Here is a 228970-nt window from a genome sequence, read left to right on the forward strand (position 1 = left end):
GAACAGCCTGAGTACATCATATACGCGCAATGCGCAGCGGCCTTCGTCCGGTTCAGTTACCGCGCCCGGCGAGCCGGACGGCGGCAAAGACTTTGCGTCCTTAAGACTTTCGTCCCTTAGACTGGCAGGCAACTGACGGGAAGGCCGGCTCCGCTCAGGTTCCGGCAGCGCCATCAGCGCTCAGCTGGTCAACGCGGGCGGTCAGAGCAGTTTCAGCTCGCTGGCCGAGGACTTGCCGTCACGTCCGGTTTGCAACTCGTAGCCGATCTTTTGATTGTCGTTCAGACCCTTCAGACCGGCGCGTTCAACCGCCGAAATATGCACGAAGACATCTTTGCCGCCATCATCGGGCGCGATGAATCCGTAGCCCTTCGTTGCGTTAAACCATTTTACGGTGCCAGTCGGCATTCCCGTCTCTCCCTTAGTAACCCTCCGGGCTGCGGAATTGCGGCCCGGTCGTAGCCGCCAGGTCTTCCGGGCCTGTCAGGGTAGAGAGGCTAGTCAGAAAGTCTGTCGTTACAGGGCAGGATGCCACGGAGATATTGGAAATCAAGAATTTTGCCACGATTTCACAGGGAATCGCGGTTTCATGCCGGGTTTCAGAGGGGAATCTTTTAAGAAACTGGCTGATCCCGGTGATTTTTCTGACCATTTGATCGAAAAATCACCAGAATCAGGCCGTTCCTCAGTTCATTGGCGGGGGCAGTGCATCAAAGGCCAGTGTGGCAAGTGCGGATTCGAATCCCATGCTTTCGGTACGGTTTTCACCCAGGCGGCGCAGCGAGACGCTGCGCTCCTCGACCTCTTTCATACCCACGGCCAGAATCACCGGCACTTTGCCGACGGAATGCTCGCGCACCTTGTAATTGATCTTTTCGTTGCGGGTATCTGCCTCGGCCCGCACACCGGCCTTGCGGAGCGCAGCGACCACTTCGGTCACATAAGGGTCGGCATCCGAGACGATCGAGGCCACCACCACCTGGCGCGGCGCCAGCCAGAAGGGCAGTTTGCCCGCGTAGTTCTCGATCAGAATGCCGATGAAGCGCTCGAACGAGCCAAGGATCGCGCGGTGCAACATATAGGGGCGGTGTTTTGCGCCATCCTCGCCGACATATTCCGCATCCAGCCGCTCGGGCAGGTTCGGGTCGACCTGGAACGTGCCGCATTGCCATTCACGGCCAATCGCATCGGTCAGTTTGAAATCAAGCTTTGGCCCGTAGAAAGCACCGTCGCCGGGTTGATCTCATAGGGCAGACCGAGGTTCTCAATCGCGGATTGCAGCGCGCCTTCAACCTTGTCCCATTGCGCATCGGTGCCGATACGGACCTCGGGGCGGGTCGAGAGCTTGATGTCGAATTTTTCAAAGCCCAGATCACGATAGACGGAAGACAGCAGTTTGATGAAAGCGCCGCATTCCGATTCAATCTGATCTTCCGTGCAGAAGATATGCGCATCATCTTGCGTAAAGCCACGCACCCGCATCAGCCCATGCATTGAGCCCGAGGATTCGTAGCGGTGACACGATCCGAATTCGGCCAGACGCAAAGGCAGGTCGCGGTAAGATTTCAGACCCTGGTTATAGACCTGGACGTGGCAGGGGCAGTTCATCGGCTTCAACGCGTTGATGCGCTTTTCCTTGGCGCCCTCTTCGTCCACTTCCACGATGAACATATTCTCGCGGTAGGCTTCCCAATGGCCGGATTTCTCCCACAGCACCCGGTCGACGACCTGGGGCGTGCGAATTTCCTGATAGCCGGCGGCGCGCAGACGGCCGCGCATGAAATCTTCGAGGCCGCGCCAGATCTGCCAGCCATTCGGGTGCCAGAACACCATGCCCGGCGCTTCTTCCTGAAGGTGGAACAGATCCATTTCTCGGCCAAGCTTGCGGTGGTCGCGTTTTGCGGCCTCCTCCAGCATCGTCAGATGCGCCTTGAGGTCGTCACGGTTCCTGAACGCCACGCCATAGATGCGTTGCAGCATCGGGCGCGAGGCATCGCCCAGCCAATAGGCGCCCGCGACATGGGTCAGCTTGAACGCATCCGCCGGCACCTGGCCGGTGTGCTGCAGATGCGGGCCACGGCAGAGATCCTGCCAGGTACCATGCCAGTACATGCGGATGTCTTCATTGCCGGGGATGCGGTCGAGGAGTTCCACCTTGAAAGGCTCGCCGCGCTCTTCGTAATAAGCGCGGGCGCGCTCTCGCTCCCAAAGCTCGGTTTTCACCGGCTCGCGCGCATTGATGATCTGCTTCATCCGCGCCTCGATGGCGCCAAGGTCTTCCGGCGTGAAGGGCTCTGCCCGGTCGAAATCATAGAACCAGCCCTGATCGCGGACCGGGCCGATGGTGACTTTCACATCCGGCCAGAGCTCCTGCACGGCGCGCGCCATGATATGGGCGAGGTCATGGCGGATCAGTTCAAGCGCCGGGGCCTCATCCTTCATCGTGTTGATGGAAAGCTGCGCATCCGTCCGGATCGGCCAGGCCAGATCCCAGTGCTGACCGTCAACCTGCGCCGAGATCGCTGCTTTCGCGAGCGAGGGCGCAATCGAGGCGGCAACCTCGGCAGGCGTCACACCGGCCTCATAGGTCCGGACATTACCATCGGGAAAAGTAAGGGAAATCTGGGCCATCGGCCTTGCTCCTCGTCGGTCTGGCGCCCACTGCGCGCCCGGTTGCGGGTTATATCCGCGCCCATTTGCGCCTGCGCCGGTCCGAGGTCAAGCGCATTGGCGGGAAAATTTGCGAAGGGGACCTCAGAGCGCCGTGACGGCTTTGCCGGACCCGTTGCTCTGGCCGGATGCGGGCGATTACGCCGAAGAAAGGCCGGGAAATGCAGTAATGCGCCGCGGTATCCCGTCACTGGCCATGCGCAGTCAGACGGCGAGTGAAAGGGACGAAACGGCCGCGATATCAGGAGGCCGCACCTGTGATCCTGCTATATCCTGAACCAGTTAACTCAACCAGCGTTATGAGATCGGCCGTCAGCCACCTGAAGCCAAACCCCAGCCACGGGCGCGGAAACCGAAACGGTTTCCGGCACGATTTCTTTGAAGAAATCGTGAGGCGCGCGATACTGGCGGGGGTACTTCGGCTCTGATAGGCTCCGGCCTGCGCGAAAGACGCCCGTGAAGGAGCAGCAGTTGACCGAATTCCTTACCTCGCCCCAGGGCCGCCGGCTTGCCTTTACCCAAACGGCCGGAAGCGGCCCGACTGTGGTATTTCTCGGCGGGTTCAAATCCGACATGCAGGGTTCAAAGGCCCTGTTTCTGGAGTCCTGGGCCCAGGATCAGGGCCGCGCCTTCCTGCGGCTCGACTATTCCGGTCACGGGCAATCCTCGGGTGATTTCGAGGCGGGCTGCATCGGCGACTGGGCCATGGATGCGCGCGCTGTGATCGAGGCCCGGACCGAAGGCCCGCTGATCCTTGTCGGATCGTCCATGGGCGGGTGGATCTCGCTCCTCCTCGCCCGTGCGATGCCGGACCGGATCGCGGGCCTGGTGGGCATCGCGGCCGCGCCGGATTTCACCGCCCGCACCTGGGCGGAAGAGCTGAGTGACGCCCAACGCGATCAGGTCACTGCCGAGGGCAGGATCGAAATCGCCTCGGATTACGCCGATCAGCCCTATATCTTTACCCGCAGGCTGTTTGAGGATGGCGCGCAGAACCTGGTTCTGGAACGCCCGTTGCCGCTCCCCTTCCCGGTCCGGCTTTTGCAGGGCACGGCGGATACCGATGTGCCGCCTTCGGTCGCGCTGAAGCTCCTCGCGCATGCCGATGGACCGGATCTGCGGCTGTCGCTGGTCAAGGGCGCGGATCACCGCTTTTCGACCCCGGACTGCCTGGCGCAGATCGCGGCCAGCGTGAGTGAGGTCATCGCGCGCGCAGCCGGGCAGCAGACGGCGCAGGACAGGGCCGCGCGGTGATACACCGCCTTTTCGCCGCTTTGCCGGTGCCCGCACGGCTTGTCGCCGCCCTGCTGATCGCCATGCTGCTGATCGCCGTGCTCTGGGTCTTCGCCCCCCGCGAAAGGGTTGAGCGCGGCATCAGCTTTACCCCTGCGGTGCTGGGCGATGACCCCGAGGTCTGGCTCCAGGTCAGCGAGCAGCAATATGCCGATATCCGCCCGGGCGCCGCGAAACGCATCCTCTGGGCCGGCGAAAAGGGGCGCAAAACGCCGCTTGCCATTGTCTATGTGCATGGGTTCACCGCCTCGGCCGAGGAAATCCGCCCGGTGCCGGATGAGGTGGCCCGCGCGCTTGGCGCCAATCTCTTTTACACGCGGCTCGCCGGCCAGGGGCGCGCGCCCGAGGCCATGGCCGGGGTCGAAGCCGGCGCCTGGATCGAAGATATGGCCGAGGCTATGGCGATCGGGCGCATGCTGGGCGACCGGGTGATCGTGATCGGCACCTCGATGGGTGGCGCGCTGACTGCATTGGCGGCCACCGACCCGCAGCTTTCAGAAGCCATGGCAGGGGTGGTGCTGATCTCGCCGGCCTTCGCATTGCACAATCCGGCAAACTGGATGATCGACGCGCCCTTCCCCCGGCTCTGGACGCCTTTGATCCTTGGGGCGACCCAATCCACAGCGCCGGTCAACAGTGGGCATGAGAGATTCTGGGCGACCCGCTGGCCGACCGCCGCCCTTTACCCACTGGGCGCCCTGATGCGCGAGGCGCGGGCGGCCAATTTCACCGCTGCGATGATGCCGCTTCTGGTGCTTTACGCGCCCGCAGATCAGGTCATCGACCCCACAGCCATTGCGCCGGTCATTGCAACCTGGGGCGGATCTGTCGCGGTGAACGAGCGCCGGATGCAGGCCGGTGATGACCCCTATGCCCATGTTATCGCAGGAGACATCTTCTCACCGGGGCAAAGCGAGGCCGTGGCAGAGCTGATCGTGAGTTGGGCGCGCGGGCTCTGAACCCGCCCTCTGAACCCGCTGCCTGCCGCCATGAAAGCAAAAGGGCCCCGAGGGGGCCCTTTACCATATGTCTCGCAAGATCTGCAGCTGACCCTGGGCTCAGCCCGCCAGATCAGTCGGGCTGCCCTGAACGCTGGCCAGCCGGATCGGCGTCACGGTTCTGGCCCGTTTGCGCTCTGGCTTCGGGGCGGCCGCATTGGCGTCGATGAAGTCCAGAACCAGCGGGCGAATATTCAGCCGCCAGGATTTGCCGGCGAAAATACCATAATGGCCGGCACCGGGTTCAAGATGCTGCGCTTTTTTCTCCGGCGGCAGTCCGGTCAGCAGGTCGAGCGCCGCAAGGCATTGGCCGGGCGCAGAAATATCGTCATTCTCACCTTCAACGATTTTCACCGCCACCCGGGTGATGGCCCCGATATCGACATGCTTGCCCTTCACGGTAAAGGCATTGCGCGCAATCTCGCGGTTTTTAAAGATCCGCTCGACCGTTGAGAGGTAGAATTCGGCGGTCATATCCATCACCGCCAGATATTCGTCATAGAAGCGGTTATGACCGTCCTGGTCCGAGGCCTCGCCCCGCGCCTCGCGCATGATCTGGTCGGAAAACGCCTTGCTGTGGCGTTCGCCATTCATCGAGATAAAGCCCGCCAGCTGCAACAGCCCCGGATAGACCAGCCGGCCGGCGCCCTTATACTTAAAGCCGACGCGCTGGATCATCATATGTTCCAGCTGACCCATGGTGACGCGGTTGCCGAAATCGGTCACTTCGGTCGGCGCCGCATCAGGATCGACCGGCCCGCCCATCAGTGTCAGCGAACGCGGCTGCGCATCGGGATCTTCCTGCGCCAGCCAGGCCGTGGCCGCGAGCACCAGAGGCACCGGCTGACAGACCGCGACGACATGGGTGTCCGGCCCCAGCTCTTTCAGGAAATCGGCGATATAAAGTGTGTAATCCTCGACATCAAAGGTGCCCGCCGACACCGGAATGTCACGCGCATTATGCCAGTCTGTAACCCAGACATCTGCATCGGGCAAAAGTGACGCAACGGTAGACCGCATCAGGGTGGCATAATGGCCCGACATCGGGGCGACGATCAGGATGCGCCGCGCCATCGGCTCGCGGCGCCGCACAAAGAACTGCAGGAGATTGCCGAAGTCGCGCTCGAGCGTGATCTTTTCGTCAACAAGGTGGTCCTGGCCATCGGGGCCGACCACGGTGCGGATGCCCCAGTCGGGCTTTGCCACCATCCGCGCAAAGCTGCGCTCGGTCACCTTGCCCCAGGCCGCCATCACCGGAAGCATCGGATTCATCGAAAGCGCAAAGATCGGATAGCTCGCAAGCGCCTGCATGGACGCGCCCAGCCACTCATTTGTGTTACGGGCGCTTTCCATCACGTCATAGGTCGCCATATACTTCACGTCACGTCTCCATACCCGCCGGGGGTTCCTGAGGCATTTGCCAAAGATAACCCGTACCTGCGCTTCGCGCGCGACTGGTCCGGTCCCACATGGTTTCGGGCGGGGCGGGGCTGGAGTCGTTATGCTGCGCAGCAGCAAAGTTAGGGGGGAAATTTTTATATGACAACTACCGAAAAAAAAGAAGAAACGGATAGTGTCGCACGGATGGAACGGCTGAATGCCAATCTCGCCCGTATCGAAGAGCTGACGCAGCGCCTCACCGCCGCCGTTTCCGCCCGGCGCAGCCATGATGCCGCCCTCGATGGTCCTGCCTCGGATGTCTATCTCAAAGCCGCCGCCTCCTGGGTTGCCGGCATGATGCGCGACCCTGGCCGGGTGCTGGAACAACAGATCGGCTATTGGGGCAAGACGCTTAAACATTATGTCGAAGCGAATCAGGTGCTTGCCAAAGGCGAGTTCAAAGCCCCCACTGATCCCTTCCCCAAAGACCGCCGCTTTTCCAACCCGCTCTGGGAGACGCATCCTTTCTTCAACTACCTCAAGCAGCAATATCAGCTGAACTCCGAGGCGATGACCGGCGCGGTCGGCCAGATGGAGACGCTTTCGCCCGAGGACAGAAAGCGTGTCGACTATTTCACGAAACAGATTGTTGATATGTTCTCGCCGACGAATTTCCTCGGCACCAACCCCGATGCGCTGGAACGCGCGGTCGAGACCGATGGCGAAAGCCTCGTTCAGGGGCTTGAGAACCTCGTCCGCGACATGGAGGCCAACAGTGGCGAGCTGATGGTGACGCTGGCCGATAAAGAGGCCTTTACCGTTGGCGGCAATATCGCGACGTCCGAGGGCGCGGTCGTCTATCGCAACCGGATGTTCGAGCTGATCCAGTACACGCCGACAACCGACAAGGTTCACAAAACGCCGCTGCTGATCTTTCCGCCCTGGATCAACAAATTCTACATCATGGATCTGAAGCCGCAGAATTCGCTGATCCGCTGGATCGTCGATCAGGGTTTCACGCTGTTTGTCGTGTCCTGGGTGAATCCCGATGCCTCTTATGCCGATGTCAGCCTCGACGATTATATCCGCGACGGCTATCTGCGCGCGATGGCCGAGGTGCGGCGCATCACCGGCGAAAAGCAGATCAATGTCACCGGCTATTGCATCGCCGGCACCACGCTGGCGCTGACGCTTGCGCATCTGCACAAGGCCGGCGACAAGACGGTCAAGACCGCGACCTTCTTCACCACCCTCACCGATTTTTCGGATCCGGGCGAGGTGGGGGTCTTTCTCGACAATGATTTCGTCGACGGGATCGAGCGGCAAACGGCCCAGGACGGGATCCTGTCGAGCCTGTTCATGCAGCGCACCTTCAGCTTCCTGCGTTCAAATGACCTGATCTACACGCCAGCGATCAAAAGCTATATGATGGGCGAGGCACCGCCGGCCTTTGATCTGCTTTACTGGAACGGAGACGCCACCAATCTGCCGGCAAAGATGGCGGTAGAATATCTGCGCGGGCTCTGCCAGCAGGACGGGTTCGCAAAGGGTGAGTTCCCCGTCTTCGGAGAACCGGTGAGCCTGGCCCAGGTCCAGGTGCCACTTTGTGCGATCGCCTGCGAGACCGATCACATCGCGCATTGGAAAGGCAGTTTCAACGGCATCAAACAGATGGGGTCCAAGGACAAGACCTTCATCCTGTCGGAATCCGGCCATATCGCCGGGATCATCAACCCGCCCTCCAAGGGCAAATATGGCCACTGGACCAGTGCGGCCCAGCCCGAGGGCACGCCCGAGGCCTGGCTTGCAGCTGCAGAAAAGACGCCCGGCAGCTGGTGGCCCCGCTGGGGCGCCTGGCTTGCCGCCTCTTCCGGTGCGATGGTGAAAGCCCGCGCGCCTGGCGGGCCGGAAAACCCGGTGCTTTGCCCTGCGCCCGGAACCTATGTAAAACCGGCAGCGGCACAGGACTAAGCCCCAGATGCATCAGTCATGCCCGGTGGTCGATTCGAAAAAGCCAGGTTTTCCTGGCTTTTTTGCTGCGTCATCCCGCCAGAAATGAGCGATCTCCCGCTACGTCATCCTTGCTTCTGCCGAAGCACTGATCTGCCTCAAAGGCGAACCGGAAAGCCGGGCGGAAGAAAATAGCCTTAAATCACAATTGCCTGCGCGGAGGGCACCCTGGCAGCCTTTGTCACTGCCCTGTGATCCGGTCATGCTAATGCTGCATTGCAGAATAATCATTGAAATGCTGCGCTGCAGCATGTATATAGTCCTTCAGGAAACGGGCTGAACCGCTGCAACCGCCCGATATTCAGGAGAATTGCAATGAACAAGACCACTGACTTCACCAAAGTTTTCCAGGACGTCCTGGCTTCTTTCCCGGTTGACGCTTCGGCTTTCCAGAACGCATTCAAAACCCAGGCCGCTTTCGGCGAGAAATTCTCGAAAGTCGCTCTCGAAGCCGCCGAGAAATCGACCGAGCTGTCGGCCATCTGGGCCAAAGAGACCTTCTCGCGTCTCTCGGACATCACCAAAGCCAAAACCGATCCGACTGACTACACCAAAGCCGTGACCGATTTCGCGTCGAAATCTGCCGAAGCTGCTGCCGAGAACCTGGCTGCCTTCGCTGAAATCGCGAAAAAAGTCCAGGTCGAGACCGTTGAACTGCTGCTTGCCGCCGGCAAGGAAGCCCAGGACGACGCATCCGCCGCTGTGAAAAAAGCCGCGGCCGACGTGCAGTCGGTTGCCAAAAAAGCCACCGCTGCCGCGAAGTAATCGCAGCCGCGAAACAGTCCCCGGCCGGCGCGTCCCCTCCCCGGGTGCCGGTCAGGATCCAGGTTTGAGCGGGCTCGGTCGAGCCCGCTCTTGCTTTTTGATCAGACGCGCCGCTAAGCTTCTCTGCGAGCGCAAACGGAATTGACGCCCTGCAGCGTCGATTACCGTAAATCCCGGGAGGAGAGCAGAATGTCCGCCACTGACAAGCCATTGCTGATCAAGCGCTATGCCAGCCGTCGTCTCTATAATACCGAGACCTCGGATTATGTGACGCTCGAGGATATCGCAGGCCTGATCCGCAAGGGGCGCGAAGTACAGATCATCGACCTGAAAACCGGCGATGACCTGACGCGGCAATATCTGCTGCAGATCGTGGCGGAACATGAATCCAAGGGTCAGAATGTGCTGCCTGTAAATGTGCTCACCGATCTCGTGCGCAGCTATACGACCGGCATGCAGGCGGTGATGCCGCAATTCCTTGCAAGTTCGTTTGAAATGCTGCGCAACAGTCAATCGAAAATGGTCGAGAACCTGTCCACCTTCCCCAATCCGATGGCCACAATGCCGGGCTTTGATGCGCTTCGGAAACAGCAGGAGGCCTTCCTCAAAACCGTGATGAACGGCATGCCGGGCTGGCCGGGGGCCACTTCGGGGCCGGAAGCCGAACCGGCCGCGGAAAAGGGCGAAGACCTTGCCGATATCCGAAAGCAGCTGGCCGAATTGCAGGCAAAGCTCTCGAAACTCTGACCCCAGCCCGCTGCGGAGGCCAATATGGCGGAAACCGAGGGCCGTGTAACGCTCTGGGGGATCGAGGTTTTCCTCGCTGCCGCCGAGGAGGGTGCGATTTCTGCAGCCGCGCGGCGGCTCGGGGTCAGCCCGTCGGCGGTCAGCCAGCAATTGAGCGGGCTTGAAGCCGCGCTTGGCACGGTCCTGCTGGATCGCGGCGCAAGGCCGGTGCGGATGACCCCGGCGGGGACGATGTTCCGCCGCCATGCCCAGACCATGCTGAATGCAGCTCAGGAGGCGCGGGCGGAACTCGCGCGATCTGATCTGGCCGGGCTGACCACGCTGCGCCTTGGCATGATCGAGGATTTCGAAGCCGATGTGACGCCCCGGCTTTTATCGGCACTGGCGCGCGAATTGCCGGGCTGCCGCTTTCTGCTCGAGACCGGGCCGTCGCACCGTCTGCTGGAAAAGCTCGACGCGCGGGCGCTGGATATCGTGGTGGCGGCGGATCTGCCCGGCGAAGTGACCTGGGAAGGAGAGCGGGAGCAGCATCCGATCCTGCGCGAGCCGTTTCTGGCAATCCGGCCGAAAAGCGGCGCGGCGGATCTGCCGCTGATCCAGTATTCCGCCCGGCATCTGATGGGCCGCCAGATCGCGGCGCATCTCTTGCGCGAGGGCCAGCGCCCTGCGGCGCGCTTCGAGCTCGACAGCTATCACGCGATCCTTGCCATGGTGGCCGGGGGCGAGGGCTGGGCTATTCTGCCGCCGCTGGCGCTGCATCAGGCGCGGCGCTTCCGCGCCGAGGTAGAGGTCTCACCCCTGCCCTTCGCCGCCCTGTCGCGCAGCCTCTCGCTGATGGCGCGCGCGGACGTCATGCGCGATATACCAGCCCTGATTGCGGGCCGGTTGCGGATCCTTGTGCGCGAGGAAGTTCAGACCCCTGCCCTGCAGGACTGGCCCTGGCTGAAAGACCAGCTCTCAATCCTGTAAACTAAGTCCCGCCAGAGACGCGCCAAACGAAATCTTTAAAGATTTCGTGCCGGTTCCTTGCAAGGAACCGGGCGTTTCAACCCTTGACGGCTTTCACCGCGTCAAGCACCGCCGTTGCCAGATATTCCAGCTCCTCGCGCTTGAGCCGCACCGGCAGCCGCATATCGCAGGCCCGCATCAGCATCGCTCTGGTCATCGGCAGCTCGGGCGTCTCACCAAGGAACTGCCAGTTCCAGAAGGCCCGCGCATTGCCCTCGGAAAGCCCGAAAATCTGCACCGGCACACCACGCGTTTTCGCCTCGGCCTGGAACTCCCGCGCCTCGGCATCGCTCCATTCGCCAATCAGGCTGAACTGGATCGAATCCGGCGCGCGTTCCTCTGGCGCCAGCGCCTGCGGCACCGAGAGCCAGGGGCTTTCATTCAGCAGCAAAGCCACATGGTCGTGATTGGCCCGCCCCTTCGTCACCCGATCCGCCAGCATCGGCAATTGCGGCCGGATCACCGCCGCCGACAGGTTCTGCATCCGCACATTGTACAAAGGCAGCTTGTTCTGCCAATGGCCGAAGCTGTTTTGCAACCCGCCATGCTTCTTCCAGTTTTCCTCATAGGCGCCCGACATGATGATCGCGCGCGCTGCGAGTTCGGGATCATCGGTGATCAGCATGCCACCTTCGCCCGCATTCACCATCTTGTAAGACTGAAAGCTGAAACAGCCCGCCTTACCGATCGTGCCCAGCTTCTTCCCGTGCCAGAGCGTGCCAAGGCTATGGGCCGCATCCTCGATCACCGGGATGCCGGCGGCATCGGCAAGCGCGCAAATCGCATCCATATCCGAAGTATGGCCGCGCATATGGCTGATCAGCACCGCATCGGCACCCGGCAGTTTCGCTTTGAAATCAGCGATATCAATACGCATATCCTGGCCCACTTCGACCAGAACCGGCACGCATTCCGCATGCACCACTGCCGAGGGCACCGCCGCAAAGGTAAAGGCCGGGATCAGCACTTTCGCACCGGGTTTCAGATCCAGCGCCTTCATCGTCAGGAAGAGCGCCGCCGAGCAGGAGGACACGGCGAGGGCATATTTCGCGCCCAGAAGTTCGGCGAATTCGGCCTCCAGCAGCGCGACCGGCGCGTCTTTCGGCGCATTGTAGCGAAAGAGGTCAGCCGATTGCAGCAGCTCCTCGATCGCGGCACGGGCCGCTGCCGGGATCGGCTCTGCCTCATGCAGATCGGGGGCGTTATGGGCGCTCATACGGGGGGTGTCTTCGATCACCGGGTTCTGACCATCGGCAGCCATGTTCAGCTTTCCTGAAAACTCTATTCAGGAAGCATTTAAACCCGCTCCCTGCGACATGCCAGTGACGAATTTTTAACTGGCCGGTTTCCGCCAGTCTTTTCTCCTCTCGCGCATGCTGAAAAGGGAAGGATTTACCCTTCCCTCATCCCTCAGCCTGTTCTGGCCGGAGCCGATACGCCGCCCTGCACGGCCGCCGCGCGGGCGGCAAGATGCTCCAGCACCTCGACCAGCTCGGCCCAGGCGCTGCGTGCCATGGACCGAAACACCCGGATATGAAACTCCGTCTCGCCCTCGCGCAGGACGATTGCCGGGATATGGTTCAGCCCGGTCCGGACCACATGACCGACCGGGAAAGCCGCAAGCCGCAGATCCGGCGTGACCAGCCGCGCCAGCGCCGCCTCGCCGCCAGTGCCGCTCAGCGAAATCCCCGCCCAGGCGCCGGACTGATCGGTCACCGCTGCCGCCAGCCCCTCGGGCGGGCGCCCGCCGAAGAGGAAGGCCTGATCGCGCCCGGTCCAGATCAGGCGCAGATCGCCGGCACTATGGCTGTGCCCCGGCGCCGGAAATTCAAGCCCGAGGGTCGCCAGCGCGGGCGTAAGATCCTCGCCCGGAAAGGGCGCAATCGACCAGACCGGCGCGGGTGGCAGCACAGAAAGCACCAGCCCCGCCCGTGTCACCGGCCCCTGCCCGTCAAGCGCCGCTTTTGCGATCAGTTCAGCCACGCATCCGCCCTCCATCCGCGTCGAAGAACACCGGATGGGTGACTTCGCATTCCACATCAATGCCGCGCAGATGATCGACCAGCCGGATCCTCTCGCCATGCCGTGCGCGGCCATCGGTCAGGAAGGCCAGCCCGAGCCAGCTGTCGAGCGTCGGCGACCAGCAAACCGAGGTGACATAGCCCTGGTCATTTTCACGCTCGACGGCAAAGCCGGGGCGGAAGAGATGCGCGCCGGCAGAAATGGCCCCGGAGGCCTTCAGCCCGACCAGCTGTTCGCGATCAGGCCCCCACAGGCCGGGGCGCTGGCTTGCCGCGCGACCGATGCAATCCTTCTTCGTGCTGACCATGGCCCCAAGGCCGACATCATCAGCCGAGACCCGGCCATGGATCTCGGCATGGGTCAGGAAGCCCTTTTCGATCCGGAGCACATTCAGCGCCTCCATCCCGTAGGGGCCGCCGCCCATGGTTTCGGCCCGGGCGACCAGGTCACGAAACAGCGCCTCGCCGTAATCGACCGGCACCGCCAGCTCATAGCCTTCCTCGCCGGAAAACGAGATCCGGAACAGCCGCGCCTCCACCCCTCCGACCGAGACCGGCCGGACCCCCATGAAGGGCAGATCGCCCAAAGGCTGATCCAGCACCGTGTCGATCAGCGCACGCGCCTTCGGGCCGGCAATCGCGAATTGCGCGAAGGCCTCGGTGACCGAAATCAGCCGCAGCTTCCAGGTGGCGCAAAAGGCCTGCTGCACGAAATCGAGATGGCGCATCACCTGGCCCGCTGCGGCCGTGGTGGTGGTCATCAGATAGTGGGTCTCTGACAGGCGCGCCGATGTGCCGTCATCCATGACAAGCCCGTCTTCGCGCAGCATCAGCCCGTAGCGGACCTTGCCGACCGGCAAGGTACTGAACGTATTAGTATAAACGAAATCGAGAAACCGCCCCGCATCCGGCCCCTGAATGTCGATCTTGCCAAGCGTCGAGACATCACAGACCCCGACCGCACCGCGCACCATGCGAACCTCGCGGTCGCAGGCCTCGCGCCAGGTCGTCTCGCCCGGTTTCGGGAAGTATGAGGGGCGATACCAGAGCCCGGCCTCGATCATCGGCGCCAGCCGGTCGCGCGAGGCCTGGTCCGAGGTCAGGAACCGCTCGGGCGCAAAGCCCTTCGCACGCCCCCCCGCCCCCATCGCGGCGATGGAAACCGGCACATAGGGCGGGCGGAAGGTCGTCGTCCCGGTTTCCGGAATGCCCCGCCCGGTCGCATCCGCCAGCACCGCCAGCGCGGCGACGTTGGAGTTTTTGCCCTGGTCCGGCGCCATGCCTTGCGTCGTATAGCGCTTCATATGCTCGACGCTGGCGAAATTCTCCTGGGCCGAGAGCTGCACATCCTTGACCGTGACGTCATTGGCAAAGTCGAGCCAGGCGCGGCCATTGCGGCCCTTTGCGCCCTCGACTGACCAGATCGCGCGATGGGTATAGGGCGCGTCTTCCGCCGCCGGCACGGCCAGTTCCGGCGCCCGCAAATCAAGCGCCGCCAGCGCCTGTTCTGCGACCAGCCTGCCCGCCGTCAGCGCGCCATGGGTCGAGAAAGACCCATTCGCAGCACCGGCCGCAGCAAGCCCCGGCACCGCAGCTTCGACCGGCACGAAAGCCGCGATCTCTTCCGACCAGCGCGGGCGGCTGTTCATATGGCAGGTCAGGTGCAGGCCCGGATTCCAGCCGCCCGAAACCGCAAGGCAATCGGTCTCGATCCGGAAGGTCTCGGACCCTTTCCTGACGGTGATCGCCTGCAAAGCGTGACGGCCTTTGGTGTCGATCACCACTGCCCCGGCATGGACCGGGCACTCCTCGACCACCGAAACATCCTCTCTCGGGTCGATGATCGCCGCGACCTGGACGCCTGCCGCCATCAGATCGCGGGCGGTCTGGCGGGCCTGGTCATTGGCGGCGAACAGCGTCACGCGCTTGCCCGGCGCCACGCCAAAGCGGTTCAGATAGGTCCGCACCGCCGAGGCCAGCATGATGCCGGGCCGGTCATTCATCGGAAAAGCGATATGGCGTTCCTGCGCCCCGGTGGTCAGCACCGCGCGCCGCGCCACGATGCGCCAGAAACATTCGCGCGGCAGATTGGGCCGGGGCGAGCGGTGGAGACCCACGCGTTCAAGCGCGCCATAAGTGCCGTTGTCATAGGCGCCGGTCACGGTTGTCCGGGTCATGATGCGGACATTCGGCATCGCGCGCAGCTCTGCCTCGACCGCATGCACCCATTGCGCCGCCGGATCGCCACCGATCAGCCCGCCATCCGCGATCAGGCGTCCCCCGGTCAGGGGCTGTTCCTCAGCGAGGATCACATCGGCCCCGGCCCGCGCGGCGGTCAGCGCGGCCATCAGTCCCGCCGGCCCCGCCCCGATCACCAGGAGGTCACAATGCGCCCAGGCTTTCTCATAGACGCCCTCGTCATGGGCCTTTGCAAGACTGCCAAGCCCGGCCGCGCGGCGGATGATGGGCTCGTAAAGCCCTTCCCAAAAGTGGCGCGGCCACATGAAGGTCTTGTAGTAGAAACCGGCGCTGAGAAAGGGCGAGATAAGATCATTCACCGCCATCAGATCATGGCGCAGGCTGCCAAGCCGGTTCTGGCTGCGGCTTTCCAGCCCGTCGAAAATCTCCTGCATCGTGGCGCGCGTATTGGGGGTGCGCGAGGTCTTGCCGATCACCTCGACCAGCGCATTAGGCTCTTCCGAGCCTGCCGTCAGCAGGCCGCGCGGGCGGTGATATTTGAACGACCGCCCGAAGAGCTTTACCCCATTCGCGAGCAAAGCCGAGGCGAGCGTATCGCCGCGAAAACCGCGATAGTCACGGCCATCAAAGCGGAATGACACCTCGCGGGTGCGGTCGATGATGCCTTTGCCCTCAAGCCTCATCGCGCGCTCCTTTGCGGGCGGCGACCAGCTCGACGCCAGTGATTTCATGGGTGAGCGTGTTGCGACTGACAAGCAGCCAGGCAGCGCAGCCCTGGTCGTGATACCACAGATCGCGGGTCGGCCCGGCCGGGTTGTCGCGCAGATGCAGATAATTGTCCCAGGCTCCGCCCGGCGAAAGATCAGGCGCGGTATCCGGCCCCGGGCGGTGGAGGTAATCCTCCGCCCCGTAATAAGTGAATTCACGGCGGTCGCGCGGGCCGCAAAGGGGGCAGGTCAGTCTCACGTCAGGCACTCCGCAAAGGGCGGCAGGGATGATGGAAGGGGGCGGAAAAGAGGGCACGCCCGCCGGCCCTGGCGGGCCCCACCCCGGGATATTTCCGGACAGAAAATGAACGGCGCGGCATCGGTTTACTCCCAGGGCGGGCAGGCAGAGGCCGGCGCGCGGGTCAGGCGGTAGGTGGTTTTGGCGCTGCCGGTCTCAGCCAGATCGCTGAGCCCGCCGCAGCCTTCTTCGGCCCCGGCACCAGGGACCTCCAGCGTGAAACTGCTGGTCTCAATTTCGAGACTGTCGCCTCTGGCGCTGCGGATGGTGAAACTGCCGCCATCGCATTCGACCTGGCAGGTGGTTTTGCCGCCGGTCTCGCCGCAAAAGGCGGCCTGGCGGAAGCTGCGGTCAGAGAACCCTTCGCTGCGGGCACGGCCCTGGTCACTGAAGCGGCCGGTCACGATGGCGGAGATAAATCCATTACCCCAGGGGTCGGGGCCGAGGCTGATCCGCAGCGAGGCGATATGTTGCCTTGGGGTCTTTGCGAGGTGGTCCGCCGTATAGTCACGGGCAAAGCAGCCCTGCGGGATCCGGGCCTCGGCCTGCGTCAGAGCAGAGGTTGCGAACAGGGCGGCAAGGGTAAGACCGGTCAGAAGGCGCATGTCAGTCAACTCCTTTACAGGTCGCGGGAACGGCGCGGGACGGGTGGGTTCCTTCAGTTTCTGCGAGATCCTGGACCGGCCTGCAGCCCGCTCGGTCCCGGAGCGCGAAGCAATCGAGGGACATCCTAAGGGCGAATTCCTCAAAGCTCCGGCTGGTGACGCTGCCGCCATCGCATGCGGCCCTGCCCGGGCTGCCCCGGAAGAGGCGCGGGTTCAGGCGCCTTCGGCCCCCCCTGGCAATGGCCGCGGACCTGGAGGGATCGCTGGGCGCTGCGTTAAACGCGCCTCTTTCGGGCCGCGAAGGGACAGAGACTGCCGGCCTGATCAGACAGTCCGGCGCAGCGCGCGTATGCACAAGGCCCGACGATGCGGCGCAGCTGGCGTCCTGCAAACGCGGCTCTGACCCGCGCTTCCGCGACCGGACGGGCCAGACGGGGCCTGCCTGATCACGCGACCGTATTACTTTGGGAAAGGTTTCAGCCATCGCCGGGCGAAGCTGAAATCCTGCCGGACGCGCCAGCGGCAGTGCCGGGGCTGGCCGAACTTTGCCCGGGCAAATATCCGCGCGGGCCCGCGCCAGAGCCGGGCTTGCCACCATCGCCGGTAAAAGGGCGGCGATCTTATGCAGGCGCTCCGTCAATGCAGGTTATGCTGGCTGCCGGTGCCTTCCTCATCGAGGAGATGCCCGGTCGCGAAACGGTTCAGACGGAAGCGGCGGGCGAGCGCATGGCTTTCGCCGGTGGCCATCAGATGCGCCATACACCAGCCCGAAGCCGGCACCGCTTTAAAGCCGCCATAGTTCCAGCCACAATCTAGGAACAGCCCGTCGATATGGGTTTTATCGATGATCGGCGAGCCGTCGGGCGTCATATCCATCACACCGCCCCAGGACCTGAGGACCTTTGCCCGCCCGATCATCGGCATCAGCGTCATACCGGCCTCCATCACATGTTCGACCATCGGCAGATTGCCGCGCTGCGCATATGAGCTGTAGAAATCCAGGTCGCCGCCAAAGACCAGCCCGCCCTTATCGGACTGGCTGATGTAGAAATGCCCCATGCCGAAACTGATCACATGATCGATCACCGGCTTAAGCCCCTCGGTCACAAAGGCCTGGAGGATATGGCTCTCCACCGGCAGCCGCATCCCGGCCATCGCCGCCACCTGCCCCGACCGCCCCGCCGTGATGATCGCAACCTTATCGGCGCGGATCACACCTCGCGTGGTCTGGACGCCGCGCACCTTTCCGCCCTCGACATCGATGCCCGTCACTTCGCAATTCTGGATCAGATCGACGCCGCGCCGGTCGGCGGCGCGGGCATAGCCCCAGGCAACAGCATCGTGGCGGGCGGTGCCGCCCCGCGGATGCAAGAGCCCGCCATAGATCGGAAAGCGGGTCTGTTCGAAATCAAGGTAAGGCAGCATTTCGCGCACGCCGTCCTGGTCCAGCAGCACCGCATCATCGCCCTGGTTGATCATGGCATTGCCGCGCCGCACGAAAGCATCGCGCTGGCCGTCGGAATGGAAGAGATTGATCAGCCCGCGCTGGCTGTGCATCACGTTGTAATTGAGATCGGCCTCCAGCCCCTCCCAGAGCTTCAGGCTGTGCGAGTAGAATTCGGAATTGCCGGGCAGAAAGTAATTCGCGCGCACGATGGTGGTGTTGCGCCCGATATTACCGCCGCCGAGATAGCCTTTTTCCAGCACCGCAATATTGGTCATGCCGTGGTTTTTCGCGAGATAATACGCGGTTGCCAGCCCGTGACCGCCGCCGCCGATGATCACAGCGTCATAATGCGGCTTTGGCTCGGGCTGGCGCCAGACCGGCTTCCAGCCGCGATTGCCGCGCAGCCCCTCAAGAATGACTTTCCAGCCGGAGTAACGCATCAGACACCTCGGGAATCTCTGCCCCTATCAGACAGCGAAGCCGACAGAATTACAACGCCCGGGCTCGGGCGTGGTGGCGGGCAACGCCCGGTTTTGCCGGACGAGAGGCGCGGCCCGGGGCGTTTCCCCCTGCCAGACCGGGAGCGGGACGGCGGCTAAGCCGGAATTCTGCCATGGACCGGAACCGGGATCGCAATTGTCTGGCGCCGCCTTGCTTTGCAGCGCCCGGGCCGCTTTTCTGATCGCTACGCCAGTTTCTGCCCACACTGCTGCCCGGCGGCAACCAGGTTATGATTGAAGCCGACAGCAATGCTGGCATCCCCTCTGATGCGAGGCTCACCGCCCGGCACAGACCGGTCGGCGATGTGCCAGGTCGGCTGATGATGTCCGGACGGAATCTCACGCTGGCGCAGGATGAAAGTCAGTGGCAGTCGCCGCCCGCAGCACGCAAACCGGTCGCCGCAGCGGATAAGGTCTGCGTCATCGGGCCTGACTATGGCTGATCTGCCGGGGAGAGCCTGCAAAACACGCCGAGGCCATTCAGCAAAGCCTCCATGAATGCCGCCACCAGATTGCCTTCACCCGGAGCATGATCGGGTTCAGGATCCTGCCAGATACCAGAGGTCCGGGGCTGATGGTCGCGATCAGGCGACCTCTGTCGCTGGCATATCAGCAGCGCCGGATTGCTGGAGGCCCTTGCCGACATCCGCAGTCAGCAATGCCTTCGCCCTGCCCCCGCGATCACAACAGGTCCCGGGGACCATGTAGCGCCAGAACAACGAAAAAGAGCCGGGCGTGATGCCCGGCCCCACTGTCAGAGATCCGTCAGAGCCCGGTCAGAACCCGGTCAGAGTCCCTTTGACCGGTAGGTCTTGGCCACGCGGTCAATGGCAACGATATAGGCGGCGGTGCGCAGATCCTCGACATCATCGCGGCCATGCCAGACCTCGCGCATTGACTGATAGGCGGTGCGCATCGTGTCATCGAGACCCGAACGCACCAGGGCCAGCTCGTCCGAGCCGGTCAGGAAGCGCTCTTTGAAGTCATCCGACAGCGTCCAGCCAAGGCCTTTGTCAGCCGAGAGCTGCTCCAGTTCCTCGACCAGGAGGCGCGAGCGCGCCTCTTCCGCCCGGCGCTGCATCCGGCCGAAGCGGATATGCGAAAGGTTTTTCACCCATTCGAAATAGCTGACCGTCACACCACCGGCATTGGCATACATATCGGGGATGATGATCTTACCCTTATGGCGCAGGATCTCGTCGCCGCCAAAGGTGATCGGGCCATTCGCCGCCTCGATGATCAGCGGCGCGCGGATGCGGTCGGCATTCGACTTGTTGATCACCCCCTCCATCGCGGCAGGGATCAGGATATCGCATGCGGCTTCCAGCACGGAGGCGCCATCCTCGATGAAATTGCCGCCGGGGAAGCCCTTTACCCCGCCATTGCGGGCGATCCAGTCGCGCACCGCATCGACATCAAGGCCCTTTTCATCGGTCAGCGCGCCATCGCGTTCGATGATGCCGATGATCTTGCAGCCATCCTCGCCCGAGAGGAATTTCGCCGCGTGATAGCCTACATTGCCAAGCCCCTGGACGATCACGGTCTTGCCCTGGAGGCCGCCTTTCAGCCCGGTCAGTGCCACATCGCCCGGATGGCGGAAAAATTCGCGCAAAGCATATTGCACGCCGCGCCCCGTCGCCTCGACCCGGCCCTGGATGCCGCCGGCATGGGGGGGCTTGCCGGTGACGCAGGCCTTGGCGTTGATATCGGTTGTGTTCATCCGCGCATATTGGTCGGCGATCCAGGCCATCTCACGCTCGCCCGTGCCCATGTCAGGCGCCGGCACGTTCTGTGCCGGATGGATCAGGTCGCGCTTGATCAGCTCATAGGCGAAACGGCGGGTGATCAGCTCCAGTTCATGCTCTTCCCACTGGCGCGGATCGACGCAGAGCCCGCCTTTCGATCCGCCGAACGGCGTCTCGACCAGGGCGCATTTATAGGTCATCAGCGCCGCCAGCGCCTCGACCTCGTCCTGGTGGACAGAAAGCGCGTAGCGGATGCCGCCCTTCACAGGTTCCATATGTTCGGAATGGACCGAGCGATAGCCGGTGAATGTCTCGATCTTGCCGCGCAGCCGCACACCGAAACGCACCGTATAGGTCGAGTTGCAGACCCGGATTTTCTGCTCCAGCCCCGGAGAAAGATCCATCAGCCGCACCGCGCGGCTGAACATCAGATCGACGGAATCGCGAAAGCTCGGCTCGTCGGCGGTCTGCAGCATCTTCATCTTCCTCCAGGGTGTGCCATGGCTTCCCGCCATGTTATCACAAGGTGACCGCTCTTTCCGCCTGACCCAAGGGCCAGAATGATCAAAAAACAGTCAGACCTGGACTGGTTGCAGCGTCTTTTCGTCAATGTGATTCGTATCAGCAGGTGTTTGTTAAAGGTTAATGCGCGAAAAACCTTTCTCAGGTTGTGCGGCGCTGTTCTCTCTCTCCGCACAATCCAAATTTGGGCAGGAACATCGTTTCTTTGCCACCGGAAAACCCGGGCCGGAACGAAGCTCCGCCACATTTCAGCCTGATCATTGAAGCAGTTTCACCTTGGGTCAGCGCGCCCGGAATCCGCTGTTATGTCCCGCTGGACAGTAGCAGCGGCCGGGAGGATGAACTTTTGGTGGTATTTGATCCGGGCTGATGCGCGCGCCGGGGCTACAGGGACGTATGTATATGAAGAAGAAGGCATTTGAAGACCTGTCCGTGCGCCTCTCGCGCCAGATGCAGAGATTCACGCTGGAAGAGCGCGGCTCCATCGGGACAATCATGGTGTTCTTCTTCTTCCTCATGATCCTTCTTGGTGGCATCGCTGTCGATGTGATGCGCTTCGAGACCCAGCGTGTCGCGGTCCAGAATACGCTCGACCGGGCAACACTGGCGGTTGCCAATATGAACTCGGCCCTCAGGACCGACGACGTATCTACCACGCGCGAAGCGAGAGCGCGGTTTATCGTCGCCGACTATTTCAGGAAGGCGGGCCTGCCCGACAATCTTACCTATGTGCGTCTCGATGACGGTATGAATTACCGCGTGGTCGAAGCGCGCGCCGATGTGCTGTCGCATAACATTTTCATGAATCTCATGAATATTCCAACCCTCGAGGCCGTGAACACTTCGGTGGCAGAGCAGAAGATCACCGATATCGAGATCATGCTGGTGCTCGACGTGTCGGGTTCGATGGCAGGTGCCAAGATCAACAACCTGCGCGTGGCTGCGGCGGATTTCATCGACCAGGTGAAGGCCACGGATGACGAGAACCGCATCTCGATCGGCGTGATCCCCTATAACGCCCAGGTGAACCTCGGCGATGAATTGCGGGCGCGCTACAATATCAGCGATCTGCACGGGGTCCGGCATTCGAACTGCGTCGAGCTCCCGATCGGGACCGACAGGGACAACATCTTCCAGACGCTGGCCCTGTCCACATCCCTGGAGATGCCGCTGATGACTGCGGCGGATACAGAAAACACATCGTCGGCCAATGACAGCTATTTCAACTGGCGGACATCCGGCGAAGCCACGGTCGAGAACACCGCCGCAAAGCGCTGGTGCAATCCGAGCACCACAACAGAGATCACGCTGCCGACCAAGAGCATCACCAGGGCGAAAGCCGGGATCCAGGCGTTGCAGGCCAGCGGCAATACCTCGATCCTGCTGGGAATGCGTTGGGCCACCGCCCTGTTGGATCCGGCCGCGCGCGACGTCTACGATTCCCTGATCTTTCGCCGCGTGATGGACGACGATATGGACGGCCGTCCCTTTGCATATAACAGCGCAAGCTCTGTCGATGAGGATGCGCTGAAAGTGATCGTTCTGATGACCGATGGCGAGCATGTGGCCCATAACCGCATCGCCGATGGCTATAAGACCGGCCCGGCGACCATCCGCTTTTCCTATCGCCCCAATGGCGCCAGGACCGATTCAACGGATACCGCGACGATCTGGCGTTCAACCGCAGGCGAATGGTCCGTCTTCTTTGAAAGCAAGGTGGGATCAAATGTCTGTAACAGCAAGCCTTTCTGGGTGCCATCAACGGGATCGTGGCAGAACCGTCCGCTCGGTCTGACAGATACCGGATGCTTCAATCCGACCCGGGTCGTGAGGCCCGCTGACCCGGCCTATATCGCAACCTGGCAGGAGGTCTGGGCGTCCGTCAGGATGAACTATGCGGTACGCCAGTTCTTCGGCCGCCCGCTGGGGGCCAACAACAGCACCAACCGCAACAACGTCTATACCGGTGTGCGCAGCACCCTCTACACGACCTATGCCGATGCAGCGACGATGAACCGCCGTCTGGCCTCCAACTGCACCGCAGCCCGCAATGCCGGCGTCCTTGTTTATGGCATCGCCTTTCAGGCCCCCAATGCCGGCAAGGCCGCCATCCAGAGCTGCACATCTACCCCCGCTTCGACCTATTACTTCGACGTAACCGAAACAGCGAAGATCCAGGATGCGTTCCGCCTGATCGCAACCAATCTTAGCCAATTGAAGCTGACGCAATGAAATCCAGGTCCTTTTCTCTCGGTCGTCGCCTGCGTCGTCTCTGGCGTCGCGAAGACGGCGTGGCCTCGATCGAACTCGCCTTCTGCCTGCCGGTCCTGCTGATGCTTTTCATGGCCTCGATGGAGGCCGGCCTTTTCATGGTGCGCAGCGCCATGCTTGAACGTGGTCTCGATATCGCGATCCGCGATTACCGGCTTGGCCATACGCGGAGTATGAATGCGGAACAGATCCGGGACCGGGTCTGCCGGTTCACGCTTGCCGTGGCGGATTGCAAGAACAACCTGAAGGTCTGGATCGAGCCGGTCAACACAAGCACCACGCCCTGGACCCTTCCGTCGCGCTTTGATCCCCGGACCGGCCAGCTTCGGGTGTTCTGTGGCGACCGCAACGATCCCCTGGTCTCGCCGATTCCCGGCACGGTTCCGGACGAGGCTCATGACCAGAACCGGATCATGCTGATCCGCGTCTGCGCGCTTGAGGATCCAATTTTCCCTTCGACCTATTTCTCGATGCGTCTGACCAAGGACTCGGCCACCGGAAAATATGAACTGGCCAGCGCAACGGTCGTTGTGACCGAACCGATCTGAGGAGATGCGCGTAATGTTTTTCCTGTCCCGTAAAAAATTGCGGCAGTTCGCCAGGGACGAATCCGGTGTCATCATGACCGAATTCCTCATTGTGCTGCCCCTGATGACCTGGACCATTATGGCCCTGGTGGTCTGGTGGGATACCTGGCGTACCATCAACGAGGGCCAGAAAGCCGCCTATGCCGTGGCCGATCTGGTCTCGCGTCAGAAGGAGGTGGACATGAACTTCATCAACGGCATGGAAACCGTAATGGAGGGGCTGATGGAGCGCCCGAACGTCATCTCGATGCGCATCACATCGGTCAGATGGACCTATGACGAGATCAGAGAAACCGGCAGATATTCCCTGATATTCTCGCGCTCGCCCAATGGAAAGAAGACCCCGCTGACAGCGAGTGACGTGAACAACGACCTCCGCCATCTGATCCCGGTGATGAATTCCGGCGAGTCGACCGTTATCCTTGAGACCTGGACCAAATACTATCCGGCCTTCGATGTCGGCATACCAGTGTCAGACTTCCGCAATTTCATCGTGACGAAGCCGCGCTTCTACCTCAGTGTCTGCCTGAGCGAAAACATGACCCCCTGCGAGAGCGCGGCGAGCTGAAAGGCGTCGGGCCCGCTCTGTCTCTGCGAAAGGCCGCGCGCATCCACGCGCGGCCTTTCGCATCTTCGCTTGCCCCGTCGGCGAATGTGGCAGGCGGGCTTTCGCGGGGCGCGCAGTCGGGTTAGTGTCCGCCACAGATCCGGCGCGTGCGCCCGCGCCTCCCTCACCCGCCTTCCCCTTCATCCGCCCTCCTCTTCACCCGCCAGGCAAGCCCGCAGATGACACGCCTTCCGATCCTTCTTCCGCTCATCGCGCTTCTGGGCTGCGCGCCCTTCCCCGAGATCGGCCCCCTGCCCGATGCCTCCGGCGCACCGCCCTCGCTTTTGCCGATGGACGAGGTGATGGCGCAGGCGCCATCCGGGCGCATCTCGGCCTCAACCGGCGAGGCCCTGGCCGCCCGCGCCGCCCGGCTGCAAAACCGCGCCAGGCTGATGCAGGGACCGGTGCTTGACCCGGCCACCCGTGCCCGCCTGGCCGCGGCCATCGCGGCAGGCCGGGCCTGAGCCCTATCGCCGCCGTTGCGCCCGGCAAGGCCTTGGGCTAACACCCTGGGCGGAACAGCAATATGAGGCCTCCCATGTCGAGCACGCCGTCTGAAACCGGACCCCTCCGCCTTGGGATTGCCGGCCTCGGCACTGTCGGCATCGGTGTGGTGAAAATCATCCGGCGCGAGGCCGAAACCCTCGCCGCACGCGGCGGGCGCCCGCTGGTGATCACCGCCGTTTCAGCCCGTGACCCAAAGAAAAACCGCGATGCCGATCTCTCGGGCTATGCCTGGGAGACCGACCCCGTTCAGCTGGCAAAACGCGATGATGTCGATGTTTTCATCGAGGTGATGGGCGGTCATGAAGGCGCGGCGAAAGACGCGACCGAAGCCGCGCTGGCGCTTGGCAAACATGTGGTGACCGCGAATAAGGCGCTGCTCGCGCATCATGGCCAGGCGCTGGCGGAACTGGCCGAAAAAACCGGTGCTGCGTTGCGGTTTGAGGCGGCTGTCGCCGGGGGTATCCCCGTGATCAAAGCGCTGACCGAGGGCCTTGCCGGCAACCGCATCAAACGCGTCATGGGCGTGATGAACGGCACCTGCAATTACATCCTGACCCGGATGCAATCGGCTGGCCTGCCCTATGAGACCGTGTTCGAGGAAGCCCGCCAGCTGGGCTATCTCGAAGCCGATCCGAACCTCGATGTCGGAGGGATCGACGCCGGGCATAAACTCTCGCTCCTGGCTGCCATCGCCTTCGGCACCCGTGTCAGCTTTGACAAGGTCGAGCTGGAGGGGATCGGCAATGTCTCGATCGACGACATCAACCTCGCCGATGATATGGGCTATCATATCAAGCTGCTGGGCGTGGCGCAGATGACCGGGCGCGGCCTGGAACAGCGCATGACCCCGTGCCTCGTGCCGGCGGAAAGCCCGCTCGGCCAGCTCCAGGGCGGCACCAATATGGTCGTGCTCGAAGGCGATGCGGTCGGCCAGATCGTGATGCGCGGCGCCGGTGCCGGCGAAGGCCCGACCGCAAGCGCGGTGATGGGCGATGTGATCGATATCGCGCGCGGCTACCGCCGGCCGGTCTTCGGCATCCCCGCCGGGCAGCTGACCGATCCGGTGGCGGCACGTTCGGCAACGCCCGCGCCCTATTACCTCAGGATGCGGCTCCAGGACAAACCCGGTGCGCTGGCCAAGGTCGCAACCTGCCTTGGCGAAGCCGGGATCTCCATCGACCAGATGCGCCAGATCAACCAGCCCGATGCCGATGACGGCGATGCGATTGTGCTGATCGTCACCCATAAGGCGGCCCCTGCCGATGTGAGCCATGCGCTGACGCAGTTCAACGTGACCGGCGTCCTGGTCGGGACCCCCGTCGCGATCCGCATCGAAGAAGTCTGAAAATACGCCGCCGCCTCCGCTTTAGCGCTACCGCGCTTGCGGCAGGCGGCGGTGGCGGCTAAGCCTCGGGTTAACTCCACGCCATCAGGGATATCCGCAAAATGGCCGATCAGGCTCAGTTCCAGGACCGTATGCTCTCACTGGGCCTTGCCCGCGTTTCAGAGGCCGCCGCTTTGGCCTCGGCCCATCTGATCGGGCGCGGCGACGAAAAAGCCGCCGACCAGGCTGCGGTCAATGCGATGCGCGATCAGCTGAATACGCTTGATATTAAAGGCGTCGTGGTGATCGGCGAAGGCGAACGCGACGAGGCGCCGATGCTGTTCATCGGCGAAGAGGTCGGCACCGGGAACGGGCCGGAAATGGATATCGCGCTCGACCCGCTGGAAGGCACCACGCTGACCGCAAAAGACATGCCGAACGCGCTGACCGTGATCGCCATGGCACCGCGCGGCACCCTGCTGCATGCGCCCGACGTCTATATGGAAAAGCTGGCGGTCGGCCCTGGCTACCGCCCCGGCGTGGTGACGATGGATATGTCGCCCTCCGAGCGGATCTCGGCGCTCGCGGCGTCGAAAGGCGTCTCGACCGAAGACATCACCGCCTGCGTGCTGGAGCGCCCGCGCCATGAAGCCCTGATCGAGGAAATCCGGTCGACCGGCGCCTCGATCCGGCTGATCACCGATGGCGATGTGGCCGGCGTCATGCATTGCGCCGAACCGGAAGTGACCGGCATCGACATCTATATGGGGTCGGGTGGCGCACCCGAAGGTGTGCTGGCCGCCGCCGCGCTGAAATGCATGGGCGGGCAGTTCTTCGGCAAGCTCCTCTTCCGCAACGAGGATGAAAAATCCCGCGCCAGCAAGGCCGGTATCACCAATTTCGACCGCGTCTATACGCGTGATGACCTCGTGCGCGCCGATGTGATTTTTGCGGCGACCGGCGTGACCTCGGGCTCGCTCCTTTCGGGCATCAAGCGCGAACCGGGCTGGGTGACGACCGAGACGATCCTGATGCGGTCAAAAACCGGGTCGGTGCGGCGCATGTCCTATCGCAGCCCGCTGCGGTAGGCGGGCTCAAAGGGGGCCCGGTCCCCCCTCTCCCTGCGGGAGAACCCCCGTGATATTTTGAGACAGAAAATGAAACTTTTTACATTTTCTGTCCTTAAATATCCCCAACGGAGGCACTCGCCGCCTCACCGGAGACGACCGGCATGGCAGGATCTCCCGGAACGCCCTTGAACCCGGCCCCGTTTTCCGCCAGCCATGAGGCATGTCACAAGATCATGCATTTCTGGGTGTCGCGGCCTCTCTGAACGGGCGTCGCTGGGTTGGACCTGACGCAGGCGCAGAACGGCTTGCCGAGGCGATGGGGCAACAGACCCGCCTGCCATTGCCGCTTTGTCGCATTCTGACCGCCCGGGGCGTTGCCGCCGAAGATGTCCAGGCCTTTCTCAATCCGCAACTGCGGGATCTCCTGCCCGATCCACGCCGGCTGAAGGATATGGAGAAAGCGGCAGCGAGATTTCTGACCGCACTTGAGCGGCGCGAGAGAATCGCGATTTTCGCCGATTATGATGTCGATGGCGGGTCTTCGGCGGCGCTGCTCCTGATCTGGCTGCGCGAAATGGGGCATCAGGCGACCCTCTACATTCCCGACCGCATCGACGAGGGGTATGGGCCTAATGTGCCCGCGATGCAGGCGCTCGCGCGCGAGCATTCTCTGATCATCTGCGTCGATTGCGGCACGCTGAGCCATGATCCTGTGGCCGCTGCCCGGCCCGCCGATGTTGTGATCCTCGATCACCACCTTGGAGCCGAAACCCTGCCGGAGGCACTCGCGGTGGTGAACCCGAACCGCCAGGATGAGGATGGCAGCCTTGCCCATCTCTGCGCCGCAGCGGTCGTCTTCCTCATGCTGGTCGAAGCCGGGCGCCAGTTGCGGGACGCAGGCCACAAGGGCCCGGATCTTATGGGGTTTCTTGATCTCGTAGCCCTCGCAACCGTGGCGGATGTTGCGCCCTTGACGGGCGTGAACCGTGCCTTTGTCCGCCAGGGCCTCCGGGTGATGGCGCGACGCGACAGGGTGGGCCTGCGCGCGCTTGCCGATATTGCCCGCATGGATCAGGCGCCGACGGCCTATGCGCTCGGCTTTCTGCTGGGCCCGCGGATCAATGCCGGTGGGCGGATTGGCGAGGCGGATCTTGGCGCAAGGCTGCTTGCGACCGCCAGCGAGACCGAGGCTCTGGCTCTGGCCAGGCGGCTCGATGATCTGAACACGGAACGTCGCGAGATCACCGACCGGGTGCGTGAGGAGGCCCTCGCGCAGGCCGAGGCGCGCGGCACCGAGGGGCCGCTGGTCTGGGCCGCAGGTGATGGCTGGCATCCCGGCGTCGTCGGCATCGTCGCCGCCCGGCTGAAAGAGGCGACCGGCCGGCCGGCTGTGGTGATCGGCTTCGACGGAGATCACGGCAAGGGTTCTGCCCGCTCCGTGCCGGGGGTGGATCTCGGTGCCTCGATCCACCGGATCGCCGCCGAGGGGCTGCTGGAGAAAGGCGGCGGCCACAAAATGGCTGCAGGGCTCAGCCTGACCCGCGCCATGCTGGAACCCGCCATGATGCGACTCGGCGAGTTGCTGTCGCGGCAGGGCGCCGGCGGAACCGGCCCCGAGCCCCTTCGGATCGACAGCATTCTTTTGCCCGAGGCGGCCAATGTCGAATTTGTCGAACAGATCGCGCAGGCCGGTCCCTTTGGGGCCTCAGCACCGTCACCGCGATTTGTGATTCCCTCGGTTGCAGTTCAGGGCAGAAGAATCGGAACCACCCATCTGAAGCTCACCATCCGGGGCCAGGCTCAGGGCCCCGAGATCATGGCTTTTGGCGCTTTTGACGGCCCGTTGGGGCCACAACTGGAGAATAGCGGTCACCGGCTGTTCCATCTTGCGGGACGCCTGGAGATCAACACCTGGGGCGGAAAATCCAGGGTTCAGCTGCGTCTGGAGGATGCCGCAGCAGCTGATTGAGAATTTTGTTATTTTTCCTCTTGTGCATCCTGTGAGCGCCGACTAAACACCGCCTCACAGAGACGCTGGGATGAAAAAGAACAGCGGCGAAGAAGAAAGTGGCCCGTTCGTCTATCGGTTAGGACGTCAGGTTTTCAACCTGAAAAGAGGGGTTCGACTCCCCTACGGGCTGCCACTTCTGTCTGTAAGAGATTGTTATCACTCAGCATTTAGCGCCTTTACGTCCAACATATCAGAAAATTTGGACACGTTAGCCAGCTTGGCGAACCCACTGTCGGCAAGTTTCGAGCGGTTCGCCTTCTTGGTGTAAACATCAGCCTGCTTTGTATCGGCGTGTGCCAAATAGGAGGCGATTTCCCAGTTTGTCGCCTGTGCGTTGGCCAGCCGGGTCGCCCCGGCTTTGCGTAATCCATGCAGAGAGCCGGGCACTTTCGCCTCAGCACAGCGATCACGGAACCAGTTGCCAAGTGTCTCGGGCTTGTAGCCGATGGGCTTGGCGTCCTGCGTGATGAACAGCAGGCGGTCTTTCGGAAGTTCCGCCAGTTCCTCGGCCAGCTCGGGCAGGATCGGCAGATCAGCCGCAACCGAGGTCTTGGCTCGCTTGTATCCGATCCGCGCCTTGCCATCCTTATGAGAGACATGCTGCCAGCCCGCGCGGCAAAGGTCCGTGCGTGACATGCCAGTGTTGAGCGCCAGCAGCAGAACACGCCGCGCCTTCGATCCCGCCGGGTGACGGGCAAGGAAAAGATCGACCTCGGCATCCGTCCAGGTATGGTAGCCGTCCGGGTTCGTCTTCATCTTCTCGGCAAATCGCGCGGGGTTCGGGCCGGTATAGCCGAGCTTCTTGGCCGCAAAGTTGAAGAGCATCGCCATGTTCTTCTTCACGGTGTTGGAGGCTGTCGGCCCGGCCTTTTTCGACATCATCGCCTCGATGTGGCGAACCTCCAGACGGGCGAAGTGATACTTCCCCGCAGTGCCACGCAGCCAATCCAGTTCGCCCCGGATGCTGCGCTTGCGCGAAGGAGAGAGGTTCAGAAACTTGAGGCTGCCAAGATATTGCTCGATCAGCCAGGAGACGGTTCCAGCTTCGGTCGTCGACGCCGGGGCCTTCGCGCCTTTCAGGGCAGCTTCATACGCCGCCAGAAACTCGGGGCCACCATAAGGGCCGGGAATGTTGCAACGGAAGTCACCGGCCTCAAACTTCCAGTAGATGCGCCCTTTGACGATGTTCTTGCGAACGCCGGGATAGGGATTCTTGCGCCGGGTCATTTCAGCAACTCATCGGGATCAGGCCCTGCGGTGTCTTCGTCCACCTTCCCCGCAATAATGACATGCTTTCCCGGTAAGACTTCGACGCGCCATTCTGCAATACCTGCCGCCCGCAACGCTTTCGCGTATCGGGTCAGATCGGACTGCTTAAGAATTGCGCGGGGATGGGCCATCCTCAGAACTTTCCCGGAAGCTCTGGATAAGCGGCATCCATAACTGCATTAGGGTGCCAGCCCTTATCGCTGGTCATGCGCATCAGACGGGCGCAGACCCGATCAAAAATCGCTGATACATCAATCAAGACCGCAATCGCCTCGCTGTTCGCGAATGGCGATTCCAGCTCTGATTCCAATACAACATCTGTGCGCGCCTCGTGCATCACGAGGATGGTGCGCCCCCGGCTGTAGTGAAATGGCATGCCGGGCACTCGCTCATCGCGATAGTCGCGAGCATCGCCGACATATCCAGAAGCGGCATTTCCAATATATGCGAATCTCATTGCAGCATCGAATGCAACTTTAGAGTCTCGTGGCTTCAAACGGTTAACAATCTCATTGGCAACCGCCATCTGAACAATACCGTAGGTCATGTTGACAAATGGCGGAGCCAGAGCCTGATGCAGGCGACGTCGACGAAGCCCAGGAAGCTTTCGGCGGTTTTATCGTAGCGGGTTGCAAGGCGGCGGCTGTTTTTCAGGTTGTTGAAGCAGCGCTCGACCATGTTGCGCAGGGTATAGATGGTCATGTCGACAGCCTTGCGCACCCTTCGGTTCTTTCGCATCGGTATCATGGGCAGGGCGTTGCGGCTCTCGATGTCTTCCCGAATTTTATCAGAGTCATAGCCCCTGTCTGCGACCAGAACTGCTGGCTGCGGCAGGTTGTCGGCCATCACCAGATCATAGCCGGTGTAGTCGGAATCCTGCCCCGGCGTGATCTCGGTCCTCTTCGGGAGGCCTGCGCCGTTGACGCGGAGATGGATCTTGGTCGAGAAGTGGAAGGTGGTCCAGAAAACGATCCAGTGGATCGTTTTCCCACCGGACGCTCTCGAACGGCCAGGAGCCTCTTGTCAGCAGTCCCCCTTTTGCGCCCGCCGCATGATGATGAGCGCGGATCACAGTGCTGTCGACCATCTGGAGCTTGTCTGGCGCGATCCCAGCGTGGTTCAGCGCATCCAGGATATCCTCCCACAATCCCGCCAAAGTCCACCGGCGGAACTGACGGTAGACCGAGGACCACTTGCCAAACTCTTTGGGCAGATCACGCCATGGCGCACCAGTCCTTGTGATCCAGGAAATTCCATCGAGAACAAGACGATGGTCCGCAGGTTTCCGCCCGTTAGAGTGCCGGGCGGCACGAATGAAGCCCTCGAAGAAGGTCCACTCATAGTCGGATATCAGGTTGCGCGCCAAGCCCATCTCCCAAGTAGAGATGAGCTTGAATCATCGGACGCCTGCAAGCGGAATCCCTTTGGTCAACACGACCTAGCCCTCTTCCGGGGCCGACCATCGCAGGCGCAACAGCCCCGGCTCGGCCGCGATGCGTTGCACCGCCTGTTCCAGCCGGGTTTCGACAGTCGCATCACCACTGACGGTGGCAATCAGTTCCACTGCGTCGCCCATCTCGCGCAGTTCGATCCCCGTCAGATGCAGCCCGCTCAGCGCGAGCGTACCCAAAAGCAAGCTGCGGGCCTGCGCCTCCTGCGCCGCCGGCACCAGAATCCGCACAGTGAATGGCCGATGTCCGGCGCCCGCAGCCCCCATCCGACGCTTCATCCACTGAACAAATGGCCGCAGCGCGAAATTCACGAAAACCACCAGCCCCGTGGCGACGAGAGCGTACTCCCAATGGCCGCCGCCCGCGAGCAATCCCACCGCGGCGGCACACCAAAGCGTCGCGGCGGTGGTCAGGCCATGGACATTGGCCCCGTCACGAAAAATGATCCCGGCACCCAGAAAGCCGATCCCGCTGACCACCTGCGCCGCCACACGGCTGGGGCTCATATCGCCGTCGATCAGGGTTGAAAACACCATATAAGCCGCCGCACCAAGGGCGACCAGAGCGTTGGTCCGCAGCCCGGCCTTGCGCTGCCGGATCTGCCGCTCCATTCCGATCAGCGCGCCGCAGGCCACGGCAACAGACATATTGGCAGCAGCGGCAAGCAGATCGGCAGGCATCGGGCGCTCCCTCTGGGGAGGGCAACGTTACGCCATCACGCGCCACCTTGTCACCTGCTTGTGACGCCCCCTCCTCCGGGAGGCACGTTGTGCGAGGGCCGTGAGGATCTATGCGCCTTGGTCTGGGCGGCATGATGGGCCCTTCGACGCTGCTGCGCCCGCGTTCAGAACTTCCGCTGCGTTTTGCGGCCAGGCCGTCCCTGGATGCCCGTTCCAGGACTGTGGCCGCGAGGTTGGTCGCGGCATCCACAGGCCCAGGGAGGGTCAGACCGAACGGGCGACAAAGCACCCCGCCAGAACATGCGCCCTCCCGACAGAAAGCGCCGCGCGGCAGCGACCGCAGAGCGCGTCCCGGACGAAAAGCCGGACCGCCCGAAATTGAAACCGTTCGCTTTAAGGGATTCTGAGGTCAGACCTTGCGCCGAAGCGCCTCTTTGTTTCGCTCGGCCTCAAGACCTGCCATGAAATCCTTGTGCTTCTTGCGGGCCGCCGTTGCCCTCTGGATTTCCGCGGGAGTCGCCGGGCGGGCCAGATGTTCGGCGAGATTGAATGGCGTTTTCTGGGAAAAATTGGTCAATGACGTCTCCAGTGCAGCCAGCTGCCAGCTCATTGGCGGACAGATCAGGCGGAAAACGTCCGCCCCATACGCAGAAACGCCCGGAGTATTGTCCTCCGGGCGTCTTTTCTGTCTTCCGACCTTCCACCATTTTAACCGCGTTTGCGATTCGGCCCGAGCAGTAAACGCCAGCAAGACCGGCGCAGGATCGGCGATTTCGGCTGAGCAGATTGCCGTTTCAGGATGGGCCGTGGTTCGTCTCGGAGATCCGTCACAACTGAACGGATCAAAAAAATATCAGGCGAGCTTGATGTTGATCGCCGATTCGCGGCCATCGCGGCCTGCTTCGATGTCGAAGGTCACTGCCTGACCATCGTCGAGGCCACGGATGCCAGCGCGTTCCAGTGCGGTGACGTGAACGAACACGTCCTTACGGCCACCCTCAGGAGCGATGAAGCCGAAGCCTTTGGTTGCGTTAAACCATTTCACGGTGCCATTGGCCATCGTGATATCCTTTTCTGATACATGCCGCCCACAGGAAGTGACAGCCCGGCACAAGCGATTATCGAAAACTGCGCCGAATGGATCAGGGTTCAAAAACGTAGATGCAGGCGATTCTTACCACAAAAGCTTGCCTGTGGCAAATCCCGGATCTTCCTGCCCGCATCCCCTCGGAAGAAACCGGCCGGTTGCAATCAGCCCGGGCAGTCTCCATATAAGCAGGATGATAGAAACAGACTGGGGTAAACCCCTGCACATCGCCGTCACCCCCCAAGGTGATATTCAGAAATTCACCACAATCGAACAGGCGCGGTACTGGCTTCGCAAGCGTTGGCCGGTCGAAGACGACGCGCGGACCACGGCGCTTACCCGGATCGAGGCCGCCATGGCATGCCTCGGGAGCGTTGGCTCCGCCAGGCGGGCCTTCCTTGCGGCAGCCAGTTCTGCCGGGTTCAGATCAGAAACCCTCGTCGCCTGAGGTTTGAAACGAGAGGTCAGAGCCGCCCCTGAACGCAGGGGGCGGTTTTTTTTCGTTTGGGTGCCCCGCAGACCACGTGATCTCCGGAAATAATGCGCTTAAATCCGGATCAAATTGGGTTCGCTAAGTGATCTGAGAGAGACTGAAGCGCCCGTAGCCGGTGCCTGGTTGATGGCGACCTGACAGAGAGTCTCACGGAAATCCCGGTATCCTTGGGCGGGCGGGCAGTCATTACCCGCTATCCCAGGCCCGGCTGCGTCCGGCGCTGATCCCAAAAGTGCCCACTGGATCAGGCCGGGCTCCAATATCGCATGATCGGCGTGACCGAGGACGACATCGCCATGGGTTATGTCGGTAGCCGGGACTACCGGCGTGCCCTGCCGTGGCCACCGATGGAGGCCAGTATTGGGCGAGGCCTCAGCCCGGCAGGATCGCCGCGCCGAAGGGCCCACAGGGAAAATAAACCGGACCTGAAAACCTGACCAAAGATGCTCTGCGGACAGAAGAGCCAGGCTGGTTTTCGCAGCTGAATGGATTGATCAGGCGGCAGCAGCGGCCTTGCGCTTCGCATAGCGGAGATCGCGCTCTGACTTGCGCGTTGCTTCATCGGCAACAACACGGGCAATACGCTCATCCAGATTAGCTTTCCGAAGCACAACCTCGCTCACCTCAGCGGCGCGCTTTGCGGCCTCTGAAGCGGCGGCCTCATCGGCAAGCCTCTGTTGTTCTTCGAGCTTTGTACGATCGCGCTGCTCGCGGCGCTGCTCGCGAGCCTCCGCAACAGAGACACGTTCCGCCAGTCTGGCGGCCTTTTCCGGAGCGGCGGCGATTTGCGCGGCCCGAAATGCCTCAAGTGTCGCAGCTTTGGCAGATGCTGCATTTCCGCGACGGTCAGAGAACTCTTTATTTCGCATTTTTTCTCATTTTTATGAAGGTGGTTTGCAGGTCGCCGCGCAGATTAAAAAAAATCAGGCGCGTTTTGATTTCGCTTCAGATCTGGCAACGAGCGCATCACTTTGCGCTTTTTCAAGCCTTGCCGCCCGGAGGCGACGTGTTTTCTCGTCGCGGTCCGCGGTAATGCTGTCAAGATCATCAAAAGCCCGTTGCCGCGCGAGAAACTGGGTCTGAACTTGCGCAAACGCCGCTTCGGCCTGTTGTCTGGGCTTACTGATTGCTTCGGTCATGACTGATCTTTCTGATTAATTCGACAGCCCGAAATCAAAAAGGCCGGACATGATGCCCGACCTTCACGGATAGGGTTCTCGCAAATCCGGCTGATACCGGATACAGCGAAAACCCGAAAAATTAAGCCGATTGCAGGTTGCAGGCCGACATTTTGCCGGATTTGCTGTCGCGCTCCAGATCGTAGCCGACTTTCTGCCCTTCCACGAGCTCGCGCAGGCCAGACCGTTCGATTGCGGAAATGTGAACGAAAGCATCATCGCCGCCGTTATCTGGCTGGATGAAACCGAACCCCTTGGTCGAATTGAACCATTTTACCGTGCCAGTGGCCATGATAACCCCCTCATAAGCGTTACAGATCTGCGACGCGAATGCGAAGCAGGTATTTTTGAACGATGCTTTATAGGGGATGCGAGCCTGGTGCGTCGCATTTCTGACGCAGCAACCAAGATTCAACTGTAAATAATCGATGGTGCAACCAATACTGGCGATTGGCTGGAATGTCAAGTTCAGTCGGTCCGGGTAGAGAAAACTCGCGGACCATATTCTGATGAGCAACTGATTCAACCCGGAATTATACATTACTATTTCGCACCGGCGTTGTTGCAAAAGAAGAGGCGTGATCGGTCTTCCCCCTTCCGTTTGAGTTCAGGCCACGCGTTCGATCTCGGCTGTGCCGCGTGCATTGAAACGATTCCTGAGCGCGATCTGGGTCTGGACTTCGGCTGTCTGGGGGGCCGGGTCGCGTGATGCGCTCACCGAATACCTTGAGGCACCTTATCTTCGCTTTGGCCCGACTTCGGGCATGATATCCGTTCCAACGGGGCCCGGCCAGGACGCTGCATGGCGCTGAACATCCCGTAGCGGGCCTGGCGGCGGTGCAGCCCTCCCGCCATCGTCACCTGCTCCTGCGCATGGCTATGACCACCGTGCCGCCGCGCTCCAGGATTACACTACGGCAGCGGCAGGTATCACAGGCGCCATCGCCGGTCACGGTGCCGACCTGCCCACCCTCGTTTCGACGTGAACGCGCCGAGGATCAGCACCAGGGCTCTGCAGGCATGGATCCGGTCCGGAAAGCCCGTCCTGGCGAATATAGTGGGACTTGGTTTATGACAGGGCTTCAGGTCCTGGGCCGGCTCGCCGAGCCCCACTGGGCCTTCCGGCATCATCGAACGGTGGTACCCTCGAAGACCCCACCATCTCGGGCCGCTCCTATGCCGAAGCCGATGCTATCGACTTTGCACAGTTTAACGCGCCCCATGTTTAACGCGCCCCAAATGCGTACGGAGGCTCCTGGCTCGGAGATACCTGTCCCGATACCGCGACACTGCCATAACCGCCTGCCGGTGGCTGCTCCCGTCGTGTCTCGGCAGGGCTGCGCTATGGGCCGGCGGGGTACCGGCTGGCCTGTGACTGTCGGGTCGGCAGTAAACGGGCTTCGATGTCAGATCCTTACAATCAGACTTTTTTGTCCAGAAGCTGAGCCACTTCCGTCCAGAAGCCGGGCCGCCGCAACAGCAGCCTGAGGCTGTTCCCCCGGCGTTCCCCAGGGTGAAAGTCAGAACTGAAAAAGGCTTAGATGTTTCCACCTAAGCCTTTGAATTCAGTGGTGAGCCCGACAGGATTCGAACCTGTGACCCACTGATTAAAAGTCAGTTGCTCTACCAACTGAGCTACGGGCCCACTGTGGATGTGGCGTTTAAGGAAGGTCGCCGGGAGGGTCAATAGCCACGGCTGAAATTTCTCAAACAAATTTCTCCGGGAGGCGATTTTCCTGAAATCTGCCGCCATCTCAGCCAGTGATGCTCTGCACGCAGCCCGGCATTGCGGCCGGGAACCCGCCAATCGGGTCCGGATCAATGGTTCACGGGCGGCGGCTCTGCCGCATGTGAGATGGCAGTATTCAGTTTCGCGCATAATCGCCGAAGCGGGATCAGTCAGACTGCGCCGGCCCCTGATGCGACGCACGGCAAGGGACGACGCTTTCCCGCGCCCGGGCGACCTGCCCCTGTCGATCAAACCCAGGTGAACGAAAGCGCGATTCTCGTGCGGGCAGCGCAGCATGCGGTCACGCGGCATAAAGCTTGCGGCGGCCCGGGCCTGTCGGTCGGGGGGATTGCAGGGAACAATTTGTAAGTCTCGTTTCCGAACAAAGATCACTGAGCCGATTGATCGGCTTGCGCCTAGCTGTCGGGAGCTTTGGCGACATACCTCTGCCAGCGGATCCTGCGGAAGCAGGTTATCCCTGACAGGCCGGAACAGTGCCAAAGCAATCGCCGTGACGGAGCCGTGCTCGCAGTCGGAGAAGTCAGAGCCACGGACCTGATCAGACCACAGGCTTTCGGGCAGACGAAGCCGCCAGCGTCAGCCCCCTGGGTTAACGGCCACCCGTCGGGGCGCTGCCACTGCCCGGCTTAAGGGTGATTCCTGTGGTGATTGGGAGGAGAGGGCCCGGGCCTCGCGTCAGCGCTGCGCCTGAGAGGCGCAGGGAAGGCCCGCACAGGGGCAGGCAGCGGGAGAGCGGGGCCTCATAAGGCGGCTGCGCCAGACGGCCGCTACATGGGCTATCCGGCGGCGAGGGAAGCAGCGCCTGGCTGTCACCGCGATATGGCGGGAGGTCGGGGCGTCAATAGATATCCCGGCGCAGACGGCGCTCTGTCATCAGGCGCGCGGTCTCGTCCTTGCCCAGCACCTCTTCCAGCGCCTGCTGCACATCTGTGGCCATCCCCTCGCGCCGGCCACAGATCCAGATACCGCCACCGGCCGCGACATGCGCCCTTACCGCCGCCGCCGAATCGCGCAGGATATGCTGCACGTAGCGCGGCCCTCCCTCCCCGCGCGAGAAGCTGCGGTCAAAACGCGCAAGCCCGCCACTGGCCACGAGACCGGACAGTTCCTCTGTGAAAACAGCGTCATGGTCCGGGCTGCGCTCGCCATGGATCAGCCAGACCGGGCCGCTTTCCTTCAGGGCCGCGCGGTGGCGCAGATGCGCCAGCAGGCCCGCCAGACCCGAGCCATTGCCGATCAGCAGCATAGGCATCGTGTCATCCCCGGCATGAAAACCGGGATTGGCGCGGATCGACAGGTCAATGGCACCGCCCTCGCCCAGCTGCCGGCAGAGCCAGTGCGAACCGAGACCGGGACGGCCCTCGCGGGAAATCACCTCGCGCAGAATCAGTTCAGCGCGTCCGGAGCCCTGCAGCGAGGCCAGCGAATAGTCGCGTCTGACCGGTCCGTTTTGGGTGGGGATGCTGATTTCGGCGATATCTCCGGCCTGCCAGTCCGGCAGGGGGCCTTCGGGATCCAGCACCAGATGCCAGAGCGGGCCGCCCGGGCTGCCGGGGTTCAGATGGCGCCGCGCCGCCAGACGCCAGCGCGCGGGTGCGGTGGCCGGGGCCGGCGCTCCGGTGCGCGTGGGCTCCCCCATCCTTGCGCGCCAGGTGGCAAGCGCGGTCGGATGGTCGCGGTCAACCTCGGTCAGCGGGAAACGGGGTGTAGCACCGCAGGCCCGCAGCCATTGATCCAGCCGATGCGCAAAACCGCAAAAGCGCGGATAGTGGCGGTCGCCCAGCGCGAGCATCGCATAGCTGAGCCCACCAAGCTCCGGGTGCAAGGTCATCACGCGCGCAAGGAAACCCGTGGCATTGTCGGGCGCGTCGCCATCGCCGGTGGTGCTGATGTAGAATTGCGCCTGCGCCGTATTGACGAGATCCGCTGCCCCGATCTGGTCCAGCGACAAAAGGCGCGCGCCGGGAGACTGCGCGGCGGCGGCGCGCGCCAGCGCCTCGGAACTGCCACTCTGGCTGGCATAGCCGATCAGAAGGCCGCCCGGCCCGGTTGCCGCCGCTGGCCCCGCCCGCCCCGCTCGTTGCGCGCGGATCAGGGTCCGGACTGTGAGCCCGGACCAGGCGGCACCGGTCAGCGCCGCCATCGTCCAGTGCAGCGGATCAGCGCTGAGGATCATCGTCGAGCATCTCCTGCAAGGCGGGGGAAACCTCGGTCACGGCACCTTCCGGCCCGCGCCGGATCATCACGGTGGCAACCCCGGAGATGCGCGCAAATGCCATGCCCCGCGCCGCGCCCATGACCAGAATCGCCGTCGCCAGGGCATCGGCCTGCATCACCGTTGGCGCCAGCACCGAGACCGAAGCGAGGTCATTTTCCACCGGCCAGCCGGTTGCAGGGTCGATCGTATGGGCATAGCGGCGCCCGCCATGCTGAAAGCCACGCCGGTAATCGCCTGAGCTTGCCAGCCCCCAGCCGTTCAGCGCGATCACCGGCGGGCGCTGGCCGTTACGGAGCCCCCCGGCGGCGATTCGATCCCGACCCACCAGGGCCGCATATCGGGCCTGAGGCCACGACCGTAGAATTCCCCGCCAATTTCAATCAGATGCGAGCCGATCCCGGCCTCCGTCAGGCGCGCGCTGACCAGATCGACGGCATGGCCCTTGGCACTGCCGCTGAAATCGAAGCGTAGTCCGGGTGGGAAATGAAGCCGGGTGCCCTCCAGCCGCAGCCGCGCATGGCCGCTGAGTTCGCGCGCCTGCGCGATCTCTTGCGGCTGTGGCAGCGGAATATGAGCGGGACGCGGCCCCGGCGGGCCAAAGCCCCAGAGATCGACCAGCGCGCCCAGCGTCGGATCAGACGCACCTCCGGTCTCAGACGCCAGCTGCAAAAGCGGCGCGAGCAGTGCCAGAAAGTCTTCAGACAGCTCCGCCTTCCCTGCCCCGTTGCGATGGAGGCGCGAGACCTCGCTTTCCTGGGCCCAGGGGCTGAAGAGCGCGATCACCCGCGCGCATTCCGTCTCGACCAGGTGCTGCAGCCCGGGGCCCGCGCCGGGCGGCGCCCAGGCGATCAGCGACCAGTTTGTGCCCATGGTCTCGCCCGCAAGACGGGTCTCGACCCAGCCGGGCGGCGGCGGCAGAACCGGCCCCCGGGCCACCAGAGGCGGCAGGATAACGCGGTTGCGCAACAGGGTTTGCATCGCGGACCGGCCCTAATGGATGAACAAAAGCGCGATGATCAGCGGCAGGGCAAAACTTGCCCAGCCGAGCGGCCAGGTGGCCGGGCGCGATTTCGCATGCATCCACATCAGCGCAAAGCCGGTGAGGGTGAAGATGACGCAGGCCAGCGCCAGCAGGTCGATAAACCAGGACCAGACCGGCCCGGCATTGCGGCCTTTGTGCAGATCATTGAGCCAGGCCAGCCAGCCCCCATCGGTCAGCCGGTAGGTGACATCGCCACTGGCGCGGTCGATGGCCAGCCAGGCGTCGCCGCCGGGGCGCGGCAAGGCGATATAGACCTCATCGGCATTGGTCTCGGTCGGGCGATGGTCAAGCGTCACGCGGAACTCGCCGGCAGCCCAGGCGGCGACAGAAGCAGGCACCGGGGTCTCGCCCTCTTCCGGCATGGTACTCATCGCGGCCAGAAGGTCAGGCGGCAGGCTCGAGTGCTGCTCGACCGTCTCGGGGCGCGTGGCGAAGAGGCCGGCATTGTTGAGCGTGAAGCCGGTGACCGCGAACAGGAACATCCCCGCAAGGCTGATCGCTGCGGAAACCCAGTGCCACAAACGGAACTGGCGCAGCCAGAAGCTGCGCCCCGAAGCTGTCGCCAGCAGATTGTCTGCCTGCATAAGCTGCCCTTTCCTCAGGGTTTCGCGGTCACTTTCAACCGGGTGATCTCACGTTCGCCGGTCACCTCGGCGCTGTTTTCGGCGCCGCCCCAGCTGAAGGGCGCGCGCAGGGTTTCCCGCCCGCCATCCTCGCGCGAGACTTCGACGGCGAGCACATAGTCGCCGGCACTCAGCCCGGCGAGCGCGGCATTGGCGGGGGCAACCGCAACTTTATGGGTGCCTGGGCCACGGGTCGGCCCGCTAAGACCATCGGCCGGAAGATCAAGCTTTTCCCCCTCGGCCCGCCACCAGCTGCGCAGATCGCGCAGGAAGCCGCGCCCGAGATTGTCGCGCAGCCTCGTGTCATACCAGACCGCCACGGTGCCACGGATCTCTTTCGAGCCCGGCTCTTCGATCCAGGCCGCGAGATAGGGGCGGTATGCGGGGCTGGCCTCGGGCTGCGGCAGCGTCACCTCGAATTCCAGCCCGGCGGCCAGAGCCGGGCCGCTCACCAGCGCCAGCGTCGCGGCAACGGCCAGGCGCGCGGCCGGCATCGGGCGGGCATTGTCATCTGTCATCATCAGCACCAGTCATCGTCAGCACCCGGGGGCAAAAGCGGCATAAGTGCCTCGCGGCGGGCGGGAAGCCTTCACCCGCCGCGAGGCCAGGGACGGAGCTGCGATCAGTTGGCAGCGCCGTCCTTTTTCTCGTCTTTCTTAGCGGCCTGATCATTGCCGTCATCCTCGCGGACAGGCGCCGGATCGGCGGCCGAGACGAAGCCATCGCCATCGGTGTCATTGCGGGCAAAGGTCTTGCGGGCAGACTCGAGATCTTCTTCCAGCGACAGGAAGCCGTCCCGGTCGCGGTCGAGCAGCGCGAACCGCACAGCGGCCTGTTTCAGGCTGGCCTCAAAACGCTCGCCGCTCGGATCGCGGCCCTGATCTGCATATTGCTGGCGCAGGCGGCCCTCGAACTCAGCGACATATTCCGCCTCATTGAGCCTGCCATCGCCATCCTTATCGGCCCCCGGAACCGCTCGGTCCGCACCTCGATCAGCTCGTCAAGCGAGACCTTGCCGTCGCCATTCTTGTCGTAAGAGGCGATAAAGGCCGCCTGGCTGTGGCCGCCGGCAATGCCCGGCTTCGGCGAGGCGTCGCCCGGATTGTCGGTCGCAGAACCGACAGTGGCGTCGGCCTGGGCCGGTTTGGCCTCTTCGCTCTGGGCGAAAGCGGCGCCGGAAAGGGCTGCGATCAGTGCGAGCCCCAGAACGGGGCTGAGGCTCAGGGTGGTTTTGCTGCGGTCGGCCATGGTGGGACTCCGTTCCTCTGGCTGTGGTCTGGCCGGGGTCCCGGCCGGGAAAGAGCGGGCCGGCCATCAAATGACGGCCGGCCCGGATGGATCAGAAGGTCTTGATGATACCTACCTTGAAGTTGCGGCCCGGGCCGTTGCGGGTGGCCAGCGCCTGCATGTAATCGCGGTCGAAGAGGTTCTCGACGCCGAAGCGGATTTCGGTGCCTTCAAGCACGCCGTCCTGCGGACGGTAAGTTGCGCGCAGGTTGTGAACGGCAAAGCCCGGACGGATCACCGATTCGTCGTAACGGTCATAGGCGACCATTTCCCAGCTCAGATCGAGTTCGCGGTCCCAGCGCTTCCCGGCGACGACACGCAGCGAATTCGGCGGTGTCTGCGCATAGTTGGAGCGGTTCACAAGCTGGATGGTCTTTGACTCGAAGTTCACAATGCTGGTGCTGAGTTCGCCGTAATAGCCACTTTCCATGCTATAGGCGGCCTCAAGCTCGAACCCGGTGCCCGCGATCCAGGCGGTGCTGGGCTCAGAGGTCGCGTTCCAGACATTGGTGTCGTAGATATTCCCTTTGATGCTGAAGGCATCCCCCGCCGAGAAGAGGTCGGCGGTACGCCAGGACGCCCCAAGTTCAATGGTGCGCGACTGCTCGTTGGTGGTCATGTAATTGGCGCGCGTACCGCCGGCCCAGGGCTGGTTCTGATTCTCGAAGTCATCAAGGATCGGCAGACCCTCGGTATAGGCCAGGCTGCCGAACACCGCCGCGCCATTGGCGAATTCATAGCGCATATCAACGCCGCCCATCAGCGCGTCATTGTCAAAGTTAGTGACCGGGATCCGGGTCTGCGGATAATCTTTATAGGTGATATCCTGGGTCTCATACCGCATCGCGGGCGTGATGGTCAGGCCGTTGCCGAAATCGAATTTGTTGATCAGGAAGAAGGCTGTGCGGTCATCGGTGCCACCCGGAGCCGAACTGGCGGTCTTGCGCTCTTTCCGGATGAATTCGACACCGGCGCGCAGTTCGTTTTCGATGCTGCCGAAGGTAAAGCGCGCGGTGTTTTTCACCGTGAGCTTGGTCGTCTCATACCGATGATCGGCATTCCTGAGCCCATCGGTGGGAACATAGGGCACCGAGGTGCTGTCGATCTGCTGATCGGCATAGGACAGGATCACCCGCAGGTCGACCAGGTCATTGTCGAGCGGATTCCACCCATAGGTCAGTACCGCGTTGCGGCTTTCAACATCGCGGTCGACATTGCCAAATGGATTGCCCCCGATCGCGTCATAGGGCACGTCGCGCTCGGCCATGGTGGTATTTGCCAGCGAGATGCTGACAAACTGGTCGCGTTCCTGGCCGAAGGTGAACTTGCCCTTAAGACCCCATGACGGTGTTTTGAAGCCTTCGGCACCGAGGTCGGCACCCTTGCCATCGACCTGTTCGCCCAGGCGGCGCCAGACATAATTGGCCACGAATTCAGCGTTTTCCGAAGGCTGCCATGCCAGGATGGTCGATGAGGTGATGCCATCGCCATTCGTGTTGAAACTCAGCCCCTGGCGGAGCTTGTAGCCGATCTCGCCGCCGGTGAAATCCGAGGCATCCTTGGTTTCCAGCTGCACAATGCCGCCAACGACACCCGAGCCATATTCAAAGCTGCCGATGGTGCCGCGCATCACCGAAACGCTTTTAAACAGCTCCGGATCGGTGAAAAGCTGCGTGCCGATCCGGTATAGCTCTTCCGAACCCTGAGTCGCCCCGTCAATCGTGATCATCACCTTCTGGTTGGTGCCATATGTATTGCCGGCGCCAAAGCCGCGAATATTGATGCCGCCGCCAAGCGGCGTCGCGCCGTTGATCAGCGTGACCCCGGCACCGAGGAGATCAGCTCCGCGATGGTCGAGGCCTGGCGGTCATCCATCTCTTCCTGATCGATGGTGGTCACCGCAACGCCGGTATGGGTGGCCACGTCACGTTTGGTGTCCAGGATGACGGTGCCGAGAGCCTCGGGCTCCGCTGTCGTCTGGGCGAGTGCCGCCACAGGGATAAGAAGCGCGCAACTGCTCAAGAGAGCCGCGCGCAATGAATTGCGTCCAGTCATTACCGCCTCGCTTCGGGTCAGAATTTTGGGAGAGCGCTGGCGGTCTGATGCTGGCGGATGTGCCTGTTTCTGTCCTGATGCCTTGCACACTGAGTCTGCCGGCTGATCATGGGCACGGCGCATAACTGCTTAATCCTGGTGTAACTGTCAAGATTTGCAATCGAGCTGCCGGAACGTCGCGTTGCACTGGTGTGACATCCGGGTAACTCTGCCCCCTCGCCGCTGCCGTAAACGGCCTCAGGCGGGCCTTGGCATGTGCCTGGCGCCGGGCCGGGCCGTATGCCGGGCGGGGCCAGGCAGCGACAGGGGCGGCCAGCCGCAATGCCACCCCAGCGCGGCGGATGACCGGCCGCAAAGTCATTGCAGCTTGACATCCCCCCTCTGCTCGCGGTCTTTCGCGCATGGTATTCCGGTCCCCCGCCGTCGCGCCATGCGCCGCACCTGCCAGGTTCCAGCCGGTCCCTCTCGGTCAATCTGAACAGGAGTCATGTGATGGGTTTCCCTTTTCTGACAAACGGTTATCGTAAATCTGTCTTCGGGCTTACGCTTGCGGCCCTCACGCTGCCCGGCGCGGTTTTCGCCGAAAACAGCTTCCCCGCCCCGGTGGAATTCGAAGGTCGGTTCCGGGTCGTCCCCGCTGAACCCGGCAAGCCCGTCCTTCCCGGCAGCAGCGTCACCATAGAAGGCTCGGGCCTGAAACCGGGTCAGACGCTCGTGCTGCAACGCGGCGCTACGGTCCTGAGCAGCGATGCCCTGACCGCCGATGACAAGGGCGCAGTCAGCTTTACCTTCACCCTGCCCGCAGATGCCGCAACCGGCCTGCATCCGGTGATTGCAATCATGGACCAGCCCTCCTCGACCTCGCTTTTCGATGTGAAAGTGTCAAAGGATGTGCCGCTTTCGGGCGCGGACGGGTTCAGCGTGACCCGCGTGAAATCTGCCCCCGGCCTCTATCAGTCGGTCTATAGCGCGAAATCGAATGCGCTCTTTGTGGCCGCCGCGAATTTCCGGCCGCCGGCTGCTGCACTGCTGAAGCTGAACCCGGAAACGCTGGACGTGGTCGCCGAAGTCACGCCGCCGCCCCTGCCCGAAGACCAGCGCCGCGCGCCGGCGGAAGGTCAGCCCGATAATGGCCCGCAGCCGGTGGCGCTGTTCGGCCTGGCGGTCGATGACGAGAAAGGCACGATCTGGGGCACCAACACCTTTGACAATTCGGTCGCGGTCTATGCCCAGGACGATCTGGCGCTGATCAAACAATTCCCGCCGGGCGAGGTCTATCATGCCCGCGACGTCAAGGTGGATGCAAAGCGCGGCCGCGCCTATGTCTCGGCCTCGGCCACCAATGGCGTGCATGTGTTCGACACAGAAACCCTTGAGAAGGTTGCGGTTATTGAGATCACCTCTGGCATTCGCGGCGGGGAATTCTCGCTGATGAGCATCGCGGTCGATCCGGACGGCAATCGCCTTTTCGCGGTCAGCCGCAAATCGAACGAGCTCGCGGAGATCGACCTGACCACGAATACCGTGACCCGGATTCTGCCGCTGCCGGGCGCGAAAAATGCCTCCGGCGTCGATTTCGACGCGGCGACCGGCACGATCTATGTCGCCTCGCAAGACAGCGACAACCTGCTGATCGTCGATCCGGCCTCGGGAGAGGTGAAGCATGATGTCACCACCGGCGCCGGCGCGCTGAATGTGGTGTTTGACCCGGTGCAAAAGCTCGCTTTCGTGTCGAACCGCGGGGCTGGCACGGTGACGGTGGTGTCGCCCGAGGGCGAGGTCGTCGCCAATCTCGATGGCGGCAGCTATCCGAACCATGTGGCGCGTGACGGGAAAGGCAATATCTTTGCCGCCAACAAATCACTTGGCGCCGAGGATGCGACCGCCGACCATATCACCCTGATCCATAAGGCGAACTGATCACCGCACCTCTGTGACGGCAATCCAGCTGAAAACCGCAGCCGGCAACCCGGCTGCGGTTTTTTTTATGAGCATCGGATGCGGTGTGAGCTGTGCCGTCAAATACCCTGCCCGGCGAAAATCGCTTCGAGCCGCGCCATCATCTCCGGGTCATAGTCGCCGCCCAGAACCTCGGCCCAGGCCCTGAGATAGTGTTTCGCGGCATAGACATGGCCATGCCCCGGCGGCGTGGTGGTCGCGGTCATCATGTCAAACCCAAGCTGAAGAAAGGTCACCACCGGCCACCATCTGAGGCTCGGGCTGACATCGGGGCCACGCGATCCCCTGAGCCAGGCCGGCGCGCGCCACAAAGTCCCGGTCGAGAAAAACACAATCGGGTCAGAGGGATATTCAAGGTAAATCATTCGCATCACCCCCCAGGGGGCGTATATATGGGTCTGAGGCTCCTGCGTCATCACCCTGATGGCCGAACCGTCCCGGTAACGCGGGGCCCAGGCCGGGCTGTCCGGCACACGGCTGGCCAGCAGCTGCTGCCAGCCGCGCATGGCGAAGGGCGGTCCGGCCCAGAGCGCACCCTGGGGCGGGTCTGACAAAAGATCCTGCCAGGAGATCGGCAATTCACCATTGCGCGCCCCCAGCGAGAGGCCGAACAGATAAAGCTCGGGCCGGCCTGCCTCCGGCAGGTTGCGCCAATGGCCATAGATTTCGCGAAACACTGCGACTGCGCTTTCTGCGCCATATTCCGGTTGCAAAATCAATGACATCCAGCTGGGCAGATAGGAATACTGCACCGCCACCACCGCCAGATCGCCGCCGGTGAGATAATCCAGCGGCTGCATCCCCGCCGGGTCCATCCAGCCGGTGCCGGTCGGCGTTGCGATCACCAGCACGCGGCGGTCAAAAGCGCCGACGCGCAGCGCCTCTTCCAGCGCCAGCCGCCCCCGCTGATCGGCGTCAGGGGCCGAATTCAGCCCGACATAGATGCGCAGCGGCTCCAGCGCCGGCGCCCCGGTGACCGCCGTGATCGCCGCCGCATCGGGCTCTGCAAGAACCCAGTCACGTCCCGCAGCGCCCAGCCCGTCCCATCCGACAAGCGAGGCGGCAGAACCCGATTTCAACGCATCTGCCGGCGCCGCCTTTTCCGGCGGGATCAGCCGGTCAAGGGCTGCATAGGTCTCGTCCAGCGCCTGCAAAACGCGGCCCAGCATCACATCATTGCCGATCGCCCAGAAAAGCAGCAGCGCCAGCGTGATCCCGGTCAGCTTCGCCAGTCGGCGCGGGATAAACGCTTCAAGCTGTGTCGCAATCACGCGCCAGAGCCGGCGGAACAGCCGGCCCAGAAACACCAGCACCAGCGCGACAAAGGCCGCGACCGCGAGAATCGTGAACGGGCGCGCGGTCTCGACCGGCGGGATCCCCATCGCGGCATGGATATCATTTTGCCAGCCCGTGACATTCCACAGCGCCCAGAGGATCGCCACCGCCGCGATCAACAGCCCAAGCGCCATCTTGATCTGCAGCACCCTGGGCGCGGCGGGACCGGATTCGACCACCCAATGGCGCAGAACCATCAGCGTATAGCCAGCCAGATAGCCAATCGCGAAACAGATGCCGCCAAGCGCGCCCTGCACCAGAGCGGCGCGCGGAATCAGCGAAGGCGATAGAGAGACCGCGAAGAAAAGCGCCCCCAATGCCAGACCCGCCGCCGAGGGCCGGCCAAAAAGTGAGGCATCTTTAACTCTGCGCCAACGCAACATTCCGGGCTCCGTCCTGAAGTGATGGGCAGTTTCGCCGCCCGCATGGCGGGGTCAAGGCCCGGCGTTCCCCTACCGCCCCTGGGCCATTTTCGGCGCGCGAAAGACACGGGTGCGGGCAAAACAATCTTCCAGCCGGTTCAGCCGGTCCCTAACCTGATCCGGCATATGGGACTGGATCTGCGCCAGCAGCGCCTCGACCACCATCAAAAGCACTGCGGTCGAATCCCAGGCCGCGGGCATTTCGATATGGCAGGGCAGCACATGGCGCGAATGCGAGGCCGCGGGCGAAAGCCAGCGATCGGTGATCAGCACCACCTCTGCCCCCTGGACCGCCGCGAATTCGGCAAATTGCACCGCATTCGATTCGTAGCGGCGGATATCAAAAATCACCACCACATCACCGGGCGTGAGATCCAGCAGCGCCTGCTGCCAGTCGGTGAGGTGATCGGCGATCCAGGTAACGTCGGGGCGGATGACCCTGAGCAGCGTCGCCATGTAATCGGCCAGCGCATGGGTGAGCCGCCCGCCCATCACCACCACCCGGCGCGACATATCCGCCATCAGCGCCGCAGACCCGTTGAAATCCGCCGCCGGGATCAGATTCAGTGTGGCGCCGATATTGGCAACGACCTGCGCGGCAAAGCCCTGGAGCGGGTGGCTCCGCCCTTCTCCGGGTACCGCCGGGGCGCCAAGCGGGGTCACAAGAAGGTCTTCGACTTCGACCCGAAGCGCCGCCTGGTAATCCGACCAGCCCCTGAAGCCCAGCTTTTGCACCAGCCGCACGATGGTGGGCGAGGACACATCCGCCGCCCGCGCCAGTGTGGTGATCGAGCCGAGCGCCGACATCGGAAAATGCGACAGGATATGGGTCGCGACCTGGCGCTCGGCCCGGGTCAGATCATTGAGCGAGGCCCGCATTCTATTTTCGATGCTCAGGCCCTGATCCATGCGTTCCCCTTTGCGGCAGCGTCCCCCGGGGCTTCGTTACCCCGGAAATGTCACGGACAGGGTTGCAGAAAAGATTGTAACAGGAAACAGCATTCTGAAATAATCTTGACAGCGCCCCCGCCACAGGGTGACCCTTGGGAAAAAATCAGGGAGCCGACTCGTCCATGTCCTTTCCGGGATCATCCTCCTGCCGGCTCTGCCGGGCGGGTCAAGTCTGTCGCCCTCTGTTCCCTGCCGGCTGCGGAGGCTGACCCGATGCCACTCTTTTTTATCCGGCTCGTGCTGATCATCGAAAAGATCAACACCGTCATCGGCCGCCTCGCGATGTATCTGATCTTCGCGCTGGCCGGTGTCCTGCTGTACTCGGTGATCGCAAAGGCGTTTTTCCGCCCCGCGCTCTGGACCCAGGAAATGGCCCAGTTCACTATGGTCGGCTATTTCGTCCTTGGCGGTGCCTATTCGCTGATCCTTGGCGCCAATGTGCGGATGGACCTGCTTTACGGCCGCTGGAGCGTGAAAACCCAGGCGCTGGTCGATTGCGTCACCGTTTTCTGCATGATCTTCTTCCTCGTCATCGTCCTGTGGGGCGGGATTGAAAGCACGATCTACGCATTCGAATTCGGCGAGCGGTCCCGCACTGTCTGGCGGCCCTATATGGCGCCGATCAAGATTGTGATCTGCTTCGGCGTCTTCCTGATGATCCTGCAATCCATCGCCTTTCTCATCCGCGACATTGCGACTTTGCGCGGAGTGAAAATCTGATGCCCTACGAATATATCGCCATTGTCATGTTCATGGGCATGATGGCCATGCTCATGACCGGCCAGCGGGTCTTTGCCGGCATCGGTTTTGTCGCCGTGGTCGCCACCATCGCGCTTTGGGGGGATCGGGGGGTTATGACATCGCCTTCACCACCACCATCAAGCTGATGAACTGGTATCCGATGCTCACCCTGCCGATGTTCGTCTGGATGGGCTATGTGATGTCCGAGGCGCGCCTCGCCGATGATCTTTACAAGATGTTCCATGTCTGGTTCGGGCCGATCCCCGGCGGTCTGGCGATTGGCACGATCCTCCTGATGGTGCTGATCTCTGCCATGAACGGGCTGTCGGTCGCGGGCCTTGCCATCGGCGCCACCATCGCCCTGCCCGAGCTTCTGAAGCGCGGCTATGACAAGCGGATGGTCACCGGCATCATCCAGGGCGGCTCATCCCTGGGCATTCTGGTGCCGCCTTCGATCGTCCTGGTGCTTTATTCGATGATCGCGCGCCAGCCGGTCGGGCAAATCTGGCTTGCAGGCGTCTTCCCGGGCCTGCTGATGGCCGGTTTCTTCCTGCTTTATGTGGTGATCCGCTGCGGCATCAACCCAAAGCTTGGCCCGCCGCTGAGCCAGGAGGAGCGCGATTCCATCACCTGGGGCGAGAAGATCCGGCTGCTGCGCGCCGGAATCCTGCCTGTCGTGATCTTTGCCTCGATGATGGGCCCCTTCGTGATGGGCTATGTCAGCCTGGTCGAAGCCTCGGTGGTCGGGGCGATGATTGCCACCCTGGTCGCCCTGTTCAAAGGACGTATCACAAAAAAGGTCTGGGAGAACTGCCTCGTCAACACGCTGGGCGTCACCTGCATGTTCATGTGGATCCTGCTCGCCGCAATGGCCTTTGGGGCAGTTTTCGACGGGCTGGGTGCCGTGCGGGCCATCGAGGGCTTCTTCCTCGATGATCTGGGCCTTGGCCCCTGGGGCATCGTGATCCTGATGCAGGTCTCGTTCCTGCTCATGGGCATGTTCCTTGACGACACCGCCATGCTGGTGATTGTGGCGCCGCTCTATATTCCGCTGGTCGCGAAACTGGATCTCGGCATGCCGCCACAGGATGTGCTGATCTGGTACGGGGTGCTTTACACCATCACCTGTCAGGTGGCCTATATCACGCCGCCCTTCGGCTATAACCTGTTCCTGATGCGCGCCATGGCGCCGGACCATGTTTCACTCTCTGATATTTACCGCTCCATCGTACCGATTGTCGCGATTATGATCCTGACTTTGGCCGTGATCATGACCTTCCCCGAGATCGCACTTTGGCTGCCACATCAGGTTTATGGACAATAGCCGGGCAAACCGGCATTCAATTAAGAACCCACCAACGGAGGTAAAGATGACGACGAACAGACGGAAATTCCTGACCAGCGGGGCGCTTGCCGCCGGTGCAGCCGCCCTCGCCGCCCCCGCCGTTCGCGCGCAGGCCGCGCCGATCAAATGGCGTATGCAGACCTATGCCGGTGCGGCGCTTGGCGAGCATGTCTGCAAGCCCGCGATTGACAAGTTCAACCAGATTGCTGCCGGGCAGATGGAGATCGAACTCTATTACGCCGATCAGCTGGTTCCGACCTCGGAACTGTTCCGTGCCATGCAATCGGGCACCATCGACGCCGTGCAGTCGGATGACGATTCCATGCAATCGCCGACCGAAGTGACCGTGTTCGGTGGCTATTTCCCCTTTGCCTCGCGCTATTCGCTCGATGTGCCGGTTCTGTTCAACCAATACGGGCTGAAGCAGATCTGGGAAGAGGAATATGCCAAGGTCGGCGTGAAGCATATTTCGGCCGGCTCCTGGGATCCCTGCCATTTCGCGACCAAAGATCCGATCAATTCGCTGAAGGATCTTGAGGGCAAGCGCGTCTTCACCTTCCCGACCGCCGGCCGCTTCCTCGCGCAATTCGGCGTCGTGCCGATGCAGCTGCCCTGGGAAGATATCCAGGTCGCGCTGCAAACCGGCGAGCTCGACGGCATTGCCTGGTCGGGTATCACCGAGGATTACACGGTTGGCTGGGCCGATGTGACCAAATACTTCCTGACCAACAATATCTCGGGTGCCTGGATTGGCCATTTCTTCGCCAATGCCGACCGCTGGAACGAAGTCCCTGATCATCTGAAAGCGCTGATGGAAGTTTGCTTCGAGCAATCGCATTACTACCGTCAGTGGTGGTATTGGGGTGGCGAGGCCGATCTGCGCGTCAATGGCCCGAAACTGCAGCTCACCTCGATCCCGGATGAGGAATGGAATACGGTCGAGGCGAAAGCCCGCGATTTCTGGGATGAGGTTGCTGCTGAATCCGAGACCAAAGCGAAGGTCGTCGAAATATTCAAGAAATACAACGATGTGATGTCTAAAGCCGGCCGTCCTTATCGTTACGGCTGATCCGGTCGGGGCGGTGGTGGTAAGGTCCACCCTGCCCCGTTACATTCGGGCAGGTGAATGACCTGCGGGGAGAGAAAAGGACGTGATTGTGATGCGGATTGCTGAGGATTGCTGGCCCAGAAAGCCGGAATTCGGTGGTGGTGGGTTTTTATCCGCTCCCGCATCCAATTCCTGATCCTTCTGACAAAATACTGAGGCCAATATGCCCGCGAATCTTACGCTCGAAACCCTGAAAGCCGCCTTTGAAGCCGGAGAGATTGACACCGTCCTGGTCGTCGCCCCGGATATGCAGGGCCGGTTGATGGGAAAACGCTTCCATGCCGGCTTCTTCCTCGACAGCGGCTATAATGAGACGCATTGCTGCAATTATCTGCTGGCACTCGACATGGAAATGAACACCGTGCCGGGTTATAAATCCGCCGGCTGGTCGCAGGGCTATGGCGATTACGTCATGAAGCCCGATCTCGCGACCTTGCGCCGCCTGCCCTGGCTTCCCGGCACTGCGATGGTGATGTGTGATCTTCTGGATCACCACACCCATGAAGAGATCACCATCTCGCCGCGTGCGATCCTGAAGAAACAGGTAAAGCGCGCACGCGCCATGGGGTTTGAACCCATGATGGCGACCGAGCTGGAATTCTATCTTTTCGAGAACAGCTACGAAAATCTGCGCGACGATGGCTTCGGCAATCTGCGCCCGATTTCGGCCTATAATGAAGATTACCATATCTTCCAGACCTCGAAAGAAGAGCCGGTTATGCGCAAGTTGCGCAATGATCTTTATGCGGCCGGTATCCCGGTTGAAAATACCAAGGGCGAGGCCGACAGCGGTCAGGGTGAAGTGAATTACCGCTATTCCGATGCAATGGATACTGCGGACAATCACACCATCATCAAACAGGCCGTAAAAGAAATTGCCTGGACCATGGGTAAATCCGTGACCTTCATGGCGAAATATCAGACGGATAAGGCCGGCTCCGCAGCCCATGTCCACCAGTCGCTCTGGACCCTCGATGGCAAACCGGCCTTTTTCGACAAAGACGCCGATCACAGCATGTCACAGGTCATGCGCCATTTCATTGCCGGCCAATTGGAAGCGGCCGAAGAAATGACGGTGTTTTTCGCCCCCTATGTGAACAGCTATAAACGTTTCTGTGTCGGTCTCTTCGCCCCGACCAAAATCGTATGGTCCGGCGACAATCGCACTGCGGGCTTCCGCGTTTGCGGCGAGGGCACCAAGGCCGTCCGCGTCGAATGCCGTATCCCGGGTTCTGATGTGAACCCCTATGTCGCCTGCGCCGCGCTGCTCGCAGCGGGCCTTGACGGCATCGAGCGCAAGCTCGAGCTTGAGCCCGAAATGACCGGGGATCTCTACTCTGCCGCCGGCGTGCGCGAGATTCCGAAAAACCTCCGCGATGCGGCGGCAAAGCTGAAATCCTCGGCGATGCTGCGCAAGGCCTTTGGCGATGACGTGGTCGATCACTACCATCATGCAGCGCAATGGGAAATCTCTGAGACCGATCGCATGGTTACAGATTTCGAACTGAAACGGCTGCTTGAACGCGCCTGAACCGCTGCAAACCTGCACATTTCCGACATAGGGGGCGCAGCCCCCTATCCTCTTCCACAGGTGAAACATGACCCCGATCAAACTGATCTCGCCGGTTGACGGCTCGACTTATGTCGAGCGCCAGCCGCTCGACCACGCCAGCGCCGAGGCTGCGGTTGCCCGCGCCCGCGCGGCACAACCTGGCTGGGCCGCGCGGCCTTTGGCTGAACGCATCGCGCTGGTGAAAGCCGGCGTCGCGAAACTGACCGGGCTGAAAGACGCAATCGTGCCGGAACTCGCCGCCCAGATGGGCCGCCCGGTCAAGTTCGGCGCTGGAGAATTTGGCGGCGTCACGGCGCGCGCCGACTATATGGCGTCCATCGCAGAAGAAACGCTGGCGCCCAAAGTCGTTGAAGACAGTGACAAATTCCGCCGCTATCTCGCACGCGAAGCCCTTGGGGTGATCTTTGTCATCGCGCCCTGGAACTACCCGTTCCTGACCGCAATCAATACGATCATCCCCGGCCTGATCGCTGGCAATACCATTGTTCTGAAACATGCGAGCCAGACCCTTGTGGCAGGTGAACGTCTTGCCGAGGCGTTCCACGCCGCCGGGATTCCGGCAGATGTGTTCCAGAATGTGGTGTTCGACCACGCCGTGACCGAAAAGCTGATCGCGGATCGCAGGTTCGATTTTGTCAATTTCACCGGCTCGGTGAATGGCGGCAAGGCGATTGAACGCGCGGCGGCCGGAACCTTCACGCCGCTTGGGCTGGAGCTTGGCGGCAAAGACCCGGGCTATGTCCGCGCCGATGCCAATGTCGATGCGGCGGTCGATACGCTGATGGACGGCGCAATGTTCAATTCAGGACAGTGCTGCTGCGGGATCGAGCGGATCTATGTCCATGAATCGCTCTATGATTCCTTTGTCGAGAAAGCCGTTGCCTGGGTGAATGGCCTGAAGCTCGGCAATCCGAACGACCAGACCACCACACTTGGCCCGATGGCAAATGTCCGGTTCGCGAAAGTCGTGCGCGACCAGATCGCGGACGCCATTGCAAAAGGCGCAAAGCCGCTGGTCGATCCGGCGCAATTCCCTGCCGATGATGGCGGCGCCTATCTCGCGCCGCAGATCCTCGTCAATGTCGATCACTCCATGTCGGTAATGACTGAAGAGAGCTTTGGCCCGGTTGTCGGAATTATGAAAGTCTCCTCGGATGAGGAAGCGCTGAAGCTCATGAACGACAGCCCTTACGGCCTCACCGCGTCGATCTGGACCGAAGATTACGACACCGCTGCAGAACTGGGCCAACAGGTCGAGACCGGCACCGTTTTCATGAACCGCGCCGACTATCTCGACCCGGCTCTGTGCTGGACCGGCACCAAGGATACCGGCCGCGGCGGCTCGCTCTCCTATCTGGGTTACCATTCGGTGACCCGCCCGAAATCCTACCATCTCAAGAAGGTGTAATATGTCCACCGTTGACAAACAGGGCGTTCCCGACCGCAACTGGTCTTACCCGACCGCGATCAAATTCGGCGTGGGCCGGATTGCCGAACTGGCCGAACATGCCAAATCCACCGGCATGAAAAAGCCGCTGCTGGTCACCGACAAAGCGCTCGCCACCCTGCCGATCACCGCGCAGGCGCTGGATGTGCTCGAGGCCGCCGGTCTTGGCCGCGCAGTGTTTTCCGAGGTCGACCCGAACCCGAATGACAAGAACATGGCTGAAGGCATCGCCGTCTATAAGGCCGGTGGCCATGACGGCGTGATCCTGTTCGGGGGCGGTTCGGCGCTGGATCTGGGCAAGATGATTGCGCTGATGGCGCATCAGCGCGCGGATCTTTCGGTCTGGGATCTGGAAGATATCGACGACTGGTTCACCCGCGCCGACAGCGACAAAATCGCGCCGATGGTGGCGGTTCCGACCACCGCCGGCACCGGGTCTGAGGTCGGGCGCGCCGGCGTTCTGACCAATCTCGCGACCCATAAGAAAAAGATCATCTTCCATCCGAAGCTCTTGCCGGCTGTCACCATCTGTGACCCGGCTCTGACCGTTGGCATGCCGAAATTCATCACGGCTGGCACCGGCATGGACGCGCTGGCGCATTGCCTCGAGGCCTATTCCTCGCCCTTCTACCATCCGATGAGCCAGGGGATTGCGCTGGAAGGTCTGCGGCTGGTCAAAGAGAACCTGGTCACCGTTTACAACGATCCGGGCAATCTGCTGGCGCGCGGTCATATGATGTCAGCGGCGGCGATGGGGGCGGTAGCCTTCCAGAAGGGGCTTGGCGCGATCCATTCGCTGTCGCACCCGGTTGGCGCGGTCTACGGCACCCATCACGGCACCACCAATGCCGTCGTGATGCCGATGGTTCTGGATTTCAACCGCCCGGTGATCGAAGACCGGATCAATGCCGCAAGCGCCTATCTGGGGCTTAAGGGCTTTGACGGGTTCCGCGCCTGGATCATGGAACTGCGCGAGCAACTGGCGATCCCGGCCAATCTGACCGCGTTGGGGGTCGAGGCTGCACGCCTTGACGAGCTTACCGATATGGCGCTGGAAGATCCGTCCTGCGGTGGCAATCCGATTGCCATGACGCGCGAGAATACCCGCGCGCTTTATCAGGCCTGCATGTAAGATAATGTGAACTGAAACCGCCGGTCCCGCCTTTGCGGGGCCGGCATTTGTTCGAAAAGTGCAAGCAGGCATGGGTCGTCTCTCCTCCGACATCACAATTATCGGCGCCGGTGTGATCGGCCTCACCATCGCCGCGCGGCTGAGCGCCGAAGGGCGCGAGGTCACCCTGATCGAGCCGGGCGAGCCGGGCATGGGCGCCTCTTATGGCAATGCCGGGACGGTGGCCGATTACGCGGTGGCGCCGGTTGGCACGCCGGATGTGCTGAGATCCCTGCCCTCGCTGCTTTTTGACCGCAATTCACCGCTGGCGATCCGCCATTCGGCCCTGCTTTCCCTGACGCCATGGCTGGTGAAATTCGCGCGCCAGTGCCTGCCCGGCCCGGCACAGCGCAATTCGGCGGCGATTGCGGGGCTGCTTGCCGGCGCCAATCCGCTGTGGAAAGCGCTGGCGGCGGAGGCGGGCGCCACCGATCTGATCCAGCCGCGCGGCTGCCTCTACATCTTCCGCCAGGAAAGCCAGATCGGGCCCGCCAGGATCGAGATGGAGGAGCGCCGCAGGCTGGGCGTTCAGGTCGAGATGCTGACCGGCGGGCAGCTCGCCGGGCTGGAACCGGGCCTGCCCTTCCATGCCGGGGCCGCCTATTTCCCACAGGCGATTTTCCTCTCGGATCCCGGGCGGATGATGCAGCGCCTTGCCGCCCTTGTGATGCCGCGCGCGCAGCTGATCCGGGGCCGCATTGACCAGCTCCGGCGCGACATCACCGGTGTCGTGCTCAATGGCCGGTCCGATGACGGCAGCCCGTTGCAGATCCTCTCGCGCCGGGTCGTCATCGCCGCCGGCGCCCATTCCCGCGCCCTCGCGGCCCAGGCCGGCGACCGGATCCCGCTGGAAACCGAACGGGGCTACCATGTCGAATGGGATATGGCCGAGCTGCCGCTCACCCGCCCTGCCTGTGTGACCGAGCGCGGCTTTTACCTGTGCCCGATGCAGGGGCGGCTGCGGGTGGCGGGCACGGTCGAGCTTGGCGGCCTCAGGCTGCCCCCCTCGCCGCATCGCATCGCGAAACTGGTCGAGGGCGCGCGGGTGCTGTTCCCCGACCTGCCCGCCCCCTCGCGCAGCTGGATGGGGTTTCGCCCTTCGATCCCCGATTCAGTGCCGGTGATCGGCCCGTCGAAAGGCGGCGCCGATGTGCTCCTGGCCTTCGGGCATGGCCATATCGGCCTGACCCTGGCGCCAAAGACCGCCGATCTGATCACCGACCTGATCCAGGGTCGCAGCCCGGGCGCGGAACTCACCCCCGCATTGCCGTCGCGATTCTAGGGACGGCCCCGCCGAAGCGGTGGCTTTCCCTTGCCGCAGCCAGCGGCTAGCATGAGCCCGGTTCAGACAAAGCGGCCATGTATTATCTGTTCGAACATTTCCTGATCGTGTCTGGCGTTCTCGCGGTTGCGAGCGCCATGGTGCTGGCGTTGCAGCCCCGCCGCACGCCGCAAAGTTCGGCCGCCTGGATCCTGTTCATCATCATGCTGCCCTATGTCGCGGTGCCGGTGTTTCTGGTTCTGGGCTTTCGCAAATCGGGCCGCAGCTTTCCTGCGATCCGCTTTTCGCCACATCCCGCCCTGCCCGAGACCGAGCCGCCACCGCTTGCGCATATCTTCACCAGTCTTGGCGCGCCGCCTGCGATGGGCGGCAATCTCATCCGCCTGCACGAGACGCCAGAGGCCGCGAGCGCCGCGCTGGACGAGGTGATCCTGGGCGCGAATGCGCGGCTGGATATCCTGATCTATGTTCTGGCCCGCGATGAAAGCGGCTACCGGTTTCTCGACCTTCTCAAGCGCAAGCTGCATGAAGGGGTCAGGGTGCGGCTCTCGGTCGACTGGCTCGGCAGCCATTCCCGCCCGCGCCGCGCGCTGCGCGAATTCGTCGCCGCCGGGGGCGAGCTGCGCTATTTCTCGCCGCTCGACCATCTGACCGACACCGCCCATCTGAACCTGCGCAATCACCGCAAGATGGTGATCGCCGATTGTGCCCGAGCCTGGTCGGGAGGGCGCAATGTCGGCGATGAATACCTCGCCTCGCCGCCCGGCAAATGGGTGGATCTGAGCTTTACCGCCGAGGGGCCGGTGGTCGACAGTTTCAACGCGGTCTTCGCCTCGGATTGGGAAGTGGCGGGCGATCCCCTGTCTGATCCGGTGCCGCCCGCCGTCGCACCTCGCGGTGAGGCGCTGTTGCAGCTGGTCCCCGCCGGGCCGGACGAGCCGCAGGATGTGCTTCACGACGGGCTGGTCGCCGCGATCTACCGCGCCCGACACCGGGTCTGGATCGCGACGCCCTATTTCGTGCCGACCGATGCGCTGGCCCAGGCGCTCGCGACGGCGGCGCGCAGCGGGGTCGATGTCCGGGTGTTTCTGCCGCTGAAGTCGAACCAATGGACCACCGATCTGGCGCGCGGCCCCTATATCCGCGCGTTGCAACCAACGGGCGTCGGCTTTCACTTTTTCCGCCCCGGGATGATGCATGCGAAATGCGGGCTGATCGACGATGGCTGCTGGATCGGATCGGCGAATTTCGACGTCCGCTCGATGCTGCTGAATTTCGAACTGGCGGTGATGGCCTGGAATCCGGCCACTGTCGCGGCCATCAGCCGCTGGTTCGACCGTTTGCTGCCCGATTGCGATGACAGCCTGCCTACCCCCGGTTTCTTCCGGCGCCTGACCGAAGGCGTCTTCCGTCTCGGAGCGCCTATATTGTGACCGACACTTCCCTGCGCATCGCCAGCTACAATATCCGCAAAGCCCTTGGCACCGACCGGCGGCGCGATCCGGCCCGGGTCTTGCGGGTGATCGCCGCGCTCGGCGCTGATGTGGTCGCGCTGCAGGAGGCCGATCTGCGCCTCGGCCAGCGGCGCCCGATCTTTGACGAGGCCGAAGTGTTTCGCCGCACCGGCCTGCATCCGGTCCGTTTTGATCATGGCCGCGACAGCCTCGGCTGGCACGGGAATGCGCTGCTGGTCTCTCCCGGGTTCAGGGTGATCTCGTACAGCCATCACGATCTGCCCGGGCTGGAGCCGCGCGGCCTTGTCTCGGCTTTGCTCGAACGCGACGGCCGGCGCCTGCGGGTCACCGGTGTGCATCTGGGCCTCTTGCGCCATTCGCGGCGCCGGCAACTCTCGGCGCTGCTGGATATGCTGCCTGAAGAAGAAGACACCGCCATGCTGATCGCCGGCGATTTCAACGAACGCTCGCTGGAAGTGGGTCTCGGGCGGCTGTCGAAACGGTTCCGGATCCTCTCCGGTGGCCCGACCTATCATTCCCGCCACCCGGTCTTTGCGCTGGACCGTATCGCGATCTCGGAGGGGTTCACCATGGCCGAGGCCTCTGTCCATCGCAGCCCCGAGGCCAGCCGCGCGTCAGATCACCTGCCCCTGGTCGCAGATTTGCGCCTGTCGCATATGGCCGACGGTGGCGCAGATATCTCTCAGCTGCTGTAACCGAAGCACTTCTGATAGGCGACAAGCGCCTCTCCCGCAGCGATATCATTGATGATGTCGGCAGCATCGGGCGGCAGGACGCGGGCCTCGCCCTCCAGCCTGCGCTTGACTTCATAGCCGCGTCCAAAGCTCTCGAAGCCCGCGAAAGGGTCACCATCAAGCGGCCAGTCCAGCCAGTCACCGAGACTGCGTTGCGCGGCCGGATCCAGCATCAGCTCTTCGAACCGACACACTCTGAGCCGGTCACCATGCATTCCGGCAAGCGATACCAGCGAGAGCGTTGCCGTCTGCAAATAGGCTTCGATCCAGGCGCGCCCATGGGTGGCTTCGGTATTCTGCCGGCTCTGTTTTTCAAGCAGGCTGCGGATGACATCTCGTATATCGCGCACGAGGACGATGATCTTCTCGGGTCGGATGGTTACAATGGTTGGCTCATGAAAATCGCCGCGCACCTCTTTCACGCCCCAGGCGTCGAGACCTGCCAGATGCGGCGCCAGAAAATCGGTATAGCGTCTCACAAACCCTTCATGGTTGCGCTGTGCGGGCGGTAAAAACCAGTCGGTGTCACGGTCCTCCCAAGCGAATTCTTTCCATCTCGCCCGGATGGTCTTCGACATTACCCCATGGATGAACCAGGGCTCACTCAGCAGCCAACGCTTCGGCGGCGTTGTCAGCATATTGGACAGCGCTGTGCTCCCCGAGCGCCCCATTGCAGCAATATAGAGCTTTGCGCTGAAAAGCGGAGGATCTTCACCGCTCAGAAATCCGGTCTCTGCCATCGGTAAACTTGGCCCCTCTTTCGCCCGGCTGTGTCAACGATATGGCAAAGCCCGTGATCAGCCCTGAAAGCCTCTGTCTTACATCATCCCCGGGACAACCTGATCCGGCGGGCGGTGACCATCAGCGAAGGTCTTGATATTGATCAGAACTTTCTCACCCATCTCGATCCGCCCCTCGATGGTCGCCGATCCCATATGCGGCAACAGGACCACATTCGGCTCTTCGCGCAGGCGCGGGTTGATCTCATTGCCGCGCTCATAGACGTCAAGGCCCGCGCCCGCGATCTCGCCGGCGCGCAGCGCACGGGTCAGCGCATTCTCGTCGATCACTTCGCCGCGCGAGGCATTCACCACCACCGCCGTGGGCTTCATCAGCTTGAGGCGGCGCGCGTTCAGCAGATGAAAGGTCGAGGGCGTATGCGGGCAATTGATCGAGACAATATCCATCCGGGCGAGCATCTGGTCGAGGCTTTCCCACCAGGTCGCCTCCAGCTCGGTCTCGATCTCGGGGCGCACGCGGCGGCGGTTGTGGTAATGGACCTGGCAGCCAAAGGCGCGGGCACGCCGCGCCACGGCCTGGCCGATCCGCCCCATGCCCAAAATCCCCAGGCGCTTGCCCGCAAGTCGCGAGCCGAGAAAGGCCATCGGCGTCCAGCCCTCCCATTTGCCACTGGCCATAGAGGCGATGCCTTCCGGGATGCGCCGCGTCACCGCCATGATCAGCGCCATAACCATATCGGCAGTGTCCTCGGTCACCACGCCGGGGGTATTCGAGACAAGAATGCCGCGCGAGCGCGCCGTGGCCACGTCGATATGATCGACCCCTGCGCCATAATTCGCGATCAGTTTCAGCCGGTCCCCCGCCTGGCCGATCAGCCCTGCATCAATCTGGTCGGTGATCGTCGGCACCAGAACGTCGCAGCTCTGCATCGCAGCCAGCAATTCATCGCGGGTCATTTTCACATCCGGATCCCGCAGCCGGACGTCGAACAACTCCTTCATCCGGGTCTCGACCGGCTCTGGCAAGCGTCGCGTCACGACAACAGTCAGGCGTGGCGATGGCATGGCGTCTCCCTCAACTCTTCCATCAGGCGCGTCTTGGGTGCACAGTGGGGTCAAGAGTGGCGGACCACAAGCCCCCGTCTCTGAGGTCATAAAAAATGCGGGGTGACAGCCCGCAAGAGCAGGCAACGGATATGAGCATCGCATCTTTTAAGAACGGCCAGAAGCCGGAGCAGATGAGCCGCCAGACCAGACACCCGATGCTGGCGGCGGTCCTGTTGTCTGCCTCCCTCGTCCTGACCGGCGCGCCGAAAAGCGCGAATGCCGATGAAGCCACCGAAACCGCGATCGAAACCGCAGTGGCCGCCACCTCGTCCGCAGCGGCTTCGGGAACCGCTGGCACCGCCCCTACCGCGCGTACGGTCAAGGAATGCAAGCCCGGTATCGGCTGTGTCACCAATCTGCCCTTGCCGCGGTATGTGTCGCTCAAGGGCGATCAGGGCAATGCGCGGCGCGGCCCCGGGCTCACGCATCGCATCGACTGGGTGTTCACCCGGCCCGGGATGCCGCTGCGGGTGACCGCTGAATATGAGAACTGGCGTCGCGTTGAAGACCAGGACGGCGCCGGCGGCTGGGTGCATTATGCGCTGCTTTCAGGGGTACGCTCGGTGCTGATCACCACCGATATGGCCGAATTCCGCGACGCGCCGCGCACGGATGCACGGGTCAGCGCCCAGGCCGAAATGGGCGTGGTCGCGCGTGTCCTGCAATGCGACGCCGAGTGGTGCCGCATCTCGTCTGGCGGCGAGCGCGGCTGGGTGCAGAAGACTGCGATCTGGGGCGTCGACCCGGACGAAACCATCGAATAATCACGCTCGGACAGCGCCACCACCCTCTGGCCGGCCTGCGCCTCCGGCAGGCGTATTTTCGTCAGGTGGATGTCACATTCCACTTGATAAAAATACCCCGGAGGAGGCATCCGCCAGGATGACGGGGTCAGTGCCTCCCTTCAACGCCCCCACTTCAACGCCCCTCTGCGACGCCCTCCACAGGAGCCTGACATGCGAGAGAAAGACACCCGAACCGGGCTGAGCCTTTCCGCCGGCATCGCATCGGTGGTGGTCGCGTCGGTCCTCGTCGGGCTGAAGCTCTGGGCGGTGGTGGCGACTGGCGCGCTTTCGGTTGCCGCCTCGCTGGCCGACAGCGCGGTGGATCTGGTGATGTCGCTCGCGGCCGCCAGCGCGATCCTTTACGCGGCGCGCCCGGCGGATGAGGATCACGCCTTCGGGCACAGCTCAGCCGAAGACCTGACCGCGCTGGCCCAGGCGCTTTTGATCACCGGATCGGCCGGCTACATCGCCTGGTCTGCCCTGGACCGGCTGCTCAATGGCGGCGTGGCGGGCCTCGGCGCCGAGGGCACCGGCACTCTGGTGATGGTCGTCTCGATCCTGCTCACGCTGGTGCTGGTCTGGTGGCAGGGGCGGGTCGCAAAGCTGACCGGCAACCGCGTCGTGGCGGCTGACCGGCTGCACTATCTTGGCGATCTGATGCCCGCGGTCGGCGCGGTGATCGCCTTGCAGGCCTCGCAGCACCTTGGCATCACCGGGCTCGATTCCTGGGTCGCGCTGCTGGCCGCAGGGGTCATGCTGATCGGCGGGGTGCGCATCGGCAAATCGGCCTGGGATGCGCTGATGGACCGCCGCGCCGATCCCGAGATCATCCGGGGCATCGCCGAACTGGCCGGGAGCTGGCCCGGTGTGCGCGGTTTTCACGACCTCAAGACCCGCACCAGCGGCAGCCGGATCTTCGTCAACCTCCATATCGAGCTCGACGGCGATCAGAGCCTGCGCGAGGCCCATGACATCGGTGCCGCACTGCGCCGTGAGATCCTGCGGCGCTGGCCCGGTTCAGATGTGATCATCCACAAGGATGTCGCGGCTGCGGATGGCCCGCCCGGCACCTGAGCCTTCGCGCTGAGCTTTCTCCGCCTCTGGCGGGCCGGACTGCGATCACAGCAATCCCGAAACCGGTCACGCAACGATCTTGCCGCGCAATGCTGGCTGTGTAAAATAGGCAATTATCCGATCGTGTAATTCCCGGCGGATCCCGTTCCCTGCTGCCGTCACAGAAAGGCGCCGATGACCAGTTCCGACAGAGCGGATAAGAGAACCGCCCCGCCTGGTGACATGCGCCAGTCCGGCTCTGAACGCCGGCCCTATATTCGTGACACCGAAGAAAACCGCCGCGAAGCGCTTGTGGCAGCGGTGCAGGCTCTGGTGGCCGAGGGCGGGCGCCCGGCGGCAACGGTCAGGGCGATTGCGGCGCGGGCGGGGGTCACGCCGGGGTTGATCCGTCATTACTTCGGATCGAAAGAAGATCTGTTGCGCGCAGCCTATGTAGCGCTGATGGATGGCATGACCAACAAAGGCGAAGAGGCGCTTGCAGGCGCGGGTGCTGTGCCGGCCGAACGGCTGGCAGCCTTTATTGCCGCCTCCTTACGCCCGCCGGTGCTGGATCCGAAGGCAGTCGGGCTCTGGGCCGGTTATCTGCACCAGGTTCAGTCTGATCCGGGGCTTCTGGCGCAGCATGAGAGTTCATATCTGCAATTTCGAGACCGCCTGCAGCAGCTGATCACCGATCTTGGCCGCCCTGTCACGGATGGGCAGCTGCGCCAGGAGGCCATTGCCTGCAATGCGGTTCTTGACGGGCTCTGGCTCGAAGGTTCGGTTTTGCCCGGTCACTTCGCTGAAAGCGAGGTGATCCAGATCGGGTTGCGCTCAGTCGGTGCCATTCTGGGCGTCACGCTCGCAGTCATTACCCCCCCGCCGGCAGGCAGCTCAGACCAGGAGAGAAATGATGCGTTATTCCGCGGTATATGAACGGCTGTCCGGCCTTGGTTCGGCGAAATGGGCGGTGCATCGCCTCGCGCGCGAGATGGCGGAGGAAGGGATCCCGGTCATCGAACTTACCATCGGCGAGCCGGATTCCCCCACGCCCCCCGAACTGATCGAGGCCGCGAAATCCGCGATGCGCCCCGGGCGCTTGGGCTATTCCGATGGCAGAGGCGAGCCCGGCCTGCGCACGGCACTGGCGAAACGTTACTCGGAACGGCGCGGCCGCGAGATCGATCCCGATCAGGTGATCTGCCTTCCGGGAACCCAGACCTGTCTCTATGGCATCCTTCGCACCCTTGTCGAAAGCGGCGATGAGGTGCTGATCGGCGATCCGATGTATGCGACCTATGAAGGGCTGATCCGCCAGACCGGGGCCAGACCGGTGCCGGTGGCGCTGCGCCCCGAACATGGCTTCCGGATGCGGGCGGCGGATCTGGCGGCAAAGATCACGCCCGCGACCCGGGTGATTTTCCTCAACACGCCCCATAATCCGACCGGTGCCGTGCTGAGCCGCAAGGACATCGCGGAAATCGGTGCACTTGCGGTGAAACATGATCTCTGGATCGTCTCGGATGAGGTCTATGAGGATCTGATTTTCCCGGGCGTCACCTTCACCTCGCCGCTTGACCTGCCCGAACTGGCAGAGCGTGTCATCTGCGCCGCCTCGATCTCGAAATCGCATGCTGCCCCCGGCTTCCGGTCGGGCTGGGTGATCGGGCCGCGCGAATTCACCGCCAGGCTGCTGCCGCTTTCCGAAATCATGCTTTTCGGCAACCAGCCCTTCCTGGCTGACATGACCGAACTTGCGGTTTCGCGGCCTTCGCCGATCGCGGCTGGCATGGTCGAACGCTTCTCGCGCCGGGCGGATCTGGTGGCGAATGCACTGGAGGGTCAGGCGGGGCTGAAGGTTCACCGCCCCGAAGCCGGCATGTTCGCCCTTGTGGATATCCGCACCACCGGCCTCTCGGGCCAGGACTTCGCGCTCGGGCTCCTGCGCGAGCGCCATGTCGCGGTCATGCCCGGCGAAAGCTTTGGCGACGGGCTGGCGGGCTGGCTGCGGCTTTCGCTGACCCAGCCCGATGAAGCCATCGCCGAGGCCTGCACGCAGATCCTCGCCCATGCTCAGGCGCAGATGGCCGCTGCCTGAAGCGGCTGCCCGAACCAGCCATCTGAAAATCCTCAGCTGCGCGCCGCCCTCCGCATCAGCGGCGCCAGCACCAGGATGAACATCAGCATCACGGCGGCAAAGATAAAGGCCGCGCGCAGGCTGAACGTGCCCGCGATAATCCCAAGCGCCGGCGGCCCGACGAAATAGCCGAAATAGCCGTAAAGCGTGGCCCGCGCCACGGCCCGCGCCCGGGTGCCTTCCGCCGAATGCCGCCCGACCAGCGAAAAGGCGGTCGGCGCGATCACCGAAGACCCCACCCCCAGGATGATAAACCCGGCATAGGCTGCATTAGGCGTCCCCGCCTGTGACGCGATCAGCGCGCCGCAGGCGGCAATCAGCGCGCCGCCCATCAACAGGCGGAACGGGTCCAGCCGCGCGACGAGCCCCTGCCCCATCAGCCGCGCGACCCCCATGGTCAGCGCCAGCACCGCCGGACCAAGCGCGCCCTCCTCCGGGCTGCCGCCCAGCGTTTTTTCAATATGCAAAGCCGACCAGCCTTCGGCGGCATTCTCGGTCAGGAACGCGATCAGCACCATGCCGCCACCGATCAGCGGCACAAGGCCCAGACCCGGCCCGCCGGCCTCGGGCCGTTTCAGCCCGTGAATGGCGCCATCGCGCTCAAAGGTCAGAAGCGCAAAGACCAGCGCCAGCAGCGCCATCGTCCCCAGAACCAGATCCGGCGTCCATCCAAGCCCGCGCAATTGCCCGGTACAGATCGCCCCGCCGCCATAGCCGAAGGAATAGGCGGCATGGGCAAGGTTCATCAGGTGAACCTTGCGCGTGGTTTCCAGCTCCGCCGTGCGGGCATTCATCAGAACATCGGTCAGCCCGGTGCCAAAGCCGCAGACCATCATCGCAAGCGGGAACATCCAGGGCACAACCACCGTTCCCGGCAAGGTGAAAGCCAGTGCCATCGCCCCCGCCGAAAGCGGCAGCGCCACTTTACCAAGACGGTGCCCGATCAGCGGCGCAAGCAGCATGGCCGTCACCGCCGCCAGCGGGGTGAACAGCAAAAGCCCGCCCAGCCGTGCCTCATCGACGCCAAGCTGCGCCTTGAGATCCGGCATCACCGCCGCAAACGAGCCCCAGAGGATCCCCATCGCCGCAAAAGCAAAGACCACCGCCCGCGCGGTCACTACGGTTTTCAGAAAAGACATGCGGCGCCTCCGATCCCCGCCCTTCTGCCAGGCCTGGCCACCCCCGTCCATCCCGTAAGCGACATAGCCCATGGGGGATTTCGCTCGCGCCTTTCCTCTTGAGCGCAATACGCCCGCCGGGGGCATCCGCCGCCCGCCCCCGCAAACAGGTTTTCCCTTTTCTTCCCCCCGCTTTCCCGCTATAGGCGCGCATCCGCCACGCACCCTTGGAGGGTGGCGGTTTTATCAAATGGAGAATACCAATGGCACGCGAGATCCCTGATCTTCTGGCCGTGGTGCGGACGGGGACAGGCAAGGGGGCCGCCCGTCAAGCCCGTCGTGAGGGCAACGTACCCGGCATCATCTACGGCGACAGCAAAGAGCCGACGCCGATTTCGGTCAATTACAACTACCTGCTGAAGAACCTGCGCAAGGGTCGCTTCCTGCAGACGCTGTTCAACCTCAAGGTTGAAGGCCAGGCTGATCAGCACGTGATCTGCCGCGGCGTGCAGCGCGATGTGGTCAAAGACCTGCCGACCCATGTCGACTTCATGCGCATCCACGACAATTCGCGCATCAACCTCTTCATCCATGTTGATTTCATCAATGCGGATAAAGCACCTGGCATCAAGCGTGGCGGCACCCTGACCGTCGTGCGCGCCGAGGTTGAGCTGGAAGTTGTCGCATCCGACATCCCGGCCCAGATCACCGTGGATCTGGAAGGCAAGCAAATCGGCGATGTGATCCACATCGAAGATGTCACGCTGCCCAAAGGCGTGAAGCCGACCATCGGCCGCAACTTCGTGATCGCGAATATCGCGGCGCCGTCGGGCCTTGCAGCTTCCGCTGACGAAGAAGAGTGATCCTTTCGGATCGCAGAATATGAAACGGGGGGCTTTTTGCCCCCCGTTTTCGTTTTACGAGAATTGCGGCGCGGCTTTGCGGCTCAGGTGCCGATGAACTGTATGGATTCGAAGACTTCCAGTTTCGGATGTTCCAGGATCACCCCTTTATGCCCGCCGGCCCCTCCATGGGCCGCGCGAAACGCCTCTGATTTCGTCCAGTCGCGAAACGCTGCCTCGCTCTCCCACATCGTATGTGAGGCATAGAGGCGGACACCGTCGGCCTCGGCCCCTTTCATCAGGTGAAAGCTGACAAAGCCCGGCACCTGCGGCAGCTGGCTTTCGCGGTTTTTCCAGATCGCCTCGAATGTGGCCTCCTCGCCCGCCTTCACTTTGAAACGGTTCATGGTGAGATACATGGCTCTTCTCCCTGTCTGTTCAATTACGGCGCGCTGTCAGGCGCTGCCGATCCGGCGAAACACCACCGTTGCCCCGCGCGAGCCGTCCGGTTCATAGACGAAGCCCTGGCGCAACAGCGCGTCAAAGATCCGCCCGGTGCCCTCTGGCCCATAGCTGCCCGGATGGATTTCCGTCACGATCAGCCGCAGCGAGGCCGGCAGTTCGACCGCCAGCACCTCAAGCTCTGCCCCTTCGATATCACAGCTCAGCACCGTCGGCGCGAGATCCGCCAGAAGCGGCCCGGCGGCATGCGCCGGCACGGTCAGAACCTCGGTGCCGCGCAGCCAGGCCTCGCCCTTTTTCAGCCCTGATGACCAGAAGTTCCCCCTGAGGCCGAATTCGACCACATTGCCCGGCCGGGATGTGCCGACCACCGCGCCATGGATCAGCCGGGCGACTGGAAAACCGTTCTGATCCAGCGTGTTGCGCGCCAGCGCAATCGTCGTTTCTCCGGCCTCGACGCCGGTGACATGTTCCGCCCCGACCACCCCGGCAGCAAGCGCGCAAAGAAACCCTATCCCGGCGCCGAAATCCACGAACCGGTCCCCGGGGCGCAAATGTTTCAACAGCGCGGCGGCTTCGGTATTCTCATAGCGGCCGGCTTCCAGCGCGTCCGCAAGGCGCCCCGAGAAAGTCCCCTCGGGCAGGGAAAGCCTGATCCCACGAATGGTGAAATGGGCGAGACCGGCCATATTGCCTCGTAGAGGATGGATCGTGTCAGGTTGAGCGAGGCCCGTTCGGGCGCTATAGGCGAGGCTAAGCGCAATGACGGCCAAGGTCCAGCGCCTCCCGGGCGGGTCCGGGCGATGCGGCGGACAGCTATGGAGACGCGAATGAAACTCTTTGTCGGCCTTGGAAATCCGGGCGCGAAATACGCCGGCAACCGCCATAATATTGGTTTCATGGCGCTGGAACGGATCGCCGCGGATCACGGCTTTACGCCCTGGCGCAAGGCGTTTCAGGGCGAGGTGTCAGAGGGCCGTCTGGGGCGCGAGAAGGTCATCTTGCTGAAACCCGCGACCTTCATGAACCTCTCGGGCCAGTCGGTGCGGGCGGCGGTGGATTTCTACAGGATCGACCTCGCCGATATCACAGTTTTCCATGACGAGCTGGATCTGGCGCCGGGGAAGCTGCGGGTCAAACAGGGCGGCGGCCATGCCGGACATAACGGGCTCAGGTCGATCCATGCGCATCTGGGTGAGGCCTATGGCCGGGTGCGGCTTGGGATCGGGCATCCCGGTCATAAGGATGCGGTCGCGCATTATGTGCTGAGTGACTTCAGCAAGGCGGACCAGGGCTGGCTGGATGATCTTTTGCGTGGCATTTCAGATGGCGCGGTGGCGCTGGCAGAGGGCGACGGACAAAAGTTCATGAATGCGGTCAGCCTGCGTACCGCGCCGCCGCGCTCATCTGGCGGAACGGCTTCCGCTGGCCCGGCGGCGGGACCCCCGGGCCGCAAGCTGCCACCTGAGCCGAAACCTGCGCCAAAGCCCGAACCGGAGCCAGATGCGCGCAGCGCCATGCAAAAGCTGATGGATCGCTTTCGCTGAACCCTATGAAATCATAGACCAACGGCCTGCTTTGCCTTATCCCGGAGCAAGGGAAAAGGGAAAGATATCATGACATTCAGCCAGATCATCGTCTCGCAATTCGTGGATCCGTTCCGCATCATCCTGCTGATCGGCCTCGTCTGGACCATGATGCGGACCCGCGCAGCCAGCGGCACGCTGATCCCGCTCGGCGCCGGGATCGTCTTTGTCGCGGTGCTGATCCCGATGACCCTGACGGCTGCAAGCGAGATCCCGGTCCGGGATCAGATCCTCGCGGGCCTCGTGACGAATACGGTGATCACCGGCATCGTCCTTGGGGTCTGGGAAGCGGTGAACCGGGCACGGCGGCGCTGAGCCTCTCCGGACAGCAAAAGGAAAACGGGCCGGGGAAATCCCCGGCCCGTTTCTTTTGTCGCCTGCGTCAGATTACTGGTTCTGATCCGCGAAGATGTCTTTCTTATGCGTGCCGCCCGGGACAAACAGCGCCCCGATCACCACCGTCATCAGCGCAATGACGATTGCGTACCACAGACCCGCATAGATGTTGCCGGACTGCGCCGAGATCGCGAAAGCGGTCGCCGGCAGCAGGCCCCCGAACCAGCCATTGCCGATATGGTAGGGCAAGGACAGGCCGGAGTAACGGATCCGGGTCGGGTAAAGCTCGACCAGCATCGCGGCAATCGGACCATAAACCATCGTCACAAGGATGATCAGATAGGTCAGGGTCAAGACGATGGTGATCTTCTGGCCGGTGAAGATGTCGAAGAAGTTTTGCGCCACAGCCACCGATTCATTCGCCTGGCCTGCAACCGGATAGCCGGCGGCGCTCATGGCGTCGTTCAGCTCTTTGTCGAAACGGGCCTTCTGTTCCGCCGCATCCGCTGCCGAGCCAGAATAGCCCTGGATCTCGGTCTCGCCGATTTTCACCGATGCGATGGTGCCCGCAGGCGCATCGACCGTCTCTGAATTCGCCGAACGCGCGGTCAGACCGGCTTTCAGGATGTCGCAGCTGTTGGTGAACTTCGCGGTGCCGACCGGGTTGAACTGGAACGAGCAGTCAGCCGGGTCTGCGGTCACGGTGATCTGGGTAAGATGCGCATTATAGAGCATCGGGTTCGCGGTCTTGGTCAGGAACCCAAAGACCGGGAAATAGGTGATCGCCGCGATCAGGCAGCCACCGAGAATGATCGGCTTACGGCCGATGCGGTCCGAGAGGCGACCAAAGAAGATGAAGCCATAGGTGCCGAGGATCAGCGACCAGGCCACAAAGACATTGGCCGAAAAGCTGTCGACCTTGATGACGTTCTGCACATAGAACAGCGCGTAGAACTGACCCGAATACCAGACCACAGCCTGTCCCGCGGTCAGACCGAACAGCGCAATCAGGGCGATCTTGCCGTTTTTCCAGTTGCCAAAGGCTTCGCGCAGCGGTGCTTTCGAGGCGGCTCCCTCTTCCTTCATCTTCTTGAAGGCAGGGGATTCGTTCATCGTCAGACGGATATAGAGCGACACCAGCAGAAGCGCGAGCGAGCCGATGAACGGAATCCGCCAGCCCCAGGCGTTGAAGGCCTTCATCATCTGCGGTGTGCCGTCAGCCAGCAGAACCGGCTGGCTTGCCGCGTCCAGCACCGGCTGGTCGGGAAGTTGCCGTTCACATAGCCCTGCACCATCAGAATGACGATCAGCGACAGCAAGAGACCCAGCGTCGCCGTGGTCTGGATGAAGGCGGTGAAATAGCCGCGCTGGTTTTGCGGCGCATGTTCCGCCACATAGACCGCCGCGCCGCCATATTCACCCCCGAGCGCCAGGCCCTGAAGCATACGCAGGATGATCAGGATGATCGGCGCCGCCACACCCCAGGAGTGGTAGCTGGGCAGGATACCGACGATGAAGGTCGAGAAGCCCATGATCAGGATGGTCATCAGGAAGGTGTATTTCCGCCCGACAATATCGCCGAGCATCCCGAAGACCAGAGCGCCGAACGGGCGCACGATGAAGCCCGCCGCAAAAGCCAGCAGCGCGAAAACGTTGCGCGTGGCTTCGGGGAATGGCGTGAAAAATTGCGCACCGATGATCGCGGCCAGCGATCCGTAGAGGTAGAAATCATACCATTCAAAGATCGTGCCCGCAGAAGAGGCGAGAATGACCTTCTTCTCTTCCCGGGTCATGGGGCGTGAGCGGTCGCGCACGTCCGGTGTTGATGCTGCCATCTGGCTTCCTCCATGTCTGCCGCCCGTTCCGGGTCGGCCTCTCCCTGTTTCCCCCGCCCCCGCGCCGGAAATGGCGCAAAGACAGACCGGCGCCCGAAAGCGTCATGCGCCCGGACGGTCACCGGCAGATCACCCCGTTACCCGGGGCCCCTGCCAGCCGGCCCCTGGCGGGTCCGGCGGTTTTTGCTGGTGAGCGGCAGCCGGGCTTTCGCGCCCTGATCCTCTGCCGTCCACTCCCTTATCCGGTCACCGGGGGCCCTCCTCCGCCCGGAAACCGGTATTTCAGACCGCAACCCGGCCGGTGATCCGGCCCAGCGAAGCGGTCACCTCGGCGATGGGTTGCATCGCGTCGATCTTTTCCAGCACGCCCTTCGCCTCGTAAAAGGCGATCAGCGGGGCGGTCTGGGCGTGATAGGCCTTCAGCCTTTCGCGCACGGTGATGGCATTGTCATCGGCGCGGCGCTTCATCTCTGTGCCGCCGCATTTGTCGCAACTCCCGGCATGCGCGGGCCTGCGAAACCGGTCATGATAGCCCTCGCCGCAGGTTCCGCAGCTGTAGCGGCCCGAAACCCTCTCCACCATTGCCTCGTCATCGACCTCAAGACTCACCGCCGCCGTGATCCGCCGGTCCTGCGCCGCGAGCAGCTGGTCCAGTGCCGCCGCCTGGGCCTGGGTGCGCGGAAAGCCGTCCAGGATGATCCCCTTGCCGCAATCGGGCTGCGCCATACGGTCCTGCAGGATCGCCAGCACGATCTCATCCGACACCAGCGCGCCGGCCTCCATCACCGCTTTCGCGGCAAGACCTGCGGGCGTGCCGGCGCTTACCGCGGCGCGCAGCATATCGCCGGTCGAGAGCTGGACGAGGCCATGCTCTTCCTCCAGCATCCTGGCCTGGGTGCCTTTGCCTGCACCGGGCGGGCCGAGGAGGATCAGAACCGGGGTCTCGCGGGTCATCCCTTGTTCATCCTGTTCTCGATGAGGTCCTCGACGACGGTCGGGTCTGCGAGGGTTGAGGTATCGCCCAGGGCGGCAAAATCGTTTTCGGCGATTTTGCGCAGGATGCGGCGCATAATCTTGCCGGAACGGGTCTTGGGCAGGCCCGGGGCGAACTGGATCAGGTCGGGCTTGGCGATCGGGCCGATCTCGGCGCGGACCCAGGCCTCCAGCTCGCGCTTAAGCTCGGGCGAGGGGGTGACGCCGTTCATCAGCGTGACATAGGCGTAGATGCCCTGGCCCTTGAGGTCATGCGGATAGCCGACAACTGCCGCTTCGGCGACCTTCTCATGCGCGACAAGGGCGGATTCCACCTCTGCCGTGCCCATCCGGTGGCCGGAGACGTTAATGACATCATCGACGCGGCCGGTAATCCAGTAATAGCCATCCGCATCGCGACGGCAGCCGTCGCCCGTAAAATAATACCCTTTATACTGGCTGAAATAAGCCTCTTCAAATCGCGCATGATCGCCCCAGAGCGTGCGCATCTGCCCGGGCCAGCTGTCGCTGATGCACAGCACGCCCTCGCATTCGGTCTCGCTCAGCTCTGCCCCGGTCTGCGGGTCGAGAACCACCGGCTTCACCCCGAAGAACGGCACCGTCGCCGAGCCCGGCTTCGTCGCGGTGGCGCCCGGCAAAGGCGTCAGCATATGGCCGCCGGTCTCGGTCTGCCAGAAGGTGTCGACGATCGGCAGTTTCCCTTTTCCAACATATTTGTCGTACCAGGCCCATGCTTCGGGGTTGATAGGTTCACCAACCGAACCAAGCAGCTTCAAGGACGACAGATCATGCTTCTCGACAAATTCCGGCCCCATCCCCATCAGCGACCGGATCGCGGTCGGCGCGGTGTAGAACTGGTTGACCTTGTGTTTGGCGCAGACCTCCCAGAAACGGCCGGCATCGGGCCAGGTCGGCACGCCCTCGAACATCAGCGTGGTGCCGCCATTCGCCAGCGGCCCATAGACGATATAGCTGTGGCCGGTGACCCAGCCGACATCGGCCGTGCACCAGTAAACATCGCCGTCATGATAATCGAAGGTATATTGATGCGTCATCGCGGCATAGGTCAGGTAGCCGCCCGATGTATGCACCACCCCTTTCGGCTTACCGGTCGAGCCGGACGTATAGAGGATGAACAAAGGATCCTCGGCCCCGACCTCGACATAGGGGCAATAGGGCTTCGCCTCAGCCATTTCCGCCAGCAGATCGAAATCGCGGCCCGAGACCCAGGAGGTCTGCTCGCCCGTGCGTTTCACCACCAGGCATTTCACCCGGTCCGAACAATGCAAAAGCGCCTTATCGGTATTGTCCTTGAGCCCGGTCTTCTTGCCGGCGCGCGGTGCCCAGTCGGCGGTGATGACGATTCTCGCCTCGGAATCATTGATCCGGTTCGCCAGCGCATCCGGAGAAAATCCCCCGAAAACAACGGAATGCACCGCGCCCAGCCGGGCGCAGGCCAGCATCGCATAGGCGGCCTCGGGGATCATCGGCAGATAAAGCACGACGCGGTCGCCCTTTTTCACACCATGCGATTTCAACACATTGGCCATGCGCGAAACCTGCTCCAGCAGCGCGCGATAGGTGATGTGTTTCGCCGGTTCTTTCGGATCATCCGGCTCCCAGATGATCGCGGTCTGCTCCGCCCGGTCGATCAGATGGCGGTCGATGCAATTCGCCGCCACATTCAGCGAGCCGTCGCCAAACCAGCGGATCGAGATATTCCCCGGCGCGAAACTGGTCTCTTTGACCGTGCTATAGGGCTGGATCCAGTCCAGACGAAGCCCCTCACGCCCCCAGAACGCATCAGGAGACCCAACCGATTCGCCATAAAGACGCGCATAGCCCGCCGCATCAACATGCGCGCCCGCCGAAAATTCCAATGATGGCGCGCGGCCCCCGCGCGGATCGGGCTGGTCTTTCATGGAATCCTCTCCCCTGGTCTTCTGGCAATCACGGCTGCAACCCTCTGCAACCGTCTGCATCACCCCATCACGGGCCCCGCCCGGTTCAGGGCGACCCTCTCCCGATCCCAGTTTACCGCGAGGTGAATTTTTACGTAACCCCTGTTATCACAATCATTTTTCTGTAAATTTTTTCACCATTTACGTGTCAATATTGTAAATATAAACAGGCTTTGCCACAAGTTTGACATTTTCTTTCAACACCCTGGCCCTTCACAGCTTCGCGAGCGGGCGTGAAAAAGCGGTATTCTCCGACTGAAGAACAGCGAAACAACCCGTCGCCCGGAAAGATCCTTTCCGGATTCAACATTGATCACGCAAGAAAATGATTCGCACATCTGGCCGGCCATTCACCCGCCACTGCGCCCCGCCGCGCATGACAAAAGGGCGGCCCGAAAGCCGCCCTTATCCTGGCAACGCTGCCCGCGCTCAGGTCGGCAGATCCATCCGCATCGTCACCACGGCACGGCCCTTCACCGCCTCGCCCCATCGCAGTTGCACCTGATTGCCCCCCGCCCCCTGCCCCGGCAGAGCGACAGGCGAAATATAGCGCTGCACATTCGCCGCATTGGTCACGGCAGTTTCTGGCTGCGCCGCCTCGACCATACGGATCCGGCCGCCAAAGGGGATAAAGGCCGAGGCATCCACCGTCCAGGTATCGGCATTGGTGTTCTGCACATGCTGCACCACCACCGGGTTCGAGATCGACTGCGCCACCTGATTATAGGTATTGGCCGAGACCCGCACATCGCGCGAACGGGTAAAATCCAGCGTGGAATGGGTGGTATCGAGCCGGTCCACCCGGTCAATCGTGGCATTGAATACCCGGAACGTGTTGTTTTCCATGCAGAACCCGTTCAGGAAATGCCCCGGCCCATAGGGTTTGACCACCACCCAGCGAAAGGCGGAAGATACGTCCGAGGCAATGAAGATATTGCCGACGATGTTCAGCCCGCCAAACGAGAATTCATTGTTGAATTCAGGGGCCGCATCATGCTCGTTGCCCCATTCGATAAAGCAGTTGTCGATGTAATTGCCGGTCACCACGGTCGCCACATTGGTCTGGGTAAAGACGATCCCGGCCAGCCGAACCCCCGCCGCCATGTCATCCCCCTGAAAGAAATGGTTCGACTGGATCATATGCGACGTGCCGTTCATCACCGCGAAATGGCGGAAACGGACGACGCGGTTGTTCCTCAGCTTGACGTCATTGGCGTTGACGTTCATCGCAATGGTGCTGCGGTTTTGCGCCGGCAGCGATTGCTCGTCTGACAGGAACTGGCAGTAATCGACATGCATCCCCTGGCAACCGGTACCGGACGAGGAAATGCCGCGATCCTTCGGGCGGTTGAAAGTACAATTCTCAAACCGGTTGACCGAACCTGCAGCGGGCATCATCACGCCCGAAGCAATCCCGAGGCAGTTAAATTCGACATCATGGATCTCGAAGCGGTTCAGCAAAGAAAACCCACCGAAATCAAGCATATACTTGAATCTCCGGAAGGTGTAGGTGCGGGTCCCGGCAGCAGCGAACAGCGGTTCAGACAGCTCGATCCAGCCCGCGCCCACGTTTTTCGAGCGCACATAGACCTCACGCCCGACGCCCGCCCCCTCGACCAGCGCGCCGATCGGGATATTGGCGACATTGGTCACCGAGGTCAGCCGGGTGTGGTGCGTCGAAGGCGTATAGGTGCCAACCGAGGTGAAACTCTCGGTATTCCAGGCGGTGGAGCTTACCGCATTCAGCGAGCCGTTCCTGAGCACCCTGCGATTGGCAAAGCTGGTCTGGCCTGACAAGGCCGAGACATCGACCGGCGCGGCGAGATCGACCCGGCGCCCGGACAGGTCAAAGGTGACATGGTCATTGAAGTAGAACAGCGCCTGCAACGCGCGCCGGAACCCTTCAGTATCGTCACCGAAGGCACGCGAATAGCTCTCCAGATCGAAATTCCGGGTCAACACCAGCCGGTTCGCCGCAGGCACACTCACCGTACCGACAAAGCGGATCGGAGAGCTGACCGTCAGATTGCCCTGGATCGGGTAGACCCCTGTGGGCACCAGAATAGTGCGGCCGCCCGCCGCCGCATCGGCGCGCTGAAACGCCGCCATGTCATTGGCAACGCCATCGCCCAGCGCGCCGTGATCCCTCACATCGACGACATCTGTCAGATCACGCAGCCAGAACGATGTGACATCCTCGATCACGATATCGTCGATCCGCACCGTGCCGCCATTCGGGCCGGTCAGATCGAGGCCGAAATGCGCAAAGACCGGCAGATGCCCCCAGACAAGATCCACCCCGGGCCGGTTCCCCGCGCCGATGATCGCCTGGACCGTGACCACCTCGCCATAAGAAGACAGACCGACCGCCGTGGCGGTCTGAGCCACCGATGCTGCATTCGTCCCCGCAGCAGTCCCGGCCCAGGCCGCGATCCGGACGGCCGGCAGGTTCCCCGAGACCGCCTTGATCCGCACCGTCACCCGCAAATACATATCCGGGCGCAGGGGGTCTGCGCAAAGGCCCGGATCCGCTGCGTGGCCGTGGTCTTCATCACTTCGAAACAGCCGCCGAAATCCTGGTCATTGCCAACCAGGGCCGCGCCCGCCACCCCGGTATAAGACGCATCCCCCGGCCGCCCGTTCGCTGATGACCAGTTCGCCAGCCCCGCAGCAAATGGCTCCGGCATCAAAGCCAGCCCCTCGGTAATCGCCTTGTTCATTGTCGCACCCCCGCCTGGATCATCACCTGCGCCGGACCAGTCCCGCGCCAGACCCCGAAGGAGTTACAAAAAAGCGTTAACCCGGGCTCATACTCCGCGCGCCGCGCCACCAGCCGGCGCAACAATAAAGAGGCCAAAGCCCCCCCTCTTCCTCCTGACCTGGCAGCTTCTGAGTTAGCCCCGCCCGGCGCTCGTCCTTTTTCTCAGATGCGGGATCTGTTTGTTCATCTGTTCTGGCTGAGGGCCCTGGTCGGTTACTGGCGTCTTTTTCTGAAAATGCCCGGGATCAGCTTTGGCAGTCTGGTGGGATTTCTGGCTGGCAGCGCCAGGATGACGCGGGCTCGTGCGCGCTCACTGTCGCGACAGGCATGGTAGGCTGTTCATAAGCGTGACGTCAGAGGCGCGCGCTCACTCTTTGGCCGAAAGCTTTTCATCGACACCCAGGATTTCACCAGCGTGGCATCTACCGGGAAAATGTGGTCCTAAAAAAGTGGCCTCACCTCGCGATGGACCGGAATGGCAGCCATGACCTTGCGCGACATCCCTGTGTTCAGAAGCCGCTCGCGGTTCCTGGAGAAGACAGCCGGCCCCGGGTCAGGGTCATCAACCCCGAGAGCCAGGAACCGTCGAAACAGCAGGTTATACTGCAACAAGCGACGCGCAGGTTCCCGTTCCTCCAGATCACCATGGCTGAACAGCGAACCGCGCGCCTTGTCCGTGCCCCGCATCCCCCTCGTCATCGACTTGCGAGGGGAAGCATGTTCCAGATGCCGCGGCGAGACCCGACGAAACCAGCACCCTGTTTACGACTGCCGCCGGTGGCGCAGATCAGCCAACAAGCTCTCCGGCCAGCGCCCGGTCGATCAGCGCAATCGATTCCGACACCCCGTAAAGCGCGACAAAGCCACCAAAACGCGGGCCCTCGGAGGCGCCCAGCAGCACCTCATAGAGCGCCCTGAACCAGTCGCGCAGCGGATCAAAACCGTGATCCTTGCCGACCGCATATACGATTGTCTGCAGCGCCTCATCCTCGGCCTGACCCTCTTCCGGTCCGGCAAACGCGTCAAGCCGTCCGCGCAGATCAAGGATCGCGGCGCGCTCGGTGTCAGACGGGAGGCGGAACACCCGGTTCGGCGCGATCTTGTCCTGGAAGTAGCGCAGGGCGAACCCCGCCGCCGCATCGAGATCCGGGTTGGCTTCCGGTGACGCCTCCGGCGCGTAACGGCGGATAAAGCCCCAAAGCCCGGTCGCATCCTTGGCCCCCGCCACCGAGGCGAGGTTCAGCAGCATCGCAAACGGCACCACCATCGTCGATTTCGGCGGCTTGCCATTATGGATATGCCAGACCGGATTGTTGACCTGCTGCTCAACCGGCTGATCGGGGTAGGCTTTCAGCTGCTGGTGATATTCGTCGACCGCCTTCGGGATCACATCCCACCACAGCCGCTTGGCCGTTTTGGGTTTCTGATACATAAAGTAAGACAGGCTCTCGGCCGAGGCATAGGTCAGCCATTCGTCAATCGTCAGACCATTGCCTTTTGATTTCGAGATTTTCTGACCCTCGAAATCGAGAAACAGCTCATAGGTGAAATGGTTCGGCTTGCGGCCGCCCAGGACTTCACAGATCCCGTCATAGATCGGCGTATTGGTCGAATGGTCTTTGCCATACATCTCGAAATCGACATCAAGCTCTGCCCAACGTGCGCCGAAATCGGGCTTCCATTGCAGCTTCACATTGCCACCGGTCACTGGCAGCGTCCATTCGCGCCCATCCTCGTCGTCAAAGGTGATGGTGTGGTTCACCTTGTCGATGGATTTCATCGGCACATACAGAACCCGCCCGGTTTCGGGATGGATCGGCAGGAAGCAGCTATAGGTTTGCTGCCGTTCTTCGCGCAAAGAGGCCAGCATGATCGCCATGATCTCGTCATAGCGCTCGACGCACAGTTTCAGTGTCGCGTCAAACAGACCCGCACGGTAGAACTCCGTCGAGGAAATGAACTCATATTCGAAGCCGAACGTGTCGAGAAACCGGCGCAGCATGGCGTTGTTATGCGCGCCAAAGCTCTCATATTCACCAAACGGGTCCGGAACGCTGGTCAGCGGCTTCTGGATATTGGCCTTCAGCAGATCCTGCTGCGGCACATTTTCCGGCACTTTGCGCATCCCGTCGAGATCGTCGGAAAAACAGATCAGCCGCGTCGGGATATCCGAGATCGCCTCAAAAGCGCGGCGGATCATCGTCGTGCGCGCCACCTCGCCAAAGGTACCGATATGAGGCAGGCCGCTCGGGCCGTAGCCGGTCTCGAACAGCACATAGCCCTTTTCAGGCGCCTTCTTCTCATACCGTTTGAGCAGCGCGCGGGCCTCTTCGAAAGGCCAGGCTTTCGACTTCATCGCCGCATCGCGGAGCTCAGACATGAGAATTTCCTTACCTGTCACCATCGGCGCCAGTGCCGACGGGAAGCCCCGCTGTATTGCCGCAGGCAGTTTTCGTCAATGTGCCGGGCAACGCTGCGCGCATCTTTGCCCCCATAGGCCTTGATGATGTGACCGCCCCCCCCGACGGCATCTGTTTGCCAGGTTGGGTCTGCGAGGATCCACACAGGAGAGCGGTCACATCATGTGTGGGTAGCCCCGGTTTTAGCGGGCTGTCGCCTCGGCTGGCATCATACGGTCGAATGCGTCCATGTGTCAGGCCTTTTGTCGGAACGCTATGCTCCTTGGCCGGTATGGGATCCGCGGGTTGTGGTCAAAACATCAAAGCGAGCTCGGAGCTCTCCATGTGACACTGGTTTCCCCAACCCCGATCTGTCCGATCGATTTCATACAAGCTTCAGCTTCTCCCGCATTTTCGAGACGGTGCTGCTGACCTCGTCAGTTCGCCATCAGCGGTCCCCCTCGAAACTCTTCGTTCTTCGTGATCATGGCCCACAGCATTCTGGCCATTTTGTTTGCCAGCGCGATGGCGGCCAGCATCCGTGGCTTGCGGGCCAGGATCCGACCCAACCAGGAGCTTTCCGCAGGGGGCCGGATCCTGGTGCCAGAGATTACGACCATCGCGCCAATGATCAGCAAACGCCGGATATCGCGTTGACCCGATTTGCTCGTGCGTCCAAGCCTCTGCTTCCCGCCGCTGGAATGCTGTCGCGGCACGAGACCCAGCCAGGCCGAGAAGTCTCGTCCTTGGCGGAAGCTCTGCAGTGGCGGCGCGAACGCCGCCAGCGCCATCGCGGAAATGGGGCCAACACCGGGCATCCTCTGCAGTCGGGCCGAGAACCGCGACCGTCTGCTGGCCGTCGCGACTTGTGCATCAAGCTCGGCGATGCGCTGCGACAGGCTGTCGATCTGATCAAAGCAAAGCTGCGCCATGTGGCCGACCACCGCAGGAAGATCATCTGCGCCCTCGGCGCCCGGCTCCAGAACGGCCCGCAGCTTATCCACGTTCTCCCGCCCCTTTCCGGCGACAAGCCCGAATTCGGCGAGATGTCCACGCAAGGCATTGATCACCTGCGTTCGTTGTCCGACCAGAAGATCCCGCAGCCTGAAGATCATGCCGAGGCCCTGCTGCTCCGGTGTCTTCACCTCGACAAAACGCATGGTCGGCCGACTGCCCGCCTCTGCGATCGCCTCGGCATCCGCCATGTCGTTTTTCTGGCTCTTCACATATGGCTTGACGAATTTCGGGGCTATCAGGCGCACCTCATGCCCGATGGCCGCCAGCGTCCGCGCCCAGTGATGGGCCGTGGCGCAGGCCTCCATCGCAACGACGCACCCGGGCTGCGACTGCATGAACATGAGAAACTGCTTGCGCGACAGTTTCTTGCGAAACACAACCTCACCCTCTGCTGTCGCTCCGTGCAGTTGAAAGACCTGTTTCGCCAAGTCAACGCCGATGATCGAGACTTCCTTCATAGGGGTTACTCCTGATCCTTTCTGGATCACTGTGGCACATAAGTGCCGTCGGAGGGGCTACCCAACCCATCATCAAGGCCTATGGAGACGGACCGAAACCTCCATACCGGTCGCCGAAGCCCCAAGACCACGCAGCGATGCCCTGGTCAAAAGCGCGTGATAGGTATCCCGGGCGAAATGAGCCACCACCTTGGCCCGCCCCGGCGCGATATGGGCGCGCAACGCCTCGAGCGAGGGCAGAAAGTGGATCAGCCCACGCAGGATCCCCGCATCCCCCTTGGCACCTATCAGCGCCTGTGTCGCGTCCTAGCCGATCTCTTTCAGGCCGCTCGCCGCAGAAATCGCCACTGGATTCAGCCCGACCGGCAGCTAGCCGCTGATCCTCGCCCCGCCAGCGGCGTCAAAGCCTGAAGCCCACGCGGAAGGTGACCCGTTATCCGGCACGGTCAGCCTGTCGTCCGAGAGCTGCGCCTGGCTGAAATCTGCTGGGACAAGCGCTTCGCAGCCCTCGGGCACCCCGCAGCCAGCACCAGCGCGCCTGCCTGCTGCGCACCGAGCCGGCCCCGAGGCTTGCGCGCGAAGTACCTCGCCCGGGACCGGGCTGGCGAGGGCCAGCAAGGCGGCGCCTCCGGCCTTTGTCAGTCCCATCTCACAGGGGCGGTCCGCGGCCAGCGGGGTGATCTGGTCACTCACCACGCGCCGCCCAGCCAGCTTGTCCAGCGCGGCCAAAGCGCCAGCCCGCCAATGCCCCGCCACAAGAGCCAGAATACCAGGCGGCTTGCGCAAATCAGCCGAGCGGGGTCTGTCATGACAGCGAGACTGCATAGCGATCCCAGAGCGAACAAGGGGAAAGGCCCATGCCGGCGTCTCTCCCGGCGGCGCTTCGCAAGATTGAGGCGTTGGCCTTGCCGCGAAAGGCGGCAACGATTAGCTTCGCCGCAGACAAACTTACCTTGCGCAAACACCTGCGCAGACTTCGGAGTGAGTGACTTGCAGCAGACCGCCCCCCCTTCGATGTCGGCCCAGGATGCCCTCGTCGCCGTGATGATCGCCTGTTCGGCCTCGGACCAGAATATGCGTACGGCCGAGCTGGTGGCGATTCAGAGCATGGTCAATCTGATGCCGGTTTTCTCGGGCTATGATACCGACAGGATGCGGCGCGTGTCGCAGACGGTCTTTGACCTCTTCGAGGAAGAAGACGGGCTTGATGCGTTTTTCGGCCTGATCCGCGATGCCCTGCCCGAACGGCTGCATGAGACCGCCTATGCGCTGGCCTGTGATGTCGTGACCGCAGACGGGCGCCACAGCCAGGAAGAACTCCGGATGCTCGAAGAGCTGCGCGAGGAACTTCGGATCGACCGCCTCCATGCCGCCGCGATTGAATGGGCGGCGCGGGTGCGGCATTTGCGGGCCTGAACAGGCGGGACCGCCCGGGTGCCCTCCGGGCGATCTTAGCCCCCGAACGGATCCGCCGGATAGCCAACTCCGGTCAGATAAAGTCCCTCGGGCGGGCAGACCGGGCCACAGGCGGCGCGGTCTTTCGCCTCCAGGGCCTCTTTCACGCGGGCCGGCGGCCAGCCGCCCGCCCCCACCCGCTCCAGCGTACCGACGACCGAACGGACCTGATTGTGCAGGAAACTGCGGGCGCGCAGGTAAAAGCGGAATTCCTGCCCCCCCGCGCAGGGGACTTCCTCGATTGAGATTTCATCGATCGTCTTCACCGGGCTTTGCGCCTGGCACATGGTCGACCGGAAGGTGGTGAAGTCATGAAGCCCGATCAGATGCGCAGCCCCTGCCCGCATCGCCCCGAGATCCAGCGCTCCCCGCACCTGCCACATAAGCCCCGCCTCCAGCACCGCCGGCGCGCGCCGGGCCATAAGGCGGAACATGTAGCGCCGTTCCAGCGCCGAAAACCGCGCATGGAAATCGGGTTCCACCCGCGCGCAGGCGGTGATCGCCACCGGCTGTGGTCTCAGATGCCAGTTGAGTGCCTCGGCAAGTCGAAACGGCTCCCAGTCTTTCGCAAGATCGGCATGGGCCACCTGCCCCGTCGCGTGAACGCCTGCATCGGTCCGGCCGGCGGCGGCGATGCGATGCTCGCCCGGTTCCAGCTTCGCCAGGGCCTCTTCAATCGCCTGCTGCACCGAAGGCTGCCCCCCGCCTGGCGCTGCCAGCCGTTGAACGGAGCCCCGTTATACTCGATCCTGAATGCAAAGCGCGCCATTCCCGCCGCTTAGCCCAGAAGCCCCCCTTCGTCCACCTTCCCAAGCAGCAAGGCGCGCCCTATCTTCCCACCGACAGAACAGGGGGCGGGTTTGGCACTTTTCGGCATCACCGACGGCATCGCGCGCGGGATCGATCAGACCCAGGCGGGGATCTCCGGCCTCTTGTTTGAACCCGTGCTGCGACTGGGCGTCACCGGCCTGTCGCGCGCCGGGAAGACCGTCTTCATCACCTCGCTGATCGCCAATCTTTTGCACCGGGGCCGGATGCTGCAACTGAGCGCCGCGCGCGAGGGGCGGATCGAGACCGTCCATCTTCAACCGCAACCCGACCTGACGCTGCCGCGTTTCGAGTATGAGACCCATCTTGCAGCGCTGACCGGCGATGATCCGCGCTGGCCGGCCTCGACCCGCTCGATCTCCGAGCTGCGCCTGTCGTTTCGCACCCGTCCCTCGGGATGGTTCGCGGGGTTTCGCGGGCCACAGATCCTGCATCTGGATATTGTGGATTATCCCGGCGAATGGCTGCTGGATCTGGCGCTGATGGAAAAAACCTTCGCCACCTGGTCCGAAGACACCCTTGCACTGGTGGCGAAACGCGCGCCCCGCCTGGCCGAGGCGCGCGAGTTTCTGGCGCTGGCCCGGGCCGAAGATGGCGCGCTGCCGCTGGACGAGGCCCGCTTACAGCTGCTGACAGCGGGCTTCACGCGCTATCTGACCGCCGCCCGTGCCGCCGGCTGGTCGGATTGTACACCCGGCCGGTTCTTGCTGCCCGGGGATCTCGCCGGCTCGCCCGTCCTGACCTTTGCCCCGATCCCCGAGCCGTCAGAGGCCGGGCGCGGATCGCTCTGGCGCGAGATGGCACGGCGGTTCGAGGGTTATAAGGCTAAGGTGGTGACGCCGTTTTTCCGCGACCATTTTTCCCGGGTTGATCGCCAGATCGTGCTGATGGATGTGCTGGGCGCGATCCATAAGGGGCCGCAGGCGGTCGAGGATCTGCGGAAGGTCATGGCCGAGGTGCTGACCGCCTTTCGCGTCGGGCGTGCCTCCTGGCTGTCATCGCTGATCGGGGCCAGGCGGGTGGCCAGGATCCTTTTCGCGGCGACCCGAGCCGACCATCTGCACCATGAACAGCACCCTGCCCTGACCGCCATCACCGAGGCACTGGTCGCCGATGCGAAGGGGCGCGCCGAATTTGCCGGTGCCGAGGTGGCGGCTTTGTCGCTCGCGAGCCTGCGGGCCACGGTTGAGGAGACCGTGGAACGTGGCGGCGTCCCGCTGCCCGCCGTGCGTGGGCGGCTTCTGACCAGCGGAAAACAGGCGGTGATGTATCCCGGCGCGCTGCCCGCAGATCCGGCGCGGATCCTCTCGCCGGCGCGCGAGGGTGCATCAGACTGGCTCGACGCGGAATTCGGCATGATGGAATTCGCGCCCGCGCGGCTTTCGCTGAAACCGGGCGACGGACCGCCGCATATCCGCCTCGACCGCGCCGTCGAATTTCTGATCGGAGACCGGCTGTGACCCAATCCCCCACCGCCCCTTTGTCGAGGAAATCCATGCGGATGACATCCCCGAGGCCGATCCTGGCGCCGCACCGCCGATCAGCGATCTGCCCGGGGCGGATCTCATGCTGGAGCAGCTGGCACGCGCTGCCGGAGCGCGGCGCTCGGGTCTGACACGCGCCGCGATCTGGGTGTTTTCAACGCTTTTCACCTTTGTTCTCGGGTCGCGGCCTGGGATTTCACCGCCTCGCTTTTCACCCGCAATGCGGTTCTGGGCTGGATCGCCTTTGTGCTGATCGCGCTGGCGGTTCTGATCGCGCTGATCATGGCCGCGCGTGAGGCAATGGGTTTTGCCCGGATCGCGCGGCTTGACCATCTGCGCGCCCGCGCGGTTTCGGCGCATGTGAATGCCGATCTGAAGGCCGCGCGCAGCGTGACCGGAAGCATCACCAACCTTTACAGCGCGCGTGCCGAGGCCGCCTGGGGGCTGAAACGGTTTGAGGACCATCAGGCCGAGGTGCTGGACGCCGATGCGGTGCTGGCCCTGGCCGAGACCGAGATCCTCGCGCCGCTCGATGCCGCTGCACGGGCCGAAATCGAGGCCGCTGCGCGGCGCGTCGCTCTGGTGACGGCGCTTGTGCCGCTGGCTTTGGCGGATGTGGCGGCGGTTCTCTATTCCAATCTCGCGATGATCCGGCGGATTGCGATGATCTATGGCGGCCGGTCGGGAACACTGGGCAGCTGGAGCCTTTTGCGCCGGGTGTTTTCCTCGCTGCTGGCGGCGGGGGCGGTGTCGCTGGCGGATGATCTGATGGGATCTGTGGCAGGCGGCGGGGTGCTGTCAAAACTGTCGCGCCGCTTTGGCGAGGGGGTGGTCAATGGCGCGCTGACGGCCCGGATCGGGGTGGCCGCAATGGAGCAATGCCGGCCATTGCCGTTTCGTGCCCTGCCCCGGCCCGGGGTTTCGGGGCTGGTGTCGCGGGCGCTTGCAGGGCTGATCCCGCGCGGGGGGTGATTGTTGCGCGCATGGGGGCGCTGCCCCCGTCTGCCTTTGGCAGACTCCCCCGGGATATTTAAGGCCAGATGAAAGACGCAGAAAAAGGCCCCGGAAGACGTTTCCGGGGCCTTTTGTTTCGTATCAGGCTTTCAGGTCGAAACGGTCGCCGTTCATCACCCTGACCCAGGCTTTGACGAAGTCCTGGACCAGCTTTTCCTTGTTGTCGTCCTGGGCATAAACCTCGGCAATCGCGCGCAGGATCGAGTTCGAGCCGAAGACGAGGTCAACGCGGGTGGCCGAGTAAACCTTCGCACCGGTCTTGCGGTCCTGGATCTCATAGGTCGATTTCGACACCGGCACCCATTTGAACGCCATATCGGTCAGCGTGGCGAAGAAGTCGTTCGTGAGCGCGCCTGGGGTCTGCGTGAAGACACCATGCGCAGAACCTGCATGGTTCGCGCCGATCACCCGCAGCCCGCCCAGAAGGACGGTCATTTCCGGCGCGCTCAGACCCATCAGCTGGGCCCGGTCAAGCAGAAGCTCCTCGGGAGAGACGGTGTAATCGGCTTTGACCCAGTTGCGGAAGCCGTCATGGATCGGCTCCAGCGGCCCGAAGCTTTCCGCATCGGTCTGGGCGTCGGTTGCATCGCCACGGCCCGGTGCGAAGGGGACCTCGACAGGGAAACCAGCCGCTTTCGCGGCCTGTTCCACGCCGACACCGCCCGCCAGCACGATCACATCGGCGAGGCTCGCGCCTGCGGCCTGCGCGAGCGGGCCAAGCACCGAGAGGACGCGCGCCAGACGGGCGGGCTCGTTGCCTTCCCAGTCTTTTTGCGGCGCGAGCCGGATGCGGGCCCCGTTCGCACCGCCGCGATTGTCGGAATGGCGGAAGGTGCGCGCGGAATCCCAGGCGGTGGCCACCAGATCCTGCACCGAAAGGCCGGAAGCGGCGATTTTGGCCTTCAGCCCGGTCACATCATAGCCGGTCGCCCCGGTCGGGACCGGGTCCTGCCAGATCAGATCTTCCGCCGGCACATCCGGGCCGACATAACGCGATTTCGGGCCGAGGTCGCGATGGGTCAGCTTGAACCAGGCGCGGGCGAAGACTTCGGAAAAATACGCCTGGTCCTCTTTGAACCGGAGCGAGATCTCGCGGTAGCCCGGATCCACCCGCAGCGCCATATCGGCATCGGTCATCATCGGCATGACGCGGATCGACGGGTCTTCCACATCGACCGGCTTGTCTTCTTCGGCAATGAAAACCGGCTCCCACTGATGCGCACCGGCGGGCGTCGTCACGATATGCCATTCATGTTTGAAGAGCATCTCGAAGAAGCCATTATCCCACTGCGTCGGATGGGTGGTCCAGGCGCCTTCCAGCCCCGACACGACCGTGTCGCGACCCACGCCGCGCCCATTGGTGTTGATCCAGCCAAGGCCCTGGAATTCCGGGCCGGCAGCTTCGGGATCGGGCGAAAGATTTGCCGCCGAGCCATTCCCGTGGCATTTGCCGATCGTATGGCCGCCCGCGGTCAGCGCCACGGTTTCCTCGTCATTCATCGCCATGCGCGAGAAGGTCTCGCGCATCTGCGCCGCCGTTTTCAGCGGGTCCGAGACGCCGTTGACCCCTTCCGGGTTCACATAGATCAGGCCCATCTGCACCGCCGCCAGCGGGTTTTCCAGCGTGGCCGGGGTGGCAACATCACCATAGCGGCTGTCAGAGGGCGCCAGCCATTCCTTCTCGGATCCCCAATAGGTGTCCTTCTCGGGATGCCAGATGTCTTCACGGCCAAAGGCGAAGCCGAAGGTCTTCAGACCGGCAACCTCATAGGCAATCGTGCCGGCCAGCAGGATCAGGTCGGCCCAGGAAACCGCATTGCCGTATTTCTTTTTGATCGGCCACAGCAGACGCCGGCCCTTGTCGGTATTGACGTTGTCGGGCCAGGAATTCAGCGGCGCAAAGCGCTGGTTGCCGGTATTGCCGCCGCCGCGCCCGTCGGTCACACGGTAGGACCCCGCCATATGCCAGGCGGTGCGGGCGAACATGCCGACATAGGAGCCGTAATCCGCCGGCCACCAGTCCTGGCTGTCATTCATCAAAGCGCGCAGATCGGCCTTCAGGCCTTCGACATCAAGGGTTTTCAGCGCCTCGCGATAGCTGAAATTCTGCCCCAGCGGATTGGTCTTGCTGTCCTGCTGGCTGAGAATGTCGAGGTTCAGCGCATTCGGCCACCAGGCCATCACACTTTGGCCCAGCTCGGTATTTGCCCCATGGATAACCGGGCATTTGCCACCCGATCTTACATCATTTCCGTCCATTTTTCCTCCGACAGGCTGCGGTTTATCGCGTAGCGCGTATCTCCTGGCATGGCGCGGGCCGACCTTTTGCCGAATCCCCCGTCTGCCTGGCTGCGCTCAGGTCTAGCCAGGTTTTGGAATAATTCAAAATTGCAAAAACTTACTTCTGCGATAAGGTGTTCTTATGAATGCACTGTCTATGAAACATCTGCGCTATTTCGAAGCGCTCTCACGGATCGGCCATTTCGGGCGTGCCGCCGAGGCCTGTGCGATCTCACAGCCGGCGCTGTCGATGCAGATCCGCGAGCTGGAGGCTCTGATCGGCGCGCCGCTGGTGGAACGCGCGGCACGACAGGTCCGTCTGACCGCTCTGGGCGAGGAATTTGCCACCCGTGCCCGTGATATCCTGCGGCGCGTCGACCAGCTTGGCGATCTGGTGCGCGCTGCGGGCGACGAGCCGGGCGGCATTTTGCGGATCGGTGTCATTCCGACGGTCGCGCCCTATCTTCTCCCCGGCCTGATCCAGCATCTGACCCGACGCTGGCCCGCGCTTGATCTGCGCCCGCGCGAGGCGGTGACGCGCACCCTTTTGACCGATCTGACCGAGGGGCGGCTTGACCTTGCCATCCTTGCCTTGCCGGTCTCGGAACCCGCGCTTGAGGAGGTGCCGCTGATCGAGGAGGAATTCCTGCTGGTCCGCCCCCGCTCGGATGCCGGACGCCCGGTGCCGGATGCGGCGCGGCTGGCCGAGATGAGGCTTCTTTTGCTGGAAGAGGGCCATTGCTTCCGCGATCAGGCGCTGTCCTTTTGCAAGATCCCGGCCTCCCGCGCGCCGCGCGATCTGATGGAGGGCAGCTCGCTCTCGACGCTGGTGCAGATGGTCGGTGCGGGAATCGGGGTGACACTGATTCCCGAAATGGCGCTGCCGATCGAGACGAAATCGGCCCAGGTTGCCGTCGACCGGCTTGCCGCACCGCATCCGAAACGTGTGATCGGCATGGTCTGGCGCCGGTCAAACCCGCTTGGCCCCCAGCTTGTTCGGATTGCTGCACTGCTGAAGCAAAGTCTGCCCGTCATGCTGCCACCGCAAAGCCCACCGTATGGCGGCCCGCATCAGCCCTGATTTTACGCGCCTTTCCTGCGCGCGCCGCCGGCGTCCGCCTTGCTGCTCTGCAGCGGCTGCACGGAAATCCGGCAGTCGCCGGAAAATGCGCCAACAGCTTTCCTTATATTCAACTTTATTTCTTGTGTGTTTGTTTGTCTGGTTGTTAGGATTGCTTTGCGCCAGAGCTAATAGGGAGCCGCTTCGATGTGCGGGATTGTTGGACTTTTTCTGAAGGACCGTTCGCTGGAGCCCGATCTGGGCCGTTTGCTGACGGATATGCTGATCACGATGACGGATCGCGGTCCTGATTCTGCGGGGATCGCGATTTACGGCGATGATGCGGGGGGCAAGCTGACGGTTCAGTCTGCCTTTGCGGATCGCGATTTTGCGACGCTTGAGGCGGATCTCGGGGCGGCGATCGGGGCGAAGGTTTCGCTTTCGCGCAAGGACAGCCATGCGATCCTGACGCTTGCGGCGGATAAGATCGCGCCTGCGCGGGCGGCCCTTGCGGCTCTGCGGCCGGATGTGCGGGTGATGAGCGCCGGCGATTCGATCGAGATCTATAAAGAGACCGGGTTGCCGAAAGATGTGGCGGCGCGCTTTGGCGTCTCCAAAATGTCGGGCCGGCACGGGATCGGCCATACGCGGATGGCGACCGAATCGGCGGTCACCACCATGGGGGCACACCCGTTCTCGACCGGGCTTGATCAGTGCCTCGTCCATAACGGCTCGCTCTCGAACCACAATTCGCTGCGCCGCGAGCTGATCCGCGACGGCGTGACGTTCGAGACCCAGAACGATACCGAAGTCGCTGCCGCCTGGCTGTCGCATCAGCTGGCCCAGGGCGTCGAGCTTGGTGACGCGCTGCGCGCCGGTCTTGATGTGCTGGACGGGTTCTACACCTTCGTCGTCGGCACCAAAGACGGCTTTGGCGTGGTGCGCGACCCGATCGCCTGCAAACCGGCGGTCATGGCCGAGACCGATCAATATGTCGCTTTCGGATCGGAATACCGCGCGCTGGTCAACCTGCCGGGGATCGAGGACGCCCGCGTCTGGGAACCGGAACCCGCAACCGTCTATTTCTGGAAGCACTGATATGCAGACGATTGACCTTGCAACCACCACTCTGCGCGACCTGAACGCGACGCTGCAGGCCACCAAAGGCCAGACCAATGCCACCGCCTGGGAGATCACCAATCCCAAGGGCAGCCATGCGCTGGCCGTCGGCCTTGATGCCCCGATCGAAGTCACCGTCAAGGGCTCGACCGGCTATTACACCGCCGGCATGAACAAGCAGGCGACCGTCACCGTGAAGGGCTCGGCGGGCCCGGGTGTGGCCGAGAATATGATGTCGGGCACCGTCGTGATCGAGGGCGATGCCAGCCAATATGCCGGGGCGACCGGCAATGGCGGGCTTCTGGTCATCAAAGGCAATGCATCATCGCGTTGCGGCATTTCGATGAAGGGCATCAATATCGTCGTGCATGGCAATATCGGCCATATGTCGGCTTTCATGGCACAATCGGGCAATCTGGTGGTGCTGGGCGATGCCGGTGACGCGCTTGGCGACAGCCTTTACGAGGCACGGCTTTTCGTGCGCGGCTCGGTCAAATCCCTCGGTGCCGATTGCATCGAGAAAGAGATGCGCCCCGAGCATATCGCCATCCTCCAGGACCTGCTGGCCCAGGCGGGCGCGGATGCAAAGCCCGAAGAGTTCAAACGCTACGGCTCGGCCCGCAAGCTCTATAACTTCAACATCGACAATGCGTCGGCCTATTGAGGATCATGCCCATGAAAGACGAGCAAAAAGTGATCCCGCAGACCGTGCCGCGCCAGTCCTGGACCTATAGCCAGGAGATCAATTCCGAGATCCGCCGCGCCGCGGCGACCGGCATCTATGACATCCGCGGCGGTGGCGCCAAACGCAAGCTGCCGCATTTCGACGACCTCCTGTTCCTTGGCGCCTCGATCTCGCGCTATCCGCTGGAAGGTTACCGCGAGCGCTGCGAGACCAAAGTGGTCCTCGGCACCCGTTTCGCCAAAAAGCCGATCACGCTCGATATCCCGATCACCATCGCGGGGATGAGCTTTGGCGCGCTGTCGGGCGCGGCAAAAGAGGCGCTTGGCCGCGGCGCGACGCTTTCGGGCACCTCGACCACCACCGGTGACGGCGGCATGACCCCCGAAGAGCGCGGCCATTCCAAGACCCTGGTCTATCAGTATCTGCCCTCGCGTTACGGCATGAACCCTGACGATCTGCGCCGCGCCGATGCGATCGAACTGGTGGTCGGCCAGGGCGCCAAACCGGGCGGCGGCGGCATGCTTCTGGGGCAGAAGATCTCGGACCGGGTTGCCAAAATGCGCAACCTTCCCAAGGGTATCGACCAGCGCTCGGCCTGCCGTCACCCCGACTGGACCGGCCCCGATGACCTCGAGATCAAGATCCTCGAGATCCGCGAGATCACCGGCTGGGAGAAGCCGATCTATATCAAGATCGGTGGCGCAAGGCCCTATTACGACACGACGCTGGCGGTCAAAGCGGGCGCCGATGTCGTGGTGATCGACGGTATGCAGGGCGGCACCGCCGCGACCCAGGACGTGTTCATCGAACATGTCGGCCAGCCGACGCTCGCTGCACTGCCCCAGGCGGTGAAGGCGCTGCAGGATCTGGGCATGCATCGCAAAGTGCAGCTGATCGTCTCGGGCGGCATCCGCACCGGCGCCGATGTGGCCAAGGCCCTGGCGCTTGGCGCCGATGCGGTCGCGGTCGGCACCGCCGCGCTGATTGCGCTTGGCGATAATGACCCGCATTGGGAAGCTGAGTACCAGAAGCTCGGCACCACCGCCGGGGCCTATGACGACTGGCATGAGGGCAAGGATCCCGCCGGCATCACCACCCAGGACCCCGAGCTGCAAAAGCGCCTCGACCCGGTCCAGGCGGGGCGGCGGCTCGCGAATTACCTCAAGGTGATGACGCTGGAGGCGCAGACCATCGCGCGGGCCTGCGGCAAGAACCATGTCCATAATCTCGAACCGGAGGATCTCTGCGCGCTGACGGTGGAATCTGCCGCCATGGCGGGCGTGCCACTCGCGGGAACCAGCTGGATCCCGGGGCGCGGCGGCTACTGAACTGCTTTGGAAAGCCGGTCCGGATCTGGGCCGGCTTTCCCTTTCACAACATCGGGCCAGCCCCTCGACGGGCCAGCTGCATCAAAACAACAGGGAATCGAACAAAATGGCCTTGGACAAAGGGCAAAGCGCAAAGCCGCAGACCGGTGCCGAACTGAAGGCATATGCCGAAGCACGCGGCATCCGCTATTTCATGATCTCCTTCACTGACCTTCTCGGCTATCAGCGCGCCAAGCTGGTGCCGACCTGCGCGATCGAGGGAATGTGCAAGGATGGCGCCGGTTTCGCAGGCTTTGCGACCTGGCTTGACGTCACCCCGGCGCATCCCGATATGCTGGCCGTCCCCGACCCCTCGACCGTGATCCAGCTGCCCTGGAACCCCGAAGTCGCCTGGGTCGCCTCGAACCCGGTCATGTCGGAAAAGCCCCTCGACCAGGCGCCGCGCAATGTGCTCCGGAAGCTGGTCGATGAAGCCGCCGAGCTGGGCCTGCGCGTCAAAACCGGCGTCGAGCCGGAATTCTTCCTGCTCAACCCCGATGGCTCCGCTGTCGCCGATGAATTCGACGATGCGGTCAAGCCCTGCTATGATCAGAACGCCATCCTGCGCCGCTATGACCTGATCAAAGAGATCGCCGATGCGATGCTCGATCTCGGCTGGGAACCCTATCAGAACGACCATGAAGACGCGAATGGCCAGTTCGAGATGAACTGGAAATATGACGATGTGCTGGCCACCGCCGACAAGCACGCCTTCTTCAAATTCATGACCCGCGTTCTGGCCGAGAAATACGGGCTGCGCGCCACCTTCATGCCCAAACCCCTGATGGGCAAGACCGGCAATGGCTGCCATGCCCATATCTCGGTCTGGACCATGGACGGCAAGGCAAACGCGTTTTCCGATGACAGCAAAGAGCTCGGCCTCTCCGATAAGGGCCGCGCCTTCCTCGGCGGCATCATGAAACACGCCTCGGCGCTGGCGCTGATCTGCAACCCGACGGTGAACAGCTACAAGCGCATCAACGCGCCCCGCACCTCGTCAGGCGCCACCTGGGCCCCGAATTCGGTGACCTGGACCGGCAATAACCGCACCCATATGGTCCGCGTCCCCGGCCCCGGCCGGTTCGAGCTCCGCCTGCCCGACGGCGCCGCAAACCCCTATCTGATGCAGGCCGTCATCCTCGCCGCCGGCCTCGACGGCATCCGCACCAATGCCGATCCGGGCCCGCGCTCCGACATCAATTTCTACACCGAAGGCCATCTGATCAAAGACGCGCCGAAACTGCCTTTGAACCTCCTCGACGCCATCCGCGCCTTCGACGCCGATGAAGGCCTCAAAGCCGCCCTCGGCGAGGAATTCTCAAACGCCTTCATCAAGATGAAAACCCAGGAATGGAACGAATATTGCGGCCATTTCACACAATGGGAAAAACAAAATACTCTCGATATCTGAGGTCAGATAAGTGAAAGAAACGCCGCCCGGAATGATCTCCGGGCGGCGTTTTCTGTTGCAAATCTGTCAGTTCAATGCGGCTTGCCTGGTCTCGGCATCTATCGTCCAGGCCAGCAGCGCCGCCAGGGCCAGGAGGCCCGAGAACAGCCCGATCGCCATGGCCGTGTCCTGGATGAAGAGATGCACCAGAACCGAAGGCGCCAGCAAGCCGCCCAGCCGCGCCATCGCCCCGGCCGCCCCCATGCCGGTCGCACGGCTTGCGGTCGGATAAAGCTCGGGCGTGAAGGCATAAAGCGCGCCCCAGGTGCCCAAAAGCGCAAAACTCATCACCATCAGCGCGGTCGCGATCAGCACAGGACCGGTCGAGAGGGTGAACAAAAGACAGGCCGCCGCGCTCAGGACAAGAAAGCTGATCAGCGTCTTGCGCCGCCCCCAGGCCTCAACCCCCCAGGCCGCCAGCGCATAGCCGGGGATCTGCGCCAGGGCCAGCACCACGAGGAAGCCATAACCCCGTACAAAGCCGAAGCCCTCATTCGCCAGCCGCGCCGGCATCCAGGTGAAGACCCCGTAATAGCTCATCGAGACAAGGAACCAGACCGCCAGCATCGGGATGGTGCGCCGGATCAGCGCCGGCGAGAAGATCCCGGTTGCGCCCGTGGCCCGGGGCAGCTCAATCCGCGCGGTGCCAGTCCCGGTTTTCCCGTTCATGACAAGCATCTGATCGAGAACGGTTTTTGCCTCGGCCTCGCGCCCTTCGCGCAGAAGGTGCAACGGGCTTTCCGGGATCCAGAAGCGCAGGAAGATGCCGATCACCGCCGGCACGCCGGTCACGAAAAAGATCACGCGCCAGGTCTCGATCCCGCCCCAGCTGCTCGCCGCCCAGGCGGTCAGTGCCACGATTACGGTGCCCACCGCCCAGAAGCCTTCCAGCATCACCAGCCAGCGGCCACGGCGTGACGGCGGCAGAAACTCGGCCATCATCGCGTAATCCACCGGCAGCGTGCCGCCAACCGCGAGGCCGGTCAGGAAACGCAGGACCAGCAGCGTGGTGAAATCCGGGGCAAAGGCCGAGGCGATGCCGAAAACCGCATCCATCGCCACCGTGATGAGAAGGATCCTGCGGCGCCCGAAACGATCCGCGAGCCGCCCGAAAACCGAGGCGCCCACCAGCATGCCCAGAAAGAACAGCGTGCCGGTCTGCAGGGCCTGCGGCACTTCCATCCCGAAACTGGCCGCGATGGAGGCGACGGTGAAGCCTACGGCCAGCACCTGCATCGCATCCGCCGTCCAGACGAGGCCAAAGACTCCCAGAAGCCGGCGCTGGAACCTGCCGGTCCCCGCCCGTTCCAGCACTGTGTCGACTGCAATAGCGGTCATCGTCATCCCTTCCCTGTCCCCCATTTTCCGGGGTGTCTGATAAAATATACTCAAAATGAGCATATATAGGCGGGAGCGAAATATACTCGATGTGAGTTTATGTCAATTCCAACTTTGACAGATTTCGCGAAAGGCTCAGCCCCGGCTGACCGGCAGCCTGGTGCCGGCGAGCGCGCGTGCCTCAAGCACTGCCGGGCGATAGCGGAACAGCATGGCGGGCCGGCCCCGGGATTCGGCCGTGGTCTCGCCGGTTTCCTCGATCAGGTCCTGCTGGTCGATCTGCCGGCGAAAATTCGATTTATGCAGCCTGAGGCCGATCAGTGCCTCAACCAGGCGCTGCAACTGCAGAAACGTGAAGCTCTCCGGCATAAGTTCAAAGGCCACGGGGCGGTATTTGATCTTGGCCCTGAGCCGCGCGATCCCTGTTGCCAGAATGCGGCGATGATCTCCCTGCATGGCGCGCCCTGCGCCTGCCCGCCCTGTTCCGATCTTGTCACTGGCTTCGCCAACCAGCCCGGCCTCATAGAGCAGTTCATAGCGTGACAGAACCAGATCCTCATTCCAGGCCTGACCATCAAGGCCGAAAGCATGGGAGACCCGCTGCACGCGACCGGGATCGCTGGCCGCCCAGAGGTTCAGGGCCGCAATCATGTGCTGCCAGCCCTCGGGCAGGCCGCTGCGGTGATCCTCCCAGGGGAGATATTCATACCAGCCATGCCATTCTGGCCGCCCGGCCCCGGGTGCCGCCTGTTCGCGCACCAGACCGAGATAGGAGATCGAGATGCGCCGCAGATCCGCGTCTTCCCCCGGTCACGGTCGGCAAAGGTGTAGAGCTGTTCCAGAAACCCCACCGGATGCCCCGTCTGGCTTTCGATCCAGTCCCTGAGCCCCGCCTGCAGGCTGCGATGTGACGAGGTGAACGGGCCCGAGGGCAGCGCCTCGCCGGCGGCAACCGTCATCACCCGGGGCGCGTCGCCGGTCACTGCGGCAAGCACCGCAATCAGGTCTGCCTGAGCCAGCCCCGTTGTCACCCTTGCCTCCGCTTTGACCTCTGCCTGACCCCGGACTAGCACGCGGGCGCAGCCTGGCCAACCATTGCCCCGGTCGTGAAGCCGCAAACCTGTAACAGCCCTTTAAACCGCGCCCCGCTTACGTTAACTCAGTGAGGAAACCCCAAACCCGGCTTCCTGCCAGACCGTCACCCGGAGGAGGTGCGGCGGGAGGCTCTCAGGCGAAAGACGACAGCCAGATGCCAGCCTATCGTTCCAGAACCACCACGCATGGCCGCAATATGGCCGGGGCCCGCGGGCTCTGGCGCGCCACGGGGATGAAGGACAGCGATTTCGGCAAGCCGATTATCGCAATTGTGAATTCGTTCACCCAATTCGTGCCCGGTCACGTCCATCTCAAAGACCTCGGCCAGATGGTCGCGCGTGAGGTCGAGGCGGCGGGCGGTGTCGCGAAAGAGTTCAACACCATCGCCGTCGATGACGGGATCGCGATGGGCCATGACGGCATGCTGTATTCGCTCCCCTCGCGTGAGATCATCGCGGATTCGGTTGAATATATGGTCAACGCGCATTGCGCCGATGCCATGGTCTGCATCTCGAATTGCGACAAGATCACCCCCGGCATGCTGATGGCCGCGATGCGTCTGAACATCCCGGCGATCTTCGTCTCGGGTGGGCCGATGGAGGCCGGCAAGGTGACGCTCGGTGACGGGCGTGAGGTCAAGCTCGACCTCGTTGACGCGATGGTGGCTGCGGCGGATGACAAAATGTCTGACGCAGATGTGGATGCGATCGAGAAGGCCGCCTGCCCGACCTGTGGCTCGTGTTCGGGGATGTTCACCGCCAATTCGATGAACTGCCTCGCAGAGGCGCTTGGTCTGGCACTGCCGGGGAATGGCTCGACGCTGGCGACACATGCCTTCCGCAAGGGGCTGTTCCTGAAATCGGGGCGGATGATCGTCGAGCTGGCAAAGCGCTGGTACGAGCAGGATGACGCGAATGTGCTGCCCCGCACCATTGCCAGCCGCGCGGCCTTTGATAATGCGATGGCGCTTGATATCGCGATGGGCGGCTCGACCAATACCGTGCTCCACCTGCTGGCCATTGCCCGCGAGGGCGGCGTTGATTTCGGCATGGATGAGATCGACGCGCTGTCGCGCAAAGTCCCCTGCCTGAGCAAGGTCGCACCGAACGTGGCGGGCGTGCATATGGAAGATGTCCACCGCGCCGGCGGCATCATGTCGCTGCTGGGCGAACTCGACCGTGGCGGGCTGATCAATCGCGACTGCCCGACCGTCCATTCCGAGACCATGGGCGAGGCGCTTGCCGCCTGGGACATCGCGGTGACGAACAACCCCGAGGCACGGGAACTGTATCTCGCTGCCCCCGGTGGGGTGCCGACGCAGGTTGCGTTCTCCCAAAGCTCGCTCTGGCCAAGCCTTGATACCGACCGCGAAAAGGGCGTGATCCGCTCGGTCGAACATGCGTTTTCGAAAGAGGGCGGGCTTGCGGTCCTGAAGGGCAATATCGCGCTGGATGGCTGTATCGTGAAGACCGCAGGCGTCGACGAGTCGATCCTGAAATTCTCGGGCCCGGCTGTGGTGTTCGAAAGCCAGGACGCGGCGGTCAAAGGCATCCTGAACAAGGGCGTCAAGGCCGGCGATGTGGTAGTGATCCGCTATGAGGGGCCGAAAGGCGGGCCGGGGATGCAGGAAATGCTCTACCCGACCTCTTACCTGAAATCGCGGGGCCTCGGCAAAGTCTGTGCACTGATCACCGACGGGCGGTTCTCGGGCGGCACTTCGGGCCTTTCCATCGGCCATGCCAGCCCCGAAGCGGCAGCCGGCGGCACCATCGGCCTTGTGAAGGACGGCGATCTGATCGAGATTGACATCCCGAACCGCACGATCACGCTCGCGGTCCCCGAGGCGGAACTGGACGCGCGGCGCGTCGAACAGGACCGTCTGGGCTGGAAACCCGCACAGCCAAGAAAGCGCAATGTGACCACCGCGCTCAAGGCCTATGCGGCCTTTGCGTCTTCGGCCGATAAGGGTGCGGTGCGCATTCTGCCGGAGTAATCTGCGGCCAGGCGTGAACAAAAAAGGCGGGTGATCCTCTCACCCGCCTTTTTCATTTTTCGCCTTATTTCGCCTGCGGCGCCTCATGGGTCTTCGCGTAATGGGCCAGGATGCCCAGCATCGCGATCCCGGCCACCGAAAAACCGATCGCCACGATCCCCGAGGACCGGTAGCCCCAATGCAGCGCGAAGCCGGCGGCCAGCGGCCCAAGCGCGTTCGCCGCGTTAAAGGCCGCGTGGTTCATTGCCGCCGCCATGCTTTGCGCCTTGCCCGCGACATCCATCAGCCGGGTCTGCAGCGGCACAAAAACGCCCGAACTCAGCCCGATCAGGAAGGCGGACAGCGTCATCTGCACCCAGTCGCCCACCGCGTAAGACGCATAGGCCTGCGCCAGGATCATAAAGATCAGCAGGGACAGCGCCGCTTTCATATTTCCGAGCCGGATCGTCAGCCGGGCCGCCAGGATCGAGCCCAGCGTGATCCCCACGCCAAACATGGCCAGCATCAGCGTCACGCCCCAGTCCGGCGGGTTCGCAGTCGCAAGCATCGCCGCCGAGAGGAAGGAATAGACCGCGAAAAGCCCGCCGCAGCCGATCAGCCCCACCGCAAGTGTCAGCAGGACTGACGGGTTGAACAAAGCCCGCAGCTCATCCATCGGGCGCGCATTGGGGTCTACGCCGACCCGTGGCGCCAGTTTCAGGATCAGCACCGCTGAAATCAGCGCAAGCACGCCTGGCAGCGCAAAGCCGAACCGCCAGCCAAGGCCCTGGCCCAAAAGCGCCGCGAAAGGCACGCCGACGATATTCGCAACCGTCAGCCCCAGCATGACCTGGGTGACGCCCTTTGCCCGCTGCTCGCGCGGCAGCGCATCGGCGGCAAAAAGCATCGCCACGCCAAGGAAACCACCATGCGGCATCCCGGCAAGGAAGCGCGTCACCAGCAGCGTCGAAAAGCCCGGCAGCAGCGCCGCCAGCAGGTTCAGGACGCCGTAAGCTGCGATCAGCCCGGCCAGGTAGCGCCGCCGGGGCAGTCTTGCGCCCAGAAACGAGGTCAGCGGCGCGCCTACGACCACGCCGAACGCATAGGCCGCGACGACTTTGCTGGCCTCGGCCTCCGGCACACCAAGGTCTTTCGCATACCAGGGCAAAAGCCCCATTGAGGCGAATTCAGACGTGCCTATGGCAAAAGCGCCAAGGGCGAGCGCAAGGATCGCCCAGCGATAATCGGAAGAGCGGCCGGGCGCGGAAGAGCCACTGAGCGGCGGGGACATGGGGCACCTGATATGAAATGAGAAACCGGAATCTGCCGGTCAGCCTTTTGGCGTTGTTTGCGATAACGGCGGGCGGCTGTCCATGGGCCAGTCTATGCGCGAATGCAGGGCAGGTTTGCAAAAGGCACAACAATGGGCAAAACGCCCGTCGATCAGGCGGGATTGTGCCGCTCAGCCGCCCCTCAGAGGTCAGCCCGCGCCTCAGCTCAGCCCCGGGATCCCGCCGGTGATCCGCAGAAAGCCAAAGCCATTGCCGTCCAGCCGCACAATGCCGGGCGTCAGCCCAAGGCCCTGCGACGGACCGGTCTGGCTCCCCTCACCGTCAAGGCGCAGGCTGACCTCCTCCTTGCCAAGGTTAAAGAGGCACAGAAGGTCGCCGCGCAGGAAGGCCAGCACCGGATCGGGCGCGGTCAGGAAGGTGGTTTTTCCGTCGCGCAGCACAGCCTCGGCGCGGCGGAAGGCCAGCATCGCGCGGTAGCTTTCCAGAACCGAGCCCTGGGCGCCCTCCTGCGCGGCGACATTCCTCGCCAGCTGCGGCGCCTTCACCGGCAGCCATGGCGTGCCGGTGGTAAAGCCGCCATTGGCGCTTGCGTCCCAGACCATCGGTGTGCGGGTATTGTCGCGCCCGACCGGCGCCGGCCAGAAGGCAATGCCCTGCGGATCGGTCAGCTCCTCAAAGCCGAGTTCGGTATCGGTCTGGCCGAGCTCCTCACCCTCCCACAGGCAAATCGAGCCCTCGAATGACAGCAACAGCGCGCCCGCCAGTTTCGCAAGGCTGTCCTGGTCGACCGCATAAGGCAGCCAGCGCGTCACCTGGCGCGGCACGTCATGATTGGCAAAGGCCCACATCGGCCAGCCCTGGGGCGCGCCGCTGAAGAACGCTTCGATCCGGTCGCGGAAATAGCCGGGCGTGAAATTCCGCCCGAACATCTCGAAACTATAGCACTGATGCAGACGCCCCGGCGCGGTATAGTCGCCCATCATCTGGATCGCGCGGTGGGTGTCGCCGACCTCGCCCACGCTCGCCGCGCCATAGTCATCCAGCAGCGCCCGGATCCGGCTCAGCCAGGCCAGGTTCTCGGGCCGGTTCTTGTCGAACAGGTGATCCTGCATGTCATAGGGATTGTCGGGCGGATCGGCGAGATCGCGCCAGTCAGCCGGATTGTCGCGCAGCTTCCGGTCGTGGAAATAGTAGTTCACCGTATCAAAGCGAAAGCCATCCACGCCGCGCTCCAGCCAGAAGCGCAGAACCGAGAGCGCCCAGTCCTGCACCTCCGGGTTGTGGTAGTTGAAATCGGGCTGCGATGTCAGGAAGTTATGCATATAGAACTGGCGGCGGCGGCCATCCCAGGTCCAGCCCGGGCCGCCAAAGACCGAAAGCCAGTTCGTCGGCGGCGTGCCGTCATGGTCGGGGTCCACCCAGACATACCAGTCGGCGCGCGGATTATCACGCGAGGCGCGGCTTTCCGTGAAAAACGGGTGCTGATCTGACGAATGGCTGATCACCTGGTCAATGATGACCTTCAGCCCGAGGTCATGCGCCGTGGCGATCAGCGTGTCGAAATCGGCGAGCGTTCCGAAAACCGGGTCGATATCGATATAGTCTGACACGTCATAGCCCATATCCTTCATCGGGCTTCGAAACACCGGCGAGAGCCAGACCACATCCACCCCGAGCCCCGCCAGATATGGCAGCCGCGCGGTGATGCCTGGCAGGTCTCCGACCCCGTCGCCATTCGAATCCTGAAAGCTGCGCGGATAGACCTGATAGGTCACCGCGCCCTTCCACCAGTCACCCACCGCATTGCTCACGCCCGCCTCCTCACTGAACCCACTATATCCTGAAACGTCTCAAACCCTGCCGCGACTAACCCCCTGCCATGGCGCGGGCCGCCGCACGGACATGCCGGCTGCAAAAGCACCTATGGCGGCAGCTTCGTTCCCAAAGCGGGCCCCCACCCGCTGCATGATAAGAACAGCCGGTATACGCGCACATTCCGGCATTCCCGCGCCTCCGTCGCAGCCCCCCGTTTGCGCTCACATTCGCGCCGCCCGGTCGCGGGGGCAAGAGGGCAGGTCCGGTGAGGCTGACACGCGCCGGAACACGGGCGCTTGTATGCATCACAATTCAGCATTTGACGCCACCCGGGGCCCGGCGCAGGGTGCCGCGACGCGAGAAGGAATACCCGATGTCACAGATGACCGCCGCCACCAAAGCCCCGCTGATGACCCCCGTTCTGATCGCGGGTTCGGTCATCCTGATGATCGGCTTCGCGATCCGCGCCTCGTTCGGCGTCTTCCAGATCCCGGTCGCGACCGAATTCCACTGGGCGCGCAGCGAATTCAGCCTGGCCATCGCGATCCAGAATCTCGCCTGGGGGATCGGCCAGCCGATCTTCGGCGCACTGGCCGAGAAATTCGGGGATCGCAGGGCGATCATCGGCGGTGCCCTGCTTTATGCGCTTGGTCTTGTGCTGACGGCGATGGCCACCCAGCCCTGGCAACATCAGATGCTGGCAGTGATCATCGGCTTCGGGATCGCAGGCACCGGCTTTGGCGTGATCCTCGCAATCGTCGGCCGCGCCGCCGCCCCCGAAAACCGCTCGATGGCGCTCGGGATCGGCACGGCGGCGGGGTCGGCGGGCCAGGTTTTCGGAGCGCCCATGGCCGAGTTCCTGATGCAGTATTATTCCTGGCAATGGGTCTTCGTGATCTTTGCCGGCGTGGTGCTGCTGTCGCTGTTCGCGCTGCCCTTCATCCGGTCTGAACATGTCGCCTCAAAGGCCGAGCTGGAAGAAAGCCTCGGCGAGGTTCTGCGCCGCGCCTTCAAAGACCCATCCTACACGCTGATTTTCCTTGGCTTCTTTTCCTGCGGCTATCAGCTGGCCTTTATCACCGCGCATTTTCCGGCCTTTGTCACCGATTTCTGCGGCGCGATTGATCCCGGTGGATTTCTTGCGATGATCGGGATCACGACAACCTCTGCGCTCGGAGCGGTCTCGATTGCGGTGATCGGGTTCTTCAATATCGCCGGCACCATTTTTGCGGGCTGGCTGGGCAAGCGCTATACGAAAAAATACCTCCTTTGCGGCATCTATGTGCTGCGCACCATAGCAGCCGCGGTGTTTTTCCTGCTGCCGATCACCCCGGCCTCGGTCCTGATCTTCTCGGCGGTGATGGGCTCGCTCTGGCTGGCCACGGTGCCGCTGACCTCGGGACTGGTCGCGCATCTTTGGGGGCTTCGCTATATGGGAACACTTTACGGTTTTGTGTTCCTGTCGCATCAGATCGGCGGCTTCCTCGGCGTCTGGCTCGGGGCAAGATGTATGACCTTCATGGCGACTATACCCTGGTCTGGTGGATCGGTGTGGGCGTGGGTGCGTTTTCCGCCCTGGTGCATCTGCCAATCCGTGAACGGCAACCGCTGGCGCAACCGGCCTGAGCGGTACCTGTTGAACCCGGGCAGAGGGGGCTCTGCCCCCTCGCGGCTGCGCCGCCCTCCCCCGGGATATTTAGAGACAGATGAAATCAGCAAAGGCTTTTCATCTGTCCTTAAATATCCCCGCCGGAGGCTTCCCCGGTCGGAACACAGGCGCTGACAATGCCATGAGATATGCCCCCGTCGCCAAACGCGCTTTACCACCTTGCCGCGATCAGATAAGGGGCCTCGTTCCCGGATGATCCGGGACGGGCTTACCCTGCGCGACTTGCAGGGTCAGGGTAACAGGAGAACCCCGATGGGCTATAAGGTCGTCGTCGTGGGAGCCACGGGCAACGTGGGCCGCGAAATGCTGAACATCCTCGCTGAACGCGAGTTCCCGGTGGACGAGATTGCCGTTCTGGCATCGAGAAAGTCGCTGGGCACTGAAGTCAGCTTTGGCGACAAGACCCTGAAGACCAAGGATCTCGACACTTTCGATTTCACCGGCTGGGACATGGCGCTGTTTGCCGTTGGCTCGGATGCGACGAAAATCTACGCGCCGAAAGCGGCTGCCGCCGGCTGCGTGGTGATCGATAACTCTTCGCTCTACCGCTATGACCCCGACGTGCCACTGATCGTGCCGGAAGTGAATGCCGATGCGATCATGGGCTATACGAAGAAGAACATCATCGCGAACCCGAACTGCTCGACCGCGCAGATGGTTGTGGCGCTGAAACCGCTGCATGACCGCGCGAAGATCAAACGGGTGATCGTCTCGACCTATCAGTCCGTGTCGGGCGCCGGCAAAGAAGGCATGGACGAGCTCTGGGAGCAGACCAAAGCGGTCTATAACCCGGTCCATGAAGTGCCGCCGAAGAAATTCACCAAGCAGATCGCCTTCAACGTGATCCCGCATATCGACGTCTTCCTCGACGACGGTTCCACCAAAGAAGAGTGGAAAATGGTCGCCGAGACCAAGAAGATCCTCGATCCGAAGATCAGACTGAACGCAACCTGCGTGCGGGTGCCGGTGTTTGTCGGCCATTCCGAAGCGATCAATATCGAGTTTGAAGAACCGCTGGACTGGCAGGAAGCCCAGGATATCCTGCGCGAGGCACCCGGCATCATGCTGATCGATAAGCGCGAGCCGGGTGGCTATATCACCCCGATCGAATCGGTGGGGGAATACGCCACCTATGTCAGCCGCGTCCGTCAGGATCCGACTGTCGATAATGGCATCGCGCTGTGGTGTGTTTCGGATAACCTTCGCAAGGGGGCCGCACTGAACGCAGTGCAGATCGCCGAGCTTTTGGGCAACCGGGTGCTGAAAAAGGGCTGATCCCTTACGTGACGAAAGACAGAAACAGCGCGGCAGATTTCTCTGTCGCGCTGTTTTCATTGAGGCCCAGTCCGGATCAGCAGATCCGGTGCCGGGTCCGGGCTCCACGCCACGCCCCCTGTCATGCCCGCCCTGTCACGCACGGGTGCCCGAAACTTCTTCCGGCCTTTTACAGACGCTCTCGGAATCTTCCCTGCCTCGCAGAGCCCTGGGCGCGCCGACGGTGGAGCTGACCCGCATCAGTGCGGCCATGGCAAAAAAGCCCCTGGCGGCGAAGCTCGTCTCCATGAAACAGATCCCGCCCGCCATCATCGCGGCGGCCAATATGAAACTGACGAGCTGAACACATTGAAAGCTTTCGAGCTGCGGATCGGCAGGTTGGTCATCTGAATGGCGCTCTGCTGGGTTTCCGGGGGAATGGGGTCAGTTCTGGCGGGATCTCAGACGGGCGAGCACTGCCGCCGCGTCGGTTTCCAGCGCCGGGCCGCAGCCGGCGGCAGCCATGCGGGCGCTGATGGCCTCGGCGCTCTGGCAGCTGGTCAGCGCGGAAAGAGAGGTCTCGCTGACCTCGATGATCTGCTGGCGCTCCTGCAGCCGGGCCAACGTCGCCTCGGCCTCGGTGATGGCAACGGTCACGCCAGTCGTCATCTCCCCCCGCAGCCTCTGGTCTTCAGCCGCTGTCGCGATTTGACTGCCGCAGTCCAGCTCACGCATCCGCTGTTCGGCCTCGGCGAGGTGGCGACGCAGGGCAGCAATCTCGCGCTGATTTGTGTCGAGCGCCGCCCGCATCGCCTTGCGGTCACTCTCCAGCCGGGCAATCGCGGCGGCGCCCTCGCCCGCGAGGTCATCGCGGTCGATCGCCAGCGCGCCGAGGCAGCGGGTCTCCAGATCGTCAATCCGCGCGTCGATCCGCATCAGCATCTGCTTTTCGCGGGCAGACCGGGCCGTCACCAGTGCCAGCGCGCGCTGCGCGGATTGCACAGCCACCGCGCAGTCGCTGATTTGCTGGCGCAGGTCCGCAAGCGCCCTCGCATCGCTGATATCCCGGGTCAGATCAAAGCTGCGGCTGCGGCTCATGCGTATCAGGGTCTTGAACATCTCCGCCTCCATGGTATGAACACCGTTCAAATCCCCATGAACCACAGCTGTGAACGACGTTCAAGAATAAAATGAACACCGTTCAAGGATCGGATCGGAGCGCGACATGGCAGGCAATCGCGAGGCACGCAAGGAAGACCTGCGCGAGCGGCTGATCGCGGTGACCGCGAGCCAGATCGCGACGCGCGGCCTTGCGCATCTGAAGGCGCGCGAGATCACCGCCGAGGCCGGTTGCGCGCTCGGGGCGCTGTACACAGCCTTTGGCGATCTTGATGAGCTGGTGATGCGGGTCAATACAAGGACGCTCGCAGAGTTGCGCGCCGCGCTGGACCCTGTCGGTGCCGATGCGCCGCCGGTGGAACGGCTCCAGGCGCAGACGCGGGCCTATATCGCCTTTGCCTCGGACCGCCAGAAAGAATGGGCGGCCCTGTTTGAATTCCAGCTTGCACCAGAAAAGCCCCTGCCTGACTGGATGCGAATGGAGCAGGAGGCGCTGATGGCCCTGATCGCGGTGCCGCTGTCGCAGGTCTTCCCTGCGCTTGGCGAGGAGGCGCTGATGATCCGGGTGCGGACCTTTTTCGGCGCGGTCCAGGGGGCGGTGCAACTTGCCTTGCAGGACAGGTTCATCGCCGTGCCGCGCGCACAGCTTGATGCCGAGATGTCGGATCTTGTTCTGGCGCTGTGCCGGGGCTTTCCGGCCTGAGCCCGGTCGGGTCCTCTAGCCCCGGGGATCACGCCCGCACCCCGGGACAACTTGTAACGCAGCCCGGCCCCCGATCCCTGGGCCGGGTTTTCCATTCTTGCCGATGCCCGCCCCGCAGCGCTAGCCTGGTGCAGTCATCCCTTACCGGAGCCGTTCCATGCGTGCCCTTCTTGCGGCCCTTCTGGCCACCACCGCCTTCCCCGCACTTGCCGACACGATCACCGCCGGCAGCCAGATTACCTCGGTCACCGTCTACCCTCAGGGCGCTAAAATCACCCGCGAGGTGACCTTCGACAGCCCCTCTGCCGGGACGCATGAGCTGTTGATCACCGATCTGCCGGCCGATACCGCACCGGGCCTGATGCAACTGGCGGCGGCAGAGGGCATCTCGACCGGCGCCTTCTCGCTGCGGAGCGACCGGCTTCCGCCCCGGGGGGAAGTGCTGACCCCCGATCAGCAGGCTGCGAAAGCCACTGTTGAGGCGGCGGAGGCCGGGTTGCGCGCGGCAACCACAGCGGTCGAAGCAGGCAATGCCCGGATCCAGGCCGCCAATGCTAGGGCAGGCTATCTCGCCTCGATCAGCGGCCAGCCACCTGAAGGCGCTACCGCAGAAACGCTGCGTGATTTTGCGAAAGTGATCGGTGAGGAAACCCTCGCCGCCGCCGGGGAAGCCAGCGCTGCCCGCGCCGATCTCTGGCCGGCGCAAAAAGCTCTGGAAGAGGCGCAAAAGGCGCTGGCTGACGCCGAGGCCAGCTTCGCCGCCCTGCCGTCCGCTGCACAGGATTACGCGGTGCTTTCAGTCAGTTTTGAAAGCACAGAGGCCGGGTCCAAAACCATCACCCTCACCCATTATGTCGATGCGGCCAGCTGGCGGCCCTTCTACGACCTGCGCCTGACGCGCAAGGATGGCGCGGGCCTCACCATCGACCGCTCGGTCCTTGTGAGCCAGGAGACCGGCGAGGACTGGAGCGGGGTCGACCTGACATTGTCTTCGTCGCGCCCCTCCGAACAATCTGCGCCTTCGACGCTCTGGCCCTGGCAGCGCTGGATCGAAAAGGAACAGCCCCCCGCCGCAGAAATGGCGCGCAGTATGGGCGCGGGTCAGATGGATATGGCCCCCGCCCCCGCAGCTGTGGCCGCCGAACCGGCAATCCTGCGCGCCAATGCCGCGATGGAAGGCGATAGCGTGGTCTATCATTACCCGCGCAAGGTCGATATCGCCGATGGGGTCGAAGATCTGCGCCTCTCGCTCGATCAGTTGCAGGCAGAGCCCGGGATCTTCGCTCTTGCCGTACCCGCCCGCGACCAAAGCGCCTTTGTCATGGCAAAATTCACCAACAGTTCCGGCGAGCCCCTGCTGCCAGGGGAGGCATTGCTTTACCGCGAAGGGGTACTGGTCGGCACCACCAGCCTTGGCCTGATCCCCGCCGGCAAAGAAACCGAAATCGCTTTCGGCGCGCTGGACAGCATCACGCTGAGCCGCGACATGCCGCAGCGCGACAGCGGTCAGACCGGCGTGTTCTCGACCTCGAACCAGCTGAGTGAGACCGCGATCCTCCGGATCGAAAACCTCGGATCCGAGAGCTGGCCGGTGAAGGTGATCGACCAGGTGCCCTATTCGGAACAGCAGGATCTGAGCGTAAAGACCACGATCTCGCCACAACCGACGGTGACGGATGTCGAGGGTCAGCGCGGCATCATGGCCTGGGAATTCGATCTGGAGGCCGGCACAAAACAAGAGATCTCGCTCGGCTATACGATGAGCTGGCCCGACGGGATGGTGCTGCGCTGATCAGCGCAAAACCCCCGCAGACATATGCCGCTTGCCCGCGAAACCGGGCAGGCGGCTGACCTCGAACCCGGCCCCTGCAAGGGCGCGGCGCACATGGCCGGCCGCGGTATAAGTGGCGAAAGTGCCGCCCTTTGCCGTGTGATGCGCAACCTCGGCCATCAGCGTCTCGCCCCACATTTCCGGGTTTTTCGCCGGAGAGAACCCATCCAGGAACCAGGCATCGGCCCGCCCTGTCCAGGCCGGCAACGTATCCCGTACATCGCCATGCACGATCTCAACTGCGATCCCCGGCAGTCGAAAACGGGCTTCGCCCGCGCTCATCGCGGCCAGAAGCGGCGCGGCAATGGCTGCGGCTTCGGGGAAATGCCGCAGCGCGCGGGCCATATCCTCCACCGCCATCGGAAAAGCCTCGAATGTGGTATAATGCAAAAGGCCCGTGCCCTCAGGGTCCTGCCGGCGCCAGGCCAGCGCGAGGGTCAGGAGGTTCAGCCCGGTGCCGAAGCCCAGTTCGGCGATGCGGAATCCGTCTTGCAGCCGCGCCGGCAGATCATTGCCGCCAAGGAAGACATGGCGCGTCTCCTCCAGCCCGCCCTTCAGACTGAAATAGGGATCGTCAAACCTGGTGGCGACGGGTATCGCATCCTCTAGCCAGCTGAGACTGGCGGTTCCGGGCATGACGGCTTTGGGCAGGTCAGTTTCGGGAAAGTCGGTTTCGGGAATCTCGGGCATGGCTCACCTGACGGGTTGATGCCCCATGCGACAGCGGAGGCGGGATGGCAAGCGTCGATGTGACGGTCTGCGGCGCAGGGATCTTCGGGCTGAGCACAGCCTGGGCGCTGGCAAAGCGTGGCGCAAGGGTGCGGGTGATCGAGACGCGCGCCATCGGTGCCGGCGCCTCGGGCGGCCTGGTCGGCGCCCTGGCACCACATGCGCCTGAGGCCTGGAATGAGATGAAGGCGCTGCAGTTTCGCAGCCTGATCATGGCCGGGGCCTGGTGGGACGAGGTCCATCACACCACTGGGACCGATCCGCTTTATCTGCGGGCGGGCCGGTTGCAGGCAGTGGCCGACAGAGCCGCGCTGGAGCTGGCACGCGCCCGGGAGGCAGCCGCGCGCGACCTCTGGCAAGGTGCTGCCGAATGGCGGGTGATCCCGGCCACGGGCGCCCCCTGGGAGCCTGCCTCCCCAAGCGGCTGGCTGATCTCGGATACGCTGACGGCCCGGATTTCTCCTCGCCGGGCGCTCGCTTCGCTCGCGCATGCGCTGCGCGCCAGGGGGGTGGTGATCAGGCAGGAAGCGGCAGACGACCGGGGTCGCGTGGTTCATGCGACCGGATATGAGGGGCTCGCGGACCTCTCGGCTCATTTCGGCCGTAAGCTGGGCGCAGGCGTGAAGGGCCAGGCGGTGCTCTTGCGCCATGATGCGCGGGAGGCGCCACAGATCTATGCGCCGGGGCTCCATATCGTTGCACATGGTGACGGTACAGTGGCGGTCGGATCAACCAGCGAAAGCGCCTGGCTGACAGCCGGGCCCGATGCCCAGGCCGAGACACTGATCGCGCGCGCATGCGAAGTGCTGCCTGTGCTGCAGGGGGCCGAGGTTCTGGAACGTTGGGCCGGCATCCGCCCCCGCGCGAAAAGCCGTTCGCCTGTGATCGGGGCCTGGCCCGGCCGGCCGGGGCATTTCATCGCAAATGGCGGGTTCAAGACCGGCTTTGGCATGGCGCCGGTCTGCGCAGAGCTGCTCGCCGACCTTATAGCCGAAGGGCGCGACTTGATTCCGGCGGCATTTCTTCCGGATACCTTGCTATAGGGGGCACTGCCCCCTCGCCGCTTTGCGGCTCACCCCCGGGATATTTAAGGACAGATGAAATCAGCTAAGGGTTTTCATCTGTCCTTAAATATCCCCGCCGGAGGCAAAGACCGGCCCTGGGGCCGGTCTTACGTCGCGATCAGCCAATCGAGAAATCGTAGCCAGAAATCGCTTTCGGCTCGAGGAACTCTTCAAGCCCCCAGATGCCGCCTTCACGGGCACGGCCCGATTGCTTCACACCACCAAAGAAGACACCCGCCCCACGCGATTTGCCGTTCATCTCGACCATGCCGGACACAAGCGCGCGACCGAGCCGGTTGGCCCGGGCCTGGTCTTCGGTCTGGACGTAATTGGTCAGCCCATATGGCGTGTCATTGGCGATGGCGACCGCCTCTTCCTCGCTGTCAAAGGGAATGATCGCCAGGACCGGCCCGAAGATCTCTTCGCGCTCAATGGTCATGCCGGGCTTCACATCGGCAAAGACCGTTGGCTTGACATAAAAGCCGCGATTGAAGCCCTCTGGCAGGTCGGGCCCGCCTGCAACAAGGCGGGCGCCCTCTTCGATGCCTTTGCGGATATAGGCCTGGATCTGATCCCATTGCCGCTTGTTCACCACCGGGCCGATATGAGGCCCCGCCTGATCCGCCGGGCCAACCGCAATCGCATTGGCCAGATCTGCCGCCTCGGCCACGACCCTGTCATAGACCGGGCGCTCGACCAGCAGACGCGAGGGCGCGTTGCAGCTTTGTCCGGTGTTCTCCATCATCCGCGCCACAGACCAGCGCACCGCATCCGGGCGCGCATCGGCAAACAGCAGGTTCGCCCCCTTTCCGCCCAGTTCCAGCGTGACACGTTTCAGCGTCTCGGCCGCCGTTTTCGAGATTGCCCGACCGGCGCGGGTCGAGCCGGTAAACGAGATCATCTCGACATCCGGATGTGAGGACAGCTGCGATCCGACCCCGGCGCCGTCCCCGTTCACAAGGTTGAACACACCGGCAGGGATCCCCGCCGCATGGCAGAATTCGGCAAACATCATCGCATCCAGCGGCGCCTCTTCCGAGGGTTTCAGCACGCAGGTGCAGCCCGCCAGCATCGCCGGAATGGCCTTCAGCGCGATCTGGTTGACCGGCCAGTTCCAGGGCGTGATCAGCCCGACGACGCCGATCGGCTCCAGCGCAATGGCCGCGCCCGGCGCGTGATCGCCCAGCGGGCGGATCCATTCAATATGCTCGAAAGCGCGCAGGAAATTGGTGGTATGCCAGGGCAGGCAGGGCGCCTGTTCTTCCAGCGCGAAATCAATCGGCGCCCCCATTTCCATCGCGATCACTTCGGCGAATTCCTGCTTTCTCGCCTCATACTGGTCGAGAATGGCCGCCACCAGCCGCGCCCGCTCGGCCGGGGGCGTTGCGCGCCAGGCCGGCAAGGCCGCCTTGGCCGCAGCAACCGCACGGTCTGTGTCGCTCTGATCTCCCAGAGAAATCACCGCGCAGGGCTCTTCATTCGACGGGTTGATCACCTGGTAGTCGCGGGGTTTTGCAGGGGCGACCCATGCGCCGTTGATGTAGAAGTCGCGTTTGGTGAGCATATCCGGCCTCGGTTCTGGGAGTGGCGGTTTCGGACAGATCATGAGGACAGGCCCGAAAGCATTTGATCAAAATTAGCGCTTTCCCGGGCCAGGACGCAAGCCTGCTCTCCCCCATCCCGCCATTCCCGGGAAGACTGCTGCTGGCGAAACCTGCAAGACACCAAAATCTTTCCGCTGCCTGCGGCCTGGTCAGGAAAGCTGTTCTAATTTGCCGCGACAACATCGTGGGGGATGAAATATTCTCCCACAAAGCGTAAATCTGGCGCAGGAAATTCCCGAGGAGTGCTTCCATGTCCGTCCGCATAAACGATATCGCCCCCGATTTCACCGCCGACACCACCGCCGGCACCATCAGCTTCCACGACTGGCTCGGGGACAGCTACGGCATCATCTTCAGCCATCCGCGCGATTTCACCCCGGTTTGCACCACCGAATTCGCCGCCGTTGCCCGCCTGATTCCGGAATGGAAAAAGCGCGGCATCAAGGTGATCGGCCTTTCGGTCGATGGCAAAGCCGATCATGAGAAATGGAAGCGCGATATCGAGGCCTTCGGCGGCGCGCCGGCCGATTTCCCGATCATCGACGATACCAGCCTTGCCGTGTCGAAAGCCTATGACCTGCTGCCGGCGGATTACTACATCCCGACCGACGGCCGCACCCCGGCCCATACCGCGACCGTGCGCGCGGTCTATTTCATCGGGCCGGATAAAAAGGTCCGTTTCACGATCTATTACCCGATGTCGGTCGGCCGCAACTTCGCCGAGATCCTGCGCGCGGTCGATGCGGTTCTGCTCACTGATGGCAAGCCGCTCGCGACCCCGGCCGACTGGATCCCCGGCCAGGACGTGATCGTGGCACTCAGCCTGAACAACGACCAGGCTGCCGAGAAATATGGCGAGCTCGATATCAAACTGCCTTACCTGCGTTTCGCGAAACAGCCGGGCTGAGGCGCCTCAGCTTCCAAAAGCGACAGGCATAAATAACAAAGGGGAGGCACGCTGCCTCCCCTTTTCAATTTGATTTACCGGTTGAACAATGCGGGATCAACGATCCCGGAACGGTCTCAGTTCGGATAGATAAAGCCGTTGACCGGATAGGAAGACAATCCCATCTCGCCCGCAACGCGCTCGACCTTGACGTCGCTCCAGTCGTTTTTCCGAGAGATATCAACAACTTTCATATCCATCTGGACCTTGTTTTTGACCCAGTTGGCATGGTTGATGCGGATCTCGCGTTCGGAAATCACTTCCGAGACCACAGCGATATGGCCGCGCGACATTTTCCGCGTTGCCGAAAAAGCCATCACAGCGCCCGGGCGGGGCTGGTTGCCGCGCGCATATTGGCCGGCGGCTGCATTCCACCAGGTTTTCGCATCGCCGCGCAGGTCGACACCGCTCGCGGTGCGGGCAAAGGGAACGCACCAGACGCGCTGACCCTTCGACTGCTTCTGCTTTGCCTCCAGCAGCGCCATCGCCTGACGCCCCGAATCAACGCTGCCGAAAATCGAGCTGTCCGGTCCTTCCGGCGCAATATCGCGGCCCATACAGGCACTCAGCGTCAGAGCGGCACAAAGCACGGCCAAGCTCCGGAGAAGCGGTTTTGCAGCGGTGAAAATCATGTGGTCCCGTTCCGGCGTCGTCTTGTTGATCTGCTCATGGCCCGGTCTGTGCAGGGCTGTTGCAGGACAAAGCCGGGGAACCAGATTTGAATCAAGTTTTTGTTTCGACATATTTCGGCGATTGGCGGATCTTTGCCAGGCGCCGCAATGCGGCAAGCAGAAAGTGGCGCCAATTCAGCCAGTTCCGGCCCGAAAAACCCTGAAATATGTCCGTAAGCGCCTTTCCGACCAGGCATTTCACCGATCAGGTCCTTTTTCTGCCGATCACGAAAAGCCTGCAATCTGCCTGTTTCTGCATCGCAGCATCGCCCATACTGACCGTCGCCCATGAAAAAGGGGGGCATCAGCCCCCCCGATTCCCCCGCCCGTTTCCCCCGCCCTGTCAGCTGCCGTCAGCGGAATCGCAGGTTGTCGCGGTTCAGATCAGAGATGGTCTTCGCCCCCATCAGGCGCATATCGCGGGTCAGCTCGGCCTTCATCTGGCCAAGGGCGCGTTCGATCCCCGCCTGCCCCGCCGCCGCCAGTGCGAAGAGGTAGAATCGCCCGAGCCCCACCGCCTTTGCCCCAAGGCTCAGCGCCTTCAGCACATGCGTTCCGCGCTGGATGCCGCCATCGATCATCACATCGAGCCGGTCGCCCACCGCCTGCACCACCTCATCCAGCTGATCAAAGCCGGTGCGCGAGCCGTCAAGCTGCCGCCCGCCATGGTTCGACAAAACGATCCCGGAACAGCCGGTATCTGCAGCGCGGCGGGCGTCATCAGAACTCATCACGCCCTTCAGACAGAACTCTCCGCCCCATTCGGCGCGCAGCTCTTCGACATCATCCCAGGTCATCGACGGGTCGAGCATCTCGGTGAAATAGCGCCCGATGGTCAGGCTGTCGCCCTTCATATCGATATGGGCATCCAGCTGCGGCAGGCTGAATTTCTCATGGGTGACATAGTTGATCCCCCAGGCCGGTTTGATCGCGAACTGGAACATACCGCCCAGCGTCAGCCGGAAGGGGATCGAAAATCCGGTGCGCAGATCGCGCTCGCGATTGCCGCCGGTGATGCTGTCCACCGTCAGCATCATAACATTGATGCCGGCCTCTTTCGCCGATTGCATCATGGCGCGGTTCAGGCCCCGGTCCTTGTGGAAATAGAACTGGTAGACCTGCGGGCTGCGATGCTTTTCGCGCAGTTCCTGCAGGGAAACGGTGCCCAGAGACGAGCAGCCGAACATGGTGCCATAGGCCTCGGCCGCGGCACCGGTCGCGCGTTCGCCCCGGTGGTGAAACAGCCGCTGCAGCGCGGTCGGCGACAGATAGACCGGCAGGTCCAGCTTTTGCCCCATCACCGTGGTTGAAAGGTCAATCTCCTCGACCCCGCGCAGGACATTCGGCACCAGATCGACGCTTTCAAAGGCTGCCGTATTGCGGCGCAGCGTCACCTCATCATCGGCCGCGCCGTCAATATAATTGAAAATCGGCCCCGGCAGGCGACGCTTCGCCAGACGGCGGAAGTCGTGAAAATTGTGGCAATCGCTCAGACGCATAAGACGGGTTCCGGTTCAGACGGTTGTGCGGAAATGGCGCTCCCGCCCATAAAGCGAGACGAGGAGCAGGATGATCGCGCCGAACGCAGCCTGTACCGAGGCAGGCGAAAAGTTCAAGCCGATCAGAAGGGTGTTGATTTCGGTCAGAACCAGCACGCCGGCCAGGGTGCCGATGTAACTGCCGCGCCCGCCCACCAGGGCTGCCCCTCCGACCACGACCGCCGCGATGGTCTGGAACAGATAGGGCTGGCCAACGTCACCGTAAGCGGACCCGGTAAAGCCCAGAAGCAGGATCCCCGCCAGCGCCGCGAAAAACGCCGATGCGGCAAAAGTCGAGGTCCAGACCCAGAGCGGATTGATCAGCGCATAGGGCGCTGCGCCGGGATTCGCGCCAAGCGCATAGAGACGGCGGCCCCAGGGCGTCCGCTCCAGCACCAGCACGATCACGATGGTCATCACCAAAAGCGCCGGGATCAGCGCCGGCACCGGCAACGGTCCAAAGGATCCCCTGATCGACACGAAAGACGACACCGATTTCGGGGCCGATCCCGTGGGAAACCCCTTCGTCCAGATCAGCACGAGGCCCTGGACGATCATGCCGATCCCCAGCGTCACGATCAGCGGATGGATGTTCAGCCCGCGTGACAGCGCCCCGTTCAGCGCACCGATCAGGATCGCGAGACCAAAGACAACGAGGCAAACCAGCCCGAAATGCCAGCCCTGGCCATAAAGCTGTGCCGCCGTCACATTGGCAAAGCCGATGATGAAGGGGATCGAGAGGTCGATGCCACCAAGGATCACCACCAGCGTCTGCCCGACCGACGCCACCGCGAGCAGCGCGGCGATGACCAGCAGCGCCCGGATCGCAAAGGGCGCTGAATAGCCCGGGATCAACACGGTCCCGATCAGATGCAGCAGCGCCGCGACCAGAAAGGCACCGATGATCCGCGCCTTCATTCCTGTGAGATACCGGCTCATGCATGGCTCCTTTTCGTGCCGCGATCCTGGAGCGCGATCAGCACGACCGCCGTGACAAGGATCGCGCCATAAGCGACCTGCAACACATAGGTCGAGACATTGAACGCGGTGAGCAGGCTTTGCAGCAGGAAGATGTCAAAGGCGCCAATGGCCGCGCCCAGAAGGCCGCCCTTGCCGCCCGCGAGGCTGACGCCGCCAAGCGCCACGGCGGCAATCGCGATCAGCGTATAATTCGCGCCCACTTTCGGGTCGGCCGATCCGATCAGCGCGGTCAGCATCATCCCCGCCGCTGCCGCAAGCATTCCGGTGATCACATAAGCCAGAAAGCGGACCAGCGAGACCGGCACCCCGGCGGTATAGGCCGCGCGGTCATCCGAGCCTACAGCCATCAGCTGGTCATGGAATGGCATACGGCTCAGCCCCCACCACAAAAGCCCGATCACGCCGAGGGGCAGGAAACTCCAGCCCCCTGCCATCGCCTTCAGCCAGTCCGGCGCAGGGCCGACGGGCGCGGGCAGAATGGTCAGCGTCAGCCCACCAAGGATCAGATAGGTTCCGAGTGTCGCCACAATGGGCTGTACCCGCACGATCACCGCCATGAACCCGTTGAACGCGCCGATCAGTGCCCCGATCAGAAGCGCCGCCGGCCAGAGGATCAGGGGTGAACTCAGCCCGTGATCAAGATAGAGCACCTTGATCACCACCGCCGAGACCAGCGCCATCACCGGGCCGACAGAGATGTCGATGCCGCCCCGCCCGGCCAGGATCACCGGGGTCGAGGCCAGAGCCGCGCCGATCAGTGGCGCAGCCATACCCAGAAGCGTGCCCCAGGCCGCCGGATGAAACCGCACCGGGTTCATCACCAGGTTGGCGACCAGCAGCATCACGAGAATGGCAATGGCGAATGTATAGCGTCCCAGAACCCGCATCAGCCTGCCCTCCCGAACATGGCGGCGATCACCTGATCGGTCTGCATCGCCTCTCCTGACAATTCCGCAGCCAGACCGTGGTCACGGAAGACCAGGACGCGGTGACACAAAGCGAGGATCTCTTCGATCTCGGAGGAGAGGATCACCAGCACCATCCCCTCTCCCGCCAGATCGCGGAACAGATCATAAAGCAGATGCCGCGTCGCCACATCGACACCGCGCGTCGGGTCGTTCAGCAACAGGACCTCCGGCTCGCGCGCCAGAGCCCGCGCCAGCAACACCTTTTGCTGATTGCCGCCGGAAAGTGCGGTGATCGGCGCTTCGGGCGATGGCGCCCTGATCTGCAACCGCTCGCGCCAGATCTCATAACGGGCACGGCGCGCAGCGGGTGAGATCAGCGGGCCGCGCCGGTCACGCCCGGCGGTGGCAATCGCAAAATTGTCGAGGATCGAGAGGCCGGGGAAAATCCCCGTCGCGCGGCGGTCACGCGGCACATAGACGATGCGGGCCCGTTCCGCGTCGCGGAAGCTGCCAATCCGTGCGCCATTCAGCGCGACCTCGCCGCCGGTCTTCCCGAGCCCCGTCAGACTGCGCAGAAAGGCATCCTGGCCGTGGCCATCGAGACCCGCGAGGCCAAGGATCTCGCCTGCGCCGATGGTCGCCGAAAAGGCGCGCGCGCCCGGGCGCAGGGTGAGGCCGGTTGCACTCAGATCAGCCATGACGGCCTCCTTCCGGCGCCATCAGGCTCAAAAGCTCTGAGGGCGTCGCATCAGCGCGCGGGCCGGAACGCACGACCTGCCCCGAACGCAACACGGAAATATCATCAGACAGTGCTATGACCTCATCCATCCGATGGGTGATGAACAGAAGCGTCGCGCCCGAAGCGGCGCTGCGCTTCATGAAGGCGAAGACGGAATCGCGGTCGGCAAAATCAAGCGCGGCGGTGATCTCATCAAGGATCAGCACCTTTGGCGTGCGCGCGACGGCACGGGCGAGCACCACCAGCTGCTGCGCCGCCAGCGGCAGCGCGCCCGCCAGCGCCTCGGGGTCGATCTTTGTACAGGCAAAGCGCGACAGCACCCCTGCCGCCCGGGCGGCACGGCCTGAGCGTGGGATATGGCGGCGGAAAAACCCGTCAAGACCCAGAAGGATATTGTCTTTGACCGACCGGTCCGGCGCGATCAGCACCTCCTGGAAAGCGGTGGCGAAACCGGCCTCGCGAAAACCGGCGGGGCTGCGGGCCGTGATCTCGCGCCCCTCCATCCGGATCGTGCCACTGTCGGGCGCCACGATGCCAGAAAGCAGTTTCACAAGCGTCGATTTCCCCGAGCCGTTTTCACCGAGAATCGTGTGGATGGTGCCGGGGCGGAAGGTGATTGTGGCCCCGCGCAGCGCCAGCGTCTCGCCGTAGCGCTTTGTCAGGCCGGAAATCTCCAGCATGGTCCTGTCTTTCTTTTGACCGCGCGCCCGTCATCGGACGCGCGGCTTGATGGCGGGATCAGTTGGCGCAGGCGCCGGGGGTCTTCGCGTAATCCCAGGCCGGGCTCGCGCCGGGATTCGTGAAATAGGCATCAAGCCAGTCTTCCGGCATCGGATCGGTCGGCGGCACCGGGAAAACCGACACCGCGTCGGGTGTCATGCAATCCTGGTACCAGGTCGCCAGATCCGCCTCATGCACCGGCGGCAGCGGGATCATCAGCGTGTTCAGGACCGGCTTTTGCCCATCCATGATCCGCGCGGCGGTACGGTAAAGCGTCTGGGCCGTCCAGCCCGGCAGCACGGCATGGCCCTCGAAGCGGAAGCCCTCGGGATTGGCTTTCCAGTAGCCAAGCGCATCCCCGGTGATCGACGCCGTGATCAGCGGCACCGGGCGACCGGCTTCGGCGAAAGCCTCGGCGATGACGCGGCTTTCCGACCCCGCCGACCAGACGGCGTCAATCGGCGCCGGATTGGTGGCAAGCGTTTGCAGCACAACGGTTTTGGTGACATTCGCCGTCCAGTCCCCATTGACGACGCGGGCGATTTTCAGGTTCGGATGTTCGGCCATGGCGGCATCGGCGCCAGCGCGTTCCTGCGCCACAATCGGGTGGCCGGCGATGCCTTCAACGATCAGCACATTGCCGCCCTCGGGCAGCGCGCGGCCGATCGCATCCATCATCTCATAGCCCCAGCGGGAATAATTGCTGTCGACATTCACCGCCGTAGGCGCGGTGACCGAACCCGCCGCCGTCACAAAGGGGATCCCCGCCGCTGACGCCGCCGCAATCGCCTCATCAAGCCCCGTGGCCGAGCCCGGGATCGAGGTGATCACGCCGCAGCCCTTGTCGATGAAAGCGCGGATCTGGCTGATCTGCTGACCGACATCGCCATTGGAATCCGAGATCTCGAAATCCGAGACCACGCCCTCGGCGATTAGCCCGTCCACAAGGCGCTTCAGCTCATTGGTGACCGATACGCGCCAGGGGTTGCCCTGGTAGCTTTCCGAATGGCACCATTTGTAAGGCTTTGCTTTCGGAGTGAAATCCGCGAGCGGCGCGGTGCCGATAGCCTGGGGGGCGCCCTCATATTGCGACTTCAGCCCCTCGGGCAAAGCCGCGATCACCTCTTCCACCGATTGCGCGAATACCGGCATCGCGAATGCCGTCAGTGCCGTCGCAGCGCAGAGCCGCGCCATTCTCTTCGTCATCGGGTTCCTCCTCCCTGAATTACGCCGGCCGGATTGTGTGTTCCGGCGCAGCGGTGATCTCTCCCCGTCAGAAACTCTCCCGGAACAACCGGTTGATATCTGCGATCACAGGGCCGGCGCTCTCGCGCGCGGCCAGCCCTTCGGTGATGCGGGTCGATGCGGCGTGCTGGAAGGCCATATAGCCGTCATGGCGCGGCCGGACCCAGGCGCCTTCCAGCGTGGCCCGGGTCGCGCGATAGAAATCCGAACTGGCGGCATTGACCGATTCGTCCTGCCAGGCCCCGGCATGACCGGGCTGACCGCCAGAGGCCGCGAAAGCCCCCCTTTGAACCGCATCCGAGGCGATCCAGAACGCGAAATCCACCGCCGCATCCCGCGCCCCGGAAAAGGCCGAGACCGCGATCCCGGTGCCACCAAGCGCAGATCCGACCGGGCCATTTGCGCCCGCCACCGGCATATCGGCAAAGCGGATCAGCCGGGGGCGAAAACCGGGAATGGCATAATTGACATAGCCATAGATCAGCGGCGCCACCGCAATCCGGCTTTCAGGCCGCGCCATTTCCTCGAAAACCGCAATCGGGTCCTGGCCCGAACAGGCCGGGTCGACCAGATCCGCGATCTCGCGCAGCATCTCCCAGACCCCGGCACCGGTTGCGGGGTCGATGATCTCTTCCCCTGTCACCTGGCAGGGCGTGCCGATATTGCCTGCAAGCGTGTAAAGCGACATCAGCGAATGCGGCGGGCGCAGCGACAGTGCCACGCGGCCCTCTTTCGCCAGCGCCACCACTTCGGCCCAGCTGGCGGGCGGCGCGTCGATCAGATCCGGGCGAAAGGCCAGCACCTGGGTCGCGGCATCAATCGGAAAGGCCCATTGCCGGCCCTGCCAGGTATAGCTTGGAAAGCTCGCGCCCACGGACCCGGCCGCCAGCGCGGCAAGATCGGCCTCGCGGCCCGGCAGGTCCAGCGGGGTCAGGCAGTTCTCGCGGGTGATCTGGCCGACATGCGGGTGGTCGATCACGATCAGATCATAGGCGCGGGCAAGGTCTTCGACCGGATAGCTTTCGAAATCCTGGAGCGAGCGCTTTTCCCAGGTGATTTCGACGCCGCGCTCTGCCGCCCAGATGGCCGAGCAGGCGACCATCGGATCAAAGCCGCGCGGATGGCTCCAGGTCATGCCTTTAAGCTTTATCACAGGCCGAACTCCTTACGGATGGCGGCGGAATGGGCGCCGATCAGCGGCGCCGCACCGGGTTTGGCGGGGCGGTGCCCGTTCAGCCGCATCGGCAGGCGGGTCGTCTCGATGGACACGCCATCTTCGCGGGTCACGGTATGGAGCATGTCGAGAACGCGCATCCCCTCGGAGGCCAGGAGTTCCGGCCAGTCGAGCACTTTGGCGCACCAGATATCCGCCGGCTCCAGCACCGAAAGCCAGTGGTCGACGCTTTCGGTCGCGACCTTGTCGGCGATCAGCTGCTTGATCGTATCGCGCTGCGAGAAGGCCAGTTTCGGGTCATCGCGGTAAGGCGCGAGGCTTTCGATCCCCATCAGGTCAGCCAGCCGCGCGATCGGCGTCATCGCAATCGCCAACCAGCCATCCTTTGCCTCATAAACCCCGTAAGGCGCCGAGAGATAGGCATGGGCCGAGCGGTATTCCGACCGTTTCGGCACCCGGCGACCGTCATTCAGATGGGTCGTCAGCACCTCGAACTGAAAGTCGATCAGCGCCTCCATCAGCGAGGTCTGGACATGCATCCCCTTGCCAGTGATGCCCTTCCTGACAAGCCCCGCAAGAATGCCCTGGCAGCAGGCCGCACCGGCCAGCATATCGGCCACCGCAAGGCCAAAGGGCACCGGCCCCTGCCCCTCATCGCCATTGAGCCACATCAGCCCCGAGCGCGCCTGCGCCAGCAGATCCTGCCCCGGCCGCATCACCCAGGGCCCCTCATCGCCATAGCCCGAGATCGAGGCATAGACGAGCGCCGGATTGATCGCGCGCACCGCGCCATAATCGAGGCCAAGGCGCTCGATCACGCCGGGGCGGAAATTCTGGATCAGCACATCTGCCCGCGTGATCAGCTTTTTCAGCGCCGCCAGATCGGCAGGGTCTTTCATATTGATCGCAAGGCTTTCCTTGCCGCGATTGATCGCGTGGAAAATAGTGGAATCGCCGCCGATCTCGGTATCCGACAGATAGAGACGGCGCGACAGATCACCGCCATCGGGGCGCTCGATCTTGATCACCCGCGCGCCCAGATCCGCCAGCCTGAGCGAGCAATAGGGGCCAGAGAGGAACTGGCTCATATCCAGCACGACAAGCCCCTCAAGAGGCAGCGTCACGGTCTCGGTCGTCATGGATTCTCCCCCCCCCTGCCGCGCCCCTCCCAAAGGCGTTTGGCATTTCGTATGTAAAGGATAATTTCATTTATGGAAGATTGCCGCAAGCCTGAAAACGCCCGCCCCCCCAAACGCACCCCGCAAGCCTCTGCAACAGGTTCCGGAAATGACTGCGAAAAATGCAGGCGAATGCCCTTCCTGACCGTCCTTTGAAACCGTCCCATTAACAGCAACAGGAAAGCCCTAGGGCTGGAATCATGGCCTGGATGGCGCTGCGTCTGGCGGGCAGCCACGACGATGCGCGGGCCTTGCATGGTATTGCGCCATCATGACGACTGCGAAGTGACTGGCACCGCCGGTTCGGGATCTTCTGTAGCAAGACGGTCAGTCACATCCTGGGCGGGGCTGCGGACTGATTGTGAGGCCGGGGGACCTGACTGCACCGCTCCGGCGTCACTTTGCTCTATGAGGGCTAAGGCGGGGCGTAAGAAATTAACCACCGCCCCCGGGGCCGATGCTGCAGGCCATCAGAGCCGTCCGTCCTTATGTTTTTGCCCGGTCAGATGGGATAGCGGTCAGTCCGCCGCCTCGCCCGGGCTGGAAATCTCGCGACAGGTTTCCACCAGGATCCGCAAAACGCGGTCGCGATCAGGCGCATTCGGGTTTTCCAGCCGCCGCACAAAGGGACAGGTCAGCACCGCCTGCACCGCACCATTGGCGCCGAGGATTGGCACAGAAAGGTTGGCCACGGCCGGGGTCTGCTGGCTTTCCATCGACTCATAGCCCTGACGGCGCACATCTTTGAGCCGCTCTTCCAGCCCGGGCGGCGCAACCTCATAGGGCATCGGCTCGTGCTCCTCATACATCAGCGCCTTTTCCTCGGGCGAGGCGAAGGCAAGGAACACATGCCCCGAGCCGGAATTCACCAGCCCGATCTGCGCGCCGACCCGGATGGTGACACCCCAATAGCCCGGCGCCTCGACCTGAGCGATGATCACCAGATCGCCACGGTCATATTTCACCAGATGACAGGCCTGCTCTGCCACATTGGTAAAACGCCGCATCGCCGGCATGGCCTGGGCAATCAGCCGACGGATCTGCGGGCGCTGATGGGCGATCAGGAAAAGCTTCATCGTCAGCTGATAACTGTCGCCATGGCGCGAGACATAGCCCCTGCGCGCCAGCCGGTCGAGCATCCGGTAAAGCTCGGTCGGGGAGCGACCAAGTGCGGTGGCGATGTCTTTCAGCGTCATCCCCTCTTCGCGTGCCGCCAGCAGTTCGATCATGTCGAGCCCCTTATCCAGCGCCGGCGCCCGGTAGCGGCCCTCGTCTTCAATGTCACTCATGGTTTTACCTGTGAAATCCTGCACTGCGATGCTACGAATTGACGCGAAGAGGTCAACGGGGTTTACTGACAACATAAGATTTTAAATATGGAATACGCCCGCGCAGGAACCAGCGCGAGGCCGTATTTCAAAGGGAGGAAAGAAATGGCCGCGAAACTGCTTCTGGTCATCGGCACCCTGAACCGCGAGACCCCCTATTTTCAGGGCGCGCGCGGTGACGGGCTCCATGTCTTTGCCTTTGACGAATCACTGCTGACCTTCGCGCCGCGCGCGCATTTCCCCGGGATCGACAATCCGACCTTCCTTTCGGTCACGCCGGACGGGCGCCATATCTATGCCAGTTCTGAAGTGGCCGAATGGCGCGAGGGGCTGGTCACCGCGCTGCGCTATGACCACAGGGACCAGCGCCTGACTTACCTGAACACCCAGCCAGGCCTTGGCAGCATCACCGCCCATAGCCTGATCTCGCGCGATGGCAGGCGGCTTTACGTGGTCAATTATACCGTGGGAGAAGGCGGACCAGACCAGTCGCTGGTGGTGTTCGACATCCGCGAGGATGGCAGCCTCTCGCCGGCGGTGGGTACTGCGGCGCATGTGGGTCAGGGCCCGGACCCTGACCGCCAGGAACGCGCGCATGCCCATAGCGTGGCCGAAACCGCCGACGGACAGCTGATCGTCGCCGATTTGGGAATGGACGCGCTCGTGAGCTACCGGATCAACGCGGCTGGCAGACCGGAGCGACTGTCGCTCACCCCCACCCGCCCAGGCTCCGGCCCAAGACATATGGCGCTGAGCCCCTGTGGTCATTTCCTCTTTGTAATCAATGAACTCGACTCCTCGATCACTTCATACCACCGGGATGACGCCACGGGCGCGCTCTCTGAAACAGACCACCGCCATACGGTTCCGGGTGATGCCCTGTCCGGAAACCACTGCTCGGATATCCGGGTTTCCTCAGATGGCCGCTTTCTCTATGGCGCCAATCGCGGGCATGACAGCATCGTACAGATCCCGGTCGATCCGGCAACGGGCAGGTTCGGGTCACGACATCTGGTAAGCTGCGGCGGCTCCACACCCCGAAATATCGCGCTGACGCCTTCGGAGCGACATCTCCTCGTCGCCAATCAGAATTCCGACCGGGTGAGCGTGCTGAGGCGCGATGGTGAAAGCGGGGCCCTGTCAGACAGCGGCATATATCTTGAGATCGGCACGCCGATGTGTCTGAAATTCGCCGCCTCAGGTTGAGGCCGGAGCGGGGGGCTTTCTGCCCCCGGCGCCTGACGGCGCTCACCCCGAGGATATTTAGAGACAGAAAATGAGAAACAGGCACCACTTTGCTATTTTCTGTCTCTAAATATCCTCAGGGGGTGAATGAGCCTGAAAGGCTCAGAGGGGGCGCGAGCGCCCCCTTTTCTTACGCATCGTTCTCGCAGATCTGACGCTGGGTGCCGAGGCCTTCGATCCCCAGTTCCACCACATCCCCCGCCTTCAGATAGCGCGGCGGTTTCATACCAAGGCCAACACCAGGCGGGGTGCCGGTCGAGATCACATCGCCCGGATGCAGCGTGAAGAACTGCGACAGGTAAGAGACCAGGAACGGGATCTTATAGACCATGGTGGCCGATGTCCCATCCTGCATGGTCTCGCCATTCACCTTCAGCCACATATGCAGGTTGTCATGGTCTTTGACCTCATCCCGCGTCACCAGCCAGGGGCCGATCGGGCCGAAATTATCCGAGCTTTTGCCCTTGGACCATTGGCCCGAGCGCTCGATCTGGTAAGCGCGCTCCGAGACGTCGTTGCAGACGCAATATCCCGCGACATGGTCCATCGCATCGGCTTCCGAGACGTATTTCGCGCGTTTGCCGATCACAATCGCAAGCTCGACCTCCCAGTCGGTCTTGTCCGATCCGCGCGGGATCAGGATCGGATCATCTGGCCCACAAATCGCCGAGGTGTATTTCGCGAAGATCACCGGCTCGGGCGGCACCGCCATGCCGCTTTCGGCGGCGTGGTCGGAATAGTTCAGACCGATACAGATGAATTTGCCGGTCTGGCCGACACAGGCGCCAAGGCGCGGATTGCCCGCAACCAGCGGCAGCGTGGCCGGGTCGATCTTTGCCAGCACCGACAGATCCGCCAGCACATCGCCCGCAATATCAGCCACATGGCCGGAGAGGTCGCGCAGCTTCCCGTCCTCGTCAATCAGGCCGGGTTTCTCGGCGCCACGCGCGCCATAACGTACGAGTTTCATAGCAGCTCCTTCGCTCAGGTGGTCCAGCCACCGTCGATGACATGTTCGGTCCCCGTGGTGAAGCCTGCTTCGTCCGAGGCCAGATAGCAGACCAGTGCCGCGATCTCATCGGCCCGGCCCAGCCGCCCCATCGCCTGGCGGCCGATAAAGGCTTTCAGCGCGCCCTCGTAATCGCCGGTGGCCTTCAGCCGCTCATGCAGACTGGGGCTGTCGACAGTACCCGGGCAGATCGAATTGCAGCGGATACCCTGGGCCACATAATCGGCAGCCACGGCGCGGGTCAGGCCAACCACAGCGGCCTTGGATGCGGAATAGACCGCGCGGTTGACCGGGCCTTTTTTCGGCCCCGCGACCGAGGACATATTGATGATCGAGCCATTCCCCTTCGCGATCATCCCCGGCAGCACGGCGCGGATCATGCGAAACTGCGCCTTCGCGTTCAGGTCAAAGGCGAAATCCCATTCAGCCTCGGTCGCCTCAAGCACGGTGCCGTTATGGACGACGCCCGCGCAGTTGAAGAGGATATCGACCGGCCCGATTTCAGCGACCAGCGCGGTGATCGCGCCCGGGTCAAGCACGTTCAGCACTTTCGCGGTGATCCCCGGCAGACCCGCCAGTTCCGCCATCAGGGCCTCATTCACATCGGTCGCGATAACTTCGGCCCCCTCGTCGGCCATGCGTTCGGCGCTGGCGCGGCCGATCCCCTGCCCCGCCGCCGTGATCAGCGCGCGTTTCCCCGCAAGTCTTTGCATCATGTCTCTCCTCAGGCCGCGCCCGGCAGGCAGGCCGGGCCGATGGGCTCAAATGTCTTATAGGTCAGGATGAACTCGCGATGGCCGAGTTCTTCGGATTTCGTCTGTTTCCCCGCCGCCACGGCGACCACCAGGTCACGGATCTCCTGGCCGACTTCGGGGATCGAGCGGACGCCCTCGATGATGTCACCGGCGTTGACGTCCATATCTTCGGCGAGATTGCGATAGGTGTCGGGGTTGGCGCAGATCTTGATCACCGGCGAAATCGCCGAGCCCACGACCGAGCCGCGCCCGGTCACGAACAGCGTCATATGCGCGCCGGATGCGATCATCTCGACGATTTCGGCATTGTCCGAGATATTCGGAAAGCCGAAGCGCACATCGCCATCGGGCACCACATCCATCAGGTAAAGCCCGCCATGGGGCGGCACATCACCGGGCTTGATCAGCCCCGAAATCGGGCTGTCACCGGATTTGACATAGGCGCCGAGCGATTTTTCCTCGATGGTCGAAAGCCCACCCGCCGCGTTACCGGCCGCGAAAGACCCATAGCCCAGCGTGGCGTAATAGCGCTCGGCCTTATGGACGCTTTCGCGCAACAGGTTCCCCAGCTCGGGCGTTATCGCGCGTTCGGCCATGATTTCTTCGCAGCCGATCAACTCGCCGGTTTCCTCGAAGATGCAGGCGGCCCCTTCGGCCACCAGCAGGTCAAAGGCCTTGCCCGCCGCCGGATTGCCGGAAATGCCGGATGTCCCGTCCGAACCACCGCAGACCGTGCCGATGATCAGCTCATCAACCCCCATCCGTACCCGCGGCACTTCGGAAATCTGCGCCAGCGTCTGGCGGATCCAGTCGGCACCCGCCTGGATGGTCGAACGCGTCCCCCCCGCCCGCTGGATCACCAGCGTCTTTACCGGGCGCCCCGAGGCATCCACCGCATTCGCCGCGCGCACCTTGTCAAAGCTCTCGCATCCCAGCGACACGAACAGCACCGCGCCGACATTCGGATGGGTGCAGAGCTTTTCCATCATCTGCGCGGCATATTCATTCGGGTAGCAGCCGGGGAAACCGATCAGCTGTACATCGCCTTCATGGGCCGTATTGCGGAACTGATGCACAATCTCCGAGGCCACGAAATGCGCGCATTCCACCAGATAGGCCACGACCAGCGTGTTGCGGATGCCCTTGCGGCCATCCTCGCGCGAAAAGGCCTGAATCTCACTCATAATGACACCCCGCGCTGCGGCCATCGGCGTCCTGCAACATATGCGTGGGCGTATAGGCCGAGCGGATATTATGGACATGGACATGCTCGCCCGCGCGGATCGCCCCGGTCGCGATGCCGATGGGCATGCCGTATTTCAGGATCACATCACCTGCCGCGATGTCGTGGCGCGCGATCTTATGGGCCATCGGAATCGGGCGGTTGAGGCGGACCTCGCCCCCCTCCAGCGCAACCACCAGCCCCTCGGGCGAATTCGCGCGGGCGACCAGCACATTGTCTTCGCCGGACAAGAGCAGGAACGGCCCGAATGACGATTTTTCAGTCACTTCCGGCACTCCACCATATAGATATGGTCGGCAACCAGCGCGGTCTCGCCGGTTTGTTTGGTGACGATGAGGCGTTCGGTCACGCGGCCAAAACCGGGGCGTTTTTCCATCAGCTCCTTACCGATGATCTCGACCCGGGTTCTGAGCGTATCGCCGATGAACACGGGTTTCACAAAGCGCATCCGGTCGTAACCATAGGAAAACGCGACCGGATTTATAATCGTCGCGGTCAGGCCGACGCCGATGGTGAAGACCATCGTGCCATGCGCAATGCGCTGACCAAAGGGCAGCGTCTTGCAGAATTCCGCGTCCAGATGATGCGGGAAGAAATCGCCCGAATGGCCGGCATGAACGACGAAATCGGTCTCGGTGATGGTGCGGCCGACCGTGTCGCGCGCCTCGCCGATCTCGTAATCCTCGTAATATTTCACCTGTTCAAGCATCGGGAGAAGTCCTGATCGGATGCGCCGGCAGGGCGCTGGATTGGTAGGCGGCCTCGACAAGGGCCATTGTGTGCCAGGCATCTTCGGCGCTGCCTTGCAGCTCAGCATCTTCGCGGGTGGCAAAGCGCATCACCTGCGCGATCCGGCCGACGAAAGCCTCGATAAACCAGTTGCCGATCAGCGGGATCTGCCGCCATTCGCCATCTGTGTTGAGCCAGAATTCATCCGGCTCACCCTTCGGGTAATCGAGATTGACGCCGAGCTTCAGATAAGCCGCGCCCCTCGTGCCGCAGATGCGGAATTCACAGGCCTGGAACCGGCGGCCGAAGGCATGGTTATGGTTGATAGATAGGTTCGCGCGGGCGCGTTGCCCGTAATCGAGGATGATCGACGACCGCGTATTCGACACGGAAGAGGTCGGATGCCCCATGGTTTTCGCGTGAACGCCTGAAGGGTTTCCCAGAACATCCCGAACGAAATCAATATAATGGATCGAATGCAGCAGGATCTCCACCCGGGGCAGATCTTTCAGGAAGGCCCAGCGATGCCAGGGCGTATCCAGCGCCAGCCAGGCATCGAAATCGACCACTTCGCCCAGCAGGCCCTTCGCAATGGCATCTTTCAGCGCAAGGCTCATCGGCGCGAACCTCAGCTGGAAATTCACCGCCGCCCGGATCTTGCGGGTCCTGAGAATGCGGATGATCTCATCAGCTGCCGCAATATCAGACCCCATCGGCTTCTGGATCAGCACGACGACGCCTTCGGGCAGTGCGTTCAGCACAGCCGGAATCGCGGCGGGCGGTACGGCCAGATCATAGACGACGCCGGTGCCCAGAGCCGTCGCCTCGGCCAGCGAACCATAGGCCACCGCCCCTGGCGGCAGGATCGCGCGGGCTTTGTCCTGATCGGGATCATAGATGCCCGCCACAGTGAAGCCGGCCTTTGCACAGGCGGGCAGATGCGCATCTGACACGATAGACCCGGCACCGAAAATCACAATCGGCAGCGCGGTTTTCGGCGGAGTGATGCTCTGGATCAGCTCAGTCATGATGGAAGATTTCCGACATACCGGCCCACCATTCGCCGGGCGCGCGCGTGTCCAGCGGGCGTTGCAGCGGCTTGTTCACCGCCCACCATTTCTGCGTCTCGGGATCAGCGGCCATCTTCGCCATATCGGCCTCATAATCGGTGCCCGAATATTCGAAATAGGAAAACAACAGGTTCTCGGGCTCTTTCAGGAAGATCGAATAGTTCGAAATGTGACATTCTGAGATCTTCTCCAGCACCGCAGGCCAGACGGCGGCATGGAGGCGCTTATACTCGGCCTTGCCCTCTTCCGAGAGGCCGATGACAGAGGCGTAGCGCGTCATGACTGCGCCTCCGTAATGGTCAGATGCGAGCCTTCCGAGACCCGGGCCGCAATCGCCTCATGATCCCAGTCAATGCCCAGCCCCGGCGTGACCGGGGCCAGCGCGAGACCGCCTTCGCGCGCCATCGGGGCCGCGATATCGTCGAGCTGCGGGATATATTCGAGCCAGGGCGCGTTGGGCACCGCACAGACCAGCGACACATGCAGTTCCATCAGGAAATGCGGGCAGATCGCCAGGTTATGCGCTTCGGCCATATGGGCGACCTTGAGCCAGGGCGTGATGCCCCCGATCCGCGCCACATCGGCCTGGACGATGCCACAGGCCCCGGCCTGGATGTAATCGGCGAACTGGCCCGGGGAATACATCGACTCGCCCACCGCAATCGGCACGCGGGACTGACGCGTCAGGCGGGCATGACCCGCGATGTCATCGGCGGGCAGCGGTTCTTCGAACCAGGCGATGTTCAGGCGTTCCAACAGGTCGAGGCGACGCGAGGCTTCGGGCTGGGTCATCGACTGATTGGCATCGGTCATGATCTCGTAATCATCACCAAGCGCGGCGCGCACCGCCTCCAGCCGGGCGGCGTCACCTGCAACCGTGGGTTTGCCGATCTTGATTTTCGATCCGCGGAACCCTGCCTCGCGCATGGCCAGCGCATCATCGACCAGCGCCTGCGGCTCCAGATGCAGCCAGCCGCCTTCTGTCGAATACATCGGCACCGAGGGTTTCGCGCCCCCCGCCAGCACATGCAGCGGCAGGCCGGTTTTCACCCCGCGCAGATCCCAGAGCGCGGTGTCAATCGCCGCCTGGGCCAGCGCCATGATCGGGCCTACAGCCGTCGCATGGCTGAGAAACAGCAGATCGCGCCAGATCGCTTCGATCATGCCCGCCTCGCGCCCGATCAGCGCGGGCAGGAAGCTGCGCCGCAACAGTTCCAGCACGGAATGGCCGCCATCGCCGATCGTGTAGCTGTAGCCAAGGCCCGATGCACCATCGGCGTCGGTCAGGCGGACGAAAATCGTCTCCTGGCTCTTGAAGGACTGGATCGCATCGGTGCGTTTCACCTTTGGGATCAGGTCAACGATAAAGGCCTCGGCCCGGATGAGTTTCGCCATGGCTCACGCTTTCAGATTAAGGCCAGTGTCAGCATCGAAGAGGTGGCATTTGTCGAGCGCGATGCCAAAACGCAGCACTTCGCCGGGAACAAGCGGGCGCGGGTTCAGCATCTTGGCCTGGACCTCGGTGCCGGCGAGCTGGGCATAGACCACCGTCTCGGTGCCAAGTGGCTCCGACAGGGTCACTTTCATATCGACATGTGCCATATGGGCGGTGGGGGGCAGCGAATGGCCCTCGGGCATGATATTGTCGGCGCGGATGCCAAGCTGCACGCGGCGGCCATCCGCCAGTTTCACCCCCGGCGGCAGCGGGATGCGGGTGCCGTCCGCAAGTGCGAGCTGGCCGCCCTCGACCACACCCGACAGCAGGTTCATCGGCGGCGAGCCGATAAAGGTCGCGACGAAGGTGTTGACCGGGTTTTCGAACACATCAAGCGGGGTTCCGACCTGGACGATATGGCCATCGCGCATGATCACGATGCGGTCGGCAAGGGTCATCGCCTCGATCTGGTCATGGGTGACATAGATCACCGTCGAGCCGACCTTCTGGTGCAGCTTTTTGATTTCGACCCGCATCTGGGTGCGCAGCTTCGCATCCAGATTGGACAGCGGCTCGTCAAAGAGGAAGACATCCGGCTGGCGCACAATGGCCCGGCCCATGGCCACGCGCTGGCGCTGACCGCCCGAAAGCGCGCCGGGTTTGCGATCCAGCAAAGGCGTCAGCGCGAGGATTTCAGCCGCCTCATCCACCGCCTTATTGATTTCGGCCTGCGATTTCTTCGCAATTTTCAGCGAAAAGCCGAGATTCTCGCGCACTGTCATATGCGGATAAAGCGCGTAATTCTGGAACACCATCGCGAGGTTGCGCTCGCGCGGGGGCAGGTCGTTGACAACGCGGTCGCCGATCACGATCTCACCGCCGGAAATATCCTCGAGCCCCGCAACCATGCGCAAGGTCGTCGATTTGCCGCAGCCCGAGGGGCCGACGAGGACGACAAACTCGCCCTCAGCGATCGAGAGGTTGATCGAATGCACGACATCCAGCGCGCCATAGCTTTTCTTGACGTTTTTCAGATGGACCTGGGCCATGGCTTATCCTTTCACGCCGCCGAAGGTCAGGCCGGCGATCAGATGTTTCTGAACGAGGAAGGTCAGGATCAGCGCGGGGATGATCATCAGGACCGCAAGGGCGCACATGCCGCCCCAGTTCAGGGTGAATTGCGAGGTGAAGTCGAGAAGGCCGACCGGCATCGTCTTGGACGACACCGACCGCGTCAGCTGCGAGGCCAGGGCATATTCGTTCCAGGAGGTCAGGAAGGCGAAGATGCCGGCGCTTGCGATGCCGGCGCGGGCGACCGGGAACTCCACCTTCCAGAAGGCCTGCCAGCGGGTGCAGCCGTCGATCTCGGCAGCCTCGGCCAGTTCTTTCGGCACCTGGCGGAAGAAGCCGTCGATCAGCCAGATGGTGAAGGGCACATTCATCGCGACATAGACGAGGATCATGCCGAGATGGGTGTCGATCAGCCCGGTCCGGCCGAAGATGATGAACACGGGCAGCGACAGCGCCACGCCGGGCACGGCACGCGTTGCCATCAGCATGACAAAGGTCATGGCCTTGCCTTTGAACCTGTAGCGGGCAAAAGCATAGCCCCCCGCCATCCCGACCAGCAAAGCGATCACGGTCGAGGTGACCGAGATGATCAGAGAATTGGTGAAATAGGTCCAGACCGGGATACCGCCCTGCCCCGCGCCGCCGAACATGGCGCGGTAATGATCAAGGTTCAGCTCATTCGGGATCCAGACCGGCGGTTTCGCCATGATCTCGACCGTCGGGCGGAAAGAGTTCAGCACCACCCAGAGGCCGGGGATGCAGATCACGCACATCGCAAGGAAGAGGCCGATGAAATGGCCGGTCTTCAGCATACGTTTGCGCAGACGGTGTTGCGAGGCGGATGCCATATCAGTCCCCCATGCCCAGCTCACGCCGCGCGCGTTGCAGCTTGAGGAAGAAGTAAACGGTGAAGGCGATGGAAAGGAGGATCGCGATATAGCCCATGGCATTCGCATATCCCATGCGGGCATCGACATAGCCGGTGCGCCCGATCATGGTCCATAACAGCTCGGTCCGTTTGGCGGGGCCGCCGCCGGTCATCACCTGCACGATGTCATAGGCGCGGGCCACATCAAGCGAGCGGATCGCCATGGCGATATAGATGAAGGGCATCAGGAAGGGCAAAGTCACATAGCGAAAGCTCTGCCAGGGCGTGCAGCCATCGACTTTCGCGGCTTCCAGCGGGTCTTGCGGCAGGGCGAAAAGCCCCGCGAGGATCAGGATCGCGAAGACAGAGGTGCTCATCCAGACTTCGGCGCAGATGATCGCGAAGAGCGCCAGATTGCCATCGACCAGCCAGGGGATCGCGGTTGACGCGAGGCCCATGGATTGCAGCGCGTTGTTTACCAACCCGACATTGTCATTGAAGATGAACTTGAACATGAAGCCCACCAGAATGGGCGAGAACATCATCGGGAACATCATCATCGTGCGCAAAGTGCGCTGGCCGCGCCGCACCTTCGCCACCATCAGCGCAAGGCCAAGCCCCAGCAGCATCTCAAGGTTCAGCGCGATGGTCAGCAAAAGGACCGTGCGCCCGAAGGCCTTCCAGAACCCCGGATCAGTCAGCGCCTTCTCATAGTTGAAGGGGAAGTTGATCTTCCACAGCGTCTCGGGACGGGTCAGGTGATAGGGCGTGAAACTGGAATACAGAGACAGCAAAAGCGGCACCAGCACCACCGCCGCCAGGATCAGGAAGGCGGGCATGAGCAGGAGAAGCCAGGGTGGAAGCTTGGCGCGGGTCATGATTTTTCCGGGCTGAGCGTCCCATCGCGGGGACTGTTATAAAATGCGGGCGGCACCCCTCCGGCGCCGCCCGCAAGGAGGGTTCGGATCAGTAGACGCCGTTTTCCTGCATCAGCTCGTCAACCGCATTCGATGCATCTTCCAGCGCCTGGTCCACGGTCTTGTCGCCAAGGATCGCGGCCTGCAGTTCCGGGAAGATCAGGTTGCCGGATTCGATCCAGTAAGGGGTCGGCGGCACCGGGAAAGCGGTCAGCGCGGTTTCCTGGAAGGCCGCGAGCACTTCGGATTTGTAGGGATCGTCCTTGGCCTGCGCGATCACATACTCCCAGACCGCCGTCCGCGACGGCAGCGGGCCGGGTGCGGATTCCAGCTTCTGGCTGTCTTCATTGGTCAGGAAATCGACCAGCGAGGCGGCTGCGTCTTTGGTCGGGCAGGCCTCGGTGACCGAGAAGCCGTGGAAACCCGACCAGCCGGTGCGAACGCCTGCCGAGCCTTTCGGCGCCGGCGCCACGCCGACATTGCCCGCGACTTTCGAGGCCGCAGGATCGTTGAAAAAGCCCGACCAGCCCGGCCAGTCGAGATTCAGCGCGATGGTGCCCGAGGCGAAACCATTGCCCAGATCGTCCCAGAGGTAGTTGGTGGTGCCCGGAGGCACAGCGCCGGCCTTGTAGAGGTCAACGAACCATTGCAGCGATTCTTTGCCTGCATCCGAGTTGAAGGCGGGCGACATGTCGTCATTGAACATCTTGCCGCCATTGGCGACCACGAGCTCATAGAAGCGACCGTTGATCGCCTCATCCTTGCCGGCATATTGCGTGCCATAGAAATTCGGCGGATCGGCAAAGAATTCAGCCTGTTCGCGGAACTGGTCCCAGGTTTCGGGCGGGGCGAGATCATAGCCATATTTCGCCTTGAAGGCTTCGGCTTTGGCCGGATCGGCATAGAGCGATTTCTGGTAATAAAGCGCCGAGACATCAAATTGCGCGCGCGGCAGCATCACCAGTTTGCCGTCAATGGTGGCGGCTTTGATATTGCCGGGAACAAAGCCCGCAACCGACTCCGCCGAAACCAGCGGCGTCAGGTCGGTGAAGAGCGCCGGGTATTGCGGCGCAAAAGACGAATGGTTCGACCCCACGCACCAGCCGGTCGTCCCGGCGGCGATATCGGCCTTATATTCTTTATCCAGCTCGAAATGGTTTTTTTGGCTGATGATTTTGACCGTGGCGCCGGTCGCTTTTTCCCAGTCGGCAATGCGGCTGTAAAGCGCCTCATATTGCTGGCCTCCGATCAGCTTGGCCTCGACCGTGACGCCGGCGAATTCGCCCTCGGCCATGGCGGCCGGTGCGAAACCGAAACTTGCGAGCAGCGCCAGTACAGAACCGGCCCCGAATCCCTTCATGGTATCTCCTCCCGTTATGATGTCCCCGGGCCGCCTCCAGCAGCCGTTAGATTTCATATTCAGAACATCTTTTCATAGTTAAACGTAACATGCCAGAGTGAGTCAAGTAACACTGTCGCCCGCGCGCCGGATTCCGTCGTATAAAGCGCCCAGGCGCCGCTGCGCGACGCGGAGGAGGAGGAAACGATGATCTTCGACACCCATCTTCACCTGATGGACCGCAGCCGGCTCAGCTATCCCTGGCTGGCGGGCGCACCGGCGCTGGACCGCGACTGGAGCTATGCCGAATATGAGACCGTGGCGCGGCGCAGCGGCATCACCGATGTGCTGCATATGGAAGTCGATGTGGCCGGGGATCAGATCGGGGCCGAAACCGCTTTCGTTGCGGAACTGATGGCGCGGCCCGACAGCCTGATCCGGGGCGCGATCTCTTCAGCGCGGCCCGAGGCTGCGGGCTTCGCCGCCTGGCTCGACGCCCAGGACCGGCGCGTGGTCAGGGGGATCCGCCGCGTGTTGCATGTGATGCCCGATGATCTGTCGCAGCAAAGCCTTTTTCGCGAGAATATCCGCCGCCTCGGCCCGACCGGCCTGCCCTTTGATCTGTGCCTTCTGGCGCGGCAATTGCCGCTGGGCGCGAGCCTCGCCGATGCGGCGCCGGACACCACTTTCATACTCGACCATTGCGGCGTTCCCGATATCGCGGGCGGCGCCTTTGCCCCCTGGGCGGCGGCGATCACCGATCTGGCGCAGCGGCCGAATGTGATGATCAAACTCTCGGGCATCACGGCCTATGGCAAGCCGGACTGGAGCCTCGCAACCCTCACCCCCTGGGTCGGTCATGTGCTGGAAACCTTCGGCCCGGCGCGGATGGTCTGGGGGTCGGACAGCCCGGTCTGCACGCTGCAATCGGGGCTGGCGGAATGGGTGGCGGCAAGCCAGGCCCTGCTTGCAGGGCTGAGCGGGGCCGAACGCCACGCGATCCTCGCCGGCAATGCAAGGCGGATCTGGATGTCAGACAGCGGCAGATAAGGCCCCGCTTTTGGGAACCCGACTGCCCTGGCCCTCTGCCCCCTCCCCTCTGCAACGATCCGTCCCCACAAACCAGACCATCGCCGGAACCCGGCGGCGGGAACGCAGCCCATCTGATTTTGCCCGGTGGCCGTAAACATGCCATTCGGCTATGCCACTGGCATGACCTTAAAGAGCGATGAGCAAATGACATCCGGCCCAGCCACCAGGACATTCGACACAACCCGTTTCACGATGCGGGCGCTTATGCGCTCCGATACTGCCGCCCTTTACGGAACGCTTTCTGACGAAGCCCAGTGCCGATATATGTCGCAGCCGCATTTCACCTCTCTGGAGGCCCTGGCAGACTGGCTGACCGACAGCGAATGGCCCGGACGGACATGGGTGGCCACAGACAAAACAGATGGCACGCTTGCCGGCCGCTTTGTCGCATTCCCGGGGCGTGATGCAGGGGTGCTTGAGCTGGGCTATATCACCATAGCAGAGCGCCAGGGGCATGGCGTCGCGACAGAATGCATGACGGCGCTGGTGGATCACCTCTTCTCCGAGGGGATTGTCGCCGTCTCTATGTGGAAATTGACGCGGAAAACCAGGCTTCGGTGCGGCTCATTGAACGTCTCGGCTTTACCCGCGAAGCTTACTTGCGTCAGCACGAAATCACGCACAAAGGCCTGTGCGATCTGCTGATATACGGGCTTTTGCGTGATGAATGGACGGGCGCGACAAGATAACCCGCGACCTGCCATGGCCCGACCGGGCCTTCCCGCAGCCCGGGGTCAAAGCGCCCACATACAGGCCTTGCCTTCCGGAACAAAGTGTTGCGCGACAGTCAGAGGCCGTGCCGCAGGCGTCAGGCCTGTTGTGTGGCCCCGCCATCCACATAGAGATCGGCCATGGTGACGTGGCCGGCCTGATCTGACAGCAGAAACATCACCGCATTGGCGACATCGTCAGGCTCGGCGATCTTGCCGAGCGGGATGCCGGGCTTGAACTGCTCCTGGATGCCCGCGATCACCCGGGCCTCGCCGCTGGCATCGGCCCACATACCGGTCTGCATCGGCGTCCGGGTCGAACCCGGCGCCACGATATTGCAGCGGATCCCGCGCGGCGCGAGCTCCATCCCGAGCGTGCGCATATACATCGTCGCAGCCGCCTTTGACGCAGCATAGGCCGCCATACCGTAACGCGGCACCCCGGCGGCGTTTGAGGAGACCGCGACCAGCGCACCCTCGCCCCTTGGCCCCATCACCCGCGCCAGCGCGCGCGTGAGGTGAAAGACGCCGTCAGTATTCACGGAAAACACCCGCCGCCAGTCGGCATCGGAGGTCTCGGTCACAAGGCCGGTCGCCAGCACCCCGGCGACCGAAATCCCGAACCGCACCGGGCCGTGTCGCGCCTCGGTTTCAACGACCAGCCGCTCCACCGCCGCAGCATCCGCCACATCAAGCGCGAGACAGCTGAGCCCCGGCTGCGCCGGCAGATCCGGCAGCGCGAGATCCGTCGCCACCACCCGCGCCCCGGAATCAAGCAAAAGCTGCACCACCGCGCGGCCAATGCCGCCGCCCGCGCCCGTCACCAGCGCAAGCGCGCCCTCAAACCCCGTGAGCCGCATCCTATGCCCCTTTTCCGGCGGTGATCGCCGCAATCAGCGCCTTTGTGTCCTGCACCACGCCACAGCGCCCCGCCACCCATTTCAGGGCCATGTCATGATCCGCGCGGCTGAAATCCGCAAGCGCATCGGCAGCCATGAAGGGCTCGATATCGCGCTGAAAGGCTTCGCCTGCGGTCATCATACAGCCGATATGGGCATAGACGCCGCAGATGATCAGCTGGTCCCGCCCCCGGACCCGCATCAGCTGCTCAAGGTTCGAACGCTGAAAGGCCGAATAGCGGTGTTTGACCAGCACGAAATCCCGGTCTTCGGGCGCAAGTTCCGGGATGATCGCCTGATGATCGGGCTCTGCCGACATGCCAGGCCCCCAGAGATCGGCCTGGAGGCCGCGGTCGCGGCGGTCCTGATTGCCGTCCTGCGCAGTGTAGAACACCGGAAGACCGGCGGCGCGGGCGGCGGCGGCGAGCTTTGCTATATTGGCGATGGCGGGGGCAATCGGGCTCTCCCCCGGCGCATAGGGGCGCAGGAAATAGCGCTGCATGTCATGGATCAGAAGCGCCGCACGCGCGGGTGCCAGCTGCCAGGGCCCGCGCGAGGGCGGGATCTCCGCGCCATACGGCAGCGGATAGGGTGCAATCTGCGGCAGGCCGGCCATGGTTCAGTCCCCGATGATGATCTCGCCGTCCTGCCCGAAAGCGGCCAGCATTGCCAGGAATTTGGCATGGGTTTCGGCCTCTTCGGCCTGAGGATCAGAGCCGCGCACTATGCCCGCGCCGGCGTAAAGCCGCGCCTCGTTGCCTTCGATCCCGGCGCAGCGCAGCGCAAGATACCAGCACCCGTCGCCACCCGCCTCAAGCCAGCCGACCGCGCCGGCATAAAAGCCCCGCGCATAGCCCTCGAGCCCGGGGATCGCCGCGTCCGCCGCGTCGCGCGGCAGGCCGCAAACGGCGGGCGTCGGATGCAGCGCGGCCAGAAGCGTCGCGCAAGGGGTAGAGGCGTCGCGCAGCACACCCTCGATCCGGGTGCCCAGATGCCACATCCGGGCGGTCGCGCTGAGCGTCACACCCTCGGGGGCGGCAAGGCGCACACAGAATGGCGCCAGCGTATCCAGCACCATTTCCGCCGCCATCGCATGTTCGCGCAGGTCCTTGTCGGATCGCAAAAGCGCCTCGCCTGCCGCACGGTCACGCGCCGGATCTGCCGCGCGCCGCGCCGATCCCGCCAGCGGATGCGAGGCCACAAGGCCCCCGCGTTTTTCCACAAGCAATTCCGGCGTGGCCCCGATCAGCCGATGCGGCACCCCGGCCTGACGTGGGGGCAGCGGAACAGAGAACAGCGTCGCCAACCCGTCCTGGCGCAGCATCTGCAACAAAAGCCCGGGGTCATGCGGACGCTCTGACGTCAGCACCAGGCTGCGCGAGAGCACGATTTTCGAGAATTCCCCTTCGGAAATGCGCCTGACCGCCGCCGCGACCGCCTCGCGGTACTGGCGCGGAGAAGGCTCGGCCCGGATCCGCATCCCGGCCTGCGGCGCGACCATAGCGACCGGCGCCGCCGGCATGTCCAGCACCGAACCGGGCTGGAACAGGTAATCCGTCGCCTCGCGATCATAGGGCAACGCGCCGGCCAGCAGCTTCGGCCCGTCATGACCAGCGGCAAAAAACGCCTCAGAACGCGCTGGCAGGCTCGCCAGCGGCCCTGGCGGCAGATGGCGCCGCGCGGGGCCAAGCGCCATTGTATGGCGCGGGCCGGAAATCAGGAAATCAGCCGTATCTCCGGCGGACGTCGCACCAGCGGGGCTGGTCGCGTCACGAATGGCAGCAGTACGGGCGGTGACAGTCATCAGGCGATCTCGCATCAGCTTGGCCGCGACGGGGCGGCGATCCGGATCGCTTGGGCAGCATTTCCGGAGAAAAGCTGCACCTGGCTGACGTCTCTTACGTGTTCCGGCCCGCCTTCCGTCGCGCCAAAGCCACAAAATGTCAAGTTTTCGCGCGAGGCGGCCTGCGGGGCTCGCCCAAAGGTGAAGGCGGCGGTCAATGCCCGCCCCCGCCACCCCCTCCGGCCCGGGCCGGAGGCCGCATCGCCAGCGCCATGACGGCAAGCCCCATGAAAAGGAAGGTCAGCAGCGTGAAAATGTCGATGAAGGACATGATCGCCGCCTGGCCCGCCACTTTCCCCGCCATCTGCGCCAGCGCGCCATCCGGGTTCAGCCCATTGGCGACAAGGTTCTGACGCATCATCTCAAGCTGGCGCAGCGCCTCGGGATTGGCCCAGTTCACCGCCTCGTCAAGCCGCGCCGTGTGCAGCGCGCGCCGGTCGGTCAGGATGGTGTTGATCATCGCAAGACCCACCGCGCCGCCCAGGTTGCGCATCAGGTTGTAAAGCCCCGAGGCGGATTTCATCTTGGCCGGCGGCAGCGTGCCAAGCGCCAGGTTGTTGATCGGCACCATGCAGATCATCAGCGAGATCCCCCGCAGCACCTGCGGCCAGAAAAGCTCGTTGAAATCCCAGTCGGCGGTCATATGGGTCAGCATCCAGGACGAGGTGCCAAAGCCGATGAAGCCCAGAAGCAGCATGACCCGCAGGTCGATCTTTGATCCCAGAAACCCCGCCAGCGGCGCGGTCATGAACATCGCAAGGCCAGACACAAAGACGGTCTCGCCGATCATCAGACTGTCATAGCCCCGGACCGAAGACAGGTAGAGCGGGTAGAGATAGGTCATGCCGTAAAGGCCGATCCCCATCACAAAGGAAAACACCGACCCAACCGCGAAATTCGTGTTGGTAAAGGCCGAGAAATCGACCACCGGCTCGTCGCGGGTAAAAGCCCGCCAGAAGGTGGTGATACCGCCCACGACCATCACCACGAAAAGGATCGCGACCGCCTCGTCCTGGAACCAGTCATTGTTCGGGCCTTCCTCCAGCACATATTCCATCGCACCGAGGAACGCGGCCAGCGCCACCAGCCCGGTCCAGTCGAATATCTGGAACAAAGACCAGTCGGGCTCGTCGAAATCCACGAGCGCAAGCACGCCAAGCGTCACCGCGATCCCGGCGGGGACATTGACGAGGAACAGCCAGTGCCAGGACAGCGCATGGCTCAGATACCCGCCCACAGTCGGGCCAACGGTTGGCGCGAGCGTGGCCACCAGCCCGATCATCGGCGAGACGATGTTGCGCTTTGACGGCGGGAAGATGGTGAAGGCCGCCGCAAAGACCGAAGGGATCATGCCGCCGCCGAGGAAGCCCTGAACCGCGCGCCACAGGATCATCTCATTGATCGACCCCGACGTTGCGCACAGGAAGGAGGCAGCCGTGAACCCTGCCGCCGACAGCGCAAACAGCCAGCGCGTCGACATCATCCGCCCGAGAAAGCCCGAAAGCGGGATCATGATCACTTCGGCGATCAGATAAGAGGTCTGCACCCAGGAGATTTCATCCGAGGATGCCCCCAGCCCCGCCTGGATCTCGGGCAGCGAGGCCGAGACGATCTGGATGTCGAGGATGGCCATGAACATCCCGAAGACCATGACCAGAAACGCCGCGACCCGGCGCGGCGTCATCTCCGGCTCTGCCGGGATTGCGATGGGGGCGGACATCACTCGGCTCCGGCGACTGCGGTTTCCTGCGGCCCGGTGCGGGTGTCGATCGCAATCTCGACCGAAAGCCCGGCGCGCAGACCCGGGGTGCCTTCCGGCAGTTCGATCCGCACCGGCACGCGCTGCACGATCTTGGTGAAGTTGCCGGTCGCATTGTTCGCGGGCAGCAGCGAGAAAACCGCCCCTGTCGCGGGCGCGAGCGAGACCACGCGGCCTTCCACCTCATGCCCGTCCAGCGCGTCGATGCCCACCTTCACGCTCTGGCCCACGCGGATCCCGGCCAGTTGGGTTTCCTTCAGATTGGCTTCGACATAGAGCCCGTGATCAGGGATCACCGCCGCCAGTTTTGCCCCGGCGCTGACCAGTTCGCCCTGTTTGATCGCGATATTTGCCACGGTGCCGTCAAAGGGCGCGCGCATCACGGTGAAATCCAGATCGCGCTGCACCTGGGCCACGCCCAGTTCCAGCTCGCGCCGGGTCGAGGCGGTCTCGGTCCGCTGCGCTTTCAGCACCTCGACCTGGGCTTTCGCACCGGCAATCGCGGCGACGGCAGAGGTGCGGCTCGCCTCGGCCGTTGCCAGCGCCTCATTCGCCTTGTCGAGATCGGCCTGGCTGCTGACCCGGCGTTCCGCGAGGCCGCGCACCCGTTCGGCATTGCTTTTCGCCGCCGTCAGCACGGCGTCTGAGGCCACGCGCTGCGCATCGGCCTGGGTGACGGTGCTTTCGGCCGCCTCGATCTGAGCGTCGATCCGGGCGAGCGTCGCGGTCAGCTCGGTCAGCCGGACCTCGGATTGCTCCAGCGAGATGCGGTAATCCCCGTCGTCAATGCGGAACAGCACATCGCCCATCTTCACATGCTGATTTGAGGCGACCGCGATCTCCGAGACGTAGCCGGTGATCTTGGACGAGATCAGCGAGAGATCGGCCTGGACATAGGCGTCATCTGTCGTGACCATAAAGCGCCCGTTGGTCCACCAGGACCAGCCCTCATAGCCGCCGGCAAGCAATGCGATCAGCGCCAGCCCGCCCAGCACATATTTCTTGCGCCCGCCCTTTGGCGCTGCGGCAGGAGGCGTCGCAGGCAGAACCGGTGCGGGCGCGGCAGGCGCAATTTCCGGCTGATTGATTTCGGGACGTTCGTGACGGGACATGATCGACTCACCCGGCTGAATTTCATTGAACCCAACGGTTCGATGCGCTCAGATAATCCTGTCTTTGGCAAATTTCAATATTCCATCGAACCACGCGGTTCGATTATATTGCCGCCATGACCAGCCCCACGCCCCCCTCGCCAGCTTCGCCGCCGCCGCGCGCAAAACGCCATGCCGCCGGGACCGATCCGCGCAAACGCGACCAGATCCTCGCAGGCGCCTGGGAAGAATTCCGCGCCCATGGCTTTGACGCCACCACGATGAATGGCATCTGCCGCGCGGCTGCGGTCTCGAAGGGCACGCTCTATGTCTATTTCCAGGGCAAAGAGGATCTTTTCGTTGCCCTTGTCGAACAGCAGCGCGACCGGCTGACGGGCCAGCTTGGCTTTGCGCTTTCCGGCCCCGGGGATGTCGCAAGCCGCCTTACCGCCTATGCGGTGGCGCTGGTGCAGGTGCTGACCTCGGATGAGATGCTGCGCGCCCAGCGGATTGTTGTTGCCGTGGCCGAGCGGATGCCCGATCTGGCCCAGCGGTTCTACGATGCGGGCGGGCGGCATGTGCTGGGGCGGCTCGGGCGCTGGCTGGCCGAGGCCTCTGCCGCCGGGGTGCTGTCCATCCCCGACCCGCCCCGCGCCGCGCAGCAGTTCAGCGAGCTTGCCATGGCCGGGGTCTGGCGCCAGCGTCTGTTCGGCGTCTTGCGCGAACCGCCGGAGCAAAGCGTGATCGACGCCCTCGCCGCAGATGCGGTGCGGGTCTTCCTGGCCGCCTATGCCGGAACTGCACCGCCCGACAGCTGGAAAGGCGCGCCTGGCTTCTGAGCCGCGCCCTGACCATCCCGCAAGCCTCGGCGCAGCCCAAATCCTGGGATTATTGGCTTCGAAACAGCACCACTGCATTTCTGTCGGGACCAGGGCCGGCAGGCCCACAGACACGACATCCCTGTGCGTGCCGCCTGCGGGTCAGCGGCAACCCGGGCCAGAGCGAGGCCTGTCATTCTGGCGCCAACTTCTGTATACATAGTGTCGGCAAATAGCGGCGCGACCTGCTCTGGCTCTGGCCGGGGCCAATCCGGGCGCTCCGCTGCGATCTGCAGAGAGGCTGAAATGACGTATACCCCACATGGAAAACATCTGATCGCAGGCGAATGGGTCGCGGGCTCCGGCACCTTCCGCTCGGAACCGGCGCATGGCCCGGCCTTCGATTTCGCACTTGGCACTGTGGCGCTGGTGGAGCGCGCAGCCCAGGCCGCCGAAGAGGCCTTCTGGTCCTATGGCTGGTCCTCGCGCGAAAGCCGTGCGGTGTTTCTTGAAACCATCGCCGATGAGATCGAGGCCCGCGCCGAAGCCATCACCGAAATCGGCGCGTCTGAGACCGGCCTGCCGACGGCCCGCCTCCAGGGCGAGCGCGGCCGCACCACCGGCCAGCTGCGGCTTTTCGCTAACCACATCCGCCAGGGCGACTATCTCGACCGTCGCCATGATGTGGCTTTGCCCGAGCGTCAGCCGCTGCCGCGCCCCGATCTTCGGCTGATCGAACGGCCGATCGGGCCGGTCGCGGTCTTCGGTGCTTCGAATTTCCCGCTGGCCTTCTCGACCGCCGGTGGCGACACTGCCGCAGCCCTTGCAGCCGGTTGCCCGGTCGTGGTGAAGGGCCATTCCGCCATCCCGGCACCGGCGAGATCATCGCCGAGGCGATCCACGCCGCCATCGCGAAATGCGGTGTGCATCCGGGCGTCTTCAGCCTGATCCAGGGCGGTAATCGCGAGGTTGGCGCGGCGGTCGTGCAGCATCCGCTGATCAGGGCGGTCGGCTTCACCGGCAGCCTCGCAGGCGGGCGCGCGCTGTTTGACCTTTGCGCCCAACGCCCCGAGCCGATCCCCTTCTTCGGCGAGCTGGGATCGGTCAACCCGATGTTCGTGCTGCCCGAAGCCGCCAAAGCCCGCGCCGAAGCGCTCGGCACCGCCTGGGCGGGGTCGCTCACCATGGGCGCGGGGCAATTCTGCACCAATCCCGGCATCGCCGTGGTGATTGACGGGCCGGATGCCGACCGCCTTGTCGGCGCGATGAAAGAGGCGCTGGCGAAAACCGCCCCGCAGACCATGCTGACCCCCGGCATCGCGAAAGCTTACCGCGATGGCCAGGCCCGGTTCCAGAGCCGCAACACCGTCAAGCCGGTCTATGAAACCGTGTCCGAGGGCCGCGAAGCCTCGCCCAATCTTTACGAGACGCGCGGCGAGCAGTTCCTCGCCGATCACGCGCTGTCGGAAGAAGTCTTCGGCCCGCTGGGTCTGGTGGTGCGGGTTGGCTCGCTTGAGGAAATGCAGCGTCTCGCACGCGGTTTCGAGGGTCAGCTGACCGCGACCGTCCATATGGATGCGGGCGATACCGAAGCGGCGCGCAGCCTGCTTCCGGTGCTGGAGCGCAAGGCGGGCCGCGTGCTGTTCAACGGCTTCCCGACCGGGGTCGAAGTGGCGGATGCCATGGTTCATGGCGGGCCCTACCCGGCCTCGACCAATTTCGGCGCAACTTCTGTCGGCACCCTGTCGATCCGCCGCTTCCTGCGCCCGGTCTCCTGGCAGAACCTTCCCGAGGCGCTGCTGCCCGACGATCTCGGGGCCTGAAAACGCGCCCGGACCACAGCTGGCCCGCGCTGATATCCGATCCCGGTCCGCCAGCGCGGGCCGGGATTTTTCATGCAGCCACCCGCGACAGGCCTGTGAACCCGCTGCGGTTGCCCGCCTGGCCCCGGATCCGCGCGACAGACCAGGGTGCCGCTTGACGCCGATCGCCGTCGGACTACGCTGCCCTGACCTTAAGGGGAAACCACCGTGACCAATGCCGCAAACGATGCCCCCTTCCGGGATCCGGGCCTGACCCGCTCTTATGCAGAGACCACGCCGGGCCGGGTGCCGGGATTTCACGATCTGCACCGGATGGCGCTGATCCTGCTGTCGCAATCGGCGCCGGCCGAGGCGCGTATGCTGATCCTCGGCGCCGGGGGCGGGCTGGAGCTGCTGGCCTTTGCCCGTGCGCGCCCGCGCTGGTCCTTTCTGGGCCTCGACCCGTCCGAACCGATGCTGACCGAAGCCGCCGCACTTCTCGGCCCATTGGCGGCACAGGTCGACCTGCAACAGGGCGTCATCACCGACGCGCCCCCCGGTCCCTATGACGGGGCCACATGCCTCCTGGTGCTGCATTTCCTGGACCGGTCAGCGCGGCTCGCCACACTGACCGCGCTGCGCCAGCGGCTGAGACCCGGCGCGGCCCTGATCATCGCGCATCACAGCCACCCCGAAGGCGAAGCGGAGGACTGGCTGACCCGCTCGGCCCTGTTCGCGCAGGGGGATGCAGCCGATCCCGCCCAGGCCGCCGCGTCGGCGCGGGTCATGGCGGAACGGCTGACGCTTCTGACCCAGGCCGAAGAGGAAGCGCTGCTTTGCGAGGCCGGTTTCACCGCCCCCGCTTTGTTTTATGCCGGATTGTCCTTCCGGGGCTGGGTCGCCCGCGCCCCGGAGTAACGCCGCTTCAGACCAGTTCCTTCATCGCTTCGCCCGAGAAGCCCCGCAGATCGTCAAAACGACCGGCCTCGACCTTGGCCGCCCAGTCCGGATCAGCCAGCAGCACCCGGCCCACGGCGACCAGGTCGAACTCGTCCCGCGCCATCCGCTCCAGCAGATTGCTGATCGGTGCCGCAGCCGAGCCCTGCCCCCGGAAAGCACCGAAGAATTCGGTATCGAGGCCCACGGAGCCGACCGAAATCGTCGCGGCCCCGGTCAGCTTTTTCGCCCAGCCGGCAAAGTTCAGCCCGTTCTCGCCATCAAGTTCGGGGAATTCCGGCACCCAGACCCGGCGCTGCGAGCAATGGAGGATATCCAACCCCGCCTCGACCAGCGGCGCAAGCCAGGCGGTCATTTCATCGGGCGTCGTGGCGAGGCGCGCATCGTAATTTTGCTGTTTCCACTGGCTGACGCGCAGGATCAGCGGGAAGTCGGGGCCGACCGCCGCACGTACCGCGCGCACCGCCTCGGCCGCAAAGCGCGAGCGCTCTGCGATGGTCGCGCCGCCATAAACATCCTCGCGCTTATTGGTGCCATCCCAGAAGAACTGGTCGATCAGATAGCCATGCGCACCATGCAGTTCGACCGAGTCAAAGCCCAGCCGTTTGGCATCCGCCGCCGCGCGGGCAAAGGCCGCGACCGTATCGGCGATGTCTTCCTCGGTCATCACAACACCGCGCGGCTCCTCCGGGCCGACAAGACCCGAGGGGCTTTCAACCGGCGCCTCCGGCTCCCATTTTCCGGCACGGGTCGATCCGGTATGCCAGATCTGCGGGGCGATCCTGCCACCCGCGCCATGGACCGCATCCGCCACGCCCTTCCAGCCCGCCAGCGCCGCCTCGCCATGGAAGAACGGGATGCCGTAATGGTTGCGCGAGGCCGGGCGGTCGATCACCGTGCCCTCGGTCAGGATCAGCCCGACATCCCCCGCCGCGCGCCTGCGGTAATATTCGGCATTGGCGGGGCCGGGAATGCCCTCGGGCGCCATGCAACGCGTCATCGGCGCCATCACGATGCGGTTCTTCAGCGACAGGGTCTTCAGCGAAAAGGGGCGAAACAGCGCTTCGGTCGATTGCGGTTCAGAGGTCATCATCGGGTTCCGGATCTGGGGCGCCGCGCCCCTGAGGGGGGATCGGCGAGAGGCTGGGCAGGTTGTCATGGCCGCGTAAGCGGGATATAAACATGACAGCCATCATGTTTGATTATTCATGATGACGGTCATGTAATTTGTCAACCAGGAATCCGGTAAGGGGGGCCAATGAAGGTCAGTCGTGCGCAAATGGCTGAAAACCGGTCCAGAATCCTGGAGGCGGCCTGCCGCATGTTTCAGCAAAAGGGCTTTGACGGCGTGACGCTGGCCGAGGTGATGAAAGCCGCCGGCCTGACCCATGGCGCGTTTTACGGCCATTTCCGGTCAAAAGAGGATCTGATCGCGCAGATCCTGCAGCACCGTTGCGAGAAGATGCGCGAAACGCGGCCCAGCCTCGAAAGCTTTCTCGACAGCTATCTGTCGCCGGGGGTCTGCACCGATCCGACGCGCGGCTGCCATATCCCGGCGCTCGCCCCGGCGCTTGGGCCGGATATGGTGCATCACTCGCCCGAAGCGCGCGCGGCGCTGACGGAAAGCATCCGCGTCCAGATCGACCGGCTGGGCGCCGCCTTCCCCGAAACCGCCCCGGGCGAGCAACGCCGCGCCGCGATCAGGACATGGGCTGCAATGGTGGGCGCGCTTTTGCTGGCAAAGGCCAGTGACGACCCCGATCTTGCGACCGAGATCCTGAGTGAGGTGCGGGGGGGATCGTCTCCGGCAGCACGGTCTGAAACGGGTCAGAGACCGCCCTGCCGCAGCCGCAGGACCAGTGATTCCAGCATCGCGTCACAGGCGGCAAGCTGGTCCTGGCTGACATATTCATCGGGCTTGTGACCCTGATCCATCGAGCCCGGGCCACAGATCAGCACCGGCAGACCCAGCGCCTGATCGAAAAGCCCGCCTTCGGTGCCAAACGCCACTTTGATCAGCCCGGCCCCGGGCTCCAACAGCCCCCGGAGCCAGGCCACCGCCGGACTGTCTTGCGGGGTATCAAGGCCGGGATAGCCCGAGACCTCGTCAATCGCGATCCGCGCGGTGGGAAAGCGGTTGCCGTGGCGGGCCGCGATCTGGTCGGCAGCGCGGCGGATATCGGCGAGAATCAGGTCGGGGTCATCGGCGGCTATATTGCGGATCTCGAAATCGATCTCACAGAGGTTCGGCACGATGTTCAGCGCGGTGCCCCCCTGCATCACACCGGCATGGATGGTCGAATAGGGAATGTCGTAATCCGGGTCCTGCGCGCCGGTCTCACGCAGCTGCGCCTGGGCCGCGTCAAGCGCCAGGATGAACTCCGCCCCCAGATGCAGCGCGTTCAGCGCCTTTGGCGCCAGCGCCGAATGGCCCTCGACTCCGTGGCAACAGGCTTTCAGCCCGCGTTTGCCCTTATGGCCGGTGGCGATCTGCATCGAAGTCGGCTCGCCGATGATGCACAGCGCCGCCCGGTCCGCGCGCCCCGCCAGCGCGTCGATCAGCGAGCGCACACCGATACAGCCGATTTCCTCGTCATAAGACAGCGCCAGGTGCAGCGGCACCGCGAGGGGGCCGCGCGCCGCGAGCAGGGCCGCGCGGATCGCGCTTGCGACAAAGCCCTTCATGTCGGCTGTGCCGCGCCCGTAAAGCCGGCCGTCACGCGCCGTCAGCGAGAACGGGTCCATGGTCCAGGCCTGGCCCGCAACCGGAACCACATCGGTATGGCCCGAAAGAATGACGCCCCCAGGCCCCTCCGGCCCGATCGTGGCCCAGAGATTGGCGCGGCTGCCATCGGGGGAAGCAAAACGTTCGATCCGCGCGCCGGCAGGCGCCAGCAGCGCCTCGACATACTCCAGCAGCGCGAGGTTCGGCTGGCGTGACAGTGTCGGCTCGGCAATCAGCCGGGCGAGAATATCAGTGGTTTCGGGGATCACATCAGACATCTGGCAGGGTCCGGCAAGGGCAGAAGCAGCGGTCGGGGAAGCGGGAGCCATTGCCCCCGACCGCCCTCAGAGAAAGCAGGGCGCTTCCCCGAAAGCGAGTATCCCGGATCTCCCGTCACGGGTCTCCGGGCACGCCGTAACCTGGCGCGGCCGAAGGGTTCAGCGCGCGGGTGACATAGGCCTCCATCTCGGGTTGCCAGCGCGCCCATAGCGCGGCGCATTCGGCAATCGGGTCGCCCTCGGTCCAGTCGATGCGCAGATCCGCGACATTCCAGGACACTTTATCGACCATGACGAGGCCCATCGAATGCACCGGGCCTTCCTCGCCACCGGCATCCATCGCGGCGCGCATGGCGCCGAGCAGCCGGTCGCCGAGATGCCCCTTTGCCGCGGTGAAAGCCGCAACCATCGTGGCGGGAATGCTGTCAGAAGACAGCATATTGCCCGCAGCCACCACGCCCTCGCCCCGCGCCGAAGCGTGACGGCCAAGCGTCCGGGCGCCGGAATAGCTGGCGGTGCCGCCGGTCCGGTCCACGAGCGCGAGCTGGCGGTAGTCGATATGCGGTGCCTCTGCCACCAGCTGCGCCAGTGCCTCTGTAGCTGAAAGACCGGCGGCCATCAGGTCCAGCCCTTTCGGCCCCAGCGACGGGTCGGTGATGTTCTGGGTCGAGACCGCCCCCACCCCGGCCCGCACATGGGCGCAGCGCGCCGCGACCGAAGGCGAGGACGAACTGACCGCGATCCCGAACATGCCGGTATCAGCGCAGCGGGCCGAGATGGAGAAGGTCATGGGATTATGCCTCGTCCGGGATAACGGCAGTGGCCTCGATCTCGACCAGCCATTCCGGGCGGGCCAGGGCCGAAACCACGAGACCGGTCGAGACCGGGAAGACGCCCTTCAGATATTCGCCCATCACATTATAGACCGCCTCGCGGTAGCGGATGTCGATCAGATAGATCACCACACGGCAGATATGGGTCAGATCCGAGCCGGATTCCTCCAGCAGCATCTTGATGTTTTCCATGGCCTTACGCGCCTGGCCGGCCACGTCACCGATGCAGACGCTCTCGCGGGTGTCGAGGTCCTGGCCGATCTGGCCGCGCACGAACACTGTCGCCCCGCGCGCCACAACGGCCTGGCAGAGGTCGTTGTTCAGCTTTTGCTCAGGGTAGGTTTCTTTGGTGTTGAAGGGGCGGATCCGCGTGTGGACGGGCATGTCATGCTCCTGAAGGGTAAAGCCTTGGCCAAGATGTAGCGCGCTTGCCCCGGCCAGGGGATGAATATTTGTTGACCCTGTGTTTCAGCGAAACCTATGCCACTGGCCCGCCCCGCCCCGTTACGCGGCAAGGATCGCCCTTGCTGCCTTTTCACCGATCATCTGGCTGGGCGCATTGGTATTGCCGCCGATCAGCGTCGGCATGACCGAGGCATCGGCGACGCGCAGCCCTTCGATCCCATGCACCTTCATCGAGACCGGATCGACCACCGCCATCGCATCCACCCCCATCTTCGCGGTGCCGACCGGGTGATAGACGGTCAGCGCCTCGGCGCGAAGGTAAGCGAGGATCTCGTCATCGGTCACGACGCCAGGCCCGGGCAGGATCTCGCGGCCCTGAAGGCTTGCCATCGGGGCCGCACCAAAGATCCGGCGCGAGAGTTTGATCCCTTCGACCAGAACGCGCGCATCACGAAAATCACTGAAAAAGCGGTGATCGATCTCATGGGTCACGCCATCGCCCTGGCGGCGCAGCCGGATCTCGCCGACCGAACGCGGGCGCAGGACGCAGGTGTGAACGGCGAAACCATGGCCCCATTCGACCAGCCGGCCGCGATGGCTCCGATAGCCGGGGACGAAATGGAACTGCACATCCGGCAGGTCATCTTCGGCCAGAGGCGTGCGGCCAAAGCCGCCTGCGACCACGTAATTCGTCGACAGCATCCCCTTGCGGTTTGCGGCGAAGCGGAAGGGTGCGGCCATGAGTTTCAACGCGTTGCGCAGCGAAAAGCCCAGCGTCCTGGTCGAATCTGATCGCACCGTGATCATGCCGTCGACATGGTCTCGCAGGTTCTGACCGACGCCGGCCAGGTCATGGACCACGTCCACCCCCTGCCCCTGCAAGGCCGCGCCGGGCCCGATCCCCGATGCCATCAGCGCCATCGGTGTGCCGATCGCTCCGGTCGAGAGCACGACCTCGCCCCGGCAATGGATGATCTCGCGGGAACCGCCGCGCGTGACCTCGACCCCGGTGACGCGGCGGTCCTGCAGGATCAGGCGCTTCAGATCGGTGCCGGTCATGATGGTGAGGTTCGGGCGGCTCCGCACCGGCTCAAGATAGGCATTATAGGCGGAAAACCGGATGCCGTTCTTCTGCGTCACGTCATAGATGCCAAGGCCGAGCTGGCTGTCACCGTTGAAATCCCGGTTGCGCGGCAGGCCGATCGCCTCGCCCGCGCGGATATAATCCTCGCAAACCGGGTTCGGATCTTTCGGACGGGCCACGATCAGCTCGCCTTTGGTGCCATGCAGACGCGGATCCTGGCCGACCTGGTTCTGTTCGAGATGCTTAAACAGCGGCAGAACATCAGACCAGGACCAGCCCTGGCAGCCAAGCGCAGCCCATGTGTCGTAATCCGCAGCTGCGCCCCGGATATAGAGCATCGAATTCAGCGAAGAAGACCCGCCCAGCATCCGCCCCCGGTTGACCGGAATATTGCGGTTGTTCAGCTCGGGCTGCTTCACGCCGGTATAGCCGTAGTCAAAGCGCTTGCGGCCATACATCGCAAGGATCCCGGCCGGCACTTTCACGCGGATATCACGATCGGAGCCGCCGGATTCGATCACCAGCACCGAGGTTTTCGGATTGGCCGAAAGCCGGTTCGCCAGCACACAGCCCGCCGCCCCGGCCCCGATGACGATATAGTCGAAAGCATCCATCAAAGGGCTCCATAGGTGATTTTGCCGGCGCAGACCGTCAGCGCAACCGAGGCTGCGCTCTCGCTGTCAGCGAGGCCTTCCAGGCTGCCATCAATCAGCACCAGATCGGCGTCAAAGCCGGGGGCCAGCCGCCCGGCGCGGTTTTCCGCGAAATCGGCATACGCGCCGCCGGTCGTATAGGCGGCGAGGCAGTCGTCAAGGCTGAGGCGCTGATCGGGCAGATCCGCGCGCCAGGGCTTACGCGTCAATGCGCAATGGATCGCGTAAAGCGGTGAGAGCGGCGAGACCGGCCAGTCGGTGCCAAAGGCCAGAGGCACATCGCGGGCAAGAACCATCGCCCAGGGGAAGGCGGTGGGCCAGCGCGCCGCGCCCATGATGGTGATCGTGGGCTCCAGCGGCAGGCCCGCCGAACCCGGCGGATGCACCGGCTGCATCGAGGCGGTGATGCCCAGCGGGCCAAGCCGGCCCAGGTCTGCAGGCGTGATCGTGTCGATATGTTCGATCCGGTGGCGCGCGTCGCGCGGGCCATTGGCGGCAAGCGCGGCCTCATAGCCGTCGATCACCGCGCGCACCGCGCCATCGCCCACCGCATGGGTGGTGATCTGCAGCCCCCTCCGGTCGGCCTCGACACAGATCGCGTTGAACTGATCCAGCGGGATCAGCGGCTCGGACCGAAAGCCGGGGCGGTCGGGGTAATCGGTGACCGTCAGCGCGGTCCAGGTATCAAACACCCCGTCCATGAACAGTTTGATGCGGGCAAATGACAGCCAGCCCGGAACCTCCGGTCCGAATTCATCCAGCAGGTCAATGCCCTGGACCCCGTCTTTCGCCTCGAGCATCAAAGGCAGGCTGACCCTGACCGGCATCTCGCCCGCCAGCGCCAGATCGCGCATCAGACCGGCCTGCCAGGCATTGCCATCCATATTCACCGCGCGCGTGATGCCATGGCGGGCGCAATAGTCGCCTGCCGCGCGGATCACCGCCCGGTCATGTTCGCGCGCGCCTTCGCCTTCGGCGCCGGTCATGCGGTAATCCATCGCATCGCGGCCTTGCAGGCGAGAGAGCATCTTCACCCGGTTCATCGCGGCAAATTCGCGCAATTCACCACTGGCCAGCCCGTCATCGCCCATCACCACCTCAGACCCCGGCCCGAGATCGGCACCATGGAGGATCCCTGCCAGCTCCAGCGCCTTTGTATTGGCCCAGGCGCAATGGAGGTCGGTGGCAATCAGGCAGAGCGGGCGATCACCGATGATCCGGTCGAGGATATGGCGATCAGGCCTTTCTTCGCCAAAGATCACATAATTCACCGCATAGCCGAACAGGATCCCCTCCCCGGGCTGGCGGGCCGCGAAGTCCAGAAGCGCCTCCCGCACCGGGTCGAACCCGAAAAGCGCACCCATATTCAGCATCGAAAGCGAGGCGCCGCCCATCATCAGATGCAGATGGCTTTCGATGAAGCCGGGCATCAGTTCGCGCCCGGCAGCATCGATCACCCGGGTTTCCGGGCCGATATGCGCGCGGATCGCGCGGTCATCCCCAAGCGCCAGGATCACACCATCCGCCACCGCAATCGCGGTGGTGCCGGGGGCGGCAAAAAGCGGGCGCAGGCGCGCGTTCAGGATCACCAGATCGGCGGTCATCGGTCTCTCCGGCAGCAAGGGGAAAAGGGGCCGGGGTTACGCCCGGCCCTCGTCTGAACGGCTTATTGCAGCAGCTGGGTCCAGACCCGGTTCACCAGATCCTGCGCCGCAGGCGAGCAGGTGCGCGAAAACTCAACCGGCACTTCCGGATAAAGCTCGGGCGCTTTTTCCTTGGTATAGACGACCTTATCCGCGACCAGCGTCATCGGCGAGGAATGGGCGTAGAAGTTCATCTGCTCGGTCGCGTTTTCCGGCTCCGACATGAATTCGATGAATTTGATCGCATTCTCGCGGTTCGGGGCGCCATTCGGGATCACCATCGAGTCAATCCAGCCCACCAGACCCTCTTTCGGCAGCGCATAGGCGAAAGGCGCGCCATTGACGCGGGCCTTCAGCTCTTCGCCATCCCACCAGAAATGCGCCGCAACCTCGCCCGAGGCCAGACGGCTTGCGATATTATCCGAGGAATAGGCGGCGACCGCAGGCTTTTGTGCCGCCAGCAGATCGTAGACCCGCTTCATCTCATCAGCATTTTCCGAGCAGAACGGCACGCCGAGGTAAAGCTGCGCCGCACCGACCACCTCATCGGGATAGGACAGCATCGCGATCTTGCCGGCCAACGGGGCTTCGGGTTCGAGGAAATAGCTCAGGCTGTCGAGCGGGCCGGTATATTCATTGGTGTTGACCGCGAAACCGGCCGTGCCATAGGCGACCGGGATCGAATAGGCCTGGGTCTCATCCCACCACTGGTTCTTCCAGCGCGGGTCGATCAGCTCATAGGCTTTCAGCTTGCTTGCGCCGTAATCCTGGATCAGCCCCTCATCGATCATGATGCGCAGGAAATGCTGCGAGGGGGTCGAGACATCATAGCCCGAAGACCCGGCCTGAAGCTTTGTCAGCAGATCCTCATTCGAGGTATAGCCGTCGACATTGACCTTAACATCATATTCTTTCGAGAATTTCTCGATCAGCTCAGGCGAAAAGCTTTCCGACCAGACATAAAGGTTCAGCTTGCCTGCGGCATCAGCGGCAGTCGCAGCGCAAAGCGCGAAGACAGAGGCAGTGACGAGGTTTTTCATTATAACTTCCCTTGTTGGTTTGTTTTTTATTCAGGTGTTTTTGATGCCCCGCCGGGCGACGAGCAGCGCAATGGTGGCAAGGATCAGAGAGGCCAGGATCATCAGCGTGCCGATGGCGTTCAGCTCGGGCGAGGTACCGGCGCGGATCAGCGAGAAGATATAGACCGGCAAAGTGGTGGTGCCGCCCGAGGCCAGCATGTTCGAGGTGATGAAATCATCCATCGAGATCAGAAAGGCGAGCATGGCGCCGGAAAACACCCCCGGAAAGATCAGCGGCAGCGTCACCCGGCGAAAGGTCGTCCAGCGGCTGGCATAGAGATCGGCGCTGGCCTCTTCGAAATCCAGCGACATGCCCTGAAGCCGCGCCCGGATCGGCAGAAAGGCAAAGGGCGTGCAAAAGGCCGAATGGGCGAGGATCAGCTTCAAGAGCCCGTTTTGCAGCCCGACCAGCGAGAACAGGATCAGGCTCGCCACCGCCAGCACGATCTCGGGCAGCAAAAGCGGCAGGTTCACCACCGTTTCGGACAGCCGCCGGAACCGCACATTCTTGCCCCGGATGATGGCGAGCGCCGCCATCAGCGCCACGGTCGTCGCCACCGCCGTCGCGATCAGTGCCACCAGAACCGAGGTTTTCAGCGCATTCATCAAGGGGCCATTGTTCAGCGCGGCCACATACCAGTCGAGCGAAAATCCGGTCCAGACACCGGCAATGCGGTTCGCGTTGAAGGAATAAACCACCACGACCAGAAGCGGCAGATAGAGCCAGACGAAGAAGACAATCGTCAGAAGACCAAAGCCCGGATAGCGTTTGACATCATGATGGCGGCTCATGCGCGTGCCTCCATCCCGGCGGTACGTCGTGCAGCGCGCAGCGCGGTGAAGATCAGGAACAGCATCACCAGCCCCATCAGCACCATCGCAATCGCGGCGCCAAACGGCCAGTTGCGCCCGCCCCCGAATTGCAGCTGGATCAGTGACCCCATCATCATCTGCTTGCCACCGCCCATCAATGTGGGCTCCAGCACCGCGCCCAATGCAGGAACAAAGACAAGGATCGCGCCCGAGACGATCCCCGGCGCGGTCAGCGGCAGGATCACGCGGCGGAAGGTGGTCAGGCGGTTCCCGTGCAGATCATGCGAGGCTTCGATCAGCGTCAGGTCAAGTTTCTCGATCGAGGCATAGATCGGCAGCACCATCAGCGGCATACAGGTATAGACCATCGCCACCAGCGTCGCGGTATCATTGAACATGAAACTGGTTCCGGGCGCGAGGCCGAAGGTCTCAAGGAACCGCGGCAGCGGGCCGTCTTTGCCAAGGATGATCATCCAGGCATAGACCCGCAGGATCATCGAAACCCAGAAGGGCAGCGTCACCAGATAGACCAGCAGCGCCCGCATCCCCGGCGTCTGGCGCGAGATATACCAGGCGACCGGCAGTGCGAAAACCAGACAGATCAGCGTCGTAAGCCCCGCGAGCAGATAGGTCCGCCCGATGATCAGAAGGTATTGCGGCGTGAATTCCAGCTCGCCCGACCAGCCCTCGTTAAAGAGGATCTGGCTGTAGCCCGACAGGTTGAAATCCCAGGTGAACCCGCCATGCGAGCCGCGTGTGGCCACCGAGACGGCGGCAATGATCAGGATCGGCAGGATCAGCGCGAAGCCCATCAGCGCCCAGGCCGGCATTAGCCCCCAGAAGGGCAGATTACTGGCAAGCCGCCTCATGATGCCAGCACCCGCACCGATGCCGGCAGGAAGCCGATGGCGACCTCGTCCCCCGTCCCGACCAGGTCGCCCTGGCGCGACGCATTGCGGCGCGAGGCGCGCAAGGACACGCCCCCGGCCTCAAGCGTGTAATGGGTAAAGCCGCCCATGTAATTCTGGCTGATGACACGCGCCGGAAGGGTGATCCCCTGCGCCTGGTCACCGAGATTGATCTTTTCGGGCCGGATCGACAGCGTCGCGCGGCCGGGTTGCAGCCGGGCGGTCGCAGGCGCCTCGAAAATGCCAAGCGGTGACCGGACAGTCGCCAGGCCCTCGCGCGTCTCCAGCACCTCGACATCAAGGAAATTGGTTTCGCCCACGAAATCCGCCACAAAGCGGTTCACCGGCTCTTCATAAATCGCGGTGGGCGTGCCGATCTGCTGTACCTCGCCCGCGCCAAGGACCGCGATCCGGTCCGACATATCGAGCGCCTCTTCCTGGTCATGGGTAACAAAGACAAAGGTGATGCCGGTATCGCGCTGCAGGTTGCGCAGCTCATCTCGCATCGCCTGGCGCAGTTTCAGATCCAGCGCGGACAAAGGCTCGTCCAGCAAGAGGATCTCCGGCTCGGGCGCCAGCGCCCGGGCCAGGGCCACGCGCTGGCGCTGCCCGCCGGACAACTGGCCGGGCTTGCGGCCCGCCATGGCCGACATATGGACGCGTTCCAGCATCTCGCCCGCACGGGCGCGGATCTTTGCCCGCGCCCAGCCCAGGTTTTCAAGGCCGTAAGCCACGTTCTGTTCCAGCGTCATATGCGGAAACAGGGCGTAAGACTGAAACACCGTATTCACCCGGCGCTTATGCGGCGGGATCGAGGTTACCTCGCGCCCATGCAGCAAGATCGCGCCCTGATCGGGGGATTCGAACCCTGCAAGCATCCGCAAAAGCGTGGTCTTGCCGCAGCCTGACGGGCCGAGCATGGTGAAAAACTCGTTCTCGCCAATGTCAAAACTGACCGATTTCAGCGCCTGGTAGGTGCCGAAATGCTTCGAGACGCCCCGAACCTCGACGGCCTTGTCCGAAACGGCCTCGTCCGAAACGGCCTTATCCTTGTCCATGACCATTCCTTCAGAGCGGTTCGAGTTCGGTAACTTCGCGGCGGAACGGCAGCGCGTCGCCAATATCGGGGGTGTCGAGCTCGCGGGCATAGCGGTGGCCGGCATAGGTCGCCCAGGCGATGGGCGCAGGTGCCGCCGCGTCGCCGATCAGTTTGACCGACCGGATACCGGCATCGGCCCATTCGGCCTCGCGCGCCATAAGATCGTTGTAAAGCGCATCATCACCCAGTCGCGAGGCGACCATCACGACGGCATCGGCCGCGAGGTCGCGGCGTTGGTCGGTATAGCTGCAATTGACCTCGACCGCGCCCGCGCGCACCGCCGTCATGCCGGTGTTCAGCCGGATCCCGACACCGAGCTCCACCAGCCGCAGATGGATCGCGCCCTGCTCCAGCGTGTTGCGCGTCCAGTCCGAGACATAGGCCGAGGGCGTCACGAGGATCACCTTTGCACCGGCCTTCGCCATGACCTCGGCCATGACGCCGCCCATGTAATAATGGTCGTCATCATAAACGACGACGGTCTTGCCGCTCAGATCGGCGGGGTGTTTTCCCGCCATCACATCATCAGGTGTCCAGACGGGCATGGCCGCATCAATCGCCATCGGCACCACATGCTGACGCGCGACCCCATCGGCCCGCCAATGCGCCCCGGTCGCGATGCAGACATTCTGGAAGCCGAATTCGAGGATCTCTTCGGCCCCCAGGCGGCTGTCGAAATAGGTCTCGACATTCGGGCGCTGACTGATCTGGTATTGCCGGTAATCGACCACGCGGCCCCAGGCGGAAAGGCCGGGCAGCAGGCGTTCCCGCGCGACACGGCCGCCAAGGGTCGTGGTCGCCTCGGCCATGGCCACGTCATAGCCCCGCAGGGACAACGCGCGGGCGGCCTCAAGCCCGGCAGGGCCGGAGCCGACGATCAGCACGGTCGAGCTGTCGCCTTTGGCGTTCATCTTTTCGGGATGCCAGCCCTTGCGCCATTCCTCCATGAAGGTCGGATTCTGAGTGCAGCGCGAGATCGACATCGTCATATCGCCGGTGATGCAGATATTGCAGCCGATACATTCGCGGATATCCTCGACCCGCCCCTCGTCGATCTTTTTCGGGATGAACGGATCGGCAATCGAGGGCCGCGCGCAGCCGATGAAATCCAGCACGCCCTGGCGGATCATCCGCGCCATCACATCGGGCGAGGTGAAGCGGCCCACACCGACCACGGGTTTCGATGACAGCTCACGGATGCCGGAGACCAGCACTTCCTGCGCCGCTTCCTCTTTGAAGCGCGAGGGGCCAGAACAATCCTCCCATGCGCCCTGGGCCAGATCCCAGAGATCGGGAAGATCGCCGTTCAGTTCGACGAATTCGCGCACCTCGGCATTGGAAAAGCCAAGATTGCCGATATGTTCGTCCAGGCTGACGCGCATGGTGATCGCCATCGTGTCACCCACGGCATCGCGGATATCCGCGACCACTTCGCGGGCAAAGCGCGAACGGTTTTCCAGGCTGCCGCCATATTCATCGCTGCGCTGATTGGTGGCACGCGACAGGAAATGCTGGAAAATGCCGAAGCCATGCGCGCCGTAAAGGCAGATCAGGTCGAACCCGGCGAGTTTAGAACGTTTCGCGGCATTGACGAACCAGCGCCTGAGATCGGTGATGTCGGATTTCGACAAAGCGCGCGCCGAGACCGGGTCATTCGTGAAGGTGCGGATCGGCAGGGCCGAGGGCGCCAGTGGCACCTCTTTGGTGTAGAAATTCGGGCCGTTGATCCCTGAATAGGCCAGCTGGATCCCGGCCAGCGCGCCACGGGTCTTCATCGCATCCGACATCCGGCGAAGCCCCGGAATGTCTTTGTCTTCCCAAAGCCTTAACTCGATGAAAGGTGTGATTTCCGAACTGTGGTGCATCTCGGTCTGTTCGGTGAAAATGACCCCCCAGCCGCCTTCCGCCTTGATGCCGCGCATGGCGGCCGCAGCAGATGGATCGCGGTAGCCGCCCCCATTGCAATGCGGCACCTGGTAAAAGCGGTTCTTCGCCACAAGCGGGCCAATGGCCAGTGGCTCGAACAGGATATCATATTTCGGGTCGCGCATCTGGGGACATCCTTGATGCAAGGTCAGGGGAAAAAGCGGGATCTGCCCCATAGGATTGCCGGGGCCTGGTCTGGTAAATGATGGGTTTCGGAAGCCTTGCTTAGACTGCGCCTAATCAGCACCTCACCTGGACGGGATGCCTGGGCATAGCGCGGTTCAAGGCAGCGAAAAACAATACCAATTATAAGAAAAGAAACAACTATTCGCAGGGTTGCGACGTTTCAGCCGCGCATGCGGTTCTGCCCCGCCGCAAGCCGGGATGCGACGGGGGAACGGGCCGGACCCAGGCTTCCCGGCCTGCGCCCGAAAAAGAGGCTTAGCTGCTTAGTATTTGATCCAGATTGTTTTCAGCGCCGAATATTTGTCAAAGCTGTGCAGGGACAGATCGCGGCCGAATCCCGATTGTTTCATACCGCCAAAGGGTGTCATTGCCGAAAGCGCATCCACCGTATTGACCGAAACCGTGCCGGCATGGAGGCCGTCCGACACCGACAGGGCCCGGCTCAGATCCCGGGTCCAGACCGAGGCGGCGAGGCCATATTCGCTGTCATTGGCAATCTTCAGCGCCTCTTCCTCGCTGTCAAACGGCGTCACGGCAAGGACCGGGCCGAAGACCTCTTCCTTCGCGATCCGGGCGTCAGGCGCAACATCGGCAAAGATCGTGGCGCCAATATAGCAATCCGATCCGTCCCGCGTCTCGCGCTCGCCGCCATGGACCAGCCGCGCCTCGGCTTTGCCGATCGCGATATATTGCGCAACCTTGTCGGCATGGGCTTTCTCGACAAGCGGCCCCATGCGGGTGGCCAGATCCAGCGGGTCTCCCAGAGGCCAGGCGGCGGTGGCCGCGATCAGCTTTTCGGTGAATTCCTCCTGCACCGCGCGCGCGACCAGGATGCGGGAATTGGCAGAACAGACCTCGCCCGAATTGAACAGGATCCCGAAGGCCGCCATGGTTGCGGCCTGATCCAGATCGGCATCGGCAAAGATCAGGTTCGGGGATTTGCCTCCGGTTTCCAGCCAGACCTGTTTCATATTGCTTTGGGCGGCATAGTTCATGAACCGCTTGCCGGTGGCGGTCGATCCGGTGAAAACCAGCGCATCAACATCGCCGTGCAGCCCAAGTGCCTGGCCTGCCTCGACGCCGTAACCCGGAACCACATTCAGCACCCCGTCAGGCAGCCCGGCCTCAGAGGCAAGCTCGGCAAGGAACAAAGCCGACAAAGGCGATTGCTCCGCCGGTTTCAGCACCACCGAATTCCCCATCGCCAGCGCGGGCGCCAGTTTCCAGGTCGCCATGTCGAGCGGGAAATTCCACGGCACCACCGCCCCGATCACGCCCAGGGGCGCGCGCCGGATCAGCGCCAGATCGCGGCCCCCGGTGGGCGCGACCTCGTCGTAAAGCTTGTCGATGGCCTCGGCATGCCACTGGAAGAAATGCGCCGATCCGGGCGCGTCGATGGTCGAGCTGTCACCGATGGGCTTGCCCATATCCAGCGTTTCCAGCAGCGCGAGCTCCGCGACATTCTCGCGGATCAGGCCCGCGAGCTTCAAGAGCACTTCTTTGCGCGCCGATGGCGTCTGGCGCGACCAGCGCCCGTCGTCAAAGGCCCGCCGCGCCGCCGCCACCGCCAGATCAATATCCGCCGCCATGCCGCGCGACACTTCGGTCAGCACCGAGGCATTCGCGGGGTTCACCGTGGCAAACCGCCCCCCGCCTGCGCATCCCGGAACGCCCCGTCGATATAAAGCTGGTTGCGAAAGCGCAGGCTGTCTGCGCGGGTGCGCCATTCGGCAGAGGTGGCGGGAAGGGTCATGGTCTTGCTCCTGTCAGGTCTCGGGTGGCACCGAGAGGCGGCGGATTCCGGGATGCACCCCGTCTTTCAGCTTCTCGCTGCAAAATTCGATGAAACGGCGCACGGTCAGCGATTTCGCCGCGTCGCGCATGGTGATGATCCCCAGACGCATCGGGCGCGGATTGCCACTCAGCGGGATGTCGATCAGCCGCCCGCCATCCAGCGCCAGATCAATCGCGGGCCGGATATTGGCGATGGAATAGCCGAAGCGATTGGCCACCAGGGCCCGCATCACCCAGATGTCGCGCGTGCGCTCGACGATATTGGGGGTGCAACCGGCATCGCGAAAGAGCGAGATGAAATAGCTCGCGCTATAGGGCAGATCGAGCAGGATCATCGGATGTTCGGCCAGCTCGTCAAGGCTGACACTGTCCTTGCCCGCCAGCGGATGGCCCTCGTGCAGGACGGCATGGGGTGGCAGGGCGCCAAGCTCGTGGAATTCCATATCGGACGGGATATCAAGGTCATAGCTCAGCGCGAGGTCAAAGCGCGCGAGCCGCAGGCCTTCGATGATACCCGCGTGATCCAGCTCGTTCTGCGCGAATTCCACCTCGGGATAGCTTTCGCAGAAGGTGCGGCGCAACGCGGGGATCACGACCTGTGCAAAGGTCATCAGGCAGGCGACATGCAAAGGCCCCCGCACCTGCCCCGTGACCTCATTCGACAGCGCATTCAGCGCAGCCGCCTCGGTCAGGATGCGGCGCGCCTGTTCGACAAAGCTGCGCCCGGCCTGGGTCAGCGACAATCCATGCGCATGGCGTCGCACGAAAAGCGTGATGCGGAATTCGCGTTCCAGCTGCGATATCGCCGCGGAAACCGAGGGCGCCGAGACATTCACCCGCTCTGCCGCCTCGGTGACCGAGCCGTAATCCCCCACCGCCACCAGATATTCCAGCTGTCTGAGCGTGAACCTGAGCGCCATCCCTGCCCCTTTCCGATCCCCTGTTGCGGGCAGAGCATAGACCAGACCCTGGCCCGACCGCGAGACTTGCACGGAGCCGTCGGACGAATTTGCAACAGGATGCGCGCCAGAGATCATCGCTCCGGCACCCGGATATGGAACATGGGCGGCCTCATCCCCCTCACCGCGGCCCTGGCGGCAGGGTCGGACGGGTCAGATTTTCAGGGCTGAGGATCGCGGTCAGCAGCGCCTCGGGCAAAAGCCCGCGCTCCAGCGCCAGCTCGCAGACGCCCCGGCCCGAGGCAAAGGCCTCGCGCGCCAGATCGGTCGCGTTCTCATAGCCGATATAGGGGTTCAGCGCGGTGACGATGCCGATGGAATGCGTCACCGCGCGTGCCAGCACCTCATGATTGGCGGTAATGCCGCTGATACAATGCGTCCGCAGGGTCTCACACCCCGCCGTCAGATGCCGGATCGAGCGCGAGATGGTACAGGCGATCACCGGCTCAAAGGCGTTCAGCTGCAATTGCCCGGCTTCGGCGGCCATGGTGATGGTGATATCATTGCCGATCACCTCGAAAGCGATCTGGTTCACCACTTCGGGGATCACCGGATTGACCTTGCCCGGCATGATTGAAGACCCGGCCTGGCGCGCAGGCAGGTTGATCTCACTGAAGCCGGCGCGGGGGCCCGAGGATAACAACCTGAGATCGTTGCAGGTTTTCGAAAGCTTGACCGCCACCCGCTTCAACACGCCCGAGACCTGGACAAAGACGCCGCAATCCTGGGTCGCCTCGATCAGGTCCGGCGCGGTGATCAGCGGAATGCCGGTCAGCGCCTCAAGACGGGCGCGGGCCAGGGCGGCGTAACCGGGATGCGCGGTCAGGCCGGTGCCGATGGCCGTCGCGCCAAGGTTGATCTCGCATAACAGCGCGCGGGCCTCGGAAAGCCGCGCCTCGTCTTCGCCGAGCATGGTGGCGAAGGCGCCGAATTCCTGACCCAGGGTCATAGGGACCGCTTCCTGCAACTGGGTACGGCCCATCTTCAGGACATCGCTGAACTCCGCCGCCTTGGCCGCGAAAGCCTGCCGCAGATCCGCCAGCGCGATCAGAAGCCGGCCAATCGCCGTCCAGGTCGCCAGCCGCAGCGCGGTCGGATAGACGTCATTGGTACTTTGGCCCAGATTGACATGCTCATTCGGGTGCAGATGCGCGTATTCGCCTTTCGCCCGGCCCATCAGCTCCAGCGCGCGATTGGCGATGACCTCATTCGCATTCATATTGGTCGATGTGCCGGCACCGCCCTGGATCTGATCGACCACGTACTGGTCGTGCAGTGCGCCCGCCATGATCTCACGGCAGGCGGCAATGATCGCCGCAGCGCGGCTTGCCTCCAGCAGGCCGAGATCGCGATTGGCCTCGGCCGCCGCCAGTTTGATCGCGGCCAGCGCATGGATCAGATCGCCCTCTTCGCCGATCACCCGGCCCGAGATCGCGAAATTCTCGCGCGCCCGCAGGGTGTGGATGCCCCAATAGGCCGCACCGGGCACCTCACGCGGGCCAAGCAGATCCTGTTCGATGCGGACGGTCATTGCGGCTCCGGCAAGCGGGGTCAGGCCCGGGCGACGACCCGCCCGGGGGAATATCACACCACGCCCGGGCTCAGGCCGGAACCGCCCGCTCTGCCGCGATATGGCCGGCAAGGCGGTCGGCATCATGCCAGACCCCCCAGATGAAGGAGGAGCCGCGCATCGACAGCCAGGGCAGACCGAGGAAATAAAGCCCCGGCACTGCCGAGACGCCGCCTGAATGCGAGGGGCGGCCGCGTTCATCGAAGATGTCGGCCTTGATCCAGCTGAAATCCAGCGCATAGCCGGTCGCCCAGAGGATCGTGGTGATGCCCTCTTTCGCCAGATCCAGCGCCAGCACCGGATCGGTGAGGCAGTCAGGATCCGCGCCGATCAGATGCGCCTCTGGTTCCTCAGGCAGGTCGAGACCCTGGCGCGCCACATGGGCATCGGCCTGCTGCAAAAGACCGAGGTAATTCGCATCGCCCTGCGCCACATTCTTCGCGAGATCGGGCGCGAAATGCATCACGCCGTTCTCATAGCGCGCGGTCATGCCAACAAGCCCCATGCCCTCATTCGCGAGGCGGCGGAAATCGACGGTCTGGCCGCCGCGCGCGCCGCTCACGGCGATGGTCACATGTTCGGTGCCGGGCGTGGGCGTCGTCGTGTCCCAGATGCCAAGCGCCCCCAGCCACCAGACGAAATCCTTGCCGCGATAACGCCGCGGCGGGCGGTCATGCGCCCCGACCGAGAGCCAGACCTTGCGGCCCGCGCGCCGCAGCTCATCGGCGATCTGCACCCCCGAAGACCCGGCGCCGACCACAAGCACACCGCCTTCGGGCAACTGATCGGGGTTCTTATAGCCATGCGAATGCAGCTGATGCAGGCCGGCGCTTGCAGGCACCACCGGCGGGATCACCGGTTTCTGGAATGCGCCGGTGGCCGCCACAACATTCTGCGCCTCGATCACGCCTTCAGAAGTCTCGACCCGGAAACCCGCCTCAAGCGGCTGAACCGAAGTGACCGTCACACCGCAGCGCACCGGCGAGTTGTTTTGCGCGACGCAGGCCTCGAAATAGGCCGCGACCCGGTCGTGATGGGCAAAAGCGTCGGGGTCAAGCTCCTCGAAGGTCAGCGTCGGGAAACGGTCATGCCAGACCGGGCCATTGGCCACCAGCGAATCCCACCGCGCCGTGCGCCAGCTTTCCGCGATGCGGTTCTTTTCCACCACCAGATGCGACAGGCCGCGCCGGCCCAGATGCTCGCTCATCGCGACGCCGGCCTGACCGGCCCCGATCACGAGAGTATCGACTTTTTCGACAGACGTTTCGGCGGACATTTCGGCTTCCTCACGCGGAAAGTGACAGAGGGTGACCGCCGGATCGGCCGGTCGCCTGAGGAAATGATGCCGCCGAAAAACCTGATTTGCCTATGAGCGATTCTTGCAGCCCTGATTAGGGCGGCGCTAAGCCGCATCTTCGCGGCCCATCAAAGCAGGATGTGCAAAAGAGGGCGCGGCCTCAGCCGCAGGGACGTTTCCAGTCGAAAAAGCCCGGGCCCGCGCGGCTCAGCAGATCACGCGCCAGGCGCGCGCCAAGCGCTGCGGCCTCTGCGGCGGGGCAACTGCCCTCGACCGTCATGCGCTCGGCGCCATTGGTGCGCAGGATCTCGCCGCGGAAATGGATCACGTCATCGCGCAGCCGTGCGAGGCCCGCGATCGGGGTCTGGCAATTCCCTTCCAGCGTCCCGAGAAAGCTGCGCTCGCAGGCCATTTCGCGCTCGCAGACCGGATCATGCAGCGGCATCAGCAGGTCGCGCACCCAGAGATCGCCCTTGCGGCGCTGGACCGACAGCGCGCCCTGGCCGATGGCGGGCAGCATCTCTTCCGTCCCGATCACCGTCCAGCTTTCAGCGGACATTCCAAGCCGGTTCAGTCCCGCCAGTGCGAGGAAGGTGCAATCCGCCAGGCCCTGCTCAAGTTTGGAAAGCCGCGACTGCACATTGCCCCGGAAATTCACGATGCGCAGATCGGGGCGCGCGAACAATGCCTGCGCGCCGCGCCGCATACTGGATGTGCCGACCGAGGCGCCCAGAGGCAATTCCTCCAGGCTGCGATACTTATGCGACACCAGCACATCACGCGGGTCTTCGCGCGGCAGGAAAATATCCGAGACCAGCCCTTCGGGCTCGGCCACCGCCATATCCTTCACGCAATGAACCGCAAGGTCGATGCGGCCATCCAGCAGCGCCTCTTCCAGTTCCTTGGTGAAAAGCCCCTTGCCGCCGATCTCTTTCAGGAGCTTGTCGAGCACCCGGTCAGCCGTGGTCTTGATCACCACAATCTCGAAAGCCTCGACCGGCAGATCGTGCTGCACCCGCAGCCAGTCCCGGGTCTGGAACGCCTGTGCCAGCGCCAGTGGCGATCCGCGTGTGCCGATACGAAGGGGAGTGCTGGCGTCAGGCTGTCTCATGGGGCTTCCGATAGGCTGGCAAAGCTGCGCTGGCAACTGGAATCATTCTCAAACAGCCAGATTGACGCGACGCGATTTGTCGCAGCTGGCGGCGGTTTCTGCGGGGCTCAGGGCGGGAATGGAGCGGCTCAGCCGCCAGCGGCCGCGCGCATGCGGCCCGCTTCGCTGTCATGGTCGATCAGATTGCGCATCAACATGACGCCGCCCATGAATTCGACCCCGCCCGCCATGGAATCCATGATTACCTTGACCGTCTCATCGGCGCCGATCGCATTGCCGTCCAGCGCAACTTCCGAGGGCAGTTCCACCACACCCAGCGTGGTCATCGTCTTATAGGCCTGGCTCAGATGCGGGCAGGACCATTCCATATGCATGGTCAGCGGACATTTGATGAAAAGGCCGGGCTTTGTGTGCCAGAGCTTCAGCTCATTGCGATCCTCCAGCGCGAAGGACAGTTCCACCGCGCTGTTAAGGCGGAATTCCTGCTGGAAGATGCGCCGCGCCACCTGTTCGCATCCCGCGAGCAGCGCGTCGAAATCGATGGCGTCAAGCGGCTGCACCACTTCGCCGCTGCCATTGCCGGTGTAACGGACCCGCAATTCGCGGGCGCCATCGGCCGCCGTCCCGATCTTCGCCGAGGTGATCGAAAGGTTGTAAGACTGGACTGACATGGCGGGATCCCTGATATGCATGCGCATAATATAGGCCGCGATGCCGCGTCTCACAACGGTTTCTCCAGGGATCTGCACGCGCCCTCAGCCTTTCCAGGGACCGGCCAGCCCCTCTTCGCGCATCAGCCTCGTCAGCTGGTTCGCGGCCAGCATCAGGGCCTCGCCCGACAATGTGCCGGCTTCCGACCCCGCAAAGGCATCGGCCAATGCCCGCGCCGCAACCGGAAGCCCGCCTTTCGCAAACCGCGCCAGATCCTGCGGTGATACGCCCCCCAGCCCCGCAGGGGTCAGCGGGCCGCCATCGCTGTAGCCTTCCGGCAGATCGCCCTTCAGATTGCGCACCACCCCGGTTGAAATCGCGTCAAGCAGCTGATCCGCCGCCTGGATCGCACCCGCAACCCGGGTCGGGTGGTCGGTATCCGCCGCGGCATGCGGCAAGAGCGAGAGCTTCGTGCCATGCCGCTCCACAAGACCCAGATAGGGCGCCATCGGGCCCGAAAGCGCGCCCGCCGAATCCACGAAAAGATCCGCATCAATCGCCGCGAACCCGACCTGCCCCGCGCGCAGCGCGCTTTCCAGCGCCGCGATATCGACCAGCTCACCCCGGTCATAGTTCAAGAGGACCGCCCCCGGTGCCAGCGCCGCCAGCACCGTCTCATTGATCAGCCCGGCATTGGCGAACCCGTCAGGCCCCTTCGGCCCAAGGCCGAGATGGACCGACAGAGCATCCGCCCCGCGCGCGGCCTCTTGCGGGGTGGCGGCATAGCGGAACCCTCGCTTTCGATCCAGATCCGGTGGCGCGGACGGGCATGGATCACCACCTCCATGCCGAAGGCGCGGGCCAGCAGCGCCACTTCGCGCCCGATATTGCCATAGCCGATCACCGCGAGGCGCTGGCCCTCCAGTTTGCGCGTCGGATAGCGCAGGAGGTCGCGCCCGGTATCGAACCGGCCTGCCACCACAAGGTCATGCAATGCCCCGACCGGCAGATCGGGGCGCTGACCAAGCAGCGCCTTCATCACCATCTGCGCGGTGGCGCGGGCATTGATCCCGGGCGTGTTCATCAAAGGCGCAACGCCGCCGATCCCGTCGCCGCCGCCCCAGCTTGCCGATCCCATATTGCCGGTTCCGGTGCCGATCCTGACGCCACCAAGGTCAAAGCGCGTCTCGGCCGGCAGGATAGTCGCCGCGGCGATCACCGCATCATAAAGCCCGTCACCGGCCTCGGCGATCAGCTCATCCCGGGTCGAGAGATGCGGCATGTAGAAAAACGTCGCCCGCCCCTCATCGGCCCGCGCTCCGCGCGCCGAACCGATGTGAAATCGCCCGCCCCGGCTTTCGACATGGGCGCGAAACGCTGACGCATCGGGCGCCCCGCCCGTATCAAACGCCAGGCCGACGAGGTCGGCCACGAGGATTTTCGGGCTGTTGCGGTCCATCGGTCAGTCCTTCTTAAAGGAGGGTCGTCTTGTTTTTACGGTCACGGCCCATGACAGAGCCGGGTCAGGGCATAGCTGCAAGCGATTTTTTCACCCCTGCGCCGCGCAAGCTGCGAATAAAAATCCCCGCCGCCGCGCAATATGATTTCGCCCCGGGGTCAGAGGAGCAGAGCAGAACAACCTCCGCTTCCTGCCGGGGCGAGGAAGGAACCGACTGTTTTTGACCATATGGTCTGAAATCCGGCACACTGCCCCTGGCCCCTGGCGAAAGAAATCCACTGCGGTTTGTCTGAATTTGGAATGGCGTGGTGCGGTGTTCGGGCTTTATCACGACGGCACTTGTCGGGATTGAGGAAAGCCGTATGTCCGAACTTCATATCGTGGGTCTTGCGGGGAATATCACCGCGCCGTCGAAAACGCGTGCGCTGGTCGGGCAGGCGCTGGATCTGGCCGGGGCCGGGCTGCATTCGCGCACAACCCTGTTTGACATCGCCGATTTCGGCGAGGATCTGGGCCGGGCGCGGCGCGCCGATGACCTCAGCCCCAAGGCGCGGCAGAACCTCGATACGCTTTTGAATGCCGATGCGCTGATCGTCGCGACGCCGATCTATAAGGGCTCTTATCCCGGTCTTTTCAAACACCTGATCGACCTGATCGACCCTTCTGCGCTGCTGCGCAAGCCGGTGCTGATCGCCGCGACCGGCGGGGGCGAGAAACATGCGCTGGCGGTGGAACATCAGCTGAGGCCGCTGTTCGCCTTTTTCGAGGCCCGCGTGCTCTCGACCGCCGTGCATGTCTCGGACCGCGATTTCAGCGAGGGGCGGCTGGTATCGGACCCGGCGCTGAACCGGCTCGCCCGGGCCATTGACGAATTCACCACGATTTTCCCCGGCGCCGCGCGGATCCGTGCCGCGGCAGAATAAGCCGCCGCCCAATAAGCCGCCGCCGAATGACCCGTCTCGCCGGATAACCCGTTGCACAGGGGCTGCACATGACCTCCGATCCCGTCAAATTCACCTATTGGGTGCCCAATGTCTCGGGCGGCCTCGTGATCTCGGATATCGAACAGCGCACCAGCTGGACGCCGGACTATAACCGCAAACTGGCGCAGATCGCCGAGGACGCGGGCTTTGACTATGCGCTGAGCCAGATCCGCTTTACCGCGGGCTACGGCGCTGAAAACCAACATGAATCCGTCTCGTTCAGCCAGGATCTGCTGGCCCATACCGAACGGCTGAAGGTGATCGCGGCGCTTTTGCCCGGCCCCTGGAACCCGGCGCTGGCGGCGAAACAAATCGCCACGATCAGCCATCTCTCGGGCGGGCGGATCGCGGTCAATGTGGTCTCGGGCTGGTTCCGGGGCGAATTCGCGGCGATAGGCGAGCATTGGCTGGATCATGACGAGCGCTACCGCCGGTCCGAGGAATTCATCCGGGCGCTGCGCGGCATCTGGTCTGAGGAAAGCTTTACCTTCCGGGGCGATTTCTACCGCTTCAACGACTATAGCCTGAAGCCCAAACCCCTTGATCCGCAACCGGAAATCTTCCAGGGCGGCTCGTCGCGCGCGGCGCGGGATATGGCGGCACGGGTCTCGGACTGGTATTTCACCAATGGCAATACGCCGGAAGGGCTCGGCGCCCAGGTCGGGGATATCCGCACCAAAGCGGCAGCGAACGGGCATAAGGTCAAGGTCGGCATCAACGCCTTCGCCATCGTGCGCGAGACCGAAGCCGAGGCGCAGGCGGTGCTGCGCGAGATCATCGCGAAGGCCAATCCCGAAGCCGTCCAGGGCTTTGCCGGACAGGTGGTCAATGCCGGTCGCGCCAGCCCCGAGGGCGAGGGCAACTGGGCGAAATCCTCCTTCGAGGACCTCGTGCAATATAATGACGGCTTCCGCTCGAACCTGATCGGCACGCCCGACCAGGTCGCCGAACGCATAATCGGCCTGAAAGAGGCCGGCGCCGACCTCATCCTTCTCGGCTTCCTGCATTTCCAGGAAGAGGTTGAGTATTTCGGAAAACACGTCCTCCCCGCGTCCGCGCCATCGAAGCCCGCAAAAAACAAACCCTCGCCGCCGAGTAACGCGGCGCCCTTCCCTCCGGAGACAGAAATGACAGGCCTTGCCCTGAGCGAGCCGGCTTTGCAGCCGGAGCGGCGCAGCTTTGCGTCCCGGATCGCCCCCGTGACGCCGGTCACGGCCAGCGCCGCGCCTGCCTTGCAGCTCAGCGGCATCTCGCTGGCTTTTGGTGGCATCCGTGCGCTGAAAGACGTGTCCTTTGATGTTCACCCCGGCGAGATCCGGGCGGTGATCGGGCCGAATGGGGCGGGAAAATCCTCGCTGGTCAATGTGATCAGCGGGCTCTACCGCGCCGACAGTGGCCGGATCGCGCTTGGCGGCGAAAGCTTTGCCCATGTGCCGCCCGGGCGCCTCCCGGGCCTAGGGGTGGCGCGGACCTTCCAGAATATTGCGCTGTTTCCGGGGCTGAGCGTGGCCGAAAACATCGCCTCCGGCCTTGTGTTCCGCAGGCCCGCCTTTGCCTGGCTGCCCTTTATTCCGGCCTCACGGCGCGAGGGGCGGGAGACTGCGATCCGGGTGCGCGAGATCGCGGCCTTCCTGGGGCTTGAGGCACATCTGCCGCGCCTGGTTTCAACCCTGCCCTTCGGGTTGCAAAAACAGGTCGAACTGGCCCGCGCCATGATCGCAAATCCGCAGCTTTTGCTGCTGGACGAGCCGATGGCCGGGCTGACCGGCACCGAGAAAGGCGCGATGGCGGCCCATATCCGCGCCATCCGCGACCGGCTTGGCCTGTCGGTGATCCTGATCGAGCATGACATCGGTGTCGTGATGGGGCTTTCCGACCGTATCGTCGTGCTCGACCATGGCGAGGTGATCGCAGATGGCCGCCCCGATGAGGTGCGCCGCGACCCCGAGGTGATCCGGGCCTATCTCGGCAGCGATGCCGCACCACTGGCGGGGGCCGCGTGATGGACTGGTATGAATTTCTCTTCGTGATCGAGGTTGCGGTGGGCGGGCTGTTGTCGGGGGTGATGTACAGCCTTGTCGCCATCGGTTTCGTGCTGATCTACAAAACCTCGGGCGTGCTGAATTTTGCGCAAGGGGCGATGGTGCTGTTCGCGGCGCTGACATTCGTGAGCCTGGTGGAGCGTGGGGTGCCCTTTGCCCTTGCCCTCGTGATCACGCTTTTGATCATGGGGCTGCTGGGGCTGGCGATTGAACGCACGGTGCTGCGCCCGCTGGCCAATCGCTCGCCGATGACGCTCTTCATGGCGACACTGGGCCTGGCCTGGGTGATCGAAGGCGGCGCACAGCTGATCTGGGGCACCCAGGTCCATGCGCTGGATCTTGGCATCTCGAACGCGCCCTTCGAGATCGGCGGCATCTTCATCTCGAATTTCGACCTGGTGGCGGCGGCTATTGCGCTGGCGCTGGTCGTGGTGCTGACGAGCTTTTTCCGCTTCACCCGCACCGGGCTGTCTTTCCGCGCCGTGGCCGATGACACTTTCGCCGCCATCGCCATCGGGCTGAAACTGAACCGTATCCAGGCGGCGGTCTGGACCGCAGCCGGCGTGGTCGCACTGGTCGCGGGCCTTCTCTGGGGCGCGCGGCTCGGGGTGCAGTTCTCGCTGTCTCTCGTCGTGCTGAAAGCGCTGCCGGTGCTGGTGCTGGGCGGGTTCGACTCGGTCCCCGGCGCGATTGTCGCCGGGCTGATCATCGGCGCTTCCGAGAAACTCGCCGAAGTCTATCTCGGCCCCTATGTCGGCGGCGGCATCGAGGGCTGGTTCGCCTATGTCGTGGCACTTGCGGTGCTGCTGATCCGGCCGCAGGGCCTGTTTGGCCGCAAGATCACCGAGAGGTTCTGACCCATGTCCCTCGCGGTTACGGCGCCCGCGCGCCCGCTTCTCACCGGCCAGAGATTATCGATCCTGGCCCTTTTGGCCCTGGCATTCCTTGGCGTGCCGGCCTTCGCCTCGCCCTGGACGATTGAGGCGATCCTGCTGCCGTTCCTGGCGCTCTCGCTGGCGGGGCTGGGGCTTAATCTGCTTACGGGCTATGCGGGTCAGGTCTCGCTGGGCTCGGCTGCATTCATGGCGGTCGGTGCCTATGCCGCGTTCAACATCCAGCTGCGGCTTGGCCTGCCTTTGCCGCTGACCTTCCTCTTTGCCGCGACCACTGCGGCGGCGGTGGGGGTGATCTTTGGCCTGCCATCCCTGAGGCTTAAGGGCTTTTACCTCGCGGTCTCGACCCTGGCGGCACAGTTCTTCATCCAGTGGCTCCTGAACAAATTCGGCTGGTTCTCGAATTACAGCGCCTCCGGCGTGATCTCGGCCCCGGTTCTGGGCTTTGCCGGCATCACATTTGACAGCCGCGAAAGCCGCTACCTGCTGGCGCTGAGCACTGTCACCCTCATCACCATCTTCGTCCATCGCCTGGTGACCGGCCCGGCCCGCATCAACCTGATCGCTGTGCGCGACAATGAGACCGCCGCGAAGGTCATCGGCGTCCCGGTTCTGCGCACCAAACTCGCCGCCTTCGCGCTGTCATCGGCGATCATCGGCGTCGCGGGCGTCTTGTGGTCCTTCACCTATCTCAGGACCATCGAACCCGAAGGGTTCAACCTCGACCGATCCTTCCAGATCCTGTTCATCGCGATCATTGGCGGGCTGGCAACCATTCGCGGCGCTTTCCTTGGCGCCGGGCTGATCGTGGTCTTTCCGCTGCTGCTCTCACGCGGCTCGGCCTGGATCTTTGACGGCGGGCTGGATGCCGGCTCGGTCCAGCTGACGCAGCGCATCGTCCTTGGTGCAACGATCATCACCTTCCTGATCCTCGAGCCGAACGGGCTCTCCTCCATTCTCGACCGGGTCACCGCCCGCGTCAGAACCCTGCTGGGCCGCACATGAGCCGCGCGCCCCCCCTTTCAAACCGGAGCAAACATGTCCTTTTTCCGTCGCCTCGCGCCTGCCCTTCTGGCCGCAACCATCCTGACAGGCGCTATCGCCCCCGCCCATGCGGATGAACAGTTCTTCCCGCTGCAATCCTACCGCGTCGGCCCCTATGCCGCCGGTGGCACCGGGTTTTTCGGTGGCTTCATCGACTATCTGACCCTGATCAATGACCGCGACGGCGGCGTGAATGGTGTGAAACTGACCTGGGCCGAGGGCGAGACCGAATATGAGGTCGAAAAGGGTGTCGAGGTCTATCAGCGCCTGAAATCCACCCCCGGCATAGCCGCCTGGAACCCGCTTTCGGTGGGCATCGCCTACGCCATGATCGACGGCGTGACCGAAGACAAGGTGCCGCTCCTGACGGTGAACCATGGCCGCACCGATACCACCGATGGCCGCGTCTTTCCTTACGTCTTCCCGCTTTTGCTGAACCCCTATTCGGAAAGCTCGGGGATCATCAATTACATCGCCGCAAAGGAAGGCGGGGCAGAGGCACTGAAGGGCAAGAAGATCGTCGTCCTTTATCACGGCTCGCCCTATGGCAAGGAAACCATCCCGATCTATGAGCTGCTGGCCGAGAAATACGGCTTTCAGCTGATCCAGATCGAGGTGCCGCATCCGGGATCCGAGCAACAGGCGCAATGGCTGCAGATCCGCCGTGAACGCCCGGATTACGTCGTGCTGCGCGGCTGGGGGGTGATGAACCCGGTGGCGCTGACCACTGCGCAGCGGAACGGCTTCCCCGCCGATAAGATTATCGGCAATGTCTGGTCGAATTCCGAGGAAGACGTGCTTCCGGCGGGTGAGGCCGCGATTGGCTATACCGCCATCACCACCCAGGCCTCGGGCCAGGACTATCCGGTGCTGAAAGAGGTGATCGCCGGGGTCTATGACAAAGGCCAGGGCAACCTGTCAGACAAGGCGCGGATCGGCTCGGTCTACCACAATCTCGGCATCGTCAACGGCATCCTGAATGTCGAGGCGATCCGCATCGCCCAGGCCAAATTCGGCAACCGCACCCTGACCGGCGACGAGGTCCGCTGGGGCTTTGAACATTTGCAGCTGTCCCCGGAACGGGTGAAGGAACTGGGTGCCGAAGGGCTGTTCCATTCGATCAACGTCACCTGGGACAATCACGAGGGCGAAGGCTACGTCACCTTCCAGCAATGGGATGGCAAGAAATGGAACGTGGTCTCGGACTGGATCGCGCCGGACTGGGCCTTGCTGCGCCCGATCATCGAGGCATCTTCCGAAGCCTATGCCAAAGAGAAGGGTCTGACGATCCGCACCGAGGCCGATGTCGACACGGTAATCGGCCCGAACTGACCCCATGGCGGCCCCGGATAGCCGGGGCCGCCTTTCCTGAAAGGTGCCGCCATGCCTGACGTTATCCTGCAATTCGACGATGTGTCGGTGCGCTATTCCGGTTCGATCACTGCACTCAGCGGTGTCAGCCTGACAGTCCGCCAAGGTGAAATCGCGGCGCTCCTGGGTGCGAATGGCGCGGGCAAGACGACGCTTCTGAAAGCGGCATCGAACCTTTTGCCGGCCGAACGCGGCCGCATCACCGGCGGGCGTATCACCTTCCGGGGCGAGGATGTGACCCGCAAAAGCCCCGATGACCATATCCGCAAGGGCCTCGTTCCGGTGCTGGAGGGGCGGCGGCTCTTCAAATCGCTGACCATCGAGGAAAACCTGATCACCGGTGGCATCGGCGCCGGTCTGCGCCAGCCCGCGATCCGCCAGGGCCTTGATCAGGTCTATGACTTCTTCCCGCGCCTGAAAGAGCGCCGGCTTTCCCGCGCCGGCCTCACCTCGGGCGGCGAGCAGCAGATGGCCGCCATCGGACGCGGGCTGATGGCGCGCCCGACGGTTTTCCTGCTTGATGAGCCTTCGATGGGGCTTGCGCCGCTGGTGGTGGCCGAGATTTTCGCGACGCTGGCGCGGCTGAATCGCGAGACCGGGCTGACGATCCTCGTGGCGGAACAAAACTCCTCGGTCGCATTGAAACACGCGCTGCATGCGGTGGTGATCGAGAACGGGCGTTCGACCCTTTCCGGCCTTGCTGCCGATCTGGCCAGCCGCGATGAGATCCGCGAGGCCTATCTCGGCGGCGCGGCCCGCGCCTCCTGACCACCCCAGCGCATCCTGCTGCGGCCTCACCACAGGCGGCTCTGGAAATTTCCAGGTCACAGGCCCGGCACAATTTCGGATCGCAGCGGCCAGTTAGCCTCTCGTCTCGCCAGATCGGGCAAATGAGAGGCCGGGATCCCGATACGCCCTGCCCCAGAGCAAGGCCAAAGAAAAAGGGCAGCACCGGCGACCGGCACTGCCCTTCCCTGTCTCAGCTGACCAGATTTCCGGTCAGAAATGAACCGACCGTGCCAGACCCGGCTTTTCCAGCGGCGGTGCGAAACGGGTCAGGTCGATGCCTTCGACCGCTTCCTTATATTCCTCGGCAGAAGGGGTGCGCCCGAGGATCGCGGAAAGCACCACGACCGGGGTCGAGGCGAGCAGGCTCTCGCCCTTTTTCTCGGCGCTGTCTTCGACCACACGGCCCTGGAAGAGGCGGGTCGAGGTCGCCAGCACAGTATCGCCCTTCTCGGCCTTTTCCTGGTTCCCCATGCAAAGGTTGCAGCCCGGGCGTTCGAGATAGAGGATATTCTCATACTCGGTGCGGTTTTTCGTCTTCGGCAACAGATCGTCGAATTCAAAACCGGAATAGCGCTGGAGGATCTCCCAATCGCCCTCGGCCTTCAGTTCGTCGATGATGTTATAGGTGGGGGCCGCGACGACCAGAGGCGCTTTGAACTCCACCTTACCCTTTGCTTTCTCGACATTTTTCAGCATCTGGGCGACGATCTTCATATCGCCCTTATGCACCATGCACGAGCCGACAAAGCCCAGATCCACCTTCTTCGTGCCGCCATAGTAAGAAACGGGCCGGATGGTGTCATGGGTATAGCGGCGCGAGACATCGGCATTGTTGACATCGGGATCGGCGATCATCGGCTCGTCGATGATGTCGAGATCGACCAGCACTTCGGCGAAGTATTTCGCGTTTTCGTCCGGCGTCAGCGCGGGCTTCTCGCCCGAACGGATCTCGAAGATCCGCGCATCGGCCCTGGCGATCAGACCAGCCAGCACCTGCGCCGCATTGTCCATGCCTTTGTCGATCATGATCTGGATGCGCGATTTCGCGATCTCCAGGCTTTCGATCAGGGTCTCGTCTTCCGAGATACAGATCGAGGCCTTGGCCTTCATCTCGGCCGTCCAGTCGGTGAAGGTAAAGGCCTGGTCCGCCAGCAGCGTGCCGATATGAACCTCGATGATGCGGCCCTGGAAGACGTTGTCGCCATGCTGTTTCAGCATCTGGGCCTGGGTCGCATGAACCACATCGCGGAAATCCATCCAGGGCTTCATCTTGCCCCTGAAAGTGACTTTCACCGATTGCGGGATCGGCATCGTCGCCTCGCCGGTCGCCAGTGCCAGCGCCACGGTGCCGCTGTCTGCGCCAAAGGCCACGCCTTTCGACATGCGGGTATGGCTGTCGCCGCCGATGATGATTGCCCAGTCATCCACGGTGATGTCGTTCAGCACCTTATGAATAACGTCCGTCATCGCGTGATAGACGCCCTTCGGGTCGCGCGCCGTGATCACCCCGAAATTGTTCATGAATTTCATGAGTTTCGGAATGTTCTCCTGGGCCTTTTTATCCCAGACCGATGCCGTATGGCAGCCTGACTGATAGGCGCCATCGACCAGCGGCGAAATGACGGTCGCCGCCATCGCCTCCAGCTCCTGCGCGGTCATGAGACCGGTCGTGTCCTGAGAGCCGACGATATTCACCTTCACCCGCACATCCGACCCGGCATGCAGGATCTTGCCCGGGCTGACGCCGACCGCATTGCGATTGAAGATCTTTTCAACCGCGGTCAGGCCCTGGCCCTCAACGGTGATCTCTTTGTTCGGAGCAAAGACCGGCACCGCCTCGACGCCGAGGGTCTGGGCGGCGAATGTCTGCAGTTTCTTGCCGAAGACGATGGCGTAGGACGACCCCGCCTTCATGAATTCCATCTTTTGCGGGGTGAAAGACCCTGCCACATCGACCAGTTCATCGCCCGAAGCCGATTTCAGTTTACGGTTCTTCACATCGATGGTCAGAACCGTGCCGGTCTCGACCGAATATTTCTGTTCGAGGATCGGGTTGCCGTCATTGTTCAGGATCGGCTTGCCATCCTCATCGGTCTTTTTGACCCAGTTCTTGAGGTTGATCCCGATGCCGCCGGTCACATCGACTGTGGTCGCGAAAATCGGCGAGATGCCATTGGTGCCGGCCACCACGGGCGCGAAATTGACGAAGGGCACATAGGGGCTCGACTGTTTGCCGGTCCAGAGCGCCACATTGTTCACGCCCGACATCCGGGAAGACCCCACGCCCATGGTGCCTTTTTCCGCGATCATCATCACGCGGGCATCGGGATGCGCCTTTTGCAGCGCGACGATCTCGGCCTGGGCGGCCGGCGCGATCATGCACTGACCATGCAATTCGCGGTCAGACCGCGAATGCGCCTGGTTGCCGGGGGACAAGAGGTCAGTCGAAATATCGCCTTCGGCGGCGATGAAGGTGACAACCTTGATCTCATCTTCGACCGGCGGCAGTTTGGTGAAGAATTCGGCCTGAGCATAGCTTTCCAGCACCGACTTCGCGACCGGATTGCCCGCCTTATAGGCATCGCGCAGGCGGAACATATCGGCGTCATAAAGGAAGACCTGGGTCTTCAACACCTCGCCTGCTTTCGCGGCAATGGCGGCGTCCGTCCCAAGCGCCACATCCAGCAGCACCTCGACCGAGGGTCCGCCCTTCATATGCGACAACAGCTCCAGTGCAAAATCAGGGGTGATTTCGGGAACGGCCGTCGCACCGGTCACGATCTTCTTCAGGAAAGCCGCCTTGACGCCTGCCGCACTCGTGGTGCCGGGAAGCGTATTATAGATGAAAAATTTCAGGGAATCGTCCCGATACGGATTGCCCGGCACTTCGATCTGGGTGATCAGCTCGGCCACCAGCGCGCCATCATCGATGGGCTTGGGGTGCAGCCCCTGGGTCTTACGGGTTTCGATCTCGGTTAGGTAGTCTGTGTACAAGCTCATGACGATCCCTGCGATTCCATGGTGCGACAAGCTGGAACACCGGTCTCTCAGAAGTTCTCGCAGAAACTCTGGCAGGCGGCGGCGAGCTCATTGTATGCAATTGTATGCCGAACATGGTCCGGTTTCAAGCGCTGTTATTCTGCCAGTGCGAAAGACCTTTCCGCAAGAGCAGTATGGGGGCTTTGAGGCCGATGCTGCGGATTGCTGGCACTGGCGGTGGCGTTGTGCCAAAGCTATGGGCCAGACCTGAGCCAACGCCGTGGCTCTCACCCGCCCCCGACCTGATCCCGGACCCCGCAAGATGCCCTTCGCGAATGACCAGAGCCCAAAGGCTGACGGCTGGCAACTCCGGCTCTGGCTCTGGCTCAGGCCGCTTTTGCAGCCGCTGATGCGCCGGATCCTGCGCAGGCGGCTCGCACAGGGGCGCGAGGATCCGCAGCGAATGGGCGAGAAACTGGGCGAAGCCACCCTGCCCCGCCCGCCGGGCCGCCTCGTGTGGCTGCATGCGGTCGGGCTTGGCGAGGTGATGGCGCTGCGCCCGCTGATCGCGCAGATGCGGGACCTCGCGCCGGATCTGCGGTTTCTGATCACCTCGACCGCGCGGTCTTCCGCGGGGGTGATCGGGCAGAACCTTCCCGAAGGCGCGGAGCATCAGTTCCTGCCGCTGGATGGGCCGGATTTCGGCGCGCGGTTTCTGGATCACTGGCAGCCGTCGCTGTCGGTGTGGTCGGAACAGGATCTCTGGCCAGGCCTGATCTGCGACACCGCCCGGCGTGGCATTCCGCTGGCCTGGGTCAATGCGCGGATGAATGACGGCAGCCTGAAAAAACGCCGCCGCCTGCGCGGGCTCTACCGCGATGTCATGGCGCGTTTCGCCCTGATCGAGGCACAGGATGCCCGCAGCGCTGCGAACCTGCGCAAGCTGGGCGCGGCTTTCGTGCGCGAAGGCCATTCGCTGAAACCCGCCGCCGAACCGCTGAGCGTCGACAGCGGCGCGCTGACCGCGCTGCAGGCCACGCTGGCGGGGCGCCGCATCATCATCGCCGCCTCGACCCATCCCGCCGATGAGGCGGTGCTGATCCCTGCCTTCCGCGACATCGCTGCGCAGGATCCTGCGGCGCTGCTGATCCTCGCCCCGCGCCTGCCCGCGCGCGCAGGCGAGATCGCGGCCGCACTTGACACGGCAGGCCTCAGCCATGCGCGCCGCAGCCTGGGCGAGACGCCCACGCCTGCCACCCGGGTCTGGCTTGCCGACACATTCGGCGAGCTGGGGCTTTGGTACCGCCTCGCCACCCAAGCCTTTATCGGCGGGGCGATGGGCGAGACCGGCGGTCATAATCCGTGGGAGGCGGTCTGCCTTGGTCTGCCCGTGATCCATGGGCCGAATGTGGCGAATTTCGCCCATGACTATGCCGGGCTTCACGCCGCCGGCCTTGCCACCGAAGTGCCGCCTGATCCGCTTGCCCTGAGCGCCGCCCTTGCCGCGCCCCTGACGGACGCCACCGCAAAGGCCGAAACCCTTGTCGGCGAGGCCCGCGCCGCGCTGCAACCACTCGCCGCCGATCTGGTCGCGCTGATCGGAGACCGCGCATGATCCTGCATCTCTTCCTGATCCTCTGGCGGCTTTTGTGGATTCCGCTTTTGCCGCTTTTGCTGGTCTATCTCTGGCGGCGCGGCCGCCGCGATCCCGATTACACCCGCCACCTGGCCGAGCGCTTCGGCATCTATTCCCGCCCGCTGCCGCAGGGCGCGATCTGGTTTCATGCTGTCAGCCTTGGCGAGACGCGCTCGGCCACCGCGCTGATCCGCCTGTGCCTTGCGCGCGGAGACCAGGTCGTTCTTACCCATTTCACCCCTGCCGGAAGGCGCGAATCCGCCCGGCTTTTCGCGTCCGAGATCGCCTCGGGTCAGCTGGCGGCGGTCTGGGTGCCGCTGGATATGTTCTGGTGCTGGCGGCGGTTCTTCCGGGCCTGCCGCCCCCGGATCGGGCTGACGCTGGAGATCGAGATCTGGCCCGCGATGATCTTCGCAGCGCGGCGCGCGGGCGTGCCTTTGTTCATGTGCAATGCGCAATATCCCTCGCCCTCGCTGGCGCGTGACAGCAAGGGGCTGAGGCTGAGGCAAAGGGTGATCCGGGGATTTGCCGGGGCTTTCGTGAAATCCGAGCTGCAAAAAGCGCGGTTTGAAAGCATCGGTCTGGACACTATCACCGTCACCGGCGAGCTGCGGTTCGATCAGCCGCTGCCGCCGGGCCTTGACGAGGCGGCAAGCGCGATCCGCCACTGGCTGGCGCCTGAGGGCCAGATCATCACCATCGCCAGCGGCGTCGAGGTCGAAGAGCCGATCTATGCGACCGTGATCCGCGAGATGCGAGATGCGGCCCAGGCCCGGGGTCTGCCCCCCCGCTGTTTCTCTATGTCCCCCGCGCGCCAGAACGGTTCGATGCGGTTTATGACGACCTGACCGCCCAGGGCCTGAACGTGCTGCGGCGCAGCAGCGCACTGCCCCCCGGGGCCGCCGGATTTGCCCATCGCCCGAATGGCAGTCACGATCTGGGCGAGGTGGATGTCTTCCTTGGCGACAGTCTGGGCGAGATGTTCTTCTGCCTCGCCCCGGCAGACCGGGTCGTGGTCGGCGGCGGCTTCAACCCGCGCGGCGCACATAATATTTCCGAGGCGCTGATGCTGATGAAGCCGGTGGTCACCGGCCCCTGGACCTGGACCATCGAATTCCCGTTCGAAGAGGCCGCCCTTGCCGGGGTCGCGGTCAGCCTCGGCAACCAGACCGACGCGCCCCCCGCACTCGCGGCCAGGCTGACCGCCGCGCTGTCGCAGCCCGACCAGACCGATCCGGCGCAGATCCGGGCCTTCCTCGACCAGCAGCAGGGCGCCAGCGCGCGAACGCTTGCGGCGATTGACCGGGTGCTTGCCGCCGGCACAGCGCGTCAGGTCGGATAGATCCTCTTTTCGCCCGCTGCGGGGGTAAATTTCACCTGTTTGCCCCCTGCGAAGCGCCTGGGATATTTTCTTGCGCGGCGGGGACATGGCCGCAAGAATGGCGCGTCGCGCGGCGTTGAGGCCCGCATCACCCGACACCCAAGCCAGATGGCCAGGAAAGAGGATCCGACCATGCTTCCGCCCCCCCAGCCCCCCACCCTGAGAGGGCTGCTTGCCGCCCTGACGATTGCCACAGTCGCCGCTCCTGGCTTTGCCCTTGCGCAGGGCACTGTATCCGAGGCCCAGATCCTCGCCGGTCCCTGTGCCAGCTGCCACGGCCCCGCCGGCCAGTCGCCGGGCGCCATCCCCTCGATCGCCGGTCTCACGGAAGCCGATCTGACGGCGAAACTGACCGCGTTTCGCGACAACCCGCCCGCAGGCACCACCGTCATGACCCGCCATATGAAAGGCTATGATGACGGTCAGATCGCCGCCCTGGCGAAGTATTTCGCGGAGGTGGAAGGATGAATACGACCCGCAGAACCCTCATCGCAGGCCTTGGGGCAGGCCTTGGCGCAGGCGCCGCCACTTTCGCGCTTCCTGGCCTGATCCGGGCGCAGAACGCCTCGGCCCATGTCGTCGTCGTGGGCGGCGGCTTTGGCGGCGCCACAGCGGCCCGCTACCTGCGCCGCTACAGCCCCGATCTGAAAATCACCCTGGTCGAGCCCTCGCAAACATTTGTCACCTGCCCGTTCTCGAACCTCTATCTCGGCGGGCTGCGGACCTGGGACAGCATCACCCATGGCTACACCGCCCTTACCGCCGAGGGGATCGATGTCATCCACGCCAGTGCCGAACAGATCGACGGCGCGGCGAAGAAAGTGACGCTCTCGGATGGCACGGTGCTGGATTATGACCGGCTTGTCCTGTCGCCGGGCATCGACATCAAATGGGGCGCGCTGGAGGGCTATGACGAAGCCGCGTCAGACCGCGCGCCGCATGCCTGGAAGGCCGGGCCACAGACGCAGCTGCTGAAATCGCAGCTCGAGGCGATGGAGGATGGCGGCACATTCGTGATGTCGATCACCGATGGCGCCTTCCGCTGCCCGCCGGGGCCCTATGAGCGTGCCTCGCTGGTGGCGCATTACCTGAAAACCAACAAGCCGAAATCGAAGATCCTGCTTCTCGACAGCAAAGAGACCTTCTCGAAACAGGGATTGTTCAAACAGGGATGGGAGGCGCTTTACGGCGATATGATCGAATGGATCAGCGCCGATAATGACGGCAAGGTTGCAAAGGTCGATGCCGGCGCCCTGACGGTCGAGACCGCATTTGGTGTGACGCATAAGGCCGATGTACTGAATGTGGTGCCGCCGCAGAAAGCGGGCTGGATCGCAGACCGCGCCGGGGTCACCAATGACACCGGCTGGGTGCCGGTGAAGGGCAACACGTTCGAATCCGCGCAGGTGCCGGGGATCTATGTGGTGGGCGACGCGACCATTGCCGCCCCGATGCCGAAATCGGGTTTCTGTGCCAATGCGCAGGGCAAGGTGGCGGCCGCCGCGATCATCGCCGATCTGGCAGGCGCCGAGCCGGCGCCGGCGAGTTTCGTCAACACCTGTTACAGCCTTGTGGGCCCGGAATGGGGGATCTCGGTCGCCGGGGTCTATTATTTCGACGGCGAGAAGATCGCCGAGCGCGAAGGCTCCGGCGGGGTCAGCCCGCTTGAGGCCGATGCCAGCTTCCGCCAGGCCGAAGCGGTTTATGGCGCGGGCTGGTATGCCTCGATCAGCGCCGATACCTGGGGTACGGTATGAGGGCATAAACAGGTTAAGGACGGCTCAATGGACGCGGTAACTCTCGGTCTTGGTCTTGGCTTTGTGTTCGGGGCCGCGGCCAGGGCGGGGAAGTTCTGCCTCCTGCGGGGAATGAAAGGGCTGATGGGCGGGGGGGATCTCTCGCCCCTTCGCGCATTCGCGCTGGCGCTCGCGGTGGCGATTGCCGGTACCCAGGCGCTGAATTTCCTCGGGCTGACCGATCTGTCGCGCGCGCTGCCGTTGCGGGGGTCGTTTGCCGCAGGCGGGCTCTTCATCGGCGGCGCGGTTTTCGGGCTGGGCATGGTGCTGGCCAATGCCTGTGGTGCGCGCTCGCTGGTCTTGCTGGCAGGGGGCAATCTGCGGTCACTTCTGGTGCTGTTATGCCTTGGGCTGGCGGCCCAGGCCAGCCTGACCGGTGTATTGGCCCCCTGGCGCCAGGCGCTGCAACTGGGTCAGATCAGCCCTGAAGCGCTGAGCCTGACCGGATTCCTGCGCGGGTTTGGCCTTTCGCCGATGATCGCGCTTGTGCTGGCGGCGGGCCTGCCGGTGCTGATCCTGATCTGGTTCGCGCGCCCGGTTTTGAAACGGCCGGTCGAGGCGTTTTCCGCCCTTGTGATCGGGCTTTGCGTGGTCGCGGGCTGGTGGATCAGTTTCACCACCGATGACCCGTTCGACCCGAAAATCCTGTCTTCCATCAGCTTTGTCGCGCCCGTCGGCGAAGGGTTTTTATGGCTGATGTTGTCCTCGGGCCGCGCGGTCGCCTTCGGCCTCGCCGTGGTCGGAGGCACTCTTGCGGGCGCCTTCCTCATCGCGCTCGTCACCCGCAGCTTCGCGCTGGAAAGTTTCACCTCGGGAAGCCATTCCCTGATTGCCGCCCTTGGAGGAATTTTGATGGGCTTTGGCGGCGTTCTTGCAATGGGTTGTTCTATCGGGCAAGCTTTGAGCGGTGTCTCGACACTTTCGCTGGCCAGTCTGGTCGCAAGCGCCGGTATTCTCGCGGGGATTGTGGCTGGTCTGGCTGTGATGCGCCAGACAACTCTCGGGAGGAGTTCCAGCCAATGATGAAAGCCCCGCATTTCACCCGCCGCAAGCTGCTGACCGCCGCGCCGTCGCTGGCGCTTCTGACCGGGATCGGCGGGGCCGCCCTGGCCGCGCCCGAAGGTCTGACATCCGAGACGCTCCTGATGTCGCGCTCGGGCAAGGGCCCGAGGATCGTCATTTGTGGCGGCGGCTGGGGCGGGCTTTCCGCCGCGCGCCATCTGCGCGAAGAGCTCCCCGGGGCCGAGATCATCGTGCTGGAGAGGAACCCGATCTTCTGGTCCTGCCCGATGTCGAACAAATGGCTGATCGACGTGGTCGACACTGCTTTTCTGACCCAGGACCTGCTGCGCCCGGCGCAGAAATGGGGCTATTCCCTCGTGCACTGCGAGGTGACGAATATCGATCGGGCGGCAAAGACCGTCCATACTTCAAAGGGCAAGGTCGATTACGATTTCCTGATCCTCGCCGGGGGCATCCGCAACGCCTATGAGGCCTGGTTCGGCGAGGACCGCCAGGCCGCCGAATATACCCGCCAGAATTTCGGATCGGCCTATATCCCGAATGCCGAGCATCTCGCGCTGAAAAACAAGATCCACAATTTAAAGGGCGGCACCATCGTGATGACGCTGCCGCCGCCACCGCATCGCTGCCCGCCCTCGCCCTATGAGCGCGCCTGCGTGATGGCCTGGCATTTCAAGGTAAACAACATCCCGGCAAAGATCCTCATTCTCGATCCGAAACCGCAGATCGCCCCGATCGGCGCCGGCTATGAGGCAGCGTTTGAGGAGCTTTACCCCGATATCATCACCCATGTGCCAAATGCGAAGGTGAAAGAGGTCGATCCCTATAACAAGCGGATCATGACCGAGGCCGGGGATTTCGACTTTGACGATGCGGTCTTCATGCCGCCGCATCAGGCATCAGACATGGTCTGGTATGCCGACCTGATCGGCAAGGGCGAAGACGGCAGGCCGACCGGCTGGGCCGATATGGATCCACGTTTCTTCACCGCGCGGGGCGATGACAGCGTCTATATCATCGGGGATTCCATGGGCGCGATTTCCCCGCATTTCGGCCATTACCCGAAATCGGGCCATGTCGCGAACTATATCGGGCGGATCGTGGCCGGGAATATCGGCCAGCGGGTCAGGGGCGAGGATGTGGTGGCGGAACTGCCCGATAATCTGTGCTATATGCTGGTGAATGGCGACCCGCAGGAGGCGATCTCGGTCGAGTTCACCTATGCGGTCGGCCAGGACGGTCTGGTACATCAGACGCAGATCGACATCGATGTGCGGACACCAGATCTCATGGCCGAGGATTTTGTCTGGATTGATGGGATGTTCAATGACTTCCTGCGCTGAAATGAACCGCCGTCAGGTGATGATCATGGGGACAGCAATGGGGGCGGCGCTTGGCGTCTCTCCGTTTCTGGGAACCGCAGCGGCAGCACAAAGCTCGACCGCAGCCGCACGCGCCGATACCGCAGAATCCGACCGCATTGCGGCGGAATTCATCGGCACGGCAGAAGCGGTGAGCGAGGGCCTCGCGCTTGACCTGCCGGCTCTTGGCGACAACCCTTCGGCGGTGCCGGTCCGGGTGCATGTGACGGAAACAATCACCGATGACATCTGGTGTGAGGAACTGATCGTGCTGGCCGAGCGGAACCCGATGCCGCTGGCCTGCCGGTTCCGCTTTTCTCAGGCCAGTGGTGCGGCAGATGTGGCGGTCAGGCTGCGGCTGATCGAGACGATGCATGTGCGCGCGCTGGCGCGGATGAATGATAGCCGGGTGTTCGACACCCGCGGCCAGATCACCGTCGCCGCCGGCGGCTGCGGCCTTTAAGGAGGATGTAAGGATGGCAAATCCCCCCGGATCTGGCTGAGCAATGAGACGCCCGCAAAAGACGAGATCGTCCGGGTGCGCGCCCAGGTCGTGCATATCATGGAAAGCGGTCTGCGCCTTGATGCGGCAGGCGCCCCGATCCCTCGCGACACACTGACGCGGTTCGAGGCCAGGCTGGGGGAGACCCTGGTGCTGGACTGGCTGCCGGAAACGGCAATCTCGCAAAATCCCTATATCGAGTTCACCTTCAAAGCGCGCGAAAGCGCTGTGCTGAAAATGACCTGGACCGATCAGCATGGCGTCCTGGCAGAGGCCGGGCGACAGATCACCCTATCCTGACGCCGCGCCCGGCACGAGGCCGGTTTCTGCACAGAAACCGGCCCGGAATTTTTCTTAAAATTCCGGTCGCGCGGCTGCGGCGCTTACGCTTTTTCGACAAGCCGGCCGAGGACGCGGCCGCCGAGGATATGCAGGTGGTAATGCGGCACTTCCTGCATCCCTGAACTGCCGGCATTGGTGATGGCGCGGTAGCCTTCCGGCCCGGAAAGTCCCAGATCGGCAATCACTTTCGCCACCGTGCGGTGGAAGTCGATGATCTCGTCCTCTGGCGCCTCAGCGGCGAAATGGTCGAAATTGACATAGGCGCCTTTAGGGATCGCCAGAACATGCACCGGCGCATGCGGCGCGATGTCGTGAAACACCAGCGTATGCGCGCTTTCCGCCACGGTCTTGTTCGGGATCTCACCGCGCAGGATGCGGGCGAAAATATTCTGCGGATCGTAATTCCAGCTCATGGGCAGGCTCCGGTTTGGAAAAATTGCGGATCTTCAGTCCACAAAGAGATAGGATGTGCCGGCGATTTCTTCCGCCTCGCTCAGCGGGATGCCGAAGAAATCCTGCAAAACCCGGGCATTCTCTGCCGCCGTGCCGCGCTGGCGGATGCGGTGGAATTCGGGGAAGTCATTCTCGCGGATACGGTCGCTTTCGAATTTCACATCATAGCGGATGGTCGGCAGCAGGCGCTCCAGCGTCTCGCGCGGAGAGCCGGGACCGGCCAGCCCCACCCGTTTCGCATGCCCGATCAGATAGTCATCGGTAAAATCGCAGTCGATCTCAAGAAGTTTCACCCGCGCCTTGTCATTGTAGAAATCCTGCATCAGTTCGACCGAGGCCGGGTCGATACAGAAGACCAGCCGGTCGGTCTGCCAATAATCGTACAGCATCCGCACGAGCGCACGCCGGTGCCGCGTGCGTTTCTCCAGCGTCGACTGGATGCCCCCCAGATCAGGCAAGGGCGTGCTGTCTTCGTTGAAAAGGTAATCCACGGCCCGGAGGCTGCTGACATTCCGCGCGCGTTCGACCAGCCGTTTTGCCACATGCCATTTCTTGCAGGTGACCATCATCAGCGTGCGTTCGCGCCCGAGGCTGGCCTCGGTTTCCCAAAACCGCTGGGCGTAACGCCGCCCCACCCTGCCGCGCGCGCTCAGAAAGCGGAACAGACTACGCCCCTCATCCGAGATCTGAAAGGTTTTGCCCTTTTGCGCATAAAGATCGCCTAGCCGCGCCCTCAGATCGGTGGCTTCCGGGCTGACCTTGCGTGCGAAAAGATAATCCTGGCTTAAGAGCAGGTCATAATGGTCGTTATAGAAGACCACCGGCATCCCGTAATCGGTGAACAGAAGGAAGGTCAGGGTCCGGGTGCGGATCTCGTTTTCCGGCACGATATGATGCACTAGGGTCTGGAAGAAGGTCTCATCCGGGATCCAGGTCGTGCGGAAAAACCGCATCACATCCCGGCGCCTGCGAATGAAGTCCAGCAAGGCCTCGACGGTGCGGCGGCGCAGGCACCACCACTGGCTGCCTATCTGCATCACCAGATCAGCGGGGATCTTACGTTCCAGCCCAAGCCGCTTTTGCCACGCCAGGGACCGGTAGAACCAGGTCTTGCTGCTGCGTTCATTGAACCAGTGGCGATAGATCAGCCGCTCTTCCCTGATGCCGGTCTTGATCCAGTCCGAGCGGAAGAAGTCGAAGCTCTCGATATAATCCACATCCTCGCGGCCGAGGACGTCATGGGCATATTCCGCCGTCTTGACCGGCATGCAATCGCCCGAAAGCATGTAGAAATGCGTGGCTCTGGGGAAGGCCGCAACCGCCGCGCGCAGGGCAAGCAGCGTGGCCTCTACGAGGCTCCATTCGCCCCAGCCACATCGGATGCGCCGTTTCGCGAAAACCACCAGCGGATTGCCGGCAAGCGCCATGCGCAGCTGATCGAAATCGGCCTGCGACGAGCTCGCGTCGAAATGGATGGCGATGCAATCCCCGGCCGCGGTCAGCCGCTCTGCCTGGGCGATGATCCCGGCAGGATCCTTGTGACATAACAGGATATAGGCAATCGTCGCCATGGGTCTCGTCTTACTGTGCCGCCGGCTTTGCGGGCCGGCGCTACGCTCTTACCAGACTATCTGATAAAGGGCTTCATACTTCCTTGAAAAGGTCGGATTTCTTTGCTTTTTCCAGGCGACGCTCTTGTGGTACACCCCGGCGCCTGGCACGCATGCCTGCAGGGGTGCATGTGTGTTTGGCCCGGAACAGGGCATCGCGCCGCAGTTCGGAAAAAGGATGATGTGAATGGGCTTTCCCGGCACCTGGATGACCGAAAGTGAAAGCGTGGTTTACCGCGTGGTGCCGAAATGCGCCTGTTCGACCATTGGTCAGATCATGTTCTACTCCGATCATGGCCGCTTCTTTGACGGCGATATCCATGATGCCACCGCCGATATGCACAAATGGGCGATGGAGGCGAGCCAGCCGAAGATCGAGGCCAATGTGAAGGCGCATAAGAGCTATGCCTTCACCTGTGTCAGGAACCCCTATACCCGGATCCTGTCTTCGTTTTTCGACAAGATCTGCGGCATTCAAAGGAATGGCCGCCGCTACCGGGGCAATCTGGTGCCGCTTCTGATCCAGAAATACGGGGTCGAGGTCGGCGGCGAGGACGGCAAGCAGGAGTTCGACCAGATCAGGAGCTTCCGCCGCTTTCTGCTGTTCGCGCGCGACACCATCCGCTGGAAAAAACCGATGGAGCCGGATATTCACTGGTCGGCCATGGCTGGCCATGTCTCGACCTTTATCGTGAATGGCGGCCGCTATGACCGCATCTTCTTTACCGAGAAATTCAACGAAGGCATGCAGTCGGTGCTCGACAGGATCGAGGTCGCGCATCCAGTTGATCTGAAAGCCATCCCGCGGTTCAACGAATCAGAGGGTCACGGGCCCAAACGCCTGCACCCCGTCGAGGATTACTTCGACGATCTCTCGATGCATCTGATGTGGGAGATCTACAAACGCGACTTCCAGCTCTTCCGCTACGATTTCGACAATCCCGGCAACAAGATGCCAAAGGGCGAGGTCGATCTCGACGAGGTTCACGCCAGGCTGGGCAATTGAGGCGCGGCACTTACGTGAGGGCCGTGCCGTGACCACATTACGGCATGTGAGGCGAGGCCGGGATCTGACATCTGTGTCCTGACCCACCCGGGCCGTTGCCCTGGAAGCGGCCGTTCCGGATTCTGCGCCAAAGGGTCAGACCGGATCGGGCAGCCTGGCTGCGGACCGGTACCAGTCGATGATCCGGCGGCGCTCGGACTCTTCCATGAAGCTCAGATTGCCCGGCGGCATCGCATGGGTGACGCCCGCCTGGAGGTAGATCCGCCGCGCCTCATGCGCGATTTGCGCCTCGCTTTCCAGCACCACCGCTTTCGGGGGCCAGAGCATCCCCTCCCAGGCGGGTTCCGCCGCGTGACACATCGAGCAGCGCCCCTGCACGATCGACACGACATCCCCGAAGCCGGGCGCGCTCGCATAGCGCAGCGCCTCGCCTTTCAGCGCGGCTTCTTCGGGTTGCAGCCGCAAGGGCGCAGTCGAGAGCCAGGCGATGATCAGGAACAACACCACCGTCACGCCCCAGGTCCAGTGCGGATTGCCGCGCCCGGCATGGCGGGTGTTGAACCAGTGGCGAATGGTGACGCCCATCAGGAAAACAAGGCTCGCGATGATCCAGTTATATTCGGTCGCGAAGGCCAGCGGGTAGTGGTTTGACAGCATCAGGAACAAAACCGGCAGCGTCAGGTAGTTGTTATGCGTGCTGCGCTGCTTGGCGATGCGGCCATATTTCGGATCTGGCGTGCGGCCCGCTTTCAGATCCGCCACCACGATCTTCTGATTAGGGATGATCACCAGGAAGACATTGGCGGACATGATCGTCGCGGTAAAGGCGCCCAGATGCAAAAGCGCCGCCCGACCAGAAAAGACCGATGCATAAAAATACGACATCGCCACCAGAACGCCGAACAATGCCAGCATGACAAGGCTTTGATTGGATTTCACAAAGACCCGGCAGATCGTGTCATAGGCCAGCCATCCGAAGGCGAGCGATCCGACCGAGATCGCCACTGCCTGCCAGACCTGCAGCTCCATCACCCGGGGGTCGATCAGGAAAAGCTCGGCGCCCATGTAATAGACCAGCACCAGCATCAGGAAACCCGACAGCCATGTGGCGTAGCTTTCCCATTTGAACCAGATCAGGTGTTCGGGCAGGCGCGCGGGGGCGACAAGGTATTTCTGGATATGGTAAAAGCCGCCGCCATGAACCTGCCATTCCTCGCCATAGGCCCCAGGCGGAAGGTCGGGGGATTTCCTCAGCCCCAGATCCAGTGCGACGAAATAAAAGCTCGATCCGATCCAGGCGATGGCCGTGATCACATGCAGCCAGCGCGCCGCCAGCTGCATCCAGTCCCAGAGTACCGTGAAATCATACATGGGTGCCGCCTCTTCTGCCTGAATGCCAGGCTATACCGAAGCCGGCTTTCCTGTTAACCGGGATAATCTCTCGGCACTTTCAAACAGGGCCGAACAATCAAACGTTCTCCGCTTCTGCGCCAATCCGGATTTCAGGATGAGCTATGTCAACAATCTGAGGATGTTCGTCAGGGTCTATGACCTTGGCTCGATGTCAGCGGCAGCGCGGGATCAGCGCTGTTCGCCCGCCGTCGCCTCGTCCAGGATCTCCGAGCTGGAAAAGCATCTTGGCACCCGGCTGTTCAACCGCACGACGCGCTCGCTGCAACCGACCTCGAACGGGCGGCTGTTTTACGACGGCGCGCTCAGGGTGCTTGAGGCGATTGCAGAGGCCGAAGCGGCCCTGATGACCGCCACGCAAAATCCGCGTGGCACCATTGTCATCTCGGCACCGCTGGGCGTCGGGCGGCGGCTGATCGCGCCACATGTGCCCGCCTTCAAGGATCTCTGGCCGCAAATCGAGCTGCGGCTGCGGCTTTCGGACCGGCCGGTGGATATCCTGGCCGAGGGGATCGACCTCGCCTTCCATCTTGGCATGCCCGAGGATTCCTCGCTGAAAATGCGGTTGATCTCAGGGGCGCCGCGGGTGCTTTGTGCCGCGCCGGACTATATCGCGCGGCGCGGAATGCCGGCGGATGGCGCGGCGCTGCTCAGGGACGGGCATGACTGCCTGATCCTGCGCTATCCGGGCGTGCGCGAATATCGCTGGACGCTGGAAACCCCTGACGGGCCGCAGCAATTCGCCGTCAGCGGCCCGTTTGAAAGTGATGACGGCGATGTGCTGACCGGCTGGGCGCTGGATGGGCGGGGCATTGTGCTCAAACCGCTGTTTGAGGTGGCGGCCCATCTGCGCGAGGGCCGGCTGGTGCCGGTGGCGGTGGCCACGCCGCCGCTCGACACCCAGCTCGCGATCCTGATGCAGCACCGGCGGCTGAAAGACCCCAAGCTGCAGCTCTTTGCCGATTACATCGTGACGCATATCCGCGACGCGATCCGGCGCGAGACCGATGGCCCCGCAGCCGCCCTTTTGTAAACCGCGTTCCCGCAACCACATCCCCCCAAATGCAGAACGCGGCCCCGAAGGGCCGCGTTCCGGTTTGTCAGGCTGTGGCCCCGGCTTATTGCAGCTGCTGGCCGTTTGCGAAGATGCTGAAGCCTTCTTTGAACTCGATTTTCGAGGTCAGGCTGTCGGGCTCCGAGCCCGGGACCATGAACATGCCCATCATCATCCGCGCGCCCATTGCATCCTGTTCCGCGAGGACACCGATGGAGATCAGGCCGTTGATCAGCTGCTCTGCCCCGGTGAGGTTCACATTCACTTCGCCCAGCGGAGCCGGGAAGCCGATGCTGTTGTCGAAGGTCAGCGCGCCGGTTGCGTTAAGAGCGGCACCGGCCAGTTTCAGCGCGGCCTGGGTGATGTTCAGCGATTCCGGCTGCGGGACTACCGGCTCACCGCCGGTCTCATCAGCAACCGCCATCGCGATCCAGTCGACTTTCGCCTTGCCGCTGAGGTCAAGCGCCAGATCGATGGGGTCACGCTTCAGCGCGGCATTCGGGTCAAAGAGGCCCCAGCTTTCGTCATTCAGCGTCAGCTGACCAAGGATCAGCTTCAAGCCGTAATCGGCAGCCGTTTCCCCCGACATGACCGGCGAAAGCAGGTTCATCTCGACATCAGCGATGGTGATCTTTGCCGGGGCCGGCAGGTCATCAGAGGTCACGATGATCTCCATGCCTTCATTGCCTTTCGAGGCAAGGCTGAAGACATCCTTGTTGAACAGCACATCCGCCGTGGCCGGGCCGGCCTTCATATCCATGTCAAACGACATGAACATCGACTTCTCGCTGGATTTGCCCGTGGAGGCGCCGTTGGTGGTGTTCAGCTTGAGCTGGAGACCCTGTTGCAGCGCGGTGCCGAAATCAGCCGGCGACTGGATCTCGCCAAGGGTGATCGTGGTCGGAAGGGTGAATTCAGCGGCCAGCGCCAGATTGACGGATTCGCTGCTCGAGATGCTTTTGCTGTCGAATGACGGCTGGTCGGAATTGATCGCATAGATCAGCTTCGCCGTCTCAAGCGCCACCGAGAACACGCGGTTGGTGCCCGGGATATCGCTGTAGCTGCCCTTCAGCCCTTCAAAAGTGAAGTTGCCATTATCCTTGCCCGGCTCCGGGGTCTCATCTTCGCCGTAAGCAAAGCCCGGGGTGGTGAAATCATAGGCAATATCGAGCTTTTTCGCCGAATAGTCATAGATGATGCCACCATTATCGCCTTCGCGGGCGATGATGGACAGGCCGTCATGGGTCAGTTTCGCCGTGCCACCCTCTTCGGCGGTGCCGGTCTGGAAACCGATCGCGTCGCCGGGGGTGATGGTGACGGTGCCGTCGCTGTTTTCGGTCAGGGTCAGCGCCGAGACGGTCAGCGGATCCGGCGCGTCTTCCGGCGCGATGCTCAGTCCGTTGAGGGTCAGAGTGCCGCCCGAATTTGCTTCGGTCGCGACATTGATGGTCAGCCCGATCAGGCCGGCGCCGTCCTTCCAGGACTGCCAGACCTGATCAGCGGTCAGCGCCGCATGGGCGCTTCCGCTCATCAGAACGACCATTGCGGGAACGGCAAAGCCATGCCTCAGAAACGCCATGTGATCTCTCCGGAACAATGCAATTACGCGAGTGACATGCCAAGGTTGGGGGCAGACTGCAAGTCAGCCTTTCCCGACCGGCGGAATTCTACGTAATTTGTCGCGCCTTGCAAAATTAACATCCGAAGGCATCGCAATCCAGGCAAAAAAGACCCTGGAGTCAGCTGCCCCGATAGGTGGAATAGGCGAAGGGGCTCAGCAGCAGCGGCACGTGATAATGCTGGTCTGGATGCCCAATCCCAAAGCGGATCGGGATCTGGTCAAGAAACAGCCCCTCGCCCTGCGCCTGGCCGCTCTGGCGCAGATAATCGCCCGCTTCAAAGACCAGCTCATATTCCCCGGCCCGCATCGCCTCCCCCGCCAGCAGTGGCGCATCGCAGCGTCCATCCGCATTGGTCACCACCCGGGCAAGCAGCATGCGCCCGTCCCCTTCAATGCGCCACAGGCTGATCGCAAGCCCCGCTGCCGGCTGCCCCCGCGCGGTGTCCAGCACATGTGTCGTCAGCCTGCCACCCATCTGCCGCCCCTCTCCTGATCAGTGCCGCCAGCAAAGCATGGCAGCGCCGCGCAGGCGAGTCTCCTGCAACAAGACCCGCAAGACCAGGAAGGAGTTTCGCGCAAAACAGAAAAGCCTTGCCGCCCGCCACGCGCTATTCTCCTGTGTGACAGCACTGCCGGAGCCCGTATCCATGACCCGCTACCCCGCGATTTCCGAGGCTATGGCCCCAATCCCCCCGATGCGGCCTGGCCCGGTGGCGCGAAGATCGCCATCTCGCTGGTGCTGAATTATGAAGAGGGCGGCGAGAATAACATCCTGCATGGCGATGCCGGGTCCGAAGCCTTCCTCTCGGATATCGCGGGCGCGCAGCCCTGGCCCGGCCTGCGCCACTGGAATATGGAATCGCTTTACGATTACGGCGCGCGGGCGGGGTTCTGGCGGCTCCACCGCCTCTTCACCCGGCGGGGGATCCCGGTCACGATCTACGGGGTCGCAACTGCCCTGGCGCGCAACCCCGAACAGGTGGCCGCGATGCAGGAAGCGGGCTGGGAGATCGCCAGCCACGGGCTCAAATGGGTCGAACATCGCGATATGCCCGAGGCGGATGAGGCCGCAGCGATTGCCGAGGCTTTCCGCCTGCATGAAGAGGTCACCGGGGCGCCGCCTTCGGGCTGGTATACCGGACGCTGCTCGATGGACACGGTGCGGCTTACGGCAGAGACACGGCGCCTGGCCTGGATTTCCGACACTTATGACGACGATCTGCCCTGGTGGCTGACCACCGGCGACCATGATCAACTGGTGATCCCCTATACGCTCGAGGCAAATGACATGCGCTTTGCCACTGCGCCGGGCTATATCACCGGCGAGCAGTTCTTCACCTATCTGAAGGACAGCTTTGATGTGCTTTATGCCGAAGGCGTCGCGGGTCATGCGAAGATGTTTTCCATAGGCCTGCATAACCGGCTGATCGGGCGGCCCGGAAAATTTGCCGGCCTGCAGAAATTTCTCGATTACGCGCAGGGTCATGAGGGCGTCTGGTTTCCCCGCCGCATCGATATTGCCGATCACTGGCGGCGCATCCATCCGCCGGTCGCGCAGGACCGCCCCTCGCAAATGTCGCGCGAGGCGTTTGTCGCCCGGTTCGGCGGCATTTACGAACATTCGCCCTGGATCGCGGATCAGGCCTGGGAGCTGGAGCTTGGCCCCGCCCATGACAGTGCTGCGGGGCTGGCCTCGGCGCTGGCCCGCGCCTTCCGCCGCGCATCCCCCGAGGCACGGCTTCAGGTGCTGCGCGCCCATCCCGATCTCGCCGGCAAACTGGCCGCCGCGAAACGGCTGACGGCGGAAAGCACCTCCGAACAGGCCTCGGCGGCGCTTGATGCCCTGACCGATGCCGAGCGCGAAACCTTTAAGCGCCTCAACACCGCCTATACCGCGCGCCACGGCTTTCCGTTCATCATCGCGGTCCGTGACAACACCAAAACCTCGATCCTCGCCGCGTTTGAGGCCCGGCTCGCCAATGACAGCGAGACCGAGTTCAGGACCGCCTGCACCCAGGTGGAACGCATTGCCACCCTTCGTCTGAAAGGCCTCCTGCCATGACCACACGCAGCTATTACGCTCCCGAAGGCGGCCTGCCCCCCCAGACCCGGCTGATGACCGGAAGGGCCGTGTTCACCGATGCCTATGCGGTGATCCCGAAGGGCTGTTTCTCCGACATCCTCACCAGTTTCCTGCCGGGATGGGATAAAACCAGGCTCTGGCTGATCGCCCGCCCGATGTCGGGCTTTGCGGAAACCTTCAGCCAATATGTGATGGAGGTCGCGCCCGGCGGTGGCTCCGCGACCCCCGAACCCGATGCCGGCGCCGAGGGCTGGCTCTTCTTCACCGGAGGTCTCGCCACCCTGACGCTGAACGGCGAGGGCTATGAGATGGAAGCAGGCGCCTATGCCTATATCCCGCCCGGCACCGCCTGGACGCTGTTTGCCGGAGGCCGCAGCCCCGCGCGGTTCCACTGGATCCGCAAACTGTGGGAGCCCGCACCGGGCCTGACGCCCCCCGACCCCATCGTGATCAATGAGCGCGATATCGCACCGACCCCGATGCCCGAGACAAACGGCGCTTGGGCCACCACCCGTTTTGTCGCGCCCGAGGATCTGCGCCATGACGGCCATATCACCGTCGTCACCTTCCAGCCCGGCGGCGTGATCCCGTTTGAAGAGACCCATGTCATGGAACACGGTCTTTACGTGCTCGAAGGCAAGGCCGTTTACAAACTCAACCAGGACTGGGTCGAGGTCGAGGCGGGCGATTTCATGTGGCTGCGCGCCTATTGTCCCCAGGCCTGCTATGCCGGCGGCCCGGGCCCGTTCCGTTACCTGCTTTACAAGGACGTCAACCGCCACGCGAAACTGCGCGGCCCCGGCGCCTTCGGCAGCCCGTCCGGGCGCTGAAACCCGCCCCTTTTCATCTGTCTGAAAATATCCTCGGGGGTCCGGGGGGCCGAGGCCCCCCGGCGCTCACCACAAGCATAAAGGCCGCCATGGAGATCCACCCAGAACCCCTGACACCCGAAGCCTTCGCCCCCTTCGGCGACGTTCTTGCGGCAACCGGCCCCCATCGCCTGATCAATGACGGTCTCTGTCAGCGCCATCATGACCTTGCCCGCCTCGATTTCGGCGAAGACAGTTCTCCGCCCGGCCGCGCCGGTATCTCGGTTTTCAAGGCCGCGCCCCGCGCCCTGCCCTATGAATTTGACCTGATCGAGCGCCACCCGGATGGCTCACAGGCCTTCATCCCGATGTCGGATCAGCCCTTCCTGGTGATCGTCGCCACGGGCCCGGGCGCGACGCCCCGCGCATTCCTGACCAATGGCGCGCAAGGCGTGAACCTGCATCGTGGCACCTGGCATGGGGTGCTGACGCCGCTCAGCGCGCCGGGGCTGTTTGCGGTCGTGGACCGGATCGGTGAAAGCCGCAATCTCGAGGAATACCGCTATTCGCACCCCTGGCTGGTGGTGAAAGCGGGGCTCCCCCCGCAGCGCCGGGCATTTAGGTCAGGAGGAAGATCAGATCCCCGGCATCGGAAGGCCCAGCCTCGCCGCAAGCGCCGCGAGGGTCGCGGTCTGATCAGGCGCCCAATCCGCGTTGCGGGCCAGGAACAGGGTTGCCTGGCTTTGATGGATCAGCCCTTCCGGGAGGATTTTCAGGTGGTTGGCGCGCAGCGTCTCGCCCGACGAGGTGATATCGGCAATCGCCTCGGCAGTGAGGTTTTTCACCGTACCCTCCGTCGCGCCCTGGCTGTCCACCAGCGCATAATCGGCGACGCCATTGGCGGTCAGGAAGTCGCGCACGAGGCGGTGATATTTCGTCGCGATCCTGAGGCGAAACCCGTGTTGCGCCCGGAAGGCGCTTGCGGCAGCATCCAGATCATCCAGCGTATCGACATCGACCCAGGCCTGGGGCACCGCGATCACCAGATCGGCATGGCCAAAGCCAAGCGGCTGCCAGTCGGTCACCTGGGCGCGCCACGCCGCCAGCTTGTCGCGCACCAGATCCGATCCGGTCACGCCCAGATGAATGCGGCCCGCCGCCAGCTCGCGCGGGATCTCGCCGGCGGAAAGCATCACCAGCTCGACCCCGTCGATCCCGTCGATCCGGCCGGAATATTCCCGCTCATTTCCGGTTTTCCCCATCGCGAGCCCGCGCGCGCCGAACCAGTCGAAGGTCTTTTCCATCAGCCGGCCCTTGGACGGCACCCCGATCTTCAGCATCAGATTGCCCCTTTCAACCGCGCCACCAGTTCGGGGCGGATGATGCCCCCGACGGCGGGGATCGAGCCGCCCTGGCCCAGATGCGCCGTCAGCGCGTCATAGCGCCCCCCCGACGCCACCGCCGGCAGGGCCGGATCGGCGGCCGCCAGGGTGAAGACAAAGCCGTCATAATATTCCAGCGTGGTACGGCCATGACTTGCCTCGAAAGGCAGGGTTTCGACATTGACGCCGCGCGCCTTCAGCGCTTCGAGCCGCGCGGCAAATCGTTCAATCGCCGGGGTGATCGCGGGCAGCATGGGCGCAATCCCGCGCAGATGGGCGAGCGCCGCCAGCGAGGGCGCCTGGAGCGTCAGCAGATCATAAAGCAGCGCGGCCTCGGTCGCAGCGATGGGTGGCGTCGCCGCATCTTCGATCAGCGCGGCGGCACGTCCGGCGATATCTTCGGCAGAGCGCAGGCCGACAAGCGGGCCCGCAGCCTCGATCAGCGCCTCTGGCGCATCGGATTTCAGACGATCGAGCAGCGCGGCCCGGGCCGGAGACGGTGCCGCACGCCCCGCAAAACGGTCGAGCAGCGCGCGAAACCGCTTAGGGCGCCAGATATGGCGCAAGAGGGCCGCCTTGCGCCGGTCTGACGTCGAAAGCCCGCGCACGGCAGCCATCAGGATGCCGATATCGCCGGTGGCCGGGCGCAGGGCCAGCGGCGCCATCAGGTCGGAAAACAGCGCGAAGACCTCGGCATCGGCCTCGGGCGCGGCGCGGTCAAACACCTCGAACCCGACCTGGAGATATTCGCGGGCGCGGGCATCGGGGTCTTCCTGGCGGCGAAAGACCTCGCCCATATAGGCATAGCGCGCAGGCTCGGCCCCGTCGCGCATATGGGCCTCGACCACCGGCACGGTGAAATCGGGGCGCAGCATCATCTCGCCAAGGGTCGGATCGGCGGTCACATAGGCGCGGGCGCGGATATCCTCGCCGTAAAGATCCAGAAGCGGGCCGGCAGGCTGCAGGATCTCGGTCTCGACCGCCACGGCACCGGCGGCGAGAAGCTGGCCGTAAAGCTCGTCGGCGACTGCGCGGATGGCGGCCCTGTCACTGGCGGAAAGCATCATTGCCCCAGCATCTTGCGCACAGTCGCGACGAGATCGCCGCGCGGGGCTTCGACCTGCGCAGGGCGGTCTTTCCATTCCTCAAGCGTGGCATTCTCGGCGATTTTCGCGCCGAGGATCAGGTCTTTCAGCACCACTACGCCACGCGCCGCCTCGTCCGAGCCCTGGATCACCGCCACCGGGCTTTGGCGTTTATCCGCATATTTCAGCTGGTTTCCGAAATTCTTCGGATTGCCGAGATAGACCTCGGCACGGATGCCTGCATTGCGCAGGTCCGCGACCATCGACATGTAATCGGCCATGCGGTCACGGTCCATCACGGTCACGACGACCGGGCCAGTGGTATCCGCCGCCACGCGGCCTTTCGCATGCAGCGCCGCTAGGAGCCGGTCGACGCCAATTGACACGCCGGTCGCAGGCACCGCCTGGCCGGTGAAGCGTTTCACCAGATCATCATAACGCCCGCCGCCGGCGACCGAGCCGAACTGGCGCTTGCGGCCCTTTTCGTCGAGGATTTCGAAGGTCAGCTCGGCCTCGAACACCGGGCCGGTGTAATAGCCCAGGCCGCGCACCACGCCCGGGTCGAGCACGATCCGGTCAGGCCCATAGCCCTGGGCATCGAGCAGCGCCGCGATGGTTTCCAGCTCATTGACGCCCTCGGCGCCAAGCGCTGAGGCACCGACCAACTCGCGCAGACGCGCAACCGTCTCCGCGCCACTGTCGCGTTTGGCGGAAACGAAGCCCATCACCACCTCGGCCTGCTCAGACGACAGCCCCGCGCCTTTGGTGAAATCACCGCTCTCGTCCTTACGGCCTTCTCCCAATAGTGCGCGCACCCCCGCATCGCCCAGCCGGTCGATCTTGTCGATGGCGCGGAGCACAATGCCGCGCTCGGCCTCGAACCGGGTGGCGTCGGACGGGTCGAGAACCCCCGCGACCTCCATCACGCCGTTCAGCACTTTGCGGTTATTGACCTTGACCACATAATCGCCGCGCGGGATGCCGACCACTTCCAGCGCATCCGAGAGCATGGCGCAGATCTCGGCATCGGCGGCGACCGAGCCGGTGCCGACCGTATCGGCGTCGCATTGGTAGAACTGGCGGAACCGGCCCGGGCCCGGCTTTTCATTCCGCCAGACCGGCCCCATCGCATAGCGGCGATAGGGCGAGGGCAGATCATTGCGATATTGCGCCGCAACCCGCGCGAGAGGCGCGGTCAGGTCGTAGCGCAAGGCCATCCAGGCCTCATCCTCATCCTGCCAGGCGAAGACCCCCTCATTCGGGCGGTCAACATCGGGCAGGAATTTGCCAAGCGCCTCGACGGTTTCCACCGCCGATGTCTCCAGCGCCTCGAACCCGTAGCGATGATAGACCCCGGCAATGGCGTCGAGCATCGCCTTGCGTTCGGTGACCTCGGCCCCGAAATAATCACGAAATCCCTTGGGGGTCTCGGCCCGGGGGCGGCGGATCTTGCCTTCGGACATGGGTCTTGCCTTCGGATAGAGGAGCCTTTGCGGGCGATTGCGGCCCGGCGACAGTTGCTGCATCCTCTAGCGGATGGGGCAAGAGGCGACAAGCGGGGGATAGTATGGCCACGACAGAGGCGGTGGAGGAGCGGATCGCGCATCTGATCCGGGCGGTGGATGACCTGTCGGATGTGGTGGCGCGCCAGGATCGCGAGATCACCCAGCTGAATCGCCGGGTGCATATGCTGATGGAGCGCGAGGCCGAACGCGAGCAGATGGCGGGCGAGGCCCCGGCTGCGAACCAGCCGCCGCCGCATTGGTGATGGCGGGGGAAAGCTGCGCTGACCCGGTGCAGAAGCATTGCGGGCAAAAGCGTTGCGGGCTGGAAGGTCTGCCGGGCCATTGTCAATTGGGGGGCACAGGCGCGCAGACATCGGCTGGCCCGAAACTCTGGTCTGAACTCTGGCCTGAAACTCTGGCCTGAAACTCTGGCCTGAATTCTAACACATTTGGGCGAAAAGCTCTCCCCGAGATCTGATCCGGTGATTGTACCATGCTGAGCCCATTTTTCCTTTGCCTCGTCTTCCTTATCAGCGCCCTGCCCGCCCCCGGCATGGCCGATCTGCCGCGCCCGCTGGATAATCGGCACATGATGCGGATGGTGCTGGATGAGATGCATAAGCAGGCGCCGGATCTGGCGGAGCGCTATGCCGAAAACCTGAACCGACGCATAATTCCTGGAAAAATTCCCAATATCGGGTTGCAGGACCTGACGGTCAGCCTGCGCGAGGAAACGGACGGAGCCAGGCGCGAACAGTTGGTACAGGCCTTCGCGTCAGAGTTGCTGAAGCAATATGAGGAGAACTCCGCCCGCAGCAGGGCCCGTCCTGCGCCCACGCCACCACAGCCCGGGCTGATCGTGCCCCGGATCATGCTGAAGGGTGACCTTGATGCCTGGGACGCAAAGCCCTGGAAGAGGAAGAATGGCGTCAGCACAGCCCTCACGGAACAGTTTCAGGTGCACTGGGGGATGTGGCAGCGCATTTCGGACAAGGGATACAATTATCATTTTACGCCTGAATGTCTGAAAAGGCGCGTCGGACATTCGGCCTGCAATCGCAGGGAAACCGTCAATGCAGGGCTGGCCAATCTTACGGCGATGACAGCCGGCCTGCCTGCACAGATCCTGGAAGGGGGGCGTATCTACATGGTTATGGGCGACGACGCCTGGAGCCTCATGCTGCAAAACGCGTTCCGGGAGTCGAACGCAGCCCCTGGTTCGCGGATCGTCGCCGCAATGCCTCGCACAGATCTGATCTTATGGGTCACGGACCCTGACGGGAATGATCTTGCCGATCTGCGGCAACTCACGGGGTGGGCCATGAGCTACGCAAAGGACGCCGATGCAGTCCAGGCCAGATACAAGGCCGATCTCTGGGCGCGGCATGCCGCGTCACCCGACAGATTTCCCCCCCGACTGATCATCATCCAGAATCTCTCAGCCGATCTCATGACCCGCATCGGGCCACAGCTCTGGGACAATGCGGGCTGGGCGGTGCTGGCAGAATAGGTCTCAGACCTCTTCGACCATCACCACGCCCTGCATCGCCTTGATCGCGCCCCGTATCTGCGGGCTGACCGGGTAAGGGTCGGGCAGCAAGAGGTCGATCTCGCGCCCTTCTTCATCCGGCACACAAAGCGTGATGCGGCCGCGCATTCTGCCTTCGGATTTCCCAAGCAACAGCGCGATGGAATTCACCGCCTCGGGCCGGTCGATATGGATGCGGATGTCAGCCGCCTCGGCTTTCGCCGCCACGCGCTCGATGGGTTCCACGCCATTGGCCAAAAGCTTCACGCCCTCGCCTTCCGGGTCAACCTTGACCGTCAGCACCACATTGCAACCGGGTTCCAGAAACTCGCGGCAGGCCTCCAGCACATCCGAGAAACAGGTGACCTCGTAAAGCCCGGTCGGATCCGAGAGGGAGACAAAGGCAAATCGGTTGCCCTTGGCCGATTTGCGTTCCTGGCGCGCCGAAACCGATCCCGCAATCTTGGCAATACAGGTGCCTTTCGCCAACGCCCTTTTGGTGATCTCGGCCAGGGTCTCGACCTTCTGACGTTTCAGCGCGGGCATGTAATCATCCAGCGGATGGCCGGAAAGATAGAAGCCCACCGCCTGATGTTCATGGCCCAGCCGTTCCACCGGCAGCCAGTCATCGCGGAAGGGGATGCGCGGCTCCGGGATATCCGAGCCCGAAGACCCAAACAGCGAGACCTGGGCGGATGCCGCCGCCTCATGCACCGCCGCCGACCAGGCGACCAGACCATCGAGCGCCTCGAAGATCCGGGCGCGGTTGGGGTCAAGCTGATCAAAGGCGCCGGCACGGGCCAGCATCTCCATCGGGCGCTTGCCGATCTTTTTCAGATCCACCCGGCGGGCAAAATCGAAGATCGTGGCGAAAGGCCTGTCGCCACGCGCGGCGACGATAGACCGCATCGCCTCGACACCGACATTCTTCAGCGCGCCAAGCCCGTAGACCAGTTGCTGATCCTTGACGGAAAAAACCGCGAGCGAGCGGTTGACGCAAGGCGGCACGACCCTGACCTCCATCCGGTCCAGCTCGCGTTTGTAGACTGCGAGCTTGTCGGTCAGATGGATATCGCAATTCATCACGCCGGACATGAATTCGACCGGGTGGTTCGCCTTCATCCAGCCGGTCTGGTAGCTCACGACCGCATAGGCGGCCGCGTGGGATTTGTTGAACCCGTAATTCGCGAATTTCTCCAGCAGGTCAAAGACCTCGCCGGATTTTTTGGTGTCGATCTGGTGGGTAGCGGTGCAGCCCTCGATGAATTTGGGCCGCTCTTTCGCCATTTCCTCGGCGATCTTTTTCCCCATCGCGCGGCGCAACAGGTCGGCGCCGCCAAGCGAATAGCCCGCCATGACCTGGGCGATCTGCATCACCTGTTCCTGGTAGACGATGATTCCTTGTGTCTCTTTCAGGATATGGTCGATGGTCGGGTGGATCGATTCCAGCGCGCGGGTGCCGTTCTTCACCTCGCAATAGGTCGGGATGTTTTCCATCGGGCCGGGTCGATACAGAGCCACCAGTGCAACGATATCCTCGATACAGGTCGGCTTCATGCGCCGGAGCGCATCCATCATGCCTGAGCTTTCCACCTGGAAGACCGCAACCGTGCGCGCGGCGGAATAGAGGTCATAGGTCGGTTTGTCATCAAGCGGGATATGCCCGATGTCGTTTTCCGCACCCTTTGGCGGCTCGTAAAGCTGCGTGCCATCCGGGCCGATATGCAAAGGCCGCCCGGCCTCAAGCACCTGGCGGATCGCATCCTTGATCACCGTCAGGGTCTTCAGCCCGAGGAAGTCGAACTTCACCAGCCCCGCCGCCTCGACCCATTTCATATTGAACTGGGTGGCGGGGGTATCGGAGCGCGGATCCTGATAAAGCGGCACCAGCTCATCCAGCGGCCGGTCGCCGATCACCACACCGGCAGCGTGGGTGCCGGCAGAGCGGTAAAGCCCCTCGACCTGTTCGGCATATTTCAAAAGCCGCGCGACAACCTCTTCTTTCGCCGCCTCGCGCAGACGCGGCTCATCCGCCAGCGCCTTGGTGATCGAGACCGGCTTGACCCCTTCGACCGGGATCATCTTCGCCAGCCGGTCCACCTGGCCGTAGGACATCTGCAGCACACGCCCGACATCGCGCACCGCCATTTTCGACAGCAACGCGCCAAAGGTGATGATCTGCGCCACTTTGTCATGGCCGTATTTGTCCTGCACATAGCGGATCACCTCCTCGCGGCGATCCATGCAGAAGTCGATGTCGAAGTCGGGCATCGAGACCCGTTCTGGGTTCAAAAACCGCTCGAACAGCAGCGCATAGCGCAGCGGATCAAGGTCGGTGATCAGCAGAACATAGGCGACGAGGCTGCCCGCCCCCGAACCCCGCCCCGGCCCGACCGGAATATCATGGTCCTTGGCCCATTTGATGAAATCGGACACGATCAGGAAATAGCCGGGAAAGCCCATACGCTCGATGATCGAGAGTTCGAATTTCAGCCGTTCTTCATATTCCTCGCGCGGCGCGGCGAGCGGAATCACGGCGAGGCGTTTCTCCAGGCCGTCCCAGGCCTGGCGCCGCAGTTCCTCGACCTCATCTTCTGCGAAAACCGGCAGGATAGGTTTGCGCTTATAGGCCATGAAGGCACAGCGGCGCGCGATCTCGACGGTGTTTTCCAGCGCCTCCGGCAGATCGGCAAACAGCGCGCACATCTCGGATTCGGATTTCAGATAATGCTGCGGCGTCAGCCGGCGGCGCGGCTCCAGCTGGTCGACATAGGCGCCTTCCGCGATGCAGATCAGCGCGTCATGCGCCTCATACATGTCGGTTTTCGGGAAATAGACGTCATTTGTCGCAACCAGCGGCAGGTTCAGCTCATAGGCCAGCTCGATATGGCCGCGCTCGGACAGGGCTTCGGCCTGCGGCAGCCGCCCGCCCTCGCCCGGATGGCGCTGCAATTCGATATAAAGCCGGTCGGGGTAGATCGCCGCCAGCTTTTCCACCAGCGCCCGCGCCTTCGGCATTTGCCCGCCCTGCAACAGCCGCCCCAAAGGCCCGTCCGGCCCGCCGCTCAGACAGATCAGCCCGGCGCTGTGGGCCGCCAGCTGATCCACCGTCACCTGCACCAGCTGCCCCGCCTTGCCCAGATAGAGGCAGGAATTCAGCTTCATCAGATTCTCATAGCCCGCCTCGGTCTGCGCCAGCAGCACAAGCGAGGCCGGCAGGCGCGGCTTTTCGCCCGGCGCCGCCGGATCATATTCCAGCGCCACCTGACAGCCGACGATGGGCTGGACCCCGGCATCCTTGCAATGGCTGGAAAACTCCAGTGCGCAGAACATATTGTTGGAATCGGTGACCGCGATGGCCGGCATCCCGGCGCCCGCCGCCAGTTTCACAAGCTTCTTGACCGGGATCGCGCCTTCCAGCAGCGAATGTTCGGTATGGGTGCGAAGATGGATGAATTTGGGGGCGCGTGACATGGCGCCAGTCTAACCCCGCCCCGCCGCGCAAGGAAGGGTCGAAAGACAGGCGCGGCGGCCTGCGCAGAAAACCGGCAGCCGCTTTCGCGTCTCGCGATAAACTCTTTCTATCATCCGATTAATAATTTTTCTTGCCAGCCCATCCGCAGCCCGGCTTGATGAGGTGATAAGCAAAGGGGCGCACCGCCTGGCCCTACGCCGCATCGGGCCGGCAGGCACAGACCCCGCCACAGGGAGTATCGCGGCGGATTGAAGAATGACCGGTATCAGTTTCTGGCTGAACGGAGTTGAAACCCAAATCCCGGAGGCCGAAAGCCCCACAAGGACGCTGCTCGACTGGCTGCGCGACACAGGCGGGCTGAAAGGCACGAAAGAGGGCTGCAACGAAGGCGATTGCGGCGCCTGTACCGTCATCCTGCGCGACGAGACCGGCGCCCGCGCGGTCAATGCCTGCATCCTTTTCCTGCCACAACTCAAAGGCAAAGCCATCCGCACCGTCGAAGGCATCACCGGCCCCAAGGGCGAGATGCATCCCGTCCAGCAGGCCATGATCACCCATCACGGCAGCCAATGCGGCTTTTGCACGCCGGGCTTCATCGCTTCGATGGCCGCGGCCCATCTGAACGGCGACCGGAGCCACGATGACAACCTCGCCGGCAATCTCTGCCGCTGCACCGGCTATGCGCCGATCCTCCGCGCCGCCCGGGCTGCCGAGACCGCCCCCATCCCCGACTGGCTTGAAAAAGATGCCGATTTCATCTGTCCGGAAATATCCTCGGGGGTGAGGCCAAAGGCCGAGGGGGCAGACAGCCCCCCTGACCCCGACCACCACAGACGCCCTCGCAGCCCTTTATGCCGCGACGCCCGAGGCCACGCTGATCGCCGGCGCCACCGATATCGGCCTCTGGGTCACAAAACAGCTCCGCTCCCTCTCACCGGTCATATTCCTCAACCAGATCAAAGACCTGCAAAGCATCACCGAAACCCCCGAAGGCCTGCGCATCGGCGCCATGGTCACCATCACCCGCCTGCGCGACGCGGTGAAAGCCAGCCATCCCGGCCTCGCAGAGCTCCTGCGCCGCTTCGCCTCGGCCCAGATCCGCAACACCGCCACAATCGGCGGCAATATCGCCAATGGCTCGCCCATCGGCGACGGGCCGCCCGCGCTGATCGCCGCCGGCGCCAGGCTGCATCTGCGCCAGGGCGACACAAGCCGCAGCCTCGCGCTTGAGGATTTCTTTCTCGATTACCGCAAACAAGACCGGCGCCCCGGCGAATTTGTCGAGGCGATCACCCTGCCCGCCGCCCCGGATCTGAGCTGCTACAAGGTCTCGAAACGCTTCGACCAGGACATTTCGGCGGTTTGCGGCTGTTTCAACATCACGGTGACCGGGGACCGCATCACCGCCGCCCGCATCGCCTTTGGCGGCATGGCCGCCATCCCGAAACGCGCCCACGCGGCCGAGGCGGCGCTGATCGGCGCGGACTGGAGCGAGGCGACGATCCGCCATGCGATGCGCGCCATGGCGCAGGATTACCAGCCGCTTTCCGATATGCGCGCCTCAGCGGGCTACCGGCTTACTGTCGCGCAAAACCTCTTGCTGCGTTGCTATCTTGAGCGTTGCGGCATCGAGACCTCGGTGCTGAAGGTGGCGCCATGAGCATCGGGAAACCCCTCCCCCACGATTCCGCGCCTTTGCATGTGGCAGGAACCGCGCGCTATCTCGACGACATCCCCCTGCCCCAGGGCGCGCTGCATCTGGCTTTTGGCCTGGCCGGCATAGCGCGCGGGCGGGTTGACAGCATCGACCTCGCGCCCGTGCTGGCCGCGCCCGGTGTCGTCCGGGTGATTACGGCGGATGATCTGATCGCCGCTTTCGGCGCCGTGCCGGATTGTTCCCCTTCGACCCATGACGAGCCGCTGCTGAGCCCGGATGCCATCCATTTCCACGGCCAGCCGCTGTTTATCGTGCTGGCGGAAAGCCATCTCGCGGCACGGCGGGCGGCGCGGCTGGCCCGGATCGATTACCACGAGGAAAGCCCGATCCTGACCCTTGAAGAGGCGCTGGAAGCAGACAGCCGCTTTGAACAGGGGCCGGTGATCTGGGCGCGGGGCGATGCGGCGGCGGCAATGGCGGCGGCACCGCGGCGGATCGCGGGCCGCTTCCCGGTCGGCGGCCAGGAGCATTTCTACCTTGAGGGTCAGATCGCGGCGGCACTGCCGCAGGAAGACGGGATGCATATCCTGTCCTCGACCCAGCATCCGAGCGAGATCCAGCACAAGGTCGCCCATGCGCTGCATCTGCCGATGGCCGCGGTCCGGGTCGAGACAAGGCGGATGGGGGGCGGTTTCGGTGGCAAAGAAAGCCAGGGCAATGCGCTGGCGATTGCCTGCGCGGTGGCGGCGCGCCTGACCGGTCAGGCCTGCAAGATGCGCTATGACCGCGACGACGATATGGTCATCACCGGCAAGCGCCACGATCTCGAGATCCGCTACGAGGCGGGGTTCGATGATGATGGCCGGGTGCTCGGGATAGCGGTCACGCATCTTTTCCGCTGCGGCTGGAGCCAGGATCTGTCTTTGCCGGTGGCGGACCGGGCGATGCTGCATGCGGACAATTGTTATTTCCTGAAGGATATCCGGATCGAGAGCCATCGGCTGAAAACCAATACGGCATCCGCCACCGCCTTCCGGGGCTTTGGCGGGCCGCAGGGGATGATCGGGATCGAGCGGGTGATGGATCATATCGCATTCGCCCTCGGGCGCGAGCCGCTGGAGGTGCGGCGGATCAATTTCTACGAGCCGGCCATTGCAGCAGAGGAACCGGGTGGCCAGCCCCCCGGCGCGTCACGGAGTATTCCGGGCAGGAAGAAGGGCGGAGTTCAGACCACACCCTATCAGATGCCGGTCGAGGATTTCGTCGGGCAGGAGCTGGTGGCGCGACTGGTGCAAAGCTCGGATTATCAGGCGCGAAAGGCGGAGATTGCGTCCTGGAATGCGCGATCACAGGTGCTTAAGCGCGGGATTGCGCTGACGCCGGTGAAATTCGGGATTTCCTTCACCCTGACCTGGCTGAACCAGGCGGGGGCGTTGGTGCATGTCTACCAGGACGGCTCGGTGCATCTCAATCACGGTGGCACCGAGATGGGTCAGGGGCTGAACCTCAAGGTGGCCCAGGTGGTGGCGGAGGTCTTCGGACTTGAGGCAGGCGATATCCGCATCACCGCGACTGATACGGCGAAAGTGCCCAATACCTCGGCCACGGCAGCCTCGTCAGGGTCGGATCTGAACGGGATGGCATCGCGCGAGGCGGCTTTGGTGATCCGGGGGCGGCTTGCCGGTTTTCTGGCCGAAAAGCACCAGGTCGCGGTGGAGGCGGTGCGGTTCCAGGACGGGCTGGTGCGGGTGGCGGGCGAAGAATATCCTTTTGCCAGGGTCGCGGCCTGGGCCTATCAGGCGCGGATCTCGCTGTCTTCGACCGGCTTCTATGCCACGCCGAAAATCACCTGGGACCGGGTGAAGGGCCAGGGGCGGCCGTTTTTGTATTTCGCCTATGGCGCCGCGGTGAGCGAGGTGGTGATCGATTGCCTCACCGGCGAGAACCGCATTTTGCGCACCGACATCCTGCATGACACCGGATCGCCGCTGAACCCGGCGATTGATATCGGCCAGATCGAGGGCGCCTATGTTCAGGGCGCAGGCTGGCTCACGACCGAAGAGCTGGTCTGGGACCGCAAGGGCCGGCTGATGACACATGCGCCCTCGACCTATAAGATCCCGGCCTGTTCCGACCGGCCGCCTGTCTTCAATGTGGAGTTGTGGAACCGGCCCAATCGTGAAGCGACGGTGGGGCGCTCAAAGGCAGTGGGCGAGCCGCCTTTCATGCTGGGGATCTCGGTCCATGCCGCTTTGTCGGCGGCTGTGGCGGCCTGTGGTGCAGATGGCGGGGATAAACGGGTCTGGCCCGATCTGGCAGCGCCCGCAACGCCGGAGGCGGTGCTGGCCGCGGTGGAAAGGGTCAGGCGCGATGTTTGACGCGAGAATCCTGCGGGCAATAATTGCGGAACATGGGCCGGTGATCCGGGTGGTGATCGCCGGACATCAGGGGTCTTCCCCGCGCGAGGACGGGGCGGCGATGCTGGTCTGGGGCTGCGGCCAGCTGGGCACGATCGGCGGCGGCGCGCTGGAATATCTCGCCGTGACCGGCGCGCGGCAGATGCTGGCGGGGGCCGGGAATGGCGGGCTGACACGCCATGCACTTGGCCCGGGCCTCGGGCAATGCTGTGGCGGCGTGGTCGATCTTGTCAGCGAGCTTTGGGACGAGGCGCGGCTTGCCGGTGCGACCGGCCCGATCGTTGCGCGACCTGTCAGCCCGGAAGCGGGCGCGATGCCTTTCCGGGTTCGTCGTGCCCTGTCCCGGGCGCGCAATGGCCAGGGCTGGGAGGGCGGCCCGATCTGCGCCGGCGGCTGGCTGGCGGAGCCCCTGAGCGCGGCGGCCAGCCCGCTCTGGATCTGGGGGGCGGGCCATGTCGGACGGGCACTGGTCGCGGTCCTGGACCCTCTGCCGGATTTCGCGCTGACCTGGATCGACACGGCGCGCGCGCGCTTTCCCGACATCCTGCCCGAAGGCGTCGATGCGATCTGGGCGGAGGATCCGGCGCAGCTGGTGCGTCACGTGCCGCCGGGCGCTGACCATCTGATCGTCACCTTCTCGCATGCACTGGATCTCGATCTCTGCCACCTCCTGCTGGGGCAGGAGACCGCGGGAATCGGGCTGATCGGATCGGCGACGAAAGGGGCGCGGTTTCGCAGCAGGCTCCTGGCCCTTGGGCATAGTGCGGCTGAAATATCGCGCATCACCTCGCCGATTGGTGATATGAGCCTTGGCAAACACCCACAGGCCATTGCGGTTGGTGTGGCGGTGCAACTATTGAAACGGAAACGGGAATCCGGATTGGCCTCCGGTTCGGCAGCGGTGGAAAGGGCGGGGATCACGGATGACAGCCGGTTCGGATGAGCTTCTGCGGCTGGAGGGTCTGACCAAGGCCTATCCGGGTGTCATCGCCAACAGCGATGTGTCTTTCACCATCCGCGCGGGCGAGATTCACGCGCTTCTGGGCGAGAATGGCGCCGGAAAATCGACGCTGGTGAAGATGATCTACGGCCTCGTGCGGCCCGACCAGGGGCGGATGACCTTGCGCGGCCAGCCCTATGCGCCAGCGCGCCCCGCCGAGGCGCGGCGTCTTGGCGTTGCGATGGTCTTCCAGCATTTCAGCCTGTTCGAGGCGCTGACAGTCGCCGAAAATGTCGCCCTCGGGATGGAGGATCCGCCGCCGATGCGCGCCCTTTCTGCGCGGATCCGCGAGGTTTCCGAAGCCTATGGCCTGCCGCTTGATCCGGGCCGCAATGTGGGCGACCTCTCGGCGGGGGAAAGGCAGCGGGTCGAGATCATCCGCTGCCTGCTGCAGGATCCGAAACTCCTGATCATGGATGAGCCGACCTCGGTGCTGACCCCGCAGGAGGTGGAGATCCTGTTTCGCACGCTCCGGCAGCTGGCGGCGGCGGGGACCTCGATCCTTTATATCAGCCATAAGCTGGAAGAGATCCGGACGCTCTGTGATGAGGCGACGATCCTCAGGCGTGGCCGGGTGGTGGCAACCTGCACGCCGCGCGAGCGGTCAGCGCGTGAGATGGCGGAGCTTATGGTGGGCGCCTCGCTGGCGGTGCCGGCGCGACGCAAGGGCCAGAAGGGCGAGATCGCGCTGGAGGTGAATGATCTGTCACTGGCCTCGCCGATCCCTTTCGGCACTGCCCTCAAAGCGGTGGGCTTCGGCGTGCGAAAGGGTGAAGTGCTGGGGATCGCCGGAGTTGCGGGCAATGGCCAGGACGAGCTTTTGCTGGCCCTGTCGGGCGAAATACTGGCGCCGGCAGGCGCGATCCGGCTTGGCGGAACCGGGATCGGCACGCTTGGCCCGGCCCGGAGGCGTGCGGCGGGGCTGGTGGCCGCGCCCGAGGATCGCTACGGCCATGCGGCGGCACCGGATATGAGCCTTGTCGACAATGCCTGGCTGACCGCGTCAGTGCGGATGGACCTCTCGGATCGCGGCTTTATCCGCCGCGCCAGGACGCGGGACTTCGCCGAAGAGGTGATCCGCGATTATGATGTGCGGACACCAGGGCCCGATGTGGCAGCGCGGGCGCTGTCGGGGGGAAATCTGCAGAAATTCCTGATGGGGCGCGAGCTGAAACAGGGGGCCGATGTCATCGTGATCAACCAGCCGACCTGGGGGGTGGATGCCGCGGCCGCAAGCGCGATCCGGCAGAAGATCCTCGATTGCGCGGGCCAGGGTGCGGCCGTGGTGGTGATCAGCCAGGATCTCGACGAGCTGATGGAGATCGCCGACAGCTTTGCAGTGCTGAATGAAGGCCGTCTCTCGGTGCCGCGCCCGGTCGAGGGGCTGACCACCGAAGAGATCGGCCTGATGATGGGCGGGGCCCATGGGATGGAGGAGGCGCATCATGCGACCTGAAGCGCCGGCATCGGCCAGAGGACCGATTTCTGCACAGAAATCGTGCCAATTCCTGTGCAGGAATTGGTCGGTGCGGCAGGCGGGCGGGGGCGTCCCATGCTGAGGCTCGAGCGGCGCGCCACTCCGTCGCAGTTCTGGCTGTGGTTCACGCCGGTACTGGCCGTTTTCCTGACCATGGTGGCGGGGGGCTGCTGTTTGCGGCGCTCGGCTCCAATCCCTTTACCGTCATCCGGACCATATTCTGGGAGCCGCTCGCGGGGGCCAATGCCTCCTATTTCCGCGCCCAGCTCTTCATCAAGGCAGCCCCCCTGATCCTGATCGCCGTCGGCCTTGCCATGGGCTTTCGTGCCGGCATCTGGAATATCGGCGCCGAGGGCCAGTATATCATGGGTGCAATCATCGGCGCCTCGGTCGGCCTCGCCTTCTACCCGACGGAAAACCGGCTGATTTTTCCCGTGATGGTCGTGGCCGGCGCCTTCGGCGGCTGGGCCTGGGCCATGATCCCGGCCATCCTGAAAACGAAATTCAACACCAATGAGATCCTTGTCTCTCTGATGCTGGTCTATGTCGCCCAGGCGATCCTCGCCAAGGCGGCGTTCGGCTTTCTGAGAAACCCCGACGGCATGGGCTTTCCCGGCAGCCGCAATTTCTCGACCTATCCCGCCGCGCGCAATGTCGACCTGATCGAGCGCAGCGGGTTCCACTGGGGGGCGGTGGCAGCGCTTGGTGTGGCGGTGGCGGCCTATGTGCTGCTGACCCGCCACGGTATCGGCTTTCGCATCCGGCTTGCCGGCCAGGCCCCGCGCGCCGCACGGTTCCACGGTGTCAGCCCTGCCCGGCTGGTGATCTTTTGCCTCGGACTTGCCGGCGCGCTGGCGGGTCTTGCGGGGATATTCGAGGCCAGCGGCCCGTCCGGACAGATCACCGATAAATTCGCCACCGGCTACGGGTTCACCGCGATCATCGTGGCCTTCCTGGGCCGGCTGAACCCGCTGGGGATCATCTTGGCCGGGCTTTTGATGGCGCTGACCTATGTCGGCGGCAGCCTGGCCGAGTCGCGGCTGAACCTGCCCGCAGCCTCGATCCAGGTCTTTCAGGGCATGCTGCTCTTCTTCCTGCTGGGTGTCGATATGCTGACGAATTACCGCATCCGCATCGGCCGGAGCCTTCGCAAAGGAGCAGGCGCATGATCATCGGTGGTCTTGATGTGGCGATCCTGCTCGCCTCGCTGATGGTGGGCGCGGTGCCGATCCTGCTCGCGGCCCTTGGCGAGACGGTGGTGGAGCGTTCGGGCGTGCTCAACCTCGGCGTCGAGGGGATGATGATCATCGGCGCGGTTACCGGCTTTATCGCCGCCGTGACCTTGCAAAGCCCGGTGGCGGGCTTTGCCGCCGGAGCGGCCTGCGGCGCCGCCTTCTCGCTGGTTTTCGCGCTTTTGACCCTGGTATTCCAGGCCAATCAGGTCGCCACCGGCCTTGCGCTGACCCTTTTCGGGATCGGGGTCTCGTCGCTGGCGGGCCAGGGCTATAATGGCATCAAGCCGCCGGTCACCACGCCTTTAGACCTCGGGCCCCTGCGCGATATTCCCTTCCTCGGCCCGATGCTCTTTCGCCATGACTGGGTGGTCTATTTCTCGCTGCTGATGGTGCTGGTCACCTGGGTTCTGCTGAACCGCACCCGCGCCGGGCTGATCATCCGCGCGGTGGGAGAGAATCACGAAGCCGCGCATGCGCTTGGCTATAAGGTCAACCGGATCCGGCTTTTGTGCATCCTGTTTGGCGGCGCCATGGCCGGGATGGGCGGTGCCTATGTCAGCCTGGTGAGGGTGCCGCAATGGACCGACAAAATGACCAATGGCGTCGGCTGGATCGCCCTGGCGATTGTGGTCTTCGCCTCCTGGCGGCCCGGGCGCGTGCTCTTTGGCGCCTGGCTTTTCGGCGGGCTGATGGTGTTGGGGCCGAACCTCCAGGCCGCAGGCTATGCCATTCCGGTCGAGTATCTGACGATGGCGCCTTATGTCATCACCATTATCGTGCTTGTCATCATGTCCTCGGGGCGCGGCCGCAGCTTTGGCGCGCCGGCCTCTCTGGGACAAAATTTTCACGCCTCACGCTGAGGCATCTCTTGCCGGGGCCTGCCGCCCCGGCCCGAACGGGGAGACTACCCATGCAACGCAGAAACCTGCTGGCAACTGCCGCCCTCACCTTTGGCCTCGCGCTGTCAGGCGGCGCCGCCATGGCCCAGGGCCTGGAAAAGGTGAAGGCCTGCTTCATCTATGTCGGCCCGATCGGCGATGGCGGCTGGACCTATCAGCACCATCAGGGCGCCCTGGCCCTGGTCGAGGAATATGGCGACAAGGTCGAGATCGCCTGGCAGGAATCGGTCCCCGAAGGTGCAGATGCAGAACGCGCGATCACCCAGTTTGCGCTGGACGGCTGCAATATCATCTTCACCACCTCTTTCGGCTTCATGGATGCGACCCAGGCCGTCGCCGCTCAGTTCCCTGATATCAAATTTGAACATGCCACCGGCTTCAAACGCGATCAGCCGAATGTCTCGACCTATGACGCACGCTTCTATGAAGGCCGCGCGGTCATGGGCACCATCGCGGGCCACATGACCAAATCGAACAAGATCGGCTATATCGGCTCCTTCCCGATCCCCGAGGTCATCCAGGGCATCAATGCCTCGTTCATCCATGCGAAGAAGGTGAACCCCGATGTCACCATTTCGGTGGTCTGGGCCTATACCTGGTTCGATCCGGCGAAAGAGGCTGATGCCGCCAAGGCCCTGATCGACCAGGGCGTCGACGTGATCCTGCAGCACACCGATTCCACCGCACCGCTGGCCGAAGCCGCCAAGGTTCCGGGCGTGATCGGCTTTGGTCAGGCCTCGGATATGTCGGCCTACAAACCCAGCCCCCGCGTCTCGGCCATCATCGACAACTGGGCGCCCTATTACATCAAGCGCGTCGGCGCGCTGATGGATGGCACCTATGAGCAATCGGCAGCCTGGGAAGGCATCGCGGGCGGCGAAGTCGAGATCGGCGAGATCACCGACGCCGTCCCGGGCGAGGTGAAAGCCGCTGCCGAAAAGGTTCGCGACGATATCGCTGCCGGCACCTGGCACCCCTTCACCGGCCCTCTGAACAAGCAGGATGGCTCGGCCTGGCTGGCCGAGGGCGAAGTGGCAGATGACGGCGTGCTCGCGACGATGAACTTCTATGTCGAAGGCATCACCGGCGACATCCCGAACCAGAACTGATCGGGGTTCTCCCCTGAGGCCCGCCGCTCCGGCGGGCCTTTTCATTGGCGTCGCGCCCTGCGCGACTGCCACCCGATGCGGCCGCGACAACGGGGCCGGGCTTGACTTCTTCTCATGAGGCGCGTTTTACCGGGGCCTGGAAAAACACCTCGGAAAGGGGACTGATGATGCACGCCTATCGCAGCCATACCTGTGCGGGCCTCGCACGCGCCAATGTCGGCGAAAATGTGCGTCTCTCGGGCTGGGTACACCGTGTGCGCGATCATGGCGGCGTGTTGTTCATCGACCTGCGCGACCATTACGGCATCACCCAGGTGCTGGCCGACAGCGACAGCCCGGCTTTTGCCGAGCTGAACAAGGTGCGCTCGGAATGGGTGATCCGCATCGACGGGCGTGTGAAAGCGCGTGACGAAAGCCTCGTGAACGCAAAGATCCCGACCGGCGAGATCGAGGTCTATGCGACCGGCGTCGAAGTGCTCGGCCCGGTTGACGGCGACCTGCCGCTGCCGGTCTTTGGCGAGACCGAATACCCCGAGGAAACCCGTCTCACCTACCGCTTCCTCGATCTGCGGCGCGAGACGATGCATAAGAACATGATCCTGCGCTCCAACGTCGTGCGCTGGCTGCGCAACGCGATGTGGGACCAGGGCTTCAACGAATTCCAGACCCCGATCATCACGGCCTCCAGCCCCGAAGGCGCGCGCGACTTCCTCGTGCCCTCGCGCCTGCATCCCGGCAAGTTTTACGCTTTGCCCCAGGCACCACAGCAGTTCAAACAGCTGATCCAGGTCGCAGGCTTTGACCGCTATTTCCAGATCGCGCCCTGCTTCCGTGATGAAGACCCGCGCGCCGACCGCTCGCCGACCGATTTCTACCAACTCGATATCGAGATGTCTTTCGTCACCCAGGAAGACGTTTTCGCGACCGTGCAGCCAGTGCTGCAGGGGCTGTTCGAAGAATTCGGGGGTGGCCGCAAGGTCTATGCCGACTGGCCGCTGATCTCGTATCGCGACAGCCTGAAATGGTATGGTTCGGACAAGCCGGATCTGCGCAACCCGATTAAAATGGTCGATGTGTCGGAGCATTTCCGGGGTTCCGGCTTTGCGATCTTCGCAAGCCTCCTGGAAAATGAAGGCACCGAAGTGCGCGCCATCCCCGCGCCGACCGGCGGCTCGCGCAAATTCGCCGACCGCATGAACGCGTTTGCGCAGAAAGAGGGCCTGCCGGGCATGGGCTATATCTTCTGGCGCAAAGCCGAAGATGGCTCGACCGAACCCGCCGGCCCCATCGCCAAAGCCATCGGGGCAGAGCGGACCGAAGCCATCCGCACCGCGCTGGGTCTGGATGTCGGCGACGCCGTTTTCTTCCTCGGCGGCAAGCCCGATGTGTTCGAATCCGTCGCTGGCCGCGCCCGCAACGAGATCGGCCGCGAGCTGAAGCTGACCGAAGAAAACAGCTTCCGCTTTGCCTGGATTGTCGATTTCCCGATGTATGAGAAGACCGAGGAGGGCAAGATCGACTTCTCGCACAACCCCTTCTCGATGCCGCAAGGCGGGCTTGAGGCGCTGTCGGGCGACCCGCTGAATGTCTATGCCTATCAGTATGATCTGGCCTGCAACGGCTATGAGATCATCTCGGGCGGCATCCGCAACCATAAGCCGGAAATCATGTATAAGGCGTTTGAACTCGCCGGTTACCCGAATTCCGAGGTCGACAAGCGGTTCGGCGGCATGGTCAAGGCGTTCAAATATGGCGCGCCGCCCCATGGTGGCTGTGCGGCGGGGATCGACCGGCTGGTGATGCTCCTGGCAGATACCACCAATATCCGCGAGGTCATCATGTTCCCGATGAACCAGCGCGCCGAAGACCTGCTGATGAACGCGCCTTCGGACCCGACCAATGATCAGCTGCGCGAATTGCGGCTCAGGGTGATCCCGAAGGACGCATGATGTATCAGGCCACGGTCCCCGTCTTTCGCCATTCCCTTTCGCGCATTGCGGATATGGTGGCGATTGCGGGGCCCGAGGCGCTGGATCAGCCTTTCCAGGACATGACGGCCCGCCAGCGGTTTTCCATCGCGGCGGGCCTTTCCATTGAAATCAGCTTTCCGCTGGCGGGGCGTGATCTGCCGGATTTGCCAGAGGCGCTCGGGCCGCGTCTTGCGGTAGCGCGGGCCTTGCTGGGCGGCATGAAGCCAACCGAGTTTGACCCCGACCCGTCTCGCAGGATCCGGCGGCAGATCAACGGGATCTTGCTGGATCTTTCAGCCGGTGACTTCCTGCATCTCTTTGGCATGCCGTCGTTTTTCTTTCAGATCGCGCTTGGCTATGCCGGGCTCCGCGCGGCCGGTGTTGCGCTGAGCGAGGCGGATTTCAACGGGTTCGGCCCTCCGTCACCCTAAGGCCAGTCACACGCTGGAAATCAGTCCAGATCGCATGGGCGCTTGCCCGCTGCAAGGACGCTGCCTAGCGTCGCTCTGGTAAGTCAATGGAGGGCGAGCAATGCAGAATGATCAGACCAGGACAGGACCGGTCTGGGGCGAAGCCCTGCCCGGCTGGACACCGCCGCCTTTGCCTGCGGGTCTCGCGCTTGAAGGGCGCAGCGTGCGGCTTGAGCCGCTCTCGGCCTGGCACCATGCGGCCGAGTTGCATGACAGTTTCGCCGGACATGACCGGCTCTGGGACTATATGGGCTATGGGCCTTTCGCCACGGCGGCGGATTATCACCGCTGGACCGAAGCCTCTGAGGGAGACAGGGATCCGTATTTCCTTGTGCTGCGCGATCTGGAGACCGGACGCGCCGGTGGTGTCGCCTCTTTCCTGCGGATCGCCCCGGACAGCGGGTCGGTCGAGGTGGGCCATATCTGCATTTCGCCCGCTTTGCAGCGCAAGGTGGCGGTGACCGAAGCGATGCATCTGATGATCGGCTGGGTCTTTGCCGCCGGATATCGCCGCTATGAGTGGAAATGCAACGCGCTGAACCTGCCCTCGCGCAGCGCGGCGCAGCGGCTGGGCTTCAGCTTTGAGGGCGTTTTCCGCCAGCATATGATCGTGAAGGGTCACAGCCGCGATACGGCCTGGTTCTCGGTGATCGACAAGGAATGGCCGGCGCTGGAGGCAGCGCATAAGGCCTGGCTTGATCCGTCGAATTTCGACATCGAAGGCCGGCAGAAGACCCGCCTCTCGGATCTGACACGCCCTTTGCTGGCGGTCCGGGATCCGGGGCTTTTGTGAACCGGGACGGGGCATAACGCGAAAGCTCCGGTCGGTAAGGTCTGCCCCTGTACAGGTCTGCACCAGGCGGCGCGCCTGTTCCACCCCGCTCTTGCCGGAGCGCCGTTGAGCCGGCGCGCCGTTAGAAACGCCGTGCCGCTATACAATTATTTCGGCTTTCTTTCCGGCCCTGCCTGGCAGTGACTGTGTAGCGGCGGGGGCCGGACTGGCTCCGCGACAGACATGTCTGCGGGCGCGCGACAGACCACCCCTGCGTGCCGCCCAAACCAGAAGGGCGTTCGGTGCCGCAGCACTCATCCGCCAAGGTCTCGCAGCAAACCGCGCCGGATGTCCGCTGCCCTCAGACCAGGCTCTGCCCCGCGCTGCCAAAGCCGGGTCCGGGCGGCCGAAAGGCCGGCATCTGGCGGATCTTTTCGTTCAGGATCGCCCGGATGCGATTGGGATCGCCGTTGCGGCTGACCGCTTCAGCTGCGGATTTCAGCGCCTCATCGCCGCATTGGAGCGCAAGGCCTGACAGAAAACCGCGCAGCCAGTCGCGGGTGGCCTGCGCCGTGGGGGCAATCTGCAGCCTGGCCTCGGCAAGCCGCAGATCATCGCACAGCGCCAGTGGATCGGGTTCCACCGCGCCATTGCCTCCCCCGCTTCCAGGCGCGCCGCGCAGATGCCGGTCGCACAGATGCGCCAGCACCGCCGCCTGAAACCCGGCAAGATCGGGCAGCGGCTTGCCGAGATAGCCCGCAGCCCCCGCCCGCATCGCCCGCAGCCTGCCGTCACTGTCGGCGCTGGTTCCCAGCACCACCGGCCCGCCTGTCCGGCTCAGGCCACTGATCAGATCTTCGCCCCGCCCATCGGGCAGCCCCAGATCGACAATCACCAGATCTGGCCGGTAGATCCCCAGATGCGCGGCTGCAACCGCCAGGCTTTCCGCCCGCCTGAGCCGCGCGCCCGAGCGCTGGCACATCAGCCGCAACGCCTCGCTGGCAAAGCGGCTGTCTTCCACCGCGAGCACCGTCAGCCCCCGCAGCGGCAGCGACAGGGCGGCAGGCAGCAGACCGGGCAATACCACCGGACTGGCGGGGAGGCGGCTGGCCATGGGGCTGATCCTTTCGCGGCAGCGGTCGGGGATGATTCGCGGCCTCCAGCCTCGCAGAACTCTGGTGAAGCTTGCGTTAACAGAGGCCTCTCTCCCCCTTGCCCAGCCCCGCCCCCGCGCGCATAAGTCCAGGAGACCCTACATGCAGCAGGAGAAGCCGATGATCGGACGTCTGAACCATGTCGCCATTGCCGTGCCCGATCTTGAAGCCGCCGCGCGCCAGTATCGCGATACGCTCGGCGCAAAAGTCGGCGCGCCCCAGGATGAGCCCGATCATGGCGTGACGGTGATCTTCATCGAATTGCCGAATACCAAGATCGAACTGCTGTATCCGCTGGGCGAAAACTCCCCGATCAATGGCTTTCTGGAAAAGAACCCTTCGGGCGGCATTCACCATATCTGCTATGAGGTCGAGGATATAATCGCGGCGCGTGACCGGCTGAAGGCACAGGGCGCGCGGGTGCTGGGCAGCGGCGAGCCGAAAATCGGCGCCCATGGCAAGCCCGTCCTTTTCCTGCATCCCAAGGATTTCAACGGCTGCCTTGTGGAGCTTGAACAGGTATGAACCTCACCTCTGGCATCGTCCTTTTCGCAGTCACCTGGTTTCTGACCTTTTACATCGTGCTCATGCTGCGCACCCGCACCCAGGCCGAGGCGGGCGAGATAGTGCCGGGCACCCCCGCCGGGGCGCCGGCCGAGGAAAATATCGGCCGCTCGGCCCTGATTGCCACGGGCTTTGCGCTGGTGATCTGGGGGGCGATGGCGGCGGTGATCCTCTGGGGAGGCATCACCATCGAAGACCTTGATTTCCGGGGCATTCTGGAGCCGAAAGACAGCGTGGAAACGCCGGCATCCTGACAGGCCCACACCGCGCGCAAGCGGTGGAAAGCAGACGTGATCCAGGCCCGGCCCATGACGGGCGCGGCCTGGATCGGCGCTGACAGGACAAAAAACAGCACGGCCAGAAAATCAGCACGGCCAGCAGCGTCTGAGGGGATCAGGCCGGGATCATTTCGGCCCAAGCCCCCATTGCACCACCCGCGCCAGATCCGGGCGCGGACGGTCCGGAAACACATGGGCGGCCGTGCCGATATGAATGATGCCGGCCACAGTCTCGGCGCCCTCGCAGCCAAAGGCCCGCGCCCGGAACACCGCATCATGTGCCGGCCAGCCGCTGAGCCAGTTCGCCCCCCAGCCCGAGGCCGTCGCCACCGACAAAAGCGACATGCACAGCGCGCCCGCAGACAGAACCTGCTCTTCCAAAGGGATCTTGTCCGAGGCTTTCGGCGCGGAAATCACCACCACCGCCAGATGGCCGCGATCATATTGGCCGCGACCTTTTTCAAGCTTTTCCGCATCCGCCCCCAGCTCTTTCGCCCGTGCCTCGACGAGGTCGGCGAGGCGGGTGAAATCGGATCTCTCCAGCACGATCAGGCGCCAGGGCTCCAGCTTGCCATGATCGGGCACCCGCAGCGCCAGCTGCAGCATCGCGGTCAGCTCGTCCCGCGACGGCACCGGCGGGCGAAACATCTTGGCCGGCTGCGACAGGCGGGTGGCCAGGAAATCCAGCGCGGCGGTGTTTTTATCGGTCATCATGCTCTCCTTTGCGGCGCAGACCCCCTGTCGCGGCCTGCCGGAAAGCGCGGGCGGTCGGGGAATCTGACCGGCGGACCTTGCCGCCATTTGCCGATGAGGTGAAGCCTTGCTGTGACATCCCCCTGGCGCGGCAAAGCGTGCCTCATGATCCAAGAGCCAGCGTTTGCGCTCCAGCCCGCCAGCATAGCCTGTCAATGCGCCATCCGCACCGACAAGCCGGTGGCAGGGCAGGATCAGGTTGAACGGGTTGCTGCCATTCGCATGCCCCACCGCCCGCGCGGCTCCCGGCCTGCCGATCCGGAGCGCCTGTTCGCCATAGGTCACCGGCCTGCCGGGCGGGATGCGGCGCAAAGCCGCCCAGGCGAGGTTCTGGAACGGGCTGCCCGTCAGCCGGACCGGGATCCGGTCTGTCGCTGCCAGATCACCCGCGAAATAGGCCTCCACCGCCGCAGCCAGCCTGGGCGGGATCGCGCCGGGCCGCAGATCGACCGGTCCGATACGGCGCGAGAGCAGCCGGTGCAGCCGGTCCTCATGGTCCGCATATTCCGACGCCATCAGCCCGCCCGTCGCATCTGTGACCATGATCAGTGCACCGAGCGGAGTGGCGACGCGGCCGATGGTCAGCGCACCGGCATACTTACCGGTCAGATCACCGGGCGTCATGGAAGATGATCCCAAGCGTATGCCTTTGCCCCGAGCGGATGCGGCTGACGCCATGGCGCAGGTTGACGCGGTAGCTGCCTCTCGCACCCTCGACCGGCCGGTTATGCACCGCAAAGGCGACAGCATCCCCCTGCGCCAGTGGCACCACCTCGGCCCGGCTCTGCATCCGGGGGCGTTGCTCGGTCAGCACAAACTCGCCGCCGGTGAAATCGCGCCCCGGCTCGGACAGAAGGAAGGCCACCTGGATAGGGAAGGCCAGATCGCCATAGAGATCCTGATGCAGGCAATTGAAATCGCCCGGCCCATATTGCAGGAGGAGGGGCGTCGGCCGTGTCTGGCCGGCCGCATGGCAGTCGCGCAGGAAGTCCTCATGGCGGTCCGGATAGACCCGCCCTATCCCCAGGCGCGCGTTCCAGCCATTCGCAAGCCCGGCGAGATGCGGATATAGGGCGCTCCGCAGCCCCGCGATCAGATCCGGCAGCGGATAGCGGTAATACTTGTATTCGCCCCGGCCAAAGCCATGCCGCGCCATGTGGATATGGCTGCGAAACGGCGCCTCTGCACTATAGTCCCCAGCGAGATCCGCGCATTCCCCGGGTGAAAGAAGCCTTGGCAGAACCGCGCAGCCAAAACTGTCCATCCCGGCGGCAAAGGCAGCCCAGTCATATTGGCGCAGCCTGTCCACAGCGCCGGATGCAACACCAGGCACGGGATCGGGCGCGACATCCGGCGACGTACTGACCTCAGGCAGACCGCTCACAATCCACCCTCCTTTTCCAGAAGCGCGCGTTTGCGAGCGATGCCCCAGCGATAGCCCGACAGCGCGCCATCATTGCGGATCACGCGGTGACAGGGGATGGCGACCGCGATCCGGTTGGCGCCGCAGGCCTGGGCGACCGCGCGCACCGCTTTTGGCGCGCCGATGCGGCGGGCGATATCGGCGTAAGAGGCGGTCTCTCCCGGCGGGATCAGCCGCAAGGCCTGCCAGACCCGTTCCTGAAACGCGGTGCCCCGAATGTCGAGCGGCAGATCAAACCCGGTCTGCGGCGCCTCAACCAGGCCCGCAACCCGGGCCACCAGCGCCTCGAAATCCGGGTCATCGCCGATCAGCCTGGCGCGGGGAAAGCTGTCCTGCAGATCGCGGATCAGCGTTTCAGGGTCATCGCCCAGGGTGATGGCGCAGATCCCCCGGTCACTTTGCGCGACCAGAATCGCGCCAAGGCTGCTCTCCCCGACGGCAAACCGGATCTCGGCATCCCTGCCGCCATTGCGAAAAGCGGTCGGGGTCATGCCAAGCGCCGCGTCCGAGCCTTCGTAAAACCGGCTGCCGGAGCCAAAGCCCGCGCCATAGATCGCGCCGGTCACGCTGCTGCCCTTGTCGGCCAGCCCGGCCCTGAGCTTCCTCCGGCGATGAGCACTGGCCCATTGCGCCGGGGTCAGCCCGGTTACTGCCCTGAACTGACGGTGGAACCACCAGGGGCTCATACCGATCTTTGCCGCCAGATCCTGCAGCTTCGGCGCCTCGTCGGCGGCCTCGATCAGCCGGCAGGCGGCGGCGACCAGCGCGGCATTTGCCTCGGCCACCGAAGGCCCGTGCGGCGCGCAACGCTGACAGGGGCGATAACCCGCCGCCTCCGCCTCATCCGGAAGATCGAAGAAACGCACATTTTGCGGCTTCGCCCTGCGCGACGGGCAAGAGGGGCGGCAATAGACGCCCGTGGTCCTGACCGCATAGACAAAGCGGCCATCCGCCGCCGCCTCGCGTGCCACCACGCTCTGCCAGCGCGGATCCTGTTCGGTCGCAGACGTGGTTGCGACAGCTGAATTACGGGTCGCCATCATGATGCCCCTCGCGGTCCTGTTCATTACAGGATCAGATTAACCCCGTCATCCGGCATCCCCACTCCGATCCTTGCGGTCAAATTCGCGAGGTCTGCCCCGGTCGCGAACTGCGAAGGATGCGGGCCTCAGAGCATAGCACAGGATCCGAACCGGAATGTACCTGCGGATCTGTGTCGCAACCTGTGTTGCAGTCTTCACCCTTGCCCGCTGCGCCGGGCCGGGCTGGCCTGTGAAGAACGGGGGGCTGACTTGCCGGAGGGGGTCGAGCGGCTGGCGCGGATCGCGGGATCCCGGCCAAGGGCCGCTTGTGGAGGCCAGGGATGAGGTATGGTCAGGGTTTCGGGCGGATATGTCCCCGAACTCAGGTAGCTGGCAGAAGGAAAGCCGTACACCGTGTATGGGATTTGGACGAGTGCGTCGCGAATACGGGCCTTTCGTTCGCGTTATTTCGTGAATGGGCGGATATCACCACTTTGACATCAAAAAACGAGATGTTGATATCTGAGTATAAAATAGTGACCCCGACAGAATAAAAACAATGACTATATTTCAATCACATAAGCCGTAAACACCAGCCCTGATCACTCTGCGGACTTCAAAGGGTTACGAATGGCTTTGTAAACACTCCGCCCCCCTGCTCGCCGCCCATTGTGGCTATCTCAGCCAATCTCGCCGGCTGAAACCCCGACACACCTGATCACCGGCCAATACCAGGGCCCCTGCCGCGCCCCGGCGATCCTGGCCAGGCTCGCGATCCGCGCGCTGGTAGTTCTGGCGCCAGGTAAGCGGACATAGCCCCCGCCATATGGCGCCTTGCCGGTCAGGTCGTCCTCGCCGTATTTCCTGTCCTTACCGCGCCCATTTTCACGGATCGGCTGCATGCTATGCGCCGTTTCGTGACAGGCCGTGGCGAGGATTTAGGCGCGGAAAGGTCTTGGTGGCGGCGAGGATGGCGCTCAGGCCATCCAACTGCGCAAGTTGCAGGCTGCCGCCAGACAGCGGTCGGCTCGTGGCAAAGAATGCCTCGGTCATGACGATCTCCATGGGTATGAAAAAGCCCGGCGCGACGGCCGGGCGGGGCATAGGTAAAAACACCTACGCAATGTCGCCGTCTATCCTCGCGGCGGCGTTGCGGCTATCAAATCCACATAGTGAGTAACCGATTGTAATCTTGTTGTTTAATCAGTTGGCGGCATTACCCGCACATCGCGTAAACAGTTGTGTCATTGAGATTTTACGAGTTATGCGGAATTAACCGCTGAAGCCCGTCGGTGCGAAAGCCCGTCGGGCTTTCGTATTTTTGCCGTGCGGACGCGCCCGCCATGCTGATGAGGCGACACAGTTTCCGGATCAAAATTTCCGATTTTCGCCATATTCTTTAGTAAATCCGTAACTTCTACCGTTCGCTGTCTAAGCCCTACCAGCGATCACGGCTCACCCCCGCCCACCCCAGAGCGGGGGTGAGATATCACGGCCTCGGCTGCAGCTTCTCCAATTGCGCCTCGATCCGGCTGATCCCGCTCCGGATGTTGTGCAGGTCGGGTTGCTGACCGGCCAGCGCCGGCTCTGCCGCCCGGATCACGAAATAGCGGCTGGACATCCGTCCCATATCCGCCACCCGGTTCATTCGTCGCGAACTTGTCCTCGTAGCCGCGATGCCGGCAGCAGCCCAATATCTGGTTCTGAGGTGGCGCTCCACCGGCAGCATTTTTTCACAGATAACTGGATGTATGACTATCCGCATCACTACCGACCCATATGGGCACGCCCTGCCTGCTGCTGAGTGTCGGATGATCAGGCCGGAGCGCAATACCGTCGCGAACATGATGCCGGCCTGCGCGCCCTGCAACCTGAGCAAGGGTGGATACAGCCTTGAGGGCTGGCGAGACCTGCTCGCCCGGTCGGCGCAGATCGTCGCGCGGGAGAAGTCGATATTCCGGGCTGCGGTGCGCTTCGGCGTCGTCACCGTCGAGGATCGGCCCATCGTTTTCCATTTCGAGCGGGTCTGCGCCACCCGTCAGGACAAGGGGGAGTGATGGACCAAAACAAAAAAGCCGCCATCGCGACATGCGCAAGGGCGGCTCTCTCGTCACTGAATAAAACGCTCAACAGGGAAATCGTAAACACCAACAATAACTGCAATTTAGAGGCGAGTTGGCGCTCTGGAAAGACGGCACTGTTGCGTAGGTATTTCTGCCTACGTCTGAAGGGTGCGGGCGCGAGAGTGAGCTTGATCCATCGAGGGCGGAGTGTCCGGCACGAAAGGGACAGAGTTGTTTCGGACGCGAGGATCGCAGGTGGCAGCCCGGCTCAACCCGCGCCCGGCAAGGTTAATTCAGCCCATGATTGCGTCACGATTGTGGCGAGAGCCCCGGGAAACGGGGCGCCCCATTCCCTGAGCGCCCCGGTCGGTCAGGGAACACGACAGGCCGAGGGAGATTGCGGCCGCCTGATGTTCAAACTGGCGGCGGGTGGAATGGTTCCCATGAAAGAGATCAAAAAAAAAACCGGGACGCAGCTTGGCGCCCCGGCAGTCATACAGGCAGTTCAACAGACAGGTCACAGGACGTTGTGACGGTCTGATGAAACAACGTGTGGTGGGCGACTTGGTTCCCACCTCAACCAGTTGTGAGTAGGAGGGAGCGGTATGAGCAGGATGACACCAGAGGAGATCAGGTTGCGCGATGACGCGATTGCCGCTGGTCGGGTTGTGCGGCCCCGCGCAAGGCGTGATGCGCCCGCACCGCCTGCCATCAGTTCGGAGATCGTGCTTCAACCGAAGCCAGCGGCAAAACCGCCAGGCGCCGATCTGAGCAGGGTCGGTTTCCGGAGCATGTCAATCCAGCGCGCGCTGGAATGGGCCTTCGGCACCGAGCGCGCCGGCCTCGACTTTGACGAGATGGGCGAGACCTCCGGCGGCCAGCGCATGGGTGTCGATGGTATCTGGCTGATGATGCAGCGCGGCGCCATCGGTTGCGAGATCGACGGTGGCGGCCGGTCGGATCCAGCTTGGGATGCACAGATCATCGCCTCGACGGTGGCAAGCCTGCCGGTCAGTCATGGCGGGCGGCAGATGGCGGTATTCGTGGCTCAACATGCCCGGGCCGGGATTGCGCCTGACTGGATGCAGGGTGCGCGTCCGACGATCCAGCCATGCGGGACGCGGACCAATCGGCATGGAGAGCGGGCAGAGACCGAGGAGGCGCATCACCTCGGATCTCAGGGCTGGCCGATCCAGAAGCGCATCGGCCGCAAGGGAAGGGTGCATGAGGAGCCGGTTCTGTATTGCCCTGTGGTCGTGACTCCGACCAGATCACAGATTGCCGCGGCGCATCGCCGGTATCTGGCATGGTATGGGGCGCTTCTGTGGATTAGGGCGGAGTTGGATGGCCTCGGTATTCTCGCGGGGATCGATATCACCCTGGATATGCCCGCTCTGCAGCCATGGAACGCAAGATAATGCTTGCGAAATTCTAGCCCCCTTGATATTTTGCCAGTAGAATAATTGCGCCCGGAGGAGAAATCCTGCCGGGCGCTTGTCATTTTAGCCTCGGTGCCCGCTCTCGCGATTTGCCCCGCCAGCATTGGGCTCGTTCGTGCGAGGAGCCTTGTTCGGATTGAAGGGCTGGGCAGCGTTGCCCATCTTCTGTTTCTGCGCCTCTTCCTCGACGTTGAACTTCGTATTCTCGGCTTCCTTGTCGAAATCGGGTTTTGTCATAGCGTCCTCCTATCGATGTGAGGACAACCAGATCGCACAGCCAATGGTTCCGAAAAGCTTGATCACGTTTTCATCTGCCCGGACTTTCAACCTGCTACCCCGCTATCCAGAACATCCTCGATGGACGAAAGCCTCAAGCCGCTGTTGGCCGGTCCAGTCATGGGCCCAAATTGCGATCATCGGATAAGCCGGGGGCTGCAGAAATACAGACTGTCCCGAAGTTGCATTTGATATACGCTCGCATGGAATGTGGGCAGTTGAGGCATTCGGAACGTGACAAAGGAACACCATTACCTTTTCGGTGGAGAAGCTGAAGCCAAGCCTCGCGTCGGCGGGGCGTCGAACTGGGCTGTGATCGGCATCTTCCTGATACTGTTGTTTGCGGCTGTCGCAGCAGCGCGCGATTTCTTGATGCCTGTAACTCTGGCTGTGCTGCTGTTCTTCGTCTTCACGCCTCTGCGTCGCTTTACCGAGAAGAAAGGTATCCCGAACGCCCTGACGGCCACCGTGGTCTGCCTCGGTGTGCTGGTTTCGATTGGCGCGATCTTCCTCATCGCGTCCGGTCCAGCAAGCGAAGTGATCAAAAACTATCCGGCGATAGCAGATGCTGTGCGCGAGAAGCTTGCCTTCATTCGTGATGCCATCCGAAGCGTTCAAAGCGTAGCGTCGGAGCTTGATGCCGGTGGAGCTTCACTGCCCGTTCTGGCCGATAACGTCGCGCCCGTTGCCCCGGAGAGCGGAAGTGCAACTATGGCAGCTTTGCAAGGGTTAGCCATTTCCACGCCTTTTATGGTTGGTCAGTTCGCCCTGGTGATGTTTCTGCTCTTCTTTATGATGGCCTCAGGAGATCTGCTCTATCTTAAGATCGTTCAGTCGTTCGACAGGCTGACGGACAAAAAAGCAGCCTATCTCGCCCTTCGCGAAATTGAAGAGTCGCTGGGCAACTATCTGAGTGCCATCACCTTTATTAACCTAGCGCTCGGGATCGCTGTCGGTCTGTTGATGTGGGCTTGGGGCATGCCCGCGCCCATCCTGTTTGGGATCGCGGCTTTTGTACTGAACTTCATTCCCTACCTTGGCTCTCTGGCCGGCATTGCAGCATCGGCACTGGTTGCGCTGGTGGTCTTTGACGGCTTTTTCGTTCCGGTCTTGGTGGCTGTTTCCTACTTCGCCCTGACAGCTTTAGAGGGGCAGATCATCACGCCTTACTTTGTCTCGCGCAGGCTGCGCATGAACGTTGTCGTTGTGTTTCTGAGCGTTACACTTTGGGCTTGGCTGTGGTCTGTCATCGGTATGGTGATAGCTGTTCCAGTTCTGGTTGTCGTGAGAGTCTTGTCCGAACACATAAAAGGCTGGGAGAAGTTTGGAAACTTCCTCGAAGGAGAAGACCCTCCGGAAAAGTCTGACTGGTGACGCCCCCAGGCCGGCGGGGATGATCCGCCTCACGTTCATAAAAACGGGGAACTCCGCATGGCGAAGTCCGACAAATGCGCGGGCGATGATGGTGCTCAAGTGAGAAACGCCCCCGGA

General features: G+C 63.2%; 201 protein-coding genes, 2 tRNA genes and 11 pseudogenes. 91 read left to right on the plus strand and 123 right to left on the minus strand.

Annotation, left to right across the window (positions count from 1 at the left end):
• Positions 1–201: 201 nt before the first annotated feature.
• Both QNO18_RS15850 and thrS read right to left on the minus strand, forming a co-directional pair.
• Entirely contained in the window at positions 202–408 is a 207-nt protein-coding gene (locus tag QNO18_RS15850) for a cold-shock protein (RefSeq protein WP_092898588.1), read from the minus strand.
• Between the two features lie 277 nt (positions 409–685).
• A pseudogene (gene thrS, locus QNO18_RS15855) lies at positions 686–2631 on the minus strand (threonine--tRNA ligase).
• Between the two features lie 510 nt (positions 2632–3141).
• On the opposite strand from thrS, the gene QNO18_RS15860 reads away from it, so the two are divergent.
• A complete protein-coding gene (locus tag QNO18_RS15860; protein WP_283178458.1) occupies positions 3142–3924 on the plus strand; it encodes an alpha/beta hydrolase in 783 nt (260 codons plus the stop codon).
• Entirely contained in the window at positions 3921–4922 is a 1002-nt protein-coding gene (locus QNO18_RS15865) for an alpha/beta fold hydrolase (RefSeq protein ID WP_283178459.1), read from the plus strand. The genes QNO18_RS15860 and QNO18_RS15865 overlap by 4 nt, the downstream gene beginning before the upstream one ends.
• 99 nt (positions 4923–5021) lie before the next feature.
• Here the strand turns inward: QNO18_RS15865 and phaZ are convergent, their stop codons facing one another.
• Positions 5022–6341, minus strand: a complete 1320-nt coding sequence (phaZ, locus tag QNO18_RS15870) for a polyhydroxyalkanoate depolymerase (protein WP_198837114.1) — start codon at positions 6339–6341, stop codon at positions 5022–5024.
• A 159-nt stretch (positions 6342–6500) separates the two neighbouring features.
• On the opposite strand from phaZ, the gene phaC reads away from it, so the two are divergent.
• The 4 genes from phaC to QNO18_RS15890 all read left to right on the plus strand — a co-directional run bounded on the left by phaC (position 6501) and on the right by QNO18_RS15890 (position 10832).
• A complete protein-coding gene (gene phaC, locus QNO18_RS15875; protein WP_283178460.1) occupies positions 6501–8312 on the plus strand; it encodes a class I poly(R)-hydroxyalkanoic acid synthase in 1812 nt (603 codons plus the stop codon).
• Between the two features lie 354 nt (positions 8313–8666).
• Positions 8667–9116, plus strand: a complete 450-nt coding sequence (locus QNO18_RS15880; protein WP_283178461.1) for a Phasin — start codon at positions 8667–8669, stop codon at positions 9114–9116.
• A gap of 189 nt (positions 9117–9305) precedes the next feature.
• A complete protein-coding gene (gene phaR, locus QNO18_RS15885) occupies positions 9306–9863 on the plus strand; it encodes a polyhydroxyalkanoate synthesis repressor PhaR (protein WP_283178462.1) in 558 nt (185 codons plus the stop codon).
• 24 nt (positions 9864–9887) lie between these two features.
• On the plus strand, positions 9888–10832 hold the full coding sequence (locus QNO18_RS15890) for a LysR family transcriptional regulator (protein ID WP_198837119.1): 945 nt from the start codon (positions 9888–9890) through the stop codon (positions 10830–10832).
• 76 nt (positions 10833–10908) lie between these two features.
• On the opposite strand, the gene QNO18_RS15895 is transcribed toward QNO18_RS15890, so the two are convergent.
• The 7 genes from QNO18_RS15895 to QNO18_RS15925 form a co-directional block, all read right to left on the minus strand.
• A complete protein-coding gene (locus QNO18_RS15895) occupies positions 10909–12087 on the minus strand; it encodes an aminotransferase class I/II-fold pyridoxal phosphate-dependent enzyme (protein ID WP_283178821.1) in 1179 nt (392 codons plus the stop codon).
• A gap of 194 nt (positions 12088–12281) precedes the next feature.
• A complete protein-coding gene (locus QNO18_RS15900) occupies positions 12282–12854 on the minus strand; it encodes a sarcosine oxidase subunit gamma (protein WP_283178463.1) in 573 nt (190 codons plus the stop codon).
• Complete coding sequence (locus QNO18_RS15905) at positions 12847–15774, minus strand: sarcosine oxidase subunit alpha family protein (RefSeq protein ID WP_283178464.1); 2928 nt, start codon at positions 15772–15774, stop codon at positions 12847–12849. The genes QNO18_RS15900 and QNO18_RS15905 overlap by 8 nt, the downstream gene beginning before the upstream one ends.
• Positions 15764–16057: a sarcosine oxidase subunit delta gene (locus QNO18_RS15910; RefSeq protein WP_283178465.1), complete on the minus strand. Its 294-nt coding sequence runs from the start codon at positions 16055–16057 to the stop codon at positions 15764–15766. The genes QNO18_RS15905 and QNO18_RS15910 overlap by 11 nt, the downstream gene beginning before the upstream one ends.
• Before the next feature lie 125 nt (positions 16058–16182).
• Complete coding sequence (locus tag QNO18_RS15915; protein WP_283178466.1) at positions 16183–16701, minus strand: hypothetical protein; 519 nt, start codon at positions 16699–16701, stop codon at positions 16183–16185.
• A 636-nt stretch (positions 16702–17337) separates the two neighbouring features.
• Positions 17338–18588: a sarcosine oxidase subunit beta family protein gene (locus tag QNO18_RS15920; RefSeq protein ID WP_283178467.1), complete on the minus strand. Its 1251-nt coding sequence runs from the start codon at positions 18586–18588 to the stop codon at positions 17338–17340.
• Positions 18589–19435: 847 nt separating this feature from the next.
• On the minus strand, positions 19436–20869 hold the full coding sequence (locus tag QNO18_RS15925; RefSeq protein ID WP_283178468.1) for a Glu/Leu/Phe/Val dehydrogenase: 1434 nt from the start codon (positions 20867–20869) through the stop codon (positions 19436–19438).
• Positions 20870–21317: 448 nt separating this feature from the next.
• Between QNO18_RS15925 and QNO18_RS15930 the strand changes: the two genes are divergently transcribed.
• The 8 genes from QNO18_RS15930 to QNO18_RS15965 all read left to right on the plus strand — a co-directional run bounded on the left by QNO18_RS15930 (position 21318) and on the right by QNO18_RS15965 (position 29425).
• Complete coding sequence (locus QNO18_RS15930; RefSeq protein WP_283178469.1) at positions 21318–23147, plus strand: VWA domain-containing protein; 1830 nt, start codon at positions 21318–21320, stop codon at positions 23145–23147.
• Positions 23144–23734: a TadE family protein gene (locus QNO18_RS15935; RefSeq protein ID WP_283178470.1), complete on the plus strand. Its 591-nt coding sequence runs from the start codon at positions 23144–23146 to the stop codon at positions 23732–23734. The genes QNO18_RS15930 and QNO18_RS15935 overlap by 4 nt, the downstream gene beginning before the upstream one ends.
• Positions 23735–23747: 13 nt before the next feature.
• Positions 23748–24341, plus strand: a complete 594-nt coding sequence (locus QNO18_RS15940) for a hypothetical protein (protein ID WP_283178471.1) — start codon at positions 23748–23750, stop codon at positions 24339–24341.
• 218 nt (positions 24342–24559) lie between these two features.
• Positions 24560–24844, plus strand: coding sequence for a hypothetical protein (locus QNO18_RS15945; RefSeq protein WP_283178472.1), 285 nt, complete (start codon positions 24560–24562; stop codon positions 24842–24844).
• A gap of 74 nt (positions 24845–24918) precedes the next feature.
• A complete protein-coding gene (locus QNO18_RS15950) occupies positions 24919–26232 on the plus strand; it encodes a homoserine dehydrogenase (RefSeq protein ID WP_283178473.1) in 1314 nt (437 codons plus the stop codon).
• Positions 26233–26333: 101 nt separating this feature from the next.
• Positions 26334–27299 carry a class II fructose-bisphosphatase gene (glpX, locus tag QNO18_RS15955; protein WP_283178474.1) on the plus strand — a complete coding sequence of 322 codons (966 nt, stop codon included), beginning with the start codon at positions 26334–26336 and terminating at the stop codon, positions 27297–27299.
• Positions 27300–27501: 202 nt separating this feature from the next.
• Entirely contained in the window at positions 27502–29250 is a 1749-nt protein-coding gene (gene recJ, locus QNO18_RS15960) for a single-stranded-DNA-specific exonuclease RecJ (protein WP_283178475.1), read from the plus strand.
• Between the two features lie 100 nt (positions 29251–29350).
• Positions 29351–29425 (plus strand) — tRNA-Glu (locus tag QNO18_RS15965).
• A 23-nt stretch (positions 29426–29448) separates the two neighbouring features.
• Here QNO18_RS15965 and QNO18_RS15970 read toward each other — a convergent pair.
• The 7 genes from QNO18_RS15970 to QNO18_RS16000 form a co-directional block, all read right to left on the minus strand.
• Positions 29449–30519, minus strand: a complete 1071-nt coding sequence (locus QNO18_RS15970) for a tyrosine-type recombinase/integrase (protein ID WP_283178476.1) — start codon at positions 30517–30519, stop codon at positions 29449–29451.
• Positions 30516–30692 (minus strand): hypothetical protein, encoded by a 177-nt coding sequence (locus QNO18_RS15975; RefSeq protein ID WP_283178477.1) that lies wholly within the window; start codon positions 30690–30692, stop codon positions 30516–30518. Before QNO18_RS15975 ends, QNO18_RS15970 begins: the two co-directional genes overlap by 4 nt.
• Positions 30693–30694: 2 nt before the next feature.
• A complete protein-coding gene (locus QNO18_RS15980) occupies positions 30695–31108 on the minus strand; it encodes a hypothetical protein (protein WP_283178478.1) in 414 nt (137 codons plus the stop codon).
• Positions 31105–31933, minus strand: a protein-coding gene (locus tag QNO18_RS15985) for an IS5 family transposase (protein ID WP_283178479.1) whose coding sequence is annotated in 2 segments (ribosomal slippage) — positions 31105–31584 and positions 31586–31933 — 828 coding nt in all. Because the reading frame shifts where the segments join, the coding sequence is not laid out codon by codon here. Before QNO18_RS15985 ends, QNO18_RS15980 begins: the two co-directional genes overlap by 4 nt.
• 66 nt (positions 31934–31999) lie before the next feature.
• Entirely contained in the window at positions 32000–32692 is a 693-nt protein-coding gene (locus QNO18_RS15990; RefSeq protein WP_283178480.1) for an MgtC/SapB family protein, read from the minus strand.
• A gap of 409 nt (positions 32693–33101) precedes the next feature.
• Complete coding sequence (locus QNO18_RS15995; protein WP_283178481.1) at positions 33102–33302, minus strand: hypothetical protein; 201 nt, start codon at positions 33300–33302, stop codon at positions 33102–33104.
• A gap of 243 nt (positions 33303–33545) precedes the next feature.
• On the minus strand, positions 33546–33752 hold the full coding sequence (locus QNO18_RS16000; protein ID WP_092898656.1) for a cold-shock protein: 207 nt from the start codon (positions 33750–33752) through the stop codon (positions 33546–33548).
• Between the two features lie 220 nt (positions 33753–33972).
• Between QNO18_RS16000 and QNO18_RS16005 the strand changes: the two genes are divergently transcribed.
• On the plus strand, positions 33973–34227 hold the full coding sequence (locus tag QNO18_RS16005; protein ID WP_283178482.1) for a DUF982 domain-containing protein: 255 nt from the start codon (positions 33973–33975) through the stop codon (positions 34225–34227).
• Between the two features lie 539 nt (positions 34228–34766).
• On the opposite strand, the gene QNO18_RS16010 is transcribed toward QNO18_RS16005, so the two are convergent.
• The 14 genes and pseudogenes from QNO18_RS16010 to QNO18_RS16075 form a co-directional block, all read right to left on the minus strand.
• Positions 34767–35141, minus strand: coding sequence for a DUF6481 family protein (locus QNO18_RS16010; RefSeq protein WP_283178483.1), 375 nt, complete (start codon positions 35139–35141; stop codon positions 34767–34769).
• Between the two features lie 54 nt (positions 35142–35195).
• On the minus strand, positions 35196–35411 hold the full coding sequence (locus QNO18_RS16015; protein ID WP_283178484.1) for a hypothetical protein: 216 nt from the start codon (positions 35409–35411) through the stop codon (positions 35196–35198).
• A 121-nt stretch (positions 35412–35532) separates the two neighbouring features.
• Complete coding sequence (locus tag QNO18_RS16020) at positions 35533–35742, minus strand: cold-shock protein (RefSeq protein ID WP_283178485.1); 210 nt, start codon at positions 35740–35742, stop codon at positions 35533–35535.
• A gap of 315 nt (positions 35743–36057) precedes the next feature.
• Positions 36058–36415: pseudogene (locus QNO18_RS16025) on the minus strand (IS5/IS1182 family transposase); the annotation flags it as partial.
• 604 nt (positions 36416–37019) lie between these two features.
• Positions 37020–37095: transfer RNA gene (locus tag QNO18_RS16030), tRNA-Lys, on the minus strand.
• Positions 37096–38038: 943 nt separating this feature from the next.
• On the minus strand, positions 38039–39376 hold the full coding sequence (locus tag QNO18_RS16035) for an NADPH cytochrome P450 oxidoreductase family protein (RefSeq protein ID WP_283178486.1): 1338 nt from the start codon (positions 39374–39376) through the stop codon (positions 38039–38041).
• Positions 39360–39689, minus strand: coding sequence for an FAD:protein FMN transferase (locus QNO18_RS16040; RefSeq protein ID WP_283178487.1), 330 nt, complete (start codon positions 39687–39689; stop codon positions 39360–39362). Before QNO18_RS16040 ends, QNO18_RS16035 begins: the two co-directional genes overlap by 17 nt.
• The gene (locus tag QNO18_RS16045; RefSeq protein ID WP_283178488.1) at positions 39686–40396 is read right to left on the minus strand and encodes an FAD:protein FMN transferase; all 711 of its coding nucleotides are present in this window, start codon (positions 40394–40396) and stop codon (positions 39686–39688) included. Before QNO18_RS16045 ends, QNO18_RS16040 begins: the two co-directional genes overlap by 4 nt.
• A gap of 12 nt (positions 40397–40408) precedes the next feature.
• The gene (locus QNO18_RS16050; protein WP_283178489.1) at positions 40409–41044 is read right to left on the minus strand and encodes a PepSY-associated TM helix domain-containing protein; all 636 of its coding nucleotides are present in this window, start codon (positions 41042–41044) and stop codon (positions 40409–40411) included.
• Positions 41045–41058: 14 nt separating this feature from the next.
• Positions 41059–41601, minus strand: a complete 543-nt coding sequence (locus QNO18_RS16055; protein ID WP_283178490.1) for a DUF2271 domain-containing protein — start codon at positions 41599–41601, stop codon at positions 41059–41061.
• Between the two features lie 104 nt (positions 41602–41705).
• Positions 41706–41909, minus strand: a complete 204-nt coding sequence (locus QNO18_RS16060) for a hypothetical protein (protein WP_283178491.1) — start codon at positions 41907–41909, stop codon at positions 41706–41708.
• Positions 41910–41920: 11 nt separating this feature from the next.
• Positions 41921–42331 (minus strand): hypothetical protein, encoded by a 411-nt coding sequence (locus tag QNO18_RS16065; RefSeq protein WP_283178492.1) that lies wholly within the window; start codon positions 42329–42331, stop codon positions 41921–41923.
• Between the two features lie 91 nt (positions 42332–42422).
• Positions 42423–44186 carry a TonB-dependent receptor plug domain-containing protein gene (locus QNO18_RS16070; RefSeq protein WP_349293886.1) on the minus strand — a complete coding sequence of 588 codons (1764 nt, stop codon included), beginning with the start codon at positions 44184–44186 and terminating at the stop codon, positions 42423–42425.
• Positions 44183–44425 (minus strand): hypothetical protein, encoded by a 243-nt coding sequence (locus QNO18_RS16075; RefSeq protein WP_283178493.1) that lies wholly within the window; start codon positions 44423–44425, stop codon positions 44183–44185. Before QNO18_RS16075 ends, QNO18_RS16070 begins: the two co-directional genes overlap by 4 nt.
• A 492-nt stretch (positions 44426–44917) precedes the next feature.
• Here QNO18_RS16075 and QNO18_RS16080 point away from each other — a divergent pair, with 492 nt between their 5' ends.
• The gene (locus tag QNO18_RS16080) at positions 44918–46345 is read left to right on the plus strand and encodes a YncE family protein (protein WP_283178494.1); all 1428 of its coding nucleotides are present in this window, start codon (positions 44918–44920) and stop codon (positions 46343–46345) included.
• A gap of 98 nt (positions 46346–46443) precedes the next feature.
• On the opposite strand, the gene QNO18_RS16085 is transcribed toward QNO18_RS16080, so the two are convergent.
• Both QNO18_RS16085 and QNO18_RS16090 read right to left on the minus strand, forming a co-directional pair.
• Positions 46444–48102 (minus strand): alpha/beta-hydrolase family protein, encoded by a 1659-nt coding sequence (locus QNO18_RS16085; protein ID WP_283178495.1) that lies wholly within the window; start codon positions 48100–48102, stop codon positions 46444–46446.
• Between the two features lie 69 nt (positions 48103–48171).
• Positions 48172–49050: a MurR/RpiR family transcriptional regulator gene (locus tag QNO18_RS16090; protein ID WP_283178496.1), complete on the minus strand. Its 879-nt coding sequence runs from the start codon at positions 49048–49050 to the stop codon at positions 48172–48174.
• A 255-nt stretch (positions 49051–49305) separates the two neighbouring features.
• Here QNO18_RS16090 and QNO18_RS16095 point away from each other — a divergent pair, with 255 nt between their 5' ends.
• The 9 genes and pseudogenes from QNO18_RS16095 to QNO18_RS16135 all read left to right on the plus strand — a co-directional run bounded on the left by QNO18_RS16095 (position 49306) and on the right by QNO18_RS16135 (position 59929).
• Positions 49306–49812 (plus strand): TRAP transporter small permease subunit, encoded by a 507-nt coding sequence (locus QNO18_RS16095; protein WP_283178497.1) that lies wholly within the window; start codon positions 49306–49308, stop codon positions 49810–49812.
• A pseudogene (locus QNO18_RS16100) lies at positions 49812–51157 on the plus strand (TRAP transporter large permease subunit). Before QNO18_RS16095 ends, QNO18_RS16100 begins: the two are co-directional and overlap by 1 nt.
• 46 nt (positions 51158–51203) lie before the next feature.
• Entirely contained in the window at positions 51204–52247 is a 1044-nt protein-coding gene (locus tag QNO18_RS16105; protein WP_198838994.1) for a TRAP transporter substrate-binding protein, read from the plus strand.
• Between the two features lie 202 nt (positions 52248–52449).
• Entirely contained in the window at positions 52450–53817 is a 1368-nt protein-coding gene (locus QNO18_RS16110) for a glutamine synthetase family protein (RefSeq protein WP_283178498.1), read from the plus strand.
• Positions 53818–53884: 67 nt separating this feature from the next.
• Positions 53885–55267, plus strand: a complete 1383-nt coding sequence (locus QNO18_RS16115; RefSeq protein WP_283178499.1) for an aldehyde dehydrogenase family protein — start codon at positions 53885–53887, stop codon at positions 55265–55267.
• A 1-nt stretch (position 55268) separates the two neighbouring features.
• Positions 55269–56438, plus strand: coding sequence for an iron-containing alcohol dehydrogenase (locus tag QNO18_RS16120; RefSeq protein WP_283178500.1), 1170 nt, complete (start codon positions 55269–55271; stop codon positions 56436–56438).
• A gap of 70 nt (positions 56439–56508) precedes the next feature.
• On the plus strand, positions 56509–57759 hold the full coding sequence (locus QNO18_RS16125; protein WP_283178501.1) for an FAD-dependent oxidoreductase: 1251 nt from the start codon (positions 56509–56511) through the stop codon (positions 57757–57759).
• Positions 57760–57836: 77 nt separating this feature from the next.
• Positions 57837–59192 carry a phospholipase D-like domain-containing protein gene (locus tag QNO18_RS16130; protein ID WP_283178502.1) on the plus strand — a complete coding sequence of 452 codons (1356 nt, stop codon included), beginning with the start codon at positions 57837–57839 and terminating at the stop codon, positions 59190–59192.
• The gene (locus QNO18_RS16135) at positions 59189–59929 is read left to right on the plus strand and encodes an endonuclease/exonuclease/phosphatase family protein (protein WP_283178503.1); all 741 of its coding nucleotides are present in this window, start codon (positions 59189–59191) and stop codon (positions 59927–59929) included. Before QNO18_RS16130 ends, QNO18_RS16135 begins: the two co-directional genes overlap by 4 nt.
• On the opposite strand, the gene QNO18_RS16140 is transcribed toward QNO18_RS16135, so the two are convergent.
• Together QNO18_RS16140 and QNO18_RS16145 are read right to left on the minus strand one after the other, a co-directional pair.
• A complete protein-coding gene (locus QNO18_RS16140) occupies positions 59917–60708 on the minus strand; it encodes a sulfotransferase (protein ID WP_283178504.1) in 792 nt (263 codons plus the stop codon). The two genes, QNO18_RS16135 and QNO18_RS16140, sit on opposite strands and share 13 nt — an antisense overlap.
• Before the next feature lie 78 nt (positions 60709–60786).
• Positions 60787–61773 (minus strand): D-glycerate dehydrogenase, encoded by a 987-nt coding sequence (locus QNO18_RS16145; protein WP_283178505.1) that lies wholly within the window; start codon positions 61771–61773, stop codon positions 60787–60789.
• A gap of 131 nt (positions 61774–61904) precedes the next feature.
• On the opposite strand from QNO18_RS16145, the gene QNO18_RS16150 reads away from it, so the two are divergent.
• The 4 genes from QNO18_RS16150 (at position 61905) to QNO18_RS16165 (ending at position 65751) form a co-directional block, all read left to right on the plus strand.
• Complete coding sequence (locus QNO18_RS16150) at positions 61905–62579, plus strand: SH3 domain-containing protein (RefSeq protein ID WP_283178506.1); 675 nt, start codon at positions 61905–61907, stop codon at positions 62577–62579.
• 192 nt (positions 62580–62771) lie between these two features.
• A complete protein-coding gene (locus QNO18_RS16155; protein WP_283178507.1) occupies positions 62772–63674 on the plus strand; it encodes a cation diffusion facilitator family transporter in 903 nt (300 codons plus the stop codon).
• Positions 63675–63848: 174 nt separating this feature from the next.
• On the plus strand, positions 63849–64589 hold the full coding sequence (locus QNO18_RS16160) for a TetR family transcriptional regulator C-terminal domain-containing protein (RefSeq protein ID WP_283178508.1): 741 nt from the start codon (positions 63849–63851) through the stop codon (positions 64587–64589).
• Positions 64567–65751 (plus strand): pyridoxal phosphate-dependent aminotransferase, encoded by a 1185-nt coding sequence (locus tag QNO18_RS16165; RefSeq protein WP_283178509.1) that lies wholly within the window; start codon positions 64567–64569, stop codon positions 65749–65751. The genes QNO18_RS16160 and QNO18_RS16165 overlap by 23 nt, the downstream gene beginning before the upstream one ends.
• A gap of 32 nt (positions 65752–65783) precedes the next feature.
• Here QNO18_RS16165 and QNO18_RS16170 read toward each other — a convergent pair whose 3' ends face one another.
• Entirely contained in the window at positions 65784–66929 is a 1146-nt protein-coding gene (locus tag QNO18_RS16170; protein WP_283178510.1) for an MFS transporter, read from the minus strand.
• Positions 66930–67171: 242 nt separating this feature from the next.
• Here QNO18_RS16170 and QNO18_RS16175 point away from each other — a divergent pair, with 242 nt between their 5' ends.
• Entirely contained in the window at positions 67172–67771 is a 600-nt protein-coding gene (locus tag QNO18_RS16175) for a 50S ribosomal protein L25/general stress protein Ctc (protein WP_283178511.1), read from the plus strand.
• A gap of 83 nt (positions 67772–67854) precedes the next feature.
• Here QNO18_RS16175 and QNO18_RS16180 read toward each other — a convergent pair whose 3' ends face one another.
• Positions 67855–68169: an antibiotic biosynthesis monooxygenase gene (locus tag QNO18_RS16180; RefSeq protein WP_283178512.1), complete on the minus strand. Its 315-nt coding sequence runs from the start codon at positions 68167–68169 to the stop codon at positions 67855–67857.
• 36 nt (positions 68170–68205) lie between these two features.
• Positions 68206–68985, minus strand: coding sequence for a methyltransferase (locus QNO18_RS16185; RefSeq protein ID WP_283178513.1), 780 nt, complete (start codon positions 68983–68985; stop codon positions 68206–68208).
• 57 nt (positions 68986–69042) lie between these two features.
• Between QNO18_RS16185 and pth the strand changes: the two genes are divergently transcribed.
• The gene (gene pth, locus QNO18_RS16190; protein WP_283178514.1) at positions 69043–69759 is read left to right on the plus strand and encodes an aminoacyl-tRNA hydrolase; all 717 of its coding nucleotides are present in this window, start codon (positions 69043–69045) and stop codon (positions 69757–69759) included.
• A 69-nt stretch (positions 69760–69828) separates the two neighbouring features.
• Positions 69829–70113, plus strand: coding sequence for a hypothetical protein (locus tag QNO18_RS16195; RefSeq protein WP_283178515.1), 285 nt, complete (start codon positions 69829–69831; stop codon positions 70111–70113).
• Positions 70114–70185: 72 nt separating this feature from the next.
• Here QNO18_RS16195 and QNO18_RS16200 read toward each other — a convergent pair whose 3' ends face one another.
• The 9 genes and pseudogenes from QNO18_RS16200 to QNO18_RS16235 all read right to left on the minus strand — a co-directional run bounded on the left by QNO18_RS16200 (position 70186) and on the right by QNO18_RS16235 (position 81558).
• On the minus strand, positions 70186–71388 hold the full coding sequence (locus QNO18_RS16200; RefSeq protein ID WP_283178516.1) for an MFS transporter: 1203 nt from the start codon (positions 71386–71388) through the stop codon (positions 70186–70188).
• Complete coding sequence (locus QNO18_RS16205; protein ID WP_283178517.1) at positions 71334–71969, minus strand: MFS transporter; 636 nt, start codon at positions 71967–71969, stop codon at positions 71334–71336. The genes QNO18_RS16200 and QNO18_RS16205 overlap by 55 nt, the downstream gene beginning before the upstream one ends.
• A 282-nt stretch (positions 71970–72251) precedes the next feature.
• On the minus strand, positions 72252–72923 hold the full coding sequence (locus tag QNO18_RS16210; protein WP_283178518.1) for an adenylate kinase: 672 nt from the start codon (positions 72921–72923) through the stop codon (positions 72252–72254).
• Entirely contained in the window at positions 72920–74884 is a 1965-nt protein-coding gene (acs, locus tag QNO18_RS16215) for an acetate--CoA ligase (RefSeq protein ID WP_283178519.1), read from the minus strand. The genes QNO18_RS16210 and acs overlap by 4 nt, the downstream gene beginning before the upstream one ends.
• A gap of 468 nt (positions 74885–75352) precedes the next feature.
• On the minus strand, positions 75353–77404 hold the full coding sequence (locus QNO18_RS16220; protein ID WP_349293887.1) for a glycosyl hydrolase family 28-related protein: 2052 nt from the start codon (positions 77402–77404) through the stop codon (positions 75353–75355).
• Complete coding sequence (locus QNO18_RS25700; protein WP_349293869.1) at positions 77401–77643, minus strand: hypothetical protein; 243 nt, start codon at positions 77641–77643, stop codon at positions 77401–77403. Before QNO18_RS25700 ends, QNO18_RS16220 begins: the two co-directional genes overlap by 4 nt.
• Positions 77644–78053: 410 nt before the next feature.
• Positions 78054–78371, minus strand: a pseudogene (locus QNO18_RS16225) (transposase); the annotation flags it as partial.
• Positions 78372–78471: 100 nt separating this feature from the next.
• On the minus strand, positions 78472–80064 hold the full coding sequence (locus QNO18_RS16230; protein WP_283178520.1) for a lysine--tRNA ligase: 1593 nt from the start codon (positions 80062–80064) through the stop codon (positions 78472–78474).
• 456 nt (positions 80065–80520) lie between these two features.
• On the minus strand, positions 80521–81558 hold the full coding sequence (locus QNO18_RS16235) for an IS110 family transposase (RefSeq protein ID WP_283178521.1): 1038 nt from the start codon (positions 81556–81558) through the stop codon (positions 80521–80523).
• Positions 81559–82572: 1014 nt separating this feature from the next.
• Here QNO18_RS16235 and QNO18_RS16240 point away from each other — a divergent pair.
• Entirely contained in the window at positions 82573–82974 is a 402-nt protein-coding gene (locus tag QNO18_RS16240; RefSeq protein WP_198839334.1) for a tellurite resistance TerB family protein, read from the plus strand.
• Between the two features lie 35 nt (positions 82975–83009).
• Here QNO18_RS16240 and truA read toward each other — a convergent pair.
• Positions 83010–83782 (minus strand): annotated as a pseudogene (truA, locus tag QNO18_RS16245) (tRNA pseudouridine(38-40) synthase TruA).
• Between the two features lie 91 nt (positions 83783–83873).
• On the opposite strand from truA, the gene QNO18_RS16250 reads away from it, so the two are divergent.
• Both QNO18_RS16250 and QNO18_RS16255 read left to right on the plus strand, forming a co-directional pair.
• Positions 83874–85301, plus strand: coding sequence for a YcjX family protein (locus tag QNO18_RS16250; RefSeq protein WP_283178522.1), 1428 nt, complete (start codon positions 83874–83876; stop codon positions 85299–85301).
• 168 nt (positions 85302–85469) lie between these two features.
• Positions 85470–86297 (plus strand): TIGR01620 family protein, encoded by an 828-nt coding sequence (locus QNO18_RS16255; RefSeq protein WP_349293888.1) that lies wholly within the window; start codon positions 85470–85472, stop codon positions 86295–86297.
• Positions 86298–86420: 123 nt separating this feature from the next.
• On the opposite strand, the gene katG is transcribed toward QNO18_RS16255, so the two are convergent.
• A complete protein-coding gene (gene katG / locus QNO18_RS16260) occupies positions 86421–88598 on the minus strand; it encodes a catalase/peroxidase HPI (RefSeq protein ID WP_283178523.1) in 2178 nt (725 codons plus the stop codon).
• A gap of 163 nt (positions 88599–88761) precedes the next feature.
• Here katG and QNO18_RS16265 point away from each other — a divergent pair, with 163 nt between their 5' ends.
• From QNO18_RS16265 to glnT, 5 genes are all read left to right on the plus strand, one after another.
• Positions 88762–89700 (plus strand): hydrogen peroxide-inducible genes activator, encoded by a 939-nt coding sequence (locus QNO18_RS16265; RefSeq protein WP_283178524.1) that lies wholly within the window; start codon positions 88762–88764, stop codon positions 89698–89700.
• Positions 89701–89886: 186 nt separating this feature from the next.
• Positions 89887–90777, plus strand: a complete 891-nt coding sequence (locus tag QNO18_RS16270; protein WP_283177261.1) for a glutamine amidotransferase family protein — start codon at positions 89887–89889, stop codon at positions 90775–90777.
• A gap of 1 nt (position 90778) precedes the next feature.
• Entirely contained in the window at positions 90779–91462 is a 684-nt protein-coding gene (locus QNO18_RS16275; RefSeq protein WP_283177262.1) for a GXGXG domain-containing protein, read from the plus strand.
• An 11-nt stretch (positions 91463–91473) separates the two neighbouring features.
• Complete coding sequence (locus QNO18_RS16280; protein ID WP_283177263.1) at positions 91474–92811, plus strand: FMN-binding glutamate synthase family protein; 1338 nt, start codon at positions 91474–91476, stop codon at positions 92809–92811.
• 106 nt (positions 92812–92917) lie between these two features.
• Entirely contained in the window at positions 92918–94261 is a 1344-nt protein-coding gene (glnT, locus tag QNO18_RS16285; RefSeq protein ID WP_283177264.1) for a type III glutamate--ammonia ligase, read from the plus strand.
• A gap of 66 nt (positions 94262–94327) precedes the next feature.
• On the opposite strand, the gene QNO18_RS16290 is transcribed toward glnT, so the two are convergent.
• The 3 genes from QNO18_RS16290 to QNO18_RS16300 form a co-directional block, all read right to left on the minus strand.
• Entirely contained in the window at positions 94328–95638 is a 1311-nt protein-coding gene (locus tag QNO18_RS16290) for an MFS transporter (RefSeq protein ID WP_283178525.1), read from the minus strand.
• A 135-nt stretch (positions 95639–95773) separates the two neighbouring features.
• Entirely contained in the window at positions 95774–96289 is a 516-nt protein-coding gene (locus QNO18_RS16295) for a hypothetical protein (RefSeq protein ID WP_283178526.1), read from the minus strand.
• Positions 96286–96669, minus strand: coding sequence for a hypothetical protein (locus QNO18_RS16300; RefSeq protein WP_283178527.1), 384 nt, complete (start codon positions 96667–96669; stop codon positions 96286–96288). The genes QNO18_RS16295 and QNO18_RS16300 overlap by 4 nt, the downstream gene beginning before the upstream one ends.
• A 218-nt stretch (positions 96670–96887) precedes the next feature.
• On the opposite strand from QNO18_RS16300, the gene ilvD reads away from it, so the two are divergent.
• Positions 96888–98726, plus strand: coding sequence for a dihydroxy-acid dehydratase (gene ilvD, locus QNO18_RS16305; protein ID WP_283178528.1), 1839 nt, complete (start codon positions 96888–96890; stop codon positions 98724–98726).
• Between the two features lie 64 nt (positions 98727–98790).
• Here ilvD and QNO18_RS16310 read toward each other — a convergent pair whose 3' ends face one another.
• Both QNO18_RS16310 and QNO18_RS16315 read right to left on the minus strand, forming a co-directional pair.
• On the minus strand, positions 98791–99996 hold the full coding sequence (locus QNO18_RS16310; protein WP_283178529.1) for an MFS transporter: 1206 nt from the start codon (positions 99994–99996) through the stop codon (positions 98791–98793).
• A 201-nt stretch (positions 99997–100197) separates the two neighbouring features.
• Positions 100198–101796, minus strand: coding sequence for an alpha-amylase family glycosyl hydrolase (locus QNO18_RS16315; RefSeq protein WP_283178823.1), 1599 nt, complete (start codon positions 101794–101796; stop codon positions 100198–100200).
• A 398-nt stretch (positions 101797–102194) separates the two neighbouring features.
• Here QNO18_RS16315 and QNO18_RS16320 point away from each other — a divergent pair.
• Positions 102195–103438, plus strand: a pseudogene (locus QNO18_RS16320) (MFS transporter).
• 295 nt (positions 103439–103733) lie between these two features.
• Entirely contained in the window at positions 103734–104756 is a 1023-nt protein-coding gene (locus tag QNO18_RS16325; protein WP_283178530.1) for an aspartate-semialdehyde dehydrogenase, read from the plus strand.
• Between the two features lie 423 nt (positions 104757–105179).
• Here QNO18_RS16325 and QNO18_RS16330 read toward each other — a convergent pair whose 3' ends face one another.
• On the minus strand, positions 105180–105854 hold the full coding sequence (locus QNO18_RS16330; RefSeq protein WP_283178531.1) for a PspA/IM30 family protein: 675 nt from the start codon (positions 105852–105854) through the stop codon (positions 105180–105182).
• 106 nt (positions 105855–105960) lie between these two features.
• Between QNO18_RS16330 and QNO18_RS16335 the strand changes: the two genes are divergently transcribed.
• Together QNO18_RS16335 and QNO18_RS16340 are read left to right on the plus strand one after the other, a co-directional pair.
• The gene (locus tag QNO18_RS16335; protein WP_283178532.1) at positions 105961–106557 is read left to right on the plus strand and encodes a TetR/AcrR family transcriptional regulator; all 597 of its coding nucleotides are present in this window, start codon (positions 105961–105963) and stop codon (positions 106555–106557) included.
• Positions 106558–106714: 157 nt separating this feature from the next.
• On the plus strand, positions 106715–108349 hold the full coding sequence (locus tag QNO18_RS16340) for a DUF4139 domain-containing protein (protein ID WP_283178533.1): 1635 nt from the start codon (positions 106715–106717) through the stop codon (positions 108347–108349).
• On the opposite strand, the gene mnmD is transcribed toward QNO18_RS16340, so the two are convergent.
• A complete protein-coding gene (mnmD, locus tag QNO18_RS16345) occupies positions 108350–109024 on the minus strand; it encodes a tRNA (5-methylaminomethyl-2-thiouridine)(34)-methyltransferase MnmD (RefSeq protein ID WP_283178824.1) in 675 nt (224 codons plus the stop codon).
• Between the two features lie 98 nt (positions 109025–109122).
• Between mnmD and QNO18_RS16350 the strand changes: the two genes are divergently transcribed.
• On the plus strand, positions 109123–110160 hold the full coding sequence (locus tag QNO18_RS16350; RefSeq protein WP_283178534.1) for an FAD-dependent oxidoreductase: 1038 nt from the start codon (positions 109123–109125) through the stop codon (positions 110158–110160).
• Between the two features lie 139 nt (positions 110161–110299).
• Here the strand turns inward: QNO18_RS16350 and QNO18_RS16355 are convergent, their stop codons facing one another.
• Positions 110300–111745: an aldehyde dehydrogenase family protein gene (locus QNO18_RS16355; RefSeq protein ID WP_283178535.1), complete on the minus strand. Its 1446-nt coding sequence runs from the start codon at positions 111743–111745 to the stop codon at positions 110300–110302.
• Positions 111746–112035: 290 nt separating this feature from the next.
• Here QNO18_RS16355 and QNO18_RS16360 point away from each other — a divergent pair, with 290 nt between their 5' ends.
• Positions 112036–112692, plus strand: coding sequence for a peroxiredoxin (locus QNO18_RS16360; protein WP_283178536.1), 657 nt, complete (start codon positions 112036–112038; stop codon positions 112690–112692).
• Positions 112693–112808: 116 nt separating this feature from the next.
• Here QNO18_RS16360 and QNO18_RS16365 read toward each other — a convergent pair whose 3' ends face one another.
• The 10 genes from QNO18_RS16365 to QNO18_RS16410 form a co-directional block, all read right to left on the minus strand.
• Positions 112809–113321: a CHAP domain-containing protein gene (locus tag QNO18_RS16365; RefSeq protein ID WP_283178537.1), complete on the minus strand. Its 513-nt coding sequence runs from the start codon at positions 113319–113321 to the stop codon at positions 112809–112811.
• A gap of 434 nt (positions 113322–113755) precedes the next feature.
• Complete coding sequence (locus tag QNO18_RS16370) at positions 113756–114901, minus strand: alpha-hydroxy acid oxidase (protein WP_283178538.1); 1146 nt, start codon at positions 114899–114901, stop codon at positions 113756–113758.
• 15 nt (positions 114902–114916) lie between these two features.
• The gene (locus tag QNO18_RS16375; RefSeq protein WP_283178539.1) at positions 114917–115879 is read right to left on the minus strand and encodes an ABC transporter permease; all 963 of its coding nucleotides are present in this window, start codon (positions 115877–115879) and stop codon (positions 114917–114919) included.
• On the minus strand, positions 115876–116808 hold the full coding sequence (locus QNO18_RS16380) for an ABC transporter permease (protein WP_283178540.1): 933 nt from the start codon (positions 116806–116808) through the stop codon (positions 115876–115878). Before QNO18_RS16380 ends, QNO18_RS16375 begins: the two co-directional genes overlap by 4 nt.
• On the minus strand, positions 116808–117527 hold the full coding sequence (locus tag QNO18_RS16385) for an ATP-binding cassette domain-containing protein (protein ID WP_283178541.1): 720 nt from the start codon (positions 117525–117527) through the stop codon (positions 116808–116810). Before QNO18_RS16385 ends, QNO18_RS16380 begins: the two co-directional genes overlap by 1 nt.
• Positions 117520–118248 carry an ATP-binding cassette domain-containing protein gene (locus tag QNO18_RS16390; RefSeq protein ID WP_283178542.1) on the minus strand — a complete coding sequence of 243 codons (729 nt, stop codon included), beginning with the start codon at positions 118246–118248 and terminating at the stop codon, positions 117520–117522. Before QNO18_RS16390 ends, QNO18_RS16385 begins: the two co-directional genes overlap by 8 nt.
• A gap of 58 nt (positions 118249–118306) precedes the next feature.
• On the minus strand, positions 118307–119494 hold the full coding sequence (locus QNO18_RS16395; RefSeq protein WP_283178543.1) for a substrate-binding domain-containing protein: 1188 nt from the start codon (positions 119492–119494) through the stop codon (positions 118307–118309).
• Between the two features lie 67 nt (positions 119495–119561).
• Entirely contained in the window at positions 119562–120686 is a 1125-nt protein-coding gene (locus tag QNO18_RS16400) for an extracellular solute-binding protein (protein WP_283178544.1), read from the minus strand.
• The gene (locus QNO18_RS16405) at positions 120683–121846 is read right to left on the minus strand and encodes a CaiB/BaiF CoA-transferase family protein (RefSeq protein ID WP_283178545.1); all 1164 of its coding nucleotides are present in this window, start codon (positions 121844–121846) and stop codon (positions 120683–120685) included. The genes QNO18_RS16400 and QNO18_RS16405 overlap by 4 nt, the downstream gene beginning before the upstream one ends.
• 557 nt (positions 121847–122403) lie before the next feature.
• Positions 122404–123174, minus strand: coding sequence for an IclR family transcriptional regulator (locus QNO18_RS16410; protein WP_283178546.1), 771 nt, complete (start codon positions 123172–123174; stop codon positions 122404–122406).
• A gap of 144 nt (positions 123175–123318) precedes the next feature.
• Here QNO18_RS16410 and QNO18_RS16415 point away from each other — a divergent pair, with 144 nt between their 5' ends.
• Positions 123319–124419, plus strand: coding sequence for a lactonase family protein (locus QNO18_RS16415; RefSeq protein ID WP_283178547.1), 1101 nt, complete (start codon positions 123319–123321; stop codon positions 124417–124419).
• Between the two features lie 169 nt (positions 124420–124588).
• On the opposite strand, the gene QNO18_RS16420 is transcribed toward QNO18_RS16415, so the two are convergent.
• The 12 genes from QNO18_RS16420 to QNO18_RS16475 all read right to left on the minus strand — a co-directional run bounded on the left by QNO18_RS16420 (position 124589) and on the right by QNO18_RS16475 (position 134915).
• The gene (locus tag QNO18_RS16420) at positions 124589–125428 is read right to left on the minus strand and encodes a fumarylacetoacetate hydrolase family protein (protein WP_283178548.1); all 840 of its coding nucleotides are present in this window, start codon (positions 125426–125428) and stop codon (positions 124589–124591) included.
• A 14-nt stretch (positions 125429–125442) separates the two neighbouring features.
• Positions 125443–126183 (minus strand): SDR family oxidoreductase, encoded by a 741-nt coding sequence (locus QNO18_RS16425; protein ID WP_283178549.1) that lies wholly within the window; start codon positions 126181–126183, stop codon positions 125443–125445.
• Between the two features lie 8 nt (positions 126184–126191).
• On the minus strand, positions 126192–127406 hold the full coding sequence (locus QNO18_RS16430) for a UxaA family hydrolase (RefSeq protein WP_283178550.1): 1215 nt from the start codon (positions 127404–127406) through the stop codon (positions 126192–126194).
• The gene (locus tag QNO18_RS16435) at positions 127399–127731 is read right to left on the minus strand and encodes a UxaA family hydrolase (RefSeq protein WP_283178551.1); all 333 of its coding nucleotides are present in this window, start codon (positions 127729–127731) and stop codon (positions 127399–127401) included. The genes QNO18_RS16430 and QNO18_RS16435 overlap by 8 nt, the downstream gene beginning before the upstream one ends.
• Positions 127728–128174 carry a MaoC/PaaZ C-terminal domain-containing protein gene (locus QNO18_RS16440; RefSeq protein WP_283178552.1) on the minus strand — a complete coding sequence of 149 codons (447 nt, stop codon included), beginning with the start codon at positions 128172–128174 and terminating at the stop codon, positions 127728–127730. Before QNO18_RS16440 ends, QNO18_RS16435 begins: the two co-directional genes overlap by 4 nt.
• Positions 128167–129222 (minus strand): Gfo/Idh/MocA family oxidoreductase, encoded by a 1056-nt coding sequence (locus tag QNO18_RS16445; protein ID WP_283178553.1) that lies wholly within the window; start codon positions 129220–129222, stop codon positions 128167–128169. Before QNO18_RS16445 ends, QNO18_RS16440 begins: the two co-directional genes overlap by 8 nt.
• Complete coding sequence (locus QNO18_RS16450; RefSeq protein ID WP_283178554.1) at positions 129215–129544, minus strand: L-rhamnose mutarotase; 330 nt, start codon at positions 129542–129544, stop codon at positions 129215–129217. Before QNO18_RS16450 ends, QNO18_RS16445 begins: the two co-directional genes overlap by 8 nt.
• Entirely contained in the window at positions 129541–130659 is a 1119-nt protein-coding gene (locus QNO18_RS16455) for a mandelate racemase/muconate lactonizing enzyme family protein (protein ID WP_283178555.1), read from the minus strand. The genes QNO18_RS16450 and QNO18_RS16455 overlap by 4 nt, the downstream gene beginning before the upstream one ends.
• Positions 130660–130662: 3 nt before the next feature.
• Complete coding sequence (gene ugpC / locus QNO18_RS16460) at positions 130663–131748, minus strand: sn-glycerol-3-phosphate ABC transporter ATP-binding protein UgpC (RefSeq protein ID WP_283178556.1); 1086 nt, start codon at positions 131746–131748, stop codon at positions 130663–130665.
• 3 nt (positions 131749–131751) lie between these two features.
• A complete protein-coding gene (locus tag QNO18_RS16465) occupies positions 131752–132618 on the minus strand; it encodes a carbohydrate ABC transporter permease (protein ID WP_283178557.1) in 867 nt (288 codons plus the stop codon).
• A 1-nt stretch (position 132619) separates the two neighbouring features.
• Positions 132620–133516: a sugar ABC transporter permease gene (locus tag QNO18_RS16470; RefSeq protein WP_092898800.1), complete on the minus strand. Its 897-nt coding sequence runs from the start codon at positions 133514–133516 to the stop codon at positions 132620–132622.
• Between the two features lie 88 nt (positions 133517–133604).
• Positions 133605–134915, minus strand: a complete 1311-nt coding sequence (locus QNO18_RS16475; RefSeq protein WP_283178558.1) for a sugar ABC transporter substrate-binding protein — start codon at positions 134913–134915, stop codon at positions 133605–133607.
• Positions 134916–135101: 186 nt separating this feature from the next.
• Here QNO18_RS16475 and QNO18_RS16480 point away from each other — a divergent pair, with 186 nt between their 5' ends.
• Together QNO18_RS16480 and QNO18_RS16485 are read left to right on the plus strand one after the other, a co-directional pair.
• On the plus strand, positions 135102–135944 hold the full coding sequence (locus QNO18_RS16480) for an amidohydrolase (protein ID WP_283178559.1): 843 nt from the start codon (positions 135102–135104) through the stop codon (positions 135942–135944).
• A gap of 186 nt (positions 135945–136130) precedes the next feature.
• Positions 136131–136631, plus strand: coding sequence for a GNAT family N-acetyltransferase (locus tag QNO18_RS16485; RefSeq protein ID WP_283178560.1), 501 nt, complete (start codon positions 136131–136133; stop codon positions 136629–136631).
• Between the two features lie 163 nt (positions 136632–136794).
• On the opposite strand, the gene dhbA is transcribed toward QNO18_RS16485, so the two are convergent.
• The 5 genes from dhbA to QNO18_RS16510 all read right to left on the minus strand — a co-directional run bounded on the left by dhbA (position 136795) and on the right by QNO18_RS16510 (position 142309).
• Positions 136795–137556 (minus strand): 2,3-dihydro-2,3-dihydroxybenzoate dehydrogenase, encoded by a 762-nt coding sequence (gene dhbA, locus QNO18_RS16490; protein WP_283178561.1) that lies wholly within the window; start codon positions 137554–137556, stop codon positions 136795–136797.
• Between the two features lies 1 nt (position 137557).
• Positions 137558–138211 carry an isochorismatase family protein gene (locus tag QNO18_RS16495; RefSeq protein WP_283178562.1) on the minus strand — a complete coding sequence of 218 codons (654 nt, stop codon included), beginning with the start codon at positions 138209–138211 and terminating at the stop codon, positions 137558–137560.
• 3 nt (positions 138212–138214) lie between these two features.
• Positions 138215–139399, minus strand: coding sequence for an isochorismate synthase (locus QNO18_RS16500; protein ID WP_283178563.1), 1185 nt, complete (start codon positions 139397–139399; stop codon positions 138215–138217).
• A gap of 193 nt (positions 139400–139592) precedes the next feature.
• Positions 139593–141158 (minus strand): DHA2 family efflux MFS transporter permease subunit, encoded by a 1566-nt coding sequence (locus QNO18_RS16505; protein ID WP_283178564.1) that lies wholly within the window; start codon positions 141156–141158, stop codon positions 139593–139595.
• Positions 141158–142309 (minus strand): HlyD family secretion protein, encoded by a 1152-nt coding sequence (locus QNO18_RS16510; RefSeq protein ID WP_283178565.1) that lies wholly within the window; start codon positions 142307–142309, stop codon positions 141158–141160. The genes QNO18_RS16505 and QNO18_RS16510 overlap by 1 nt, the downstream gene beginning before the upstream one ends.
• A gap of 116 nt (positions 142310–142425) precedes the next feature.
• On the opposite strand from QNO18_RS16510, the gene QNO18_RS16515 reads away from it, so the two are divergent.
• From QNO18_RS16515 to QNO18_RS16525, 3 genes and pseudogenes are all read left to right on the plus strand, one after another.
• Positions 142426–143127, plus strand: coding sequence for a TetR/AcrR family transcriptional regulator (locus QNO18_RS16515; RefSeq protein ID WP_283178566.1), 702 nt, complete (start codon positions 142426–142428; stop codon positions 143125–143127).
• Between the two features lie 285 nt (positions 143128–143412).
• Positions 143413–144929 (plus strand): annotated as a pseudogene (locus tag QNO18_RS16520) (aldehyde dehydrogenase (NADP(+))).
• A gap of 207 nt (positions 144930–145136) precedes the next feature.
• A complete protein-coding gene (locus tag QNO18_RS16525) occupies positions 145137–145826 on the plus strand; it encodes a class I SAM-dependent methyltransferase (protein WP_283178567.1) in 690 nt (229 codons plus the stop codon).
• Between the two features lie 7 nt (positions 145827–145833).
• Here QNO18_RS16525 and QNO18_RS16530 read toward each other — a convergent pair whose 3' ends face one another.
• Positions 145834–146955 carry an NADH:flavin oxidoreductase gene (locus QNO18_RS16530; RefSeq protein WP_283178568.1) on the minus strand — a complete coding sequence of 374 codons (1122 nt, stop codon included), beginning with the start codon at positions 146953–146955 and terminating at the stop codon, positions 145834–145836.
• Between the two features lie 189 nt (positions 146956–147144).
• Between QNO18_RS16530 and QNO18_RS16535 the strand changes: the two genes are divergently transcribed.
• Positions 147145–147789, plus strand: coding sequence for a TetR/AcrR family transcriptional regulator (locus tag QNO18_RS16535; RefSeq protein ID WP_283178825.1), 645 nt, complete (start codon positions 147145–147147; stop codon positions 147787–147789).
• Here the strand turns inward: QNO18_RS16535 and argE are convergent.
• The 19 genes from argE to QNO18_RS16625 all read right to left on the minus strand — a co-directional run bounded on the left by argE (position 147693) and on the right by QNO18_RS16625 (position 168338).
• Positions 147693–148868: an acetylornithine deacetylase gene (argE, locus tag QNO18_RS16540; RefSeq protein WP_283178569.1), complete on the minus strand. Its 1176-nt coding sequence runs from the start codon at positions 148866–148868 to the stop codon at positions 147693–147695. The two genes, QNO18_RS16535 and argE, sit on opposite strands and share 97 nt — an antisense overlap.
• A 115-nt stretch (positions 148869–148983) precedes the next feature.
• Positions 148984–149658 carry a DUF1028 domain-containing protein gene (locus tag QNO18_RS16545; protein WP_283178570.1) on the minus strand — a complete coding sequence of 225 codons (675 nt, stop codon included), beginning with the start codon at positions 149656–149658 and terminating at the stop codon, positions 148984–148986.
• Between the two features lie 4 nt (positions 149659–149662).
• Complete coding sequence (locus QNO18_RS16550; RefSeq protein WP_092898826.1) at positions 149663–150085, minus strand: RidA family protein; 423 nt, start codon at positions 150083–150085, stop codon at positions 149663–149665.
• 120 nt (positions 150086–150205) lie between these two features.
• On the minus strand, positions 150206–151804 hold the full coding sequence (locus tag QNO18_RS16555; protein WP_283178571.1) for a GMC family oxidoreductase N-terminal domain-containing protein: 1599 nt from the start codon (positions 151802–151804) through the stop codon (positions 150206–150208).
• Complete coding sequence (locus QNO18_RS16560; RefSeq protein ID WP_283178572.1) at positions 151804–153447, minus strand: amidohydrolase; 1644 nt, start codon at positions 153445–153447, stop codon at positions 151804–151806. Before QNO18_RS16560 ends, QNO18_RS16555 begins: the two co-directional genes overlap by 1 nt.
• 62 nt (positions 153448–153509) lie before the next feature.
• Positions 153510–154526 carry an extracellular solute-binding protein gene (locus QNO18_RS16565; RefSeq protein ID WP_283178573.1) on the minus strand — a complete coding sequence of 339 codons (1017 nt, stop codon included), beginning with the start codon at positions 154524–154526 and terminating at the stop codon, positions 153510–153512.
• A 30-nt stretch (positions 154527–154556) separates the two neighbouring features.
• Positions 154557–155357, minus strand: a complete 801-nt coding sequence (locus tag QNO18_RS16570) for an ABC transporter permease (RefSeq protein ID WP_283178574.1) — start codon at positions 155355–155357, stop codon at positions 154557–154559.
• Positions 155354–156247 (minus strand): ABC transporter permease, encoded by an 894-nt coding sequence (locus QNO18_RS16575; RefSeq protein WP_283178575.1) that lies wholly within the window; start codon positions 156245–156247, stop codon positions 155354–155356. The genes QNO18_RS16570 and QNO18_RS16575 overlap by 4 nt, the downstream gene beginning before the upstream one ends.
• On the minus strand, positions 156244–157344 hold the full coding sequence (locus QNO18_RS16580) for an ABC transporter ATP-binding protein (RefSeq protein WP_283178576.1): 1101 nt from the start codon (positions 157342–157344) through the stop codon (positions 156244–156246). Before QNO18_RS16580 ends, QNO18_RS16575 begins: the two co-directional genes overlap by 4 nt.
• 10 nt (positions 157345–157354) lie before the next feature.
• Entirely contained in the window at positions 157355–159436 is a 2082-nt protein-coding gene (locus tag QNO18_RS16585; RefSeq protein ID WP_283178577.1) for an FAD-dependent oxidoreductase, read from the minus strand.
• 324 nt (positions 159437–159760) lie between these two features.
• Entirely contained in the window at positions 159761–161131 is a 1371-nt protein-coding gene (locus QNO18_RS16590) for an aldehyde dehydrogenase (RefSeq protein WP_349293870.1), read from the minus strand.
• Complete coding sequence (locus QNO18_RS25705) at positions 161128–161250, minus strand: hypothetical protein (protein ID WP_349293871.1); 123 nt, start codon at positions 161248–161250, stop codon at positions 161128–161130. The genes QNO18_RS16590 and QNO18_RS25705 overlap by 4 nt, the downstream gene beginning before the upstream one ends.
• Positions 161251–161263: 13 nt before the next feature.
• The gene (locus tag QNO18_RS16595) at positions 161264–162211 is read right to left on the minus strand and encodes a LysR family transcriptional regulator (RefSeq protein WP_283178578.1); all 948 of its coding nucleotides are present in this window, start codon (positions 162209–162211) and stop codon (positions 161264–161266) included.
• A 160-nt stretch (positions 162212–162371) separates the two neighbouring features.
• A complete protein-coding gene (locus QNO18_RS16600; RefSeq protein WP_283178579.1) occupies positions 162372–163781 on the minus strand; it encodes an aspartate ammonia-lyase in 1410 nt (469 codons plus the stop codon).
• A 70-nt stretch (positions 163782–163851) separates the two neighbouring features.
• Positions 163852–165096, minus strand: a complete 1245-nt coding sequence (locus QNO18_RS16605; RefSeq protein WP_283178580.1) for an NAD(P)/FAD-dependent oxidoreductase — start codon at positions 165094–165096, stop codon at positions 163852–163854.
• Positions 165097–165277: 181 nt separating this feature from the next.
• The gene (hemC, locus tag QNO18_RS16610; protein WP_283178581.1) at positions 165278–166228 is read right to left on the minus strand and encodes a hydroxymethylbilane synthase; all 951 of its coding nucleotides are present in this window, start codon (positions 166226–166228) and stop codon (positions 165278–165280) included.
• A 128-nt stretch (positions 166229–166356) separates the two neighbouring features.
• Positions 166357–166899: a hypothetical protein gene (locus QNO18_RS16615; RefSeq protein ID WP_283178582.1), complete on the minus strand. Its 543-nt coding sequence runs from the start codon at positions 166897–166899 to the stop codon at positions 166357–166359.
• Positions 166900–166983: 84 nt separating this feature from the next.
• A complete protein-coding gene (locus QNO18_RS16620; protein WP_283178826.1) occupies positions 166984–167622 on the minus strand; it encodes an NAD(P)-dependent oxidoreductase in 639 nt (212 codons plus the stop codon).
• Complete coding sequence (locus QNO18_RS16625) at positions 167562–168338, minus strand: NAD(P)-dependent oxidoreductase (RefSeq protein ID WP_283178583.1); 777 nt, start codon at positions 168336–168338, stop codon at positions 167562–167564. The genes QNO18_RS16620 and QNO18_RS16625 overlap by 61 nt, the downstream gene beginning before the upstream one ends.
• Before the next feature lie 362 nt (positions 168339–168700).
• On the opposite strand from QNO18_RS16625, the gene QNO18_RS16630 reads away from it, so the two are divergent.
• The 6 genes from QNO18_RS16630 (at position 168701) to QNO18_RS16655 (ending at position 175439) form a co-directional block, all read left to right on the plus strand.
• Positions 168701–169261, plus strand: a complete 561-nt coding sequence (locus tag QNO18_RS16630) for an NAD(P)H-dependent oxidoreductase (RefSeq protein ID WP_283178584.1) — start codon at positions 168701–168703, stop codon at positions 169259–169261.
• A gap of 68 nt (positions 169262–169329) precedes the next feature.
• Positions 169330–171324, plus strand: a complete 1995-nt coding sequence (sfnG, locus tag QNO18_RS16635) for a dimethylsulfone monooxygenase SfnG (RefSeq protein WP_283178585.1) — start codon at positions 169330–169332, stop codon at positions 171322–171324.
• Positions 171324–172220: a branched-chain amino acid ABC transporter permease gene (locus tag QNO18_RS16640; RefSeq protein WP_283178586.1), complete on the plus strand. Its 897-nt coding sequence runs from the start codon at positions 171324–171326 to the stop codon at positions 172218–172220. Before sfnG ends, QNO18_RS16640 begins: the two co-directional genes overlap by 1 nt.
• A 3-nt stretch (positions 172221–172223) precedes the next feature.
• A complete protein-coding gene (locus QNO18_RS16645; protein WP_283178587.1) occupies positions 172224–173261 on the plus strand; it encodes a branched-chain amino acid ABC transporter permease in 1038 nt (345 codons plus the stop codon).
• A 33-nt stretch (positions 173262–173294) separates the two neighbouring features.
• Positions 173295–174632, plus strand: coding sequence for an ABC transporter substrate-binding protein (locus QNO18_RS16650; RefSeq protein ID WP_283178588.1), 1338 nt, complete (start codon positions 173295–173297; stop codon positions 174630–174632).
• A gap of 51 nt (positions 174633–174683) precedes the next feature.
• On the plus strand, positions 174684–175439 hold the full coding sequence (locus tag QNO18_RS16655) for an ABC transporter ATP-binding protein (protein WP_283178589.1): 756 nt from the start codon (positions 174684–174686) through the stop codon (positions 175437–175439).
• A gap of 231 nt (positions 175440–175670) precedes the next feature.
• Here the strand turns inward: QNO18_RS16655 and QNO18_RS16660 are convergent, their stop codons facing one another.
• Complete coding sequence (locus QNO18_RS16660; RefSeq protein ID WP_283178590.1) at positions 175671–178460, minus strand: bifunctional aconitate hydratase 2/2-methylisocitrate dehydratase; 2790 nt, start codon at positions 178458–178460, stop codon at positions 175671–175673.
• A 301-nt stretch (positions 178461–178761) separates the two neighbouring features.
• On the opposite strand from QNO18_RS16660, the gene QNO18_RS16665 reads away from it, so the two are divergent.
• The 9 genes from QNO18_RS16665 to QNO18_RS16705 all read left to right on the plus strand — a co-directional run bounded on the left by QNO18_RS16665 (position 178762) and on the right by QNO18_RS16705 (position 186438).
• Entirely contained in the window at positions 178762–180054 is a 1293-nt protein-coding gene (locus tag QNO18_RS16665) for a glycosyltransferase N-terminal domain-containing protein (RefSeq protein WP_283178591.1), read from the plus strand.
• A complete protein-coding gene (locus tag QNO18_RS16670; protein ID WP_283178592.1) occupies positions 180051–180923 on the plus strand; it encodes a glycosyltransferase N-terminal domain-containing protein in 873 nt (290 codons plus the stop codon). Before QNO18_RS16665 ends, QNO18_RS16670 begins: the two co-directional genes overlap by 4 nt.
• A gap of 17 nt (positions 180924–180940) precedes the next feature.
• Positions 180941–181417: a hypothetical protein gene (locus QNO18_RS16675; RefSeq protein WP_283178593.1), complete on the plus strand. Its 477-nt coding sequence runs from the start codon at positions 180941–180943 to the stop codon at positions 181415–181417.
• Positions 181418–181588: 171 nt separating this feature from the next.
• Positions 181589–181924: a c-type cytochrome gene (locus QNO18_RS16680; protein WP_283178594.1), complete on the plus strand. Its 336-nt coding sequence runs from the start codon at positions 181589–181591 to the stop codon at positions 181922–181924.
• Positions 181921–183213 carry an NAD(P)/FAD-dependent oxidoreductase gene (locus QNO18_RS16685; protein WP_283178595.1) on the plus strand — a complete coding sequence of 431 codons (1293 nt, stop codon included), beginning with the start codon at positions 181921–181923 and terminating at the stop codon, positions 183211–183213. Before QNO18_RS16680 ends, QNO18_RS16685 begins: the two co-directional genes overlap by 4 nt.
• A 27-nt stretch (positions 183214–183240) precedes the next feature.
• A complete protein-coding gene (locus QNO18_RS16690) occupies positions 183241–184275 on the plus strand; it encodes a YeeE/YedE family protein (RefSeq protein ID WP_283178596.1) in 1035 nt (344 codons plus the stop codon).
• Complete coding sequence (locus tag QNO18_RS16695; protein WP_283178597.1) at positions 184272–185618, plus strand: FAD/NAD(P)-binding oxidoreductase; 1347 nt, start codon at positions 184272–184274, stop codon at positions 185616–185618. The genes QNO18_RS16690 and QNO18_RS16695 overlap by 4 nt, the downstream gene beginning before the upstream one ends.
• A 25-nt stretch (positions 185619–185643) precedes the next feature.
• Positions 185644–186099: a thiosulfate oxidation carrier protein SoxY gene (locus QNO18_RS16700; protein ID WP_283178598.1), complete on the plus strand. Its 456-nt coding sequence runs from the start codon at positions 185644–185646 to the stop codon at positions 186097–186099.
• 36 nt (positions 186100–186135) lie between these two features.
• A complete protein-coding gene (locus tag QNO18_RS16705) occupies positions 186136–186438 on the plus strand; it encodes a thiosulfate oxidation carrier complex protein SoxZ (protein WP_283178827.1) in 303 nt (100 codons plus the stop codon).
• A gap of 83 nt (positions 186439–186521) precedes the next feature.
• Here QNO18_RS16705 and QNO18_RS16710 read toward each other — a convergent pair whose 3' ends face one another.
• Together QNO18_RS16710 and QNO18_RS16715 are read right to left on the minus strand one after the other, a co-directional pair.
• On the minus strand, positions 186522–186893 hold the full coding sequence (locus QNO18_RS16710) for an HIT domain-containing protein (RefSeq protein ID WP_283178599.1): 372 nt from the start codon (positions 186891–186893) through the stop codon (positions 186522–186524).
• Positions 186894–186926: 33 nt separating this feature from the next.
• Positions 186927–188504: a DUF5928 domain-containing protein gene (locus QNO18_RS16715; RefSeq protein ID WP_283178600.1), complete on the minus strand. Its 1578-nt coding sequence runs from the start codon at positions 188502–188504 to the stop codon at positions 186927–186929.
• Positions 188505–188730: 226 nt separating this feature from the next.
• Between QNO18_RS16715 and QNO18_RS16720 the strand changes: the two genes are divergently transcribed.
• Positions 188731–189549 (plus strand): sulfotransferase family protein, encoded by an 819-nt coding sequence (locus QNO18_RS16720; protein ID WP_283178601.1) that lies wholly within the window; start codon positions 188731–188733, stop codon positions 189547–189549.
• 135 nt (positions 189550–189684) lie between these two features.
• Here the strand turns inward: QNO18_RS16720 and QNO18_RS16725 are convergent, their stop codons facing one another.
• Positions 189685–190920, minus strand: a complete 1236-nt coding sequence (locus QNO18_RS16725) for a urate hydroxylase PuuD (RefSeq protein WP_283178602.1) — start codon at positions 190918–190920, stop codon at positions 189685–189687.
• Positions 190921–191056: 136 nt separating this feature from the next.
• Between QNO18_RS16725 and QNO18_RS16730 the strand changes: the two genes are divergently transcribed.
• Positions 191057–191992 (plus strand): LysR family transcriptional regulator, encoded by a 936-nt coding sequence (locus tag QNO18_RS16730; RefSeq protein ID WP_283178603.1) that lies wholly within the window; start codon positions 191057–191059, stop codon positions 191990–191992.
• Between the two features lie 85 nt (positions 191993–192077).
• Here the strand turns inward: QNO18_RS16730 and QNO18_RS16735 are convergent, their stop codons facing one another.
• Together QNO18_RS16735 and uraH are read right to left on the minus strand one after the other, a co-directional pair.
• Positions 192078–193592 (minus strand): DUF2125 domain-containing protein, encoded by a 1515-nt coding sequence (locus QNO18_RS16735; RefSeq protein WP_283178604.1) that lies wholly within the window; start codon positions 193590–193592, stop codon positions 192078–192080.
• 160 nt (positions 193593–193752) lie between these two features.
• Positions 193753–194109, minus strand: a complete 357-nt coding sequence (gene uraH, locus QNO18_RS16740; RefSeq protein ID WP_283178605.1) for a hydroxyisourate hydrolase — start codon at positions 194107–194109, stop codon at positions 193753–193755.
• Positions 194110–194277: 168 nt separating this feature from the next.
• Between uraH and puuE the strand changes: the two genes are divergently transcribed.
• The 3 genes and pseudogenes from puuE to QNO18_RS16755 form a co-directional block, all read left to right on the plus strand.
• On the plus strand, positions 194278–195696 hold the full coding sequence (puuE, locus tag QNO18_RS16745) for an allantoinase PuuE (protein WP_283178828.1): 1419 nt from the start codon (positions 194278–194280) through the stop codon (positions 195694–195696).
• Positions 195693–196547 carry a bifunctional allantoicase/(S)-ureidoglycine aminohydrolase gene (locus QNO18_RS16750; protein ID WP_283178606.1) on the plus strand — a complete coding sequence of 285 codons (855 nt, stop codon included), beginning with the start codon at positions 195693–195695 and terminating at the stop codon, positions 196545–196547. Before puuE ends, QNO18_RS16750 begins: the two co-directional genes overlap by 4 nt.
• Before the next feature lie 89 nt (positions 196548–196636).
• Positions 196637–197110 (plus strand): annotated as a pseudogene (locus QNO18_RS16755) (ureidoglycolate lyase); the annotation flags it as partial.
• 51 nt (positions 197111–197161) lie between these two features.
• Here QNO18_RS16755 and hisG read toward each other — a convergent pair.
• From hisG to hisS, 3 genes are read right to left on the minus strand one after another with little or no spacing between them, the layout of a single operon-like run.
• Positions 197162–197869 (minus strand): ATP phosphoribosyltransferase, encoded by a 708-nt coding sequence (gene hisG / locus QNO18_RS16760; RefSeq protein WP_283178829.1) that lies wholly within the window; start codon positions 197867–197869, stop codon positions 197162–197164.
• Positions 197866–198972 (minus strand): ATP phosphoribosyltransferase regulatory subunit, encoded by a 1107-nt coding sequence (locus tag QNO18_RS16765; protein WP_283178830.1) that lies wholly within the window; start codon positions 198970–198972, stop codon positions 197866–197868. The genes hisG and QNO18_RS16765 overlap by 4 nt, the downstream gene beginning before the upstream one ends.
• Complete coding sequence (gene hisS / locus QNO18_RS16770; protein WP_283178607.1) at positions 198972–200456, minus strand: histidine--tRNA ligase; 1485 nt, start codon at positions 200454–200456, stop codon at positions 198972–198974. Before hisS ends, QNO18_RS16765 begins: the two co-directional genes overlap by 1 nt.
• Before the next feature lie 104 nt (positions 200457–200560).
• Here hisS and QNO18_RS16775 point away from each other — a divergent pair, with 104 nt between their 5' ends.
• Entirely contained in the window at positions 200561–200761 is a 201-nt protein-coding gene (locus QNO18_RS16775; protein WP_283178608.1) for a SlyX family protein, read from the plus strand.
• A 230-nt stretch (positions 200762–200991) separates the two neighbouring features.
• Positions 200992–202008, plus strand: coding sequence for a hypothetical protein (locus QNO18_RS16780; RefSeq protein ID WP_283178609.1), 1017 nt, complete (start codon positions 200992–200994; stop codon positions 202006–202008).
• 3 nt (positions 202009–202011) lie between these two features.
• Here the strand turns inward: QNO18_RS16780 and dnaE are convergent, their stop codons facing one another.
• Positions 202012–205500, minus strand: coding sequence for a DNA polymerase III subunit alpha (dnaE, locus tag QNO18_RS16785; RefSeq protein WP_283178610.1), 3489 nt, complete (start codon positions 205498–205500; stop codon positions 202012–202014).
• Between the two features lie 256 nt (positions 205501–205756).
• On the opposite strand from dnaE, the pseudogene xdhA reads away from it, so the two are divergent.
• From xdhA to QNO18_RS16835, 10 genes and pseudogenes are all read left to right on the plus strand, one after another.
• Positions 205757–207161 (plus strand): annotated as a pseudogene (gene xdhA / locus QNO18_RS16790) (xanthine dehydrogenase small subunit).
• The gene (gene xdhB / locus QNO18_RS16795; protein WP_283178611.1) at positions 207158–209536 is read left to right on the plus strand and encodes a xanthine dehydrogenase molybdopterin binding subunit; all 2379 of its coding nucleotides are present in this window, start codon (positions 207158–207160) and stop codon (positions 209534–209536) included. The pseudogene xdhA and the gene xdhB overlap by 4 nt, the downstream one beginning before the upstream one ends.
• A complete protein-coding gene (gene xdhC / locus QNO18_RS16800) occupies positions 209529–210518 on the plus strand; it encodes a xanthine dehydrogenase accessory protein XdhC (RefSeq protein ID WP_283178612.1) in 990 nt (329 codons plus the stop codon). The genes xdhB and xdhC overlap by 8 nt, the downstream gene beginning before the upstream one ends.
• A complete protein-coding gene (locus tag QNO18_RS16805; RefSeq protein ID WP_283178613.1) occupies positions 210499–212031 on the plus strand; it encodes an ABC transporter ATP-binding protein in 1533 nt (510 codons plus the stop codon). The genes xdhC and QNO18_RS16805 overlap by 20 nt, the downstream gene beginning before the upstream one ends.
• A gap of 96 nt (positions 212032–212127) precedes the next feature.
• A pseudogene (locus QNO18_RS16810) lies at positions 212128–213221 on the plus strand (ABC transporter permease).
• Positions 213218–214147: an ABC transporter permease gene (locus tag QNO18_RS16815; RefSeq protein ID WP_283178614.1), complete on the plus strand. Its 930-nt coding sequence runs from the start codon at positions 213218–213220 to the stop codon at positions 214145–214147. Before QNO18_RS16810 ends, QNO18_RS16815 begins: the two are co-directional and overlap by 4 nt.
• A 50-nt stretch (positions 214148–214197) precedes the next feature.
• Positions 214198–215295 (plus strand): BMP family ABC transporter substrate-binding protein, encoded by a 1098-nt coding sequence (locus QNO18_RS16820; protein ID WP_283178615.1) that lies wholly within the window; start codon positions 214198–214200, stop codon positions 215293–215295.
• A gap of 167 nt (positions 215296–215462) precedes the next feature.
• Entirely contained in the window at positions 215463–217244 is a 1782-nt protein-coding gene (aspS, locus tag QNO18_RS16825) for an aspartate--tRNA ligase (RefSeq protein WP_283178831.1), read from the plus strand.
• Positions 217244–217696: a DUF1993 family protein gene (locus QNO18_RS16830; RefSeq protein WP_283178616.1), complete on the plus strand. Its 453-nt coding sequence runs from the start codon at positions 217244–217246 to the stop codon at positions 217694–217696. The genes aspS and QNO18_RS16830 overlap by 1 nt, the downstream gene beginning before the upstream one ends.
• A gap of 100 nt (positions 217697–217796) precedes the next feature.
• On the plus strand, positions 217797–218528 hold the full coding sequence (locus QNO18_RS16835) for a GNAT family protein (RefSeq protein ID WP_283178617.1): 732 nt from the start codon (positions 217797–217799) through the stop codon (positions 218526–218528).
• A 340-nt stretch (positions 218529–218868) separates the two neighbouring features.
• On the opposite strand, the gene QNO18_RS16840 is transcribed toward QNO18_RS16835, so the two are convergent.
• On the minus strand, positions 218869–219621 hold the full coding sequence (locus tag QNO18_RS16840) for a response regulator (RefSeq protein ID WP_283178618.1): 753 nt from the start codon (positions 219619–219621) through the stop codon (positions 218869–218871).
• 160 nt (positions 219622–219781) lie between these two features.
• On the opposite strand from QNO18_RS16840, the gene mce reads away from it, so the two are divergent.
• Together mce and QNO18_RS16850 are read left to right on the plus strand one after the other, a co-directional pair.
• Positions 219782–220186: a methylmalonyl-CoA epimerase gene (gene mce, locus QNO18_RS16845; protein WP_198837049.1), complete on the plus strand. Its 405-nt coding sequence runs from the start codon at positions 219782–219784 to the stop codon at positions 220184–220186.
• A complete protein-coding gene (locus tag QNO18_RS16850) occupies positions 220183–220479 on the plus strand; it encodes a DUF1467 family protein (RefSeq protein ID WP_283178619.1) in 297 nt (98 codons plus the stop codon). Before mce ends, QNO18_RS16850 begins: the two co-directional genes overlap by 4 nt.
• A 150-nt stretch (positions 220480–220629) precedes the next feature.
• Here the strand turns inward: QNO18_RS16850 and QNO18_RS16855 are convergent, their stop codons facing one another.
• The 7 genes and pseudogenes from QNO18_RS16855 to QNO18_RS16885 all read right to left on the minus strand — a co-directional run bounded on the left by QNO18_RS16855 (position 220630) and on the right by QNO18_RS16885 (position 225322).
• Positions 220630–221214 (minus strand): nitroreductase, encoded by a 585-nt coding sequence (locus tag QNO18_RS16855; protein ID WP_283178832.1) that lies wholly within the window; start codon positions 221212–221214, stop codon positions 220630–220632.
• Positions 221215–221367: 153 nt separating this feature from the next.
• Positions 221368–221934, minus strand: a pseudogene (locus tag QNO18_RS16860) (methylated-DNA--[protein]-cysteine S-methyltransferase); the annotation flags it as partial.
• Complete coding sequence (locus QNO18_RS16865; protein WP_283178620.1) at positions 221867–222640, minus strand: 2OG-Fe(II) oxygenase; 774 nt, start codon at positions 222638–222640, stop codon at positions 221867–221869. The gene QNO18_RS16865 and the pseudogene QNO18_RS16860, both read right to left, overlap by 68 nt.
• The gene (ada, locus tag QNO18_RS16870) at positions 222637–223719 is read right to left on the minus strand and encodes a bifunctional DNA-binding transcriptional regulator/O6-methylguanine-DNA methyltransferase Ada (protein WP_283178621.1); all 1083 of its coding nucleotides are present in this window, start codon (positions 223717–223719) and stop codon (positions 222637–222639) included. Before ada ends, QNO18_RS16865 begins: the two co-directional genes overlap by 4 nt.
• A gap of 662 nt (positions 223720–224381) precedes the next feature.
• Positions 224382–224603, minus strand: coding sequence for a hypothetical protein (locus QNO18_RS16875; protein WP_283178622.1), 222 nt, complete (start codon positions 224601–224603; stop codon positions 224382–224384).
• Position 224604: 1 nt separating this feature from the next.
• The gene (locus QNO18_RS16880; RefSeq protein ID WP_283178623.1) at positions 224605–224754 is read right to left on the minus strand and encodes a hypothetical protein; all 150 of its coding nucleotides are present in this window, start codon (positions 224752–224754) and stop codon (positions 224605–224607) included.
• Between the two features lie 436 nt (positions 224755–225190).
• Positions 225191–225322 (minus strand): hypothetical protein, encoded by a 132-nt coding sequence (locus tag QNO18_RS16885; protein WP_283178624.1) that lies wholly within the window; start codon positions 225320–225322, stop codon positions 225191–225193.
• Positions 225323–225512: 190 nt separating this feature from the next.
• On the opposite strand from QNO18_RS16885, the gene QNO18_RS16890 reads away from it, so the two are divergent.
• Both QNO18_RS16890 and QNO18_RS16895 read left to right on the plus strand, forming a co-directional pair.
• Positions 225513–225758 carry a hypothetical protein gene (locus tag QNO18_RS16890; protein ID WP_283178625.1) on the plus strand — a complete coding sequence of 82 codons (246 nt, stop codon included), beginning with the start codon at positions 225513–225515 and terminating at the stop codon, positions 225756–225758.
• A 797-nt stretch (positions 225759–226555) separates the two neighbouring features.
• Positions 226556–227182 (plus strand): hypothetical protein, encoded by a 627-nt coding sequence (locus tag QNO18_RS16895; RefSeq protein WP_283178626.1) that lies wholly within the window; start codon positions 226556–226558, stop codon positions 227180–227182.
• Between the two features lie 84 nt (positions 227183–227266).
• Here QNO18_RS16895 and QNO18_RS16900 read toward each other — a convergent pair whose 3' ends face one another.
• Positions 227267–227440, minus strand: a complete 174-nt coding sequence (locus tag QNO18_RS16900) for a hypothetical protein (RefSeq protein ID WP_283177603.1) — start codon at positions 227438–227440, stop codon at positions 227267–227269.
• Between the two features lie 273 nt (positions 227441–227713).
• On the opposite strand from QNO18_RS16900, the gene QNO18_RS16905 reads away from it, so the two are divergent.
• The gene (locus QNO18_RS16905) at positions 227714–228853 is read left to right on the plus strand and encodes an AI-2E family transporter (RefSeq protein WP_283178627.1); all 1140 of its coding nucleotides are present in this window, start codon (positions 227714–227716) and stop codon (positions 228851–228853) included.
• The last annotated feature ends 117 nt before the right edge of the window (positions 228854–228970 follow it).

This window comes from Gemmobacter sp. 24YEA27, assembly GCF_030052995.1.
Classification (GTDB): Bacteria; Pseudomonadota; Alphaproteobacteria; order Rhodobacterales; family Rhodobacteraceae; genus Pseudogemmobacter.

What these genes read in the sequence shown, in the direction of transcription:
- QNO18_RS15850 (WP_092898588.1), bottom strand. Translation starts at nt 408, where the DNA reads ATGCCGACTGGCACCGTAAAATGGTTTAACGCAACGAAGGGCTACGGA.
- phaC (WP_283178460.1), top strand. Translation starts at nt 6,501, where the DNA reads ATGACAACTACCGAAAAAAAAGAAGAAACGGATAGTGTCGCACGGATG.
- QNO18_RS15880 (WP_283178461.1), top strand. Translation starts at nt 8,667, where the DNA reads ATGAACAAGACCACTGACTTCACCAAAGTTTTCCAGGACGTCCTGGCT.
- phaR (WP_283178462.1), top strand. Translation starts at nt 9,306, where the DNA reads ATGTCCGCCACTGACAAGCCATTGCTGATCAAGCGCTATGCCAGCCGT.
- QNO18_RS15890 (WP_198837119.1), top strand. Translation starts at nt 9,888, where the DNA reads ATGGCGGAAACCGAGGGCCGTGTAACGCTCTGGGGGATCGAGGTTTTC.
- QNO18_RS15895 (WP_283178821.1), bottom strand. Translation starts at nt 12,087, where the DNA reads ATGAGCGCCCATAACGCCCCCGATCTGCATGAGGCAGAGCCGATCCCG.
- QNO18_RS15905 (WP_283178464.1), bottom strand. Translation starts at nt 15,774, where the DNA reads ATGAGGCTTGAGGGCAAAGGCATCATCGACCGCACCCGCGAGGTGTCA.
- QNO18_RS15915 (WP_283178466.1), bottom strand. Translation starts at nt 16,701, where the DNA reads ATGCGCCTTCTGACCGGTCTTACCCTTGCCGCCCTGTTCGCAACCTCT.
- QNO18_RS15920 (WP_283178467.1), bottom strand. Translation starts at nt 18,588, where the DNA reads ATGCGTTACTCCGGCTGGAAAGTCATTCTTGAGGGGCTGCGCGGCAAT.
- QNO18_RS15925 (WP_283178468.1), bottom strand. Translation starts at nt 20,869, where the DNA reads ATGCTGCAGACCGCCGACGAGCCGAGCTTTCGCGATTCCGTCGATCTG.
- QNO18_RS15930 (WP_283178469.1), top strand. Translation starts at nt 21,318, where the DNA reads ATGAAGAAGAAGGCATTTGAAGACCTGTCCGTGCGCCTCTCGCGCCAG.
- QNO18_RS15935 (WP_283178470.1), top strand. Translation starts at nt 23,144, where the DNA reads ATGAAATCCAGGTCCTTTTCTCTCGGTCGTCGCCTGCGTCGTCTCTGG.
- QNO18_RS15940 (WP_283178471.1), top strand. Translation starts at nt 23,748, where the DNA reads ATGTTTTTCCTGTCCCGTAAAAAATTGCGGCAGTTCGCCAGGGACGAA.
- QNO18_RS15945 (WP_283178472.1), top strand. Translation starts at nt 24,560, where the DNA reads ATGACACGCCTTCCGATCCTTCTTCCGCTCATCGCGCTTCTGGGCTGC.
- QNO18_RS15950 (WP_283178473.1), top strand. Translation starts at nt 24,919, where the DNA reads ATGTCGAGCACGCCGTCTGAAACCGGACCCCTCCGCCTTGGGATTGCC.
- glpX (WP_283178474.1), top strand. Translation starts at nt 26,334, where the DNA reads ATGGCCGATCAGGCTCAGTTCCAGGACCGTATGCTCTCACTGGGCCTT.
- recJ (WP_283178475.1), top strand. Translation starts at nt 27,502, where the DNA reads ATGTCACAAGATCATGCATTTCTGGGTGTCGCGGCCTCTCTGAACGGG.
- QNO18_RS15970 (WP_283178476.1), bottom strand. Translation starts at nt 30,519, where the DNA reads ATGACCCGGCGCAAGAATCCCTATCCCGGCGTTCGCAAGAACATCGTC.
- QNO18_RS15975 (WP_283178477.1), bottom strand. Translation starts at nt 30,692, where the DNA reads ATGGCCCATCCCCGCGCAATTCTTAAGCAGTCCGATCTGACCCGATAC.
- QNO18_RS15980 (WP_283178478.1), bottom strand. Translation starts at nt 31,108, where the DNA reads ATGACCTACGGTATTGTTCAGATGGCGGTTGCCAATGAGATTGTTAAC.
- QNO18_RS15990 (WP_283178480.1), bottom strand. Translation starts at nt 32,692, where the DNA reads ATGCCTGCCGATCTGCTTGCCGCTGCTGCCAATATGTCTGTTGCCGTG.
- QNO18_RS15995 (WP_283178481.1), bottom strand. Translation starts at nt 33,302, where the DNA reads ATGAGCTGGCAGCTGGCTGCACTGGAGACGTCATTGACCAATTTTTCC.
- QNO18_RS16000 (WP_092898656.1), bottom strand. Translation starts at nt 33,752, where the DNA reads ATGGCCAATGGCACCGTGAAATGGTTTAACGCAACCAAAGGCTTCGGC.
- QNO18_RS16005 (WP_283178482.1), top strand. Translation starts at nt 33,973, where the DNA reads ATGATAGAAACAGACTGGGGTAAACCCCTGCACATCGCCGTCACCCCC.
- QNO18_RS16010 (WP_283178483.1), bottom strand. Translation starts at nt 35,141, where the DNA reads ATGCGAAATAAAGAGTTCTCTGACCGTCGCGGAAATGCAGCATCTGCC.
- QNO18_RS16015 (WP_283178484.1), bottom strand. Translation starts at nt 35,411, where the DNA reads ATGACCGAAGCAATCAGTAAGCCCAGACAACAGGCCGAAGCGGCGTTT.
- QNO18_RS16020 (WP_283178485.1), bottom strand. Translation starts at nt 35,742, where the DNA reads ATGGCCACTGGCACGGTAAAATGGTTCAATTCGACCAAGGGGTTCGGT.
- QNO18_RS16035 (WP_283178486.1), bottom strand. Translation starts at nt 39,376, where the DNA reads ATGATCCTCAGCGCTGATCCGCTGCACTGGACGATGGCGGCGCTGACC.
- QNO18_RS16045 (WP_283178488.1), bottom strand. Translation starts at nt 40,396, where the DNA reads ATGCAAACCCTGTTGCGCAACCGCGTTATCCTGCCGCCTCTGGTGGCC.
- QNO18_RS16050 (WP_283178489.1), bottom strand. Translation starts at nt 41,044, where the DNA reads ATGCAGGCAGACAATCTGCTGGCGACAGCTTCGGGGCGCAGCTTCTGG.
- QNO18_RS16055 (WP_283178490.1), bottom strand. Translation starts at nt 41,601, where the DNA reads ATGACAGATGACAATGCCCGCCCGATGCCGGCCGCGCGCCTGGCCGTT.
- QNO18_RS16065 (WP_283178492.1), bottom strand. Translation starts at nt 42,331, where the DNA reads ATGGCCGACCGCAGCAAAACCACCCTGAGCCTCAGCCCCGTTCTGGGG.
- QNO18_RS16075 (WP_283178493.1), bottom strand. Translation starts at nt 44,425, where the DNA reads ATGACTGGACGCAATTCATTGCGCGCGGCTCTCTTGAGCAGTTGCGCG.
- QNO18_RS16080 (WP_283178494.1), top strand. Translation starts at nt 44,918, where the DNA reads ATGGGTTTCCCTTTTCTGACAAACGGTTATCGTAAATCTGTCTTCGGG.
- QNO18_RS16085 (WP_283178495.1), bottom strand. Translation starts at nt 48,102, where the DNA reads ATGTTGCGTTGGCGCAGAGTTAAAGATGCCTCACTTTTTGGCCGGCCC.
- QNO18_RS16090 (WP_283178496.1), bottom strand. Translation starts at nt 49,050, where the DNA reads ATGGATCAGGGCCTGAGCATCGAAAATAGAATGCGGGCCTCGCTCAAT.
- QNO18_RS16095 (WP_283178497.1), top strand. Translation starts at nt 49,306, where the DNA reads ATGCCACTCTTTTTTATCCGGCTCGTGCTGATCATCGAAAAGATCAAC.
- QNO18_RS16105 (WP_198838994.1), top strand. Translation starts at nt 51,204, where the DNA reads ATGACGACGAACAGACGGAAATTCCTGACCAGCGGGGCGCTTGCCGCC.
- QNO18_RS16110 (WP_283178498.1), top strand. Translation starts at nt 52,450, where the DNA reads ATGCCCGCGAATCTTACGCTCGAAACCCTGAAAGCCGCCTTTGAAGCC.
- QNO18_RS16115 (WP_283178499.1), top strand. Translation starts at nt 53,885, where the DNA reads ATGACCCCGATCAAACTGATCTCGCCGGTTGACGGCTCGACTTATGTC.
- QNO18_RS16120 (WP_283178500.1), top strand. Translation starts at nt 55,269, where the DNA reads ATGTCCACCGTTGACAAACAGGGCGTTCCCGACCGCAACTGGTCTTAC.
- QNO18_RS16125 (WP_283178501.1), top strand. Translation starts at nt 56,509, where the DNA reads ATGGGTCGTCTCTCCTCCGACATCACAATTATCGGCGCCGGTGTGATC.
- QNO18_RS16130 (WP_283178502.1), top strand. Translation starts at nt 57,837, where the DNA reads ATGTATTATCTGTTCGAACATTTCCTGATCGTGTCTGGCGTTCTCGCG.
- QNO18_RS16140 (WP_283178504.1), bottom strand. Translation starts at nt 60,708, where the DNA reads ATGGCAGAGACCGGATTTCTGAGCGGTGAAGATCCTCCGCTTTTCAGC.
- QNO18_RS16145 (WP_283178505.1), bottom strand. Translation starts at nt 61,773, where the DNA reads ATGCCATCGCCACGCCTGACTGTTGTCGTGACGCGACGCTTGCCAGAG.
- QNO18_RS16150 (WP_283178506.1), top strand. Translation starts at nt 61,905, where the DNA reads ATGAGCATCGCATCTTTTAAGAACGGCCAGAAGCCGGAGCAGATGAGC.
- QNO18_RS16155 (WP_283178507.1), top strand. Translation starts at nt 62,772, where the DNA reads ATGCGAGAGAAAGACACCCGAACCGGGCTGAGCCTTTCCGCCGGCATC.
- QNO18_RS16160 (WP_283178508.1), top strand. Translation starts at nt 63,849, where the DNA reads ATGACCAGTTCCGACAGAGCGGATAAGAGAACCGCCCCGCCTGGTGAC.
- QNO18_RS16165 (WP_283178509.1), top strand. Translation starts at nt 64,567, where the DNA reads ATGCGTTATTCCGCGGTATATGAACGGCTGTCCGGCCTTGGTTCGGCG.
- QNO18_RS16170 (WP_283178510.1), bottom strand. Translation starts at nt 66,929, where the DNA reads ATGTCTTTTCTGAAAACCGTAGTGACCGCGCGGGCGGTGGTCTTTGCT.
- QNO18_RS16175 (WP_283178511.1), top strand. Translation starts at nt 67,172, where the DNA reads ATGGCACGCGAGATCCCTGATCTTCTGGCCGTGGTGCGGACGGGGACA.
- QNO18_RS16180 (WP_283178512.1), bottom strand. Translation starts at nt 68,169, where the DNA reads ATGTATCTCACCATGAACCGTTTCAAAGTGAAGGCGGGCGAGGAGGCC.
- pth (WP_283178514.1), top strand. Translation starts at nt 69,043, where the DNA reads ATGAAACTCTTTGTCGGCCTTGGAAATCCGGGCGCGAAATACGCCGGC.
- QNO18_RS16195 (WP_283178515.1), top strand. Translation starts at nt 69,829, where the DNA reads ATGACATTCAGCCAGATCATCGTCTCGCAATTCGTGGATCCGTTCCGC.
- QNO18_RS16205 (WP_283178517.1), bottom strand. Translation starts at nt 71,969, where the DNA reads ATGGCAGCATCAACACCGGACGTGCGCGACCGCTCACGCCCCATGACC.
- QNO18_RS16210 (WP_283178518.1), bottom strand. Translation starts at nt 72,923, where the DNA reads ATGACCCGCGAGACCCCGGTTCTGATCCTCCTCGGCCCGCCCGGTGCA.
- acs (WP_283178519.1), bottom strand. Translation starts at nt 74,884, where the DNA reads ATGAAAGACCAGCCCGATCCGCGCGGGGGCCGCGCGCCATCATTGGAA.
- QNO18_RS25700 (WP_349293869.1), bottom strand. Translation starts at nt 77,643, where the DNA reads ATGAACAAGGCGATTACCGAGGGGCTGGCTTTGATGCCGGAGCCATTT.
- QNO18_RS16230 (WP_283178520.1), bottom strand. Translation starts at nt 80,064, where the DNA reads ATGTCTGAGCTCCGCGATGCGGCGATGAAGTCGAAAGCCTGGCCTTTC.
- QNO18_RS16235 (WP_283178521.1), bottom strand. Translation starts at nt 81,558, where the DNA reads ATGAAGGAAGTCTCGATCATCGGCGTTGACTTGGCGAAACAGGTCTTT.
- QNO18_RS16240 (WP_198839334.1), top strand. Translation starts at nt 82,573, where the DNA reads ATGTCGGCCCAGGATGCCCTCGTCGCCGTGATGATCGCCTGTTCGGCC.
- katG (WP_283178523.1), bottom strand. Translation starts at nt 88,598, where the DNA reads ATGGACGGAAATGATGTAAGATCGGGTGGCAAATGCCCGGTTATCCAT.
- QNO18_RS16265 (WP_283178524.1), top strand. Translation starts at nt 88,762, where the DNA reads ATGAATGCACTGTCTATGAAACATCTGCGCTATTTCGAAGCGCTCTCA.
- QNO18_RS16270 (WP_283177261.1), top strand. Translation starts at nt 89,887, where the DNA reads ATGTGCGGGATTGTTGGACTTTTTCTGAAGGACCGTTCGCTGGAGCCC.
- QNO18_RS16275 (WP_283177262.1), top strand. Translation starts at nt 90,779, where the DNA reads ATGCAGACGATTGACCTTGCAACCACCACTCTGCGCGACCTGAACGCG.
- QNO18_RS16280 (WP_283177263.1), top strand. Translation starts at nt 91,474, where the DNA reads ATGAAAGACGAGCAAAAAGTGATCCCGCAGACCGTGCCGCGCCAGTCC.
- glnT (WP_283177264.1), top strand. Translation starts at nt 92,918, where the DNA reads ATGGCCTTGGACAAAGGGCAAAGCGCAAAGCCGCAGACCGGTGCCGAA.
- QNO18_RS16290 (WP_283178525.1), bottom strand. Translation starts at nt 95,638, where the DNA reads ATGACCGCTATTGCAGTCGACACAGTGCTGGAACGGGCGGGGACCGGC.
- QNO18_RS16295 (WP_283178526.1), bottom strand. Translation starts at nt 96,289, where the DNA reads ATGATTGCGGCCCTGAACCTCTGGGCGGCCAGCGATCCCGGTCGCGTG.
- ilvD (WP_283178528.1), top strand. Translation starts at nt 96,888, where the DNA reads ATGCCAGCCTATCGTTCCAGAACCACCACGCATGGCCGCAATATGGCC.
- QNO18_RS16310 (WP_283178529.1), bottom strand. Translation starts at nt 99,996, where the DNA reads ATGTCCCCGCCGCTCAGTGGCTCTTCCGCGCCCGGCCGCTCTTCCGAT.
- QNO18_RS16325 (WP_283178530.1), top strand. Translation starts at nt 103,734, where the DNA reads ATGGGCTATAAGGTCGTCGTCGTGGGAGCCACGGGCAACGTGGGCCGC.
- QNO18_RS16330 (WP_283178531.1), bottom strand. Translation starts at nt 105,854, where the DNA reads ATGTTCAAGACCCTGATACGCATGAGCCGCAGCCGCAGCTTTGATCTG.
- QNO18_RS16335 (WP_283178532.1), top strand. Translation starts at nt 105,961, where the DNA reads ATGGCAGGCAATCGCGAGGCACGCAAGGAAGACCTGCGCGAGCGGCTG.
- QNO18_RS16340 (WP_283178533.1), top strand. Translation starts at nt 106,715, where the DNA reads ATGCGTGCCCTTCTTGCGGCCCTTCTGGCCACCACCGCCTTCCCCGCA.
- mnmD (WP_283178824.1), bottom strand. Translation starts at nt 109,024, where the DNA reads ATGCCCGGAACCGCCAGTCTCAGCTGGCTAGAGGATGCGATACCCGTC.
- QNO18_RS16350 (WP_283178534.1), top strand. Translation starts at nt 109,123, where the DNA reads ATGGCAAGCGTCGATGTGACGGTCTGCGGCGCAGGGATCTTCGGGCTG.
- QNO18_RS16355 (WP_283178535.1), bottom strand. Translation starts at nt 111,745, where the DNA reads ATGCTCACCAAACGCGACTTCTACATCAACGGCGCATGGGTCGCCCCT.
- QNO18_RS16360 (WP_283178536.1), top strand. Translation starts at nt 112,036, where the DNA reads ATGTCCGTCCGCATAAACGATATCGCCCCCGATTTCACCGCCGACACC.
- QNO18_RS16370 (WP_283178538.1), bottom strand. Translation starts at nt 114,901, where the DNA reads ATGCGTCTGAGCGATTGCCACAATTTTCACGACTTCCGCCGTCTGGCG.
- QNO18_RS16375 (WP_283178539.1), bottom strand. Translation starts at nt 115,879, where the DNA reads ATGAGCCGGTATCTCACAGGAATGAAGGCGCGGATCATCGGTGCCTTT.
- QNO18_RS16380 (WP_283178540.1), bottom strand. Translation starts at nt 116,808, where the DNA reads ATGCGGGTTCTGGGACGCTATACATTCGCCATTGCCATTCTCGTGATG.
- QNO18_RS16385 (WP_283178541.1), bottom strand. Translation starts at nt 117,527, where the DNA reads ATGGCTGATCTGAGTGCAACCGGCCTCACCCTGCGCCCGGGCGCGCGC.
- QNO18_RS16390 (WP_283178542.1), bottom strand. Translation starts at nt 118,248, where the DNA reads ATGCTGGAGATTTCCGGCCTGACAAAGCGCTACGGCGAGACGCTGGCG.
- QNO18_RS16395 (WP_283178543.1), bottom strand. Translation starts at nt 119,494, where the DNA reads ATGACGAAGAGAATGGCGCGGCTCTGCGCTGCGACGGCACTGACGGCA.
- QNO18_RS16405 (WP_283178545.1), bottom strand. Translation starts at nt 121,846, where the DNA reads ATGACGACCGAGACCGTGACGCTGCCTCTTGAGGGGCTTGTCGTGCTG.
- QNO18_RS16410 (WP_283178546.1), bottom strand. Translation starts at nt 123,174, where the DNA reads ATGAGTGACATTGAAGACGAGGGCCGCTACCGGGCGCCGGCGCTGGAT.
- QNO18_RS16415 (WP_283178547.1), top strand. Translation starts at nt 123,319, where the DNA reads ATGGCCGCGAAACTGCTTCTGGTCATCGGCACCCTGAACCGCGAGACC.
- QNO18_RS16420 (WP_283178548.1), bottom strand. Translation starts at nt 125,428, where the DNA reads ATGAAACTCGTACGTTATGGCGCGCGTGGCGCCGAGAAACCCGGCCTG.
- QNO18_RS16425 (WP_283178549.1), bottom strand. Translation starts at nt 126,183, where the DNA reads ATGATGCAAAGACTTGCGGGGAAACGCGCGCTGATCACGGCGGCGGGG.
- QNO18_RS16430 (WP_283178550.1), bottom strand. Translation starts at nt 127,406, where the DNA reads ATGAGTGAGATTCAGGCCTTTTCGCGCGAGGATGGCCGCAAGGGCATC.
- QNO18_RS16440 (WP_283178552.1), bottom strand. Translation starts at nt 128,174, where the DNA reads ATGCTTGAACAGGTGAAATATTACGAGGATTACGAGATCGGCGAGGCG.
- QNO18_RS16445 (WP_283178553.1), bottom strand. Translation starts at nt 129,222, where the DNA reads ATGACTGAGCTGATCCAGAGCATCACTCCGCCGAAAACCGCGCTGCCG.
- QNO18_RS16450 (WP_283178554.1), bottom strand. Translation starts at nt 129,544, where the DNA reads ATGACGCGCTACGCCTCTGTCATCGGCCTCTCGGAAGAGGGCAAGGCC.
- QNO18_RS16455 (WP_283178555.1), bottom strand. Translation starts at nt 130,659, where the DNA reads ATGGCGAAACTCATCCGGGCCGAGGCCTTTATCGTTGACCTGATCCCA.
- ugpC (WP_283178556.1), bottom strand. Translation starts at nt 131,748, where the DNA reads ATGGCCCAGGTCCATCTGAAAAACGTCAAGAAAAGCTATGGCGCGCTG.
- QNO18_RS16465 (WP_283178557.1), bottom strand. Translation starts at nt 132,618, where the DNA reads ATGGCATCCGCCTCGCAACACCGTCTGCGCAAACGTATGCTGAAGACC.
- QNO18_RS16470 (WP_092898800.1), bottom strand. Translation starts at nt 133,516, where the DNA reads ATGACCCGCGCCAAGCTTCCACCCTGGCTTCTCCTGCTCATGCCCGCC.
- QNO18_RS16475 (WP_283178558.1), bottom strand. Translation starts at nt 134,915, where the DNA reads ATGAAGGGATTCGGGGCCGGTTCTGTACTGGCGCTGCTCGCAAGTTTC.
- QNO18_RS16480 (WP_283178559.1), top strand. Translation starts at nt 135,102, where the DNA reads ATGATCTTCGACACCCATCTTCACCTGATGGACCGCAGCCGGCTCAGC.
- QNO18_RS16485 (WP_283178560.1), top strand. Translation starts at nt 136,131, where the DNA reads ATGACATCCGGCCCAGCCACCAGGACATTCGACACAACCCGTTTCACG.
- dhbA (WP_283178561.1), bottom strand. Translation starts at nt 137,556, where the DNA reads ATGCGGCTCACGGGGTTTGAGGGCGCGCTTGCGCTGGTGACGGGCGCG.
- QNO18_RS16495 (WP_283178562.1), bottom strand. Translation starts at nt 138,211, where the DNA reads ATGGCCGGCCTGCCGCAGATTGCACCCTATCCGCTGCCGTATGGCGCG.
- QNO18_RS16500 (WP_283178563.1), bottom strand. Translation starts at nt 139,399, where the DNA reads ATGACTGTCACCGCCCGTACTGCTGCCATTCGTGACGCGACCAGCCCC.
- QNO18_RS16505 (WP_283178564.1), bottom strand. Translation starts at nt 141,158, where the DNA reads ATGTCCGCCCCCATCGCAATCCCGGCAGAGCCGGAGATGACGCCGCGC.
- QNO18_RS16510 (WP_283178565.1), bottom strand. Translation starts at nt 142,309, where the DNA reads ATGTCCCGTCACGAACGTCCCGAAATCAATCAGCCGGAAATTGCGCCT.
- QNO18_RS16515 (WP_283178566.1), top strand. Translation starts at nt 142,426, where the DNA reads ATGACCAGCCCCACGCCCCCCTCGCCAGCTTCGCCGCCGCCGCGCGCA.
- QNO18_RS16530 (WP_283178568.1), bottom strand. Translation starts at nt 146,955, where the DNA reads ATGACCTCTGAACCGCAATCGACCGAAGCGCTGTTTCGCCCCTTTTCG.
- QNO18_RS16535 (WP_283178825.1), top strand. Translation starts at nt 147,145, where the DNA reads ATGGCTGAAAACCGGTCCAGAATCCTGGAGGCGGCCTGCCGCATGTTT.
- argE (WP_283178569.1), bottom strand. Translation starts at nt 148,868, where the DNA reads ATGTCTGATGTGATCCCCGAAACCACTGATATTCTCGCCCGGCTGATT.
- QNO18_RS16545 (WP_283178570.1), bottom strand. Translation starts at nt 149,658, where the DNA reads ATGACCTTCTCCATCTCGGCCCGCTGCGCTGATACCGGCATGTTCGGG.
- QNO18_RS16550 (WP_092898826.1), bottom strand. Translation starts at nt 150,085, where the DNA reads ATGCCCGTCCACACGCGGATCCGCCCCTTCAACACCAAAGAAACCTAC.
- QNO18_RS16555 (WP_283178571.1), bottom strand. Translation starts at nt 151,804, where the DNA reads ATGGATGCTTTCGACTATATCGTCATCGGGGCCGGGGCGGCGGGCTGT.
- QNO18_RS16560 (WP_283178572.1), bottom strand. Translation starts at nt 153,447, where the DNA reads ATGACCGCCGATCTGGTGATCCTGAACGCGCGCCTGCGCCCGCTTTTT.
- QNO18_RS16565 (WP_283178573.1), bottom strand. Translation starts at nt 154,526, where the DNA reads ATGAAAAACCTCGTCACTGCCTCTGTCTTCGCGCTTTGCGCTGCGACT.
- QNO18_RS16570 (WP_283178574.1), bottom strand. Translation starts at nt 155,357, where the DNA reads ATGAGCCGCCATCATGATGTCAAACGCTATCCGGGCTTTGGTCTTCTG.
- QNO18_RS16575 (WP_283178575.1), bottom strand. Translation starts at nt 156,247, where the DNA reads ATGAGGCGGCTTGCCAGTAATCTGCCCTTCTGGGGGCTAATGCCGGCC.
- QNO18_RS16580 (WP_283178576.1), bottom strand. Translation starts at nt 157,344, where the DNA reads ATGGACAAGGATAAGGCCGTTTCGGACGAGGCCGTTTCGGACAAGGCC.
- QNO18_RS16585 (WP_283178577.1), bottom strand. Translation starts at nt 159,436, where the DNA reads ATGCGCGACCCGAAATATGATATCCTGTTCGAGCCACTGGCCATTGGC.
- QNO18_RS25705 (WP_349293871.1), bottom strand. Translation starts at nt 161,250, where the DNA reads ATGACCCTTCCCGCCACCTCTGCCGAATGGCGCACCCGCGCAGACAGC.
- QNO18_RS16595 (WP_283178578.1), bottom strand. Translation starts at nt 162,211, where the DNA reads ATGGCGCTCAGGTTCACGCTCAGACAGCTGGAATATCTGGTGGCGGTG.
- QNO18_RS16600 (WP_283178579.1), bottom strand. Translation starts at nt 163,781, where the DNA reads ATGACCGTCCGCATCGAACAGGATCTGCTTGGCCCGCGTGAGGTGCCC.
- QNO18_RS16605 (WP_283178580.1), bottom strand. Translation starts at nt 165,096, where the DNA reads ATGTCCGCCGAAACGTCTGTCGAAAAAGTCGATACTCTCGTGATCGGG.
- hemC (WP_283178581.1), bottom strand. Translation starts at nt 166,228, where the DNA reads ATGAGACAGCCTGACGCCAGCACTCCCCTTCGTATCGGCACACGCGGA.
- QNO18_RS16615 (WP_283178582.1), bottom strand. Translation starts at nt 166,899, where the DNA reads ATGTCAGTCCAGTCTTACAACCTTTCGATCACCTCGGCGAAGATCGGG.
- QNO18_RS16625 (WP_283178583.1), bottom strand. Translation starts at nt 168,338, where the DNA reads ATGGACCGCAACAGCCCGAAAATCCTCGTGGCCGACCTCGTCGGCCTG.
- QNO18_RS16630 (WP_283178584.1), top strand. Translation starts at nt 168,701, where the DNA reads ATGTCCGAACTTCATATCGTGGGTCTTGCGGGGAATATCACCGCGCCG.
- sfnG (WP_283178585.1), top strand. Translation starts at nt 169,330, where the DNA reads ATGACCTCCGATCCCGTCAAATTCACCTATTGGGTGCCCAATGTCTCG.
- QNO18_RS16640 (WP_283178586.1), top strand. Translation starts at nt 171,324, where the DNA reads ATGGACTGGTATGAATTTCTCTTCGTGATCGAGGTTGCGGTGGGCGGG.
- QNO18_RS16645 (WP_283178587.1), top strand. Translation starts at nt 172,224, where the DNA reads ATGTCCCTCGCGGTTACGGCGCCCGCGCGCCCGCTTCTCACCGGCCAG.
- QNO18_RS16650 (WP_283178588.1), top strand. Translation starts at nt 173,295, where the DNA reads ATGTCCTTTTTCCGTCGCCTCGCGCCTGCCCTTCTGGCCGCAACCATC.
- QNO18_RS16655 (WP_283178589.1), top strand. Translation starts at nt 174,684, where the DNA reads ATGCCTGACGTTATCCTGCAATTCGACGATGTGTCGGTGCGCTATTCC.
- QNO18_RS16660 (WP_283178590.1), bottom strand. Translation starts at nt 178,460, where the DNA reads ATGAGCTTGTACACAGACTACCTAACCGAGATCGAAACCCGTAAGACC.
- QNO18_RS16665 (WP_283178591.1), top strand. Translation starts at nt 178,762, where the DNA reads ATGCCCTTCGCGAATGACCAGAGCCCAAAGGCTGACGGCTGGCAACTC.
- QNO18_RS16670 (WP_283178592.1), top strand. Translation starts at nt 180,051, where the DNA reads ATGATCCTGCATCTCTTCCTGATCCTCTGGCGGCTTTTGTGGATTCCG.
- QNO18_RS16680 (WP_283178594.1), top strand. Translation starts at nt 181,589, where the DNA reads ATGCTTCCGCCCCCCCAGCCCCCCACCCTGAGAGGGCTGCTTGCCGCC.
- QNO18_RS16685 (WP_283178595.1), top strand. Translation starts at nt 181,921, where the DNA reads ATGAATACGACCCGCAGAACCCTCATCGCAGGCCTTGGGGCAGGCCTT.
- QNO18_RS16690 (WP_283178596.1), top strand. Translation starts at nt 183,241, where the DNA reads ATGGACGCGGTAACTCTCGGTCTTGGTCTTGGCTTTGTGTTCGGGGCC.
- QNO18_RS16695 (WP_283178597.1), top strand. Translation starts at nt 184,272, where the DNA reads ATGATGAAAGCCCCGCATTTCACCCGCCGCAAGCTGCTGACCGCCGCG.
- QNO18_RS16700 (WP_283178598.1), top strand. Translation starts at nt 185,644, where the DNA reads ATGGGGACAGCAATGGGGGCGGCGCTTGGCGTCTCTCCGTTTCTGGGA.
- QNO18_RS16710 (WP_283178599.1), bottom strand. Translation starts at nt 186,893, where the DNA reads ATGAGCTGGAATTACGATCCGCAGAATATTTTCGCCCGCATCCTGCGC.
- QNO18_RS16715 (WP_283178600.1), bottom strand. Translation starts at nt 188,504, where the DNA reads ATGGCGACGATTGCCTATATCCTGTTATGTCACAAGGATCCTGCCGGG.
- QNO18_RS16720 (WP_283178601.1), top strand. Translation starts at nt 188,731, where the DNA reads ATGGGCTTTCCCGGCACCTGGATGACCGAAAGTGAAAGCGTGGTTTAC.
- QNO18_RS16725 (WP_283178602.1), bottom strand. Translation starts at nt 190,920, where the DNA reads ATGTATGATTTCACGGTACTCTGGGACTGGATGCAGCTGGCGGCGCGC.
- QNO18_RS16730 (WP_283178603.1), top strand. Translation starts at nt 191,057, where the DNA reads ATGAGCTATGTCAACAATCTGAGGATGTTCGTCAGGGTCTATGACCTT.
- QNO18_RS16735 (WP_283178604.1), bottom strand. Translation starts at nt 193,592, where the DNA reads ATGGCGTTTCTGAGGCATGGCTTTGCCGTTCCCGCAATGGTCGTTCTG.
- uraH (WP_283178605.1), bottom strand. Translation starts at nt 194,109, where the DNA reads ATGGGTGGCAGGCTGACGACACATGTGCTGGACACCGCGCGGGGGCAG.
- QNO18_RS16750 (WP_283178606.1), top strand. Translation starts at nt 195,693, where the DNA reads ATGACCACACGCAGCTATTACGCTCCCGAAGGCGGCCTGCCCCCCCAG.
- QNO18_RS16765 (WP_283178830.1), bottom strand. Translation starts at nt 198,972, where the DNA reads ATGCTTTCCGCCAGTGACAGGGCCGCCATCCGCGCAGTCGCCGACGAG.
- hisS (WP_283178607.1), bottom strand. Translation starts at nt 200,456, where the DNA reads ATGTCCGAAGGCAAGATCCGCCGCCCCCGGGCCGAGACCCCCAAGGGA.
- QNO18_RS16775 (WP_283178608.1), top strand. Translation starts at nt 200,561, where the DNA reads ATGGCCACGACAGAGGCGGTGGAGGAGCGGATCGCGCATCTGATCCGG.
- QNO18_RS16780 (WP_283178609.1), top strand. Translation starts at nt 200,992, where the DNA reads ATGCTGAGCCCATTTTTCCTTTGCCTCGTCTTCCTTATCAGCGCCCTG.
- dnaE (WP_283178610.1), bottom strand. Translation starts at nt 205,500, where the DNA reads ATGTCACGCGCCCCCAAATTCATCCATCTTCGCACCCATACCGAACAT.
- xdhB (WP_283178611.1), top strand. Translation starts at nt 207,158, where the DNA reads ATGAGCATCGGGAAACCCCTCCCCCACGATTCCGCGCCTTTGCATGTG.
- xdhC (WP_283178612.1), top strand. Translation starts at nt 209,529, where the DNA reads ATGTTTGACGCGAGAATCCTGCGGGCAATAATTGCGGAACATGGGCCG.
- QNO18_RS16805 (WP_283178613.1), top strand. Translation starts at nt 210,499, where the DNA reads ATGACAGCCGGTTCGGATGAGCTTCTGCGGCTGGAGGGTCTGACCAAG.
- QNO18_RS16815 (WP_283178614.1), top strand. Translation starts at nt 213,218, where the DNA reads ATGATCATCGGTGGTCTTGATGTGGCGATCCTGCTCGCCTCGCTGATG.
- QNO18_RS16820 (WP_283178615.1), top strand. Translation starts at nt 214,198, where the DNA reads ATGCAACGCAGAAACCTGCTGGCAACTGCCGCCCTCACCTTTGGCCTC.
- aspS (WP_283178831.1), top strand. Translation starts at nt 215,463, where the DNA reads ATGCACGCCTATCGCAGCCATACCTGTGCGGGCCTCGCACGCGCCAAT.
- QNO18_RS16830 (WP_283178616.1), top strand. Translation starts at nt 217,244, where the DNA reads ATGTATCAGGCCACGGTCCCCGTCTTTCGCCATTCCCTTTCGCGCATT.
- QNO18_RS16835 (WP_283178617.1), top strand. Translation starts at nt 217,797, where the DNA reads ATGCAGAATGATCAGACCAGGACAGGACCGGTCTGGGGCGAAGCCCTG.
- QNO18_RS16840 (WP_283178618.1), bottom strand. Translation starts at nt 219,621, where the DNA reads ATGGCCAGCCGCCTCCCCGCCAGTCCGGTGGTATTGCCCGGTCTGCTG.
- mce (WP_198837049.1), top strand. Translation starts at nt 219,782, where the DNA reads ATGATCGGACGTCTGAACCATGTCGCCATTGCCGTGCCCGATCTTGAA.
- QNO18_RS16850 (WP_283178619.1), top strand. Translation starts at nt 220,183, where the DNA reads ATGAACCTCACCTCTGGCATCGTCCTTTTCGCAGTCACCTGGTTTCTG.
- QNO18_RS16855 (WP_283178832.1), bottom strand. Translation starts at nt 221,214, where the DNA reads ATGACCGATAAAAACACCGCCGCGCTGGATTTCCTGGCCACCCGCCTG.
- ada (WP_283178621.1), bottom strand. Translation starts at nt 223,719, where the DNA reads ATGGCGACCCGTAATTCAGCTGTCGCAACCACGTCTGCGACCGAACAG.
- QNO18_RS16875 (WP_283178622.1), bottom strand. Translation starts at nt 224,603, where the DNA reads ATGCAGCCGATCCGTGAAAATGGGCGCGGTAAGGACAGGAAATACGGC.
- QNO18_RS16880 (WP_283178623.1), bottom strand. Translation starts at nt 224,754, where the DNA reads ATGACCGAGGCATTCTTTGCCACGAGCCGACCGCTGTCTGGCGGCAGC.
- QNO18_RS16885 (WP_283178624.1), bottom strand. Translation starts at nt 225,322, where the DNA reads ATGTCCAGCCGCTATTTCGTGATCCGGGCGGCAGAGCCGGCGCTGGCC.
- QNO18_RS16890 (WP_283178625.1), top strand. Translation starts at nt 225,513, where the DNA reads ATGATCAGGCCGGAGCGCAATACCGTCGCGAACATGATGCCGGCCTGC.
- QNO18_RS16895 (WP_283178626.1), top strand. Translation starts at nt 226,556, where the DNA reads ATGTCAATCCAGCGCGCGCTGGAATGGGCCTTCGGCACCGAGCGCGCC.
- QNO18_RS16900 (WP_283177603.1), bottom strand. Translation starts at nt 227,440, where the DNA reads ATGACAAAACCCGATTTCGACAAGGAAGCCGAGAATACGAAGTTCAAC.